The following is a 230,686-nucleotide window of genomic DNA, read 5'->3' on the forward strand; positions in this document are numbered from 1 at the left end:
GAACGCGGTAAGTTGAATAAACGGTCGCGCTCTTCCCAGCTTTTTGCAGCATTTGGCGTTGGGTCAATAAAGATATGCATGTGGTTAAACGCCGCTTGTAAACAAGTGTGCTTAGATAGCAACATACCATTACCAAATACGTCACCCGCCATATCACCAACGGCAATACAGGTGAAATCTGTTGTCTGACAATCGATACCGATTTCGCGGAAGTGACGCTTAACAGATTCCCAGCCACCGCGTGCTGTAATACCCATTTTCTTGTGATCGTAACCAACACTACCACCAGAGGCGAAAGCATCCCCCATCCAGAAGTTAAACTCTTCAGAAATACCGTTAGCAATATCAGAGAAAGTAGCAGTACCTTTATCCGCTGCAACTACTAAATACGGATCATCTTCATCATGACGAACAACCGCTTGTGGTGGTACTAGCTCACCGTCAACGATGTTATCTGTGATGTCTAATAACGCGCGAATGAATATTTTGTAACACTCTTGACCTTCGGTGAAGAAAGCTTCACGACCACCAGTGGTTGGCAGTTGCTTACATACGAAACCACCTTTAGCGCCCACAGGAACGATTACAGTATTTTTAACTTGCTGTGCTTTAACTAAGCCAAGTACTTCAGTACGGAAGTCTTCACGACGATCTGACCAGCGTAAACCACCACGAGCTACTTTACCGCCACGTAGGTGAACACCTTCAACGCGTGGTGAGTAAACAAAGATTTCAAACTTCGGTAATGGTAATGGGATTTCAGGAATTAACTCCGGCAAAATCTTAAACGACGTGTAAGACTTGTCGTTACCGTTAGCATCCGGTTGGAAGAAGTTGGTACGAATAGTCGCTAATACCATATCTAAGTAACGACGGATAATACGGTCATCATCAAGGTTCGCAACTAAATCAAGACGGTCGATAATGTCGTTTTGAATCTTTTCTAGTTTCTTCTGGCTAAACTTAGCTTTTGGATCGAATTTCAGTGTAAATAATTCGATGATTAGCTTAGCGATTTCTGGGTAACGACCCATTGTCTCTTCAATGTAACTTTGACTAAATGTACTACCGATTTGACGCATGTATTTCGCGTAGGCTCGTAAAATAGTGATTTTACGACCCGTCAAGTTAGTCGCTAACAATAACTTGTTAAAACCATCGTCTTCTAAATCACCAGACCATACTTGCGCGAACGCATCTTGGTAAATGTCTTGTACTTCGTTAATGTCAAAGTTGTTGTCACCGGTATGCAACATTTGGAAATCAAGCACCCACGCTGAGTGACCTTCTTCCAAAATTAGCTCATATGGACGCTCACCAACAATACGTAAACCAAAGTTTTCCAACATCGGCAATACATCAGATAGATGTAATGGCTCATCAAGGCTAAACAGTTTCAAACGAACTTGTTTGCTGCCTTTTTTCATTTCTTGCGGACGGTAGAAGATCATCCCCAAATTATGGTCATCGTTTAGCGTCTCTAAAGTCGCAATATCAACAACAGCTACACCTGGTAATACGTCAGTCTTGTAGCTTTGGCTAAATGCTTTGTTGTATTTGTTACTCAGCGCTTTAGCTGCAGACTCACCGTGATGAGCGACAAGTGCGTTTTCTAGTTTATCTTCCCAAGAGCGAGCTGCTTCGATTAGGTCGTTTTCGATGGCTTTCACACTAATTTCCGGTTTGTGATTTGGTTTTAATTGAACTACGTAGTGAGTACGCGCAAGATTAGACTCAGAGAAGAACGTGGTAAATGCAACTTCTTCATCAGACTCAAAGTGACGTGCTAGTACTTCCTGGGTTTTCTTACGCAGTGCGGTGTTATAACGCTCTCTCGCCATATAGACGATACATGAATAGAAACGACCAAAGCTGTCTTCACGAACAATCAACTTAACGCAATCGCGCTCTTCTAGCTTTAAAATCGCCATACAGGTTGAAAGCAGCTCTGATTCCGTCGCTTGAATTAACTCGTCACGCGGGTAAGTTTCCAAGAAGTGCTGCATTGCTTTGTAGCCATGGCTGCCCTTGCTGTAACTTGATGACTCAGTAACACGGCGTAACTTGTCACCAAGGTAAGGGATTTGGAAAACACTGTTGTTGTATATGCTAGAGCCGTAAAGACCGATAAAGCGATCTTCACCAATCACCTTGCCTGATTTATCAAAGCGCTTAATACCGATGTAGTCGGTTTTAGTTGGACGATGTACGCGACAAACAGTATTGCTCTTCGTCAGCAGCATTAGCTTGTCAGACGTTGCTTCGCGTTGTGCGCCAAAAGTTAAGCTAGATAATAATTTTGGCTGACTTTCTTGCGAGTTAAGCATCATACCAAGACTAGACTCAGCATCAGCCACTAACTCGATGTCGCCTTCAACAGCATTTAGTGAATATGAGCGATAGCCTAATAGCGTAAAGTTGCCTTCATAGATCCACTGTAGGAAATTTAGCGTTTCTTCTAACTCACGATTAGGACCAGGAAATGGTGCTTTTGGCAAACCGTCGATAACTTCTTTAAGTTTAGTGCGCATCGGTTTCCAATCTTGCACCGACAGTGTGACTTCTTCCAACACCTTTACGAGTTCCTGTTGAACGTCATTTAATACGTCTTCAGACTCTAAGCGGTCGATTTCAAGCAAGAAGATAGTGATATCTTCTGTTTGTTCAGTCTTGTTTTTAAGACTTGCTAACGAGGTAACGTTACCCTTGTCATCACGAGACACACTAATTGGATAGTGCAGCGACAAGTGGCTGTTAATGTTGAGGCGTTTAAGCGCCATGTTGACCGAATCAACCAAGAACGGCATGTCGGCATGAACAATTTCAACGATTGTCTTTGTTGGCTGCCAGCCATGACGAGAAAGGATTGGGTTGTAAACTTTAACGATTTGATCGTAAGGTTTACGCTCGTTTAACGAGCCCCATAAACTTAACGCAGCGCCATAAAGGTCACTATCGCTGCGCACAGCAATATCGTCTTCTGAGATATCACCATAAATTATTTGAGTAAACGACTTAACAAGCGGCGCTAACTCTTCGCCTACGTTGTCGTCGATCATGCGTGCCACGTTTTCCAATAGTACAGAGGAATTTGCATCTTTTAATGCCATAGTGTCGATTCCTTTAATTAACTGGTTAGTTATTGTTCTAAGCTCTGGACTGCGGACCGAGCATCCTGCGCCGATCCATATTTTATTTTTTTAGTTAGGCTAGTCTATTACTAAAGTCGGTAGATATCGAGTAATTTTTTTATAAAAAACAACTCGTAACACCAGTTGTTTCAAGGGATAGAGAATTTCAAGCACTATTGGTGAATGGTTATGCAAAACACAAAAAAAGAGGCCAATTATTGGCCTCTTTTTAACGCTGAATTACTAATTTTTAACAGTTCATTTACCTTGCTTGAACCACAATAAATTAGCTAATGCTGGTAATACAATAATCGCCCCCAACATGTTCACTAAAAACATAAAGGTAAGCAGTATTCCCATGTCCATTTGGAACTTAAGATCAGAGAAGAACCATGTACTCACACCAATCGCCAAGGTAACACCAGTGAAGATTACAGCCGTGCCGCGCTCCTTCAGTGCCATCATATACGATTGCTGTACTGTCATGCCTTGATTGAGGCCTTGATTCATGGTGGCTAGAATATAGATACCGTAATCAACACCGATACCAACACCTAATGCGATTACCGGCAATGTCGATACTGTAAGACCAATATTTAAGAAAGTCATTAACGCTTGCGCTAGCGTCGAAACAACAAACAGTGGCAGTACCACTGAAATCGTCGCTCGTACCGATCTAAAGCTAATCAAACACAGTGCAATTACTGCGCCGTAAACGTATAGCATCATTGGCGTTTGCGCCGCTTCCACAGCCTCGTTTGTCGCCGCCATTACACCAACAGGTCCAGAGGCTAACTTAAACTTAAGCGTATCTGTATCTAACAGCGCAGCCTGACGTTTCGCTTGTGCAACTACACGCTCAATGGTATTGGCTTTGTGATCTTCTAAAAACAGTAAGATCTGCATGGTGTCACATTTTGCGTTTAACAACCCAGTTGTGGTTGGAACTTGCGAGATTGACTGAACAAGCGTTGCCTGTGTGCGAGATAGCGTGCGCCATTTAGGATTACCTTCGTTGAAACCGCCATTGACGGTCTTAACAACGCTGGCCAAACTAATGGTCGATTGAACGCCTTGTACATTCTCCATTCGCCATTGGAATTTATCCATAGTTGCCAACGTCGTATAATCGGTACAAGAATCAGCTTGTCCTTCAACGATGATTGACATTACATCAGTAGTAATCGAAAAACGTTCGGTAATAAGCGCAGTATCTTGGTTATAACGAGACCACTGATGAAGCGCTGCGGCGCCTGCTTCTAAATCCCCTACTTTCATTTTTTGCGACTGGAAATACCCACCAACAAACAACACAGAGGTTAATGCGACAACGACAATGGCCACTTTGCGTGATGCAAAAGCTGCCAAGCCTTGCCACAACTTCTCTAATGTTGGATTAGGTTCGTTATCTCGGACGTCAATACGGACATCGCGATATGAAATAAGTACAGGCAATAACACCAAGTTAGTTAAGATAATAACACCGACACCTAAACTCGCAGAAATAGCGAGTTCGCGAATAATACCGATATCAATCGATAATAAGGTAATAAAACCAATGGTGTCTGATAGTAACGCAACGCCGCCGGGAATTAACAGCGCACAACAGGTTGCTGCTGCCGCTTCCTTCGAGCCAAGCCCGGTAAGCATCTTCTTCTTAACGCCATTAACCACTTGCACACTGTGACTAACCCCCACGGCAAATACGAGGAATGGTACAAGAATAGACATTGGATCGAGCCCAAAGCCAAGTAGCGTTAACAAGCCCATTTGCCATACTACAGCGATGAGTGAACACAGCAGTGGTAATGCAGTCAGAATCCAACAGCGTGAAAATAGATATACCATTACCGCGGTGATCATGATGGCAACAATGAAAAACAGCACCACGCCTTTAGCGCCATCTGCCACATCACCAGCCATTTTGGCAAAACCAATAATGTGTATATCGATACCATCGTGCAGTAGCTTGCCGCGAAGCTCTTCTTCTAACTGGGCAGCAAAGGCTAAGGTATCAAGTTTTTCACCTGTCTCAGGATTAAAATCGAGTAACTTTGCCGACACCATCGCCGACGAATAATCGTTAGCCACTAATCGACCAACAATACCTGCTTTCTCAACATTACCTTTAACGATGTCCAAACCGCGAGCATCTGGCACAAAGTCAGCAGGAATCACAGGACCGCCAGCAAAACCATCTTCCACCACTTCGGTAAATCGAGTCGATGGCGAATACAACGATTTTACGGTGGTACGGTCGATACCCGGAATAAAATACAGCTGATCATGTACCTGTTTTAAATCATTAAAAAACGACTCGCTAAACACATTACCGTCTTTAGCTCTTACCGCCACCATAATACTGTTGGCCCCACCAAAATCTTTCGAATGTTTGGTGTAGGTCTTCATGTATTCATGATTTAACGGAATATTCTTAGTAAACGCCGCATCCATTTTCAGTTGCGATGCTTGATAGAGTAAAAACAGGGTTACCAAGGTGAAAAACGCAATCACAAAACGGCGATGACGAAAAATAAATTGTTCTACAAAAAACACCAGTTTATTCATATCTATTACTTCTCACCTTCTAATAGATGCAGGCCTTTGCTACCAGCCAACCACACTTGATCTTCAAATTGGCGAATGTCCATCAAATCTTCACCTTTACGCACGCTGTCTTGAGAGAAATTCTTACCATCATCCGTGGAACGCAATACCACACCATTATTCTGCGCTACCAAAATATCGCCGTTTGCAAGTTGATAAACGTCATTAACACTATTGTTGTTGCCTAAATCGATTTGTTGCCAATTGACCCCACCATCAGTTGAGCGGAACATGTGACCACGTAAGCCGCCTACTAAAATAGCGCCGCTTTGGCTTTGCATCGCGCTAAAGAATGACCCTTCATAGACATTATCTATTCGCTGCCAAGTTGCCCCTAGGTCTGCGGAAAATGCGATGAGTCCAAGTTCTCCCACCAACATCATGCGTTTTTCACTTAGCTCAATGATCTTGTTAAAGTGCGGTAGTATCGACGCTATTTCAAATTGATAGTCTTCTTCGCTCTCCTCGCGAACTTCAGCAAGGTATTCGACATCTTCCTGAGGCAACAAGCTCGATAGAAACTGTTTATTCCAAGACTTACCACCATCTTTTGTTGCGAAAAACATCCCGTAGGCACCAATCGCATAACCATTATCGTCTGAGGTAAACATGACATCGAGTAATGGCCTATCTAAATCCGGAAACTGTTGTTGTATTGCCCAAGATTTACCGCCATCAGATGTATGAATAATGGTGGCATCATGGCCTACGCTCCAACCAAAATTTGAACCCGAAAATTCAACATCGGTGAGTAATACATCAGTTGGAATGATAACTTGTTGCCAATCGCTCTGTGAGTTTTTGGTTAACACATGGCCGCGATCTCCTACCGCGATCATCTGTTGACCATTTTTCGCCATAGCCATCACAGGCGCACTAGCTGCTAACACAGCTGGTTGAGATGTAAACACCTGTTTAATTTTTTTATTATCGTTAGCGTGACTAACAAGTGTCCAAGTACTTGTCAGACCTGCTATGGCACACGCCACTATTAAGGGTTTTGTTTTAAACAACTTTTCAATCCTCAATAAAAAACTAAAGCCGGCATCTAGCCGGCTTTCGCATTATCTTAATATTTCAACAACTAACCAAGTTATCTACCAGCGCGACGAAGTGCCGACTTGGTGAACTTTCTGTCTGTTAACTTAGCGTCGAAATCATACATCTTGCTGTGGTTATCTAAACCTTGTGCTAGGTAACGACGAGCTTGTAGATCGTAGTACACATCAAGTGTCGACCATGAAGCTGGCAGCTCGTAGTAGTTTAGCTCATGCGCCATAGCTACGCGGTATAACTCATCGCGGTTATCGTAGATATCTGCCACAGATACTTGCCAGTTATCTTCGTCAATAAAGAATACGCGTTTCTTATAAGTGTGGCGCATACCTTCTTTTAACGTTGCTTCAACCTGCCAAACGCGGTGTTTTTCATAACGCACGTAATCTTGGTTGATGTGGCCAGGTTTAATTAGATCGTCGTAATCCAGACCTTTCGCATGCAACTTGTATGAGTTGTACGGAATGTAAATTTCTTTCTTACCAATCAACTTCCAGTTGTAGCGTGATGGTGAACCGTTATACATATCGAAATCATCGGTCGTACGAAGACCATCCGTCGCTGTACCAGGGGTATCAAATGCGATGTTTGGCGCAAGGCGAACACGACGCTGACCAGTATTGTAGGTCCACGCCTTACGTGGCTCGCTGTCTTGGTTTAGCGTTTCGTGCACAAGCAGTGCTGTACCAGCTAAACGCGCAGGTTGAGTAACAATTTGCTTGAACTTGAACACGATGTTGTCATCAGCAAGTTTGTCTGAAGTCATACCTGACTCAGTGTATTTGAACAAGATAGAGTTTTTCATTTCCATCATGGTGTAATCACCAGATGCAGTAGGCGCAACTTGCGATGATACGATTTCTGCCTTTTCACCGCGATAACGGGTGATGTGATTCCAAATCACCTCAAGACCGTTTGACGGAATTGGGAATGGCACACCTAGGACTGCATTACTGATACCGTTACCACCAAGGATTAACTCAGCTTTAGTCGCATTGTCAGCGATAGCATCATAAACTTTTTGTGGCATAGATGCGCTACGACGCGTTGGGTAAACGTGCATCTTGAACGTATCTGGGTAAGTTTCAAATAACTTGATTTGGCCCGGCGTTAAGTTCGCTTTGTATTGATCTAAATTCTTAGCGGTAATTGTGAAAAGCACCTTGTCAGCCGCGTATGGATCAGGGTGATGGTCACCTTTCTTGTAACCAGCAACAGGTTTTGTAATACCACCAGTCCAAGCAGGAATAGAGCCATCGGCATTACCTGCACGCGTCGCACCAACAGGTGTTAATTCTTTTTTAAGCTTAGCGGCTTCTTCCGCTGTCACTGCAGCATTAGCTTGCGCGCTAAGTGCAAGCGTCATTGCCGTAATAAGGGTTAATTTTTTCATATTATTGTGCACCCGTTAGATTGAATATTTAATGCTAAATGAAACGAAATCTTTATCTTCCATAGTATTGATGGTGCCTTTACCACCCCAGAAAGAGTTATAACCGATAGATGCCGTCCAGCGATTTTGATATTCAAAATCAACAGATGCAGCCATCGATTTAGAGCCTTCGGTAAATAGGAAAATTGGATCTGGTGTAATACCTTTCACGTCATGCGAGAATACTAACTTAACAGAAGCATTAACACCGTCAAATACGTTATTGTGATCCGTCTTAGCGACTAAACGGTAACCCCATGCAAAATCCGTTGGGAATGGATTGGTTTCTGGACCGTTATGCACTAATTGAATAATACCTGGCATTGCTGGATTGCCGCCTGAACGCGCAGTATTAGGACCGTTTAGACGTAATACATCTGGATCTGGCATATCGTGGATCCACACCGCACCGAACTCACCAAATAACGTTAAGTTATCCGCACCAAGCGTTGGGCCAAATAGGTGTGCTAGGTTGAATTGTGCTTGCGTAGTATCAACTAACACATAGCCATTCGCCAAAGCACCAGGTGGAACAGAATCGCCTTCTTTGAACGGATAGGTCAAACCGCTCATTTGTGAAATACCATCAAGGTCTAAACGCTGAATAGCTTCGACGTCAGAGTTCGCTAATTGTTGTGGCATTGCTGCAAATAATAATTCTACATCATCTATTTGAAGCGCTTCATCTTGACGGTGAGAGATTTCGCCGGCAAAAGACGTATCGCCAAGCACAGTATTGAAACTTAAACCAAATAATTTAATGTCTTCAGGAAATACAATTTTAGCTTTAGTAAACGTATCGAGTTCTTCCAGCGTATCGTAATTAACACCACCGGTTGCGGCAGCATTACCGAGAACACCTAAATCATGTTGGATAGCAGCTGCAGTGAAATCAGACGCTTGACCTGAAATCAGTGGACGACGGCTGTGATAATTCATGTAGTAGAATGCTAATTCTGCGTCATCAAATTGATAAGCGAATTTCAAACCGTATTGACCACCATCTTCTGGCTTAATGTCATTACTACGGATCGCCACTTTCGTTGGATAGGCCAACATTAATGAAGTTAGTGTTTCAGCAGGTACTTGGCCTGAGGCAACCATACCACTTAGCTTGTTTAATTCAGAAATTAAGAAATCGCCATCGATGTCTGGATTACCGTTAAAACCAAGTTGAATTGCGCTGTATTTACCACCGCCAGCAACAAAATCATTTGACGCAAAGTAAGTACCAGCCGCAGGAACTACAGTGCCCTGCCATTCATATTGGTAGTACGCTTCCATCGATAGGTTTTCAGTTAAACCAGCCGACACCCATGCCATACCTTGTGGAATAAATGCTTCTTTTAATTCAGCACCTGGGGTACGTAAACGACCTAAATCAACTGCATTGATGGTTGAGATACCGTGAGAAATTAGCGCGCTTTCGCCCCAGCTGATTACTTGCTGACCGATGCGGAAAGATACTGGCGTATCGCCAAAATCCCAATCTGCCGTGAAGTATGCATCTAATAAACGAATATCAGAACAAAAACGCTCATCAGCTTCTTTGTCACGACATAAATCGATACCGCGATCTTGACCGTTGATTTGTAATTCGCGTTGGTAATCTAATTCACCGTCAAGGGCGAAATCATGGAAGTACATACCGCGAATGAATACGCCGTAATTCTCATAGCGAAGATCAAGCTCATGCAGGCCTTTAACAACTTGGCTAAAAGCATCGCCTTTCGACCATGCTAGGTTTGCTAAGTCGCCGTTACTTGAATATGAGCCATCCATCGCGAATAGCTCAGATGAGAGGTATTTAGTATTGCCGAAGGCTGTGTAGCCAGTCCAATCTAAACCATTGTGAGGGTTATTTACGATACCCACTTGATTATCAAAATCGCGCTTTTCTACACGCCAAGAGCTACCGTATGAGAAAGTAGAGTTAAAACTACCCTCGATATCGCCCCAGTTGAAAGTTACCGCTTGCGCACTGGGTGCAGTTAAAGCGCTGATAGCAGCACCTATACCGACGGCTAGCACGGATTTTTTAAACACGTTCATGTAGCTTTCTCCACTTTCCATTTAGGATTATTGTTATTTTTTAATTTGTATTAGTTTGACACTAATACAATCAGCTAACGTTATTTTTTACAGTAATTAAACGCCCCCTGCAACCGATGTTTTGATTGATTTATCTAAAGTTTTCTTAAAAATAGAGCAAAAAACCTAACCCGCCATTTAAAAAAAAATGCAGCGCCTACGATTTTAGTAGAATACGCTGCATTTATTTACATAACACAATGATTTTAAAGCGAATTACAAAACGTACCACTTTGTAGGGCGTGTTTTAAATTCGCACTAACGTTTAAAGTAAATACTCTAAAAAATTCTATTTAACGCGATAAATTTTCCATCAGTTTGCGTAATAAGCTCAAATCTACCGACAATTCCATCCCTTGTGAGATACTGACGAAAATGTTTTGCTGGTAAGTCGATGCGGCGATTTGCGTCGTCAACAACCTGCACCGTATCAACAACCCCCTGATAGAATGGCAGAAAACGCTCATAGCTTAAATTTATCGAAAAATAGTACTTATTCATAAAACGTGTCGCCTATTGCGTCAAACTCAAAGTAACCTTCTCGGTTAAATCTTTCGACAATGCTGGTAAATTAGCAAGCCGCTCTACCTGTTGCTTCATTAAACTAGCGCGAGTTTTATCGAACTTATGCCAAGACAATAATGGCGTTATTAAGCGTGCCGCTATTTGCGGATTAATGTCGTTTAACTTAATCAATTGGTCGGTTAAGTACTCATAGCCACTGCCATCAATACGATGGAACTGCTTAGCGTTAGCCTGAGCGAAAGCGCCAATTAAACTGCGCACGCGATTTGGATTGTGCCAACTAAAACTTGGCTGCTGTTTGGCCAATGCTAACTGCTCTAGCGCGTCATCGCTAGGCCACTGGCCAATTGTCATAAACCACTTATCCATTACTAAGCCATTATATTTCCAGCGCTCAGCAAAAGTATTCGATAAGCCGTCAAAACAAGGGAGCTGGTGTTGACAAGCCACCGCAAGTGCATTGATTGATTCGGTCATTTCATTTGCGTTATTGAACTGTGTTTCAACGTATTCATTCACTACTTTAAGTTTGGCACTATCATCACCAGCACAAAGATAACTGGTTAAAACGAGTTTTAACGCACGTAGGCCACTGCCTTGAGCACTCTCTGCAACACTACTCTCGGCCAGAGATTGCGCAGTGCTCTGGTAACGCGCCAACAAGGCATCACCACATTGTTTAGCGATTTCGCGTTTAACAAATTGTTTAGCAGCTAATAGACCATCGACATCAATCGGCGTTTCTAATTCAAATAACGCCATATCAGCAGGAAGCTCTACCGCTAAAGCAACCAACGCCGGATCTGTTGTTTTATCGTTGAGCACAATATTAACAGCGTCGATAACATTGGCTGGTAATGACATTGTCTGCTGCTTACTATTTTCAAGAATAATCTGCGTCAGAAGTTGCTGCGCGCTGTCCCAACGAGAAAAGTCATTTTGGCTGTATGACAATGTATGAACGAGATCTTCTGCTGCCATCTCGCGCTCAAGCTTAATTGGCGCTGAGAAGTCGCCAAGTAAAACGGCAACAGTGCCCTGAGGTACGTCGTTAAATTCAAATGTCTGCGCCTTGCTCGTTAGACACAAGGTTTGCGCTTTGTTGTCACCCTCAAGCACTTGGCCATCAGGCGTGATTAGTTCAACATTAACTGGGATCTGCAAAGCGTGTTCATCATCTAAGCCAGTGAAAACTTGCTTGAAGTCTAACGATAAAGTTTGTGATGATGCATCATAACGCTGAGAAGCACTTACGACAGGTGTGCCCTTTTGCTCATACCAGTACTTAAATTGCGTTAAATCTATGCCAGAGCCAGTCGCCATCGCATTTACAAATTCATCACAGGTCACCGCCATACCATCAAACTGTTTGACGTATTCACGCATACCCGCTTGGAAGTTCTCTTCACCGAGCAAGGTGTGGATCATTCGAATCACTTCGGCGCCCTTGTTATAAACCGTCACCGTATAGAAATTATTCATTTCCATCACAGCTTGTGGGCGGATCGGATGCGCCATTGGACTTGCGTCTTCAGCAAACTGATGAGAGCGTATAATTTTCACCGCATCGATGCGATTGACGGCGCGAGAGCCTAAATCAGAGCTAAATTCTTGATCGCGAAATACCGTCAAGCCTTCTTTTAGGCTCAATTGAAACCAATCGCGACAGGTAATGCGGTTGCCAGTCCAATTGTGGAAGTATTCATGGCCAATGACAGACTCAATGCCATGGAAATCTTTATCGGTTGCACTCTCGCGATCCGCGAGTACGTATTTGCTATTAAAAACGTTAAGTCCTTTGTTTTCCATAGCGCCCATATTGAAGAAATCAACGGCCACGACCATGTAGATATCAAGATCATACTCAAGGCCAAAACGCTCCTCGTCCCATTTCATCGAGCGTTGTAGTGCACCCAGTGCGTAAACCGCTTTTTCTTTGTTGCCTTTATCGACGAAAAATTCTAGCGCTACTTTACGGCCAGATTTTGTGACGTACTCACCTTCGAGCAGGTCAAAGTCCCCTGCGACTAAAGCAAACAAATAAGCTGGCTTTCTGTGTGGATCATTCCACGTTGCAAAGTGACGATTACCATCTAGCTCACCGCTGTCCACTTTATTGCCATTACTCAATAAATAAGGATACTTATCGCGATCAGCAATTACCTTTGTTGTATATATCGCCATCACATCAGGACGATCTAAGTAATAAGTAATGCGGCGGAAGCCCTCAGCTTCACATTGGGTACAAAATGCATCACCTGCGAGATACAAACCTTCTAGTTTGGTATTTTCACTCGGATTGATTTGGGTAACTACCGTGAGTTCAAATTCTTCTGGCGCATCAGGAATAATTAGCTTACCAGCGCTAATCTCAAACTGACCCGCTTCTAATGCGTGTTGGTTAATAGCTACCGAAAGTAACTCTAAATCTTCTCCGTCAAGCGCTAGCGCAGCGCCATCGCGCAATCGTTTTACTTGCGACGTTGCAGTTACCACGGTCGCAGTTTCATTAAGCTCAAACACCAAATCAATAGTGTCGATAGTAAAGTCTGGTGTCTGGTAATCTTTTAAATATTGGGTCGTGTCTTGAGACATTATTCGTCCTTAGAAATTGGGCATAAAAAAGCCTGAGAAACTCAGGCTTTTATATCAAATATTAATGGTTATTTAAATTACGCTGTTGCAGTAGTTTCTTCTTTAGTAACTAGCTTTTTAACTTTAAAGCCGAGGATGGCGAAAATAATACCGAAGATCGGGCTTGCCCAGTTAAAGACACAGAACACAGCGTATTCTAATGGGCTGACTAAGAGTACCGATTGCATGTAAGCGCCACAGGTATTCCACGGCACTAGTGCAGAGGTTACAGTACCGCCATCTTCGAGGGCACGTGATAAATTCTCAGGCGCTAAACCGCGTTTTTCGTATTCATCTTTAAACATACGACCAGGCATAACCACAGAAATGTATTGGTCGGCGGTCAATAAATTACTACCAAAGGCTGTTACTATCGTGGTGATAATTAATGATGACGCTTTTTGTGCGTAACCTACCACTAAATCAACAACGCGTTTTAACAGACCAACATTTTCCATCACAGCACCAAATACCATCGCCGTAATAATCAACCAAATGGTTGTTAGCATTGATGACATACCACCACCAGATAACAAATCATTTAAGTCTTTATCGCCGGTATCAATTGATACACCATCGAACATCGCCGTCCAAATCATGGTTACGTTAGCACCAAAAGTTGATAGACCTTCGCCAGCCAATTCAGCAATTAATTCTTGCTGGAACATCACCGCCCATAATCCACCAACTAACGCGCCAATGAATACTGCAGGAAATGCAGGTACTTTTTTAAGGGCTAAAGTTAATGTGATAAGTAAGGGAATTATCATGTACCAAGCAATGGTAAACTTGCTGGTTAGGCCATCACTCAATTGGCTAATACGCGTTGCTTCTGCACTGCTAGTTTCAGTCATACCTAAAATAGCAAATACCACTAACGCAAAAAGAAAACTAGGGAACGACGTCCACGCCATATGACGGATGTGGGTAAACAAATCAGTACCCGCAACAGCAGGTGCAAGGTTTGTCGTGTCAGATAATGGCGACATTTTATCACCAAAGTAAGCGCCAGAAATAATAGCGCCCGCTGTGATAGGTAATGACACACCTAAGCCACCAGCAACCCCCATCAAGGCGACACCAATAGTGGCAGCAACAGTCCAACTACTACCAATACTAATAGCAACGATGGCACAAATAATACAACTTGCCGCATAGAAGAATGATGGTGAAAGGATTTGCAAGCCAAAGTAAATCATCGTCGGTACTGTACCCGACAATAACCAAGTTCCAATCAAGGAACCAACAGCTAACAAGATCAAGATAGCGGTCATTGACAAGCTAATGCCTTTGATTATTCCCGCTTCAATATCATTCCACTTAAAACCGTTTTTAATACCGATAATGGCAGCTAAACCAGCACTTAATAATAAAGCAATTTGGTTGGCACCAGATGATGATGAATCGCCAAAATAATAAACGGCGCCGCCTAATAAGGTGACCATCAATAAAACGGGAGCAAAAGCATCCAACAGTGATGGCTGTTTGATCTGTGAATTCATAACTTTCCAATTATTATTGTTATTTTAAATGGCAACCATAGATATGTTGCCGAGCTTCTACGTCAAAAGGCCGCATAAAGCGGCCTTTGTCATTAGTGCGTTTGAAAACTAACGCTTGGCGATTTTACCGAGATCAATAAAGTCAAAGGTTACGTTAGCTGCTTCATCCAAATAAGGATCTAGCGCAGGTGATTTCTTTGGTAGTTCATCTAGTGACTTAACCGGCTCAAGCCCTTGCGCTTTGCGTCGTAAATTAGCACGAGTTAATGAACGCTCTTCAGACTCAGCACGCTCTTTCTTACGCACCTTCTCATTTAAGCTAACACTCATTTTATCTTTATCTGCTTTATAACGGGCAATATCTTCGTTCATAAACACGAATTCTTGCTCATTGGCGATACGCTTCAGATGTTTGTCTGATAAAGGTTTAAAGCTTGATGGGCTGACTTCACCAACCACTTTGTAACGCGCTTTAGGAATGCTATCCCATGGCAGTGTGTTATCAGCAACAATCTCACCGAACTCATCGGCGACTATTGGTGTCGGAAATAAAATATCTGGCGTAACACCTTCATTTTGAGTACTACCGCCATTAATACGGTAGAACTTTTGAATGGTGTAAGTGATATAACCGATCGGTTTCTTGTAGTAATCGTAAATACGACTTAGTCCACGATGCTGTTGTACTGTCCCTTTACCGAAGGTTTGTTCACCAAGTACTAAGGCGCGGCCGTAATCTTGCAGTGCTGCGGCGAAAATTTCTGACGCCGATGCACTGTAACGGTTTACCAATACTGACACCTTGCCGTCATAAAAAGTGGTATTGTCAGGATCGTATTTCACATCTACCCGATTTTCGCCATTTTTAACCTGAACAATAGGTCCTTGGTCGATAAACAAGCCACTCAGCGCCATGGCTTCAGGCAACGATCCGCCGCCATTGTTGCGCAAGTCGATGACTAATCCTTCAACGCCCTTTTCTTTCGCTTCAACGATAAGTTTTTTAACGTCACGGGTTAAATTAACGTAAAAGCTTGGGATATCAATCACGCCTAAACGGCGGTTTTTGTACTCTGGTAATTTCGATTCGATAATTTCCAGTTTAGCTTGGCGGTCTTCCAGCTTAATTTTGTCGCGCTCGATTGCAACGACACGTGAGCTGTTTAAGCCACCGACCTTACCAGACATCACTTCGAGTTTAACAGTTGAGCCTTTAGGGCCTTTGATGAGGTCAACAACGTCATCTAAACGCCAGCCGACTACATCAACAATCTTTTCTTCACCTTGGCCAACACCGATAATCTTATCATCCGGCGCAAGCTGTTCACTCTTGTCCGCAGGGCCGCCAGGCACTAACTCGGTGATAATGGTGTAGTCGTCTTCTGAGCGCAACATCGCACCAATACCTTCAAGCGACAAGCTCATTTCAACTTGGAATCGCTCGGCGTTTCGCGGTGATAAATAACTCGTATGAGGGTCGATAGCGCGAGAGAATGAATTCATGAAGACTTGATAAACGTCTTCACTATTAGTTTGAGTAATACGTTTTAATGCATTGTTGTATCGCTTAGCCAATACTTCTTGAATTTCTGGCCAAGTTTTTCCAGCGAGTTTTAAATTTAATGCATCGTATTTAACGCGCTGACGCCATAACTCATCTAGCTCTTTATTATCTTTAGCCCAGTTAGCATCTTCACGATCGTAAACATATTCGTCTTCAGTCGTAAAATCCATTGGCTTATCAAGCAACGACAATGCATATTGATAGCGCTCAAAACGACGCTTCATACCCAGTTCGTACATATCGTAAATCGCACTAACATCACCGGCGTTGAGCATGTCATCAAGCGATTTATCTATGCCTTTCATGCTATCGATGTCGGCTTGAGTAAATAGCGATTTATTAAAATCTAAGTTATCGATATAACGCTTGGCGATTTTTTGTGAGAATTCGTCGTTAAGATCAAACGGCTTGAAGTGAGTGCGGGTGAATAATCCCGTCAGGCGTGTAGTGGAGACTTTATGTTGCGGTTCTGGCGCTAACTTAGGAATTTCATCCATCTTGTATTTGCTGTCGATGGCAAGCGCCTGTCCAGCTAACATTAATGGAATAATTCCTAACGTTATACGGTTTAGCATATAAAATCTCCTTGCTAAATTTTAAATTTTTATTATTACGATTTTGTCAGAATTTGGTCAACGTTTACTTTAATAACCATACCTGAAGTCAATGCGACTTTAACTTCTGACTTAGCGATATCAACAATAGTTCCACTCATTGGCGCTGATGCCACTTTAACCAATACTGATTGGTCAATTTTTAGTGCATTGATATCATCAACTTTTTCACCAGTTAACACTTTAGCTGCTGGTTTGCTTGAGCGAACTTTGCTTGCGTGTTTAGCGCGTGCTGCAGGCTTAGCTTTCTTAGCCTTTTCAGGGTTAGCTGCCTTCTTAGCCGCTTCACGTGCTTTAGCTTTCTCTTGAGACTGTGCCAGTGTTTGTGCTGCGTGGTCAATATGCTCTTGCTCTAACTCATCGCCTTCTACACCATCTAAATCAACGCGTTTTGCGCCAGCTTTAATGCAACGTAGGTATCTCCAACTCGTCGTATAATGACGAATAGCGCCGCGAAGTTGAGTTTTGCTTACGCGTTCATCATCTGCTAAACGTTCACTAAGCTCTTGAAATAAGCCAATTTTTAAAGGTTTTGCTTCACCCTTTACGCTAAAACATGCTGGGAAAGTTTCAGCCAGCATAGCAATGATTGCCTTATTGTCTGTTAGTTTAACTGTAGTAGTCATTTATTCTTCCGAGTTTACTTCAAATTCTTCAATTAAAAATGTTACAAAGTGTGCAATGAGCTCATCGTCCACTTCTAAAAGGCCTGGCTGATATTGCCAATATGGCCATACGGCATCAATCATCTGCATAAAAAGATCGAGGTCGATTGACTCATCGATAACACTAAACAAATGATGATAAATTCGATTAATATTTTCTGCGGCTAGCTCTTCTTCACCTTCCCACTCGCCAACTTCACTTGGCTCAAATAGAAATTGGTGAATATCAACTCTGTCGTACATCATTAATTATTTTCCTAATTACTGATCACTTCAAGGTCGCACTTAGCAAGGTGAGTTGTTAATGCATCAACACAGGCCTTTAAACCTGCTTCATCTTCGCTACTAAAGCGATCTAAGATTGGTGCATCAATGTCTAGCACACCAATAATTTTACCATTCACAACCAACGGCAAAACAATTTCAGATTCAGAGGCGCTATCACAAGCAATGTGTCCCGGAAACGCGTGAACATCGGCAATGCGCTGAATGCTGTTTGTTGAAACTGCTTTACCACATACGCCTTTGTCTAAAGGAATGCGATAACAGGCAACTTTACCTTGGAACGGACCTAAAACTAACTGGTTGTTTTTCATAAAGTAGAAACCAACCCAGTTAATGTTATCCATAGACTCATTGAGAATGGCAGATACATTGGACAAAACTGCAATGGCATCTAACTCGCCGTCGATAAGGGCTTCGATCTGGCGTGCAACGAGGGAATAATCTGTATTCAAAAAACTTTCTCTAATAAATTTAAAGCGAATTGCACGCTACTATACCTAAGTTAGTTTAAATGAAAAGAGCCTTTAGGCGACATTGCGGTGTCTATTGCGCATTTTAGCACCAATAATGCTGATGAATGCGCCGCTTTTCTGTCACCAGCCTCAAGATTTGGTTACAATAGCGCGACTTTTATCAATCGCAATTGCCCATGACTGACACTAATCATCAACTCCCCGCCGAATTTATCGAGTTAATTAGCAATACACTGCCTAGTCATTTATCTATCGACGACTTGGTACATTATTGCCAACAACCACTGCGTTTTAGCATTCGTGTAAATAGCTTAAAGATAAGTCATGACAATTTTATGGCATTAATGGAACCGCTCGGCTGGCAATTTTCGCCAGTTGATTGGTGTGAAGACGGTTATTGGGTAGAGCTGGCAGAAGATGCCACCGCGCCCGGTAAATTACCCGAACATTTAGCTGGCTTGTTTTACATTCAAGAAGCAAGCTCAATGTTGCCTCCAACTGCGCTTTTCGAAAATCTCGATGAAACACCACAATACGCATTAGATCTAGCCGCTGCGCCAGGTTCAAAAACTACTCAAATAGCGACGCTAATGAATAACAAAGGTTTATTAGTTGCTAACGAATTCTCATCAAGCCGTGTCAAAGCATTACATGCCAACCTTCAACGCCTAGGTATAAGCAATACGCTAATTAGTCATTTCGATGGCAGCGTGCATGGCGATTATTTAGAAAATCAATTCGATGCAATTTTGCTAGACGCACCTTGTAGCGGCGAAGGAACCGTACGCAAAGATAGCGATGCCTTCAAAAACTGGAGTCTCGCCCATTTAGAAGAAGTAACAGCGCTGCAAAAATCACTAATACGCTCAGCATTTATGGCGCTTAAGCCCGGCGGCGAGTTAGTTTATTCAACCTGTGCCCTTAACGGCCTCGAAAACCAAGGTGTATGCCAATGGTTATTAGACGAGTTTGCAGGCAACGCAAAAGTTGTTTCTTTAAGTGGGCTTTTTGAAGGCGCAGAAAAGTCAGCAACCAATGAAGGTTATTTACACATTTGGCCGCAAATTTATAATAGCGAAGGATTCTTTGTCGCCAAGTTTACTAAGGCCGTCGCTACAAACTGCTCAAACGAGCCATCGTTTAAAAGCAAATTTTCGTTCTCCTCATTATCTAAAAAGCAATCAGCAGCGACAATGGAGCTTCTAGCGCCAATGATGGATACCACTAATTTCACCGGCAATTTAATGAGTCGCCAAGACGAGGTTTGGTATTTCCCAGTAGGTTGCGAGACGTTGACGAATAAAATGCGTTTTGCGCGTCACGGGGTAAAACTGATAGAGCTTGGCAAAAAACATAACGTGATCAATCACGATGCGATTTGTATCTGGGGCAAAATTGAGGTTGAACTGACACGAGAGCAATACCAGCTATTCCTCAGAGGACAAGACATTGCAATCGACAATCCGAACAAACACAAAGGCGAAGTTGTTTTAGGTTATGCGGGAGCTGCAGTTGGTCTGGGTAAATGGGTTAATAACAAGATTAAAAACAAGCTACCACGCCATCTTGTTAGCGACCATGTCCAACTGTAATTTTCTATACGCTCGCCACTGCGAAAAAAGATTACAAAATAACCAACAAAGGTCAAAATATGGACTAGGCTAAAGGAGTAACCTCAGTTTTTCTCCTTGTAAACAGATTAATTGAGATGATTCCCCTAAGCTCGGTACAGGAATAGTACCGAGCTCTTTTTTCATCTGTGGAGCATGTAGTTACGTGTTAGGGACTTGTTGTGCTAATCGCCGCTGACAATTTTCTAAGCAGTCGCGTAGCTCCCCTATGATTGGCATGACACAGTGCTTCTTCATATCAAACAACACAAAGGTACTTTGTGCATCCGTCACGACATTCCCTGTTTCTTTACAACGGATCACCTGAGACACTACCCCGCTATTATCGCCAATTTTACTGAGCTTAGTCTCAACCACGAGATGCTGATGCAATAATGCTGGCGCACGATAATTAATATTAATGTTGGCGACAACAAATCCTGCATTGTGTTTTACCAATACCTCGATTTCCTCACCCATGCATTCCCAACGCGCTTCTTCTAAAAATTCTAAATAACGCGCATTATTAACGTGCTGATAACCATCTAAGTGATAGCCGCGAACTGCGATTTCAGTCATCTTCCATTCCATTTAAACAATTGTTTGAACGCAATGTAACACAAAAAAAAGGCACTGTAACAGTGCCTTTCTCATTTCAAACTTTCTTATTTCAAATATGTTTATCGAACAGGAACAACCGTTTGTCCGATAGGCGCAAAGCTAAGCATTGCCAACTTCAAATGCACAATACCAAATGGAATACCTATGATACTGACGAAACATACCGCGGCGTGAATTAAATGACCTAAACTCAACCACCAGCCGAAGAAGATAAACCACACCACATTACCAACCAACCCCAAAGAGCCTGTGCCTATATCATGTTGCCTCGTCACGTATTCGCGATTTTCAATGTCGTGACCAAACGGCCATAACGCCATGCGAGCAATCACGAAACAAGAACGCGCAAATGGAATACCAACAATACTGATACAAGCGACAATACCCGCTAATACCCACGCCAAGCTCATTAATACGCCGCCACATAAAAACCACGCAATGTTTAAAATTAATCGCAATAAACTCATGTTATCTCCTTGCTTATACAAATTACTAAGCCATCAATGACTCATGTGCCAGTTATTGCAAAGACGAAACCAACTTTTAATATACTGATTATTAAAAATATATTCATTTCCATCTTTGGGCCCTTGACATAATATGCCAACGTTAAGTCAATTTAACCAAATTCAGATTAGCGATTCATGGCGAGATTAAGAGTTTCCCTCAGCAGCGATCCACGTTATATTGCTGTCGTTTAAAATTTAATAATAAAAATAAAAGGTTAGATATGAATGCAGTTGTATTAGCAGTACTGCTGATGTTAGTGCTGTCGCTGTGCCGCATTAACGTAGTCTTCGCGTTGATCATCAGTGCCATTGTTGGCGGTCTCTACAGTGGTATGCCACTGTTAGAAACCATTAATACTTTCAAATCAGGCCTTGGCGGCGGTGCGCCAATCGCCCTTGATTATGCAATGCTAGGTGCCTTTGCCGTTGCCATTGCCCGCTCTGGTGTGACTGACTTACTCGCCAACAAGATTATCGGCGCTCTTGGCCGTAAAGCTGATGGTTCACATACCATGGTTAAGGCGATTCTATTTAGCGTAATTTTGCTCGCAGCCATTAGTTCGCAAAACCTAGTTCCTGTTCATATCGCCTTTATTCCGATTTTGATTCCAGCGCTGTTAGGTATTTTCAATCAGTTTAATCTCGATCGCCGCGCTATCGCTTGTACCCTGACCTTTGGTTTAACAGGTACCTATATGTTACTGCCATACGGTTTTGGTCAGGTGTTTTTAATCGAGTTGCTACTGAAGAACCTAAATAACAATGGCCTAGAAATTACTGCTTCACAAATTCCCTTTGTGATGGCTATTCCCGTGGGTGGTATGTTCCTAGGCTTACTGTTTGCACTATTCGTTAGTTATCGCAAACCACGCAGCTATCAGAGTCAGGACTTTGAATTTACGCAGCAACAAACAAGCTTTAACCCGCGCTACATTATTGCTGCATTAGTGGCTATGGTGGCGGCATTAGTGATTCAACGCTATAGCAACTCTATTATCGCTGGCTCTATTGTCGGTCTGGTTATTTTTGCCATTGGCGGTGTATTCAAGCCTAGCGAAACCCAAGACATATTTACCAGCGGCGTAAAAATGATGGGCACCATAGGTTTTATTATGATTTCAGCAGCAGGCTTTGCCACAGTAATGAAAGCCACAGGCGATATCGAATCATTAGTTAGCGGCTTCTCGTCCGTGATTGGCGATAACAAATTGCTCGCCGCAGTGGTGATGCTCACAATCGGTTTATTAATCACCATGGGCATCGGCTCGTCATTTTCTACTATCCCAATTATTGCCGCTATCTATGTGCCGCTGTGTTTATCATTTGGCTTTTCGGTATTAGCCACCGCTGCCCTTGTCGGCACAGCTGCCGCTCTCGGTGATGCAGGTTCTCCAGCTTCAGACTCTACCTTGGGTCCAACCTCAGGTTTAAATGTCGATGGCCAACACGATCATATTTGGGATACCGTAGTGCCAACATTTGTCCATTACAATATTCCGCTGATTATCTTTGGTACTGCCGCGGCGATGATTTTATAAAAACTATCAACTCAATGCCGAAAGCAAGTTTGGTGCGCGTTTAAATCATTTAGCGCGCCAAATTCAAATAGACTAAGTAAGGAAACATCAGCCAATGATAGAAATAATCAAAACCACAGATCTCAAAGCAGCTGCACAGTTCACTTTAGACAACATGCAAGTCTATTATCAAATGTATGATGTTGACTGGCAGCTAGATGATGTTTATCAAGCCACCAAGGCGCTAGATAATTACGATATACTAGTCGATGGTAAGCGAGTTGGCGTGCTGCGTTTATCATTTGACGATAACACTTGTCAGCTGCGTGATATTCAAATTGGCAGCGCCCATCAAAGCAAAGGCTATGGCGCACAAGTGATCGAACTGGTGAAGAATATGGCGAAGGAACAGGATTGCAGTACTATCGAGTTAAAAGTATTCCAACGCAGCGCAGCTCATAAGCTTTATAGCCGCGTTGGTTTTACTGTAGATAAAGAAGACGAAAAGTTTTACTACATGAGCCTAACGCTTTAATGTGGCTCAACATAACAAGGCTTAAGAAACAAGCCCCTGCTGCCAATCCTTCCACACCACTTGATAACCCTTATCAGTGATCATTTGCGCCACCTCATCGACGCTGCGGTTGTCATCGATGCTAAATTGCTCTAGTGATTTATCGTCATTAGCGTAGCCGCCGGGCTGAGTTTTCGACTCGGCGCTCATTGAAGTAATCCCTAGTGCCATCATGTTATTGCGAAAGACTGCTGACTCTCGAGTCGACAACGATAATTCCACCTGCTGATTAAAGATGCGATAAGCACAAATTAGCTGCACTAATTCTCGCTCGCTCATTGGCGAGTTAACTTCACCGCCACCTTCACAAGGACGTAATCGTGGGAATGCCAGCGAGAATTTCATGCTCCAAAACTGCTTTTCTAAAAAGCGTAATTGCTTAGCCACATAAAAAGCGTCGGTACGCCAATCTTCAAGCCCCAATAAACAGCCCAAGCCCACTTTATTAATCCCAGCGCGTCCTACTCGTTCTGGCGTTTGCAGGCGATAATCAAAGTCTGATTTTTTGCCTTTAAGGTGATATTTGGCGTACTTTTCACGGTGGTAGGTTTCTTGATACACCAAAATTGCTTCGACACCGAATTGATGCAGACGGCGATACTCGTCTTCTTTAAGCGGCTGCACTTCCATCGCGATATGGCTAAAATATTCTTTTAGCACGCCTAATGCCTGCTCGAAATATTCAATACCGACCTTGCGCTCAGACTCACCTGTCACAATGAGTACGTGCTCAAACCCCTTGGCGCGAATCGCCTGTGCTTCAGCGCGAATTTGCTCAACATTTAAGGTAGTACGGCGAATTTTGTTCTCCATACTAAAACCACAATAGGTACAAATATTCGAGCACATGTTGGATAAATACAGCGGCACAAACAGCTGAATTGTTTTACCAAATCGCTGCTGTGTTAAGCGTTGACTCTCAGCCGCCATGTACTCCAAATAAGGCGCAGCGGCGGGTGAGATAAGCGCTTTAAAATCATCGAGTGATAAACGCTGATTAGCTCGGGATTTAGTTAGTGCCTGCGCAACACTGTTTTCATCAACCGCGTTAATGTCACTAGCCATGCGTTGCCAATCTGCCATTCCCACATGATCGCTGAAGCTATCTTGCTGCATTTCGTCGCTGTGCTTGCTCATTAATCAAGAAATCCGGTAAGTGGACTGGTGGCTATTGCATGCTGCGCCTTTGGCGCCAGACCAGCAAGATAGGCGCTGCGCCCTGCTTCTACTGCTTGGGCAAACGCCTTAGCCATAGCAACAGGCTGATGTGAAACCGCCATAGCGGTATTCACAAGCACCGCATCTGCGCCTAATTCCATCGCCAGTGCCGCATCTGATGGCGCGCCAATCCCTGCATCAACTACCACAGGCACTTTGGCCTGCTCGATAATAATTTCTAAAAATTCGCGAGACGCTAACCCTTTATTAGAACCAATTGGCGAGCCGAGGGGCATTACTGCTGCACAACCTACTTCTTCAAGTCGTTTGGCCAGTACTGGATCGGCATGCATGTATGGCAGAACAATAAAGCCATCTTTCGCTAGCGCTTCCGCAGCCATTAGCGTTTCAACGGGATCTGGCATTAAGTACTTAGGATCTGGATGAATTTCTAATTTAATCCAATTAGTCCCCAGCGCTTCACGCGTAAGCTGCGCCGCAAAAATCGCATCTTGAGCGTTTTTAGCACCAGAAGTATTAGGCAGTAAATTAAAACCTGCTGCCACCAAAGGTTTTAAAATATCATCGGTTTTTCCCGCGACATCGACACGCTTGAGTGCCATAGTGACTAACTCACTATTCGATGCTTTTAAGGCATCCATCATCAAGTCGCCACTGGCGAATTTACCCGTGCCAGTAAATAGTCGGGAAGTAAATGTCTTGTCGCCAATCGTTAATAAATCACTCTTACTCATTTTACCCTCCAGCGATAGCGCCAAATAAATTGATATTATCGCCGTCACACAGCGAATAACTTGGCCACTGACCGCGCGGTATCACTTGATTGTTTACCGCCACCGCTAAAGTTGCGGTATCAATCTCAATCGTTTTTAGTACATCAGCAAGCAATTTTTTGTCTTGCGCCAATGGAATTTTTTGTTGTTGATTTAAATAGACAAAGGCTTGTTGGTCACTCATGTTCTAACTCCGACATACTGCAAACTGTGTTGCACACTGAGCAGCTTGGATCTGCTGCGCGTATAAATTGATTTACGGAAAAGCTTAGACCGTCAATAAGGGTGATATGACTGGCTAAGGGAGAGGACTTACCTAATAGAAATTGCAATGCGCCATTGGCTTGATAGCTGCCAACAACACCGACCATGGCGGGATTAACGCCAAGGGAGTTACAGTTTCCAGCACTCTCCTGTTCGGTGTTTGATGCACCAAACAAACACTGATAGCAACCGTGTTGGCCGTTGCCATCACTTTCCACTAGCAATAACTGTCCTTGCCAGCCAATCACACTGGCGCTAAGTAGCGGCATTTTTTGTTTAACACACCAACCATTCACTAGCCTCCGCGTATTAAAGTTATCGCTACAGTCAAGCACTAAATCGTGGTTTGTTAATAACTCATCGATGCAATCATGGTCTAAGTCAAGTGGCTCGATATGAATATCGATTTCATCATTCTGACTAAACAAACGCTGACATAACTCGTCAGCCTTATTGAGATCGCAACTATCGATATCAAAAGCTAATTGACGATGCAGGTTGGATAACTCCACATCATCACCATCGATTAGGGTAAGATGACCGACACCTGCACCCGCCAAATAGCTTGCGGCCACATTGCCAAGGCCGCCGCAGCCAACAATAGCGACTTTGCTATTTTTAAGCTTAATCTGCCCTGCTTCGCCCCAATCGCTCAGCATGATCTGTCGTGAATAACGTTCAAATTCGCTGCTGCGCAAACTCGTTGCGTTAAATAACTCAGCCATGGTCAGCGCCCTCGCCAACACAGGCTATAAGCTCGTCAGTGACCAACTCGGGATTATCCGCTTTAGTTATGGCAGTCACTAATGCGACACTGCCAATACCAGTTGCCGCAACGGCTGGCACGCGCTCACGGCTAATACCGCCAATCGCGGTAAGTGGCACGGCACCTTTAAAGATATTCACTTGCGCCGCAAGCTTATCAAGACCTTGCGGTTTCGATGGCATATCCTTAGTTTGCGTAGCAAAGATATGCCCCAGCGCCACATAACTTGGCATAAACTGCGCTGCCCACAAGGCTTCAAATAAACCGTGAGTACTCAACCCTAGGCGAAGTCCAGCACGATTAATCGCCGTCAAATCAGCAATAGCCATATCTTCTTGACCGAGATGCACACCATAGGCGTTGTGCTTAATAGCAAGACGCCAATAATCGTTAATAAATACGCGCGCCTTGTATTGCTGCCCTAAGGCTATCGCCTGAATTATCAAAGGCTCGGCTTGTATTTCAGGCAAGTCCTTGGCCCGCAGCTGAATCGTCTTAATGCCTTGCTTTAATAAACGCTCTAACCAATCGATGCTATCAACTACGGGATACAGACCAAGCTGAAGTGGACACGGAGCAAAAGCAGAGTCATAGCTGGCTAATTGCTGCCAACTCATCTCATTAAACGAGACAATCTTCGGCAGGTTATCAACGCTAATATCACGGCTTAAACTCAGTGTGCCGCCTTTGCTATAGCCCAATGGTTGAGCATCGCGATAGGCGTTGTGCATTATTCCACTAGCAAAGGTAATGGCATCACAAAAGGTATATTGCTGCGCCACAAAGCCAGCAATTAGGCTAGCGAGAATACAGCCGCTGCCGCGACGATTTTCGCTCTGAGTCAGCTGTTGTGATAACACAAACTGTTTAGCAGGCTCGGCGATGTATTCGCTGCGAGTAAGCGCTGCGCTTCTGGCGTAATGATCTATCATCAAATGCGAATTGGTGTCCAACACATCTTCCAAATGCCCGCCTTTTAGTAGCACCTGGCAAGCAAACTCATCGCTTAATGCTTGGCTATAACGCGCTAAATCATCGAGTGATTGTGGTTTTTCGCCGTATAACTTCATCGCTTCTATGGCATTTGGTGTTAACAAGTCAACCTGCGGCATAAGCTGAGTGCTAATAGCTTTGAGCATAGAGTTGTACACTGGCGCAGCATCAGCAGATGCCCGCAGCACAGGGTCGTAAATCACCCACAGTTTGTTATCCACTTCCCGCAATGCTTGTAATTTAGCGGCGAGCCAATTCACCTGCTCTGTGTTAGCGAGCAAGCCAATCTTAATCACACTTGGCGGGCACTGCTCTATAAGCGCCGTCCATTGCTGTTCAAGCATCGCGATTTTCGTTTCGCTAATGCTAAAAAACGCATTGGAGTTTTGCGCCGTTACGCACGTAACAATATTGACACCATGGGCACCCGTTGCGGCAATAGCGCGGTTGTCCGCACTAATGCCAGCAAGCGCTGTTGGATCAACGCCGCCAATTGACCACACGATAGGTGTGTTATTCACTAGTTAACCTCTTTCGCTAACTTGTAAATCTCGCTACCTTGCTCGTTAAACTCAGCCGACTTTTGCGCCATAGCCGCATCAATCTCAACAGTTTCATCAAGCAATTGTATTTTGATAGTTTCTTGCTCAGCAGCGTAATCACGCACTTCTTGCGAGATTTTCATCGAACAGAATTTTGGACCACACATCGAACAGAAATGCGCAACTTTGCCAGATTCTTGCGGCAAGGTTTCATCGTGATATTCACGGGCACGCTCAGGATCTAAACCAATGTTAAATTGATCGTGCCATCTAAACTCGAAACGAGCTTTAGACATCGCATTATCGCGAATTTGCGCCCCCGGATGACCTTTGGCTAAGTCAGCCGCATGTGCCGCAATTTTATAAGTAATCAAACCTTCTTTTACATCTTCCTTGTTTGGTAAACCAAGATGCTCTTTTGGCGTTACATAACACAGCATGGCACAGCCGTACCAACCAATCATGCCCGCACCAATGCCAGAGGTGAAGTGATCGTAACCCGGCGCAATATCCGTAGTTAGTGGGCCAAGCGTGTAGAATGGCGCTTCATCACAAACCTCAAGTTGTTTGTCCATGTTCTCTTTGATCATGTGCATTGGAATGTGGCCAGGACCTTCGATAATCACCTGCACGTCGTATTCCCACGCAATCTTAGTTAACTCGCCTAGTGTTTCCAATTCGGCAAATTGCGCTTCATCGTTGGCATCGGCCACCGAACCAGGGCGCATACCATCGCCAAGTGATAAGCTCACATCATACTGAGCACACAGCTCACAGATTTCTCTAAAGTGGGTGTAAAGGAAGCTTTCTTTGTGATGCGATAAACACCATTTCGCCATGATAGAGCCACCGCGCGATACGATACCTGTCACACGTTTTGCCGTCATCGGCACATAACGCAATAACACGCCGGCGTGGATAGTGAAGTAATCAACCCCCTGCTCTGCTTGTTCAATTAGCGTGTCACGGAAGATTTCCCACGTTAAGTCTTGAGCAACGCCGTTTACTTTCTCAAGCGCCTGATAAATAGGTACTGTGCCAATTGGCACTGGCGAATTACGCACTATCCACTCGCGAGTTTCGTGAATATAACGACCTGTCGATAAATCCATTACTGTGTCCGCCCCCCAACGGGTTGACCACACAAGCTTTTCAACTTCTTCTTCAATCGATGAAGTCACCGACGAATTACCAATATTGGCGTTAACCTTAACCAAGAAGTTACGGCCAATAATCATCGGCTCAGATTCTGGATGGTTAATGTTATTTGGAATAATAGCGCGGCCACGAGCCACTTCCTCACGCACAAATTCCGGCGTGATATTCTCGGGAATACTTGCGCCAAAGCTTTCGCCTTTGTGCTGGGCTAATAGCACTTCATCACGGATTTTTTCCCGCTGCTGATTCTCACGAATGGCAATGTATTCCATCTCTGGGGTAATAATGCCCTGCATCGCATAATGCTTTTGGGTCACACATTTACCAGCCTTTGCACGGCGTGGTTTCGGTAACTCTTCGAAACGTAAATGATCTAAGCCCTCATCTGCCATGCGCTGCTGGGTAAAACTTGAAGTTACTTCGCTAAGCTCTTCGGTGTCATCACGCTCTAAGATCCAGTCACGACGGAATTTACCAAGGCCGCGGCGCAAATCGATATCGGCATTGTCTTCGCTGTATGGACCCGAGGTGTCATACACATGCAATGGCTCGTTGGGTTCAAAGATGGGATTGTTTTTATCACCGCCAACTAAAGAATCGGCTAAGTGAATTTTACGCATACCGACTTTTAGGTCTGGGCGTGAGCCTTCTACGTAAACTTTTTCTGAATTTGGAAAGGGTTGGCCGCAAATTTCATCAATAAATTGCTGCGCTTTTTGTCTATCTATTCTAGCCATGCAAACATCACCTGTAATTATTATGGGAGTAATGCTTGTCAGGAGAAACGGCAAGAGGTGCAAGGGTGGATTGGTAGCGCAAATACAATAATTCTTGGGATGAGAATTATTTTGCCCACAACCAGAAGCGATCACGTCACAGACGCATTTCCCCTAATTGTATTTACCAGTTCAACGTTTCGCTCTTGTTTCCCTTCGCAGGTATTAGCCTGATCAGGTTCTACGGATCCCGCATTTGCGGTCTCAGCCAGTGGCACTCCGACAAGATTTCATCACAGTTTAACTGTGAAGTGGCGCTAGTATAAAAGCAAGAAATCATCAGTTTCAAGCATTAATTACTAGTTTTTAGTCTAAGCGACCACTGAGCCGCTTTAACGTCAGGGGATAAAATGCTAGTGTGTGCGCAAACAATAAAATCACGGACTTGGATTTATCCCTATGATAAAAAATAAGTTTGCCCACAAGCAATTCTCTTTAAAAAACGCAGCGTTAGTTACGCTATCGCTCGCATCTATGGTATCGGTCAGTAGTTTTGCCGACCAACCTAAACGCATTAACCCAAAGAAAGAAACTGCGATTTTTTCTCAGTTTGCTATTCACCATCCAATTTGGGCTGAAAACGGTATGGTTGCCTCACAAGAAGCACTTGCTACGCAAATCGGTGTCGATATCTTAAAGCAAGGCGGTAATGCCGTTGATGCCGCCGTTGCTGTAGGTTACGCCCTAGCGGTTACGCTACCACGTGCCGGAAACATTGGCGGCGGTGGTTTCATGCTAGTTTATCTTGCCGATGAAAAACGCACTATCGCCATCGATTATCGTGAAATGGCGCCAAATAAAGCCCATCGCGATATGTATCTTGACGAAAATGGTAACGCCAATGCCCGACTATCACGTTTCCACGGTTTAGCAGTAGGCATCCCAGGTACCGTAATGGGCATGCAACATGCGCTGAAAAAATACGGCACCATGAGCACCAAACAAGTTATTGAGCCTGCGATCAAGCTGGCACGCGATGGCATTGCCGTTTCACCGGATCTTGCAAATTCACTAGCAGCAATGAATCGCCGTTTAAGTCACTGGCCGAGCACCCAAGAAATTTTCTATAAAAGCGATGGCGGTAACTACAAGCCGGGCGAAATGCTTTATCAAAAAGAGCTAGCCGACAGCTTAGAGCGCATTAAGAAGCACGGCACCAAAGGGTTCTATCACGGCGAAACAGCCAAATTAATCAGCAAAGCAGTCATCGATGCTGGCGGTATTATGACGGTGGAAGATTTAGCCAATTACCGCGTTGTTGAGCGTAAACCAGTAACTGGCACCTATCGCGGTTACGAAGTGGTGTCGATGCCACCACCGTCATCTGGCGGCGTGCATATTGTGCAAATGCTTAACGCGTTAGAGCAATTCCCAATCAAAGAAATGGGTGCCAATAGCGCTGATACAGTGCATGTGATGGCGGAAGTGATGCGCCGTGCTTATGCTGATCGCAGCCACTACTTAGGTGACCCAGACTTCCATCAGGTGCCAATTAAAGGCTTGAGCAGTAAAACCTATGGTAAAGAAATCGCGGCGATGATCGACATGAACAAAGCGACGCCAAGTACTGAAGTATCACCAGCGAAGAAACTACCATATGAATCAAATGAAACCACGCACTACTCAGTGGTTGATAAATGGGGTAATGCGGTATCAAATACCTACACGTTAAACTTTAGTTACGGTGCGGGATTGGTCGCCAAAGGAACTGGTATCTTACTCAACAATGAAATGGACGATTTCTCTGCTAAACCAGGCTCACCAAACGGTTTCGGCCTGTTAGGCGGAGAAGCGAATTCAGTTCAACCATACAAACGTCCGTTGAGCTCAATGACACCAACTATCGTGTTAAAAGATGGTAAGGCGCATTTAGTAACAGGTAGCCCGGGTGGCTCTCGGATTATCACAACGACGCTACAGCTGATCATGAACGTGTTAGATCACGAAATGAATATCGCAACGGCAAGTGCGATGCCACGTTTCCACCACCAATGGTGGCCAGACGAACTACGCATTGAAGAAGGGTTTAGCAAAGATACCTTAAAATTACTTAAAACTAAGGGTCACAAGATCAAGCTTAAATCATCAATGGGTAGTACCCAAACAATTATGCCAACAGAGAATGGCGTATATGGTGCCTCTGATCCACGACGCCCTGCTGCGTTGAGTAAAGGACACTAAATTACTCAGTTTCTAATCAATAGAAATAAATAAAAAACGCCCACCATATCAATGGTGGGCGTTTTTATTTTGGTCAACAGTTTTAATCAACAATAGACTATTTTTAATAGCACATATTGCTACATTGACACCTTACCGCGAATATTACTAGTGTTCACACCACCACTACCCGCTTCTTCAATCGTTAAGCTGCCAGCGTCTGATACATTAATACTGCCACTGCCATCTGAAATTGATACGTGACCGTTGATGCGGTTAATGTCGATATCACCACTGCCGTCATCAACACGAACGTTTCCAGATACGTCGTCGACATGAACGCTACCGCTGCCATCGCGCACTGTGACATTGCCACCGACGTGGAATGCTTCAATATCACCACTGCCATCGTTGATTGATAAGTTTCCACCAACCTTAGTTAGATCGATGCTACCGCTACCATCGTTAATCGAGACATTTTCGGCAATGTCTTTAAGTTCAATATCGCCGCTGCCATCATTCACTGATAATTTACCGCCGATAGAGGCTAAGTGCATGCTGCCACTGCCGTCGTTTACTGATAAATCGCCATTGATGTTGTCTACCTGAAGATCGCCACTGCCATCGTTTACATCCAGCGATAAACGACTAGGTACTCGAACAACTAAATCAATGTAAGCGTGGCTATTTTTAAACATACCAGAATTAGTATCAGCCACGAGTTTTGCAGTATCACCGCTCTTATCTAATGTTAGTTTGTAGTCATTACCGTTTTCGCTACCAATAACGGCATCGACGGTGATTTTTGACACATTGTTGTCACCGATGATTTTTAAACTGCCGCGTCCAGCGTGAACATCGAACTCTTTAATCGATGACAGATCTTCTAACACCAACTGGCGTTTAGTTTCATTAAGATCTTTGTGATTGTATTCATGGGCACCGACGGCAATAACACAACCATTGAGTAATAAGGCACTTGTTGCAACTGCGAGGGCTAATTTTTTCATGTTCAATATTCCATTTATTTGTTGTAGTAATGATGCGTGCTAATAGCAACCATTAGGCCAGAATTTAAAACTGTTTTAATTCAACACTTTAATTTCGAACCCATAACTTCTTATCAGAATAAATAGCGAATTTAACGCACAATGAGTCAACTTAGCCAACGGGCAATACAGAATCATTAACACGGCGATTTACCGCTTTAATGAATACATTTAAGCCGACAAAAATAACACAACACACTATCACCATGGTGGCACTAATAGGCGCGAATAACATTGGCGCCTGCATCATCGTAGTCATTAATGAATCTTGGTAGTAGAAAAACCAATCGTTTTCTGCGGGAAATGCCACTTCGTGCAGCCAATAGAACACCGTTTTAAAGCCAATTAGCCAACAAATAGCAATCAGTGACAATACAAAGGTAATTAGCTGAACAAGTTGCATTTTAATGGTGACAAATGGACTAACCTTACGTATTTTGTACACAACGCTAATCATTAAGGCAGTCATGATGACGCCACCAGCAACAAACAAATTATCAAGCAAATTGGCAACATCTTGTAAATGCCGTACTTCAGCATCACGTAGCAATGGCACATGCTGTCCATTGTACGGATAACTAATAGTCGCTAGCCCTTCCCCACCGTTATTGATAGCGGTAACAATTTGTGAAAAATACTCAAAGTGCTGCGGCATAGACGTAGTGGCAAAGCCTTCTTTAAATCGATTTTGCGGCCCGAATTCATTAATCGTTTGGCCAATGTCTAACCACTGATAAAACGTAGGATAAAAGAAATCGACAGCACTAAGCAGCCACCAAGTAATGAGCAATGCTGTCAGTAGCATCCCCAAACTGTATAAGGTATTGGTAATAAAAAAGATAAATGGGTTATTTTTCATGGCTTAATCGAATCTCATTCTCTGTTAGCTCATCATAAACCATGTCAAATCAAACATATAGCTCAATATTGTTAAACAACCTATTAGAAGTCATATGGAAACAATAACATCACAAAGAGGTTATTAATTAAATTATAGATTGAAGTTAGACTAGTCTCATCTGAATTAATTACAACCCATTGCCCAAGTGCAATGGCAGGAGAAGAATATGAAAATTATCGCCTTTGCCGCAAGTAACAGTTCACAATCAATCAACAAACAATTAGCGGCTTATACTGCTGGGTTAGTCGACAACGCGGAAGTGGAAGTACTAGATCTCAACGATTTTGAGATGCCTATTTTTAGTGAAGATCGTGAGAAGGAAGTTGGACATCATCCGTTAGCCATCGCTTTTTATGACAAGCTGTCGAGTGCTGACGCCATTATTATTGGTTTCGCCGAACACAACGGCTCTTACAGCGCAGCTTATAAAAATACATTTGACTGGACCTCACGCTACAATCGCGAAGTGTATCAAAACAAACCAATGGTACTTTTGGCCACTTCACCGGGCCCAGGCGGTGCAGTAAATGTGCTTAAACAAGCGACAGATAGCATGCCATTTTTCGCGGGTAACGTTGTAGCAAGCGTTTCAGTACCGAGTTTCTACGACAACTTCCAAGATGGTGAGATTGTTAATGCGTCAATTAAAGATCAGTTAGTTACGGCGACTTCACAGCTGTAGCACCACTAGACTTTAGTCGCAATCCCATTTTGAAATAATCCAATAAACTGGTTAATTATCATTAAGATAATTAACTAGTTTATTTTAGGTGATTAACGATATTGCCGCTCAATCATTGAGCAAAATAACCTTTCCTTGTTAGTATTAGCGTACCTTGGCATAGTGATAATTTAGTTGTAATCGCTTTGCAAGTTTTAAAGGAAAGCACAGGATCAATTTAGTGCTTCAATACTAACTACTACATAGCTCAATGCCAATTGATCTAACACAACAAAAGGGATGTCAGTTTGTGCTTCAATAAACCTTATCCCCGTGTAAGAAAAACGCATTATTCGATGTTAAATAGAAAAGGAAGTATTACGAATGTTTTTTACGGCCAAGTACAAATCTGAAATTGACGAACTAAACCGCCAAAATCGTCAATTGCAAGAAGAAAACATGCAGTTGCGCCAAGAACTAGCAGCCATTCAACAAACCTCACAAGATCTTGTTAATGAAACTGATAGCAAAGCAATTTTGCATAAGAGCCAAGAAGAAATTAATGAACAAAGTCTCGCCTCATCTGAATTGTTAAATCAAATTCGTGAAAATCTTGCGCAGTCTAGCTCAGAGCTAATCGGTCATCGCGACCAATTTAACACCTCACAATCGCTATTTGACGATATCATGATGATGTTAAAAAGCACGCGCCAATCTACCCAACAAATTACGCAAGATACACGTCACGCCTGTCAATCGGTAGACGAGTTAAAGACAGTTACTGCTGGCATTAATGACTTTGTTAACATTATCAAAGGAATTTCCGATCAAACTAACCTATTAGCACTTAATGCTGCAATTGAAGCTGCCCGCGCCGGTGAACAAGGTCGAGGCTTCGCGGTGGTTGCCGATGAGGTACGATCGCTAGCGCAACGTTCTGCCGAAGCCTCTAACGAAATCTCAAACCTCATCGAGAAAGTTAACCTACAAATGGGCGATGTGATCACTGGCATTGAAGAAGTCGGCGAGAAAAGTGAAACCATCAATAGCAGTACTAATGCGATTTCAGAGACGGCACATCAAATCGTCAATATGTCGCAGCAAATGTATAGTGTTATTACACAAACGACTGCAGATGCATTCCTACAAACCGTTAAACTCGATCACGTTGTGTGGAAGTTTGACGTATATAAAGTATTGCTTGGCTTATCTGACAAACCAATTGATGAGTTTGCCGATCACACCATGTGCCGCATGGGTAAATGGTATTACGAAGGCGAAGGCGCAGAGAAATACGCTAGCCACTCTGCCTTTAAGCAAGTTGAAAAGCCACATAGCGAAGTTCATCATCACGGTAAGCAAGCACTTGAAGCCCATAGAGCGGGTCAGCTTGATGAAGCCGTGTACGAATTGTCTCTCATGGAGCGCGCGAGCTTTGAAGTTGTCGACAAACTTGCTCTACTATCGCAACAAATCGATAGCCAGCGTCAAACTAATACAACTCATTATGAGGCCCCAGATTTAGGCGAAGCGCACAACCGTGAACTAGAAGTAGCCTAATGTCTAGATACAAAAAAGCGCTGATGTAAATGAATACATCAGCGCTTTTTTATTTCAGACTTATTATTAATCTATTTTTCGCTTTTGTTCTTGTTCCCACGCCCAAGTTGGCGACTTCACAAGTAGTTTCAAGCGATAGCCCCAGCTCGGTGCATGCCACAAACGAACAGAGAGTTTGCCGATACCTTCAAAAAAGACTTTAAACGGATTCACGCTATTAATTCTTGGGTAAACGCCGTAACGAACCTTTTCGTCCTCTTCGGCAAAGGTACCAAACATCTTGTCCCAGATAATGAAAATACCAGCGTAGTTTTTATCGAGATACTTGCGATTAGTCGCATGATGCACGCGATGATGTGAAGGCGTGTTCATAACAGCTTCAACAGGACGCGGCAACTTACCTATGGTCTCAGTATGCAGCAGTGTTTGATACGTTTGCACCAGCATCTCAGCCAAGAACACCACAAACGGATGGAAGCCTAGCATCACTAACGGCAGGTGGAAAAACAGCGGATACAAACCATCTAACGGGCCAAAGCGGTACGCCACCGACAAGTTAAAATACGGAGAGCTGTGATGCACAGTATGCGTTGCCCAGCCGATTCCCGTCATATGCATAAAGCGATGCTCCCAATAATAGACGATATCAGCAAGCACCACACCACCAATCACACTCCACCACGTAATAGGTAATTGGGTTATTGAAAAGTGCTCATACACATAGAAAAAGACACCTAAATAGAACAGCGCTGCTATGACCATGTTTATCGCACGAAACGCGGTAAGGGTAACAAAATTAGTAAGACTGTCCCCCAGAAGATTCCAACTCATTTGCTTTTTAGCGGCAATTACAATGAGTTCAATCAAAAACAATCCCATTGCAATGACAAAAAACCAATCTCCGATCCATAGCTCCCAGCCATAGATTTCAAATTCACTCATTTTATTAAATAAAAAGTCCATGACTACTCCTGATAAATTGCCCAAAGGCTTACGGTTTCAATGTCACCATCGAAATGGCGTTGTTCGACAACAGCAACTAAGCCACGACGATAATCGATGCCCTGCCATGCATCGACAATGGCGAAGTTAGAATAGTGGCCTTGTGGTAACAGCATATGTTTTTTACCAGTCGGCAAGCGTTGGCTGATCCCAGCTGAGTCGTTTAGTGCAGCGCGATCATAGCCAATGGTGACAGTGGCTTGGCTGTAAGTCGCATTAAATTCACTATACACCGCGTAAATGCTAAATTTACTGGTGATAAGCGCCCGCTCTAAATGGCTGATGTTGCCAAACTCTTGCCACAGTGCGTTAATATTTTGCAGTTCAATCGAGCGAGTTATGCCAACAATTTCAGTAGTGTTTGCCATAGTTGCAGCTTGGTGTGCAGTAGATGGACTAACTTCAATATGGCGACTTTTGCTCGACTCAGTTTCATTAGACTGATGTTCAATAGTTTGGGCCACTGTTGCAGTAGTCGCGTCATTAGTCTCCTCATTTTCTGTTGCTGTTTCATAGCCGTAGTCTGCAGCGACTTGTGTCATTATTGTTTGATAATCAGCGTATTCATCACTCCAACTATCTTCGGGTTGCCATAGCATTATTAACCACACTAATGCGGCAATAATTACTGTAGTGACAATAGATAAAGATAACCTCATCAAAATCTCCTCGGATGTACCTGCCATTGAAAATAGCAATAAACTCACAATCCTAGCTTATCGCTAATTCATTCCTACTTCCTAATTTTTAGCCTGTCATCAGAAAGTGCAGATAGTATGACTAACAATTTACAAATAGTAAATTGTCATAATGAAAATTTACTGATATATTTTTTGGAGATCGAGCATTTGTGATCAAATTCTCAGCAATTATCTGACTAGATTAACTCACTTGCGCGCGATCAAATGCTAATAACTAAAACAGGAGCGACGTTTATCCAATGAATAGTCGAGAGAAGGCATCACGATTCTTGATGCAAGCAACCTTAGGGGCGAACTATCGCCTTATCGAAGAAGTGGCAAATATCGGTATTGAACCATGGCTAGATAATCAGCTAGACAATAAATTGGTCAATGAAGATTCATTCTTACAAACAACGCGCAATATTTGGCGAGGAAAGGAATCAACCGCAGGATTTAAACAATTACTCACTCAACATTACGGTGAACCAAATATCAATGGTGAAGGCAATAACCCTGCACTGCCGTATAAGTATTACTTTCGCATGGCGTGGTGGCATAAAACCCTGCTCAAAGGCAATTCGATTGGTACGGACAACCAAAGAGATGGCATCACTCAAGCGATTAAACTCAGTGATTTTGAAACAGACACCAGTAATCTCGTACGTCATCGAGTTGCCCAAGCGCTTAGTGAAATACTGGTCATTTCTGACAACTCAGTGTTAGAGCTCGATGCTGAGGGCATGGCGGATTTTTACGATTTACTCTACAAGCACGCCCTAGGCAGCTACAAAGATCTACTAACGGATGTTTCTCTACATCCGTGTATGGGGGTTTATCTGACACACATTAATAATCGCAAGGAAGATGTCGCCAAACGTATTCACCCTGACGAAAACTACGCTCGCGAAATCATGCAGTTATTTACCATAGGTTTATTTGAGCTAAACAGCGATGGCTCACATAAAAAAGATGCCGCTGGAAAGGATATGCCAACTTATGATAACGACGACATTAAAGAGTTAGCTAAGGTATTTACTGGCATCAAAGCACAGCAATATCTGTATGAATGGCCCAATGCCAATATCGATGTCGACGGGTTTAAAGTACCTTTTGCATCCATCAATCGTCAAACAGTTGAACTGGGTGATGATGTCAGCAAGGTATTTAAAATTTTACCCTATGTTGACATGCTCAAACCGATGATCGCCGATGACAGTTTTCATGATCTAAGCGCAAAATCATTATTAAAAGGGAAGTTAACGCTACCAGCTCGCAGCGCCAGCGGTGGTCAAGCAACGCTTAGTGATATCAAGAGTGCTGTCGCGCAACTGGTTGCCAACCCTAATACTGCACCTTTTATTGCTAAAAAGCTTATTCAGCAACTCGTGACGTCAAATCCGACACCTCAATACGTGCAAGCCGTTGCTGCAAAATTTGGCAGTGAAGGTGATTTAAAAGCGGTAGTTCGTGAAATTCTTACCTACCCTCTGAGCAATAAGGTCACTATAGGTAATGGTAGTATCGGCAACATCGAAAAACTCAAGTCGCCACTACTTCGCGTAACCCAGTTATTACGCGCGTTTAATGTCTACAATGACGAGAAGCGCTTGTGGTTAATTGGTGAAGATATCAAAGCCTATACCAGTCAGCACACGCTCTCATCGCCGACGGTATTTAACTTCTACAAACCTGATTTTGTGCCACACGGCAAAATCGAAGATGCAAACAAAGTCGCGCCAGAGTTTGAGCTATACAACGCTCACACGTCTATTAGCTACGTCAACATGATGTATGACTGGCTGTTTGGCGACGCGCTGCCATTGGTGTCGACTCAAATTAAACCGCATCAAACACCGCCTCATCCGGTGCCTGAGTTGGATGCAGATATTCTGCTAGCTAACACTCGCTCTAAATTAAAACTAAACCTCAGCGAAGAGCTCAAACTCGCCACGAAAAAGAGTGATTACCCAGCGCTTATTTCTCGCGTCAGCCTGCTATTAACAGGTAAAGAAACGCCGAGCAATCAACAAGACATCTTAACGACACTAGCGCCTTATGATCCAAGTTCAACAACACAGCAACTTTGGATTGTTCAAACCGTGATCTTCATGATTGCTATAGCGCCAGAATTTACTGTATTGGAGGTATAACACTATGAATAAAAACAATATTTCTCGACGTCAGTTTATTCATTCGTCTGGTGTCGTTATGGTAGGAACCAGCGCAATTTTAGCTGGCTGTGGTGGCGGTTCAAGCCCAGAGCCAACACCTGCGCCAACGCCATCACCGACTCCTACACCGACGCCAGCACCAACGCCGACTCCTACACCTGTCGACGACGGTGTTGTCACCATAACCCCACAAGATAAATCCCTGGTATTTATTATGTTAGATGGCGGTAACGACAGTTTTAATATGCTGGTGCCAACAACCATTGGCGCTTATAACGACTATAAAAACAGTCGTGGCGATTTAGCGATTGCTAAGGCAAACCTATTACCCCTTAACAAATTTAAGGATAAAAATAATAAGACATTTGGACTTCACCCCAGCTTGCCAAAGGTCGCTAATCTATTTAATCAAGAAAAGCTGTCATTTGTCGCCAACATAGCGCCGCTTGTTGAGCCGCTAACCAAAGCTGAATTTAAAGCTGGCTCAAAGCCGGTACCTTTGGGCCTCATGTCCCACTCAGACCAATTCAAACATTGGCAAACATCAAGACCTACCGAACGCATTAACAGCGGCTGGTTTGGCACCTTTGCAGATGTGCTGCAACCGAGCAAAGCAGATAACGCAATTTCAATGAATATTTCATTGGCGGGCAGCAACATTATGCAAAACGGTAAGGATGCTCGTGAATATGCAGTCACTGCAAAAGGCAGTGTCGGCCTCAGTGTCAAACGCACTGACAAACCGGAATTAGTGGCGCTTAACAACGTACTCATCAAAGGTTTTGACAGTATGTTGGCGGCGAACTATAGCAGCGCGTTTGATACCACTTACATCGATGGCATTCGCCATGCGCAAGCGCAGCATGAAACTTTTAAAGCAGCAATCGATAGAGTAAGCATTAACACCAGCTTTGAATCGAAAGACGGTAAAGAATCAGAGCTTGCAAGCCAGCTAAAAATGGTTGCAAAGAGTATTGCTGCTGCGCCGCAACTAGGTATGCGCCAACAAACGTTCTTTGTACGCTATATCGGTTGGGACCATCACAGTGAACTACTGAACAACCACCAGCGCATGCTTTCTGTATTAGATGATGCCCTCGCCGCTTTTCAAGCGTCGCTGCAAGAGCTAGGCGTTGAAGATCGTGTGGTTACTTTCACAGGCTCTGATTTTGGGCGTAGTCTTACATCCAACGGCAACGGAACGGATCACGGTTGGGGTGGTAATACGCTAGTAATGGGACAAGATGTGACGGGTGGTAAGATATTCGGTGATTATCCTGAATTAACGCTCGGTGATGCTAATCCACTAGATGTTGGCGGCGGGGTTCTCATTCCTACAACGGCCACTGACGAGTTATACGCAGAATTAGCCTTGTGGTTTGGCGTAGATAAAGTCGACTTACCAAAGCTGTTTCCGAATCTTGATAAGTTTTATGACAACAGTAAAACCGAACTGCCACTAGGCGCTATTGCTAGTACCTAAGCTGATTTAACATGCTTCAAACAAAAGCAGCGCTATATGGCGCTGCTTTTTTATGCTAAAGAGTTACTATTTTACTTCCTTACCATAACTCCATTGCTCGGTAACCTGCCGACCACTGTCATAAGTATAAATGGCTTGGCCATTGAGCTTGCCGTTAACCCAATTTCCTTTACGACTGGCGCCACTTTTCCATTGATAAGTGCCCTTGCCGTGTTTTTCGCCTTTTTTCCAATAGCCTGTAAAGTGAGACTCAGCGTAATAATAGGTTCCTGCGCCTTCGCGATCACCATTAACAAAACTGCCAACATACGAAGTGCCACTCTTCCATCGCTGCACACCTTCCCCATGTTGATAGTCGTTAAAGTATTCCCCCTGATAGCTATAACCATCATCACCAATATAACGACCACTACCGTGACGGTCGCCAGCTTTCCATTGGCCAGTGTATTTACCATCAGCGTAATAATAGGTGCCGTTCCCCTCACGCTGGTCGTTGACAAAATTACCGACATACTTTTCGCCATTGGCCCAAGTTTGGGTGCCAGTGCCAACTTTTAATCCTGCGACATAATTACCTACAAACTTATAACCATCGTTGGCAACGTACGTGCCTTGTCCGTGCTTTTCTCCGTCTCGCCATTCACCACTGTACTGGGCATCGCCATAATAATAGATGCCTTTACCATGGCGCATGTCATTTAAAAACTCACCGTCATACTTATCGCCATTAGCCCAGGTTTGAACACCAGCGCCATTTTTTACATTATCGCGAAACTCTCCCACATATTTATAACCCGTATTGTCGCTGTAGGTACCATGGCCATAGCGTTGATTATCCTTAAATTCTCCGATGTATTTAATTTGCTTTTTATTGGCCCAAGTTTCGGTACCAACGCCATTTTGCTTGTCATTTTGATACGAGCCAATGTACTTGTAGCCATTATTTCCAACAAAAGTGCCCTGACCACTGCGCTTACCGTCTAGCCATTGTCCAGTATATTTACCGTCAGAATAGGAGTAGGTACCAAAGCCATTGGTACAATCACCGTCACAATTTGGATCAGACGGCTCGCATCCCAAGATCATAACGCCCGCAATACTAGTGACGATAAGACGGCTAAGTGTTTTCATAAAAACTCCTTGTATCCCTGCTGGCACTGAACTTTCGAATATGGACTAATGCTAAAAACTAAATTCAACGCGCGGCTGTGCATTCTCGTCGGTATCAACTTTAGGCGCACACACTAGCAAACGCGCAGACTCGATACCGTATTGGTTAATTAGTTTATTTTTTAACACATTACCACGCTCTTTACTGAGGTTTTTCAATGCGTTTACTTGCTGCTCTGGCGTCGAACCTGAAGTAATAAGCTCTCCAGCTCTTGCCACCGGACAGAGTTTTACTTGCTGTTCAGGTTTATCAGTTAATAGCGCGCCAAGTTCGTCAACAAACACTTGTTGTGATTCGCTGATCTCAACTTGCCCCGGCAGATAATTGAGGTCATTCATTTCTAAACGCAATAAATATTCACCAGCCACGCTGGCAACGGTCACCAAGTTTGCGTAAGGAACGAAGGTGTTTATCAAATACGACTTTGCTTGCGACATGATGGCTTTTTGCGCCACCAGCGTTATGACGTTACTGATCCCAAATGACGGATCTTGAATATTACCCGACAATGGTACTGTTAATGACACATTACCATCACCATCTTTAAGCATGTTTAACGCGGCATTTAAACCGATAGCAGCACCATCATTAGCGGCTAAATCTGTGGTGTCATCGCCATTGGCTAACTCAAATCCCCGCAGGTCGATCACTGTTTCGCCGTCTAACTCATCATCTTTGATGGCCAATGTCACCTTGTTATCTAATTGACCACTGAGAAAATCAAACCCTAGTACAGTGCGCAAATAGGCGGATAACGGCGGCAGCGCCAACTCGTTCATTGCAACATCTAGCGTCATATTTAATTGCTTACCAAAGGGCGCGATATCACCATTTGCCGTCATTTTTGAATGCTCATCAAATGCTAGTGCAACGTTATAGGGACTTAGTGCTTTAATCTCTCTGCTATCAACTTGACCAACTTGAACGGTATTTAGCGCGATTGCTTGTTCAAACACTGGTGTCACACTGTTATCAGTGAAATGTACCTGTGCTGGCGCCATTAATGTCAGCTCATTGAGACTAAAAGTAACTGCAGACTTTTGTGCTTGAGAGATGTCTGGATCTGATGCCTCTGTAGTAGCAGAATTCTCATTATTCTCTGTTTCACTGATTTCACTGATTTCACTGATTTCACCATTAGTAGCGGTTACCTGCGCTTGTTCTTGAACAGGCATTAGTAGAAGATTGGCAAGCTGTTTCTTTTCATCAAGAATAACATTGGCGCTAAATGGATAAATTGCTACTTTATCTACCGCTAAGTGGTTATCTTGCCACGATAATCCAGTAATGGTGGTTTTCTCACTTGATAGCAACGGCTGTAATTGCGCGTGCTGCGAGGCGATAAGCTCTGAAATATCAACTTGCGCCACAGTCACGGCAGCATTCATATTAGCATCGACAGAAACATCAATATTGTCGATCACTAAACTGCCAAGCTTACCAATAACATCAGCAGCTTCACCCGTTGTTAGCGCCAAAGTATCGTTATTAAGGTTCACAATAGCCGTGAGCGATTTAAGACCGTTCTGACTTGCTGCAACATCAAGCTCTGTTAATTCAAGAGCAAACTGATTATTTACTAAATCCATCTGCTGATAACTAGCTGCCAGCTGCGAAACGTTCAACCTCAATTGCGGCTGGTTTAATTGCCACAGCGCGCCATCATAAGCCAATGCGCTCTCAATTTTTAGCCCAATATCACCGGCTAAGTTTGTTACGCCCTGCTGTTTAAGTGGTAATAAATAGCGCCAATCTTCAATCGCTAGTTTATTAAGTTCAAGATTTAAAGAATTCGCTAAGCCAGTTAACGCTAATTGCTTTAATTCACCGGAAATATCACCTTCAATTGCTAAACTTGCGCCATTTAGCTTAACAGCCATCGCATAACTGCCGCTAAATTGATTAAGGGTTGCCGCCAATTGCGACAATGACAAAGATTGCAAAACAATTTGATGTTGATGCGCCATATCTTCAACATCTATTGCAAGGTTGTCGATTTGAAAACTAGGCCAATGAAAAGACCAGCCTTTAAGCAGTGCTTCAATGTCGACCGGCTCTGCTGGCTTTTCTTGTGCGGTAGCGGGTTCGTTTGATGTTGGTAGCGCATTGAGATCAACCCCCGCAATCACCAGCGATTGCGGAGTGCGCTTTACATTCATTGCTACCTTACTAATCTTTGATGATTCAATAACCAATCCTTTATTAAAGAAATCAGTAAAACTTAGATTAAAGTGAAGGTGCTGCAGAGAAAATTGAATTGTTTTTGTGTTATCGATTAGCTCAACATCGTCCAATTGTAATTGCAGCGCAAACGGATTAAAGCTCATGCTCGCTTTATCAGACAGTTGTAAACCGTAAGGTTGAAGTTGTTTGTTGGTTTGCCAAGGCATCACCACAAAACTACTGCCCCAAACTATTAATAGCAGCACTAATAGGCTGAGCAGCGTGTAAGAAATAACTTTTAAAAATCGAGAAAATAACGACATAAACAACCACAATTAACGATAAACACATCAAATTGAGGCCATTTTAAACAAGGAAAGAAGAATTAGATAGCGTGTAATATTAGTAATTTAACATTACACGCTATAACAGAAGAAACAGCGCTTGTTTGCGCAGAGAATTAGACTGTCTAAAACAGCGAAATCAAATACCAAAGGTGTGGGCCGACTAAAAGAAGAGGCATAAGAAAAACGGCGACTGACAAACTGCTATCTAATTTCAAGCCTCCGTTTTTGGTCACGCTAACATTTGCCGACAAATCATCAACCAATTGCGCTTTTTCCGGCTCACTGGGGTCAAAAATCAAGTACTCATGGACGTCGTCCTCAAATTTTTCCGGATGACTAGTATTCAGAGTACGTCGATGTTTCTCTTTGCCGCTGCTATATTCAAACTGCATTTCATAAACAATGCGATCGTTGATAACTACGCTGGTTGCCTTTTTAGCCACCAGTTTGCTTTTTACTATTTTGCCGTTTTTAAGTAGCTGCAAATCTATTAAGCCTTGTGAAATACCGCTTTTGATAAAAAATATTCCTATCAAGGGTGGCAAATAAAACAAAAGCGCCCAACTGCCAAAAAAGCTATTACTTGCTCCTTCTACCTGCGCAAACTCAGGGCTGTCCGTAACATATTTTACCTTTACGGTTTCTGCCACAGAAAAAGACCATCCCGTGGTAAAGGCATCCCGTACATAGGTGTATCCCTCTTCATCTGTGTATTCGTAAACATTTGCCCATACGGTCTCTTCGTTGATTTCAGTATTAGTTTCAACCACTTTAACAATGATGCCAGTAGTTGGGGTTAGCTCTCCCCAATAACGATAGAAGTTTGCATCGGCATTACCACCAAAGACCCAAGCAAAAACCATTAGAAATGAAAATACCCCATAGCCCAAATAGGTTCTGGCGCGGCCAAATACAGTTTTAATGGCGGTTGTTTCGGGAACTTGTCGATTAGCATCTCGCGTCATGGCGAATTATCCTTCCTTGATTAGTTTAATGTAGCGTTTTTCGGTAATGAACATCGATAACGAACGATATGGCCCAACAGCCTAATTCATCCGAGGCGTAAAATATAGTAGCAATGTGAACTCTTCAAGATAGTCTATAGATCTCAATTGCGCCTCTATTAATCGGTCACATATGTGATCCAATTCGCCAACTGCTGCCCTTTCACACAAATTAAACTAGTCTTTGTCAAAACCCTTAGGTAAAATGTGCCGCTATTTTTTGCGCTCAGTGATGGAAATTTTTATGGCCAAGAAACTTTTGATTAAAACTTGGGGTTGTCAAATGAACGAGTATGACTCGGCTAAAATTGGCGATCTGCTTAATGACTATAACGGTTACGAGTTAACCGAAGAACCAGAAGAAGCAGACGTTCTGCTACTTAATACGTGTTCTATTAGGGAAAAAGCACAGGAGAAGGTATTCCATCAATTAGGGCGTTGGAAAACGTTAAAAGACAAAAAGCCAGGCACCATTATAGGTGTTGGCGGTTGTGTTGCCTCACAAGAAGGTAAAGCTATTCGCGAGCGTGCCCACTTTGTTGACCTAGTATTTGGTCCGCAAACGCTGCATCGTCTACCAGAAATGATCGGCCAAATCCAAGCGGGTGAAAAATCGATTATTGATGTGAGCTTCCCAGAAATTGAAAAGTTCGATCGTTTGCCTGAGCCAAAAGCTGATGGCGTTACTGCGTTCGTATCGGTCATGGAAGGCTGTAGTAAATACTGTAGCTTCTGTGTTGTACCTTATACGCGTGGTGAAGAAGTTTCTCGTCCACTTGATGACGTACTCTATGAAGTAGCCTCGCTAGCAGAGCAAGGTGTTCGTGAAGTAAATCTACTAGGCCAGAACGTAAACGCCTATCGCGGTGAGACGTTCGAAGGTGAAATTTGTACTTTCGCTGAGCTGCTACGTCTTATTGCTTCTATCGACGGTATTGACCGCATTCGTTACACCACCAGCCATCCGGTGGAGTTCACGCAAGAATTAATCGATGTATACGCCGAAGTGCCAGAGCTTGTTGACCATCTTCATTTACCAGTGCAATCAGGATCAGATCGCATCTTAAACCTAATGAAGCGCAACCACATGGCGATTGAGTTTAAGAAAACGGTACGCAACCTGCGTAAAGTACGCCCAAATATTGCCATGAGTAGTGATTTTATCATTGGCTTCCCAGGTGAAAGCGATCAAGATTTCCAAGATACAATGAAGCTTATCGAAGAAATTAACTTCGACATGAGCTTTAGCTTCATCTATTCTGCACGTCCAGGTACGCCAGCAGCTGATTTGCCAGATGATGTATCTATGGATGACAAGAAACAACGTCTTGCCCTACTGCAACATCGCATTAACCAACAAGCGCTACAGCACGCACGTCACATGTTAAACACCGAGCAGCGCATCTTGGTTGAAGGTCCTTCTAAAAAGAATCCAATGGAGCTGCGCGGTCGTACTGAAAACAACCGTGTAGTAAATTTTGAAGGCCCTCATAGCTTAATTGGTGGTTTCGCGGACGTAAAAATTGTCGACGTGTTTACTAACTCACTACGCGGTGAATTTGTACGTGGCGAAGACGAAATGGGTCTGCGTATTCACACGTCACCAGAATCAATTCTTGCAAAACACAATGAATCAATTGACGAATCAGGTGTCGGAATTTATACACCTTAATTTATAATGATTGAGATTAGGCTAGTGACTTAGTCACTAGCCATGACCAATACAAAGGAATTTTAACCTCTTGGCTAAAAACATAATTACTGTTGATACCTACATGGAGCCTGCTACGCAAGCTCGTCTTATTGCCTTGTGCGGCCCGTTTAACGACAATCTCAAGCAAATTGAACGTCGCATGGGCGTAGAAATCCTCTACAAAGATAACCTTTTTCAAGTGATTGGCCGCCCTGATATTGCTAAACCAGTATCAGACATGCTGCGCGATCTTTACTTAGAAACTGCGCCTGTTAATGGCCAAGCACCAGAGCTAACGCCAGATCAAGTGCACATGGCGATTGAAGAATGTCGCGCACTAGAGCAAGATCAGGTATCACACGGTAAAGAAGTCTATATCAAAACCCGCAAAGGAATTATTAAGCCGCGCAATCCAAATCAACAAGATTACGTCGCAAACATTTTAGCCAATGATATTACCTTTGGTGTCGGCCCAGCGGGTACGGGTAAAACCTATTTAGCCGTGGCCTGTGCCGTTGATGCCCTAGAGCGCCAAGAAGTGCGCCGTATTCTACTGACCCGCCCTGCAGTTGAAGCGGGTGAAAAACTTGGTTTCTTACCGGGTGATTTAAGCCAAAAAGTCGATCCTTACCTGCGTCCACTGTATGACGCCCTCTTCGAAATGCTCGGCTTTGAAAAAGTAGAGAAGCTAATAGAGAAAAGTGTGATTGAAATTGCGCCGCTTGCCTACATGCGTGGCCGTACATTAAATGATGCTTTTATCATTCTCGATGAGTCTCAAAACACTACCACCGAACAAATGAAAATGTTCTTAACCCGTATCGGCTTTAACTCGAAAGCCATTATTACGGGTGATATTACGCAAGTGGACTTACCGCGTCATGTTAAAAGTGGCCTGCGTCAAGCCATCGAAGTGTTGGGCGATGTTGATTCAGTGAGCTTTAATTTCTTCCAATCGCGCGACATCGTGCGCCATCAAGTAGTGGCTCGCGTTGTCGATGCTTACCAAGCCTTCGAAGACAATGAAAATCGAATCAAGGCATTGCGTAAGCAAGAAGCGCTTGCCAAAAGCGACGCTGAAAAAGAAGAGTCTGATTCAAATGATTGATCTCGATTTACAAATTGCCTGTGATGAACAAAATCTTCCCAGCGAAGAGCAATTTATCACTTGGCTTACTGCGGCGCTAAAAGATCGTAAACCAAACGCCGAAGTCACTATTCGCTTAGTCGACGAAGATGAATCACAGGCACTAAATTTTGAATATCGCGGGAAAGACAAGCCGACTAATGTCTTATCCTTTGAATTTGACGCACCGCCGATGGTGGAATTAAATTTATTGGGTGATTTGGTGATTTGTAAATCCATCATCGAAAAAGAAGCTGTTGAGCAAGAAAAAGCACTGTTTGATCATTGGGCGCACATGGTGGTACATGGTTCGTTACATTTATTAGGCATGGATCATATTGAGCCAGATCAAGCACTTGAAATGGAGTCGCTAGAAAAGAAAATATTGGCGACTTTAGCGATTGACGATCCCTATCGCGACGACATATTATAATTTCAAATCTCAAAGGAAAATTAATAGTAATGAGTGAAGACAAACCTCCAAGTAGTCAAACAACTAACAAATCTTGGTTAGAGCGCATCGGACAGATGTTCCAAGGCGAAGTACAAAGCCAAGAGGAGTTAGTTGAATTTATCCAAGATGCTGGCGATCGCGAGCTAATTGATTCTTATACCCAAGACATGATTCACGGCGTGCTTAACGTATCTCGTAAACGCGTACGCGATATTATGATCCCGCGCTCGCAAATGGTGGTATTAGAAAATAATCACACGATTGCCAAAACTATTGAGGTTATTACCCAATCTTCGCACTCGCGTTTTCCTGTCATTTCAGAAGACAAAGACAACGTCGAAGGCATGCTACTAGCCAAAGATCTCATTCCATTAACACTTAATGGCGATATCGAAAATCAAGTGATCACCGATATTATTCGCCCTTGTGTTATTGTCCCTGAAAGTAAAAAAGTAGATGTGTTACTACGTGAGTTTCGCGCTAAGCGCTATCACATGGCGGTTGTTGTCGACGAATACGGCGGTGTGTCTGGACTTGTTACCATCGAAGATATCTTAGAAGAAATCGTTGGTGAAATTGAAGATGAGTCAGCTATCGACGAAGAGATCAGCGAAGACATCAAGAAAGTTGGCAAGCAAGTTTACTCAATTGCGGCATTAACAACGCTGGAAGACTTTAATCAATATTTCGATACTCAGTTTGACGAGTCAGAAGTTGATACTATCGGCGGTTTAATTACCAAAGAGTTTGGTCATTTACCAAGCAGTGGTGAAGAAATCCAATTAATGGATTATCAATTTAAAGTGATTAAAGCAGACTCTCGTCGCTTGGTTCAATTGCAGGTTAAAGTGCCTACAGCTGAGTCGCAAACATAAGCTACAGCTTAATCGCAAACATAGTTGCAGCGGAATCACAAACATAATAGGAATTATGTGTTTTATGGGACTATCCCAACAGTTAAACGCCCTTAATGGGCGTTTTTTTATCCTGCCATTATTGGCATTTGCCGCAGGTGTTATTGGCCATTTTGGCTTTGCACCTTATTCAATACAGTGGACTACGCCAGTCGCTATCCTAGGGCTATTTGCTTTACTCCACCACAAAGGTGTCCAAACCGCTAAATCAGGTTTTGTCATTGGCCTTAGTTTTGGCATGGGGCTGTTTATATCAGGTCTACGCTGGGTCCATGTTTCTCTTGACGTATTTGGCGGTCTGCCGCTCATAGTCACCTTATTGTTAATGGCATTACTCGCCGCCTATTTAGCGCTATATCCTGCCCTTGCCAGTTATTTGTTAGTACGTTTCAAGCAAAAATGGCCGCTATTTAACGTATTACTCTTTGTGAGCGCCTGGGCGATTGCCGAATATTTACGCGGTATAGTACTCACTGGATTTCCTTGGCTTTCATTGGGTTATAGTCAAACTCAAGGTATCTACAGCCAAGCAGCATCAGTCATCGGCACACTTGGATTAACAGCGGTCATAGTCACTTTTGCCGCTCTCAGTTTTTATGCCTTAAAACGTCATGTGCTTAGTGCAATTTGCTTAATTGGCCTCGCTATCACCATGCCCTATATCACTAGTCAGCCAAACCTCCAGCAGCAAGAGCGTTCAGTAAACCTTGCATTAATCCAAGGCAATATCGAACAAAGCGCAAAATGGGATGCCAGTGCCATGTGGCCAACGATCACACGATACATGGATTTAACGCGCGAACAATTTGATAGCGATGTGATTATTTGGCCAGAAGCGGCAATGCCAGCAGTTGAAGCATGGGTGCAAGATTATTTAAATTTGATGGACTCATCCGCCGCATTTAATGACAGTGCGATTATTACCGGCATTATTGGCCGTACACCAAAAGCCGATGTGTCAGCAATGGAAGCCGCCAAACCGCCATCGTCGAAAAACCACGATTACTACAATGCCATTATGACCTTGGGTAATGACACCGACAGCCGCAGTTTAGAAGGCATATATCAAGACAATCACAGCAATCGATATTACAAACATCAATTGTTACCTATCGGTGAGTTTGTCCCTTTTCAATCCTTATTGCGGCCATTAGCACCATTATTTAATCTGCCGATGTCATCGTTTACGCGTGGCGATTGGGCTCAACCAAACCTTACGGCGCGCGGATTTAAATTCGCACCAGCGATTTGTTATGAAATTGCCTTTGGCCAATTGGTACGCGCTAATATGAAGAGTGATACCGACTTTTTGTTAACCATTTCTAACGATGCGTGGTTTGGGGAATCTATTGGACCCCATCAACACATGGAAATTGCGCAAATGCGCGCCATAGAATTAGGACGTCCACTTATTCGAGTTACAAACACTGGTGTAACTGCCATTGTTGACCATCACGGAAAGATTACCCAGCAATTGCCACAGTTTAAAGAAGCTGTACTCAGGGCAAATTTACAGACAGTAAGCGGCGAAACCTTCTTTTACCGCCACGGCCAAACACCCTTGGTTATTGGACTGGCGGCGCTGCTGTTCATATGTCTGTTAGTTGGTCATCGGCAAAATCGGCTTAATTTTAAAATTAACCGTATTAAACAGGACTACTCGTTACCAGAAAGCTAAGGGCTTCCTAGCAGAAAGCTAAAGACTTCTTATCTAAGGGCTAAAAGCGACCCGTCTAAACTGTTGGCCTTGACACTTGGCACAAGTGCTCAAGGCTTGCGGATGATACACCGCAACCGCAGTGGAACAGTTAAGACACAAAAATTGCCCTAGTCCCACGACATCGTCCGTCTGATAAAGCCCATCATGCTCAATGTCCTGCGTTAGCTCTAACCATTCCAACTGGCACTTATCGCTAATCGCCAGTGCCCATTGCCACATAGTCGATTCTAACGCTAAATAACTCGGAGAATTGGTAAAGCTCGGGTTTTGTCGTGTATCAGAAATAAACTCTTTGAGATCAACTTTTAACTGCCATTGAATGTCCCGTAACTGCTCATCGGAAATTTCATTAGCAAATCGGTAACTTGCCATGCCTTTGTCAATAAGCGCTTCAAGGGATTGTGATTTTCCGTTTTCTATCCATTGTCGCTCTAGCGATTCTAACAACTTGTGATAACCCGTTTTAAAAATTGCCTTATCTGTTTTCATTACGATTTACTCCTAATAAACAATGGCCTCCTTAAAATATACGCCTTAGGACAATAGAATGCACAAAATTGGTTATCTTTTTGGCATCAAAAGCAACAAAGTATTGTTGCAAATCAACAACGGCTGTATCCTATGGCTAATTTTTTCATCTTAAAATTACGCGTGATGTTTGTGATTCACAAACATCGGCGTTTATGCCCTAGGTAAAGTTAAATGCAAGAGCAGTACACTCCTTCAGAAATAGAATCGAAAGCCCAGCAATATTGGGCTGAAAACGACACCTTTAAAGCGACAGAAAAAGACGATCAAGAGAAGTTCTATTGTCTATCGATGTTCCCATATCCAAGTGGTCGCCTGCACATGGGTCACGTGCGTAACTACACCATTGGTGATGTAGTTTCTCGCTACCAACGCATGCAAGGTAAAAACGTACTGCAACCTATGGGTTGGGATGCTTTTGGTCTACCAGCTGAAAACGCGGCAATCAACAACAAAACTGCGCCAGCGAAATGGACCTACGAAAACATCGATTACATGAAGAACCAGTTGCGAGCATTAGGCTTTGGTTACGACTGGGATCGCGAATTCGCGACATGTCGCTCTGATTACTACCGCTGGGAGCAATGGTTCTTCACCGAGCTTTACAAAAAAGACATGGTGTACAAGAAGACCTCTGCCGTTAACTGGTGTCCACACGATCAAACAGTACTAGCGAACGAGCAAGTTGTTGACGGCGCATGTTGGCGCTGTGATACCACGGTAGAGCGTAAAGAAATCCCACAATGGTTTGTTCGTATCACTAAATACGCGCAAGAGCTATTAGATGACTTAGACGAGTTAGACGAGTGGCCAGAAAAAGTTAAAACCATGCAGCGCAACTGGATCGGTCGCTCTGAAGGTGTTGATTTAAGCTTTGAATTAAAAGGCCGCGGTGACAAACTAGAAGTTTACACTACACGTCCTGACACCTTAATGGGTGTCACGTATGTTGGTATCGCTGCACAGCATCCACTAGCACTTGAAGCGGCTAAGACTAACGCTGATCTTGCAGCCTTTATCGACGAGTGTAAAAACACTAAAGTTGCTGAAGCTGATATGGCGACGATGGAAAAGAAAGGTATGGCGACAGGTTTCTACGCCATTCACCCTATCAGTGGCCGCGAAGTGCCAGTTTGGATTGCTAACTTCGTATTAGCCGATTACGGCTCAGGCGCGGTAATGGCAGTACCAGGGCACGACCAACGCGATTTCGAATTCGCCACTAAATACGATTTACCAATTGAAGCGGTAATTCACGCGACTGACAGCGAAGACAAAACCGTTGATATCTCACAAGCAGCTTACACCGAAAAAGGCGTGCTATTTAACTCAGGTCAATTTGACGGCTTAACGTCTGAAGCTGCCTTAGATGCCATCGCTAGCGAATTAGAATCACAAGGCAAAGGTAAGAAAACCGTAAACTTCCGTCTGCGTGACTGGGGTGTTTCACGTCAGCGTTACTGGGGTAGCCCAATTCCAATGCTGCACCTTGAAAACGGTGATGTAGTTCCAGTACCACCAGAGCAACTGCCAGTTGAATTACCTGAAGATGTGGTAATGGATGGTATTAACTCGCCAATTAAATCTGACAAAGAGTGGGCAAAAACCACCTATAACGGTCAGCCAGCACTGCACGAAACAGATACTTTTGATACCTTCATGGAATCGAGCTGGTATTACGCTCGCTATGCATCACCAGCAAAAGATGCGATGTTAGATCCTGCGCAGGCGAATCACTGGTTACCTGTTGATCAATACATCGGCGGTATCGAGCACGCTATCTTGCACTTACTGTACGCGCGTTTCTTCCATAAATTACTGCGCGATCAAGGCCTAGTAAACAGCAACGAACCGTTCAAAAAGCTATTAACTCAAGGCATGGTGTTATCAGATGCCTTCTACAAGCTTGACGAAAAAGGTACTAAACAGTGGATCTTGTTAGACGATGTTGAAACCATCACTAACGACAAGGGCCAAATCATCGGCGCTACGCAAAAATCAACCGGCGATAAACTAGAGCACGCTGGTATGAGCAAGATGTCGAAGTCGAAAAACAACGGCATCGATCCACAGGTGATGATCGACAAATACGGCGCAGATACTGTACGTCTATTTATTATGTTCGCCGCGCCAGCTGAGCAAACGCTTGAGTGGGTAGACTCTGCCGTTGAGGGTGCTAACCGCTTCTTAAAACGCGTATGGCGTTTAGCCTACAATCACATCGAATTAGGCGCGACACCAGCCCTAAACAAAGATGCGTTAACAGGCGATCAAAAAGCATTACGCCGCGAAGTTCACAAGACTATCGCTAAGGTATCTGATGATATCGGTCGTCGCCAAACCTTTAACACAGCTATCGCAGCGATCATGGAATTGGTTAACCGCCTATACAAAGCGCCAAGCGAAACAGAGCAAGATCGCGCCATCTTAGGTGAAGCAATTGAAGCTATCGTGAAAATGTTAGCGCCTATCGTGCCACATGTTTGTCACGAGCTATACGCAGCACTAGGTAACGATGACAACCTAGCCTTTGTTGACTGGCCAACGGTTGATGAGTCTGCACTAGTTGAAGATTCAAAACTTATTATCGTCCAAGTAAACGGTAAGCTACGCGCTAAGCTAAACGTAGCGGCAGACGCTTCTAAAGACGAAATTGAAAAACTTGCTTTAGACGATGCGGATGTACAACGCTTTACCGATGGTAAAACAGTGCGCAAAGTTATTGTGGTACCGGGTAAACTAGTTAACATCGTAGCTAACTAAACCCTGTGGGCGGGGAAGCTAGTCCTTCCCCGCCACTCATCTCTATTTGTCAGCAAATACAATTAAGTGAGGTCAATTTGCGTTTACTTAACAACCTCAAGTTAACCATTGTCGCCGCTATGGCGGTTTCCGTTGTTGCTGGCTGTGGTTTTCGCCTGCAAGGCAACTACCAACTTCCCATTGCACTTAAGACGCTAAACATTCAAAGCAGTGATAAATACAGCGAAATTACCCGTTTAGTGACAACCCAATTACAGCAACAGGATGTGAGCTTTAACAACAAAGCCACCACGCCTATTGTGCGTCTAGGTAAAGAAAAGTTTGAACGTGGGACTCTGTCTCTGTTTTCTAGCGGTCAGGTTGCTGAGTACGAACTGATTTACACCCTGGATTATCAGGTGATAAAAGCCAATGAGGCGCCGCAAGCATTTAATGTATCGATAAGACGTGACTACCTTGATGATCCACAGTCGGCGCAAGCGAAAAGCCGTGAGCGGGAGCAGTTATTGCGTGAAATCAGACAACAAGCCGCGCGTCAGATTGTGCAGCAATTAAGCCGCCTGTAAATTACCATTATGCGATTATACGCCAACCAACTTAGCACCAACTTACAAAAGTTAGCCTCGGTTTACCTGATTTTAGGTGATGAACCACTGCAAAAAATGCAAAGTCTTGATGCTATTCGCAGCGCTTGTAAGGCTCAAGGATTTGATGAACGGATATCATTAACACAAAGCCCGCAGTTTAGTTGGCAAGAGCTTAATAGCAACGGGCAAAACTTATCGCTGTTTTCTAATCGTCAACTTATTGAGTTAGAGCTCACCAGCCTTAAACCTGGACAAGAAGGTGCTAAAGCGATTAATGAATTTCTTAGCACGCAATCACCCGATACCATTTTGATCATCCACGGCCCAAAGGCCACAGCTGAGGCGCAAAAAGCCAAATGGTTTAAGGCGCTCGAAAATGCTGGCGTGTTTGTCAATATCACGCAGCCAGAAGGACACCATTTCGTCAAATGGCTTGACGGTGAAGTAAAAAATCGCAGCCTTAATATTGACCCTCAAGGAACGCAGCTACTGGCGCAGATGTTTGAAGGCAATTTGATGGCAGCGAGCCAAGAGCTCGATAAACTATCGCTTCAAGTCGGTAATCAATACCTTGATGTGACGGGACTAAAACAACGCGTCACTAATCAATCGCGCTTTAGTTTGTTTGAATTGCAAGATGCCCTACTCGCTGGCCATACCGACAAAGCACTGAAAATTCTTACTAGCCTAAAGCGTGAAGAAGCTGAGCCGCAATTACTGTTTTGGGCCTTTAATCGTGAATTAACCTTACTTATTTCTCTTAAAAAAGCACAGGTTCAATCACAACCTCTGGCGCCGATTTACCAAGGTGCGCGCGTTTGGGCGGCAAGGCAGAAGCTATTTGATAACGCTTTGCGCCGTTTGTCACTCAACACCCTATTGGCTTGTCTCAATCAACTTAGTGACATCGAACAACGCATTAAGCTCTCCTTTGAACTGCCGTGGACTAGCATTACACAATTAACCCTGACGCTGACGGGAGATCTCAAATAATGGAGTCACCAATAGGTCTGTTTGGTGGCACCTTTAGCCCAGTCCATCACGGGCATTTGCGCAGCGCGTTAGATATTTGTCAGGCGTTGGAATTATCTAGCGTTACATTAATTCCAAACTACCTATCTCCGCACAAGGCGGCTCAAGATGTCAATGCGCATCATCGTTTGGCAATGCTAAAACTGGCAACGTCAATTAGCCCGATGCTCAGTATTAGCGATATTGAAATATCCTCAGAAAATACATCATATACAGTGGATACCGTGCGTTCTTTTCGCGCGCAATACCCAAATCGCCCTCTGTGTTTTTTGATGGGCATGGATTCACTAATCAATTTCACGAAATGGCACCAATGGCAGGAAATATTAGCGAACTGTCATCTTATTGTTTCTAAGCGCCCCGGCTATGACATTAGTGATAATAGTGACGCCGCTAACCTGCTGACAGATTATCAAACAACTGATATCGCACAGATTAAATCGACATTAAACGGCCGTATCTTCGTTTACGAAGCACATCCTCTAGCCATCTCCTCTTCACAAATGCGCCAAGCATTAAAAGACGGAAATTCCATCACTTATCTGACTCCACCCGCGGTCGAAGACTACATTGCAACGCATCAACTTTATCGCTAGCCTTCCCCTTTGCGCATTGTTATTATGCGCCATCATTAGTAACACCTAGAGAGATTATTATGGCGTCTTTACAAGAGCAGCTATTAAAGGCTGGGCTTGCCAACAAGCAATCAGCTAAACAAATTCGTAGTGAAAAACGTAAAAAGAACAAAGCAGTTCGTAAAAACCAAGCGCAAGAAGACACTAGCTTACAAGATGAATTAGCAGCGAAAAAAGCCCAACAAGCCGAGCTAGACACGCAAAAGAATGCGCAAATCAAGCAAGAGCTGGATAAGAAGTCTGAAATCGGTAAAGTTAAGCAAATGATTTCTCAGCTTCATATCAAAGATTACGAAGGTGAGCTCGAGTACAACTATGCCCTTGAAGGCAAGGTAAAATGTCTATTACTCAACGAAGTCAATCACAACGCGCTAGTTAAAGGCCGTATTTCTATTTGTTATTTCGAAGAGGTCGTTTACCTACTGCCAGCCCTTGCTGCAGAGAAAATTGCCGCCGTCGATGAAAAGTACTTAGTACTACAAAACGACAACACGCCGACGGAAGTAGATGAAGATGATCCGTATGCAGACTTCCAGATCCCTGATGATTTAATGTGGTAATTACTGATAGTTATCTAATAAATCATCAACGAGGCGAGATAGTACAGCCATATCGCTTAATATAACAGCAATCGATTAGTTAAGTTGTTGACATATTTTAGGACTTCTATAATATGCCTCGTCAACGGAGAGGTGGCCGAGAGGCCGAAGGCGCTCCCCTGCTAAGGGAGTACGGGCTTTATATCCCGTCGAGGGTTCGAATCCCTCCCTCTCCGCCATTTATCAACTCTGCATAAATGGGACTTGATGCGCGCATGTAGCTCAGCTGGATAGAGTACCTGGCTACGAACCAGGCGGTCGGAGGTTCGACTCCTTCCATGCGCGCCATTTCTTTTCTACGTCCTTATATTTAAATTCTAAATTAATCATCTGATTTAGTTAGTAATATCTCTATATCTACAATGATATTAATTTACTATTCGTCCGACGCTTGCTGTCTGTACAAAAGAATTTCGCGTAGAGCACGCTTAAGAAATGATTCAAGACATCCCTGTCTTAAATTAAAGTGATTAGCTGGCGAGTTGCACCTGATTACGGCCGTTATTCTTCGCAGCGTATAAAGCACTGTCAGCTCGTTCAACAAGGTTTTCTAACAACTCATTAGAGCGCTTGGTGGCAATACCAAATGAGGCCGTCACTGGCTCAATGCGCTCACCCGTTCGCTTATTACTAAAAGCAACTTTCGATAACTTAGTGCGAATAGTCTCTGCAATCGCCTGTACATTATCGATCTCTAATTCTGGACACAACAGCGCAAATTCTTCACCGCCAAAACGCACTGGCGTAATCGGCTCTGGGCATTCTTGTTTAAGGAGCTTGCCCACAAATTGCAGGATCTGATCTCCCATTAAGTGACCGTGAGTATCGTTGAATGCTTTAAAGCGATCGATATCTATCATTACGACCGACATTGGCGTATCTTCACTGTTGGCATACTGGGCAAAGATTCGCTCAAAAACACGGCGATTTCCAAGACCGGTCAGTGCGTCGGTGGATGCCTGCGATTGTGTTTTTTCAAGTTCTTGCTTTAGCGATTCTATTTCAGATTGCGCCTGTGCAAGCTGTGTTTGGAAGGCATCGTTGGCGCTACATAAGCCACTCGCATTAGAGCTCAACTGATTTAGCTTTTCTGTTAGCTCTTCACTGAGTCCAGCAGTGCCTAAATCCATAATATTTTCTTTAAGCGCACCAGAGTAGACCGAAGTTTCACGGGCTGTGTTTTCGATGTGGCAAGAAAGATCACTAACTAAATGTACCAGTGATTGCTGGATCTCATTGTTTTGATGAATTTGATCGTCGCTCTTGATAATGTGTTCAAGAAATAATGACTCACTGACATCTGCAGGACAGGTACCGTATCTAGCAACTGTACTCTCAAGCGCTGTATTTAGTGTTGGATAAGCCTTTGAAAAATAGCTATACCACAAGGTGTAATTCAATGGGTTTGGCACAATATCGTGCTCAACCATCTTAGGCACAGCTTGGCGCAAATAATTCGCCGCCTGATTGGAGTTTTCTGAAAATTTCAACTTAACCTCGAAAAGAATAGGATAACAACATAGTTTCACTGCTCACACAAAACTAATCCTTTTTTACCACGCAAAGTTTACCCGTGCCCTGATCTGAATCAACCAACCTAAGTACCAAGTAATAACCCCGCATACGAATAAAGTACCAATTTAGTGAATTATTTTGTTACACCTCTAAGTTTACTTTGTGTTCAATTATCAACAATCGATTATAAACTATGCTTTTTTGTAAGGTTATTTCCATTTTAAAACAGCAGTTTACATACTAGACCTTGGTCTAAGGAATAGACCGTCACGTACTGATTAAATTGTTAACAATCTTGTTACAAGCCGCTGTTTATACGGTTTTATTACTATCTATGTAGAACATTGCAGCTCTGATCAAAAATTGGCTATAGACTAAGGTCTTGATTCCCCTCCTCCCCTTGCTTGTTAGATTAACTTTCGTAACTCCAACATAACTATTAAACAAAAGGGGGCAGTTATATGAGTTTCGAAAGCAAAGAACAAGCTGAAGGTTACTGGAAAGAAAACCTGAAGATTATGCTCAAATTATTGGCTGTATGGTTTGTTGTGTCTTATGGATGCAGCATTTTATTTATTGACCAACTCAACGAAATTACCTTTATGGGTTTTAAACTAGGTTTCTGGTTTGCTCAACAAGGTGCCATGTATGTATTCATCGCATTGATATTCATCTATGTAAAACAGATGAATGCGCTCGATAAAAAATATAACGTAGAAGAATAGGAGCAATTACGATGGATGTTCAATTACTCACCTATATCATCGTTGGTTTAACCTTCGCGCTGTATATCGGTATTGCCATTTGGTCACGCGCTGGTTCAACCAAAGAGTTTTACGTAGCAGGCGGTGGTGTTCCACCCGTAATGAATGGTATGGCAACAGCTGCCGACTGGATGTCAGCCGCATCATTTATTTCATTAGCAGGTATCGTATCTTTCACAGGTTCTGACGGTCTAGTTTACTTGCTAGGCTGGACTGGTGGTTACGTATTATTAGCACTTTGTATGGTGCCTTATTTACGTAAATTCGGTAAATTTACCGTGCCAGATTTCATTGGTGACCGTTACTACTCAGACGCTGCACGTATCGTAGCTGTTGTGTGTGCAATCTTTATCTGTTTCACTTACATCGCAGGTCAAATGCGTGGTGTGGGTGTTGTATTCTCTCGCTTCTTAGAAGTAGAAATTGCGACTGGTGTTGTTATCGGTATGGCAGTTGTATTCTTCTATGCGGTATTAGGTGGTATGAAAGGTATTACCTACACCCAAGTGGCTCAATACTGTGTTCTTATTTTCGCTTTCATGGTACCAGCGATCTTTATCTCAGTAATGATGACAGGTAATCCAATTCCACAAATCGGTTTTGGTAGCGAAATGGCCGACGGCTCAGGTTATCTCTTAGCCAAGCTCGACGGTCTCTCTGAAGAGCTCGGATTCGGTGCTTATACCGAAGGTCGTAAATCTACCCTCGACGTATTCGCAATCACTGGTGCATTAATGATTGGTACTGCAGGTCTACCACACGTAATCGTACGTTTCTTCACTGTACCTAAAGTGAAAGATTCTCGTATCTCTGCAGGTTGGACACTAGTATTCATCGGTATCATGTACACAACTATCCCTGCTCTAGCGTCTTTTGCTCGTGTAAACATGATTGAGACTATCAATGGTCCAACTGTGCAAATGCAAGATGGCACTAAAGTATACGGTCAAGGCACACCATACAGCGAAGCACCTAGCTGGATCAAAAACTGGGAAAAAACTGGCCTAATCAAGTTCGACGATAAGAATGGCGATGGCAAAATGTTCTACTCAGGTGATGAGCGTAACGAAATGAAAATCGACCGCGACATCATGGTATTGGCTAACCCAGAGATCGCTGATTTACCAGCATGGGTAATCGCGCTTGTAGCCGCCGGTGGTCTAGCAGCCGCGCTCTCAACTTCTGCTGGTCTACTATTGGTTATCTCGACGTCGGTATCTCATGACTTGATGAAGAAGACTCTAATGCCAGATATTAGTGATAAGCAAGAGCTAATGTGGGCACGTGGCGCCGCTGCGGTGGGTATTCTATGTGCGGGTTACTTCGGCATTAACCCTCCAGGCTTCGTAGCCGCGGTAGTAGCCTTTGCATTCGGTTTAGCAGCATCTTCGCTATTCCCAGCAATTATCATGGGTATCTTCAGCAAGAAGATGAATAAAGAAGGTGCAATTGCCGGTATGATCACTGGTTTAGTATTCACAGCCGCTTACATCATCTACTTCAAGTTCGTTAACCCAGCGGCTAACAAACCTGAAAACTGGTTCCTAGGCATCTCGCCAGAAGGTATTGGTACTGTGGGTATGTTAGTTAACTTCGCTACTGCGTTTGCAGTATCTAAAGTAACTGGCGAAGTACCACAAGAGGTTGTTGATATGGTTGATTCAATCCGAGTACCTAAAGGTGCCGGTGCAGCACACGACCACTAATCGATAAACGATTGATAAACAAAAAACCAGCGCATGCGCTGGTTTTTTATGTTTGATTTTCAAAAGCTGCGAAGTAAACAAGGCAATTCTTTCTCTGATACGACGCCCTCTTCCTGCCATCAAAAATGAAATTGGATGCATTCCCTGTAGAATATCGCTTTCTTAATGAGAGTCTTGGTAAAGTTTATTCTAACTGTAACTTCTACTTATCCACCCGAGATCCCGACAGGTGTTATTTTGGCTACGTATACCTTGCTCCATGCCATCTATGGCACCGCGAGATACGGTTCGTCCCGAACGTACCTTGCTCCTAGTCATCCGTGGCATCGCAAGTTACCATACGTCCTGAACGTAAAAAACCACCCGTAGGTGGTTTTTTGTTATGCATGCTTTATTATTAGTTCAACGGCGGAGCCGAGGATGACTAATAGTAGTCCGCTGAACAATAAGAGCATCGCTCGATAAAGCATGCGTCTAAACCGCTGTTCATCGTTCATTACATCAAGTGTCTAGCCGATATGTGCTAAACCTCCCATGTACGGACGTAGCGCTTCAGGAACAGTCACAGTGCCATCAGCTTGCTGGTTATTCTCTAGGATAGCAACCAAAGTACGACCTACGGCTAAGCCTGAGCCATTTAGCGTGTGTACTAATTCTGGCTTGCCAGTTTCACTGTTACGGAAACGTGCTTGCATACGACGCGCTTGGAAGTCGCGAGTATTACTACATGAAGAGATTTCACGGTAACAATCTTGCGTTGGTAACCATACTTCTAAATCGTAAGTTTTAGCTGCTGTGAAGCCCATATCACCTGTACAAAGCATAACTTTGCGGTATGGTAGTTCTAATAACTGTAGGATTTTCTCAGCGTGGCCTGTCATTTCTTCAAGTGCAGCGTCTGATGCATCTGGCTTAACGATTTGAACCATTTCAACTTTGTCGAATTGATGCTGACGGATTAACCCTTTGATATCACGACCGTATGAACCTGCTTCACTACGGAAACACGGTGTGTGAGCTGTAAATTTAAGTGGCAATTGCGCTTCTTCAACGATTTCGTCACGCATTAAGTTCGTTAATGGTACTTCTGCCGTTGGGATAAGGCTTAGGCTAGTGCCCTCTTCATTCGCAGGGCCAGTGTGGAATAGATCTTCACCAAATTTTGGTAATTGACCTGTGCCACGTAAGCTGTCGCTGTTTACTAAGTAAGGTACGTAAGCTTCTGTGTAGCCGTGTTCCATTGTGTGTTGATCTAACATGAATTGCGCCAGTGCACGGTGCATACGCGCCACTTGGTTTTTCATAACAACAAAGCGTGAGCCAGAAAGTTTTACTGACGCGCCAAAATCAATGCCACCTAGTGCTTCACCAACATCGGCGTGATCTTTAATTTCAAAATCGAAGGTACGCGGTGTGCCCCAACGTAAAACTTCAACGTTCTCGTCTTCGTCTTTACCGGCAGGAACATCGCTGTCTGGTAGGTTCGGAACACCCATTACGATGTTATCAATATCAGTTAATAAGGTTGATAGTTCAGCTTTCGCCGCGTCTAATTTATCACCTAATTCACCAACTTCAGCAAGCAATGGCGCAATGTCTTCGCCGCGCGCTTTTGCTTGACCAATGGACTTAGAACGAGAGTTACGTTGAGCTTGTAATTCTTGAGTCGATACTTGTAATACTTTACGACGCTCTTCTAATTCGCTGATTGCAGCGACTTCTAACTCATAACCACGGGCTTTTAAACGCGCCGCTGTTTCTTCCAGTTCAGTTCTAAGATATTTAGGATCTAACATGTTTCTTCCAATGTTAATTACTATTTAATTTATAAATACTTTTTACGTGTTATTTGCTGCCGAGCCACAAACCAATAAATACTGCCGTTAAACAAAGCACTAAATTTCCCAACACATTTAATATGGCTTTTTGAATATCACCGGCTTGGATCATCAACACCGTATCGAGTGAAAACGTCGAAAACGTGGTAAATGCACCGAGAAAGCCAACGCCTAAGGCGATTTTCGCTTGTGGCATCAAGGATTCACTCTCAATCAGTGCAAATAATAGCCCCATTAAGAGTGACCCGACAAAATTGGCGATAAGTGTACCAAAAGGAAAGCCTTTGCCAAACACATTAATTGCCAATTGTGACAATCCGTAACGGGAAATCGCGCCAAGTGCACCACCAGCGGCAATCATTAGCAAATTATTCATAACGCTTGTGACCACTTTGTTGATTTAACTGTTTGAGGTAATTTAGCTTTTCGCCTATTTTTCCCTCTAAGCCGCGACTCGTTGGTTGATAGACTTCAACGTCCTTAAGCTCTGGTGGTAAATAACTTTCCCCCGCCGCAAACGCATTAGGCTCATCGTGGGCGTAGCGATATTCCTGACCATAGCCCAAATCGTTCATCAGCTTGGTCGGTGCATTGCGCAAATGATGCGGCACTTCATAATCGTTTTCGCTAGCGACGATACGCTGCATTTCTTTAAATGCGTTATAAACCGCATTACTCTTTGGCGCGCAGGCCAAATAAACAATAGCTTGGGCGATTGCGCGTTCGCCTTCAGCAGGTCCCACGCGATGGAAACACTCCCATGCATTTAACGCCACATCCATCGCTTTAGGATCGGCATTGCCGATGTCTTCTGAGGCAATGGCGAGCAATCGTCTGCCGACATAAAGTGGATCTGCGCCAACGGCTAGCATTCGGCAATACCAATACAAGGCACCATCTGGCGATGAACCACGGATAGACTTATGCAATGCAGAAATTAAGTCGTAATAGAGATCGCCTTTGTTATCAAATTGACTGACTTTATCACCGCACACTTGGGTTAACATGGCCAAATCAATCTCACGGCCATCGCGCATATCCATTAGCAACTCAAGATAGTTAAGCGCCATGCGGGCATCACCCTGCACTACGTTTGCTAAGCCATTTAATACTTCGTCCGACAGCGTGATATTGTCATTGCCGAATCCGCGCTCTTTATCATTGACGGCTTGGGTTAACAGTGCCTGGATATCGTCGTTTTCAAGCTTTTTAAGCAAATAAACACGAGCACGGGATAACAACGCGTTATTAAGCTGAAACGATGGGTTTTCGGTCGTTGCGCCAACAAAAATCACCGTGCCATCTTCAATGTATGGCAAAAAGGCATCTTGCTGTGATTTATTAAAGCGATGTACTTCATCTACAAACAACAAGGTACGGCGCGATTGTGATTGAGCGATTTGTTTCGCACTATCTATCGCCGCCCGAATTTCTTTCACGCCAGAAGTCACCGCCGAGATACGTTCGACATGAGCATCGACATAGTGGGCAACAATTTCCGCTAAAGTGGTTTTTCCGGTGCCAGGAGGGCCCCACAAAATCATCGAATGGGCACGACCAGCTTCTAAAGCTTTGCGCAGCGGTTTGCCTTCACCCAAAATATGCGCTTGGCCGATATACTGACTAAAATTAGTTGGCCGCATACGTGCGGCCAAGGGTTGAAAGTCAGGTGAAAAATCAAATGGCAAATTGCTCACCAGTTAATTTCCTCGGCGCTGATCGTCAAAGTCGACACCTTCTGGCATCTCGAATACGAAATTTTCTGGTGCAATTGCATTGCTGTAATCAAACTTGTTAAAAGTAAAATGGCTAGTTTGCCCCTGCGCATCTTCAATCGATAATTGACTAATGGCATTATCATTGAACGTCATAGTTACTTTACGCGTTAGGTTTTTGCTATCCTTGGGTACCACCTCAAACGCCTCTCCGACTTTTTTCACGGTAAACTGAGACCATGCTGCGTCGCTTTGATTTGCAATTAGCCACAGCGGCGATTGGGTCATGGTGCTATCGAGATCAAGTGCGCTAACTTGCTCGACAAATGGATTGTAAATCCACACACTTTTTCCGTCGGACACCACAACTGATTCATCAGGCTCATTGGTTACCCAACGAAACATATTAGGCTGAGACATTTTCATATGACCAGTTGCCTGCTGAATTTCACGACCTTTGTTATCTAACACGCGTTGATTAAAGGTTGCTGAAAACTGCTGATACATTTTTAGCTTGTTACGGAGCCCAAAGCTCGCATCGTCAACAATACTTTTCTTATGCAGCGCCATATCTTTGATTGGTGGCTCAGTCGCTACAACGGGTTGTGCCATGACAGCTCCTGTTATTAACGTAACTGCTGTTAATGTTTTGATAGTCAATAATTTCAAAATTCGTTCTCTTTAAATTGATACTCTTACGAAGACCAAACTGCCAATTAGGCTTTCGGTGGTGGTGGCGCTAAAACTTCGCGTGTGCCATTATGGCCCGGTGAACTTACGACACCAGCAGCTTCCATTTGTTCGATTAAACGCGCTGCGCGATTGTAACCAATTTTAAATTTGCGCTGTACGCTAGAAATGGAGCCACGACGTGTTTCTGTAACAAAGGCCACGGCTTCATCGTAAAACTCATCGTTTTCTTCGTCGCCTTCGGCCGCCTCACCAGGTAACAGTATTTGCTCGTTCGATTCACCTGATAAAATAGCGTCGATATAATTTGGTTTGCCGCGCAATTTCCAATCATCTACCACTTTGTGTACTTCATGATCATCCACAAAAGCACCGTGAACACGCGTTGGCACGCCAGTACCCGGTGGTAGGTAAAGCATGTCACCTTGACCGAGTAGTTGCTCAGCACCCTGCTGATCTAAAATCGTTCGTGAATCAACTCGCGATGAAACTTGGAAGGCGATACGGGTTGGAATATTCGCTTTAATAAGACCAGTAATAACGTCCACCGATGGACGCTGTGTTGCAAGAATAAGATGAATACCAGCAGCACGGGCTTTTTGCGCGATACGAGCGATTAGCTCTTCTACCTTCTTACCAACTATCATGATCATGTCGGCAAATTCATCCACCACGACAACAATACTTGGCAGCGTTTCCAGCAGTGGCGCTGTTTCATCCATGCTATCGCCTGGTTTCCACAGTGGATCGGTAAGTGGCTCGCCAGCTTCTATTGCCGCCTTAACTTTTGCGTTATAACCTTTGAGATTACGTACGCCAACCGCTGATAACAGCTTGTAACGACGTTCCATTTCACCCACACACCAACGCAGCGCATTAGCGGCTTCTTTCATATCAGTTACGACTTCAGCAAGTAGATGCGGAATACCCTCATATACCGATAGTTCAAGCATTTTCGGGTCAATCATAATGAGGCGCACTTGCTCAGGCGTTGATTTGTAAAGCAATGATAAAATCATCGCGTTTACACCAACAGATTTGCCCGAGCCCGTAGTACCAGCAACCAATAAGTGCGGCATTTTACCTAAATCCACTACTACTGGCATACCAGCGATATCTTTACCCAATACCATGGTGAGGGCAGATTCTGAATGTTGGAACTTGTCGCAAGCGAGGTTTTCACGCAGATAAACAACTTCGCGATTCTCATTTGGAATTTCTAGACCAATAACGCTCTTACCCGGAATAACTTCCACGACACGCACGCTAAGTGCAGATAATGAGCGAGCTAAATCTTTTGACAAGCCAGAGATTTTACTTACCTTCACGCCGGGTGCTAAATCGAGTTCGAATCGAGTAATAACAGGGCCAGGGAACACATCAACCACAGTTGCTGTGATATTAAAGTCCAGTAGTTTGGCTTCAACCAAGCGTGATACGCGATCTAAGTCTTCTTGAGCAATAGGATTAGCCAGCTTCTTTGGCATATCTAATAAATCTAGTGTTGGCAACGGTGTTGTTGCGCGACGTACTGGCGGCAGGCCATCGATAGTGCCGCGTTTTTCAGGCACTTCTACCACTTTTGGTTGCACAGCAGCAATAGCTTGTGCCAGTTGGTCGTTAGACAACTCTTCGCCCGACACTCCATCTGATTTGCCATCAGCGATGTCTGATTCGGATGCGGCTTTTTCAGGCGGACGTTGATACATACTTAAATCAATATCGTCGTCGCGCGATGCACTAAATGACGGCATGTCTTCGTGATCGTCAATTTCTGCTTCAACACGACTGTTTGATGAGTTACCAATTGAGAAACTTGGTTCAGTTGATGGTTCATCAATTTGAATGTCACCTAACTGATGATCACGCTCAGCTGTTTGGCTCTGCTCAGTTGCCTTATCTGCGTCAGCGTCAAATTCAGCGCTATCATCAGCCGATGTTTGCTCTTTATCTTCTGTGGTGTTCAATAGGCTGGCAATACCTTTGACAATCCACATAACAACAGCGACTACAACGCCGCCAGTGCGCTCAACCACTTGCATCCAGCCAATACCCGTCATCAACGTCAAGCCAGTGGCAATAAAGCAGATAAGCAATAAGGTGGTGCCAATGAAATTAAAATTAGGCAACATCGCGTTGGCAATAATATCGCCGACAATTCCTCCAGCAGAAAACGCCTGATGAATGTCGTCAAAATTAATACTCGCAGTGGCCAACACACCAAAGGCGGTTAAGAAGAAACCGATAAAACGCAGTCCCATGGTAAAAAAATCGATTTCACGTAATTTGTGATGCGCCTTAAACAGCACATAGCCAAGACCAGCGAGTAAAAATGGTAAGCTGTATGCTAAAACACCGACGCTAACAAATAGAATATCGGCGAGATAGGCACCGGCATTACCCATCCAGTTTTTTGCCAGCTCATCACTGGCGGTTTGCGTCCACGCGGCATCACCAGCGTCAAAACTATAAAGCGCTAATAAAAGATACAGTGATAGCAGGGTCGAGGTAACAATACTTGCCTCTAAAACCCGTTGCATACCAGTAATTGGTTGCTTAGGAGAAGAATGCGTTGAGGTACTTTCCATAGGTTGCTCTTTTTCCAAATCAGGCGCGTCAGCCAATGTGTCTAATGATTCATTGTCATTGTGTGAAACCAAGGCTGAACTCCTGTTGAATCAATATATAAAATATGGCCATAAATCGAAGGCTTACGATACAAAATTTAGCGATTAATTGCCATGGTTAACCGCGTTTGCATCGCTGTTACGCCTAAAATTAGTGGGATATTGGTAAGTTTGTGGAATATTTAACCTCTTCCATCACTACATAGGTGCGTGAGTCCTTGATATCCGGCAATGACAATAACGTTTCATTTAACACGCCGCGGTAAGTGGACATGTCCGATACACGTGTTTTCAACAGATAGTCGAAATCGCCCGACACCAAATGACATTCTAAAATAGTGTCTAATTGCTGAGCAGCGGCATTAAAACGATCAAACACATCAGCGCTAGAACGATGAAGTTTAATTTCCACATAAACTAATAAAGAAGCATCGACGGCAGCGGGATCTAACAAGGCGGTATATTGCTTTATCACACCGCTACGCTCTAAGCGTTTGACGCGCTCTAGGCAAGGAGTTGGCGACAACCCTACCCGTTTTGACAGCTCAACATTAGAAATTCGGCCATCATTTTGTAACTCACGAAGAATGTTTTTATCGATGCGATCAAGTTCCATTAGCTTGTCATACCTGTTTATTTAGCATAAAAAACTAATTAAACCACATTTCTCAGAACAATACTCTAGCGCTATAGCATTTTAGGAAAAACTACAGGGAAAAATATTATATAAACTTTCATATAATATCTCGCAGTTAAAACACAACCAAACAAGGTAAAAATATGCATATCGGTGTACCAAAAGAAATAAAAAATCACGAATATCGCGTAGGCATGGTTCCAGCAAGTGTTAGAGAACTTATTCAAAACGGCCACAGCGTAGTTGTTGAAACTAACGCTGGTACTGGCATCGGCTTCTCAGACGAAGACTACACAGCAGTTGGCGCAACTATCGCTGGCACTGCGAAAGAAATCTTCGATGCAGCTGACATGATTGTAAAAGTAAAAGAACCACAACCTGTTGAGTGTGCAATGTTACGCGAAGGTCAAATTCTATTTACTTACCTTCACCTTGCCCCAGACTTACCGCAAACTGAAGCGCTAATTAAATCTAAAGCAGTTTGTATCGCTTACGAAACAGTGACTGATCGCAACGGCGGTCTACCACTATTAGCACCTATGTCAGAAGTTGCTGGCCGCATGTCTATTCAAGCTGGCGCACAAGCCCTTGAAAAATCAAACTCTGGTCGCGGCATGCTATTAGGTGGCGTACCTGGTGTTGAGCCAGCTAAAGTAGTTGTAATCGGCGGCGGTATGGTTGGTAACAACGCAGCGCAAATGGCAGTCGGTTTAGGTGCTGACGTAACTATCTTAGATCGCAACATCGACACGCTACGTCGTCTAAACGTTCAGTTTGGCAACACGGCTAAAGTGCTTTACTCAACGGCTGACACGCTAGAAAAAGAAGTATTAGCAGCTGATTTAGTTATCGGTGGCGTATTAATCCCAGGTGCTGCAGCACCTAAACTAGTGACTAAAGAGCACATCGCAGCAATGAAAGCTGGCGCAGCTATCGTTGACGTTGCAATCGACCAAGGCGGTTGTATTGAAACATCAAAAGCAACGACTCACCAAGAGCCGACTTACATCGTTGATGACGTTGTTCACTACTGTGTTGCTAACATGCCTGGTGCTGTGCCACGTACTTCTACGTTCGCACTTAACAATGCAACGTTACCGTACATCATCGAGTTAGCGAACAAAGGCTACAAAGAAGCCCTTTCTTCTAATCAAGATTTCTTAAACGGTCTAAACGTAATCGATGGCAAAATCACTTGTGAAAGTGTAGCTGTTGCTCACGGCATGGACTACGTTGCACCAGAAGTTGCTATCGCTTAATTAGTGAAACTTCTTGTGTAAAGATAAGAAGCCAGCATTACGCTGGCTTTTTTTATGTCCTTAATAAGCTATAACTCATAACTTATTGTGCCGTAACCTTGATATTCATATACTAAGCCCAACATATACACATAATCATATTATTTTTGTTCGCAAATGGCGGATAACCCCAGTTCCCTTTAGGAGTATTTAATGAGTGAAGTAAAACATTGCCAGCTATTAATTTTAGGCTCTGGTCCAGCAGGTTACACTGCAGCAGTATACGCAGCACGTGCTAACTTAAAACCAGTACTAGTAACAGGTATTCAACAAGGTGGTCAGCTAACCACAACAACTGAAGTTGAAAACTGGCCTGGCGATGCCAACGATTTAACCGGTCCCGTATTAATGGAGCGTATGAAAGAGCACGCTGAGAAATTTGATACTGAAATCGTATTCGATCACATCAACAAAGTTGATTTCTCAAAGCGTCCATTCACGCTAAAGGGTGATAACCAAGTATTTACCGCTGATGCTGTTATCTTAGCAACAGGTGCATCGGCTAAATACATCGGTTTACCATCTGAAGAAGAATTTATGGGTCGCGGCGTTTCAGCTTGTGCAACTTGTGATGGTTTCTTCTACCGCGGTAAAGAAGTTGCTGTAGTTGGTGGTGGTAACACTGCTGTTGAAGAAGCGCTTTACCTTGCTAACATCGCCTCAAAAGTACACTTAGTTCACCGTCGTGATACCTTCCGTAGTGAAAAAATCTTAACAGATCGCTTAATGGACAAAGCTGAAAACGGCAACATCCAATTACACCTAAACTCAACGCTGCAAGAAGTTGTTGGCGACCAAATGGGCGTAACAGGCGTTAAACTTGAAGGCACTAATGGTAATTCTGACAGTGAATTAGCGGTAGACGGTGTATTCATCGCTATCGGCCACCAGCCAAACACAGGTATTTTCGAAGGCCAACTAGAAATGGAAAACGGCTACCTGAAAGTACAATCTGGTCTACAAGGCAATGCAACACAAACGTCTGTTGAAGGCGTATTTGCTGCTGGTGATGTATTCGATCAACACTACCGCCAAGCAATTACTTCAGCTGGCAGTGGTTGTATGGCAGCATTAGATGCTGAACGTTTCCTAGACGCGCAATAAAGGCCATAGAAACGAACAAATCAAAGTAACGAAAAAGCCCGATACGTTTTCACGTATCGGGCTTTTTTAGATTCTCTAACACAAGTTATATCTTATCGATAAATACACCGGTTTCGAAATACACTAAACGAACTTTGTCGTTAGCACGATAAACGCGATCATTTTGCGTCGCTAAGATAATTGCCTGACGCTTGCCATTGTTTAATCGCACCTGCAGCTCAGTTAACCGTACTTTATTGCTGCTCTTTAACTCGTTGCCTTCGTCTTTTTTTTGATTGTGAGCCAAAATGGTATTAAGAACACGCTTAATATCATGTCCTGAGCCATTGCCGTATTGATAGCCCAACACGCCACCTAGCAAAGATTTACCAAACAGTGCCCAATTGCGGTTTTTATCCCGCTCTAAATCCTGTTCACTCAATTGCCGGATACTAGAAACGACAGCCGACTCAACTTTTGAAATCTGAATAGTTTTATCATTGGCCACAGCATTTCCCTGCGTGCTAACTACGCCAATAATTAATACAATTCCCAACACAACCAATCGTTTCATTTAGCTCTCCATGTGCTACAAGCTGGTAATTAACCCAACGCACGTACAAATAATTATTTTGCAAATACTTAGGTATAATATAGTGTAATAAAAATTAACGATGAGCGCACCTATTCTTAAATATGAGTCAACTCACACTTTTAGATCCAACGAATATTGAATTTCCACCAGTGCATTTCGCACTGTCTGAGCCAGATGGTCTGTTAGCAGCTGGTGGCGACCTCACCGATGCCCGGCTAGTGAATGCTTATAAAAATGGAATTTTTCCGTGGTTTAATGAAGAAGATCCTATTATGTGGTGGTCTCCAAGCCAGCGCTGCGTCATTGACTGTCGAGAATTCCACATTAGCAGGTCACTTGCTAAGTTTATTCGTAAAACTCCATTACGAGTAACAATCAATCATGCCTTTGAAGAAGTCATACACCAGTGCCGTCAACCGCGAAAAGATGGTCTCGGTACCTGGATAGATAACAAAATGACACAGGCCTATACTCAGCTGCACCAACAAGGAAAAGCACAGAGTGTTGAAGTATGGCAAGACAACGAGCTCGTTGGCGGCTTATACGGTGTGTCGATGAGTAATGTGTTTTGTGGTGAGTCGATGTTTTCACTTAAACCCAATGGTTCGAAAATTGCCCTACTTGCGCTGAGTAAATTTCTGTTGGCCCACAATATCTCCCTCATTGACTGCCAAATAGAAAATCCGCATTTAATATCGCTTGGCGCCAAACTCATCCAGCGAGACGAATTTATCACCTTTATTAATAAACAAACATCAAGCACTATCAATTGGCAACCGCAGGAGCTCACCATTGTCTGAGTTAGAACAATTAACCCTCGGCCTAACCCAATCAAACGATTGTAGCTATTTACCTGGTGAGTCAGAGCGCTTATTGGTGGTTTATCCCAATGAGCAAATCAACAGCTATATTTATCAGCAACTCATGGAACGTGGATTTAGGCGTGGGGGCAACGATGCTTATCGCCCCCATTGTGAGCATTGCCGAGCCTGTCAGAGCATTCGCATAAACGTCGATGATTTTACGCCGAGTAAGAGTCAAAAGCGGGTGTTAAATAAAGCCAAACATATTACCAGTCGATGGGTCACCGAGCCATCACAAGACTATTTTGCGTTATATAGTAAATATATTAGTCTGCGTCATAGCGACGGTAGTATGTACCCTCCTCAATTAAGTGCCCTTGAAACCTTTACCAAATGTAATTGGCTTAATATTGGCTTTTTGGAATCTTATGATGGCGACAAACTCATCGGCGTCGCTGTCACTGACATATTAGGGAACGGCTTATCAGCGGTTTATACCTTCTTCGACCCAGACTACGAAGCATTATCTCTCGGCAAAGTTCATATCTTGCGGCAAATCGAGCAATCCCGAAAACTAGGTTTGCAATACCTTTACTTAGGCTTTCAAATCGATGACTGTAAAGCGATGAATTACAAGCAACAATATCGTCCAAATGAGCGCTACATCGACAATAGATGGATTAAATACAAAAATTAGCTTCCAAACCTTTACACAGCGAGCTAATTAGTTCATCATTTGCGCCCATAAATTAGCACAGTTAATTAATGGCTAATTATTTACTCAAATTTTTAATCTAAAAAGATGACAGGAATAAGTCTGTAATGGCAAAAGAAGACAACATCGAAATGCAAGGTACCGTGTTAGATACACTGCCTAATACCATGTTCCGCGTAGAATTAGAGAATGGTCATGTTGTGACAGCTCATATTTCTGGCAAAATGCGTAAAAACTACATCCGTATTTTGACTGGCGATAAAGTAACAGTTCAATTAACGCCATACGATCTTACTAAAGGTCGCATCGTATTCCGTGCGCGTTAATCGCTTTTATAATTACTAAACGGTAATTATAAAAAAAGCCCATCGATTATCGATGGGCTTTTTGCTTTCTAGCGTCCGAAGACGCTAGTTAATTTCTTCATGTTTCTCTGCAGCGACAAATTCAAACGCAAGCGCGTCATTTTTTAACGACACTGATACCGTACCACCGCGACTCAATTCACCGAATAACAACTCATTAGCCATTGGCTTTTTAAGCTCGTCTTGAATGACACGGGTCATAGGGCGTGCCCCCATGGTTTTGTCATAACCTTTATTCACCAGCCATAAACGCGCCTCTTTATCGACATTGAGAGTTACCGCTTTAGCATCAAGCTGTGCTTGAACCTCAACGATAAACTTATCAACCACCTGTTCGATAATTGATTGCTCAAGGCTGTTAAACCACACAATCGAATCTAGACGATTTCTAAACTCAGGCGAGAATACGCGGTTAATTTCTTGCATCGCATCGGTTGAGTTATCTTGCACTTGGAAACCAATCGACTGACGCTCAGTTTGCGCGACACCTGCATTAGTGGTCATCACTAAAATCACGTTTCTAAAGTCAGCTTTACGGCCGTTATTATCGGTAAGGCTACCGTGATCCATCACTTGCAATAGCAAGTTATAAACATCACTGTGGGCTTTTTCGATTTCATCGAGTAAAACAACACTATGCGGGTGTTTACGCACTGCATCTGTCAGTAAACCACCTTGGTCATAACCAACATAACCCGGCGGCGCACCAATCAAGCGACTTACTGTGTGGCTCTCTAAGTACTCAGACATATCAAAGCGAATAAGCTCAACACCCAAACACTTAGCGAGTTGCTTACAAACTTCTGTTTTACCAACACCTGTGGCGCCGGCAAATAAGAAAGAGCCAATTGGCTTATCTTCATTACCCAGACCTGAGCGTGATAAACGAATTGCCGAAGTTAGCTTATCAATGGCAGGATCTTGGCCAAATACCACAAGTTTTAAATTACGATCTAAGTGTTGTAGTAGATTGATGTCAGATGACGATACCGACTGCTCAGGAATACGCGCCATTTTGGCAATGATGGTTTCGATATGCGACACATCAATCACATTGTCATCCTGCTCATTACGGGTCATCGCATGGCGTGCACCGGCTTCATCCATTACATCGATCGCTTTGTCAGGCAAGAAGCGCTCAAGGATGTACTTATCTGATAATTTAGCTGCCGCCTTCATTGCTGCACGGGTATAAGTAACGTTGTGATGTTTTTCGTAACTTGGCTTTAGTCCCATTAAGATATCTGTTGTATCTTCAATTGACGGCTCTACCACATCGATTTTTTGGAAACGACGCGCAAGCGCTCGGTCTTTCTCAAAGATGCCACTAAATTCTTGATAGGTTGTTGAGCCAATACAGCGCAGCTTACCATTCGAAAGTAGTGGTTTTAGTAAGTTCGACGCATCGAGCATACCGCCAGAGGCAGCACCAGCGCCGATAATGGTATGAATTTCATCGATAAATAAAATCGCGTCCGCTTGTTTTTCAAACTCTTTCAATACCGATTTAAAGCGTTTTTCAAAATCACCGCGATATTTAGTACCCGCTAAAATTGCGCCCATATCTAGAGAATAAATCACGTGATCTTTAATCACATCAGGTACATCATCTTTAATGATCCTAAAAGCCAGACCTTCTGCAATGGCGGTTTTTCCAACACCTGCTTCCCCCACCAATAATGGGTTATTCTTACGGCGGCGAGATAATACCTGTACGGTGCGCTCTACTTCACTAGCACGGCCAATTAACGGATCAATTTCACCCGCGCTTGCCGCTTCGTTTAGATTAACTGCATATTTGGTTAAGGCACTAGCTTTTCCGGCCTCTTCGCCACCTTCGGTTTGTTCAAGGCCTGGCACAGCATCGTGCTCTTCGTCTTTTGAAACGCCATGAGAAATATAGTTAACCACATCGAGGCGTGACACATCAGATTTCTTCAATAAATAAGTGGCTTGAGACTCTTGCTCACTAAAAATAGCCACTAGTACGTTGGCACCGCTAACTTCACTATTACCAGATGACTGGACATGGAAAACGGCACGTTGTAATACACGTTGAAAACCCAATGTTGGCTGAGTTTCGCGATCGTTATCATCTACTGGTAGTAGCGGAGTTGTTTCTTCAATAAAGGAAATGAGCTCTTGTTTGAGAGAAGCTAGGTTTGCACCACATGCCTTAAGTGCGTCTTTAGCTGATTCGTTGTCGATGAGGGCCAATAATAGATGTTCTACCGTCATAAACTCATGACGTTTTGCACGTGCATCTCTAAAGGCGTTATTGAGCGTTAATTCTAGTGATTTATTTAACATAGGTATCCCCTTATAAGATAAAGTCACTGTGACCAGCGGTTATACTTCTTCCATAGTACATAATAGTGGATGACCGTTTTCACGTGCACAATCATTCACTTGGCTGACCTTAGTTTCTGCAACGTCGGCACTATATGTACCACATGTTGCTTTCCCTTCTTGATGGATTTGCATCATCAATTGATAGGCTACTTCGTCGGTTTTATTAAAGAAAACTTTAAGCACATCAATGACAAAATCCATCGGCGTATAATCATCGTTATTTAAGACAACTTTATATAGCGATGGCGGCTTTAATGCCTGTTTTTCAGCATCCTTTTCAAGCACTAATTCATTATCATTAAACTGACTCATAACTTAATCTTAGACTCTTTTATAATATGTGTGGAAAAATCAAAGAGATTTTATCAAAAAAAACGAATTATCGCTTGACTGAAAAAACATTTTGTTTAACTATTTTAGTATTAAATTCGTATAAAAATCCAAGCTTAAATAGATTTATATTAAATTTCGCAGTTATTTAGGTTGATTAGGAATAACAGGAAAACAGAAGGAATTGCTATTATGGCTACAGGCACTGTGAAATGGTTCAACAATGCAAAAGGATTTGGCTTTATCTGCCCAGATAACGGCGGTGAAGATATATTCGCTCACTACTCGGTGATCGAAATGGAAGGTTACCGCACCTTAAAAGCGGGACAGGAAGTAAACTACGAGTTACAAAGTGGTCCCAAAGGCGCCCACGCTGAGAAGATCAGCCCGATCGAAAGTCAATAAAATCCCTTATTTACCCCATTGGGAATGTCCAGCATTCCCATCTCATAGGGCTATTGTTACAATGGCCCTATTCTGATCTAATTCATCTTCTTCAATGTCACAATCTCGAGGACGTTTGTCCCTAAATCGCAAGCCTAAAAACAACACTAATTTGCGTGCTAAAAGCGCTAAAATCTCTAAATCGTCGTCTGGTACTAAAGAATTAATAAGCAAAAATCAACAAAAGGTCATTTTGTTTAACAAACCCTTTGATGTGTTATGCCAATTTAGTGGCGATGACGGCCGCCAAACACTCGCTGATTTTATAGACATAAAAGAAGTTTACGCCGCAGGCAGACTCGATCGCGACAGCGAAGGACTGTTATTACTCACCAACGATGGTAAATTGCAGGCGAAAATTACACACCCTAAGAATAAGATGAAGAAAACTTATTGGGTGCAAGTAGAAGGCGTACCGTCTGATGAGTCTGTTGAGCAGTTATGCCGCGGCGTTGTACTTAAAGACGGACTGACCCGCCCTGCACAAGTTAAAATCATCAGTGAACCCGCCAGTTTATGGGCTCGCAATCCCCCTATTCGTGAGCGTAAATCTATCCCAACGACATGGTTAGAAATTACGATTAGCGAAGGACGTAACCGACAGGTTCGTCGTATGACAGCGCACATTGGTCACCCAACCCTACGACTTATTCGCTATCGCATTGGTGACTGGACCATTGACGGTTTAGACAATGGTCAATGGCGACAGCTTAAAGGCTCGAAGTAGTCCACTATTAATAGGCGCTAATAATGGGATAAGTTATCGTCCTTTCGCCTACCCAGCTAAAAAACTTTGTGATAGAATTTGCGCCCGAAAAACGCCAATCATTTGTTAAGCTCGTCACACTATTTTTTCTAATTGAGCTTTTTAAGTGATTTCTATCACATTCAGCAGGGTTTTAATGTTAGACAACGCAAGCAACGCATCTAAAAAAGTTATTGTCGGAATTTCCGGCGGTGTTGACTCATCTGTATCAGCGTATTTACTCAAACAGCAAGGCTATCAGGTCGAAGGCTTGTTCATGAAGAACTGGGAAGAAGACGACACGGATGAATATTGCTCTGCGGCTGAAGATCTAAAAGACGCCCAAGCGGTGTGCGAAAAACTCGGTATTGAATTACACAGCATCAACTTTGCCGCTGAATACTGGGATAATGTTTTCGAATATTTCCTTGAAGAATACAAGGCAGGCCGCACGCCAAACCCAGATATTATTTGTAATAAAGAAATCAAATTCAAAGCCTTCCTAGAATTCGCAGCCGAAGCGCTAGGCGCTGATTATATCGCAACGGGTCACTATGTGCGCCGTCGTGAAGTTGACGGTCAATGGCAATTATTACGCGGTTTAGATAACAATAAAGATCAAAGTTATTTTCTTTATACACTTGGCAGCGAGCACGTTGCACAAACCCTGTTCCCTGTTGGTGAGCTAGACAAACCAGAAGTACGCCAAATCGCGCTAGATCAAGGTTTAGTGACTCACAACAAGAAAGACTCTACGGGTATCTGTTTTATTGGCGAACGTAAATTCAAAGATTTCTTAGCCAAATACCTGCCGGCGCAACCAGGCGTGATTGAAACTTGTGAAGGTGAAGAAATTGGTAAACACGATGGTTTGATGTATCACACATTGGGCCAGCGTAAAGGCTTACAGATCGGTGGTTTATCCAATCACGGTGAAGCACCATGGTATGTGGTTGACAAAGACGTCGAGCGCAATGTGCTTATCGTTGGTCAAGGTAGTGACCACCCGCGACTATTTTCAAATGGCTTACTAGCCAGCCAAACACATTGGACAGATCGCAAAGGCCCGCAACAAATCACCAAACTAACGGTGAAGACGCGCTATCGTCAAACCGATATTCCGTGTACTGTTTATCCTGCCGGTCCAGACCAAGTACGCGTTATATTTGACGAGCCACAAAGCTCTGTCACACCAGGCCAATCAGCCGTATTCTACGACGGTGAAGTCTGTTTAGGCGGCGCAATTATCGATGAAGTAATTAGGGATTAATCTTGGCGAATTATTCTATTGATAACCAAGCGCTCGCATTTGCCGCTATTGCACAATGTGCCAAGATGGCCAACGATGTTGCAAGACGCGGCGTCGTTGATAGCGACCAATGGCAAGTTTGCGTTGCCAGTTTAGTGTGCACTGATCCTGAAACAGTTATGGATATTTATGAGCCTGTGTCAGATCTAGCGGCTGGCCTAGACACTCTCATTAAACAACTATCAGACTCTGGCGAAGGCCGTAGTATCGAAGTGACAAAATACATTGCAGGTATTATTTCACTTAGCCGCAAATTACTTCGCAACGACAATGCGCTAGCCATGATGAGTCAGCGTATTGATCAAGTTAAGCGCCAACTGCATCATTTTACAATTAATGACGAGGCGGTCATTAGTAACTTTGCCAGTATCTACAGCGATATCGTTAGCCCATTAGGTGGAAAAATCCACGTGGCTGGTACGCCAACGCATTTGCAGCAGCCGCTCAATCAAAAGAAAATTAGAACCCTTTTACTCGCTGGTGTGCGCGCCGCGATTCTATGGCAACAAGTCGGCGGCAAACGCCGTCATTTGTTCTTTAGTCGCAAGGCCTATGTCAAATCAGCGAAACAGCAATTAACCCAATTTTAAAACATCGTTATTGAGGAATTATTCATGGAACTTTCTGCCCTAACCGCAGTATCTCCAGTTGATGGTCGTTACGGAAGTAAGACTAAAGAACTTCGTGGTATCTTTAGTGAGTTTGGTCTAACCAAATACCGTGTCGAAGTTGAAGTACGTTGGTTACAAAAGCTTGCAGCAACGCCTGCCATTACAGAGGTTCCGGCATTTAGTGACGAAGCAAACGCGTTTTTAGATGCCATCGTTGCCAATTTTGACGAATCGCACGCGGCGCGTTGTAAAGAAATCGAACGCACCACTAATCACGACGTAAAAGCCGTTGAATACTTCCTTAAAGAGTGTGTTGCTAATAACAGTGAATTAGCCGCAGTTAGCGAATTTATTCACTTTGCCTGTACGTCAGAAGACATCAATAACCTATCACACGCACTAATGCTACGTGCTGGCGTTAACGACGTTATCTTGCCATACACCCATCAACTACTTGATGAAATCAAAGCACAAGCGATTGAATACAAAGACGCGCCGCTTTTATCTCGTACACACGGTCAGCCGGCATCACCATCGACTATGGGTAAAGAATTTGCCAATGTCCATCAGCGTCTTGCTCGCCAAGTAGAGCAAATTAAAAACGTTGAGTTACTAGGTAAAATCAATGGCGCTGTAGGTAACTACAATGCTCACCTAAGTGCGTACCCAGAAGTTGACTGGCACCAGTTCTCACAAGAATTTGTTACATCACTTGGTCTAACTTGGAATGCATTCACTACGCAGATCGAGCCACATGATTACATCGCCGAGTTATTTGACGCCGTTGCGCGCTTTAACACTATTCTGTTAGATTTCGACCGTGACATCTGGGGTTACATTTGTCTAGGTCACTTCAAGCAAAAAACCGTTAAAGGTGAAATCGGCTCATCAACCATGCCGCACAAAGTAAACCCAATCGACTTTGAAAACTCAGAAGGTAACTTAGGTTTAGGTAACGCTATCATGGCGCACCTAGCACAGAAATTACCAGTTTCTCGCTGGCAGCGCGACCTGACTGATTCAACCGTACTTCGCAACCTAGGTGTTGGCTTAGCACACAGTGTTATTGCTTACCAATCAACCTTAAAAGGTCTAAGCAAATTAGAGCTAAACCGCGAAGCACTGCTTGCTGATTTAGACGCGAACTGGGAAGTATTAGCAGAGCCTGTGCAAACCGTAATGCGCCGTTACGCGATTGAGCAACCATATGAGAAACTAAAAGAGTTAACTCGTGGTAAGCGTATCAACAGTGAAGACTTAGCCGTATTCATCGACAAACTAGAACTTCCACAAGAAGTGAAAACTCAGCTTAAAGCCATGACGCCAGCCAACTACATCGGCCGCGCTATCGCTTTTGTTGACGACATCGCTTAAGTTTTTCTAAGCAACCTAAATGAGGCAATGGTGCATTAACTGTATCATTGCCTTTTTTGATTAAGATTCGAAATTATGTACAACGTAAATTTAAACAACCTCACCCGTCAGCAATTCCTCGATGAATATTGGCAAAAGAAACCCGTACTTATTCGCGGTGGCATCGAGAATTTTGACGATCCAATCACGCCTGATGAACTAGCAGGTTTAGCGATGGAGCCTAATGCAGAGTCACGCCTTGTGTCACAGCAAGATGGTGAGTGGCAAGCAGAGCACGGTCCATTTGAGAGCTATGATCATCTAGGCGATAAAAACTGGTCACTGCTTATTCAAGGTGTCGATCATTGGGACGAACACGTCGATGCCCTTCTCAGCGAATTTCGCTTTATGCCAAACTGGCGTATCGATGATGTCATGGTGAGCTTTGCAACACCAGGCGGTGGAGTTGGCCCTCACGTTGACAATTACGATGTATTTATTATTCAAGGCAGCGGTAAACGCCACTGGCAGGTAGGCAGCAACGATGAACTTAAAGAAGTGGTAGCCAATGAAGCACTGCTCCACGTTGAGGCGTTTGCGCCAATCATCGATGCCGAGTTAGAAGCTGGCGATATTTTATATATTCCTCCCGGTTTTCCACACCAAGGGGTGGCTATCGAGCCGTCGATGAGTTTTTCAGTTGGCTTTAGAACCATCGCCAAGTCGCATTTGTTTAGCGGTTTTGCCGACTACATTATCGACAATCAACTCGGTAAAGATATGGTGGTGGATCCTGAGCGCCAAGCCACCAGCACGCCGGGACTTATCGATAATAACGACATAGAAAAGCTAACCGCTAGTCTCAAAGATATGCTTAATGATAAGCAGCGCTTGACCGAATTCTACGGTGAGTTTTTCTCTGCGGCTAAGCATGAGCTCGCTATCGATGATGATATTGAGCCCTTTGAGACAGATGAAATCATCGATATTTTAACCGAGCAGCCACTCTATCGCTTAGGTGGATTACGTTGTTTGTACTTCTCACAAGAGTGGGCCAAAGGCACTATTTATATCGACGGTGAAAAATACAGTGTGAGTCCGCAGTTACATGAGCCATTGACTTTACTTGCCGACAATACCTTTGTTACGCACGAGCAGCTAGCACCTTGGCTAGAGAACGACGAGTTTAGCCAGTTAATGACCGAGCTTATTAATCAGGGCTACTGGTATTTTAACGAGGCTGAATAAGTTTTTTCCTTAAGTAGCTAGCTATAAATTTTTCTTTACACCATGGAGAGAGCTTTTTATTTCTCCGTCGCTAGCCACTGCAAATAAGACAGTGCTATCTTGCCCTCGATAATAACAATTCAACGCTTTGGCATGAAGACTAAAGCGTTTACAGCTTTTTAGGAGAACTAACGTGGCTGTTTTTAACTTACCGTCTTTTGACAATCATGAGCACGTTGCTTTCTTTAGTGACGAAGAAAGTGGATTAAAATCTATTGTTGCGATTCACGACACGACCTTAGGGCCTGCCGTTGGTGGTTGCCGTATGTGGAACTACGCCAGTGACGAAGAAGCCATTACTGATGTGTTGCGCCTTTCTCAGGGCATGACTTATAAAAACGCCGTTGCAGGTCTTGCAATGGGCGGCGGTAAATCAGTCATTATTGGCGATGCTAAGAAAGACAAATCCCCAGAACTATTCCGCGCCTTTGGCCGTTCAATTCATCGTCTAGGCGGTCGTTATTACAGTGCTGAAGATGTTGGCATTAACACCTCAGATATCATGATTGCTCATCAAGAAACTCCTTACATGGCCGGTCTTGAAGGAAAAAGCGGTGATCCATCACCATTTACCGCATTGGGCACTTACTTAGGCATTAAAGCAGCGGTTAAACATCAAATGGGTAAAGACTCATTGCAAGGCATGTCGGTGGCGATTCAAGGCTTAGGACATGTGGGTTATCACCTATGTCGCCACCTTCATGAAGCAGGCGCGCGATTAGTGGTTACAGACTTAAATCAAGATGCGTTAGCTAAGGTTGCGCAAGAGTTTAATGCTACCATCGTTGGTCTTGATGAAATCTATCATCAAGACGTTGATATTTACGCGCCCTGTGCCTTAGGCGCAACAATCAACGACCAAACTATTGATATTATCAAGGCAAGCATTGTCGCTGGCTGTGCCAATAACCAACTTGCAGAAATCCATCACGGTGAAATGCTACGTCAAAAAGGCATTTTGTATGCGCCTGACTACGTGATTAACGCTGGTGGTATTATCAATGTCTCTTTTGACAATAATTACGATGAAGCAAAATCTACTGCCAAAGTAAAACGCATTTATAATACACTGCTCGATATCTTCCAAGAAGCCGATAGCAAAGCTTGCCAAACAAGTATCATTGCCGACGAGCTAGCGCGCAGCATTATTGCTAATAAAAAAGCCGAATCAAGATCAATTTAGCAGTCCTTTTTTACTAATTGGTTATTGTCTAATGCCCCTTTCTTCCCTATAGTTAATAGCTATGGAAGTCTTCAAAAAGAGCATTATGGACAATAACCGATTAGCATCATTGAGTACAATTCCCCCCAATCAATTAGACACATTTAACCATGTGACAACCCCGATGTGGATCTATGATGTTGAAGCATTTCAAATTTGCTGGGCCAATAAACAAGCCTTAGCGTTGTGGAACGACAGTCACGATAACCCGCTGTTAGAGCGCGATCTCTCTGAAGATATGTCGCAAGTTATCGAACACAGCATCAAACAACTAGCGAAAGAAAGTCGCACAAAGCCGCGCAAAAGTTGGTGGACACTGTATCCGCAAAATATTGCCAAACAAGTCTATATTCGGTTTTCCAATATCAGTAATAACGACACTGATAATCTATTGCTTTGCGAAGCCCTTATTGATCGCGATGAGGTTGAACGCGATACTCATTTTGCGCTCGATAACACCATTCAGTCATTATTTGACGCTAACGGTCAGTTACTAAGTGGCAACATGCGATTTGGCCAAACCTATGATACTCAATCAATCTCTTTACAAGAGCTCATTGAAATGGAAATTGACGAACTCAAACAGAAGATGGGAAGCAGCCATCATGTGGAATTCGAACGTCAAACCATCAACCGCGGTGTTATCGCTTGGTACAACTTTCATATCAAAGAGCTAATGCCCGAGAAGCATTATATTGTCAGCCAAGAGAATATCAGCGAGCGCAAGCTCAAAGAGCAAACCTATCGCCATTTGGCTTATCATGACCAGTTAACTGGCCTATTGAATCGCTATGGGTTTAACGACTACCTTATCGAACAATGCCATAAGGAACAGCCTTTTTATCTGTTCTTAGTTGATCTCGATGCCTTTAAGCTGGTTAACAATAATCTTGGCCATAGCGCTGGCGATGAGGTACTCATTGAAATTGCCCGGCGTTTTGTGATGCATCTTCCCGATAATTATCAAACCTGCCGTTTTGGTGGCGATGAATTTATCGTTGTTGTACCTAAGCAACAAGACAGCCAATCCGTTGATGCCATAAGCCAGATGATTTTAGACATCGTTTCAGAGCCAATTGAAAAGATTGATAGCATTCAGATCACCGCCAGTATCGGTGCAGCAAATTATCCGCTGGATGCCAAAGAGCCAACGGATCTGATTATGTACGCGGACACAGCGATGCATAAAGCGAAAGAGCGTGGCTCAAAGAGCTATTGCAGCTTTGCACAACAAATGAGTTTGGAAATCCAGCGCCGCTCTGCAATTCAACAAGGACTTAAGCAGGCCCTTAACTTTAAAGAATTAATTCCGCTATTCCAACCTATCGTTAATATGAAAAGCAACACCTTGGTGGGCATGGAAGCACTATTGAGTTGGGACAGTCCGACATTGGGTCGCGTACCACCGCAAGAGTTTGTCGCCGAAGCAGAGCGTTCGGGGATGATGAATGAAATCGGTCAGTGGATTTTGCGCAGTGCATGTGAGCAATGCCTGATGTGGCAACAACGTACTGGTCAGCCGCTAACGCTATCGGTGAATGTCTCGGCAATTCAGCTCAATGATAATTTTATTAATACCCTCGATGACATTCTTGAGCAAACGGGATTTCCTGCTAATTCACTCACACTAGAGCTAACAGAATCGATTTTCTTACTAAATATCAAGCAAGTTATTAAACGTTTAAAAGCCATTAGCAAGCGCGGCGTAGGCGTCTGTATCGATGATTTCGGTACAGGGTATTCATCGCTATCCTACATCCATAAACTGCCAATAGACGCGCTTAAGATAGATCGCTCTTTTATTAATGATATCGATAGTAGTGACGTGGTTATTGAAGCAACCATTGCCATGGCGAGTAAACTGGGATTAAAAGTTGTAGCAGAAGGGATTGAGAGTCAGCACCAACGAGAAATGATGTTGCGCTACCCAAATTTATTGGCACAAGGATTTTACTATTCCCGCCCAGTTAACAGCGAAGAGTTTGAAAAGTTGACACTGTTTACCAAACTCTTACCTAAAGGCGGCGATAATATCTTATCGATGCCCAAATCAAGTTAGCCGTTATTTAACACCTAGCTTAATTGCCCTAAACAATAGCGCTCACCTTCGGTGGTGAGCCACAAAGCGTTATCCTCTTCACCACCTTGTGATAGGGCAAGCTCTACCAAATCGTAATACACGTTGCGATTAACTTTCGCTTTAAGGCCGCGCCATAATCCAAGGTAAAGCTTTTCATCATCGAGAGTTAGTGGGTAGTCTTTTGACACAACAACCACATCGCCAATATTAGTGACTAGCTTCAATTGATCGCCATCGAGCTGATAGTCAACCACCATAAAGGCAGCGTCTTCCACCTCAATCTCAATTTTTTCCACCGGTGTTTTCAGACAATGAACGCCCTCTTCCACGCACAACACCTTACTAAAAAGTAAAATCAGTTTATCGCGCTTGATTTCGCTACCATTGTGCCACCACTCACCGTTGGCTTTAATTTGCATATCCATGGCGCCGCAGCTTTGCGGTGACCATTTTTCTAAGGGATATGCCTCACCTGATAACGTCGCAGTCGTTTCAACGCCAATGTCTTTGGTAAATTTAGATAAATCAAAGCTCATATTCTATCCCCTTCAGCTGCGCTATTATCTAGCTTAGCGCATTGGCAATCACTTGTACTGGATGCAGCGGCTTAAAGGCATCAAAACGTTTAACCTGACTACGACACGAATATCCCGTCGCAAGTACTTGCGTATTATCAGCTTTAGCGATTTTAGGCTGCCAACTCATACCATAAAGGTTTTCTGAATTCTCTAAGTTCTTCACCTCATGACCATAAGTACCCGCCATGCCGCAACAACCCACTTCTTGCGAAGTTAGCTTAAGGCCAAGGTGAGTAAATATCTTGATCCAATCGGCGTGAGTAGAAGTTACCGCCGTTTTCTCACTACAATGAGCAAATAGCTGATAATCAATCTTGTCGTTGATACTAGCAATTTCAAGATCTGCTAATTGCGGTACCAACCACTCTTGGAATAACTGCACCTTAAAGTTACCGCGTTTATCGCCTAAGACCTGATGGTATTCATCGCGATAGCATAGAACGAGTGATGGGTCGACACCCACGAGTGGCACATTTAGCGCAGCCACTTCATTAAAAAACGTACTCGCATCTTTGGCCATTGCGGCAAACTTAGTTAAGAAGCCTTTCACATGCGCAGGCTTACCGTTGGGTTTAAACGGCAATAACATCGGGGAGAAACCAAGCTTGTGAATGGCATTCATCAGCCCTTCGACAACATCGGCATCGTAAAAGCTGGTGAAAGGATCTTGTACCACCAGCACGACTTTCTCACGCTCATTGACGCTCATGGCTTTTAGGATAGCTAAATCAAATTTATCAAAACGCTTTGCAACGCGAGTTTGTAAACTCGGTACTGACAGAGCTGGTGAATCCACCATGCCCACGGTCTTTTTAAGGGCAAAGCTCGATAATGGATTAGTCATTAATACGTTAGACAGGCGTGGGAATTTAGCCATTAACACGCTGCTAGTCTCAACATTCGCCACCACGTGATCGCTAAGCGGGCGTAGGTAACGCTGATGATACAAATTAATAAAGCGACTTCTAAAGCTTGGCACGTCCACTTTAATTGGGCATTGACTAGCACAGGCTTTACAAGCCAGACAGCCTTTCATGGTTTCCATCACTTCATGGGAAAAATCATCGCTTGAATTGCTAAACCACGAGTTTTTGATCTTACTAAACACCGATGCACTGCAATCTTGCTGCTCTAGCTTAACTGGGTCAATGCCTTGATTACTGAGCAGTCTTAACCATTCACGCACCATACCAGCACGGCCTTTCGGCGAATGACGTCTGTCTCGTGTCACTTTACTCGACGGACACATCGGCGAATTTACATCAAAATTAAAACACTGACCGTTACCATTACAGCTCATGGCTGGCATGAAATCTTCGCGAATAGTAACCGGAATTTGGCGATCGAAGGTGCCGCGTTTAATGTCACTCACTCTTACTAGCTCATGATCGCCGGTTAATGGCGTACAAATCTTGCCAGGGTTTAAGCGATTATTAGGATCGAATAATCCTTTTATCACCCGCAGCTTTTCAAATAATTCTGCGCCGAAAAACTCAGGCCCGTATTCACTGCGATAACCTTTACCGTGCTCCCCCCACATCAAACCGCCATATTTAGCCGTTAAGGCGACGACTTGATCGGAGATTTCCACAAGGCGCTGCTCTTGCACCTCATCACACATATCCATCGCAGGGCGTACATGTAACACCCCCGCATCGACATGACCAAACATGCCGTAGTGTAAATCGTGAGAATCTAATAAGGCGCGAAACTCGACGATAAAGTCCGCTAATTGCTCTGGCGGTACCGCGGTGTCTTCCGCAAAGGCAATCGGCTTCTTAAAGCCCTTAGTTGCCCCAAGCAGCCCCACCGACTTTTTACGCATCGCGTAAATGCGGTTAATTTCACCAAGTTCACTACATACCTGATAACCGAGAATACCGCCGCGTTCTTGCTCGATATCCTCATCGAGACGCTTGGCGAGAATATCTAACAGTCGCGCCTGCTCTTCGCTGTCATTGCTGGCGTATTCCACCATGTTAAGGCCATCGGTAATCTTGTCATCGCGCTGCGGAATAAGATCGCTCACGGTATCCCACACGATATCCTGCTTAGCAAGGCCTAGCACCTTGCTATCAACAGTTTCCACTGATGTCGCCTTGGCTTTCACCAAATTTGGCGCATCGCGCAGCGCCGAATCAAAGCTATCGTAAATAATATTAACTAAGGTACGCAGCTTGGGAATCGGCGTTAGGTTAAGCTTTGCTTCACTAATAAAGGCTAATGAACCTTCAGAGCCGGTGAGGATGCGAGTTAAATTAAACTCGGTTAACTCATCGTTATAAACATGCTCTAAGTCATATCCCGTCAAGAAACGATTAAGGCGTGGGAATTTTTCTAAAATCAGCTGGCGATTATCATGACAGATATCAGCCACCTGCTTAACTAAGTTTTGCGCTGTTGATTCACCACCAGCACGTGCTTGCTCTGTTGGCATCACATTGGTATCTAAACGCTCACCATTCATTAACACGCTGGTGAGTGCTAATACGTGATCAGAGGTTTTACCGTAAACCAGCGAGCCCTGTCCCGAGGCATCGGTATTAATCATCCCACCTAGCGTTGCGCGATTAGAGGTTGATAAATCTGGCGAGAAGAAATAGCCATAAGGTTTTAAAAACGCATTTAGCTGATCTTTAACCACACCTGTTTGAACACGTACCCAACCTTCTTGCTCATTAATCTCAAGAATATTGTTCATGTGACGGGACATATCGACAATCACACCATTATTGAGTGACTGACCATTTGTGCCTGTGCCGCCACCGCGCGGGCTGAAGGTTAAGTCATTAAACTCAGCCTCGTTGGCAAGTGTTAAGGCGATTTCTAAATCATCTGTGCCCTTAGGGAATATCACCCCTTGTGGTAAATTCTGATAAACACTGTTATCCGTTGCTACCGCCAAACGCGCGCCATAGCTAGTTTCAACATCACCGCTAAAACCTTTTTGTTGTAACGTATTGAGATATTTTAAGTAATTAGGCGCAAGTTGTTGCTCGATACTGAGTTTGGGTAGCATAAGAATGTCGAATACAGGCAAAAAAACAATGGCAGGCAATATAGCACGAAGTGCCCTTTGGTGCAGTGTTTGCGCGATATTTTATTCATCAAAATATCGCGCGCGATAATCTCAATATTGGAGTTCGCGGATATTTAAGTCATAATGACCGCAACATAGAGGAGAGTTTAGATGTTTCGACTAATTTTAGCGTTATTAATTCCTTGGCTTCAATTTTTTACCATTGGCAAGCCAATCTCAGGGATTATCTGTTTAATTTTACAAATAACCTTAATTGGTTGGCCTGTAGCGGCCATTTGGTCCGTATATGCACTTAGCCAATACAACACCGATAAGAAAATTAAACAAGCCATGAGAGGCCAAGACTAGTTCTTGAGCAGTCGATAGTGAGACGCCTCACTATCGATTTTTCTTTGCTCGTAAATCAGTAACGACTTCACCGCCAATTCCCCAATTATCAGTATTCACCTCATCAATCACTACCACAGTGGTAGCAGGATTTTTGCCAAGCACATCAACCAGCAATTGCGTAGCACCTTTGATGAGGGCAGCTTTTTGCTCGCTGGTCACCTGCTCATCAGTTATTTTTATATTGACATACGGCATGTATAATTTTCCTTTTTATCCGTGAAAACATCGCTTGGCTACTAGTTTACTATGAGCAAACCATGCGCCGCCACTCACAAGTATTAAACCCGCTACCAAAGAAATAGTCGCGGGTTCATCAAATATAAAAATCGCACTAATCCCTGAGATAAAGGGCACCATAGCCATTAGTGCGCCCATTGATGATGGACCAATACTTTGTACTGCTTTAACAAAGAATACCACTTGCACAATAGAGGCTAATACGCCCTGATAAAATGCCTGAATAGCGATTGACTGCCAAGCCCCCCAACCGATCGCTTTGGGTAGAAACAGCACATATATCGGCAAATAAACCAAACACGTGACATAGGCGAGAGAGATAGTTACTTGCCAAGGTGAAATATCCCAGCGTTTAACTAACACTGAAAACAGTGACCAACAAATCGCCGCTGCGAGAAAATAAGCATGGCCTAAGGTAAAGGCCTGAGTGATCCAGAGCGGTGTCAGCAGTAGCGTAACCCCCAGCGTAATGATGCCAACGCCAAACCATTGCTGATTTGATGCTCGCTCCTTATTAACAACAAGTGCAAGCACAATAATAAAAAATGGCATAGTGCCAGGTAAAAGCGCCGCTGCATGCGATGCCGGTGCTAAAGAGAACCCTTGAAATGCAAACACTGCGTATATAACCCCACCGATAAGGCCTGCAAAAATTAGACGTTTATCAAAGGGTTTGTCACGCCAATAAAACAACCATATTGGTGTCACAAGCACGGCACAAGTGAAGTAGCGCACGGCGATCACATCATAAGGTGTTAACTCGCTGATCCCGCCAAGGCGTGATACTAAAATAAATCCGCTCCAAATAAGCGCGGCGATAATACCACTGACGTAACCTAGCTGGTTTGTTGTCATAACGACTCCTTACAAATGAAGCCGTTAGTATCTGTTAATAAGGTGTAGTGTGCAATTGGCCTTAGGTGTAAATTATCGGCTATGCTCTTCAAACCATTCAATTGCCATTGGCCACAAACTGTTGCTTTTGCGAGAAAAGAACTTCATGTGACCAATTTCTTTGAGTTGATGCTCTCGCGGATCTAGTGTTAATTTACGCGCCTTCACCTTAGAAAATACACTCACCATATCATCGACATTGGCATTATTTGCAATATCATCATCGACGGCATTTATCCAAAACATTGGTAGTCCAAGTTCATCGTAATGATGATTAGTTACCTCATCACCAAATGCGGTTTTGACATACCCCTGCCCGTTACACCAATGACGCCACTGGCGTGCGACATGTTTTGGCAGCTTCTCCCCCATGCCAACCCAATCACAATGGGTAAGGCCGAACAACAAATTACTTAGCGGGATATAGAAGTTCATAAAATATTGCGCTTTTAGCTGATAGCTCATGCGCATATTACGCAGCTGCCCCGAAGAGCAAGCAACGTTAAACACACTATTAAGCTCATGAGCGTTGGGCATCAAACCGACAAGCTGTCCACCAGCACTGTGCCCCACTAAATGATATTGCGTATCTGGAAAATGTTCTTGTAGGGCTGTAAGTGCAAGGGATAAGTCATGCTTCCCCCATGACACCAAACTAGCGTCACAAGCTTTTAATGTGCCATGGAGGGAGCCGCCAATGCCTTCATTATCAAAAGTGAGAACACCATATCCCAGCCCCGCGAGATATTTAGCAAAATTATCGTAAAACTGACGCTTAATTCCCGTTGCTGGGCCGATTAATACCGCGCCTACTAACTGTTGTGGCGCATATATGGTTGCAGCTAAATGCTTAGCTTGCGGCGACTCAATGCGAATATCTTTCAATTCAATGCTGACTTTAGCGTCCATAATGCGTTGGCTCATTCACTTTAAAAACCAACATCATAACAACTGGTCTAACCTCCATCAACCGGATTAGATTATGTGATGAATGTAAAGATTCGTAAATCCCTACAATTAATAATTAGATCACTATTGATAATTATTATCATTTGCATATACTTCGCATTTAAATATTCACCTGCAAAGATTTTGTTAAGGAACATTAACATGCGCACCTCAAAACTACTGATGCTTTCAGCTCTCATCGCAAGCTCGACTTCCGCTTTGGCGCACACGCCATATCTACAACCGACATCATTTGAAGTGAATCGCTCTGGCAAAGTAAGCTTTGATGCGTCATTCGCCGAAAAATTCTTCGTGCCAGAAGTCGCCTTTAACAACAGTATCTTTAAAGTGACAGGTCCCGATGGTAAGCAGACGACGCCGGAATTTTTATCTGTATTATCGACTCGCACCATTGCTGAACATACGCTAAAAACAGAAGGTACCTACCGCGTTAGCACCGGCAACCGCCTTGGTAAAATTTTCAAAATCTACAAAAAGGATGGTGAGCGTCACGCCGCCAAAGATCCTAAAGCACCACTGCCTAAAGGAGCTAAACTGCTATCTTTCTTCCAATCAAATACCAAAGCCGAAACTTACGTTACTAAAGGCAAGCCGAGCCAAGGCGCATTAGCGGCAACTAACGAAGGTCTTGAGTTAGTGATGAACACTCACCCAAATGAATTGTTCGTCGGAGACGATATTGACATGACAGTGCAATACGACGGCAAAGGCATTGACGACTTAACTGTCGAAGTTATGTTAGCTAAAGACCAATTTAGCACTGACAAAGCAAGCTACAAAATCAAGAGTGATGACGGCAAACTGACGTTAAACGTCGAAGAGCCTGGCACGTATTTATTACGCGCACGCCATAGAACGGATGCACCAGAAGGCTCAATTGCGCCAGTGATTAGTAACACATACACCCTAACTTTAGAAATTATCGACTAATATTATCGACGAAGAGTGCATCCCATGAATAAAGTAAAACTATTTGCCTTAAGTACACTATTTACCAGCCTATTCGCTGGTGCGGCCTCTCATCACAAATTAGTATTCATTAATCAATACGACACCAACCAAGATTGGTCGCTATCACTTGCTGAATTCGATCTAGCGCGAGAGTCTCGTTTTAATGCTACCGATGAAAACAACGATGGCTTTATCGACGAAAGCGAGTATGTGTTTGAATACAAAAATCGCATGGATAACCAGCTCACTAAAGATCGCCAAGGGCAGATCAAACAAACAATTATTCGCTTCAACTCACTAGATAAGAACGAAAATGATCGTATCGACCCAAGCGAGTACGAAGGCTCTGGTAGTTGGACATTCAAATACTTTGATACCAACAAAGATGGTGTGATCAGCGAAGCAGATCCAGCGCCTAAAAGCCGTAGTAAAAAACAAGACAAAAAACTGACCGCAGCAGAAAAAGAACAGGCGCAAATCAAAACGTTACCACGTGCTAAACGCATCTTGAAAATGCCAACCACCCACACTTTTGAGGGATTGTTAACTAAATACGACGCCAATGGTGATAAAACGATTACCCCGCAAGAGATTGCTGTAGTGCGTAAACAAATCTGGGACCTTGCTGACGAAAACAATGATGGCTGGATTTCTGAGCAGGAATACTTGTATGAATTCGAAGATCGCATGGATGCTCAAATTGCCAAAACTCGCAAGTCAGCAGTCAAACAAACATACGTGCGCTTTGGCATTTTAGACAAAAACAAAGATGGCAAAATGACACTAGAGGAATATCAAGCTTCAGGTCATCGCAGCTTTAATCGCTTTGATACGGACAACAACCAAATTGTTACCCTAGGCGAAGCGATGCCTAAACCTTACAAAAAGTCGAAAAAAGACGCGAAGAAAAAACAAACTGTCGCCGCCAATAGCAATTACTAAATTGCTAATGCCTTGCCCCTGACGCATCGTAGCAGGGGCAATATTACAAGATGGATACTAGGAACAGCCATCGAACATTTGAATCAGTGACGATGAGGATTAATATCGTCATTGCAGATTAATCAGATATGTATTTAAAAACTCTTTTCTTAACTACCTTGCTAACCGTGGCGCCGATGACCAGCGCGACATCAACTACTGCGCATGTCGATGGCGTTTTAGGCACGTCTTTTGACATTACGCTCTACGGAACGTCGGAGCAAAAAGCCCACGCCGCAATCAACTCGCTCCTTACTCATATTGAAGCGCAAGAAAATCTTCTCTCAACATGGCGCCGCGATAGTGAAATTAGCCGTTTAAACCGAATTCATCAACTCAACCAAGCCTCACAGCCATTGATAGACATTTTATCGCTGTGTCATGACTGGGAAACCAAAAGCAAGCAACACTTTAGCTGTCGCATGGGCACCATCAACAAAGCATGGCAACGTGCAGTACAGAGCCAAGAAGTGCCAGATCGCATTGCGATGCGAAGATTAGCGCGTGACATTATAAAAACACCCTTCCCCGCTATAAATTCCAATAGCAAATTAACGACCCAAACACACATTCGTTACGACGTTTCCGCCATCGCCAAAGGCTATATTCTAGATGATGCCGTCTCCTTTATACGCGCACAGTTGCCAGCAGCAATGGGCATAAAAATTAATATCGGTGGTGATATTGTGTTGTGGGGTGAAAAGTCTTCGAAGCAACCGTGGCAAATTGCAATTAACGATCATAAGCAGCTTAGTGATAACGCAGATGGAAATGCGCTTTCTGTAACACAAGGTGCTATTGCCCACAGTGGTATTGGCGAACGTGACTTCACCATTCAACGTAAACAATTTAGCCACATTCTTGCCCCTAAAGAAGGCTGGCCAATTGATTTTCCGCATAGCGTGACCGTCTATGCACCAGACGCAACCACCGCCGATGCGGCGGCGACTATGCTAAGCAACATGGATATCGCTCAAGCGCTAGACTGGGTCAATCAACAGCCAACTATTGAAGCGCTATTTCAGACAACCAATAAGCAAAAATATTGGTCGGATAACTGGCATAACCTCATGAATACTCAGCAAAACGTTAGCCCTACGAAACTTGCTATTGACTATCAAATCCCGCGTTTTAATGACAGCGATTACGAGCGTCCTTATCTGGCGATTTGGCTCACTGATACCGATAACAACTTTGTTCGGCAACTACTGCTACTAGGTCGCTCAAATCGCTGGGCTCAAGAGAATAAACGTTGGTGGCGCTATGTTGGAAGAAATAACGAGACAATACTCGACGCCATTGCAAAACCGACAAGACGTCCGGGACATTATCAAGCGATCTGGGATGGGTTAGATAGCAATCATCAGCTATCACAACACGACAAGCTCATCGTTCACATTGAAGCATCCCGTGAACACGGCGGTCATGACTACCAACGCACTACCATTGATTTATCAAGTGATGATAGCAAACTACTGAACGCTAAAGGCGAACTGGGTAAAACCAAGATCACCATTACTCGATAGGTTTGTGCAATGCTAATGAGTCAGCATGTGACACCAGCTGACTCTTTTCTCCCTAATGAGATAACAAAACAGATTTCGCATCATTAGATGCACCAAATGAAATACGAATCATTCGTACTAACTTTTATATTTAAGGTAATAATTATGCTTAAGACTACGCCTACACTACTTGCCGTCACTATCGGCTTATTAGTAGCCCAGCCTTCACTGGCAGAGACCGAACTACAAAAAACCACCGTCAAGGGCGACAAAGCCAACAAAGTTGCAACGCAAAAGAAGACTATCACAGCAAAAGATATCGACAAAGAAATGCAAGGGGATATCTATGATGCAGCCCGCTACATGGCTGGCGTTGAAGTTGCTAATACCGGTAATCGCTTTGGCGCCAACGGTTTTAACATTCGCGGTATGGAAGGCGATGCTGTTGCTATTACTGTCGATGGTTTGTCGCAAGGTGAGAGCTTAGATCCACCGAACTTTAGTCGCTATGGGATGTTTAGTTCAACCCGCAATGGCGTTGATCCTGAAGCAATGAAAACGATTACCATCGTTAAAGGCGCTAATTCCGTTACAGCAGGTAGCGGCGCGTTAGGCGGCGCTGTCATGTATGTCACTAAAGATGCAAAAGACTTCTTAAATGATGACGCAGATGCCTTTGGTGGTAACGTAAAAATTGGCTATGACGGTCGTAGCAAAGAACAATTAGCCAGTGTTAGTCTTGCAAAACGATTCGGTGATTTTGAAGCATTAGCTATTTTAACTTCGCGTGAAGGAAACGAATATCAAGCGCACTCTGACGGCGCCGACATCACAGGTAATGCTCGAGGCATCACTGATCCTTTAGATAAATCACAAACCAATGTCTTAGTAAAACTCAACTACCAACTCAACGAAGCCATGAACATTGGACTGGTTTTCGAAGACTACAACAAGAATGACCAAGGCCAATCACTATCACGTGAATCTGCTAGTTACAGCAACTTCAGATTCGACGACGACTCTGAGCGTCAACGTTTTGGTGTAGTATTTAATTGGCAAGCCAACAATGCACTATTTGATGATTTAGACATTAAATTTAACAACCAAGAAGTTTTCACCAGTGGTGTCACTATCTTTGATTACACTAGTCAAGGTAACAGCTATCTGCGTACAGAAGATCGTAACTACAAACAAGACATGACCAATGTTACCTTTGACTTTGGCAAGATTATCGCCAATGGCGATATCACTCATAATCTAGTGTACGGTTTAGCGCATACCTCTTCAGAAGTTGTTAATAGCCTACAAGATATTCGCTATAACGGCCTAACGAAAGATAGCGGGCTACGCGACGGCTACCCTATTATCGATCCATCTTGGGTACCTAAAACTGATTCAACCACCACGACACTTTATTTACGTGACACCATCGATGTTAGCGAACAGCTAGCCCTTAAAGCTGGAGTGCGTTGGGATAAAACCAAGTACGAGCCAACAGTCGATGATACCTTTACCGACACAACTGGTAATGCAGTTAGTGATAGTGATTTCGACTCAGCAACAGTGCAGCTTGGCGCTCAGTACCAATTTAACCAACACCATGGCATCGACGCGAGCATAAGCACAGGCTACAAAGCGCCAACTACGCAGCAGTTATATTTAAACACCAATGGCACAGGTCAATTTAGCGATGTTGCCCGCGTTGTTGATCCAACAACAGGTAGTGTGAGCTATGCGCCAAGTGGCCGTACTGAAACCGATTTAGACTCAGTAACCAATCCAAACCTTGAAGCAGAAAAAGGATTAAACCTTGAGCTAACTTACCGCTTCACCAGTGAAAAATTCGACTTAGCTGTCACAGCATTTAGTTCAAAATACGACAATTTAATCATCGATGAAGTCCAAAGCAACACCTTTGACACGCCGCTAACAACGGCAAGTTTCAACTGGTTTATTCCAAGCTGTAACGCCCCTGTTCGCACAGATGCATGTTACACAGTAAGCTCTGTTACTGGCGATACCTGGACGAAGCCAGTTAATGGCGGCGAAATTTCTGTCTCAGGTTTTGAAGTAGACGCCCGCTGGCACATCAGCCGTCAATTGGACATGCGCTTTAGCTATGCCCATACAGACGGCGAATACGATAACGGTGATAATAAAGGTGACAAACTAGAAAGTATTACACCAGATACCGCTATTGTTGGACTTGATTACCTAGCGGATAACCAGCAATGGGGCCTAGGTGCAATGGCGCGCTTTATCGCGAAAAAAGATAAAGAAGATAGCTATCAAGCAACCTTCTATTCAGACAGCGCTACTGTGGTTGATTTAACGGCATTTTACAATATTACCGATGACCTGACGGTGCGTGGTGGTATTTACAATGCCTTTGACGAAAACTACAGCTTGTGGAACGCGGTGCGTAATGTACGTCCAGGAAGTGGCGGCTTCTTCGGCGGCGTTGATTACGACGAAGACACTGGTGTGAGCCAAGGTATTGCCCGCTACTCACAACCGGGCCGCGAGTTTGTTGTTAACTTGAACTACCGCTTCTAAATAACAACCGCAAACAAAAAAGGGGGTTAGAACATTGTTCTAACCCCCTTTTCTCTTATGCTTTGCACTGTATTTCACCTAAGTTCAGATTACTTAGAGAAAAAATAACGTGCTGAGAACTGTAACTGGTGCTCTTTCAGCTTCCTAGGCTCATTTGCATACCAACGCGAAGGCCGATAGCTATCAATCCCATTGTACTCAGCGCCTAAAAACCAACCTTTAGTCAGGCGATACTGGTAACTCAACGTTAGCGCAACACCGTGTTCATCATTGTTATCGCCAACGGTTGAATCATTATCTTCAATCCCAAAACTCTCAACCCTTGTGGTCAAGCGATGCTTGGCAATTCGTTTAGAAAGCGCAATATAGGCACTGTGATAATCATTATTTACCGCATCTTGACGAGTAGGATGCTGCATTAACGTATCACCATAAAGGGCTTGAGCACTCAACTGCAATGTTTTATCAAAGTTCCATACACCACCGACATGAGCAAAGCGAGTTCGCCAGGCATATTGCCCATTCTCGACGATGTAAGGACGGCCTCGGTTGTTATAAAAACCTGCCGCTATACGCCCTTTCTTGGCGCGTTTTATTTCAACATTAAGGTGATAACCGATACGATTGTCGATTTCTTTAAAAGGATCGCTCTTTTGTGCTTGTCCTGCAATCTCACCACCTGGTTGATGAGCCAAGAATGGCGCAATCTCCCGCGATTCAGTCCATAAGGTTTGCTGATTACCAATAGTCCAACCGTGCCACGCCAAGAGCGCGCCTGTAGGGTCGTTATTGGTAAAAGCAGTTAACGACACCGTTGTGTCATAAACGCTGTCGTTAAATTTCCCTAATCGGGTTAGGGAAAATTCACTGCCAAGTACCCTAACCTCTTCGCCAATCCACGTATTAATGGTTGAAGAATTTAGTGTATTGATACTTGCCCAGCCAATAGCGTTGTTTTCTAACGAAATTTTTGGGTAAAAAATGCCTGTGCGATTCTGCCAACGATAGCCATTTTCACTTGGTAAAGACCGATATTTTAAATAGGCCTCAGTTAATCCAAGATTTTGCTCAAATTCATTGGCATAGCTATTACCAATAACATGAAGACTAATATTATTGTCCCACTCAATACCTAGCTCAAGCGCGGCTTGAGCTAACGATAGCTGGCTACCATCGTCTAAGCCCAACTTTCCATAGCCACCTGCGGCATAACTGGTGACGGAATCGACAAAGCTGGCTCTAACATCTACTACTCCTTTAATGTGCGTTTGCGCGCCCATTGCAGTGCTAGAAACCAAAATACTGCATAGTCCCAACCGTTTACTTATTTTCAAATTTTATCCTATTAACCTGTTACTTAAAGTCCTAAGTTGTGTTCTCTTTCTTATTTTAACCAAGGGGTTAATTTGTTACTCAGCTAGGTCTGTATCCTTGTTTCAGCGCTAGAAACTAAGATTCTGCACAGTCCTCAACCGTTTACTTCTTTTCAATTTTTATCTTATTAACCTTTTGCCGAAATTTCTAAGTTATATTCTTTCTCTTCTTTTAACCAAGGGGTTAACTTTTCACTCGGCTGTGGTCTGCTAATGTAATATCCCTGCGCGAGTTCACAGCCGTGTTTAGCTAACCAATGTAAGGAATATTCATCTTCAATACCCTCAGCAACCACACTTAATCCCATGTTGTGGGCTAATTCAATGGTTGAGCGAACGATGATTTGATCGTCTTCATCACTTTCCAGTTTTTGCACAAAGGACTTATCGATTTTTAATTCATTAACCGGTAATTGCTTAAGCTGTGCCAGCGAAGAATAACCTGTGCCGTAATCATCAATGGAGATTTTAAAGCCATCTTCTTTAAAACGGCGCAATAACGCGATGGCGGCTTCTGGATTATCCACTACAGCACTTTCGGTCACCTCTAGCGTGACGTAATTATTAGGCACTTGATATTGTGTTACGCTGTCACGCACAAAGGCTTCAAAGCCGATGTCTTTTAAGTTTTCTGCAGAGATATTGACCGCGATATTGATATCGATACCCTGCTCTTTCCAAGTGTTATATTGTTTAAGCGCGGTGACAAATACCCATTGCGTTAGCGCATTAATTTGTCCTGTTTGCTCGGCAATGTGGATAAAACTATCCGGTGGCACCATACCCAATTTCGGATGTTGCCAGCGCACCAAGGCCTCAACATGCGTGACAATACCTGTTTTTAAATTAAGTTTTGGCTGGTAATGCAGTTCAAGTTGGTCGTCACTAATGGCGTATTTTAAATCATTAATTAAATTCAAACGTTCAGCGCTATTTACGTCTAACCCACTGTGGTAAACCTGAATAGTCTGGTTGTGTTTACGGGCAAAATTAAGCGCCGTATCTGACATTTGCAAAATACTCTTGCCATCACCACAATGCTGTGGGAATTTAGCGATACCGAGTTTAATTTGAATTTGCAAAGACATACTCTTGAGATCGAAACTTCCTTCAAACAAATCGAGTAACCGAGTGACCATCTCATCAATGTCGATACCTTCAGACTCTTCGATGATTAAAATAAACTCATCGGCGCCCAAATGGCCTAAGAAACAACAGTTTTTAATCTCGACTAGTCGCTTGGCCGCTTCGCGAATCAAACGATCGCCAACTTCATGACCTAGCGACTCATTAACATCTTTAATACGACTTAAATTAAGGTGATAAACAGTAAACGGTGAGTCTTTAGCGACCAGTGCTTCAACCATTTGTACTGCAGCTAGTCGGTTAGGTAATTCCGTTAGCGGATTGTGATTAGCGCGATGTAAAATAGCTTCCTCACGAGAAAGCACCGCGCTTTGCATCGCGTTGAATTCTTCCGCCAACTGACCTAGTTCACTCTTGTCATTTAATTCGACTTTTTCATCATAATGACCGCGCGCAACCACTTTAGCCTGTTTAACTAATCGCTTAATTGGTTTAGTAATTGATAATGCGATGGCATAGGCCCCAGCTAGCGACAACAAGAGTGCAATCAGCGTCAATGCCAGTAATTGGCCCCATTTGTCTTGCAATACGGAGACAAAATCATCCCGAAAACCATAAAGCGCTAAACCAAACTGCTGCATGCCGTCAGAATTAATAATATGGCCGATGCCTATGTATCCTTCTGGAGTCTTGCCATTTACAACATCTAATGCAAATTTTAGTGAACTTTCTGGATTAGAGCTGGCAACTAAACGCCATTGATTATCGTATTTGTAAACAAAATCTGTCTCAAGATGCGTCAATTTAAGCGTGTTTTGTGCCATGGTTTCGTCTATTTCAAATCCGAAACCAACCCAACCAAGGGTTTGCGAACCAACAGTAATCGGCGACAGACTCAATTGATATAACTGGCTACCGATTTCGTACAGATGAACACTAGAGTCACTCCCCAGCCATTCGTTGTAGCGAAACATTTGGTCAAGCTCTTTGCCACGAACCACCCGAACATCATTGTCATCAGTGTATTTAAGTTGCAATTGAGCAGTAATGTTTCCCGGCTTAGAAATAGCCATCGCCAGATCAGCATCGATTCGCTTGCGATGGTTATTAAGTGCAGCAAGCAAGCTACGTTGGTCATCACTGAAAACGGCTTTGATCCCATAATCCTTAGCAACCGTTTCTGCGAACGCCGCTAAATATTGGCTGCGTGAATTATATTGCTCTGTGAACAAGGTTTTTGCCGTGTTCAAGCGGTTGGTAATTTCACGCGATTCCTGATTCTGTTTACCAGCGAACAACGTAGATAACGCGATCGCTTGAACAAAAAGTAGCAATAAAACAAAAAACAGGAATATTCTATTTTGCAAACTGTGCATAATTTGCGGTTACCTTAATAATCCGATAAAAAATCAAAGTCGTCTTCATTGACTTGGTTTGGTAACTCAGCCATTGGCTTAGTCAGCTTGATAGTAACATTGGACGTGTTATCGAATGTTACTAATTTTGCGATTCTGTTGTCTTGCTCAAGAATTTGCGGATGCCAAACGACAATGTTGTAATCGCCTTTGTGTTTTAGCTCAAACATCGCTCGTCCTTGCGTATTGGTTTTATCAAAATATGGCGTTTCGACGATTAATAAATGTCCACTCATCCAATCGTGAATATTACAACCCATAGTTACCACACCAGCATGTTTTAAATCGCTTTTAAGACGCTGCTGTCCGGCGCTGATTTTAAATTCAAATTTATTGTCACCAACAGGTGAATATATGTGGTGGGTTATATCATCATCGTTTTTAAAATTCACGCTGGCACCTTTTTGCATCACAGCAACATAGGGAGCAAATGCTTTGTCTTCTTGCGTTACTTCCACGACATCGGTACGAGCTTTAAGTGAAAGAGATGATGGTGGCTCGATGTAAACCACGACATCATTTAATGGCTTACCTGCGCTGTTATGAACAGTCACAGTAAAATTATTGGCAAGGGCGGTTAGTGAGCAAAAGCTCAAGCTACAAATCGCTAAAAGACGGTTAATCCTCAAAGGAATACTCTCTCTATCATAATTATCGTCATAGTCGACCCACGATATTAGCAAAATATTTCGTCTAAACGCTATTTAGAAGTCGTAATTTTTGTCATAAAACGAAATAGTCTTCGCAAACCTTTATCAGTATTAGCTTTCAAAGGATTGGTACTTTATTATTATTTTCAACAAAAGAGAAATTATAAGCGGGAATTTAAGAGTGGCTTGATAAGAATTTAAATAAAAATGAAAAAGAGTGGCCATAGCCACTCTTTTTAAAATGTTGGTCTAGAACGTACCTCTAAATACAACACTCACTTGACGAGGAGCACCGAGCTCATGACGAATATCACGTCGCCCTTCTCCCCAAGGAGCAGAAGCAATATATTCTTCATCTAATAAGTTTTTAGCATTTAAGAAAACACCGTAGTTGTCCCATTCATAACCCACACGAAGATTAACTAAGGTTCGAGCATCATTGTATGGATCGTAGAATCTCGATGTCGGTGAAGTACCTGACGCATCAGGGTCAACAACATCTGGCGACTCATCTGCATAGTTTACATTTAGGTTAGCAAAAATCCCATTGCTGCCAGTGTAGGTAACACCAGCATTACTAGTCCACTCAGGAGCGCGGGCAAAACGGCGACCGCTTAAATCGCGAACAATTTCACCGTTTTGTGAAGGAATACGCTTTTCAAACTCTGTGAATTCAGTCTTAGCAAGCCCCACTGAAAAATTAAACTCCCACTCATCACTAAGTTGATAGAATGATTCTATTTCCAATCCTTTCACTTCAGATTTACCCGCATTTTGGATTTCAGCATCAAAGCTGTTTGCAGACAGTTGGACGTTAACCTGTTGATCTTCCCAGTCGACAAAGAATGCATTGGCATTAACCATAAGATCACCGTCTAAGAATAGTGAACGCAATGACCATTCGTAGTTTGTTGTAAATTCAGGATCGTACTTATAGGCTTGGCCGCGAATCGCGTTAAGACCAGCACCGCCTGAGCGATAGCCGCGTTTAATTTCAATACTTGAACTAACATCATCATTAATATGATAGTTAACACCGATTTTCGGTACAATTTCGCTAAACGTCTCTTCAACTGGCATAGTCGCTTGGTTTGCAGCAGTTAGTTGCCCCAATAGGCGTTCATTGATTCCACCAATTAACAAATTCAATGGCGCAGGATAGTTCGCTGGGTTAGGCATATCGTCGCCGTTCATCAATACATAGTTATTGCTATTGGCGCTCTCATTAGTCTCGCGGTCCCATCGAATCCCAGCAAACACTTCCAGCTCATCGCTCACATTGTAGGTAAAGTCTGCAAACACAGCCTTGGTGGCAACGTCTTCAGAGAACGTACTACGCTGCTCTAGTTGAACGGGGTCGAAGGCTGCGTATTGTGCTAAAACAAGGTTAGCAGTTGCTTCATCTAATCCAAAACCTGCTTGAAGTACGCCTGCATTTACCCCCAAAGACGCAAGAGTAAAGCGATTCGAACCTGTATTACTTGCTGGCATCTCGCGGTCAAAGTAATAAGCACCAACAATACCACTGAAATTATCGTACTCAAATATCAAACGAAACTCTTGTGATAAGGTCTTGGCTACTTCCTGATAAGATCGAGTCCCGTGATTTACTGGACCATTATCGTTATCGTAATTACTCCAATAAGCCTTGTCTTCGGCATGGGTGGTTAAAGACTTGAACGTCAGCTTATCGCTAATTTCATAATTAATATCTAAATTCGTGATACGGGTATCGTAGTTTAATTCTTGAGGCGCATCATTGGTTACAATACGGTGCTTATATGGATCTACGCCCTCGTCTGGCACGTTAACACCGTTTGTTCCTTTACTCGTAGTCGCCTTGGTGTAACTAAGCATCGCAGAAAACTCAGGTAGCGATTGTGGTGTATACAACAACTTCAAACGATAGAGTTCATCATCGCGAAAATCTGAGTCTTCTTGACGAGTCACATTAAAATTGTAACCATCAAAGGATTTTTTCTCACCGCTAAATCTAAATGCTAATTCATCTTCAACCAGGCTCCCGCCAACTGCAACAGCACCTTCTCGTTGACCATTTTCACCTAGCTCTAAACGGTATTTACCGCCAAATTCGTGAGTAGGCTTGGCCGATGTCATAATTACCGCACCAGCTAACGAACTGCGCCCTTGCAGAGTAGACTGTGGACCACGAAGAATTTCAACCTGTTCGATATCCCACGTCGAGAAACCATTTGCTAGCATACGACGCGGCATAGGTGCATTGTCAATATACACACTCGCCAAAGGACTACTTCCCGCACCAGAAACAACGAATGCATCGATACCACGAATATTCAATCCACGTGGTGTTGAGTGTACGTTTGCTGCTTCAAGCAGAGTCTCACCTAAGTCACCGAGTTCTAATTGCTCCATTCTGTCACTGCTAAATACAGCAATACTCGCTGGTGTTTCTTGCAAAGTACGCGTGATTTTTTGACCAGTAACGATAATTTTTTCGTAGTCTGTTTTCTTCGCGCTATCTGGTGACTCAGCTGCATAAGCATTGCCTGTAAGACCCGCTATTACTGCGAGAGACAGAAGTGACTTTTGAGGCGACAAACCGCTTTTCATGATGTGTTAGTTCCTTGTTAATTTCAAAACGCACGCATCATAACGCAAATGATAATAATTTACACTTATATAATTAACATTTTTAATATTTATTATGCATTTAAGATACAAAGGTAAAGCTATGTAAATTGAGTGAAATCTAAGATCGGCTTACGCCAGAGAAATTTAAACGCTAAAAAGCAAAAAGCCCGTTTAATCAATGATTAAACGGGCTTTTCTAAATAAATGGCGGAGAGATAGGGATTTGAACCCTAGAGGGGCTATTAACCCCTGCCGGTTTTCAAGACCGGTGCATTCGACCACTCTGCCATCTCTCCGCAGCTGGTGATGCGCATATTAGTGAGGTTTGATTATCTTGTAAAGCCTAAATTTAAAATAAAATTCCGACTGAGCAACAAACGATCACCTTGCGCACTTTTAATACGTGTTAGCGCCTTTTAACATCATAAACGCCTTCAACATTATTAAGCTTACCCAACAAACGAGTTAATACTTCCTGATCGGCAACTTCAACAGTCAAGCCAATGTAAGCCGTTTGCGTAGTTTCATCCGTCTTGGTATTCATACCCAGCATATTCACTTTGTCGTTAGCGATAATCGCCGTAATATCTCGCACTAATCCAGTGCGATCGTTGGCGTACAGCATTAAATCAAGTGAATAGCCACTGCTGGAATCGCTGCCCCAGTGAACTTCGACATTGCGCTCAGGATGGCGCGATAATAGCTCTTTGAGTTGTTCACAATCACGGCGATGTACTGAAATGCCCTTACCTTGTGAGATAAAGCCATCAATATCATCACCAGGAATTGGCTGACAACACTTGGCCATATGCGTTAGTAAGTTACCAACACCTTCAACCACCACTTCGCTTTTCTTTTTATTACTTGAAAGCGTCGTTGTTTTTAACTTAGCAATTGGCTCATCGGTGACTTTCTTAAAATGAAGTTGTAAAAAGTTAACTAATGAGTTTATGCGAACATCACCGCAGCCCACTGCGACAATTAAATCGTCAAGGGTATTGAAGTTGTATTTACGCACCGCCACTTGCGCATCACTTAATTTTAAATCTAAGCGTGCGAGCTCTTCTTCTAAAATCTCTTTACCCGCCACCGCGTTTTTATCGCGATCTTGCTGTTTAAAGAAATGTTGGATCTTCGAGCGAGAGCGTGACGAGAACACATAACCTAAACGCGGATTGAGCCAATCGCGTTTTGGGTTAGGCTCTTTTGCCGTCAGTACTTCGACTTGCTGACCAGTTTCAAGCTTGGTGGTAAATGGCACAATGCGGCCATTAACCTTGGCGCCAATACAGCGATGACCTACTTGCGAGTGAATATAATAAGCAAAATCTAACGGCGTACAGCCATTAGGCATATCGACAACATCACCATTTGGCGTGTAAACGTAGATGCGATCGTCAAATACCTGCTCGCGAATATCATCAGCAAGGCTACCACTGTCTTTAACATCGTCTTGCCATGCGAGAATTTTGCGCAGCCATTCGATTTTACCTTCAAAACTGCTGTCTTTCGTTGCACCGACGCCTTCTTTGTAGCGCCAGTGAGCAGCGACGCCCATCTCGGCATCTTCATGCATTTGTTCAGTACGGATCTGCACTTCAATCGTGCGACCTTGCGGTCCTAAAACGATTGAGTGTATTGACTGATAACCGTTGGGCTTTGGATTGGCGACATAATCAGAAAACTCACTTGGCACGTGATGCCATAGCGAATGCAAAATACCAAGCGCCGCGTAACAATCTTGCAGTTTGTCTACCACAACCCGAATGGCACGCACATCAAACAATTTGTCGAAGGACAAACTCTTTTGATCCATCTTCTTCCAAATAGAATAGATATGTTTAGGACGGCCATAGACCTTAGCCGTTAGCCCCTCTTTTTTAAGACCGCTACTCAATTCACCCACGAAGTCTTCGATATAGCCTTCCCGCTCAAGGCGCTTTTCATCCAATAACTTAGCTATTTGTTTATAGGTTTGTGGGTGTAAATAACGAAAGGAAATATCTTCCAGCTCCCATTTAAGCTGGCCTATTCCTAATCTATTGGCGAGCGGCGCATAAATATCGGCGATTTCACGCGCGGCAAGGACGCGTGTTTCTTCGTCTTCATTCTTAATTTCACGTAGGTAGGCGACCCGCTCAGCGAGTTTAATAACAACGGCGCGAACATCTGCTACCATTGCCATAAGCATGCGGCGTAGGTTATCAATTTGATTACTAGAGAGTTGACGACCTTGACCATGCAAGGTCTTAATCGCCGCCATTTCGGAGACATTGCTAAGTAAGGTATAAACTTTTGACGACGTTAACTCGCCAATTTTCTCTTCATCGAGTAAATCCAGTTCAAACCATGGATAAACCAAAGCAGCCTTTAAGGTGTCGAGATCCATATGCATATTTTGCAGGATCTCGGCCATTTCACGCGCTTTAATAATCAGCGCTGGATTTTCACACTCGAGCGCCAAACTCTCCATCGTTTGATATAGCGCTTGAAAATGTTTTACTTGCTGCTTTTCAAGACCAAATTTCGTTACCCACAGTTCTAAATCAAAATCACCTGCGAGATGGCCTTCTCTTACCGCTACCATGACAATACCTTGTACAAAAAAAATGGTAAAAATAGGTGATTGATGCTAACAAGCAATCGGCCATTCGCCAAGTAAAACTGACTCTTTATCGCAATAAACCTTTTTTGGGGCGCTTTGGCTTAGTCTTTGATTTTACGAATAATGCCATCGACTCGACGTGACTTGTCTGGGGAAACATATCAAGTGCACAAATCTTAGCCACTTGATAGCCCTGCGCGATAATTTCTTTACTGTCACGCTCAAGCGACGCAGCATCACAAGCCACATAAACTATTTTACTTGGCTGAAGTTGACTGAGCTGGCGACAAATATCTAACGCACCATCGCGCGCAGGATCCAAAAGAATCTTATCAACCTTTTTACGCAGCTTAGTGCCAAACCATTGTTGTTCAATTAAAGGTTGCGCCAAATTACAATGATAAAACTGCGCATTGTTAATTTTTGCCTTAGACGCATTAGCGCTAGCTTGCTCAGCCATTTCTTTAACGCCTTCAACGCCAATCACCGTTTGCGCTTTTTCAGCAAGTGCCAAGCTAAAGTTCCCTACCCCACAAAAGAGATCGAGCACAGTATCAGTATCTTTTACATCAAGCCATTGCACCGCCTTTGACACCATTTGTTGGTTCACTTCATCGTTAACTTGAATAAAGTTACCCGGCGTAAAACCCAGCGCGTGCTTATCAAGCGCGTAAGTCAAATTTGGTAACGTAAAACCCGGCAACGGATGAATTTGAGCGTTATTAGACTCAAGAAGCACTGTCAGTTGCTGTGTTTCAGCAAATGCAGTCAAAGCGTCAATATCGCTAGTACAGAGCTTGCTCGTCACACGAAACAGAGCGACATTGTGTTGTGCTGTTGCAATCACTTCGACGTGACCAATCGACTCACGCCCGTCGAGCTTATCAATCAAGTCATACAGAGGCGAAAAAATTTTATCAAAGGGCTTTGCAAATACATCACAGCGCTCAATATTAACGATATCGCTGCTACCTTGTTGCCTAAATCCAACACGAAGCTGTTTGTTCTTTTCAACGTGAACACTGATTCGACCGCGGCGTCTATAATGCCATGGTGCTGAAGTGACCGCGTCTTGCCAATGCTCTGACTTAGCAACTTTTGCAAAGCGTTTTTCTAATCCTTCAATTTTAGCCGCCAATTGCTGCTGCACTGCTAAGTGCTGAGTTTGACAGCCGCCACACTCATCATAATGCGGACAACAGGGTGAAATGCGTTGCTCGCTAGCCTCAATAACTTCAATTAATGAGGCTTTGGAGTATTTCTTTTGCTCATTAACAACCTGTATTGCAACGCGCTCTTGCGGCAGCGCACCAGGTACAAAAACAACTTTATTGTCGATGTGAGTGACACCGCATAATGATTGATCTAACGATTCAATGACGACTTGCTGCTGCTTGCCAGTTTTTCTGATCTTTTTTGCAGCGCTATAAAAATTTGCCATGGAGATTCACTTATAAAAATATTGTTATTACATTAATTAAATCGCGGTGTTATGATTATTCTCAACTAACATCAATTTCACGAAGCAAAGCACTGAAAGGCCTTCTCTTTTCATGAAACAAACTGCCAATTATAGCCTTAGAACTTGGGTGTTTACGGTCACCCTAGCACCAACGATTCTAGTGAGTTTAATGTTAGGCGGATTCTATACCTTAAGCCTGTTTAGCGAGCTAGAAACCACGCTCGAAGAACAGGGAAAAAATATCATGACCCCCTTAGTCATTGCCGCTGAGCAAGGACTCAAAGAAAACAATCGCGAAGCACTAAAAATACTCGTCGATCGCATGCACCGCTCGCACTCACCACTAATCAATACCATTGCGGTCTACAACGAACACAACCAGTTATTTGTCACCAGTCATTACCATCGAATGATTGGCGAATTTAGCGATTTCAACACGCGCAAGCTGCCGGATAAACTCACTATCGAAAATAGCGGCGAGCATATTATCATTACTAGCCCAATCTCAATAGAAATAACGCAAACCACAGCAGATTTAGATCAAGAACGGGTGATCGGTCACCTAATGATGCAATTAAATAGTGACGATACGCTGCTGGCTCAGCATCGTGTTGCCATTACAACCTTCATCATTATTTTACTGGGTGTTCAGCTCAACCTGTTTTTCACCTTCCGTTTGATCAACAACGTCACCCGTCCTATTGGTGATATGGTGCGTGCGGTGGCAAAAATTCGCGAAGGAAAACTCGATACGCGATTGCAAGGCAACCTCATTGGTGAGCTAGAAATTCTCAAACGCGGTATTAACGCCATCGCTGGTTCACTCAAAGAGTATCACGAGAAAATGCAGCACAATATCGATACAGCAACCAGTGAGCTTAGAGAAACCATGGAGCAAATTGAGATCAAAAACGTTGAGCTCGATATTGCCAATCGAAAGGCACAAGAAGGTAGTCGTATTAAATCTGAATTCCTTGCCAATATGTCACACGAATTGCGCACACCATTAAACGGTGTGATAGGCCTGACGCAACAGCTGCTTAAGACTCAGTTGATGCCAAACCAAATCGATTATCTGCAAACAATCGAAAAATCGGCGCAGGGCCTGTTTAACATTATTAAAGACATACTCGATTTCTCGAAACTGGAAGCCGGTAAATTACACCTCGATGCCATGCCGTTTAGTCTGCGTGATACCATCGCTGATGTAACTGACATTTTAGCCACCTCAGCCCATGAGAAAAACCTCGATCTCTTGGTCAACATATCGCCATCGACTATCGATAACGTAATCGGCGATAACCAGCGTTTCCAACAAATCCTCACCAACCTGATTGGCAACGCAATTAAATTCACCAAAAAGGGGCACGTTAGTCTTAATATTTACTCGAAACAGATTAGCAATAATCAGCACAAGTTATTTTTCGATGTAATAGACACCGGCATTGGTATTCAGCGCGAGCATTTACCGCGCCTGTTTAATGCCTTTGCGCAAGCAGATTCAAGTATTAGTCGTAAATACGGCGGCAGTGGCTTAGGCCTCATTATTACCAAACGCCTTATTGAAGAAATGGGCGGTGCCATCACTTGTGCCAGTGAGCCGGGTATTGGCTCGCAATTCTCAAGTAACATCGTCGTTGAAGAAAGCAACGCCAATCCTGCGTTTCACATTAACGCACGCTTGCATAAAAACATTCAGGTATTTTGTGAGTCCATTCAGCACGCCAGTATTCTCAATCAACAAATTAACCACTGGCAAGCCAATATCGACAACTTTACTGATCTTCACGAATGGAGCCATGCTAGCGGCGTTGAGGAATACGACTGTGCCATCATCCACTACCCGGGACCTTACGATAATCTAATTGCACTGGAAGATTTAATTAAAGCGGCGCAAGGTGTCGATAACGTCATTGTCTTAATCGATACCAATGATTTAACGGTCCATCAAAATATTATTGCCTTGGGCGTTAACTACTGTCACATCAACCCGATCAGTTGTCGCCGTTTATTCAACAGTATTGAAAAAATTCAAGCGTACAGTACTCGCGTTGTGCCTAAACCCGAGCCAGAAGCGGTCAAATATCCGAAAAAACGCGCCCTACTTGTTGATGATAATGAAGCAAACCTCAAGCTCATTAGTACCATGCTCAAAGATAAAGTGGGCTCGCTTGTGTTAGCCACCAATGGTGAAGAAGCCGTTGAAGCCTGTTGTGTCCAAAAGTTCGATATTATCTTTATGGATATTCAAATGCCTGTGCTCGATGGCGTACAGGCCACCGCCATTATTCGCAAGCACGGTATCAATCAATTAGCACCTATTGTTGCCACGACAGCCCATGCACTCGAAGAAGAAAAACAAGTGTGGCTCAACAAAGGTATGGACGACTTCTTGACTAAACCGCTGCGTGAAGATGCGGTTGATAACATTCTTGAGCATTGGCTCGATTCAAGCCATATGAAGGAAAGTCTTGCCATTGCCCTTCAAGCCGACACCGACGATACACTTTCTGAGAGTGAAAACCCTCATGTATCTTGGCAAGCATCACTTGCTCAAGCCATGGGCAAGAAAGATCTGGCGATAGAAATGCTGCAAATGCTTATTGATTCTATTCCTGCGACAATTTCCTCCATCGAGTCCGCAGTAAGCAATCAAGATAGCAAAGAGCTACTTCGCGTTATTCATAAGCTCCACGGCGCCTGTTGTTATACGGGCGTACCGCAACTTAAAGACTTGGCCCACTCCATTGAAACGGCGCTAAAACAACAAGCGACCCTATCGGATATGGAGCCAGAAATCCTCGAAATTCTCGACGAATTACAATTAGTTGCCACTGTAGGTAACACCATATTAAACAAAGAAAGCGATACCCTTAATGAGCAGTAAAAAACCAGGATTCTTTACCCGAATTAAAAGCCTCAGCTTTGAGCAACAATTAACCTTCGCCACAGTATTGAGTGAGCGCATGCTGCCCAACTATCAACTGTTTAGTCAAAGCGTTGAATTTGGCAGCCCTAAAGTACTCAATACCATCGTCGACTTGCTGTGGCAAAAACTTGCTAAGCAATCGGTAAAACTCAACCTTGAAGTACAACAAAACAAGCTGTTGGAAAATACACCAGAGCTAGCTGATTTTGATAATTTTGGCGTCATACCAGCGATTGACTGCGCGATGGCCTTAAACACTATTCTGGTAGCGCTAGAGCAAAAGCTCGATGAAGACTTAATTAACATCAGTAAACTATCAAGCTCAACCGTCGCTAGCTACATTAGCGCTGTAGAAGGCGATATTAGCGATGAAGATACCTTTAGTCACGAGATGATGGTAGAAGAAAAAGCATTGCAGGAATACCTACTGAGCCGCATTGAAGAGCAACCGAAACTTGCCCCAGCGTTCCTCAAAGAACTGCGTCAAGAATTTAAGGGCTTTGGTGTGAGTAATATTGGGATAGAGGCTTAACCTCATTAATAAATCATAAATAGTTAAAGAGGTTAAACGACTATTCGCGCGGCAATGCCCGCTGTTTATCGCCTTAAATTAGAAATTGGCCAATGAAAAAATCAGGGATGATTTTTTAGTATTTGCCGCAGGGATGCGGATCAAATACGGTATTGAACAGGCAATTTATCATTTAAGATCAAGCGATAAAATTCGGGTCGCCTTTCTTTTGGTTACTTTTCTTTGGCGACGCAAAGAAAAGTAACTGGTGTGCTATCACTGAGGTACATTAAACATAGCTCACTCACTAGCACACCAAACAGCTTCGCATTAGTTGTATTAACGAAAAATACTAAGAACCCGCTCGACTTACGAACTTCTTCTCTGCAACATTAATCTTGATCTTTTCACCAGTCGCAATGTACTCAGGCACTTGCACTACTAGCCCAGTTTCAAAATGTGCAGGTTTAGTGCGAGCGCTGGCACTTGCGCCCTTAATAGAAGGCGATGTTTCACTGATCACCAATTCAACCCATTGTGGTAAATCGATACCCACAGCATTACCGTTAACTTCTAGCAGCTGTAGGCCTTGTGTATCTTGGGTAATAAACAGCAATTCATCTTCGATATCTTCGCACTTAAAGTTAAACTGACTGTAATCTTCATTATCCATAAACACGTATTCGTCGCCATCGATGTATGAAAAACTGACACCGCGAATAGTTAAATCCAATTGCTGCAGTTTTTCATCACCTTTAAAACGCTCTTCAACCTTGGCACCGCTTTCAATGTCTTTAAAACGCATTTTATAGAGCGTAGCTGCGCCGCGCGCACTTGGGTTTTGCACAAAAATATCTTTTACCAGCAGTTTTTTACCCGCTAGTTCAACCGCCATGCCGCGTTTAATTTCATTTGCATTAGTCATTGTAATTTTCCTATAGTGCGTGAACGAACATCACGATAATAAACAGTGGGCAAACAAATTTTACATACCACGGCCAAACCTTCCAAAACAGACCGTTTTCTGCGCCTTGATAACCCTTTTTAATTTCCGCAAGCGCACCATTACGGTGCCATACCCACCCCGCATACAAACAGAAAAACAGCCCTAAAATTGGCTGACTGTATTTAGTGGTCACTGTGATAACCAAGCCAAATAACCAGCTAAAGTTAAAGACGATGGTTAAGCTAAGCGCCGTCACTAATGCCCCGATTATCCAGCTAGTTAGCGCGCGTGGCTTTTTATGGGCTTCGACGACATAAGCAACAGGCACTTCAAGCAGAGAAATTGATGATGTTAACGCAGCAAGCGACATCAAAATAAAGAAAGCTAGCGCAACGATAGGCCCTGCAGCCCCCATTTGTTCAAATAAGGCAGGCAAAATAGTGAAAATAAGCGTATCACTGTTTAACAGCGCACCGTCGGCATCAAAAATTTCAACGCCAAAGTGGGCCGCAATATACATTGATGGAATAATCAGTAAACCAGCAACAAAAGCTAAACCGACATCGAGTAAGGTTACCCAGGCCCCTGCTTTAACAATATTCTCGTTGCTAGAAAGGTATGAACCATAAATCAGCATACAACCAACACCAAGCGACAATGAGAAAAAGGCTTGGCCCATTGCGCTAATAATTAATTGGCCATCGAAGATCTGGCTAAAATCAGGGGTCAGGTAATGACTCAGTCCCACCATGGCATTAGGCAAGGTCAGCATATAACCAATAAGCGCAATTAAGATTAACACCAAAGCAGGCATCATGCGCTTTGACCAACGCTCTATCCCCTGATTCACGCCCGCACCAATAATCAAAATGGTTAAGATCATAAAACACAGCGTAAAAATGATATTGCGAGATAGTGAGAATTGCGTCAACCAATTAGCAGCATCAGTAAAACCAAGAAACGACACAATAGGCTCAATGGCAAAGGCAAATAACCAGCCAGCGATAATAGCGTAAAAACTTAAGATTACAGCAACGGTAATAAGACCTGCGATACCAACGACTTTACCACCCAATTTTAGTGTTGGCTTATCACTGAGCATGGGTAGCGCAATCACCGCATTGGCACGTGCATGGCGACCGACAATCAGCTCAGCCATCAGCGCTGGATAGGCCAAACAAAATGCAAGCAGTAAATAAACCAATACAAAAGCACCGCCACCATTACTAGCGACCTGCGTTGGAAATCCCCAAACATTACCAAGTCCAACGGCAGCACCTGCGGCTGCCATGATAAAGCCCGCTCGAGAGCTAAATTGACCGCGTTCCAATTGCTTCCCCTTTTCTTATTCTTCTTAAATAATATGAATAACGACACGTTATCATGCTTTTATTCATATGATTTATTTATCACCAATTAAAAAGGCGGCTAGTGCCGCCTTTTTCATTCAATAGCCAATTATGACGCTGGGTATTGAATATCGCTTTTCTCTTTTAGCGAATCGATAAACGCTTTGTACGCTGCGCCACTTTGTGTCGCATTTAAGCGTTGGAGAACGCTATCGATATCACTAGTAACATCGTTAGCTTCTTTAACGGCGACTAAATCAACAACCGCTTGACCATCAACAGTGCTTACTAGCTCTGCGTTATTCTCACCTGTTTTAGCCATTTTGAACGCTGCAGCTACGATGGCATTGTCAATATCACGTGTTGTACGAGCAACATCAGCTTTTTCAACAACTGTCACACCATCGATAGTTTCACCTGCTTGCCAGCTTGCTAAATACTGCTCAGCTTTTTCTTTCGCTAAGTCGCCAGCTTTTTGCTGTTTTAAAATATCAACGATTTGCACCTTAACGTCGCTCATTGGCTTAACTTCTGATGGAATGTGCTCTTTCTTACGCACAACCATTAAATGGTCTGGGCTAACGTTAATAACTTCAGAGTTTAGGTTTTCACCTAATACATCTTCAGAAAACGCTGCGTCGATAACTTCTGGGAAGTTAACTGCTGCAGGAACGTTAGCACGAGTAAATAATGCAGTTGATTTAACTTGTGATTCGATCTCAGCCGCCGCTTCTGTTAAGTTCTCAGATACAGAGAATGCAGTATCTGTTAACTGTTGTTGTAACTCGTAGAACAGTTCTTTAGCTTGTTGTGCTAACAACTCTTCTTCGATTTCGCTAGCCACTTCGTCAAATGCTTTAGTCGCCGCTGCGTCTAAGTCTGTTACTTTGATGATGTGCAAACCAGATTCAGTTTCTACGATGTCAGATGTGGCGCCGTTTTCAACCGCAAATGCTGCGTTAGTGAAAGCGTCTTCATCACCGTCTTTAGTCATCCAATCAAGGTCGCCGCCTTCTTCGCCGCTGAAAGTATCGTCAGATAACTCTTTGGCCAATGCTGCAAAATCTTCTCCCGCTTTTACACGAGCCAATGCAGCTTCAGCTTTTGCACGAGTTGCTGCTTCGTCATCACCAAATTCAAATAGGATATGAGAAACACGGCGACGTTCTGGTGATTGGTATTGTGCTAGGTTTGATTCGTACTGTTCGCGAACCTTGCTATCTTCCACTGAAACTCGTGGTAGTAAATCAGCAACTTTTAACTCAACAAACTCAACGCTTAGTTGTTCTGGCGTTGTAAATTGACCGCTGTTTACATCGTAGTATTCGGCAACTTCATCGTCAGATATTTCAACATCGTTTAAGAAATCGTTCGCGCTTACGCTGATGTAACGGATATCACGTAATTGTTTCTCAAGTTTAGCAATTTGCTCGGCTTCGTTTTTCAATACAAAATCAGAACCAATTACTGCGCCCATCAGTTGCTGACGCGTTAAATCAACGCGTAACAGCTCACGGAATTGCTCAACACGGTAGCCAGAGCTGCGCACTAAACTCAAATAACGGTCATTGTTAAATTGACCATCAACGTGGAATTCTTGCATGTCGCGAATAGTCTTTTTGATTTGCTCATCGCCAACACGTAAGTCCATTGCTGCTGCAGTTTGACTGATCAACGCTTGGGCGATTAAACGCTCTTGAACACCCTTGCGTACACTTTCCATGTACGTTGGGTTGTTAGCGATCATCTTGAACATTTCACCGTATTGGCGTTCTAGGTTTGAACGCTCTTTGGCAAATTCATTATCTACTTGTGCTTGGCTAATGGTTTCGCCATTAACGATAACGCTCGCCACTTCGCTGCTACCACCTAGGTAACTGCCGATCCCCGCTAAGGCGAAAGTTAAGATCACTAGCCCCAATATGGCTTTGGCAACAACGCCTTGCGATCCTTCACGAATTCTTTCTAACATCAGAGCCTCTTAAATAATTCTTTTGTTATTAGTTTTATCAAAAATTGCCCGACATCATAACAGCAATACACAGGGCAATCTACACAGCTAAGCCAATAAGCAGGCGGTTTTCGCTGTTTTTTTGAGCGCTTAAAGTTACCATTTGTAAACGCTCCTATTAGACCTTTGTTTTAGGCAAAAAAAAACGCATCTTGCGATGCGTTTTTTCATGAATATTGGCGGAGTGGACGGGACTCGAACCCGCGACCCCCGGCGTGACAGGCCGGTATTCTAACCAACTGAACTACCACTCCTTTTTATCGCTAACTAAGCGTTAGCGATGAAAGCAAAAGCAGTTCTTAGTTAACAGAATCTTTTAATGCTTTACCAGCTTTGAATGCTGGAACGTTTGCTGCAGCGATTTTGATCTCTGCACCAGTTTGTGGGTTACGGCCAGTACGTGCTGAACGTTGACGAACTTCGAAAGTACCGAAACCAACTAGTGAAACTTTGTCACCGTCTTTTAGTGCGTCAGTTACAGTGCTGATGAAAGCGTCTAATGCGCGACCTGCGTTAGCTTTTGAGATGTCAGCGCTTTCTGCAATTTTATCGATTAGTTGAGACTTATTCATGTCATACCCTTTATTTATTCTTGTAACTACTACTTAACTTCCTGAGCGTAGTTTTTATTATGGCGAATTGAAAACACTTCGCTTCACCCTCAAAATATAACTACGTTAAAACTTAGTTATACATATTAAATTTATGTGACAGGATTAGCGCTATCTTGCGCCACGACTGCCTCATAGCAATTCAACGTTAGCTAGGCTATCACAGTTTTTGAGATTTAAAAGCCCTTTTTTTAAAAAAAATGGACTTTTTTTCACTGTTTTTAGCAGATTAATCAATATTTACGCAGATTTTGCCGTAAAACCTTGTGGATCCTGCTCTAGCGCTAGTGTCAACACCTCATCTACCCACTTCACCGGATGGATTTCTAAATCACCAATCACGTTATCTGGGATATCAGCGAGGTCCTTTTTATTACCATGTGGAATAAGCACGCGCTTAATTCCGCCACGATGCGCCGCTAATAATTTCTCTTTCAAACCACCGATTGGCAGCACTTCACCACGTAAAGTAATTTCGCCAGTCATTGCAACATCACCACGTACAGGATTGCCCGTTAAGCTAGATACCAAGGCTGTACACATAGCAATACCAGCACTTGGTCCATCTTTTGGTGTCGCACCTTCAGGTACGTGAACGTGAATATCGCGTTTTTCGTGGAAATCGTTGTTGATACCAAGCTTATCAGCACGCGAGCGAACAACTGTCATCGCCGCTTGAATCGACTCCTGCATTACGTCGCCAAGTGAGCCAGTATAGTTAAGTTTACCTTTACCAATTACTGACGCCGTTTCGATAGTGAGTAGATCGCCGCCAACTTGGGTCCAGGCTAAACCAGTTACCTGACCGATTTGGTTATTCTCCGCCGACTTACCAAAGTCATAGCGCTGAACACCTAAGAAGTCATTGAGGTTATCGTTAGTCACAACAACCTTGCCTGTCACTTCTTTCAGTAAGATCTTCTTAACTGCCTTACGACATAGTTTAGATATTTCACGCTCTAGACCACGCACACCCGCTTCACGTGTGTAATAACGAATAATGCCCATAATGGCGCTATCTTCGATTTCGATTTCCGCTGGCTTTAATCCATTACGCTTAATTTGCTTTTGCAATAAATGCTGCTTAGCAATGTTTAGCTTTTCATCTTCTGTGTAACCAGAGAGGTTAATCACTTCCATACGATCAAGTAACGGACCCGGAATATCCATTGAGTTTGACGTTGCAACGAACATTACATCCGATAAATCGTAATCTACTTCAAGATAATGATCGTTAAAGCTGTTGTTTTGCTCTGGATCTAATACTTCTAATAAAGCAGACGCTGGGTCGCCACGCATGTCAGAGCTCATCTTGTCGATCTCATCGAGTAAAAACAGCGGGTTTTTCACTTCAACCTTCGCCATTTTCTGAATCAGTTTACCCGGCATCGAGCCGATGTAGGTACGACGGTGACCGCGAATTTCCGCTTCATCACGCACGCCGCCTAACGCCATACGCACGTATTTACGGCCAGTTGCTTTAGCAATCGATTGGCCCAATGATGTTTTACCAACCCCCGGTGGTCCTACTAAACACAGAATCGGACCTTTAAGTTGGCGCACACGTGATTGCACCGCTAAATATTCTAAAATGCGCTCTTTAACGCGCTCTAAGCCATAGTGATCGCTGTTTAGTACCACTTCGGCTTTTGATAAATCTTTCTTAACCTTGCTGCGTTTTTTCCAAGGTACGTTAACCATCCAGTCGATGTAGCTGCGCACAACTGTTGCTTCGGCAGACATTGCAGACATCATCTTAAGCTTTTGCAGTTCAGATTCCGCTTTCTTTTGACCTTCAGCGGTCATGCCAGCGTCTTTGATCTTTTGCGCCAGCTCTTCCATTTCATCTGGTGCGTTTTCGTCAAGTTCACCGATTTCCTTTTGAATAGCTTTCATTTGCTCATTCAAATAGTACTCTCGTTGTGACTTTTCCATTTGTTTTTTAACGCGACCGCGAATTTTCTTTTCCATGTGCAATAAGTCGATTTCCGACTCCATCATGGTTAACAGGAACTCAAGACGGTCGTTGACGCTTTCAAGCTCAATAACTTGTTGTTTGTCTTCAAGACTAAGTGTCATATGCGCTGCCATGGTATCAGCAAGACGCGCAGCATCATCGATGCCTGACAATGAAGTTAGTACCTCTGGTGGGATCTTCTTATTTAGCTTGATGTAAGAGTCAAATTCAGACACAGCGGTGCGGATCAGCACTTCTTGCTCTAACTCTTCTACTTGTTCAGTGACCACGTACTGTGCATCGGCACTAAACAAATCGTTCTTAGTTTCCAAGCGATTAATTTTGGCGCGTTGATTACCTTCAACTAGCACTTTTACTGTACCGTCAGGGAGCTTCAATAGCTGTAAAATAGTCGCTACCGTGCCAACATCATAAATATCTTCACGACCAGGGTTGTCAACACTCGAATCTTTTTGAGCGACGAGTAAAATGAGCTTATCCTGCTCCATCGCCGCTTCTAAGCAGCGAATTGACTTTTCGCGACCAACAAATAATGGGATCACCATGTGCGGATACACGACAACGTCGCGAAGGGGTAAAACTGGAATATCAATGCGGTCTGAGCGCTCTAATGGCATGCTTTGTCTCTCTTAACTGTGATCCATGGTTACTACTAAAATGATATTGGGATGGCTTTTATCATTTCAATGGTCTTGTCAAAAATTTTATTGAGAATTATTTTCTAAATTACAGGTTATCTAATTGTATGCAATCTTTTGTTTTTAAATGGCTTAACAAATTTGTTTATCTGATTAAATAAGAAACGATACTCTTATTCGTAATCAAACTTTTAAAAAGAATCGTTTAAATAGACTTATCATTATCCTTTATTAGAATAATGATAAGATGCTTGACTGGTATTTTATTTGACGGTTAAAGAATATTCTATATCTTGTCCCATGCGCCCGAACGCCCCATTTTCCCTAAAATATTGTGCTTGAAATTTAAGTGTATATTTTCCGGGCGCTAAAGGTTTTAGCATTAGCCAATACCCATCAGTCGCCGCAGGATACCACTTAGGAGCGTTATACTTTTTATCAATTAAACCATAAATATCAAAGCAATCTTTTGAGGCAATTCGAAAGGAGTTCGCATGTTCGAACTCTTTTCCATTTAATGAAGCACGTATCGACAGCAAGTGATCATTATTTAATGCAGCGCCGTATTTTACGTTCGCACAGCTTGTCTGTTTTGATGACCTAAGATTTTGCATGTAAATCATGTTTATAATTGGGAAAAATATAAACTTATCTTTAGGGAGTGTACATTGACGACTGATTAATGATGTTCCATATCCGCCCGCTAAAAACCATACTTTTCCGTACTGATTTACACCACAGAATTCACCTGTCGTATCAACGACGGCGTTTGTATCCCTAGGTAGAGTTTTAGCCCATTGCCACCACATGTTTGCATATTGATCGAGCCTTTTACCATCAACAACACCATCGATAGGCACTAACAAATTATTATCAGCATAAGTGACTTGTTGTTTTGAAGCGTAGGTAAAGCCAGAAGAAAAACTAGCAAGTAAAACAGCAATAATTATATATTTCATGAAGTATCATCCCTAATAAAAAGCCCACTTGAGTAAGTGGGCTTATCATCTTATATCTTTGTATTTGATATTAAAACTATTTTTTAACGCCTAACTCGCGTAAGCGCTCTTCTAAGTAGCTATCTGCGGTGTAACGCTCAGATAATACGACTTCAGGTTTAGGGTGTAAGAACAATGGTAATGAAATACGTGAATGTTCCGTACGGCCACCTGTTGGGTTAATTACGCGGTGAATGGTCGATGGGTAGTAACCACCTGACGCTTCTTGTAACATGTCACCGATGTTGATGATGATGTTACCGAAATCACAAGGAACGTCATACCAGCTACCATCGTTAGCAATAACTTGCAGACCAGGCTCGTTTGCCGCTGGTAATACAGTTAGTAAGTTGATGTCACCGTGTGCCGCAGCGCGGATAGCACCTGGCTCTTCTTCACCAGTCATTGGTGGGTAGTGTAATACGCGTAATAAAGTACCGTCACTGCCATCGATCATCGATGGTAGCGATTGGGTGAATTTCGCTTTAACTTCCGCTGGAGCATGCTCTTCGATCCAACCTAATAGCTCTTGGGCAAGACCATTTGCTAGATCGTAGTATTCCATGATTTGAGCCTTTAAGTGCTCAGGCATACGACCCCATGGGTAAATGTGGAAGTATTCTTTGATGTCTTTTACAGAATGCCCTTTCGCCACTTCAGAAACAGACGGTGGGAAGTAACCATCTTGGGTCTCAGGGTTAAATAAAAAGTCGTGTTTGGCTTCACTCATAAAGAAGTCGTACCAAGTATCGTAGATAGCTTGTACTTTTTCTTTAGCAATGGGGTGGTTCGTCAACACACCAAAGCCCGTTTTATGAAGTGACTCAACAAAGCGTTCTGCTGCATCACTTGCGTTATAATCAACGGTTAAAACTTTCATATTTTTTATCTCAATAACAATTAAGCCATATAAAGTGTACGGCTTATTCTTAGCAATTGAAAACATCGTGCTGTTTTATTGGGTGTTGCGTCACAAAAGGCCGCCATAACAATGCCTTGGCGCAGTAATATCTTTGATTTATATCAAAGATGGATAACTTTAAATACAAAAAAAGCGCTGGTTTCACGCAGCGCTTTCATCATGATAATTAAAAATCGTTAATGCAGGTTAAACTTACTGACTTGTCGCGATAAGCCTAACGCCATATCGCTCAGGTGATTAGTCGTCGAGGTAACCTTGTCAATTTCGGTTTGGTTAGAATTAGCTTTATCGCCAATATTCTTAACACTCGATTCTATATTAGCACTTTCTCGTGCTTGATCCGCAACCGCTTGCTCGAGTAATTCCAAACTTGAAAGTGACTCTTGGGCGCCTGTGTTCAAATCAATTAATGGTTGCACCATCTGCCCTAGCATATCAACACCCTGCTCTAATTCAGCTTGGCCAGCTGTGATGCGATCAACGGCGTTATTGGTTTCATTATCGATGCCATCAATCACCTGATTGATCTCTATGGTTGCTTGCGCGGTGCGTCCTGCTAATGCTCGCACTTCATCGGCAACCACCGAAAATCCTCGGCCACTTTCGCCTGCTCGTGCTGCTTCGATTGCGGCATTTAGTGCTAATAAGTTAGTTTGATCTGCAATTTCACTAATCATGGTAATCAATTCACGAACCGCTTTGGCGCGATGATGAACACCTTGCACAGCATCAGCAGAGTCACTGATGGTAGAAGAAATTGTCGCAAATTCTGACGTCGCCTTCTCAATCATGTTTTTGCCTTGAATAGCAAGGTCGCGTGCGTTTAATGATTGTGCCTTGGCTTGCTCAGCAGTTTGCGCCGACTGACTACTTTGCATTGAAAATTCATAAATTGCACGGCCAATGTCATCAACCGCACTAACCTGCTCCACAGAGCCCTGATGAACTTCTTGAACCGGCATATTTAACTGCGTAGCAGAATCTTCTATATCCTTAGAGGAATCAACAATCGAGGCAATCAATTGCGCCAAATTAGCGCGCATCTCTTCAATAGCGGTCACTAAGGCGCCAACTTCATCACTGCGATTTGTAACTGGTACTTGCTGTAAATCACCACAGGCAATGCGTTTGGCCATTGCTACCGTATCATTTAACGGACCGACAATAGATCGACTCACACCATACGCCAACGCAACGCCCAGCACCAAAGCGATAATCGAAATAACAATAACGATATTTTGGATATCATCACTGGCCGCCGCATTAGCCTCTTGATGTTTGAACATGCGCATACGTTCACTTTCAAGATAATCGCTAATACTCATTAACAGCGCTTCAAGCGCAGGCTTTGTCGACTCTTGATAGTGGGCGAGTGCCGTTTCACTGTCAAATTCGACATACTCAACAGTTTCAATAAAGTTCTCATTGTAGGTTTTTTGCTTAGCTAGCAGTGCAGTAAATTGATTTGGGATACCATTGGTAAAAGACGACTGCACTTTTTTAATAGCCACATCGAGTTGACGGTTTTCCTCATCCATCGCCTTGTACAAATTGATGCGATCACTGCGTTCTTCAGTTGGGAGAATTTGCAATAGTAATAATGCTGAGCGCTGAGCGTGAGATTTAATCGCGCTAATATCCACAAACTTAACCACATCATCGGTGACAAATGCTTTAGCCATTGCTGATTGTTTATTCATTTGGGTTAATGCCATAGTCGCTATAAGCGCCAACAATAAGAGAATGGCGATAAAGCTTAAGCCCAATCGATGACTAATACGCATATTCGATAACAAAGACATAATGAGTCTCTTTTAATACAAAGTAATACAATACTATCAGAGCTAAAATGATTTGGTAAGTATCTATTGAAACAGGATTTTTCAATAAAAAAGCCGCGATATTTCGCGGCTTTTACTATCCAATTACAAGATTTAACCTAAAAAGGTAGGAAGTTAAATGAGTAATTTATACTGGTTTCTTCGACGTTTTGCGCGCCAAAATTAATAAGTTTAACCCTTGCCAACAGCTTTTTCTCAAGCGCGGGATCCTTGAGCTCACTCGACAAAATACGGCAATCTGACACACGACCATTTGGCGCAACGACAATCAGCATTTCAACCTTACCTTCTAGTGAAGGATCTTTACGCAGCGCACGACGATAAATGGTATAAAACGCACCTTTGTTACGATCAAGTACCTTACGGATAGATTCTACATCACGACCACCTGATGCTGCCTGCTCTTGCTCGACACTGACATCACTACCCTGCTCTGGCACTTCAGCCGCTGCCACCGTAGTGACATCACGTGACGTTAACTCAACCCGCTTGCCAACGGTTTGACTTACTTTGCTGTTGTCTAGCTGTGCAGCACCACCCACAAATGCCTCGCTTTTCGGCTCAGTATCAGTCACTGCTGCTTGCTGGCCTTGGGTACTCAGCGGCTCTGTGGTTGTTGGCGTGGTCATCTTTGCTATTTCACGCAGCTGCGCTAAGTCATCTTGCATTGCTAACAAACCTGCTTGTTTGGCTTGCTCACGCGCCTTTTCGACTCGTTGCTCCTGTGTTTCAATTGGCTTAGGCTCCGGCGGTTTCGGCTCTGGCTTTGGTTTTTCAACAGGCTTGGGCTCTTCCTTAACTTCTTCCGGCTTTTCTTCCACCGGCGTTGGTTTAGGTTTTTCCTCAATTTTTACCCGTTCGATAAACTTGGTCAGTTGTGGCGGAATTTTCGCTTTTTCTTCTCGCGTTAATTCTGGCACTGTCACCACCTTTACTACCACGGCAAGAACAACAGTGACAATTAAGAACAGCCAAGTTATTTGGGTAAATAACTTATTCTCTTGACGCGATTCTCCCCAATGCGACAGCGTTAATGAGTTTGCGTTAACTTGCGCCATCGCCACCTCCACTGTCTTTATTTAAGGTTTTTTCCACCGCCAATGAAATATCGCCAAATCCAGCTTTAGAGCAGGTAAGCAATACTTTCTTAAGCAGCGAATAGGCGAGTTTTTGATCGCCCATGATAGTAATCGCACGACCACCGCTTTCGTTGGGCTGCTGACGCGGCTTGTGATATTCAAGCTCCTTGGTCAGTGCCTCGACTGTTGTTACTTCTTCACTCGCCAACTGCTCAAGAGAAATAATTTCTTTACCTTGCAGTAAAATGTGACTGTCATTGATGAGTAATACCAAATTATCTTGTGCTAGGGTTTCAGATTGCGACTGCGGCAATTTAATGCTCTTATCTGCCTCTAATACTTCGACATTTGATGAGTTAACGATCAAGAAAAATACTAAGATCGTGAAGATATCCATCAGGGAAACCAAACTCAATTTAGAGCTTTTGGCCATGCGCTTATGATGACGGGCTAAGCGTTTCGTTTTAGCTGACTGTTTCATTGCGCCGCCTCCACTGCATTAACTGCCGCCAATAAATCTTCTGGCGCATCAGATAGCGACACATCGGGGAATAACTCAGCATCAACTACAGACGCAGCCACTACCGCTTTGTAGGAACGAACACTGTCCATGACCGTCACTATCGTTTGATAATCTGTCGCTGGAGGTAGCAATAAATTGATGTCTTTTTTCTCGATGCCTTTTTCATTGAGTAAGTACTTCACTTCTTTGAGCGCTTGCACTAACAACGGATAATTGAGTTGTCCATCGTCAGTGGCAGGGATTGTCTTTAACAACGCCCCTTGTGGGTAGTACAACGCCATATCTTTGTCACCAACGAGTAACTCTAAATTTTTAAGTTCATCGTTTGGCGCAGCGCTTATCTCATCAATATCACTGGGCAATTTAAGCTCTAAAATCGTGATATGCGAAAAAACCATCATCATCAATAACACTGGCACCAGCACGATCATCAAACTCATAAATGAGGTGATGTCTAGCTCCTGCTCCTGTCTTGCTTGACGAATTTTCTTAAGCATGATTATTCTTCCGTTGATTTCTTCATGCTGTGGCGAAGTGACAGTAGGTTAAGACATTTAACGCCCGCCGCTTCCAGTGAGTCGATAATATCTGTTGTCTTTGTTTGAATCACACTATGACACATCAATAGCGGGATAGCGGCAATCAAACCAAATGCCGTCGTGTTCATCGCTACCGAGATACTCTGTGATAACAAAGACGCTTTCTCTGAAGGATCAGCATTGGCAACTGCAGAGAACGCGGCAATCAGACCAATAATGGTACCTAACAGGCCAAGTAAGGTTGCAATGTTGGCCAAGGTTGCCAAATAGGCTGTGCGTTTCTCCAAACGCGGCATCACTTCAACCACGCTCTCTTCCATCGCATATTCGATGTCTTCACGTGATTTACTGTAGTTAAGGCGCTCAACACCTGCGGCAATTAAATTGGCCACTGTCGCATCATTTTGCTGTGCGTATTGGCTAATACCTTTGTAGTTTTCGCTGTTAAGCATATGCTGGATTTCACCCATCGCGCGCTGATTAGCACGTTTAGTCTTTGATAAAAATAAAAAGCGCTCTAGGGCGATGGCCAAGCCAACGGCTAATACAATTGAGATCGGGAACATAAACGCCCCACCATCCTGGAAAAATCGAACGATTGTATTAAAAAAATCCATAGTGTTTACCTTGTGAAGTGCTATTTGAAAGTTAAATTTATTGTGGTTTTCGACCCATTAAATGGGTTGCCAATTGGCGTTGTTTATTAAGTGAATCTATCGTGCGAGCCCGTAGCTTATCGAGCTGACTTTTGTGAACATGCTCTACCTCGATTACCGGACTGCTGAGTTTTTTCCACGGCACAATTGAAATAAAACGCGGCTGCTCTTTGCTGCCAACAATAGTGTCTCTAAGTTTGATCACATTAGGTTTCACGGCAGGCTGTGACTGCGTTGACGACTTAGTTTCCGTTGAAGACTCTGCGTGCACTGACACACTGAGCGTTGCCAACATTATTGTAGCCAATAGATCTTTACAGTTGATTAGCTTGCTATTCATTCCCCGCTCCCGTTGGCGTTGCAACTTCATCAGCTTGTTGTTTCGCGGCTTCCTGCTCAGCCATGCGTTGCTTGCGCTTTTCTTCTGCAGCAACGCGTCTTGATAAATCAGCAATCCAGCCTTTAAGTTGTCGGTCTTCTGGCAGCTTATTCAAATTATTTAACGCTGCCACAGTTTGATATTCTTCAAGTGCAAGTGTCGCTTTACCCATGTAAAGATCGAGCAATATGGCAAGGTTTTTTCGCGCCGGCACAAAAGCCGGCCATGCCGCTAGCGCTTGCTGGTAATGTTTTTTAGCCTGCTCAAACTCGCCTTGTTCACGCAACAAGGTGGCCAGCCGATTATGGGCAAAATAATTGTGTTTATTAACATAAATCGCTTGCTGATAGTGGGCGATAGCATGTTTTATCGCTTTCTCTTGTCGTGCTATATCTCCTAGTTGCAACCAAGGCCCAGATAGGGTTGGGGCAGCTATTGTCAACGCTAAAAGCTGTGCTTTAGCCTGCTCTAATTGCTTCGCCTTTACCGTTGTTAACGCTTGGCTAAATTTAGTGTTTACTTCTGGCGCAATTATTGGCTGGTTTAGTAAATATTGATTAGGACTTTGATGGAGCTTTTCCATCGGCGTTAATTCGACAACTACCTCAGGCTCAGCTTTAGGCGCAGCCAACTCTTTGTCTAATGATTGACACCCCGCCATGCTCAACAACGTTGTAACGAGGAAAAGGCTGCGTTTGTGATTAATAAATGACATCGGCACTCTCCTCAATAACCTCTGTCTTGTTGTAACGGCCTGGCAGTAATTGGCTAAGCTTATCTAAACTCAAGGCGATCCACTCATCATAAAGGCCCTGTGACGTTAACTTGGCATTGCTCTCAAATAACGCAATAGCCTGATCTTCAAACGGGTAAGCCTGCTCTTCGAGCAAAATTTCGTACTGCTCTAACGCTAATTCATCTAAACCTGTTGGTCGTTGTGACTCCATCAAATCACTCGCAAGCTGGCGATAAACCTGCGCCGTTTCGTAGTTAGACTGAGTAGAAAATGACGCCACGCGATAGTCAGACACTTTTTTATAAGCACTCAGTGTTTTCTCTAAGCTTTTCGTCTTACGAGCTAAACTCGCCTGTAGCGGCAATTTAAGCTTAATTTTATCAAAATCCCTTTTCGCATCGCGGGCAAATACCAAGGCGCTTTGTGCCGCAAGGAATTTAGATCGCGCAGTTTGCTCACTGCTAGCACTGTCATGTGCTTTGATCATTTTATTAAGCCAGAATCGATACTTTCTTTGCTCTTCCACTTCAAGGTATTTGTCGCTAAGGCGATGCATCACTTCCATGTAACGGCTAAACGGCGCCTGATAGGTATTCGCATGGCGGCGCAACGTCAAAATGGTGTTTTTATCATCACCAGCACGTTCGTAAAAAGAAGCCGTTAGGTAAAGCGCTTCTTGTTGCGCTGTCGATTTCTTCATACCGTTTGCGATGGCAAGACGTTGTGACGCAGCTTTATCCCAATCTTGCTGCTGCTCATAGATTGAGGCCAGCTGGACATCGATATTCTTAGCAAGCTCGTCTTGCGGATAGCGAGTTTTAAATGCAATTAGCTGAGTGACCGCATCTTCAAACGACTTAAGCTGATAAAGGTATTGCGCTGCATTGTAATGGGCAAGTTTGCGCACTGGCGAATCAGGTGTTTTACTTAACACCTGCAAGTAAAAATCCACCGCTTTTGCCAGCTGTTTGTTGGTTGCTAGTTGCTCTGCGTATTTAAATAAACTGGCGGCCAAATTGTTAGCAATTACAGTCTTTCTATCATCCGCTTGCGACAGCTGGGCTAACACACTTTCGTATTCAGAAATCGCTTGTTGATAGTTGCCTTGGTTGTACACACTGTGCGATTTGATTAATTGCGCATCTAGCATGCGTCCTTGCTCAATTGGCTCTTGCCAATTAGCGAGATTATCAACAACCTCAATAGCGTCTGAATATCGCGCTTGTGCATAGCGATGATTCATTAAATCGAACATCACATCGACCGCTCGCTCATCACCGCTGAAAATATTAGCAAACTGCAGGACGTTGCGCTCTTGTTCACTTAGCTCAAACTTGCCTAACTCGTTAGGCACAGGCTTTGGCATGATAGCGCCTGCATTGAGTTGGTTAAACGCTAAAATCGCGGCATAAGCGGCGTCGGCACGTTTACCGCGCTCACGGCCAAACTTTTGATCAGCTCCGTAGGCAAAATGATTATAAACATCAATCGCGCGTAGCCATTGCTCACTAGCGAATAAACTTTCGCCATAGAGAAATGCTAATTCAGCGTCATCGTTAAAGGTACGTTGATATTGCAACAATAAATCTGCAGCTTTAGCGTATTCGGCAACCTGTTCTCGTTTATCATTAGCATTTTGCGCTAAACGATACTGATCAAGCGCCATTTCCGAGAGATACGCTTTAAGGGTAGGCCCAAACTCCTGCTGACGTTGTTCGCTCCACTTGCCCCAATACGGCCCATCGATGCCGTAACTAGCCACATACTTCGCCTTTTCCGCTTTAGCTAATGTCGGGAAGCGCCCTTGCTGATAGATGTCTACTTTATTAATGGCGAACTGCGGTGACCAAAAATGCGCTGGATAATTACTAACAAATACATCGTAAGTATGCGCGCTATCTCGATAACGCTTATCGATTAGTAATTGCTCTGCCATCACCTTGAAATGTAGATACTCAAAATAGCGACCGCCGATAGACTGATAGTGTTTCGCTAAACTGGTTGCGCCCTCACTATTGGCAAAAATAAGATTCATTACCTTAAATGCGTCACTCACCAACTGCTTACTAGAGACAGGTAAACTATCGAGTGATAGTTGAGTGGTCGCTTTAGTCGGTAAATTTAAATCGAGTATTTCGCTAAACTTGGCTAGCGACGGCTTCGGTTGCTCAAGTTTATAATGGGCCCAGCCCAGCATGTAGAGCGCAGTTTGGTAATATGGCGAGCTAAAATCGCTAGTCGTTGTCGCACGATCAACAATCAACTGATAGGCCTCAACCGCTTGACGATAGTTTTGCTGCGAAAATAAATATTCGCCCCGTCTAAAGTTAAGCTCGTCACTGGCTAAATTTTGCTCTGGAAATTTCTCCGATAGTTGAGACAAGAGCTCAAAACTTTGCGCGGCTTCACCTTGAAGTTCATGGGCTTTGGCCAGTTCATACATTACCGTTTGATTTAAAGCGCTGTCAGGGTATTGGCTTAGCCACGCTTTGTAGGCATTAATTGCGCTATCGTAATAACCGTTTGCGCCCTGTGCCAATGGTTCACCAACTTCCTGCGCACGCTCGGCTTTAATCGCCAATAATTGAGCGAGCCGATAATCGATTTTTTCGCGCAATTCGGGCGCTTGGGTTATCTCTACCAAATGCTGGTAGTCTGTAATCATTTTATCGAGGCTAGGTGCAGGTTGCAGCGTCTTAGCATTGGACGCCTGCACTTTAATTAAATCACCTAACGTAGGCTTTTTAACCACGGCAACAGCGTTGGCATTTGGATTTTGCTTAGTGCTATCAACCACCGGAGAGTCGTCCGCATTGACACCAAATACCGACAACGCAATTGTAGATAAGCAAAGATATGGCGTAAGTAATTTCATGTTATTGCGCTACCCCACCCTGCTCTTTAACAAACTGACGATTAAAACTGGCATCATTAATTCGCACCAGTGCGAGTTTAGCGTCGACAATAAAACGGGCAAGTTCAATGGACTCTTGCGCGTAAAACTGCGTTATTTTCTGCTCTATATCGTTAATGATTTGTTGCTTAACTGGCATAATTGCCAATTGTTGCTCAGTAATATCGGCACTAATTGTTACCATGCTCGCTAATTGTTGTTCCATTACCGACACCTTAGCTAAATAATCTTGGAGTATTTGATAGGCCAAATTGTTGTCGGTGAGTTGATTATTTAAGTCGGTAATCGCGGCTCTAGTTTGCGCTAGATGCTCCGAGAAGTTACTAAAACTATGCCACCAAACAATTCGCTGCATTAAAGTAACGCGTCGCTCAGATGCAGTGTTTTTTTGTCCCGCTCGTTTTAAAAACACCATGCGCGCAAAGGTATTGTCAATTCGTTCTTGCAGTTCCAAATACTCTTGCGACAAAAAGAAGTGACCATTGCGCTCTGCTTCTGCTTTATCAACACTAGTCACTATTACCGCGCGCTGCGCTGTCGTATCAGCAATGCGTGCCTCTAAGCCGTCAATGACACTCGCATTTAACAATTCACTGATCATCTTGATCTGATGGTTTAGTAAAAAATTAAAGGCAGCAATTGTCTGCAGTTGCTGATTATAATCCATCTCCATCTCAGTTAATTGCGTGTATTGTCGATTAGCATTAACCAAAGACTGACTTGCGAGTAAGGCGACAAAGTTCTCGTTGTTCTGCTCGCCAAAGTAATTACATAAGCTCGTCTGCGGATCGGCAAGCAGAGTCGCAAAACACGCCGATTGTTGTTTAAGGTTTGTTGTCAAGTCAGCTTGTGCTGCCAAGCGCTGCTGAGCTTTTACAATGCCATCAACAAGCAGATTAATCGCTGAAACTTCATTGCCAGCACGCTCGTGTGCATAAGCATTACCTAGCACGGCTTCATAATAAAAAACGCTCGGGTCTCCACTCTCAAGCACACGCTTAAATGCCGCATTGGCATTGTCGTATTGTGACGTGAGATTAAACGCCAAACCCAAGCCCAATGTCGCGCTGTTATCTACCGTCGAATTTATAGAAATATTACTAAAACTAGCAATGGCATTTTCAGCATCATCCTGTGCTAAAAATTGATAGCCCAAATTATGCAGCGCTTGATCTTTAAATACTTGCTGACTCTCACCAATAGCTTGCACCTTTGAAAGTAGTGAAGTTAACTGCGCATCCGCTTCTTTATCTCCGCTTAGGCTTTGCAACCACGCAGCGTCTAATTCAGAGCCTTGGGTTAAGCTGGCTTCTGGCGTTTTTTCATGAAGCGCCAATTGTACTCGCGCGTATAAATAACGATATTGGTCACGGAGCACTGGTGGGATATCATCTTCAACAATGGCTAGCAAACGCTCAGTCTGTGTCCAATTTTCAAGTGCGGATTGCTCTTGGGCTAGCGATAAAATGGCTTGTACATTCACCGTATCATCAAGATCTAAATTCGACACAAATAATTCATTGCCATTTATAACTTGCAATAGGCTTTCGAGGTAACGATGCGTTCTAAACTGGTTGGTGTTGTCTCGATTAACCTTGATCATCGACAAGGATTTTAAGGCCTGCTGGTAATCTTGCTGATAATAGTGAAATAACACATCTCTGTAATCAGGAGAGCTACTAACAATAGGTTCTACTGCCACAGGAGCCATGTCTTGTGCACAAATTGACGACGTGCACATCGTCATCATTAAGAAAACAACCAACCGTTTCATATCGAAAATTCCTAAAGACGTGATACGGAAATTGCTGCAGGTTGGGTGCCAGCGGCATCTACCACATTAATACTCAAAGACAACGGCTTGTTACTCTTGTAAAGACCTGCTTCACCTTCAAGCACAATAGTTTGTTGTTTACTATCGATGCTTTTCGCAACTGCTTTAAAGACGTGTTCGCCAACCTTTAGATTCCCCAAATACAATCGCTGCATACCACCAAGATCTAAGGCATGGTTGTCTTCGCTATTGTATATAAAACTGGTCACGCGCTGATCGTCGATGTACAAATCCAATTGACTGAGGGCTAGGTTCTTAGCTAATTTTTTAGAAACGTAAATTGCGACTTGGGTTGTTGAAGGGTAAAGAAGATCTTGCTCTAACTGCGCCAAATCCTTATGGAGTTTTACCGCCTGTTGCTTGAGCGCCTGAATCTTGCCAGCGACACTCGTTTTTTCCGCAGCCATCACATGACTTGATGCCGTCAACAACAAAACAATCAACAATAATCTTTTCATGAAATTTCCTATCAGTTAGCGCTATCACAAACTTTTTAACTTTGCACTGGTCATACCAATCACATTAAATCCTTGAGCATTTTTCACGGTCTAAATGAATGATAACTGCGTTATTTATTTTTCAAATAGAACAACTATTTATCAAAATAAAAGCTTTGTTCTAATCCATTTATCCGCGTTACAAAATTGATCACTTATTCAATCAAATTGGTATTAAGTTTAATCTAGGATTTTTGATATTCAGCAGGAAAGGTCAACAAATAAATCCTTTTCTACATCTGTCAAAACATCCACTATTGCGGGACATTTTGCATCGTATCAATCCAAAACTTAGTATCAAGGTGGCAGTATGTTTATCAACCCAAATACTAAGTGGGGCGAAGCGCTGAAACCTCTCCGCCAAAACGCCGTGAGTATACTATCTTTTCACTGCAAAAAGATAGTAAGCCATGGCAATACAATATGTTAGCAGGGCTAGCTTGCGCTTTGCTCTTCACCGCCGAGCAATAATGCCAGCCATCGTGTAGAGTTATTTGATTCTAGTCCAATTTTTAGAATCATGGTCAGTGGTACTGACAATAACATCCCAACGGTGCCCAATAACCAGCCCCAGAAAATTAACGATAAAAATACCACGAGCGTTGATAAACCAAGTCCTTTACCCAAAAAGCGCGGCTCTACGGCATTGCCCATGACCACATTAACCACCAAGTAAAGTGCAACGACACCGCCGGCCCATCCAATTCCCAATTGGATAACGGCAAGTAAAACCGCAGGCACGGCCGCAATTATCGAACCGATATTGGGAATATAGTTTAACAAGAACGCCAATACGCCCCACAACACCCAATAATCAAGACCAATGGCCCAGAGTACCAATCCGATAATGGTCCCTGTCGCCATACTCACCATGGTTTTAATGGCAAGATATTGGTTAACTGATAGCAAAAACTGATCGATTTGCGCCATACGCATATCAGCGTCATCTAGAGCGACGTGAAGTTTTTTTGGAAATGACGATGCTTCAGTGAGCATAAATATCACCGTTAGCAAGATTAAAAATAAATTCGCCATCACGCCGCCAAATCCGCCGACAATCATTGTCACCACATTCATTGCAGCGCCAGGATCAAAATATTCAGTTAGCTGATTAAGCTCTACTGGAAAGTTATATTCCGCCAGTTGATTCGACAAACCACCAAATCGCTCTGTTAATTGCGCTTGATAGGCAGGTAGCTGACTAGAAAAGTCGTTCACCGCCTTGCCGACAAGGTTTGCTAACCACATCCCTGCTAACACCACAAAGCTGATTATCAAACCAATTGCGACACCTTTAGGTACGCGACGAGTTGTTAACCAATTAAGCGCGGGATTACAGATGATGGCAATAAACACTGAAAGGATAAAAGGAACGATAACTGGGCTAGCGGTTTTAATTCCCGCGAGAATAATAACCACAGACGCTAACATTAAAGCGGTTTTTAACGAAGGAGACAGTTGAGTTTTCGGCACGGTAACATCGTAATAATTAAAATAATATTAAGTAATTTACGCACTAACGGTTGCAAAAACAACACAAAATGGCCTTAATGGAGGGAATTCAACAAATAAGGATTATTATGAACAGTGAACTGGCCGTTATTCGGATCAAAAATTTACGCCTACGAACTTTCATTGGTATTAACGACGATGAAATTGCCAATCGTCAAGACGTTATCATTAACGTAAAAATTCAATACCCTGCGGAAAAAGCAACATTAAGCGATAACATGGACGATGCCCTTAATTATCGCACCATCACCAAGAAAATTATTGCCCTAGTCGAAAATAACAAATTTGGCTTGCTCGAAAAAATGACTCACGACGTGCTAGCCATCGCCAGCGAACATCCGTGGGTGACTAGTGCAACCGTAGAAATCGATAAACCGCATGCCCTACGCTTCGCCGATTCGGTATCACTAGAGCTAACTTATCAAGCATAATTGAAATAGAGATCCATGGATGGATTAGAAATATTTATAGTTTTATTTAGATACTTGATACGAATGGTGCCCGGGGACGGACTTGAACCGTCACACTCTATGAGCGGGGGATTTTAAATCCCCTGTGTCTACCAATTCCACCACCCGGGCTTCGAGTGTTGACGCAAGGTCAAAATTGTGGACAGTTTTAGCGAAACTAAAACCAACAAATTGTATTCAACAATTTATTCAAATAAACAATCATTCAATTTAGAAACATTTGATTATTTGGATAAATGATGGTGCCCGGGGACGGACTTGAACCGTCACACTCTATGAGCGGGGGATTTTAAATCCCCTGTGTCTACCAATTCCACCACCCGGGCAGGATGTCTGCAATGCAGATATGTGGTCAATTTCTTATAAGAAATTGGAGCGTCTTTCGAGGTACTAAATTTGTTGACCTTGAGGTTCGCTTATCTCTTAATTCCTGATATCACTTAACATCAGAAAATAATTTGGAGCGACTTACGAGGTTCGAACTCGTGACCTCGACCTTGGCAAGGTCGCGCTCTACCAGCTGAGCTAAAGTCGCATAAAACCTTGAAACTAAGATGGTGCCCGGGGACGGACTTGAACCGTCACACCCGAAGGCGGGGGATTTTAAATCCCCTGTGTCTACCAATTCCACCACCCGGGCATCTTAGTATTCTTATTGATATCAATCCAAGTAAATGGAGGCGGGTCCCGGAGTCGAACCGAGGTAGACGGATTTGCAATCCGCTGCATGGCCACTCTGCCAACCCGCCGATATCATTTTTGTTAATTTGGAGCGACTTACGAGGTTCGAACTCGTGACCTCAACCTTGGCAAGGTTGCGCTCTACCAGCTGAGCTAAAGTCGCATTTCAAATTAACTTATCAGAAGACTCATTGTTGGTACTACGTTTTGTGTAGTGCCGTGTTGTCATCCGATGCAGCGCATTCTAATGATTTATTAATGTGAGTCAACAATGTTTTTTATCTTTTTATTTCACTTGGACAAATATCCAACGAAAAGCGCAAGATTAGTGCAAAATGACTTTTAAATAAACGGTTTAACCGTTATCTGCATCCGTTGAGCGAGTGGCAGCCCATAAATAACTCACCATAGATGAGATAGTTAGCGCTGTTGCAATATACATTAAGCCATAACCAATATTAATAACGGTTTCATTATAGCGGGATAATAACGCGATAATTGCAAGCATCTGCGCAGCAGTTTTCACTTTGCCCCAAATAGATACAGCCACCACACCACGACGACCTAGCTCCGCCATCCATTCACGCAACGCGCTAATAATGATTTCACGCGATATCATAATAATAGCGGGAATAGTCACAAACGGCGTTTGATAATCTTGGCTAAGCATAACAAGCGCTGCACCCACCATGACTTTATCGGCCACAGGATCGAGGAAAGCGCCAAACTTGGTACTTTGATTTAGTTTACGCGCCAAATAACCATCTAGCATGTCGGTGCCAGCGGCAAACCAAAAAATAAAGGCAGAAATTAAGTAGCGATGCTCGGTTTCTAAGAAAAAAGAGAAGATGAAGACAGGAATTAATACTACACGTAACATCGTGAGTAAGTTTGGAATGTTTAACGGCATCGATAAAAACTAACGGTTTTAAAAAGTGCCCTTATGTTGCCTGATTCACATTACTATTACAAACGCCAACAGCCAATGGCGACATAATTGACTACTTAATGCGCAGCTTAGTGATTTAATGCATCAAATATCGTTTGTGCTAAATCGCTGCTAATACCAGGGACCTTAGCAATTTCTGCAACGCTGGCTTTTTTAAGCGCCTGCAAGCCCCCCATATTCTTGATCAGCGCTTGGCGACGTTTAGGGCCAATTCCGGGGATATTCTCTAAGGTTGAGGTATTTTTAACTTTAGCGCGACGGGCGCGATGGCCAGTGATAGCAAAGCGGTGAGACTCATCGCGAATATGCTGGATTAAATGCAGCGCCGGATTATCATTCTCTAAATCGATAATTTCGCGGGTGATACCAACAAATAAGGTTTCAAGGCCTGCTTTACGCCCTTCCCCTTTGGCAACACCAAGTAACAATGGCATCTTTGGCAAAGTATCTTGGTACTTCGCCATCACCGCCTCGGCTTCACTTAATTGACCACGACCACCATCGATAAATAAGATATCAGGAATTAACGCGGGATCATTGGCTTTAGCAAAACGACGAGTTAACGCTTGATTCATTGCCGCATAGTCATCGCCGCCAGTGATGCCTTCGATATTAAACTTGCGATATTGCGCTTTAGCAGGCCCTTCGCGATCAAATACCACACAAGACGCCACCGTTTGTTGGCCAGAGGTGTGAGAGATATCGAAACACTCCATCCGCGCTATTTTCTTATCGCTATCAATTGCTTTTTCAAGTGCTGTAACCCTTTGCAGCTGCGTGCCTTTTTGCGCCAACTTACTTTCAAGGCCAATTCGCGCATTACGCTGCGCCATATCCACCAGCTTGGCACGCTCACCACGTGTGTTATTAAACAGGCTCACCTTGTAACCTGCTTCACTGGTTAATGCCGCTTCAATAGCGCCTTCTTCCAGTTTTTGTGCGCTATGAAGAATTTGCCGGGGAATTTGTCGCCCTGCGCTCGCATTGAGATAAAACTGCAAAATAAAGGCGCTGTACAGCTCTTCACTATCAGTATCTTTGGGAATTTTTGGATAATAACTGCGTGAGCCCAACACCTTACCGTTGCGAATAAACAAGGTATGGAAACAAGCAATACCATGATCATAATTAAAACCGATAACATCAACGTCACTTTGATCGCTATTGATCCATTGCTGCTCTTGCACTTTGCGCAATGCGGTTAATTGATCGCGATATCGAGCCGCTGCTTCAAATTGTAATGATTGACTCGCCTGCTCCATTTTTTCAATCACTTTATCAAGCACATGCTGACTATCGCCCGATAAAAACATCCCCGCGAGTTTGACTTCACTGGCGTAATCTTCGTCAGTCACCAAACCTTCGACACAAGGCGCTAGACAGCGCTTTAATTGATATTGCAAACAAGGGCGTGAGCGGTTGCGATAATAAGCATCTTCACACTGACGAATAGGAAAAATCTTTTGCATCAAATGCAAGCTTTCACGCACCGCACCAGAGTTGGGATAAGGGCCGTAATATTTGCCTTTGGCTTTCTTAGCGCCGCGATGGCTACTAATGCGAGGATGCTTGTGATCAGAAATAAAGATAAAAGGATAAGACTTATCATCTCGAAGCAACACATTGTATTTCGGCATGTGATGCTTAATGAGATCATTTTCTAAGATTAGTGCTTCGGTTTCACTGGCGGTAACAATAACTTTGATATCAGCAATTTTACTGACTAAGACTCGCGTTTTGCCGTTCGTTATGTTACTGCGAAAATAGCTGGCTAAACGTTTTTTGAGATTTTTAGCTTTGCCGACGTAGATAACGACTTCGTCGCTATCATACATTTGATAAACGCCAGCCGAGGTGGTGACGTTTTTTAGGAAAGATTGACTATCAAACAAGAAAGTACTCGCGGGTATTTAAAGCTTTTCAGTGTCTAAAATACCGTGGCGGATCGCCAAGTGAGTTAGCTCAACATCACCACTGACTTCAAGCTTAGTAAACAAGCGGTAGCGATATGAATTAACCGTTTTCGGGCTTAGGCTAAGCTGCTCAGAAATATCATTCACTTTTTGACCCGTGGTTATCATCATCATGATTTGCAACTCACGCTCAGACAGTGTTTGGAAAGGGTTGTCTTGTGACGGTCTAAATTGACTCAATGCCATTTGCTGAGCGATTTCAGGCGACAAGTAGCGTTGACCAGTCTTCACCTGACGAATAGCATTGATCATCTCAAGTGGCGCAGCGCCTTTCGTTAAATACCCCGCGGCACCAGCCTGCATTACCTTTGTCGGATAAGGCTCTTCACCGTGAATACTAATTACAATAACTTTAATGTCTGGGTTTAAGCGTAAAATACGTCGTGTAGCTTCAATACCACCAATGCCCGGCATATTCATATCCATCAACACAATATCTGTATCGTTGTTACGACACCATTGCACTGCTGTTTCACCCGAATCGGCTTCGCCAACGACTTTAATACCACGTACATCTTCAAGCAAACGCTTAATACCCGTACGCACTAATTCATGATCATCAACTAAAAAAACGTTTATCACAAAAACCTCTCGACACTCATTAAGTCAACTACGACATCAAGTAAATAATGAGAATGTTACTTATCTTGCTCGGCGGTGAATAAATTTTAGACACTCTGTCTAACTTTTTCTACATCGCCCAATACAGTAATCTATTTTACGTTAGATTGATACACAATTTTACTCGGCAATGCGATTGATTAACGCACATAAATTTACAGTTCTTTAAAAAGCGTAAACCAATTAACGTTATGAATTAAAAGTTATTAATCCGAAAATATTTTACTAAGCAAACTAATCACTTCATCAACTTTCTTACCCGCTTCTACCTGAGCAATAATCGATAGACGTTGCGCTTTAATAATCTCCGGCGTCCCTTCCATTGCTAATACGCGGTCAACTAATTGCGCTGCCGACTCTTTGCTACGGCGCGTTGATTTAGCACCAGATTTACTTGCTGATTTACGTGCGGGTTTATTTTTCATGCGTAAATAATTAGATCGCTGGGCGTGATCTTTATCTACATAAAACAGTAAATCCATCAAAATCACGCGGTAATTCCATAGCGTCAGTTCTTTCTCATCATCTGGCTGTTCACTGTTATACCAAGGCATAATGCGCACAGTGCCGATAACATCACTCCAATAGGCTTCGAAGTCGTTGAGCTTAAATTTAGCGATATCCAGCCCTTGGCATAAGTCATCTAATTTACTACTAGTTACTACTACAAATTGGTCAGGACGTTTCATCGCCAATAGTCGAGTAGCAACAGCGAGGCTTGGCTTCTCGCCCGTGCTCATATTCGCCATCATAAAGGCCGCCACAAAGTCCGCAAACTGTGCTTGGGTTACTTCGCCCTCATTAGGGATTGCCGCTAATGCTTCATCGAAAGCACTCGGATTTACGCTAAGTAATTCATGAAAACCTTTAGCTGTTTTTGTTTGCCCGAACCACTGCACATCAAAGTTGTATAAAGCGGTATCATGGCTAGCCGAGTACTTACCTACAACGGCTAAGCAATCTTCAACTGTTAATTCGCCAAGCTGTGATAAATCGAGCTTTGCCACATAATCCAATAAGCGCAGACGCTCATCTAAGCCGTGACGCACTGACTGCTCGGTTATAAACTCTTGATAAAGTACCCACGGCGCAACTTTAGCCATATTAATTTGCGTCACGCTAAGCGCTTGTTCTAACAGCGCGATAAGTTTTTTAAGCGGCTTAAACTGCGCCTCATCCATTAAATCGCGATTGATGCGATTAACACACACGTCGAGTAATTCATGACACCAACCTAAAAATTCATCAGGGTGATTTTCAACCTTTACTGCCATCAAATTTAAACTCAGCGGCGCCACTTGTTCTAGTACCTTTTGGTAAATGGCAGATTGCGCGCCTGACAGCGACATCTTAGAAGGAGAAATCAATAAATTTTTCACGTGTAACAGCTCCACAACGCATGAAATACAAGACTAAGACGATAGACAATTTGCTACAAAACAGAACCTATCGAAAAATAAAGGCGTGCATCATACGGTTTATTTCAAACGCTGCAATGGCTATGCGTCACAAATGTTGATTTGATGGTGTGTTAGGTCAAATTTTATATACTTTGACCTAAACTATTGAAATATCTTTTTAAGCAAGCTGAATGATTAATCAATCAGTGAGTAGCCGTCAGCGTCAACTTGAATCAAATAGCCATTAATAAAATCACTGACAGCAACCGGGGTAACTTTTTCGATAGAAACTCCATTCCTGGTCAATCGGTTTTTCACCACATAATAGGCACTGTTACTGGCGCGTGTTTGACACGATGAATCACCAAAACCGCAGCGGTCTGAACTATACATCACCAGAATACGTCTACCGTCGCTACTACCTGCAACTCTCATTCGTACACCGTTGATTGTAATCTTCTTATTCGCGCCTGAAATATTGTCACAATCTTTTTTTACACCCATACTTGAGCAACCTGCAGTAATTCCGTTTATTGGTGGACTATACAATGCATCTTCAACAACTAGATTGCTAATGGCATCTGCGTTTACACAGCCGAAAGTTAACATAGAAGTGGCTAGTAAAAGCGCGATATTTTTAGGCATTTGAATCCTTCCTTAAGATTAATAATGTAGATACTAAGTTAATAATTTTATCAGGTATGAACTAGTTAGTATTAATTTGACATACTTTAATTCAAATCTTTTTACCGTCGGTTTAAAAAGAATTGAATTTATCTTAGTCACTAAATCCATTACGCAAAAACTCGCCGCGCGTTGTCATAAAACTATCTGGCGTCGCATTAATAAAATCAATCGCCAGCTTGGCACCTGCTTTTAAACATTTTGTCTCGTCCACCAACTCGTATTCATTCATCACGATATGCATGGCTTCAATGGTGTGCTCTTCTTCGCCTTTACCAATATCAAACTCGTCTGGTTCGAAATTATCAATCATCCACACTTGCAGTTTTTCGGTGGTAATTTTATCGCTATGCCATTGATTTAAGATATCGATTAATTGGGCTTTAGTAATAATTTGACTCATACGGAATTCTTTACTCTTTATCACTATTTCCAAGGAAGTCAGAAAGGGAGTGCCAGTCACGGGGCGCGTTTTCATCACACTTAACACAGGTAAGCTCGATACCTAACATGGCATCACGCGCATCTTTGTTTTGTACCCAAGGGCGATTTTGCCACGGCGGGTCGTGACGGACGTGTTGATTGTGGCCGCACGCGAGTTTGGCCACCCAGTGGTTTTCATCGTCCTTGTGAAAACCCACCATCGGTTGTTTCATTGATTAAACTGACTCATCAGGTGTCGCTTGAGACTCTTCTTCAACCAAAGGTTCACCCAAATTAACATCAATCGAGTCGACGCGCTGTAGACCACGCGGCAGCTTGTTACCACGACGGCCACGTTCGCCAATATAATGCTCTAAATCACTGGCTTTAAGCATTAGCTTGCGTTTACCTGCATACAAGGTCACGTCACTGTCGCGATTAAGCACGGCGATTTGTTTGACAAACTCTTCGCGAGTTGCAACACGTGAGCTAGGAATATTAATAATCTTATTCCCTTTACCTTTGCTTAGCTTAGGCAGACTTTCCAGTGGGAAAATCAGCATGCGTCCTTCGTTTGAAATGGCTAGACACAACTGATTGTCGTAGTCCTGTACTTTAACTGGTGCCATCACTTCACTGCCCTTCGGACGTGACAGTAATGCCTTACCTTTCTTATTGGCTGATACCATGTCATTGAATGAGCCGATAAAGCCATAACCGCCATCGGTAGCCATTAAGAACAGTTGCTCTTCGCCGCCCATCACAGTATGAGCAATGGTTTCACCTGCGCCTAGGGTAAAGCGACCAGTGAGTGGTTCCCCCTGACTACGTGCCGATGGCAAAGTGTGAGCATCGGTGCTGTACGCTCGGCCTGAGGTATCGATAAACACCACTGGCTGATTAGAGCGCCCTTTTGCCGAGCTTAGGTACGCATCCCCCGCCTTGTAACTGAGGTTTTGTGGCTCGATATCATGGCCTTTGGCGCAGCGAGCCCAGCCTTTTTCTGAAACAACAACAGTTACTGCTTCACTTGGTACTAAATCTTTTTCTGATAATGCTTTTGCTTCTCTACGCTCAATAATTGGTGAGCGGCGATCGTCGCCAAACTTCTCGGCATCCGCGATGATTTCCTTTTTCACCAAGGTCTTCATGCGGCGCTCGCTCGATAGCGTTAGCTCAATCTTATCGCGCTCAGCGGCAAGCTCTTCTTGCTCTGCTTTGATTTTAATTTCTTCAAGTTTGGCTAACTGACGCAGTTTAATTTCTAAAATGGCTTCCGCTTGAATTTGCGTTAAGCCAAAACGCGACATTAACTCGGCTTTTGGATCATCATAGGTACGAATGATTTCAATCACTTCGTCGATATTCAAAAACGCAATCAATAGACCATCTAGAATGTGCAGACGCGCTAAAATCTTATCAAGACGATGTTGCAAGCGGCGGCGCACCGTCTCAAGGCGATATTCAATCCACTCGCTTAAAATATCATGTAACCCCATGACACGTGGACGGTTATCCAGCCCGAGGATATTAAGATTAACGCGGTAGTTTTTCTCAAGATCTGTGGTAGCAAATAGATGATTCATTAAACCGTCGATATCAACGCGGTTTGAGCGCGGTACTATCACCAAACGCGTCGGACATTCGTGGTCTGACTCATCGCGCAAATCAGACACCATCGGCAGTTTCTTCGACTGCATTTGGCTAGCTATTTGTTCTAAAATTTTCGCACCTGATACTTGATGCGGCAGCGCAGTAATCACCACTTCGCCATCTTCGATATCAAACACGGCGCGCATCTTAATTGAGCCTTTACCCGTGGTGTAAATCTTTTCGATATCAGACTTTGGCGTAATGATCTCGGCATTGGTTGGATAATCAGGTCCTTGAACATGTTCAAGTAACTCACCCAATTCGGCTTTTGGCTTTTCTAACAAGGCCACGGTGGCATTGGCCACTTCACGCACGTTATGCGGCGGAATATCCGTTGCCATACCAACGGCAATACCGGTGATACCGTTTAGTAAAATGTGTGGCAGACGCGCAGGAAGTACTACTGGCTCTTTCATGGTGCCGTCGAAGTTTGGCTGCCACTCAACGGTGCCTTGACCAAGTTCCCCTAGCATCACTTCACTAAATTTCGAGAGTTTCGCTTCGGTATAACGCATCGCAGCGAAAGACTTAGGATCGTCTGGCGCGCCCCAGTTACCTTGACCATCAACCAGTGGATAGCGATAAGAAAACGGCTGCGCCATTAATACCATGGCTTCGTAACAGGCAGTATCACCATGGGGATGGAATTTACCGAGCACGTCACCTACGGTACGGGCAGATTTTTTGTATTTTGCAGACGCATTAAGGCCTAACTCGCTCATGGCGTAAACAATGCGGCGCTGTACAGGCTTTAAACCATCGCCAATATGCGGCAAGGCCCTGTCCATAATCACGTACATTGAGTAATTTAAATAGGCGTCTTCGGTAAAGCTGTGCATTGATTGTTGTTCAACGCCGTCCAAGCTCATTAGTGTTTCGTTACTCATTTATCCAGCCTACTCTTCAATGGTGTTAATAGTTTGCGCTAAGTTGCCCTTGGTTTCTAACCACTGACGACGATCTGGTGAGCGTTTCTTAGCAAGTAACATATCCATCACTTCACAAGTTTGCTCTTCTTCATCTAGCGTTAACTGCACTAGACGGCGAGTGTTAGGATCCATGGTAGTTTCACGCAGCTGTAGCGGATTCATTTCACCCAAACCTTTAAAACGTTGTACATTGACTTTACCGCGTTTTTTCTCGGCTTCGATGCGATCTAAAATGCCGTTTTTCTCATCTTCGTCCAAAGCGTAAAACACTTCTTTACCGATATCGATACGATAGAGCGGCGGCATCGCGACATAAACATGGCCTTGGCGTACCAGCTCTCTAAAGTGCATCATAAAGAGTGCACATAATAGCGTAGCGATGTGCAAACCATCCGAGTCGGCATCCGCTAAAATACAAATTTTGTCATAACGTAGTGCCGATAGATCTGAAGAGTCAGGATCTAAGCCAATCGCCACCGAAATATCATGCACCTCTTGTGATGCCAATACCTGAGTCGATTCCACTTCCCATGTATTAAGAATTTTACCGCGCAGTGGCATCACCGCTTGGAAATCACGATCACGTGCTTGTTTAGCACTACCGCCCGCCGAGTCACCCTCTACGAGGAATAATTCAGCACGTGATGGATCTTGTCCGGTACAATCGGTGAGCTTACCCGGTAATGCAGGGCCTGATGTCACCTTTTTACGGGCGATTTTCTTAGTCGCCTTCATACGGCGCTGCGCGTTGTTAATACACAAATCAGCGATTTGTTCAGCGATTTCAGTGTGCTGGTTAAGCCATAAACTAAAGGCATCTTTCACTACGCCAGACACAAAGGCGCTACATTGACGGGACGATAAACGCTCTTTGGTTTGTCCCGCGAATTGCGGATCTTGCATTTTTACTGATAAAACGAAGCTACAGCGATCCCATATATCATCTGGGGTTAGCTTAACGCCCCGAGGCAAGAGGTTTCTAAATTCACAAAACTCGCGCATTGCATCTAACAAGCCAGCACGTAAACCGTTTACGTGAGTACCGCCTTGGATGGTTGGAATAAGATTCACATAGCTTTCGCTAAGAGAATCACCACCTTCTGGTTGCCAAACAACCGCCCAATCAACCGCTTCAGAAGCACTGCTCATGCTGCCAACGAACGGCGTTTCAGGTAGACAAGGCCATTCTTTGACAGTTTCTAATAGGTAATCTTGCAGACCTGATTGATAACACCACTCTTGTACATCTTTGGTGATCTTATTGGTAAACTTGATCTTAAGACCAGGACACAATACCGCTTTAGAGCGCAGATTGTGATTAAGGCGTGAAACAGAGAATTTATTAGAATCGAAATAAGAGGCATCAGGCCAAAAACGGACACGAGTACCAGTATTACGCTTGCCACAAGTACCAGTCTCACGCAGTTCTTCGACTTTCTCGCCGTTTTCAAAGGCGATTTCATACACCTTAGCATCGCGGCGAATAGCCAGCTCAACACGTGTTGATAACGCATTTACTACCGAGATACCTACCCCGTGTAAACCACCAGAGAAAGCGTAGTTTTTGTTAGAGAACTTACCGCCAGCGTGTAGCTTACATAAAATAAGCTCAACACCACTCACTCCTTCTTCCGGGTGAATATCGATTGGCATGCCACGACCGTCATCGATAACTTCTAATGAATTATCTTCATGAAGAATGACTTGGATTGAGCTAGCAAAGCCAGCGAGGGCTTCATCGACACTGTTATCGATAACTTCTTGGCCAAGATGATTTGGGCGCGTGGTTTCGGTATACATGCCGGGACGGCGTTTAACAGGCTCTAAGCCATTAAGGACTTCGATGGCATCCGAATTATATTGCTGTTCTGTCACGTGTAGGCCTTTCGGGATTCTTATTATTGCGCTCAGTGTAGCGAAATTTGTGTGATGATTTAAGTAGTTAACATCAATTTTCGAATAAAAATTCTACAATTGCATGCAAAAAACGATTAAAGCCGACAAAACCGTGATCGCCAAGGGGTTCAAGGGTAATTCGACTGCCCTGATAAAGCGCTAAAGCATCGCGATAATCGAGGGTTTCATCCCCTTCTTGTAACAACACCCAAAAATTATTTGGCGAGGCAATGTTATCAAAATGGAGCTTAGCCAATTCTTCACCGTCTTGCTCAGTCACTGAAAAAGACTTACCTGAATACGGATTAGTGTGCTCACCAATTAAATGTTTGATTAGACGATATGGTGCGACCGCGGGATTAATTAGCACTGCTTTCGTGTTATAGAATTCACTACACTTAGTCGCCAGAAAGCCGCCCATGGAGCTTCCTACAAAGCCGATATTCGCTGTTTGATGCTGTGATTTAATATTATCGACAATCTGCTTAATTTGGCTTAGCGCCTCATGAGCATTTACAGCAAGCTCAGGGATAATAAGATTGATCTGCGGTTGATTTTCAGTCAAAAAGTCGTGCACCTGCTGTGCTTTTAGCGATTGCGGTGAGCTATTAAAGCCGTGGAGATAAATTAGATAACGTGGTTTGGTCACTTGTATACTGCGTCAATAAAAACAATGGACCGCAGCATAAACCATCTTATTGCTCGTAGCAAAAAGATGGTTTGATTTATTAACGCTAATAGCCTGCTGGATCGAAGGTGGCTAAAAACTTATTGTCTTCAACGCGGTGCACCTTAGTCTTAATGGTGCCATTGGCGAGTAGTTCTAAATAACGAAAGCCCGGCTGAGCATCATCAACGGAAAAGTCATCTTGTTTAGGCGCAAATTGCACACTTGTTGACGGACAACCTAATACACGCACGCCATCGCGCTCTTCATCCACCAATTGATGGACATGACCAAACATCATGCCTTTAACGTTACCAACCTCATTGACCACCTGCCATAGCTCGTCACGATTAGTCAGGCAATGATTGTCAATCCATGCGCTTTCCATCGAAATAGGATGGTGATGCATCACAAGCATTAAGTGATGATTGGGATAATCGCTAGCTGCCTGCTTTATTTGCGCGAGCTCTTCATCGCTAATCGCGCCGCAGATTTTACCGGGAATTTGTGAATTAAGCAGTAACAGCTGCCAATGCTTAAACAGAATACGTTTGACGGGGGTTATAGCACCAACTGACAGAATGTCGTTTTGCATTTGCACATCGTCGTGATTACCAGTAATCCATGCCACAGGATGCTGTTGATAGCGAAAAATTTCACAACATTTCTGGTAGGAAGTTTCACTGTGATCTTGGGAGATATCACCAGTAATTAACGTTAAGTCCGCACTGTGATATTGCGATGCTAATGCTTTAACAGCAGCAAAACTCTCATCGCAATTTATGCCCATCAATTCATCGTTGGTCGATAAATGAAGGTCGCTAAACTGCAAGATCTGTGGATTGGCCTGTCCTAGCCTTAAAATGTCTTCGTTCATGAATGCCTCGGATCCAATGTCATTACACGTCCGTCTTTAAAACAATGCTCTAACCACTGTGTTAAAAACTTATTAATCTGATACTTCTCATCCGGCTGTTGCATTAACCGATTGGGATAATCATAACGTGATTTAAAATATCGGATCTGTCGACTAGCTAACACTTCTGCCATTTGGGCATCGTGATATAAACGAACTTTTAAACGAGGTGTGAGGCTGGTGGCATTTTCCTCGCCCACCACTACACTTGACGCTATATTCTCGATGTCTAACACACTGGTGTATTGCGTTTGCTCGCAAATACTCAATTGATAACAGCCGTTGTCTAAGTGAAAAAAATACGGCTTATCGAAGGTAAATTCAGGCAGTAACTTTAATATCAATAGATAGTTATAAGAGTGAGCACGATGAAGCGCCAGCATATCTGGTTGATATTTTGGTTTTGATTGACAATAACTCGCCATAGACCACTCAGCTAATTGGAAAACGTTAAGACGCCCATTTGTCCTTCATCTTCTGATGATTAAGCGCCAACCATTGCAAGCCCACTATAGTAACACCATTTTGGAACTTGGCTTGGCTCAATTGTTCAAGTGCGCAATTTACGTCCATAACCAGTGTTCTAATATCTTCTGACTCACTTTCAAGACCGGCTATTTCAGCAGCCTTTGACGCATCAACATGAGCAATGTATAAATCTATACGCTCCGAAGTGCCGCCTGGGCTCACCAAATAACTGAACAGTTTTTCAAGCCGCTGACATTTCAATCCAGTTTCTTCAAACAGTTCGCGCTTAGCAACATCATCCGCCTCTTCGCCTTCCTCTATCATGCCGGCCACCAATTCAACCATCCATGGATTGACGTCGTGTTCAAAAGCGCCAACGCGGATTTGTTCAACCATCACGATCTGGTCACGCACGGGATCGTAAGGTATGACCGCAACTGCGGTATCCCGCTCAAATAGTTCACGTTCAACAATGTCGCTGGTGCCGCCACCGAACAACGCGTGAGTGAAATAATATTTGAGCATGCGGAAATAGCCTTGAAAGACCACTTCTTTCTTCACGACATTAACGTCATTTTTAGAAAAGGATTTCATTAATACACTAACCTTTACAAAGATTTACATCTTGCGGGGTAAAATTACATTATTATTGCGCAGTATAACTTGAAATGTGTTAGCTTAGACACCATTACTATGGCTAGTACGAAAATTTCGAGAAACGCTATGACTTTCAACGAGAAAGTCGACGTTTATCGCATAAAACAAACTGTTACACTTGGCGACTGGTTAAGTGACGTAAAAACGCTTAAATTAAGCACAAATTATCCAAATAACCCTTAGGATTTCAAATGAGCTCTAAATTAAATAAACTCATGTTGTCAGTAAGCTTAGGTTTACTTTCTATGACAGCCAATGCAGATGGATTGCATCAAATTTATCAGCAAGCCTTACAAGGCGATCCGCAAATCAAACAAGCTAAAGCAAACCGTGACTCTAGCTTCGAAGCAATTAACGAATCTCGCGCCGTATTATTACCACAGATTTCTGGTTCTATCAGCGCAGGTACTGGTGGTAATGACGCAACTGGCAGCTTTAAATGGAGTTCACAGTGGAACAGTAGTGCTAATATTACGTTAACTCAACAGATCTATTCACACGGCTCATGGCTAAGCCTTAGCTTGTCAGAAAAGACAGCATCTCGCAGTGACGCACAACTAGCTGCAGCGCAACAAGGCCTGATCTTACGTGTCGCTAACGCCTACTTCGACGTATTAAAAAATAAAGATAACCTATCTTTTGTTCAAGCTGAGAAGCGCGCTATTGAGCGTCAATTAGAACAAACCAAACAACGCTTTGAAGTTGGTCTTAATGCGTTTACTGATGTGCACGAAGCACAAGCGCAATTCGACTTATCGACAGCTAACGAAATCATGGCATTAAACAGCCTAGAAAATAGCTTAGAAGCACTAACAGAAATCACCGGCCTTAAGCACAGTGATTTAGACGAGTTGAACACCGATTCATTTAGCGCCGCTATTCCACAACCAGCATCATCTGCTGAGTGGATCAAGCTGGCTGAAGAAAACAACCTAACATTGTTAGATAGCCGTTTAGCCCAAGATATCGCTAAGCAGCGTATCGACTTAGCAAAATCTGGTCACCTACCAACACTAGGTGCAACAGTATCTGCTGATAAAGACTTTAAAGGCGATAAGACATTAGGTGCATCAGTTGGCGTTAAATTAAATGTGCCAATTTATAGTGGTGGCGCTAAGACATCACAAGTTGAGCAATCGCGTTTTGGTTATGTTGCTAGCGCACAAAAGCTTGAGCAAGACCACCGCAGCGTAGTGCGCAACGTTCGCAACAACTTCAATAACGTTCGCGCGTCTATCTCATCTATCAAAGCCTATGAGCAAGCAGCGAAGTCTGCTGACAGTGCATTAAAAGCCACTGAAGCTGGTTTTGAAGTAGGTACTCGTACTATCGTTGACGTTCTAAACTCAACGCGCCAAGTGTACAACTCGAAGCGTCAACTATCAGATGCTCGTTACCAATACATCTTGTCAGTACTTAGCCTAAAACAAACAGCAGGTACGCTAAAAGAGCAAGACCTAATCTTAATTAGCAAAGGCTTAAAATAAGCCACTAATTAGTTAATTATTAAAAAGCCAGCATCACGCTGGCTTTTTTATGCTTACAGCTTTTGTTTTAAACAAAAGCAATTTAACCACCTACCCCTAACAACTCATTGATAAAAATGAGATGTTAGACAAGCATAACCTTCTTGCGCGCTTAGTTTAGAGTGAAAGTCACTAACAAAAAAAGCCCAAACCTAGAAAGGATTGGGCTTTAAGTTACAGCAATTAAATCATGCGCCTATTACGAAGTTTTCTCCTCAACTTCAACACGTGATTTACGGCCAAGCAGCGCTTTAACATCTTCTAGTACCACGTAGAAACACGGAATAAATATCAAGGTAACTACGGTAGCAAATAAAACACCAAAGGCTAGCGATATCGCCATTGGGATAACGATCTTCGCCTGTAAACTAGTCTCAAAGATTATCGGCATTAAGCCAATAAAGGTCGTTAGCGAGGTCAGGATAATCGCCCGAAAGCGCTTAGTACCAGCCTGAACTACGGCATCTTTAATACGAATGCCCTGCTCACGCGCCTTGTTGACAAAATCCACCATCACCAAAGAATCGTTAACCACAACACCCGCAGCCGCAATAATGCCGAAGATTGACATTAAGCTTAAATCCAGACCAAAGAGTAAGTGGCCCAACACCGAGCCAACGACGCCAAAAGGAATAGCTGACATAATAATGATTGGCTGTGAATATGAGCGCAGTGGGATCGCTAACAGCGCAAAAATCAGCATCAACGACATACCAAAGTTGCGTAGTTGCTCAAACACGCCGTCCATTTCCTCTTGAATACGCCCTGCTAACTCAGTTTTAACGCTTGGATAAAGCTTTAGAAGCTGCGGCATAAAATTATCGCGAATGTCAGAAGCAACCTTAAAAGTTTCTACTTGAGCGCTATCTACCGACGCCCAAACACTAATGGTCCGTTGACCGGCTTCACGACGAATGCGATTTACGCCATCGGTTAAGGTAATGGTTGCCAATTCAGATAGTGGAACGTAATCACCGGTTGGTGTTTTGATTAATGTAGTGTCTATATCGCCAATTGAGCTGCGCTGTGACTTAGGATAACGCAGCATCACTTTAAGCTCTTCGGTATCGCGCAAAATACGCTGCGCTTCTAGGCCGTAAAAACTAAAGTTCACTTGTGACGCAACGTCTTGCAGCGTTAAACCTAAACTAAATGCTAGCGGATTAAGTTTAAATTGCACTTCCTGCGTGGCGCTTTGACGACTGTCATTAACATCTGACACCCCTTTTAAACTTTTGAGTTTGTCTTTTAGCGCTTTAGTCGCCGCCACCAGCTCATCATCGTTTTTACCAACGAGTCTAAAGCTAACATCGCCATCATCACGGCCGCCGCCAAATAGATTATCGCTCACTGAAATCGATTTAACGCCCGGCATATTCGGCAATGCATCACGCCAGCGTTGGGCAACTTGGAAAGTATCTAAAGTGCGAAGCTCAGGATCTGTCATCTTAACCATGACTTCCCCTGAAGTGCGAGACTCTAAACGCGCGTTAATATCGCTAATTGCGCCAACACCAATTTCTTGCTCGATTTCCTTATCAATATTGCGCAGTACCTGCTCCACAGCCTTGATCGCATCCAAGGTGGCTTGTTCTGACGCTTGCTGCTTCATTTCAATTGATACTCGTGGAAAATCATGCGGCACCGACGGCATACCAATATAACGAATAGCACCGCCACCAAACAGGCCTCCGCTAATAATTAAGATGCCGGTAAAGCCCATAAAAATTGAGTAACGATAGTGGATGGCTTTGGTTAAAATTGGGCGATAGCTGTTTTCTACAAAGCGCTTTAAGCCGCCATCAATAGTGCTACGTACGCGATGCATAAAACCGCTAGGCTGATCATTGCTCATGCGCATATGTGCTAAATGGGCAGGTAGAATAAGTTTTGATTCAATCAAACTAAAGATCAAACACAAGACCACCACATAACCAATCGCCTGAGACATCGCAGAGCCTGGCCCACTGCTCATTACCATAGGCAAAAATGCAGCAATGGTAGTCAATACACCAAAGGTTGCCGGCACAGCCACCCGTTTAACGCCGCGCACAACATTATCTAATGAATGACCTTTACGCTCAATTTCGTCACTTGCGCTTTCACCTACAACTATTGCGTCGTCTACCACAACCCCGAGCACGAGAATGAACGCAAATAAGCTGGTGACGTTGATGGTTTGATCAACAAACTCCATCGGCATAAAGAATAGTGCGCCTAAGAAGCTAACTGGCAGTCCCATCATTACCCAAAAGGCTAGTCGCAAGCGTAAAAATAGCGCCAACATTAGAAACACCAGCACGCCACCCGAGACCATGTTTTCCAGCATCATGTTAAGACGGCCATTAAGGTAGAACGTCATGTCGACCCAAGGCTCTAAACTGACCCCCTGTGGCAACTCGTGTTTTTTAAGATCGATGTACTTTTTGACTTGCTCAGCAATCGCAGTCATCGACTGATCGCTAGAAGCGCCAACATAAAAGGTCACTGAGTTTTTACCATTGAACTTGGCATAACGCAGTCCTTCGATAAAACCGTCGTTGACGGTAGCTAAATCACCTAATTGCAGCAATGTACCATCGCTAAGGGTAATTACTGGGATCTGTTCAAACTGTTGCTGGTTATACGCCTGATTTTCAACCCGCATCGAAATAATGCCATTATCGGCACGAATTTGCCCCGCAGACATATTCGATGAAAAACTACGAATGGCATTAGCAACATCACGAAACGACAGCTGATACTCTCTTAGTTTGTTCTGATCAATTTCAACACCAATCTCATAAGGTAAACCACTATAAAAATCTGAGATGTTTACGTTGCTTAACTGCTGAATTTCATCGTGAATACCTTTACCCAGTTCTTTCAGCTGTTTTGGTGATAGGTCGCCGTACAAACTTATGTACATAACCTCTTGGCGAAATTTCTCACGTGTTACAACAGGGCGCTCAATCCCATCGGGAAAGCTCGAGATTGAATCAATCTGAACCTTGACCTCATCGAGCACCTCTTGCATATCAAAATCACTATCGACTTCGATCCAAGCACTTGATGAATTTCGATTAGAATAGGTAATAACGCGTTTTAAGCCTTCAACACTTTCCAGCGCTTCTTCGACTTTTACCGTAATGCCCTCTTCAACTTCCTGTGGCGCAGCCCCTAAATAAGGAACGCTCACCGAAATCCAATTAATCTCTTCCAGTGGAAACATCTGTTTGCGCACAATTAAGGACGCCATCAAACCACCGACGATAATAAAAATCATCAATAAATTTGCTGCAACATTGTTGCGAGCAAACCACGCGATGAGGCCTTTTTCTTTAGTGTCGTTAACGGCTTCCATTATTTGGCCTCACTCACTGCTACAGATTGCGCGTCTTGTGCTGAAGATTCAGCCATCACCGAGATTTTCATCCCCTCTACGGGCGCATCAAGAGCGCTAACAATTATGTTGCGATAGTTGCTTAAATCACCCGCAATAATCACGTTGTCACCTTGTTGCCTTACAACGGATACAGGTTCGAAATGTAATTTATTATCTTGCGTGGCAAAGGCTAAACCACGCGCTTCAACTAAATGACGAGGCACAATACTGGCGTTAGGAATCACAATGCCATCGATCTGCGCTGTAACATAACTACCAAAGCGTAGTGGTTTTTCTAGTGTGTATGGCGCGACCACTTCAGCAACTAAGTAGTTCATTCGTGATTTGCTGTCGATAATGCCTTCGTTGCGGACAATACGTGCTTGCCATTGTGTCGGGACACCATTGAATAACGCCGATAAGGTCACCTTGGCATCAATGCCCTGAAAATTTAAGAACCCCATATCTTTATCAGCGATGGGTAAACGAATTTGCGCAATATCGGTGCGCGATAGCTCGCCAATAACGCTGCCACTGCCGACAATACTGCCTAAACCAATATTACGAGTATCGATGATGGCATCATAAGGCGCGATAATCTGAGTGCGAGATAAATTGCGCTCTGCACGTGATACGCCAGCGGTTGCAGCGCGCACTCTAGCAACTTCTTGGGCAAGTTGTGGTTTGCGCAAGCCCAACTCAGATGGGCTAGCGTTAGTGATTTGCTCCCACTCAACTTCAGCTACACGCCCTTTTGCTTTTTCTTGTTGTAGCGCAGCACGTGCCGAGGCCAAATTAGCTTGAGCTTCCACGAGCTGTGTTTGATAGTCGCTATCGTCAATCCAAGCTAAGACATCCCCCGCTTTAACCATGCCGCCGCGTCTGAACGCTGGCGCAAGCTTTACGATTTTTCCGCCTACTTGTGCCACCATCACCGTTTTCTCTTCCGGCATGATCATTCCTTGAGAGTTCACAGTCATCACAAGATCTGTCACTTCAATAGGTTTGGTTCTTACCACCTGAACAAACTCTTCTGGCACTTTTTCTTCTGGTGGCTCTTTCAGCATTACAAAGCCAATGGCAACGCCCACTGAAATCAAAAGTATTAGGAAGGGGAGAAATTTCTGCTTTTTTGTCGCCATGTCGGCATCCTACCAATGAGTTGAAAGTAAAAGTCGACGAAATATAGCAAATAACATCCGAGCAAATTGTAATGAACTCGCATGAGTTTGTAAGATTTTGTGTTGTTGCTCTCTTCTCGACAGTCTTAACATAACGATTTTCACGTAAAAAAAGAAGGCGCAGTGGTTAGCTGCGCCTTCTTGAGCGTGAAATTTAATGCCGTTTATCGATGTTTTATGCCAAAAAACATCGCGTAAAACACCGGGACATAAACGAGTGTTAGGATTGTCGCAAAACCTAATCCGAACATGATGGTTACCGCCATTGACTGGAAGAACACATCAAACAGCAATGGAATCATCCCCAAAATGGTTGTTATTGCCGCCATTGCAACAGGACGAACACGACTCGCACCAGCATTTAAAATAGCATCGATGGGGGTTAAGCCAGACTCGAGTTCAATATTGATTTGATCCAGCAACACAATGCCATTTTTAATCAGCATTCCCGTCAAAGAAAGCAGGCCTAACAAGGCCATAAAGCTAAACGGCGCTTGCATCACCAATAGGCCACCAGCTACACCGATAATAGCCATCGGCACAGTTACCCAAATCACTAACGGCTGACGGATTGAATTAAACAAGAATACGGTGATCATAAACATGATCAAATAGCCTAACGGCAGACCACCCATCAATGCCTTTTGTGCGTCAGTTGAGCTTTCGTACTCACCGCCCCACTCCAAGACATAACCGCGAGGCACTTCAATCGCTTCAATCACCGGACGAACTTGGTTAAATACCTGTGCCGCAGTACCATCACCAAGCACGTCGTGATCGGCTTTCACGGTAATGGTGCGCTTGCGGTCGCGGCGCATAATAATGGCATCTTCCCACTGGGTTTCAAATCCATCAACGATTTGGCTCACCGGAATATAGCGCCCTAAACTGCGGCTATAAATTTGCAGTGCATTTAAGCTATCAACTGATAATCGTTCGTTGTCAGGTGCTCGCGCCACAATAGGTAACATTTGCGTACCATCACGATATAAACCTACTGCTTTACCTGTATAGCTGACTAACAGCAAATCATCTAGATCCGCTTTGGTGATTCCGACACGACGAGCAGCGGCTTCATTGAAAATCGGACGAATGGTTTTACTGCGCTGACGCCAGTCGTGGCGTACATTAAATGCCGCAGGGTTATTCAATAAAATTTGTTTAGCCTGCGCCGCAAGGCCTCTGAGTACATCAGGATCTGGGCCAGAGAAACGTACCTCGATTTTCGATTCCACTGGCGGGCCGATTTCCATCGGCTTGATTTTCGCTAGTGCATCCGGGAAGTTATCGCGTAAATAGCCCCGCAACTCTTTCATTATCACCAGCTGCTTTTCACGATCTTCCGCTCTAACAATGAGCTGTCCAAACGCCGAATAAGCTTTTTCAGGACCATAAGTCAGCATAAATCGCAACGCGCCCTGACCAACAGTAGACGTTACCTGTTCAACGCCTTCTTGCTTCATTAAGTGCTCTGTTAGCTTTGCGATATCCTTTTGTGTTTCACGGATATCAGAGCCTTGATAGCGCCACAGATCGACATAGAACATCGGCGTATTCGATGCAGGGAAAAATGATTGTTTAACCTGACCAAAACCAATCACCGACACTACTAAAATGGCAACGATCGCAATGGCCGACAGCGCCTTAAATCGAATACAAAAATTAACGAATTTCTTATAGGCGACAAACATCGCGCCTTGATAAGGATCACTATCCTCTTGCTCTTGCGCGCCTGCTTTTGATTTACCGAATAATAAGTTGGCAAAAAATGGCGTTAAGGTAACTGCCGTTACCCAGCTAAGCAGCAGTGAAATCAATAGTACCCAGAACAAGCTACCGGCAAACTCGCCAGTTGCGTCTGACGACAAGCCAATTGGCGCAAAGGCAGTTACTGCGATTATAGTCGCGCCAAGTAGCGGCCACTTGGTTTGCTTAACGATATCGCTCGCTGCTTCGATGGTGGTGCGGCCTTTCTTCTTACCAATGAGGATACCTTCAGTGACAACGATGGCGTTATCCACCAACATCCCTAATGCAATAATCAACGCCCCAAGAGAAATACGCTGCAATTCAATGTCCATCAGTTTCATAAAGATGAAAGAACCGAAGACGGTAATCATCAATATCAAACCGATGAGGAAGCCACTGCGTGGTCCCATAAAGATAAGCAGCACTAAAATAACAATAGCCACAGCTTCAACGAGGCTTAAAATAAAGCCTGAGACCGAGTTTTCAACCTCAACAGGTTGGTTATAAACCGTGTCTATCTCCAACCCCAGCGGCTTAAAATACTCGAGCTCTTCTAGACGCTGACTCAAACGCTCGCCAACCTCAACCACATTAACACCAGAAGCAAAGGAAACGCCGATCAACAAAGCCTGTTGCTGATTGTAATAAGTAATATGGTTTGGCACGTCATTATATTCGCGGCTGATGTTGGCAACATCGCCTAAATAAATGAGTTCACTAGCACCCGGCGCGGAAATAATCAGTGTTTCTAATTCTTTAACATCGCTAAATTCGCCAGTAGAGTGGAAGCGAATTGATTCCTCACCCACTTTGATTTTTCCAGCGTTAGACACGGTATTTTGAGTGCGGAGCAATTCAAAAATATTGGCTTGCGGAATGCCAAGCGACACGAGCTTGCTACGAGATATTTCCACCACAACCATTTCTTGTTGGGTGCCAGCAACGCCAACTTTACTCACACCGTCAACGAGCACCAGTTCGCGGCGTAAAAAGTCAGAATAATCTTTCAGCTCTTCGTTACTGTAACCCTGCCCAGTTAACGCCAGCATTACCCCAAATACATCACCAAAATCATCTTTAACTTGCGGGGTATTCACACCTTGTGGAAAGTTACCTGCTAAATCATTAACTTTACGACGTACTTCATCCCAAATCTGACGTAGCTCTTGCTTACGGTAAGTTCCTTTCATCTCAACGATGATTTGTGACATGCCCGGCGTAGAAATTGAGCGGATTTTTTTAATCGACGGCAGTTGCTGCAGGGCATTTTCAATCGGATAACTGACCTCTTCTTCTACCTGCAGCGGGCTAGCGCCGGGGTAAGTGGTAATTATCATCGCTTCTTTGATAGTAAATTCAGGATCTTCCAAGCGTCCTAAATCGGTATAGGAAATGACGCCGCCAATTAACAGCAGCGCGGCAAACATCCAGCTAATTACCGAATTTTTAATCGAGAGTTTTGCAATATCCATTATAGGCCTCGCTCACGAGACCATGCGCGCACTTCATCACCTTCAGATAAATAATGAGTACCTGCAGCAACTATTTTTTCATCGCCTGCCAAACCGCTTTTAATGACAATACCATCACCAGTCAGCGTGCCCACTTCGACTCCTCGGCGACTTACTTTCATGTCATCACTTACCACCCACACGTAACGTACTTTATCTTTGCTTTGCTTATCATCGGCCGCAAATACTGCTGATACTGGCACCACAATTTGGTTGTAATCGCGCTTAGTCACTTGCGCTAAATCGGCATACAGCGTGCCAGACATCCCTGGCAAAATATTGTCTTGCTCGGTCAACTTTAAGGTAAATACAACTTTGAATGTGCGAGTTGCCGCATCGGCCTGCGCGTCCCATTCTTTTACTGTTACCTTAAACTCTTTATTAGGTAATGAGTCAAAGACCACCGTTGGTGAATAGCCTGAATCTTTATTAACCACGGCCACCAATCGCTCAGGAAGCTGAATCGAAACATCAACGCTGTCAACATTTTGCATATTCAAAATGACCTGCTGCGCTTGTACGTTCTGCAGATTTTCGGTAAATACTTTAGCGACTACGCCATCATAAGGAGCATATAGGGAGGTATATTCCAATGCCGTTTTCGCGCTATTAAGATTTGCTTGTGCAACAAGCAAGTTAGCCTTTGCCTCGTCGAACTGCGCCTGAGAAGCAAGTTTACGATCGAGCAACTGCTTAGCGCGCTCGTAGTGTGATTTAGCAAGAGCGTGGCGCGCTTTGCGATCATTAAGCTGAATTTTAAAGTCGCGATCATCGAGTTTCGCCAATAACTGACCTTTTGACACGCGATTACCCGCTTTAACCGCAAACTGCGCTAATTCACCACTGACACGAAATGCAAGATGGCTGTCTTTATTGGGTTCTACTTGCGCAGGAAATTGACGAATAGTGCCTTGAGACAAGCCTCCAACATCAACAATTTTTACCATAGGCGGGAAACTGACAGCTTGAGGCGCTTCTTCTTTGCCACATGCGGATAACAACAAGGTAGAGATTAAAGCCACCGCAAAAGACTTGCGATTAGAGAGCGGGCTAAACATGAAAAAATCCTAATAATTAGACGACAGTAAACAATAGTAACTTGCTTGAGAATACAAAAAAATTTATATAAAGTTATCGACACTATAAATTAAATTTATACAAAGCTAATTCTAATGACCCTAGAACAATTAAAAGCTCTGCAAAAAGTTGTAGAGTTAGGCACGATTCAAGCCGCGGCAGATGCGCTACATAAAACACAGCCCGCGTTATCTATGGCAATTAAAAAACTCGAGCAACAATATGGTTTTGCATTATTAGATCGTTCTAAATATCGCTTAACATTAACCCCACAAGGCAAAGTTTTCTATCGCCAAGCAAAATCATTACTGCTCGGCGCTGAACAATTAGAGTCTGTAGGTAAACATCTAGCACAGGGCCATGAAGCCGTGTTTCGCGTTGGCTATGATCCATTGTGTGATAGTCAGTTTATTATCGACATACTGGCAAAATTCCAAACACAATTTCCCACCACCAGCTTTGAACTAATCGCTGGCTCGCGATTTTCGTCACTCGAACAACTTAATAACGATGAGGTAGATATTACGTTCGGCGCGTGGTTTCACCTTTTCCACGGTATCGGAGATTATCTAACTTTACCTGTTGAAGAATTTGAAATCGTGGTTGTCGCTGCGCCATCTTATCTAAAAGATAAAACAATTGAGAGAATTACGGATTTGTATCACCACCCCAGTGTTACCTTAATTGAAAGTAATTTTAGCTTTGACAGTGAACAGCTTGGTGCCCATTCAGCTAAACCACTTATCAAAACCCGCGATGCACAAACTCTAAAAGCCATGTTGGTTGCTGGTATGGGAATAGGATTTGTGCCCAAGTCTCGTATTAAACACGAATTACTCAACGGCCAACTACAACAAATCGCTCTGGCGGATTTCGAAAAGAGCTTGATTGGGGAAATCAGAGCCATCATAAAAGAGGACAAAGTATTAGGTCCAGTTGGCCAACAATTTTGGCAGGAGATAAAGAAATTATCTAATAGTTAAGTTTGAATTCAGTTTACAACGTTATGATGAATCCATAACGTCGCTCACTGGAGAGTAAATATGACAAATCTAATGACAAAATTATCTATTACCGGTTTGATTTCAACGTCACTGTTATTATCACCAATGGCCTTCGCGGGGCATAGCGTTAATCATCATAGCAATTACAACAAGCACCATAAAAAACATTACAATTCGTACAAACGTCATCATCACAAAGTGAAACATCACCATAAATTGCGTCACAAACATCGTCACCACCATCGCCACAGTCACACTGGCGCAGTAGTCGGTGGCATTATAGGCGGTGTTGTTATCGGCAGCATCTTAGCGGATGCCAATGCGAGTACTCATGTAACAACAACTTATTCAAAGCCGTATTATCACCATGGTTACCGTACAACAGTTTATCAACCACCTGTTGCTGTTAATAAAACCATTATTGTTAACAATACGCCAACGCAAACTTATCGCGTTTTAAATGGTACAGACTGTTACTTGGTTAACTACAACAACCAAGGGAATGAAGTATTAACCCAGGTTCCAGGTGTTAACTGTGGCTTCTAGCATGGCATAATATTTACTCACTGGCGCTGTAATTTTTACAGCGCTTTTTTTATGCCTTTACGACTGTTGCACTACTGTTTCAGTCATAGGTGTTAAGTCACAGGCTCTGTCAGCATGAGGCGGCGCCAAATGTTACTCACCTGCTCACGTTGCTCGGCAAACTCTTTTTCATCCGTCTGATTCTTTAAATCATTTAACACCAAACGATGACCTTTATGGCGATAATCTTGATAAGCTTGACTAAGGATTTGTTGCTCTTGCTCGCTGATCAAATTGACAGCCAAGGCCTGTTCAAAGATCCGCACATTATCGCTATAGCGGGTCAAATTGGCAAATTGCTCGCTGTACCCTAACACTAAAAACTGCGCAATAAACTCAATATCAGCAATGCCGCCGTTGTCTTGCTTTAAATCGAAAATCTCATCATTGCCTTGAGTTAGGTGGTCACGCATTTTCACGCGCATTTTGGCTACTTCACCTTGTAACTCCGCTCTATCGCGTACTTGGCATAAAATTCCTTCACGGATTTCGTTAAACCGATCATTGAGCCAGTGTGAGCCACAAACCACGCGAGTTCTTACCAATGCTTGATGTTCCCACACCCAAGCTTCTTGCTCTTGATAATCTACAAACGACTCGATATGGGTCACCATCAAGCCCTTACTGCCAGAGGGCCTCAAACGCATATCCAGTTCATATAAAATGCCTGATACGGTGCGCGTATTAAATAAGTGCAAAATACGCTGGGCAAACTTGAGATAAAAATGGGCGCTATCGATTTGCTTGTCACCATCAGTATAGGTACCGCTCTTACCACTGTGTACAAATACTAAATCTAGATCTGAGCCATAGCCCAGCTCATAGCCGCCCATTTTACCGTACCCAATGACCGCAAAACCTTTGTCATCGCCGTCAAATTGCGGTGTGCCATAGCGCTGGATTAATTGCTGCCACGCAATGTTAATCACGTGTTCAACCACACTTTGCGCAAGCGCGGTAAGATGATCACTCACCTTCATTAATTCCATTGCCCCCGTCACATCAGCGGCGGCTATTCGCAATTGTTGGCACTGTTTATATTGACGAAGCCCTTCCATCACCTGCTCCATATCATCAGTGGGAATGCGCATTAAATATTGGTGAAGCTGTGCACTGTACTCATCAAGCGGTGTTGGACTGTATAGCGATTTAGGATCAAGTAATTCATCGAGTAAAATAGGATGCAGCGTTAATTGCTCACTGATCCAATCACTGGCCTGACACAAGGTCACCAACTGCTTTAACGCCCCAGGGTTTTCAAGCAACAATTCAATATAAGCGGTTCGGGTAGCAATAGTTTTTAAAATGTTAGCGATTTTTCTAAACAGATCGCTAGCATTTGTCTCGTTAATTAATTGCATTACTAGTAGTGGCAATAACTTGGTCATTGCCTCTTGACCACGCTCACCAACTCGGCGTTTTGATAGCTCGTTTTTAAGGGCGATAATTTCATTAAATAATGCTTGCGGTTTTTGACACCCGAGTTCAAATAAAATGGACTCGCCATCAAAGTCTTCATCCGCGCTGCAGACAACAGTAAGTAATTCATGCTCCTTACTTTCAGTCCCGTCATCTTCGTCTTCTTGGCCAATGACATTACTAAACTGTTGCTCGACGACGTTCATGTGACCTTTGAGAGTGTCTCGAAATGATGTTTCATCTGGCTCACCACACACCCATAGCAGGCGCGTCCAATCAAGCTCATTGTCCGGGAGCGTTTGAGTTTGTTTATCACCAATTTGTTGCAGCGTCTGCTCACACAAACGCAAATACAAATAGCTTTCTCGCAATTGCTCACACTCATTTTTGTCAATAATTTCCAATGCCTGAAGGCGGGATAAAATCACCAATAATGACTGATTTTGCAATTGAGGCTCTCGCCCACCGCGGATCATTTGAAAGACTTGAACAATAAATTCCACTTCACGAATGCCACCACTGCCCAGCTTGATATTGTCGACTAAGCCACGACGGCGAACTTCATGACTAATCATCAGCTTCATCTTTCGCAGTGATTCGATGGCACTAAAATCAATGTAGCGTCTAAACATGAAAGGTCGAATTAAGCGTTTTAGCTCTTCTGCGTATTCGCCATCATTGCCAAGAATTCGCGATTTAACCATCGCGTAGCGCTCCCAATCTCGGCCTTGTGATTGATAGTAATCTTCCATTGCTGCGAAACTCGCTACCAAAGGACCTGAATTGCCAAATGGGCGTAAACGCATATCCACTCGATACACAAAGCCATCAACTGTAATTTTGTCTAAGGCATTGACTAGCTTTTGCGCAAGTTTAACGAAATATTGCTGATTATCAGTGCTGCGGCGACCGCCTTGTGTTTCGCCGTGATTTGGAAAGGTAAAAATAAGATCGATGTCTGATGAGAAATTTAGTTCATGGCCACCGAGCTTGCCCATGCCAAGCACCATTAATGGTTGAACATTGCCCTTACTGTCTGTGGGCAGTCCCCATGTGCTCTCAAGTAATTTACTGAGCGCATCGCGTGCGCCAATAATCAATATTTCAGCGAGCTCTGACACATCGATTAGCGATTGAGTGATAGGCGCAAACTTTCCCATATCCCGCCATGCGATGACGATCTGAAAGAAATTACGTACGTCCCTGAGGCATTTTTCAAGCTGTGCTTCAGTAGTAACCTGTGCCACCAAGGCATTAAATCGCTCTTCAATCTTTGGCTTAAGCGCCGGAGCAATTAATAAATCGTCTGCAATGATGTCATCAAGCCAATTTGGGTGTTTACATAGTTGGGCATGAGCAAAATCACTGACTGCTAAAAATTCACCTAACTGTTCTAATTGAACTGAATTAATACTGGTAATGTCGTTTTTATAGGCTAATTTATAGTCTTCTAGACGCTGCTGTTTTAATAATAATAATTGAGAAGGCAAAGAGTTAGTGTTATTCGCGGTCATTATTGATAACATCCATTGGTCTAAAAATTAGTTGTCGCACATAGTTATTTTTGGTGGACATATTATGTCACATCGTATACAACTAATGTTGCACACGCTGCATCACCTATTTCAGTTAAATGCAGTGTGAAACTGAATGAATCGTTACCATATCATTGAAGAGGTTCATATGGCAGGTAAGCCTTTAAAAATAATGTTAATGCTGGTGTTTTTCGCATTGCTCGGTGGGTGTTCAGATCCCCTCGATGATGCCATCGCCAATTTAACACAAACCAATAATAATAAACTTAAGACGTTAGAACGACAGCTTGATGATAAGCAAGTACGCAATGCCGTCTTAATTAGTGAATATGGCAAGCTCCTGGAGCAATCTCGTCCAGAGCTAGCGCCATTGATAAAAAACCTGGTGCGAGATGCCACGACTCAAGGCGCAATGTATCAAGGCTTGGCCAACCGAGTTAAAGATTCGCAGGTTGCTAGTAACTTTGTTACCAAAGACGAGCAAGCGCAAGAGATGACTAATCTCGGTGAAGCACTTAACCCCGTGTTATTTAATGACGCGTTAAGTGATGTAGTGAACGTGCTCGCCGATATGTCTAATGGTGCATTGGCTCGCGTTAATGCACTTAGTCAAGCCCAAAGCCAGCAAGCCAATGGCAGTGAAGACTTCGGTGTAGGTTCTCAGCTAGTAGGCAATCCTAATTACGGCACTTGGAACACCAATAGCAATGGCATGTCATTCTGGGAATGGTATGGCATGTATGCGCTAATTTCTAATATCACCAGTCCTATTTCTTATGATCGCTGGGGTCGTTACCGCGGCTACAGCTATTACAACGATTACGGGCGATACCGCTACAGCTCACCAAAGCAGCGTAAAAAGCACCGCGATGTTTGGAATAAAACCTCGAAGAAATTTAGTACTGGCTCGCACTACTCTACCCCTTACTCGAAATCACGCGTGGGTAGCAGCAGATTATCACGTCAAAGTACCCAAGCTAAAACTGCTGCAGGTAAAGGCTTTAGCAGCAACAATCGCTTTAAGCAGACGCGTTCGCGCTCTAGCTATGCAAATAATTCAAGTTTTAGAAATAGCCGCAGCACAACTTCTCGTGGCTCACGCCGCGGCAAATAATAGGATTGATAACCATGGAACAATTACAACTATTAATAAATCACGAACCTAACCTGCTGGTTATTTTGGCCATCGATTTAACCATTGCGATTGTTTTGCTTTACGCAATGCGATTTATTTCAGGGCTTTGGGCGGGTGTTGATACAACCGACGAATTAGCAAGCAAAGACAACTTCGCTTTTGGTATTTCACTAGCGGGTAGTTTATTAGCCTTAGCCATCGTGTTAACAGGTGCTATTACTGGTGAAGCTGGAACTTCATTCGCACAAGAAGCCATTGGCATGACGATCTACGGTGTGTTTGGGTTGATCTTAATTAAACTTGGCCGCATCGCCCACGATAAATTTGCACTATCTGGATTAGATAAAGTTGCTCACATTAAAGAAGGTAATGTTAGCGTAGCTATAATTGACGCTGCCGCGTTAGTAGCAACGGCATTAATTATCCGTGCAACCTTACTATGGGCACATGATTTAACCGTCGATACATTTATCGCTATTTTCAGCGGTTTTGTTATCGCTCAAGCATTATTGATTGCCGTAACGCGCCTGCGTGAGTCTGCATATCGTAAAAACAATCAAGGTAGCCAGTTCCAAGATGCAATTGCCGGTGGCCAAATTGCCCTATCGATTCGCCACTCAGGTTTCTTAATTGCAACAGGCTTTACCCTAACTGCGGCGTCAAACTTCCTTGTTTATGTACCACAAGCTTATGTGGAAAATGCGCTAGGTTGGTTATTGTTTGGCGTGGTCATGGTCGCTTTACTGTATGTGTTAGTGCCACTTGTAAAAAAATTAGTACTCTCGCGTATTAACCTTACGGAAGAAGTCGATCATCAACACAACATTGGTGTTGCATCACTAGAATTTGTAATCAGCATTGCTGTTGCCCTAATCCTAATGGCGTTAATGTCATAATTATCTTCTCGGCTAGGTGAGCCCTCACCTAGCCGTTTATTGTTTACAGGCTTTCCATTGAACTCTTCGGTTACTCCAAAACCTTCAGCCAGACTCTTTGATGACGTTTTACTCATCACTATCATGGCAGTACTCGCCGGCTGTGGCTTAATTTACGAATATTTACTCTCTCATTATGCAGGCCGCGTGATTGGCGCCGTTGAATCTGCAATTTACACCATGATCGGCATTATGATTGTGTCGATGGGCTTAGGCGCGTTTGCCGCGCGAAAGGTCAAATGTGCCTTTAGTGGCTTTGCATGGCTTGAACTTACCATTGCCTTGCTTGGTTGTAGTGCGATTCTAGTCATTTCTAGCGCCATTGCGGCGGTACAACTACTGCCGCAAATTATTAGCGAAACCTTTAATTTACCGCCTGATGCGGAAATTCGCGGCGGTTTATTCGGCGTGCTGCACGATATTACTCACTACAGTCCTTATTTTTTTGGTGCTGTGTTGGGCTTATTTATTGGCATGGAAATTCCGCTGATTGCCCGGATCCGCGAATTTGTTCATAAACAACATCTAGTGCATAACGCAGGTACGATTTACGGCGCGGATTATATTGGCGCAGGCATTGGCGCGGCCATTTGGATAACTATTATGTTATCACTAGAAATCAATCTAAGTGCCAGCATTACCGCTAGTGCGAACCTGATTGCTGGCGTGGTATTTTGGCTGCGTTATAAAGAGCACATTCGCTTTAAATACTTATTGTTGGTTGGTCACGTGCTATGTGCGGTGCTCGTTGCGGCAATCTTTAGTTACGGCGGTCAATGGGCAAAGTCATTTAATAACCTGTTATACCTCGATAAGGTGGCCTATCACCAACAAACCCGTTATGCCCAAGTAGTACTCACCGAGCGTCAGTTACCAAACCACAACTACCCAATGGTCAGTTTATACCTTAATGGCCGACTTCAATTTGCCCAAGACGATGAGCACATTTATCACAAATTCTTAGTCTACCCTGCGATGGCCGCATCAGCACGCCATGACAATATTTTAATTATTGGCGGCGGTGACGGACTTGGATTACGCGATGTTTTAGCTTGGTCACCAAAGAAAGTCACCTTGATGGATCTCGATAGTGAAGTAGTGGATTTGTTTAAAAACCCTCACAATTATCTTGACGACGGACTAGCCGACAATATTACGCGCTTAAATAATAATGCCCTTAACGATGAGCGCGTGCGACTTATTCACGCTGATGCCTATAACGGAACTGATCAGCTTATTACCGATATGGAACGTTTTGACACTATCATTGTCGACCTACCAGATCCATCGCATCCAGATCTCAACAAGCTTTATAGCCGCACGTTTTATTTAAAATTAAAACAGCTACTATCAAATGATGGCGTGATGGTCGTGCAATCAACATCGCCATTTCACGCCAAAAAAGCCTTTATGAGTATTGCTAAAACGGTGAAGTCTGCACAATTTAAAGACGTTGAGCAATATCATTTTAACGTGCCGAGTTTTGGCCAATGGGGCTGGACGATTGCCACGCAAAGCGGCTTGTCACCGCGCGCGCGACTAGCACAGCAGAAAACGCTGCAACCGTTTGAAACTTGGTTAACACCGCAGCTGATTCAAGCGAGCTTTGAGTTTTCGCAAGGTTTTTATCAACAAATGGATGAAATAAAGGTCAATGAACTTGGCAGTTTTATACTTTATCGCTACCATCAACAGGCGTGGGAATCGCAGCAAGGAAACAACAATAGTTGGTATCAGAATGAGTAACATCTGCAGCTTTTGATCATCGTTGAAAAAAGATTGAAATAATTGTTTGACATATTATGTCTAACAAACTAAATTACACACTCAAGACATAATATGTCGCAAAAGGAAAGGTTATGAATATACATCTAATTGCTAATCACTTAAACGAACTCGCTGATAACAGCGATACTGGTTTTACATTCGACAGCCTACCAATTGCTGGTGAAGTTGATGTACTACAAGTAACTATCAAGGGACGTGAAGAAATTCCAATCTTTGTTTCTGTCACAGACGATCAAATTCTTTGTATTGCTTATCTTTGGGGTGAAGAAGAAGTTAAGCAAGACACTCGCGGAGAAATGCTTGAAGCCATGGTGGAAATGAACATTCCAATGCCACTGTCTTCATTCTCAAAAATCGACGACAAATACGTCATTTTTGGTGCCCTTTCGGTAAATTCATCGCTACACGATGTTGAGCATGAGCTCAGTGTGTTAAGTGATAACTCACTTGAAGTCATTAACGAAATGGCCGACTACTTAGTCTAACTAATTAACAATCCCACGGAGAATCATTATGAGTATTTTTAGTAAAATTATTACTGCCATCCGCGGCGGTGCTAGTGAAGCAGGTGAAGCGATTGTTGATGCAAACGCAACTCGAATCTTTGCTCAAGAAATCAGAGATGCAGAAAATCACCTAACTAAAGCTAAGCGCGACCTAACAGGTATTCTTGCTAAGCAAATGCAAGCGCAACGTGAATTAGATCGCATCAACCGCTCTATCACAGAGCACGAAGGTTACGCGACGCAAGCACTAGGCCAAGGCAACGAAGCCCTAGCGCTTGAAGTGGCAGAAAAAATCGCCGCACTAGAAGTTGAGCTTGGCGAGCAACAAGCGTCATTTGACAGCTACGAAAAAGGCGCACAACGCCTTAAAGAGCTTGTTAAAGGCACTGAGCGTCAATTAGCCGATTACCAACGTCAACTAAGCATGGTAAAGACGACTGAAAGCGTACAAAAAGCGACTGCTGCCATTACTGATAATTTCAGCAACAGCAACTCTAAGTTATTAAATGCTAAGCAATCATTAGAGCGTATTAAAGCTAAGCAACAAGACTTTGACGATCGCATGCAAGCAGCTGACGACTTAGCAGCAGAAGGCAGTGACCAGTCACTAAAAGACAAGCTAAGTGCCGCTGGCATCGGCGAGCAACAAACTAGCGCCAACAGTGTGTTAGATCGCATTAAAGCAAAACAGGGGTAATACTATGGGATTTTTTGGCAAACTCTTTGGTTCATCGAACGACGACAAACCAAAACGCACCCTCGAAAAGCCTGAACAGCTTCAGGTGGGTGACATCATTACCCTAGATGATAGTTTTGCCTTGCCTGCACTTTTGCGCGGGCAGTCCCTAGAAATAAAACAGATTAATACCTACGAATACGAGTTCAGCAAGTCCGTTGAGTGGGTATTACAAGGCTCGACTGATGACATTTTATTTTTATCAGTCGAAAATGACGATGTACAAACCCTAGTATTTTCCCTTAAAATAAGCCGCGATATCGTCGGTCAAATATTTGATTTAGACGAATTTTCACAGCTTTTCGACGAGCCAGGCCGCGCCGTCCTTAACGCAAAAGAACTTCCGCCAGAGTACAGCCAATGGGCTGGACAAGTGTATCGCCAGTGTGAATTTGCCCAATTTGGCTATTTCCACGACAGAGTTGATCACCGCTCGCAGCGTCTAAACGAAGACCAAGGCGACTCTTTTGAACGTTATAGCGCTGAGTCTGACGATGAGAAATACGGCGTCGAAGCTGAGGTTTACGAAGGTGGTGAAACCGATGTTGTTCTAACAGTACAACGTCCAATTACCGATATTAGGCAATACTGGCCGAAGAGTTGATTTTCGAGCCGGTAAGCAGTACACAGAGTTGTTATGAGCGATAAAAAGACCGAAAACGACGATAAACTCCCCCCTAAATGGCGTGGTGCAACAAAAGCAATCAAAGCGACTCAGGTCGCTTTTGATATGGATGAAGCTATCCAATATGAAATCAGACGCCAAGCCCTTGAAGATGGTATTAGCCCATCAGATCAAATCAGACATATTCTAGGCCTGCCATGCTCTCGCAGGCCAAAGCGCCCTCGCCTGACGGTTTCGTTAAGTCCTGATGATTATCAATTACTCGCTGATAAATACGATTTGTCACCAGAGCAGCAGCTAGAGATTAAAAAAATTGTGGTTGAAGAGTTAACCCAATTTGCAAAACCAAAGAAATAAGGAAGTTGTATGGTTGAGTTACATCACACAGACGAATATGGCGTCAAAAATTACAAAACACGTTATTTAGCCCTCATGGGCGTGGCGGTTATTTATTTAATCATCGGTATCGGTGCTTACTTGCTGCATTATTTTGAAGGGCAAAACGCCGACGCCAATATCACTTCTTACGGTCAAGCCTTCTGGGTCTTGATTATGGCTAGTTCTACCATCGGATTTGGTGATTTTTACCCAACAACGCCAGGTGGTTATGTCATAGTAACTATCATGTTTTATATTGGTGTGGGTATGATGGGTTATATCGGTGCGTTGATAGCGACTAAAATTATGGGTTTTTCCGACACCAACGTGAAGAACCGTGAATTACGACGTCAAAACGCTGAAATTATCGAAGAGTTACGCGCGCTGCGTAAAGATATCGAAAACAAATAACCTGATTGTCCAGCTAATACCTTATTTTAGCTGGACAATTTACTGTCCTTACTCTTGCCAGTAAGGGGTCAATTTTAACGCCTGCTTTCGCGATTGCTCCATCGCATGTAACAAAGACTCTTCCTTACGCGCTAACCACTTTTTAGTAGCACCTTCGTCATCCACTAGTTTCTCACCGCGCAATAGCTGTTTGATAGGATCAAATTGCAGTAGCTGATCAATACCATAGATAATGTCTAACCACGGCGCCCTGAATTTAAGGCGTTCACTCTCTTCGAACATCTCGCCAACACATAAACCCACTTGTAGATTGTGTTGCAGGTTAAATCGTTGCGACAAATAATCTTGGTAAGTCATATCGCTATCAATCGGCAATGACTGTTGGATAAGCGTCCAATCATTATCTAATAACGATGCAGCCTTTTTACGTAGCAATTTCGTTTGAAACTTCTCTAAACTCGGTAGCGGCTGCTGTTGCCATGGTTTAAAGAATAACCACTGCATTAAACGACTCACTAGTGCTGTGTGTTGTGAACTATTAAATAAATCGATTAAATTAGCCACGCTCGGCATTGTCGCTTGCTCAGTTGCCAGTAACTCGACAACTTGCTCTTGCGTACTGAGCTTTTTAATTTTGTGACCATTATTGTCGAGCAAGGATTCAATACGCTGATAACTATCGATAAATGCTAACTCTTCCACCAACCAGAACAAGGCTTTGGTCAATTGCTTTAACTGATCGTCTTGAAAATAGTCGCTGTAAATATCATTGGCTTTAATGATTAGCGATAATGCTTTACGAATTTCGACAATGGCTTGGTAAGTACCCTGTTCGATAAAGACTTCAATATGACGCTGCCAATGCGCAAGACCATGATTGATGGCTTTAATATAGGCTTGCTCAAGAGTATCGTCTCGTCCAAGATTAACAGCCGTTAGCTCTGACACCTGATGCGAAACACCTTTAGCTAACATATAACCCCGCGCAGCCTTACTGTCAACACCAAAGCGTAACGGCGAGCCTTGAGCAAGAGCTTCCGCCAGCTCAAAAATTAGTTCAGGCTTACCTTTAACCAATTCTAATTCTACTTCACATACATCGATGTCACGTTCACCGCTAATAATCTTTCCTTGATCAAGCACCATCTCAACTACAGCGCCGTCTGGATATACCATCATATAACCACGACGAGTAAAGTTAGTGGCAAATAAAGGGGTTATTTCACTACTTAATTGTTCGAGATTAGTATCTTTCGGCCAAATTTGTTGCGGAAATAAGTCAAGTTGCGGCTCACGCGAGGAAATATCAATATTGTATTCAGGTCGCTGATGTAACCCGCCAATGACTTCACCCGCTGTTTTAATGGTCTGCTCAATATGATCGCCATTAACGCGAATTCTCATCCCCATATCCCATTGTCTAAGTTTTTTATCCGGGGTATCGAAATAAATATTCTCAAGAGCAAACTGCTGTTCTATGAGTTTAACATCCTGTTTTTCTGAGAGATCTTTTAAAGTTTCTTCAATATTGTTCGAAACTATGAGCTTGATCTCTATTTCGTGTTGCATTTTTTTTCCAGTAATTAGTTGTTGTAATAAAACCGTCACAAAAGAGTCATATACTTTCGCCGTTCCTAAATGGGGCGTAGATAACTCGTTAACTTTGTCACAGTTTATATCGATTAGCGGGAAAATATAAGACATTATAATGATGTACATAGTTTCAAATCGAAACGAGTTAGGATAAGATGCGCTCGATTTTCAATTGTTACTTTTAGCTAACATAATCACAAAAAGGTCTAAAGTATGTCGATGAATTCGATACTAGGTGTTTTCGCGAAATCACCAATCAAACCTCTACAAGAACACATCCGTAAAGTTCACGATTGTGCTGAGCACTTAATCCCATTTTTCGAAGCTTGCGCCAAGCAAGATTGGGAAAAAGCTGCCGTTGTACGCAAAGAACTTTCACAATTAGAAAAAGCCGCTGACAAACTCAAACGTGAAGTGCGCATTAACCTACCTAAGGGTTTGTTTATGCCAGTTGATCGTACTGATATGTTAGAGCTAATCACTCAACAAGATAAAATTGCCAACACTGCAAAAGATATCTCAGGCCGTATCCTTGGTCGTAAACTCGCTATCCCAACCCAAATTGAAGAAGAATTCATGGTTTACCTAGCGCGTTGTATTGAGACATCAAAATTCGCAGTAAAAGCAATTGACGAATTAGATGAGTTGGTTGAAACAGGTTTCCAAGGTAAAGAGCTACAAATTATTGAAAACCTACTAAACGAACTCGACGCAGTAGAAGATGATACTGACAGTATGCAGATTAAACTACGTCATTCATTGCACGGAATTGAGCAAGAATTAAACCCAGTGGATGTGGTTATTTTATACAACGTGATCGATTGGGTTGGCGATTTAGCAGACCTAGCAGAGCGCGTTGGCGACCGTTTAGAGCTAATGCTAGCTCGTTCGTAATAATAATTAAGGTTTATCTCAATGGATATCATTGCAAATTACGGCTTTGAACTCGTATTAATGGCCGGTATTTTCGGCTTCTTCATGGCATGGGGTATTGGTGCCAACGACGTAGCAAACGCTATGGGTACTTCGGTAGGTTCTAAAGCACTTACTATCAAACAAGCGATTTTAATCGCGATGGTCTTCGAATTCGCTGGTGCATATTTAGCTGGTGGTGAAGTAACTTCAACTATCCGCAAAGGCATTATCGACGCTTCTTACTTCGTAGACGCGCCAGAATTGCTGGTCTACGGTATGATTGCATCGCTACTCGCTGCTGGTACATGGCTACTTGTAGCTTCTTACTTAGGTTGGCCTGTATCTACAACACACTCAATCATTGGTGCTATCGTAGGTTTCGCCGCTGTTGGTGTGAGTGCAGACGCTGTTACTTGGTCTAAAGTTGGCGGTATCGTAGGTAGCTGGGTAATTACTCCACTTATCTCAGGTATCTTCGCGTACATCATCTTCATGAGTGCACAGAAGTTCATCTTTAACACTAACGACCCACTAGCAAATGCAAAACGCTACGTACCAGTTTACATGGCACTTGCTGGCTTTATCTTGTCATTAGTAACAATCAAGAAAGGCTTAAAGCACATCGGTCTTCACTTCTCTACGAATGAAGCAATGATGCTATCAATTGGTATTGCAGTAGTTGTTGGTTTCCTAGGTGTTATTGCAATTAAACGTCTAAAAGTTGACCCTGCTGCCGATAAGAAAATGCACTATGCAAGCGTTGAGAAAGTATTTGCTATCTTAATGGTTGTAACGGCTTGTTGTATGGCATTCGCACACGGTTCAAACGACGTTGCTAACGCAATTGGTCCATTAGCTGCTGTAGTATCTATCGTTGAAAGCGGTGGTGAAATTGCTAAGAAAGCCGAGTTAGTGTGGTGGATTTTACCACTAGGTGGTATCGGTATCGTATCTGGTCTTGCTATTTTCGGTAGCCGCGTTATGGCAACTATCGGTCAAGGCATCACCCACTTAACACCAAGCCGTGGTTTCGCTGCTGAACTTGCTGCTGCAACAACTGTTGTACTAGCCTCTTCAACAGGTTTACCTATCTCAACGACACAAACATTAGTTGGTGCGGTATTAGGTGTAGGTATGGCACGTGGTATCGCTGCGCTAAACATGGGTGTTATCCGTAACATCGTAGTGTCTTGGGTAGTAACACTACCAGCGGGTGCAGCACTATCTATCTGTATCTTCTACATGTTAAAAGGTATCTTCGCAGCCTAAGCTTGCTAAAGATCCTAAACAGCCCGACTGTTTTTTCAGTCGGGCTTTTTTATGTCCGGCGCTTTTATGAATTAGCAGACATAAAAAAACCGCGGTAACTATACCGCGGTTTTCATCATTTATAATTAACGTTTTAAGCTTTTAGTGACTTCTCGCCACGAGAAATACCAATTACCCCAGAGCGAACGACTTCTAAGATCTCACAAGTCTGCTCTATTTGTTTAACAAAGGCATCAAGCTTATCGCCATCACCAAACAGGCGAACCGTATAAATTTTGGGTGTCGCGTCGATAATTTTACCATTGAAAATATCAACTAAACGGCATACTTCATCACGCTTAGATCCGATACAAGCAACTTTAACCAGTGATAATTCCTGCTCAATATGTTCACTGGCAGTTAGTTCAGAAACACGCAGCACATTAATCAACTTGTTAAGCTGTTTCATGATTTGCTCAATCACGCGTGGTTCACCGCGAGTAACCAGTGTCATACGTGACAAAGACGGATCTTGTGTCGCCGATACTGTTAGTGATTCGATGTTATAACCGCGTTGCGAGAACAGGCCAACAATACGAGATGTCGCGCCTGATTCATTTTCTAATAATAGAGAAATTACAGTTTTAGACATTAGGTGCGCTCCGTCTTACTCAAATACATTTCGTTCATCGCGCCATATTTCACCAACATTGGGTATACGTGCTCTAACTCATCAACAGCAATATCCATTACCACCAATTTGTCTTTTAGCGAGAAACAACGCTCTAGTGCGCCCTCAAGTTCACTTGGTTTTTCAACTTTAATACCAACGTGACCATAAGCTTCAGCTAAGCGGACAAAGTTTGGCACTGAGTCCCAATAAGAATGTGAATGGCGACCTTTATACACCATATCTTGCCACTGCTTCACCATGCCTAGGGCGTGGTTATTAAGAATGATGATCTTAATTGGCAAGTCATACTGCAGGCAGGTTGATAGCTCTTGAATATTCATTTGAATACTGCCATCGCCCGAAATACAGATTACCGTTTCATCAGGGAACTCCATTTGAACCCCCATCGCAGCCGGCAAACCAAAGCCCATAGTGCCTAAGCCACCTGAGTTAATCCATTGCCCCGGACGTTTAAATGGATAGTACAATGCGGCAAACATTTGGTGCTGACCAACATCACTACACACATAAGCATCACCGTTCGTCGCTTTATACATGGCCTCAACAACTTGCTGTGGTTTTAGTGACTCTTCGCTCGTTTCATAGGCCAGACACTTTTTATCGCGCCATTCGTTGATTTGTTTCCACCATTCATCCATATCTGCTTTATTGTTTTGCAGATTTTCATCATCAATCATCTCAAGCATTGCTGTCAATACATTGTGTGCATAACCAACAATAGGAACATCAGCGTTCACTGTTTTAGAAATTGATGTTGGATCAATATCGATGTGAATGATGGTCGAGTTAGGACAGTACTTTTCCAGATTGTTAGTGGTTCTATCATCAAAACGCACACCAATGGCGAAAATAACATCACTAAAGTGCATCGATTTATTGGCTTCTAACGTGCCGTGCATACCAAGCATGCCAACAAATTTCTCGTCAGTGCCCGGATAAACGCCTAATCCCATCAAGGTATTAGTGACCGGACAACCAATGTGATCAGCAAGCCGCTTAATAAGCTCAGGTGTGCCATTCCATACGGCGCCGCCACCAGCGTAAATAATTGGGCGCTTGGCTTCAATTAGCGTCTTTAATGCCTTGCGAATTTGTTTCTTATGGCCTTGTTGCGTTGGATTATATGAACGCAGCGACACCGATGTTGGATACTCGTAAGGAAACTTAAGCGCTGGATTCATTACATCTTTTGGAATATCAACAACTACCGGACCAGGACGACCAGTAGAGGCTATATAATAGGCTTTTTTAATGGTACTCGCTAAATCTTCAGCGCGTTTAACCAAAAAGCTGTGTTTTACCACTGGACGCGAAACACCGATCATGTCGGTTTCTTGGAACGCGTCTTCACCAATCATCGTCGTTGGTACCTGACCTGAAATCAGTACCATAGGAATGGAGTCCATATAAGCGGTGGCAATACCAGTGATACAGTTAGTCGCACCAGGACCTGAGGTCACTAGTACCGTTCCGACTTCACCGGTTGCACGAGAATAACCGTCTGCCATATGGACAGCAGCTTGCTCGTGGCGCACCAGAATGTGTTCGATGCTTGACTGTTGAAACAACGCATCATAAATATCTAAAACAGAACCACCAGGATAGCCATAAATCCGCTCAACCCCTTGATCCTGCAAGGAGCGGATCACCATTTCGGCGCCGGATAACATCTCCATTACAAACTCCAACTCACATAATTAATCTTAAAATTCTTTTGAAACAGCGTTACTTTAATCATTCAACATTGTATGAGGATGACAGCCTTTCTTGGTTGTGAACGCTTAATGATAGAAAACAACACAATAAGAAAGAAACAGTCATCACGAAAATGTTACATGGATGAAATAACCGTTACCTGATATTAACCATTATTTTTCTAGCTCCGCAATAGACATTTCGGCTTTTCTTATAAAAAAATATACTTTTATAGGGCTTTTAAGTGAAAACTATTAAAAAAGCCGCCAAAATAACAAAAATGCTGCATCAAGCGAAGGAGTAACTAGGTCATTATTTGGACAGCAAAGGGGCGGCATATTTATTTACGCTTCGTGCAAGCTAAACCACTGTTTTAATGACAGTAATAAAAACACTGTAAAATCGTAAAGTTTTATTAACAGTAAGTTGTCTATACAAACTATTTGTAATTACAACACCATGATTATGATTCTAAAAATTAGAATATTTTTTTGCTAAATATTCACTATAAAAGTGATAAAATTATCAATTAGAGACACAAGCCGAGTTAAAACATGGAAAATGATATATTAATTGCAGTTCATCAATTACTTGTAGAAAACAAAAAGCCTACTGTAGCAACGGTTAAAGGAAAACTGGCAACCCCTGCTCCTATGCCATCAATTATCAAAGTTCTTCAAAAAACAATGAATTTGAGTGCTAATGACGTGGCCAAACTATTACCTCAAGCACCTAGTGTCGACACGTCGATTGTTGAAAAATCAGCAGACATCGCCGAACTTTCACAACAAGTTGCCGAGCTGACAGCAGAGCTCAAAGCAACCAAGCAACAACTCAACGACTTGCAACGCTTGGTAGAAGTGCATTTAGGAAACGAAAAATGATTTTAAAAAGACTCATCTTCGAATGTTTTGAAGATACGACGCTCACCGCAGCAGAGCGCGCTATTTCCGGACTAATTACCGAGCTAAAATACAACGGTCAAATCATCGGTAACGAGTTTCCATGCTTGCTTAAAGACGGGCAATTCGTCACTCAAGCGCTTTGTCCAACTGAAGATGCCCTCACCTATCAAAACAACAATACAGCGGTCAACCGCGCACTAGACGCTCTAAGTGATGCAGGCTTACTAAAACCCAAGATTGACATTCTCGGCCAAGAGTTACATTCGGATATGTCTGATCCAGAGCACACGCCAAGCTGGCAAATCCTCTATACCAGCTATGTACAAACTTGCTCGCCATTACGCTGTGGCGAACACTTTGCACCGATCCCACTGTATCGCCAACCCAAGCTTGCCAATGGCTGCTATAAACAGCTAATTAACTGGCAGCAAGACTGGCAAGCTTGCGATCAATTGCAAATGAACGGTCGCAGTGCCGAATTTGCCGCTTTAACAGAAATTGGTGATGTCGACAGCTCGCTCGCCAAACGTGGCAGGGCCTTAGTCGCTCAATTAGAAACAAATAGTGGCATTGCCACTTATTATTACCTTTATCGCGTGGGTGGAGAAAGCAAAGAAAGCGAACAGCAGCGCCGCTGCCCAAGTTGCGGTGGTGATTGGGCGTTAGATGAGCCCATTCACCAAGTATTTGATTTTAAATGTGACGATTGTCGCTTAGTATCAAACTTGTCGTGGGATTACAATTAAGCCCACTCACGCTTTTATTTTTGACGCCCTAAAAGACTGCGCATCACTTCTTTTAGGCGCGGCATGAGTCCAGGTTTAATATCGACAGGGGCTTGATAAGCTAACTCTTCATCAGGCGTTGCTAATGGCGTTAATGCCTTCAGAAATTCTGCCAAGGACGGCGCTAATTCGATGCGGTTATCATCCCCAGGAACTTCTAGCACCACAGCGCCACTTTCATTGTCGACACAAACCATAAGATGGCTATTAATGACGCTACCTATGAACACAGTATGTGATTGCTTTAGCTTTCGCTGCATCAAAATATGACCAATGATATTTTCACATAGGCGCTTAATATCTTCTTCGTTCCAACACTGAATTAATTCGTATTGTTTATCACCGAAGCTGCCATACAAACTCGCCCCTAAATAGCTACCATAAAAGGCTTTGACTGATTCATGCAACGATAGCTCTAACGCAGATTCAATATCAGAAAAATCAAACTCAGACGTTTGGCTCACTTGTTGCCAGCTGATTTTGTCACCGTCTTCACTACCCGTAATTTCACAGGGCGAGCGCCAACTCTCATCAAAAACAACCTGTGGTAATTTTTGCGTTTCATTTTCACAGGCTTTGCTATAATCGCCAGCAAAATCCGCAAGTGCATGTGCAGTGTGATTCATTCAATTCTCTTAATCGTTGGAAACCTTTATGACTGAGCCATCGTCTCACTATGAAAACGCCCCAGAACTTCAATCTCTTAGCCTAGGCAAAGAGACGCAGTATGATAACAGCTTCGACGCAAAACTGTTACAAGGTGTGCCGCGTTCGTTAAATCGCGATGGTTTAAGCCTCGGCGACAGCCTACCATTTACTGGCGTTGATATTTGGACGGGTTATGAACTGTCTTGGCTCAATAACAAAGGTAAGCCAGTAGTAGCGATGGCGAGTTTTAGCGTGCCATTTGATAGCGTTAACTTAGTAGAGTCTAAGTCATTTAAACTCTATCTAAACAGCTACAACCAGCATAAATTTGCTGATGAAATCGAAGTAGTAAAGCAACTTGAGACAGATTTAAGCGCTTGTGCGCAAGGTGACGTCAAGGTTGAAATCATCCTCGCTAAAGACTTTCCTGCACAGCAAATCGTCGGCCCGAAAGGAGAATGCATTGATGAGCTCGATATTGAAATTACCGACTTTGAATTCTCACGTGATTATTTAAACGATTCAACTTCAGATGACATTGTCAGTGAATCACTGCACTCAAACCTGCTCAAATCAAACTGCTTGATCACCAACCAACCAGATTGGGGCACAGTGGAGATCAATTATCAGGGGCCGAGAATAAATCCCGAAGCCCTTTTGCGCTATCTGATTTCATTTCGCCAACACAACGAGTTTCACGAGCAGTGTGTCGAGCGTATCTTTAGCGACTTAAGCGAGCTGTGTCACTGCGAAAAACTCACTGTCTACGCCCGTTATACCCGTCGCGGAGGATTGGACATTAACCCGTTTCGTTCAAACTTCGAAACGGCGCCAAGTAATGTGCGTCAGGCGAGACAATAACCGCTAATACTTCTTAAGAAATAGAAGACAATAAAAAAACGGCGCTATCAAAGCGCCGTTTTCGTATAACTAATTGCGGGATTATGCAAAGGTTGCACGTGCCGCCGCTAGTTCATCAGTGAAAGTATCACTTGAAAGATCGTCTACTGAATCAATCAATCCTTTCTCAACAAATGATGCCATGGCATCGCTTGCGCCAGCTAAGTTTGCCTCGTTCGCCTGACATAACACAGCAAAGCGCACGAAATCTAAGTAGCTAATTTCATCAGTCTGATAGTCGCTGCTTGAGTAGTAGCGCACAGACTCTGCCATATCATCACTAAAGTTCCATGCCTTAACGATTGATAAACCAATGTGATTGTGAAGATCGCTAATTGCACGCTCTAAAAATTCAGGCTCTGCGAATACATCTGGGTAGCCATCGGCTTCCGTTAAAATTGGCAAAGTACCAATGTTGTGTAGCAGCGCAGCAAGTGACAAGGTATCAACTTGTAGCGATGTGTGCTTGTTCTCTTCTTTGTGCACTGCAAACAATGCCATCGCATAAGCAGCCACTTCAGTAGAGCGTTTCCACGTTTTAGCAAGGTAAGTGGCAATTAACTCATTGTTAGAAACAAATAACTGCTCCATCGCCAGTGCCATCACAATGTTTTTAATTTGGCGCATGCCAATACGAGTTACCGCAGCTTGAAGATTTTCAACGCGAACAGCGCGGCTGTAATGCGCCGTATTTGCAATGCGAATTAAGCGTGCAGACAATGCTGCATCTTGTGCAATAATCGCCGCAATATCATTGAGGTTAGTATCTGGATCTGCCACAGCTTCTCGAACTTTCATGGCAATTTTTGGTAAGGTTGGTAGAACTAAAGCATCGCTTTTGAGTTTTTCGATTAAGATGGTACGTAATGCATTGGCAGTAGACATAAATCTTCGCTTCCATTTCCAATTTTATAAAAATACTGCATTGAATTCATGTGTCATAAAGTATTGATGCAGCGTTACAGCTCAATATTACAGCTTTACTAATATATACTCCTAATTTAGATCAAATGCTACGTATTTTTACGTATTAGGTTAAATCACAGAATGAATCAAATATTGACCAATAACCATCAACAAATTATCGGCTTAGGTAATCCCAGTAGTAAGTTTTGTTTTAATTTACCAAACGTGCCAATTGTCGGTGAGCTAGGCTACGACGTAGCAGAAATCGTCGATATTAACGGTAATCATTGGCGGAAAATTTTCGTTATCATCGCCAAGTTATGTGATGATAGTGACAATTGGCAGCAATTTCGCGACCAAAGGCTTGTAAATGAAGTTTATCTTAACTTTACAACACAACTGGGAAACGCGAGTAAAATTGAATATTTATGCGGCAAAAACCACGCCGAATCATTCGAGTTAGGCCATCGAAAATGGTGCAATATCGATGAAGAATACCAAGTAAAATCAGCGAAAAATGCTAATGAACAGCTTCTATTACTGACGCCGTATCTCGATTACCGTCAATTTCCCAATGCACTAATAACGAAGGTTAAAAATTTTATAGAGACGGCTTAACTTCTTCGGAAGACTAAGATTCTTCAGGCGACTGTGATTCTACAGATGGTGTAATAGCTTCAGTTTGTATAGCACCATCATCATTTTCTTGAGCTTGCAGCGCTTCTAGCTTGGCGCGCTCCGCTTTCGAAATATACTTGGGTTTATTGTTGTGGGCTAACTTGCCGTTCTTTTTCTTTTGTTTCTTTTCAAGAATCGATTTGATTTTCTTTTTGCGGTTCATATTTTTATACCTCTAGACTGTCCAGCCAGTTTACGCTAACGCCACAAAAAAAGCCGCTATAAATAGCGGCCAAAGGTCTCATCTGAATAAAAATAAAGCTGGATTAACTATCTCCTTCGAACTGACCAGCTTTTGCTAAAGCACATGCTTCAACAGATAAAATATCGGCATACCCTTGAGAGCTTTCAGGATTTAAACCATCACTTGCTTCCATTGAGCTATCTTCTTCGTTGTAAAGTGAGGCTGCAATATCGCCCATCGACAAGAAGAATACATTACCTTTGTACAAGCCAAGTTTCACAGTCCCGGTTGCGCTAGCAGTCAGCGTTTCAATACCTTGGACTGCCGCTTTAGTGGCTACATCAAAACCACGACCATCGTAGAACTGATCACTAATCACCTTACTTAAGCTCTCATACAGCGCAGTCGCGCGTCTGTCTAAAGTCGCTTGTAAGATATTTTGTAGCCCTTGGCTTAATAGCTCCATGCCCGGCGCTTCATATACTCCGCGACTCTTGGTACCAATAATTCTGTTTTCCAACGCATTGGACATGCCAACGCCATTGCGGCCCCCCACTTCATTGGCCTTGGTCATCATATCGAATGGATTTAGTTTTTCGCCATTAAAGGCCACGGCTTCGCCAGCTACATAATCGATAGTCACTTCTTCAACCGCATCAGGCGCATCTTGCGGCCATACGCCCATGGTTGGCTCAACAATGAGCATCGACGTTTCTAGGCTTTCTAAATCTTCTGCTTCATGAGACAAACCAGCAAGGTTGGCATCAGTTGAATATTTCTTTTTCATACCAACCACAGCTGGAATATCGAACGTCGCCAAGTAATCCGCCATTTCACTACGACCAGGGAATTGTTCGAGTAAATCGGCATCACGCCATGGTGCATATACTTCCATTTCAGGCGCTAGCGAGCGAGTGTAGCGCTCAAAACGCATCTGGTCATTACCACGTCCAGTCGCACCATGGGCTAGAATGTTAACGCCGCGCGATTTCATCGCTTTTACCAAACCTTGCACGGTTACCGCACGAGCAATACCTGTGGTATTCCAATAGCCACCATCATAAGTAGCATTGGCTTTAATGGCCGCAAAACACGCGTCAGCCATCTCTTTCTTAAGATCGACCAATACTGTTTCTGCGCCACACGGCTCCATCTTGCGAGCAACATTCTGAATATCATCTTCATCTGGCTGTGCTAAATCAGCCGAAAAACAAATAACGTTAATATTCTCTTCCATTAAACGTTTGGTCACTGTCTTGCTGTCCAGTCCACCAGATACACATACGCCAACGGTTTTGCCTGCTAAGTTTGATAATTTCATTTCACTCTCACACATTTGACGAATTATTCAACTCGTCGTTTTACAGATAATCTTTAAATTTAGACCTAACTTAATAGTTAATCTATCTTATAGCTGCATAAGATAATTCAATCGCTGAGTATAAACAACCATAAAATGAATATTTATGCTCTTTTTGTGAATTTTTATTTCAGCGGGATTATCCCTGCAAAGTTATCAAAATTGACTTAAATCAATTTTGATATAAACAATGCTAGCTTTACGTTGTACTGCAACAGCCTGCTCTCTAAAATATTCGCCCCCGAGATTAAAGAGGTCGTTTTTAGTGTCTTTCATTCCTGAATTATTATGCCCAGCTGGCAGTTTAAAAAACATGCGTTATGCCTTTGCTTATGGCGCCGATGCTGTATACGCTGGTCAACCGCGTTACAGCCTACGTGTGCGCAACAATGAGTTTAATTTAGAAAACTTAGCAATCGGCATAAAAGAAGCACATGAACTTGGCAAAAAATTCTACGTTGTTAGTAACATAGCGCCTCATAACAGCAAACTCAAAACTTATATTCGCGATCTAAAACCCGTGGTGGATCTAAATCCAGACGCATTAATAATGTCTGATCCCGGTTTGATCATGATGGTGCGTGAAGCTTTCCCGCAGTTACCAATCCACCTATCAGTGCAAGCAAACGCGGTAAACTGGGCTACGGTGAAGTTTTGGGAGACCCAAGGCATTGAACGCGTCATCTTATCGCGAGAGTTATCAGTCGATGAGATTAAAGAAATTCGCGAAGCTGTACCAAACATGGAACTTGAAGTTTTTGTCCATGGCGCATTGTGTATGGCCTACTCTGGTCGCTGCTTATTATCGGGTTACATCAACAAACGCGATCCAAATCAAGGGACTTGCACCAACGCCTGTCGCTGGAAATACGGTGTCCATGATGCACAAGAAAATGAGACTGGTGATGTCGTTGCAACAGCGCCACAAGACAACGACAATTCACAGACTGAAGCGCTAGCGCAGCCTGTAGTGGTTGAGCCAACGCTGGGTGAAGGTGAAACCACCGACAATATCTACTTGTTGCAAGAGCCTAATCGTCCGGGTGAATACATGCCAGCGTTCGAAGACGAACACGGCACTTATATCATGAACTCAAAAGATTTACGTGCAGTGGAAATGGTTGAGCCCTTGACTAAAATGGGCGTTCATTCACTAAAAATCGAAGGCCGTACCAAGTCGTTCTACTACTGTGCAAAAACAGCGCAGGTATATCGCCGCGCCATCGACGATGCAGTTGCTGGCAAGCCTTATGATCCTGCACTAAGCTCACAACTCGATCATCTAGCACACCGCGGTTACACCGAAGGCTTCTTGCGTCGCCACACTCATGATAAGTACCAAAACTACGATTATGGTCACTCAGTATCCGACAGCGCGCAGTTTGTTGGCGAAGTGATGGGACGCGATGATAACGGTGATGCAATTATTGATGTTAAAAACAAATTCGTTGTTGGTGATACGCTAGAACTAATGACGCCTCAAGGTAACGTTGTATTTACCCTCGAATCAATGCGCAACAAAAAAGGGGAAGAGACAGATGTTGCACCAGGCTCCGGCCACATCGTTTCAATCCCAGTAGATGGTGAAATTGATTTAACCTACGCTCTGATCATGCGCTATTTACCGCAAGACAAGAGCACTCGAGGCTAATCATGGCACTTAAGATCTTAAGCAATTGCATTAACTGCGATATGTGTGAGCCAGAGTGCCCTAACCAAGCTATTAGTTATGGTGAGGTTATTTATGAGATCGATCCCGACCTATGCACCGAGTGTGTAGGTCATTACGACAAGCCAACCTGTATTGCTGTGTGCCCTATCGACTGCATTGAAGTTGATCCTGAGCGCGTCGAATCACAAGACTCACTTTATGAAAAATTTGTGGCAATTCACCACAGCGATTTGATCTAATCCATACCAATTCTAGCGCGGTTTTACGCCTTAAATTGCTGATATTTTGAATGATGTTTACTTTTCAAAATTATGCGCTAGAATCAATATGCTTGTTATTTAGGCAGTTCACTTGATAGCCAATATAAAATAGCGAGTTTGAATAGTGCAGCGGTTGCCTATTCAATCAATATATAAAATGGAGAATGGCTATTATGGCTACAATGACAGGTCGCGTTAAGTGGTTTAATGAAAAGAAAGGCTTTGGCTTTATTGAACGCTCAGGTGGCTCAGATGTATTTGTTCACTTTAGAGCAATTCAAGGCGAAGGTTTCAAAACACTAGCCGACGGTCAAGAAGTTCAGTTTGAAGTAGAAGACGGTCCTAAAGGTCCACAAGCACTCAATGTAACTGCACTTTAAAAATTAGCCATTACGGTTAATTTAGAATAACTGGCTACCTTTTTGGTGGCCTTTATTTTTTGTTCACACTTCCTTTACCCGCCCTTGATTTTGGTTGACTTTTTCCACCAAAAATCTACAATTTAGCGCTTTTTGTAGGCATTTGCCCTACAACCCATTCCCAAACTAAAGAAACTAATCATGCTCAAGCTACACATTAATAAAGTAGTTAGCCTTAAGGCTGATATACTCTCGGGCCTCACGGTTGCCCTCGCCCTAGTGCCAGAAGCCGTTGCCTTTGCCTTTGTGGCAAATGTTGATCCTATCGTTGGTCTATATGCCGCCTTTATGGTGGGCTTGATCACTTCTATCTTCGGCGGTCGTCCGGGCATGATTTCTGGTGCAACTGGCGCTATGGCTGTTGTAATGGTGTCGTTAGTGGTCGAACACAGTGTGCAATATCTCTTTGCTGCCGTTGTGCTCACGGGTATCTTACAACTTCTGTTTGGGGTGTTTAAACTCGGTAAGTTTATTCGGATGGTACCGCATCCAGTAATGCTTGGGTTTGTAAACGGCTTGGCGATTGTTATTTTCTTAGCTCAGCTAGGACAATTTAAAGTTGCCGATGAAAACGGTGTAATGCAATGGATGCAAGGCGAAATGCTCTACACCATGCTTGGCTTAGTTGCGCTAACGATGGTAATCATTCACTTCTTGCCTAAGTTAACCAAAGCAGTACCTTCTGCCCTTGCTGCCATCGTAATAGTATCACTGACAGTAATTGGCCTTGATATAGAAACCAAAGTCGTTGGTGATGTAGCATCGATTGCAGGTGAATTGCCTAGCTTTATCATTCCTGATGTACCATTTACGTGGGAAACACTAATGATTATTTTACCGTACTCGCTGATTTTAGCGGCTATCGGTTTAATTGAATCTTTATTAACCCTAACGCTAATTGACGAGTTAACGCAAACGCGCGGCCAAAGTAACAAAGAATGTGTGGCGCAAGGTCTTGCGAATACTACGAACGGTTTCTTCGGCGGCATGGGTGGTTGTGCGATGATCGGCCAATCGATGATCAACGTAAACTCTGGCGGCCGTGGTCGTGCATCGGGTATTACAGCATCACTTGCCCTACTTGGATTCATCTTATTTGCTTCGGGTTTAATCGAGCAAATCCCATTAGCGGCACTTATCGGTGTTATGTTTATCGTTGTTATTGCCACCTTTGAATGGTCAAGCTTCCGCGCGCTTAAGAAGATCCCTAAATCAGACGCCTTTATTCTGATCTTAGTATCAGGCGTAACAGTAGCAACTGACTTAGCAATCGCTGTAATCGTTGGTGTGATTGTATCGGCATTAGTATTTGCTTGGGAGCACGCTAAACACGTACTCGTTAAGCGTTCAACCGACGACAACGGCTCAACCGTTTACCAAGTTGAAGGTCCATTGTTCTTCGGCGCAATTAGCGATTTCAAATCGCAATTTAAAGTTGAAGAAGACGCTGGCGATGTGATTATCGACTTTGAAAAATCACGCGTCTATGACCACTCTGGTATCGAAGCTATCGACGCATTAGCAGAGCGCTACGGCAAAGCGGGTAAAAAATTACACCTGCGTCACCTAAGCCCAGAGTGTAAAGAGTTATTCACTAAGGCAAGTGACTGTGTTGAAGTTAACGTGATGGAAGATCCAACGTATCACGTAGCAACAGATAAGCTTTCTTAAAAGCCAAAAAGCCAGTGCGGTAATAAACACCCACTGGCTTTTTACTGAGCTAAAAATGCTATCCACTCAACTACAATCAGACTTACTCACCACAGTAGAAAACTGTTACGCCAAAGCTGAAAGCAAACTCAGTCGCACCTTCCCCAGACCTCAAGTGTTATTCAATCAGCGGGGAAAGATCGCCGGCAGTGCACTGCTGCAGAAAAACACCCTCAAATTCCATCCAGCCATTTATCAGCAAAACATCGAGCACTTTCTTTACCACGTCGTGCCTCACGAAATCGCCCATTTATTAGTGTGGCAAATTTATGGGAAAACGGCCCCCCATGGCAGGGAGTGGCAGCACATGATGATCAATGTTTTTGAACGCCCACCTCATCGCACTCATCAATATAATATCGATGACATTGGTATTAAGCACTTTGATTATTTTTGTGATTGTGGCGAGGTGAAATTGACGATAAGGCGTCACAACAAGGTATTAAAAGGGGCAATTTACCGCTGTCGCCGCTGCGGTAATGATTTACAGATCAAAACCGCATAACAACGCCAGACAGTAAGATTAGTGAAGTAAGCTGTATAAACGGCGACGTGAGCTAGAGGCTAGTGGATCGCCATCAGGCAGTGCTGCAACGATATCTAAATAACGCTTTTTGGCATCATCGAAGTTTAAATCCACCGCTAAGATCTCAAACAGTAAATCTAACGCATCGCTACTACGATTGGCCTGAGAGTAATTGACAGCAAGCGTCAATTTAACCGCCATATCATCAGGCGTTGCCGCTAGTTGTTGTTCAAGTGCGGTAATTTCTGGCGACTGCCCCGCCTCTTCTGCGAGCTCTAATAAAGAAACTATGCGCTGGTAGCTCGCGTTCTTATCTTCTAACGCAAAGCTTTCAAGCAGTGCTTTAGCATTTTCTAGTTGACCAACTTTTACTAGGATCTCGCTGTAACACAACTTAATATCGATGCGGCTAGGATCCAGCTCGTACGCTTGTTTTATAAAACCAAAAGCCTGATTTGAATCGCCGTTTTCATCGAGCAAAATCGCATTGGCTTTTAGCAACAAGTCATCTTCTGGTTTTGGTAGATATTTAAACAGCAGTTCTTTGATCTGCTCTATCGGCGTAACTCCCGTTAAGCCATCAAGTGGCTTACCCGCGCGAATCAATACCAAGGTTGGGACAGATTGCACACCAAATTGCTGGGTAATTTGAGGTTGCTCATCGCAGTTTACACGTGCCAACACAATGGCATCACCTAATTCATTGGCCAAGGTCGCTAAGTCATGTGACATCGCTTTGCCCGCTTCATCGCGCGGTGAATAAAGCTCAACAGCAATTAACTGCTCTGGCGAGGTTTCAATAAGCGTGGTTTGAAAATTTTCAATGGTTAATTCAACGATGTTAGACATGTGCTTTCTCAATAAACGGGATTAATCAGTTATTTGCGGCCATTTCATCATTTTTCAAGCCATTATTTTTTTATTGTTTGATTACTGCTAGTATTGCACCCACTCAATTAGAATTATTACTCTAAATTTATGAATTTATACCTTCGTCTGTTTTACTTATTACTGTGGGAGATTCCCCGCAATAAAATCCGTCAATCGATTACTGCCACCAGTAAATACCAGTTTAGAGCACTGCCGCTAGACATCGATATTAACGCGCACCTTACCAATTCACGCTACCTAGCCTTAATGGATTTGGCCCGCACCAAAATGATTTCAGACAGCGGCATGTTCAAACAAATCATGAAACGCAAATGGCTGCCAGTAGTAAGCTCAACGGAAATCACCTTTATTAAAGATGTCCGTCCGTGGCAAAAATGCACCATCGAGTCGCGACTAGTCTGTTGGGATGAAAAATACTTTTATATGGAACAACGCTTTGTGAGTGGCGATACCATTCATGCTATCGCCCACTTGCGCGGACTATTCGTTCACAAACGCAAACCTGTGCCAAGCCAAAAATTGATGGAATTAGCGGGTGAACCTGATTTAGTATCACCTGAGCCACCAGCGCATATTCAGCACTGGAAAGCGTTGTTAGAAGCTAAGAAAGCAGCAGGTTAATCGCGACTCTTTAGCATTTCATCGATATGTTGAGCGAGTTTTTGCAAATCACTCGCTCGAAACGTCGTACTAAAAAACTCTAATCGCTGTCCTTGTATGGTCACTAACTCGATATGGCTAGCCGTATTACTACTGAGTGCTAAATCCAATTCCCGAATATCAATAGTGACATCTCCACCCCACTCAGTTGATTGATTTATAAAATATCCATCAACATTAACTTCCTGAAAGAATGGCAAAAATAACGACATTAATCCTTTCAACACAAGAATCACGATCACCATAAAAGATATCGCCATCACTTTGCCTTCATCTTGACCGAATGGATTTAAGTAAAGATACGCAAACTGAAAGCAGAGAAAGGGAACAATAAAATAAAACGTGGTTTTATGGATTTGCGGGCGAATAGAAAACTTCAACATTCATTCCTTGAATTATAAGAGTACTGCAATATAACACAGGCTATTTCAACTTCATATGCGGTTGTCGCGGCCCTAACGCATAAAATCCGTGTTTTTCGTAAAACGGTACTAAGCCCTCACTAGGCCACAAGTTAACGCTAGCAAACTGTTTTTCGCGACAATAACGCACCACTTCACTGATAATCTTGTCGCCAATACCCTGCCCTTGATGTGACTGACTAACAATTACATCAACGATAAAAGCATAACGCGCACCATCTGTTATTACACGGGCAATCCCACAACGCTTATCACCATCATCCATGGCACTAAACCAAATAGATGATGTGGATTCAACGCATGCTTGCATTTCATCAATACTCGGCGTTTCCACCCAGCCGGCTTCGCTATAGAACTGTGCTAGTTCGCTTGCTGATGGTGCTGCGTTAGTTATTTGAATGACCATTGATACTCCATTGAACAGCCGTTAGATTTGTCCAAATTTAGCGATAAAAAAAGCGAATCATCAGATTCGCTTTCTTCACAACACAAATTCTTACTCGAAGTATTCTTCGTCGTCGAGCTCGTCACTTTGCACAACACCGTTCTCATCGATGAAGTAAGTGCCCCAACCGTCATATTGAATTTTGTGCTTAAACGCTAAACGAATTAAAGCTTCAGTATCTTTGTCTAAACGCTCAACCTCAAGTTTGTGGTCAATAGTCGCGTCAAAACAGTAAATGACTGCGCCGTCATCCAATTCAAGTTCTTCGGCATCTGACACTTCGAATCCTAACTTAAAGGCGTCTACTGCCGCTTTTTCTAGTTGGTCAAAATTAGCACAAGAAAGGTGATGCTCAATTGGGTATTCAGCATCTGGGTTGCTACCATCAGCTAAAATACTCTCAACAATCTCGCGATTATCAGCGTGCTGATGTTGAATTTCTTTTTCTACAGACATGATTGTTCTCTATCAAATAATTAGCCGTATTATACCGCTAAATATTCCGCAATGGGCGTTATTTTTCGTTGAGCTTAACAACTTCTGCGTCTAGCTGATCAAGCTTGGCTTGCATATCGCTGTGTGCTTTAGCTGCTACTTCACGCACATTGTCTTTGTTGATGGTTTCAACATCGATTGGTGGCATACTTTCAATGATCATAACGCCATTATTCCAGCGGTTTAGGCTGATGTGATCAGAACTACTCATAACAATCGGCACCACGTCGACTTTAGCTTGCATTGCCGTGTGGAATGCACCCGTTTTAAAAGGTAATAAGCCTCGGCCACGGCTGCGGGTTCCTTCAGGAAAAATCCAAACCGATAAATTGTCTTTTAGCATTTTTTCGGCAGTTTGTGCGATGGTGCCCGCCGCTTTAGATTTGTTTTTGCGGTCAATTAAGATATTGCCGCTTAACCAATACAGCTGACCGAAAAATGGAACCCAAATCAGGCTCTTCTTACCAAGGCTTACCACACCGCGTGTTACACCAGCAGAAATGGTGACTACATCAAAATTATTTTGATGGTTGCCAATTACAACTTTCGATGTTTTTGATAAATCCTGCGGCACACGCACAATCAGCTTAATACCGAAAAGTGGTGCAAATCCCGATAACATTTTTGACATCAAAAAAGTATTATCACGATGAAATGGACGAATAAGGCAGATGAGGATACCACCGACTATTGCAATAATAATTAGTGGAAGTAAAAAAATGACACGAAGTACAGCAATCATTGGCGCCCTAAAACAGTGATTAGATAAATTGGCGCGTATTATGCGAAATCAGCGTACAAATGTATACACCTGTACGCTGAAATGTGGCTAGTTTCACGCTTAGTAATACATGAATAACGTAGTTAAACAAATAAAGAAACTTGCCATTACTGCGGTAAATAAGCCTTTACGGGCGACGATTTGCTTAAGAGGAAATTGAATTAGGTAGGCGCCAAAGAACATCCAATAGGTGCGCCACGCGCTGCCAACAAATAAACTCACAGCTTTTGGCTCTAACGGTTGGTCAATGGCCAAGAAGCGGATAACAAAATAACCTGCTTGTGACAACGACAACAAACCAAATACCACCATTAAAGCAGCAATGGTTAAACGGATAGCCCGTTCATTCTTTTTCATAACAATCTCTAACCATGGGCTTAGCGAGTTACTTAGCCCACTAATACCTAATAAATTAAACCGCTTTTGTTAACTTTAGACGTATCAACACGGGTCGGCGTTGCTTTGCCATCAACTAAGGCTTGGCTACCGATAGCAATTGATTTGATCACTTGGGTCATCGACTCAAGATCAAGGCTAGCAACATCGTCAGACGCTTTGTGATAGTGCTTATCTTTATCAAGCTGAGTTGACGAAAAGCTGTGTGCCGGAACACCTAAACGCGCCAGAGTTGCGTTATCAGAGCGGTAGAATAAACGCTGCTCAGGATAAGGATCTGGGTAGATTTCAGTATTGATTGATTTTAAAGACTCATTCATCAATGGGCCAAGGTTAGAACGCTCATAACCCGTCATCCAGAATTTACCTGCGCCAAATTTAGACGGCTTACCAATCATTTCAATGTTTACCATCGCTACGATATTATCGGCGTCGATATGCGTTGAGAAATACTTAGAGCCATAGCCGCCAATTTCTTCAGCAGTAAATGCTGAGAATATTAGTGTGCGTTGATTATCACCTTGATCGCGGTAGTATTGCGCCAAGTTCATGATTGCAGTTGTACCAGACGCATCATCATCGGCGCCGTTGTATATCTTGTCGCCTTCCGCTTGCTCATCAACACCTAGGTGGTCGTAATGCGCTGAGAACAACACAACTTCTTTAGATTTACCAGGCAACACACCAACTACATTTGATAATGCTTGTGTCTTAACAGTGTTGGTCACATTCACGGCAAGAGATTTAATGTCAGTTAATGGCGTCACAACCATCACTAGCGTGTTGTTAGTATTGATTTCAAACTTGTTCAAACCGCCACCAAAGTACGCCTGATAGCGCTTAAACATGCCTTCGTGTGCAGGGTCAATTACCACTAGATTGCTGCCACCACGTTGATTCAACTCGCCAACTTTGGCGCGAAAATCATCGTCTTTACCAATCACAGTTAACGCAACTGGCGTTGAATCGTCCCAATTTAGCATTTCGTTGCTTGTGGCAACGGCAACGTTTTCGCTGCTGATAGCTTCACCATTTAGGTTTACCGCAACAGAATCTGCTTTAACGTTGTAAAGTGAAAAGCTTTGCTCGTAACTTTGTAAACCGTCAAGTGGCTTTAGCCCGGCTTCTTTAAAGCGCTTAGCGATAAATTCAGCCGCCTTGGTGATGCCTGGAGTAAATGTAGCGCGACCTTCTAACTCATCAGAGGCTAAATAAGTGACGTCATTGGTTACAGTTTGTTGGTTAATTTCAGGAACTTTCTTAACGACTTCTTGTTTTGCGTCATTACACGCCACCTGAGTCACGGCTAATAAAATAGCCAAAGGAACGATTTTTTTCATTGTTATTCTTCTTTGAATTGTTTGTGAAACAGTGGGGGATAGCTCCCAAACCACCGCGAAATAAAACTGGAGTTAATATATCGCCATCGCTGTTGATGAGCAAACCAATCACCCACTTTTTTGCTTTAAAACAGCAATTTGTAACAATTTTACCCAACTTCTAGAGTCAACCACGAAAAGCGATATCAAAAGCAACGTGCATTTGCGATAATTGCCCGCCTATTTTCAGTAACCATCGTGAAGAGCTTTTGTGATTTCCAACAAAATTTTTATTATCGGCCTGCCACGCACCGCGACAACCAGCGTATGCAAAGCCATGGTTGAACTAGGTTTTACCACCGCACATACCGCCTACATCCAAAAAACCTTCGACCAAGCGCAAGTTATTGCCGACACGCCAATATTTTGCGATTACCAGCAGCTCGATAAGTTTTATCCCAACAGTAAATTCATTCACTTAAAGCGCGAAATGAACGTATGGGTACCATCGATTCGACAATTGCTAGAACGCATGCTGCACAACCTACAACGCACCGACGGCGGTTTTAATCCGTATCTGCGCCGTTGCTATCACGACATTTTTCAGCCTCTCACCGCAGATAATATCGCTAGCGATGACTTTCTTATCGAGTGTTATCAGCGTCACCAACAAGGAATCGAGGCGTATTTTAAAGGCCGTGAGCAAGATTTACTTAGCATCGATGTCAGCCAAGCAGGCAGCTATCAAGCTCTATTAGATTTTGTGGGGATCACTGATAGTGACAAAGATGATTTCGAACGTGTGAATATTGGCGGCAAAGTTACCGCATGGAAGCAAGTTGAAAGTGAATATAAGGTTGAGTCCACCCGCCGCGGCCGCATCGACAAGCTCGATTACCTTGAGAATAAATAAGTAGCTAAAAACTTAGCTTGAATCAAAAACGTGGATAAATGCCCTTTACCTAATGTGATTGCCTTAGGTAAAATCCCGCCCAAGAAATAAAGCACCTAACAAAAGAATTATGTTTGAATTAAAATTTGATACCCCAGACGCGTGGACAGACGCGGTGATGGAGAACTTCGAGTTCTTCTTGCAAGATCACGCTTCAGCCGAGAAAAAAGCCTCAGGCATGGCAATGTCAATGCTATCTCACTATCCAGATCGCGCTAAACTAGTGCGCGCCATGACCGATTTAGCACTCGAAGAAATGATTCACTTTAAGCAGGTGTTAAAGCTAATGACAGCGCGCGGCGTAATTTTAGGACAAGACAAACGCGACCAGTACATCACCGAAATCCGTAATCTGTTTCGCCGCGGCGGCAAGCACTTTATGCTAGATCGCCTAATCGTTGCTGGTGTTATCGAAGCCCGTGGTTACGAGCGTTTTTCTATGGTTGCCAAAGCCCTACCACCGGGCAAAGACAAAGACTTTTACGACGGCATCGCTAAATCAGAAGCCAAACACAAAGATTTATTCATCGAACTCGCTTACGAATACTTCGACAAAGCCGAAGTAGACGCACGTCTTGAAGAAATCCTTATCGCCGAAGCAGACATCTGCTCACGCCTACCGTTCACTGGTGCATTACACTAGAGAATACTAATGCGCTGCGGGAGTGGCGCATTTTCTATAACCAACTCACTATCTATAAAATAACACCACTTGACTCAATTGTTCGTTTGATTATATCTACGTCTAAACGATACCAAGAAATAATTTGTTGGCCCTCTATTAAAGTGACAGTCACATCAAAAAGACCATTCTCTAGCATAGAAATACTATCAATTTTCATTGTCGCATTAAGATGCTTTGCAAAAGCTGTCCAGTTTCCAACTAAAGTTAGGTCGTTATCTGAATTGTACTTCTGTTTCTGAGCCTGAAGTAACATATCTACAATTGGTTTAATAAGCCCAAGATCAAAATCTGTTGCAGTCTTGAAACTCAACGTTTGGTCAATAAGCGAAGAAGGGGCATATTTAATATCTCGATAATTAACAACATCGTATTCAAAAGCTGCGGTGTTTTTGTTTGGTTTGGCCTTAATAATTCTAGTCACATTTCTATACTGAATTGACCCATTATATGTAGTAAATTTCGAGAAATAATAAGCATCATACATATAAACATCATGCTCAATCGCATACTTTTTACCGCTAGCTTGCTGCACCTCAAAACTATTCCCAATAGCTTCAATAAGTACTGTCTCTAATTCCTCATCGTTCATTAATGTGTAATCTTTTGCCGAACAATATTGAGAGATTAGCAACAGTATCAGTAAAAGTTTTCTCATTATTTATCCATTCCGAACATTAGAAGAGTTGTATTTAGTTTCTGATTAATGCATAAAATGTCGATGACACTGTCACACAAATAAACTACCGATACAATTAATTAGAAAAAGAAAAAATGCAATACAAAAACACTCAAATTGGCACCGCAATGCTCGTCATCTTCGGCTTAGTATTCTCGCTGCTCGTCCTTGCTTCAATTAGCGAGCCACAAGAATCTATTTGGTTTGCTTACGTTATTGTTGGCGTTGTTGCCCTGCTCTTTTCGAGCCTTACTATTTCTGTCGATAATAGTGAAATAAAATGGTTTTTCGGTCCCAAGTTTTGGAATAAATCTCTCCAGTTATCCGAAATAGAGTCAGCAAAGATAATTGAAACTAAGTGGTATTACGGTTTTGGTATTCGTTTGATTTCGACTGGTTGGCTCTATAATGTTTCAGGGCTAACAGCCGTCGAACTGCAACTTATAGACAAAACGACAGTTACTTTAGGAACTAATGATTCTAAGAATTTACTAAAAGCCATTGGACGAAACTTAAAAAAATAAACTGCATATTTTGTTTTTACTGCCGACAATAAAAATAAAGCAACTATCAAAGAAAAGGAATTCACGTTGAAAGCTAAAATAATCTTGTCATTACTCTTAGTTGCGGCTATCACAATCTATGTAATGGTAAACACTAATAACAAAGAAAAACCTACAGTTTCGACTAGTTCAACAGCGCCTAAAGCATCGAATCTAACCAATCCAATAATTGAATCAACTCCAGTCGATATTAACCAGACACACACAAAGATGGACGAAGGGCTAGCTCAACTAGAAAGCCCCAAAATAGATGTAGCAACTCGCTTTGCACAAATCTATGACGAGAAAACGCACGCTGTAAACCTTCACGCATTAAATACGGCAATAAATAACGACGAATTTTCAGGACTGGTAGAGCATCTTACTTTTAGCAATTCCCAAAGCATCGAATTCTCCACTAAAATTCAACAAGCACTCCAAGAAGTCATTTCACAAGATACCAACGGTTACGTTGATGCTATAGGTTGCTACGAAAGTTTGTGTTTAGCACAAATAGCCTCGGCAACTAAGTTTACCGATGCACAGACGTCCAAATTTATAAAAGCAATAGACCACAATAATGTGGTGCAGAGTTTCAAAGAAGAAAATGGAGAATACATTTATCAATATGCGTTTAGCTCGGGAAAAACGGCGACTGTGATAATGTCACCGGCTGTTGGAACTAAGAATAAGTAAAGAGTCCAAAAACTAGCATCGCTAAAACAAGGAAAATAATTCGCCAAAACGGCAATACAAGTGTCTTTTGCCGTTTGCCTGTCGTATCCACAAACAACCAACTCAAAAGTCTACTACGCCAACCTAACTGCTTGTTTTTAATCCCATCTGAAGTAGCGATTTTATGAAGTTTGACATCGATATAAGTTGCTCCAAAGCCCTTTACATCTTCTAGCAGCAAATTTTTATGAAAATCGACTAGATCAGTATCGAAATCTATAACTCGGGTCACTCTTAAAACGTAGTCCTTGGCAGCTATCTTTTTAACTGAAAAGTCAGAACCAATACCAGAAGCTGAAATACTACGGCAAGCGCTTTTGATTTGCCTTTCTGAGCTAAAAGCAAAAGAAAACACCACGCTGTGACTTCCTGTCAAATCAAATTGCTGCACTAATCCAACGCCTTATCAATACATTCATAACGCTGGCGCATAATATCTACGCTGCCAGCGATTATCTCTTTTAAGACAGCTAAATCGACATCGGCGAGTTTGTTAATGATTAAACACGACTTGCCGATTTTGTGCTTACCGAGCACGGCGAGTTGCTCAGCGAAGGGTTCAAAGCCCGGCATAATATAAACCGACAAGTTTTGTTTACGCGGCGCAAAGCCCGTCACCATCCAGTCCCCTTCCCGGCCACTGGCATAGCGGAAATGATATTGACCAAAACAAACGATGTTCTTATAGATATACGCCTGATAGCCTGTGACTTCTTCAAATAGCGCTAGCAAAGTTTCGCTATCGTCGCGTTTTTTCTCAGTTGGCAGCGAGTGAAAGTAGGCTTGAATATCATCATACTGGCTCATAATTATTTCCTTTCGTTCAATTACTTCATGGTCGCTACCACAGCAGTAACACCCACAATGACCATTTGAGTGCCGATAACTGCTAAAATAAGCCCCATTAAACGAGTGACAATGCTCAGGCCGCTTTCGCCGATAACGGCTAAGATGCGTGAACTAAATACAAAGCACACAAAGGTAATCACACAGAGCACTGCAAACATGCCCATCGTCATTAAGATAGCCGCTGAGCTGCCAGATGACGCGTAATTCATTGCAGTTGCAATGGTGCCTGGCCCAGCAAGTAACGGCACAGCAAGTGGCGATACTGAAACATCGCCCGCTTCTTGCTCCGTAGAATGTAGCTTAGAGCCAGCGCCATTAAGCATGTGATAGCCCACTAAAAAGACTAATATCCCGCCCGTGATACGCAGCGCAGAAATAGTGATGCCAAACAAATGGAAAATCGCATTACCAAGTAGCGCAAAGGCAAGAATGACGCAGAAGGTAATCACTAGTGCTTTTAAGGCAATTTTAATTTGCTCTGCTTTAGGTTTATGACCAGCGAGACCAGCAAATACAGCGGTGTTGGCGATTGGATTCATAATGGCAAAGAAACCTAAGAATATCGTTGCCAATTGGGTATAAAGATCGTTCATGTTAAATCTTAATTATTCCAGTAAGTTAATTCTAATAATGTGAAGAATTATAATATTAATCAAATACTTTAAAACTCATCAAGCATAAAAAAGCCACACTATTGTGTGGCCTCTTAATTAGTTTTTCTTTGCGCCTTCTACGGCTGCTTCAATATAAGCATCAATCTGCTTTTCAAGAAGATGTAGCGGCACAGCGCCATTTTTTAAGATTTGGAAATGGAACTCGCGAATATCAAAGTCAGCCCCTAGACGATCTTCCGCTTTCTTGCGCAGACGTTTAATGGTTAGCTCACCAATCTTGTAAGACAGTGCTTGTCCCGGCCACGAAATGTAGCGGTCGGTTTCAGTCTTGATATTGTGTAGTGACAATGCCGAGTTTTCCTGCATAAAAGTCATGGCTTGTTCACGACTCCAGCCAAACATATGCATCCCTGTATCAACCACTAAACGCGCCGCACGCCACATTTCATAAGTTAGGCGACCAAAGTCACTATAGGCATCTTGATAAAAACCCATTTCTTTACCTAAATACTCGGCATATAACCCCCAACCTTCACCAAAGGCTGAAATGTAGTGATTACGGCGATATTTTGGCACATCTTCCAACTCGCGATTAAGGGAAATCTGCAAGTGATGTCCCGGTACGGCTTCGTGCAGTGTTAATGCTTCCAACACGTACAGCGGACGCTTGTCTAAACCGTAAGTATTTACCCAGTAATATCCCGCTGCGGTATCGCCATTAGCGCGAATATAACGTCCCGTGGTGTATTTAGGCGCAATAGAATCTGGCACAGGCTCGACGCCGTATGGTGTGCGTGGCAGTAATTTGAAGAACTTAGGCAACTGCGCATCGGCTTTTTTAGCAATATATGACGCTTCTTTTAATAGGTCTTCTGCCGATTTCGCATAAAACTGTTTGTCGGTGCGAAGAAACTGCACAAAATCAGCAAAGCTACCTTTAAAACCTGTGCTGGCAATAATCTCATCCATCTCAGCGCGGATGCGTTTAACCTCACGTAAACCAAGCTCGTGGACTTCTTTTGCCGTCATATCCGTGGTGGTGTAATGCTTAACACGATTTTGATAAAAAGCTTCACCATCAGGCGTACTTGCCACACCAATCTTCGCCCGCGCATTTGGCTTGTATTCGCCAACGAAAAAGTCCATATAGCCTTGATAGCTAGGCAATACTTTATCTTTGATTATTGCCTTAGTTTGCTGCTTTAATTTATCGAAGTCAGCTTGCGAGATATGCGCTGGCTTATTGATAAATGGACGATAAAACTCTGATTTAGTGACATCACTTACCAAAAACGCTGCAATGCTATCTTCATACCCCACCAATACAGGGCTTGGCTGAGTAAAACCAGTTTCAATACCGCGCTTCATCCAACTGATATTCTCATCGAAATACTGCGGCACAGCCGCTAAACGCTTGAGGTAAAGCTGATAGTCTTCCGCTGTTTTAAAGCTGCTATTAGACACCATAAAAGAGAGCGCCGAATGAAAACCAAACTCCGAAGTCAGCGGCATGTAATGGGCGTTAAAGCGATATTCATCTACCGTATTGGCTACTTGCGAACTAATAATGGCGTGATTAATCTGATCTTGCTCGCCTAACTGAGCGACGTCGATCGCCGCAAGTTGCTTTTGAAAGGCTTTGTTTTTCTGATAGTTATTTGCTAAAAATTCAGGTGATAAGTTCGGTAAGAAATAGCCGTTAACCCCGTCTTTGTGCTGGTAAACATCGATGCTTTTTCGATAATCGACAATCTGCTTGGTAATCTTCTCAAACGCTTTAGTGGCGCTATTTACAACAACACTTGCTTGTTCGCTCTCAGATGCGTGAGTCGCTTTGAGAGTAGTTTGCGTCGATTGACACCCTGTTAGCATGACACCAGCAAGAGCAGTGGCTAACAAAGTCTGTTTTAAGTGATTCATAATTCTTCCGTTTTCTTATTATTCTTATCTGATAATTGTTCTAATTTTTCTGAGCATTAAAGTGTCACAAAGTTTAATCGCAAGCAATAAAAAGCCTGAGAGGGAATTGTCAAAGCGATAAGAGAATCGCTATTTTATAACTTATTTGGGATAAAAAGATGAGACGATCTCAAGGGTATCAATTTCAACAACAACTACCATTTTCGTGCCCGGTTTAGAGCCTCTTATATTTTTGTTTGTTTCAGAAAGTCCAAAATCAAATATATAGTTCTGAGTGTTTTTATATACTTTTACACCACCAATATTTATATCAAAACCACGAAATTCACATTCTTTGATCGCAACATTTAATGCTCTCAACAGCTCTTTTGAAACTTCAGCAATACGTGGAGGCATTTCAGGACTATTGTCTACTGAGGCATTGGATATATTTGTCGATATACAAAGCAAGGCAGCTATAACTAATTTATTCATTTATCTTCCCATTTAAGTTAATGCAGTTAAAACGGTGCTTTCACCTCAAACACCATCGGCTGCTTAGTCAGTGGATGATTAAATTCGATGCGCTGCGCGTGAAGCATTAAACGCTCGCCACTGTTGCCATATAAATCATCGCCAACAATGGCGGTGTTAAGCCCTTGATGATGAGCGCAATGCACGCGCAGTTGATGAGTACGTCCCGTTACAGGCCACAAATTTAGCCATGTACGGCCATGCTCTTGTTTAGTAATTTGCCACATGGTATGAGCGGGTTTACCTTCAACGGCGCATACTTTTTGCCGCGGTCTGTCCTCAAAATCATTACACAGCGGCAATTCTATTTCGCCCTCAACACCAGGCTTGCTATCGAGCATGCCATCGACAATAGCCACGTATTGCTTGTGTACTATGCGCTTTATAAATTGATGCTGAAAATTCTTTTGCGCCCGCTCGTTTAACGCAATAAGCATTAAGCCCGAGGTTGCCATATCTAAGCGGTGAACAATTAATCCACCACGAGCATTGGGATACAGGGCACGAATACGAGTTTTCACACTATCTTGCACATGACGCCCCGGCACCGATAACAAACCCGATGGCTTGTTAATTACCAAAAACGATTCTTCTTCATGCACGATATCGAGATCGGCTGAGTCATTGCCAAGTTGCTGCAATGGATCTTCATCCACTTCAAGTCCTTGCAACATGTAGTTTAAAATTGGCTGACATTTACCGATACACGCCGGATACACTTGCTTGTGTTGACGAACTTGCGAGTCTGGCGCTCTGCCCCACCAAAACTCACTCAATGCAATAGGCGTCAGCTGCATTTGATAAGCCACCTGCAATAACTTTGGCGCGGCACAATCACCAGAGCCTGACGGCGGCACGCGCTGCGCAGTTGTCGCAAACAGCTCGTTCATATCACGAGTTTCACCTTTAGCATTTAAGAGCTGATACTTAGCAAACAGATATTGTTGTAAATCGTTTGAACGCTGCTTGCGAGACTGTTTTAGTTGATTTAATTCGTCCACCAACACGCTGTGTTGCTGCTGTAATTCAGCCAGCGTTTTTTGCGCTTCCAGCTTTAAATCCCGCAGTTTATTTTTGTCATCGACACTTTGCTGTGCGAGTGTTTTAACCAAGTCTTCATCGGCGTTGGCACGCTGCGCCTTACGCGCCTTGCGATTAACCGCCATTTGCGTTTGCCACGCGCTAATTTGCTCGGAAAAAGACTGTTCAGCGTCTTTAATTTGTGTGGCTAGTTGCTCGATAAGAGGATTGGCTTCCTTGCGCGCAATATCGCTATTCATTTCATTGATAGCCAGTTGCTCAGCGGCGCTTTGTTCATCGCCCCCCAAACTTATCATGGGGCAAAATTCGTCATTGAGCGCCGAATACTCTGGCTCAGACTCTGGCTTTAGCGTTTGCCCAGAATAAGCCGTCAGAAAACCAAGTTCTCCCTGATTGTCTCGCACCACTAGCACGCCGAACATTTTACCGTCGTTATCAAAATCATGCAGTTCACCACCGTCGCCTGATAACCATTGTTGTAGCTGTTCACTAGCTGCAATAGCCAGCGGATGCGGTTGATAGAAAAAGGGAAAGGTAAACTTCTGAGGGAGTTCAATTTCACTTACATCGCAGGAAAAACGGTGAAATAGCGATGAAGATAGGCTGTTCAAGGGGCGTTACTCAATTGGGATGATCAAAGCGCAATCATACCAATTCGCCGATTAGTGCGCTAGCTCGGCACGATAAACCAGTAAATCTTGCATTTGCCCATCGAGCTCAAAATAATCAGTAATGGTAGATATATAGTTAGCACCCGCTTTCTTGGCAATGCTAATGCTGGCAATGTTTTTTGATAAACAGTGAAACTCTAGTGAATTAATACCAAAATCAGCGCGGTGCGCCGCCAAATAATCCACACAACGAGAAATTACCCCGTGGCCGTGGGCATGTTCACTGAGCCAATAGCCAAGCTCTGCAACCCCATTTTCGTCAATAGATTTAATGGCAAAGACACCGCTAATTTCATCGTTAACATACACCCCAAACCACTGTTTTTTTGGCAACTCACTGTTGGCGCGCTCGTCGATATAACGACGACAACTCGCTTCATCAACAACCTCTTTGACCCAATACAAATACGTCGCGAGCATTGTACGGTTGGCTTCAATACGCCTAAAAAGCGCTGGCGCATCACTTACCAATAGCGGTTTTAACGCTAACTTGTCAGATAATTGGATAATCATAAATCGCTTATAGAATTTCTTGGACACGCAGTTTTAACGCAGGAACGACCTCGTCGTCAAACCACTGATTTCGTTTAAGCCAAATATTATTGCGGGGACTCGGGTGCGGCAAGATCAATTGTTGTGGCCAATGTTCACGCCACCTTTTCACGGCATCAGTTACCGATTTAGCAGCATTAGGCGCGTGATAGGCCTTGGCGTATTGGCCGAGAATAATCACTAGCTCTAAGGATTCAAACTGTGCCATTAGCTCGTCACGCCATGTCTGAGCGCAGATTTTTGGCGGCGCTAAATCTCCAGACTTGCCTGTACCGGGAAAACAAAATGCCATAGGTAATATCGCAAACTGTTTTTCATCATAAAAAGTCGCTTTATCAACCCCTAGCCAATCGCGCAGCCTGTCACCGCTGGCGTCATCAAAAGGAATACCAGATTCGTGTACCTTGCGCCCCGGCGCTTGTCCAGCAATGAGAATTTTCGCGCTCGGATCAAATTGCAGCACAGGCCGCACGCCGTGAGGAAACTTATCTTCACACAGACGGCAATTACGAATATTCTCTATCAGCGTTTCACTGCTCACGAGGGCACTCTCATGATTTATCACGCCAGTCTTTCGGTAAATGGTAAGTGCCCAGTAACCAATCAAAAATAGGAATGGTGATATTGAAATTCTTGGCGGTCATTAAATCGCGCTTGTGGTGCTCAACATGCAGCTGACGCAACTCGCGCCAAATAGGCGTGCGCTCGACAAAGCTACCCTCAGGCAAATGATAAGAAAAATGCATGACCTCATAAAACAAATAACCGCTGATCGCCGCTGCGCCATATAAATAAGCAACATTATCGGTAGCGACTTGCATTAATAACCAGCCCCCAGGAATCACTAAGCCAACAATAAAAGCAATGATCAGATAGCCGGGAAACAATACCACACGCCAATCCCGCACCGATTGAAATGGCATTGCATGCTCTAAGAAGAAGGTATGATGATCGCCACTATGACGTTGATAAAACAGCTTACCGTACTTGATTTTACGATGACCAAGCCAGCGATGAGCATAATACTCTGCAAAATTGACCACCAGCATAGTTAGAGGAAACACTAACCATTCGCGCCAGCTAACATCATTGGTTTGCAACAAACCATAAGAAATGACGCTAACGCCAACCACCAACACAAATAGCATGTGCAGCCAGCCAGAATAGGACGGAGAAATAGCTGCGCGATATTTCTCCCGAAATTTTTCCATCGCCTGTGGAGTCATAATATTGCTCTTTTTATAATTATTATATAAGGGCTGTTTTTCCGATTTAGAGAAAACAACAGCCCCTAAGTTAAACTAATGTTTAAATTAAAAGCAATAGCTTTCAAATAATTAGCTTCGTCATAACTCCTAAGCGGGTATGAAATTACCGTGGAAACCTAATGGTAGATTATAAGGCAGCCATGCTCGTCCCATTGGCCCAGCGGCTAGATTATCGGCTTCAAACACACTGATACAGGTGCGTTGGCTAGGCACATGCAGCGCGGTACCAATCACATACGCCCCCTGCTCCGTACCGCTTGGCGAAATTGGCACATGCTCTTCCACTAAGAAATCCGATCCGTACCGATATTTATCCTGTTTACCTGTCGTGGTATCGATGCGCGAAACCGATTCACTCCACAACGCATCATCCGACGATGACAGGTGATACAGGTGCTTGTTCTTAATCCCTGTCAAATTAGGCAAAATACGGGGGAACTCGCTATTGATATCCGTGTTATTTATCTCTACTTGGCCATTTCTTTTTAAGCGTATAAATACCGACTGTGAACGAGTGTTAATAGCCGCTTTACCTATCATCAAGCGCGACAGTTTATGTAGAGCTTCAGCATCTTGATATAAACAGGCATCAAAACAAATGGTACCATCGCGCTCTTGCCATGCATTACCAAAATGAAATACAAAAGCTGGCGGCAGTTGGTACTCCCTAACTTGCTGCAGTGTATTTTTATCTAAAACTAATACCCGCATTGGCACGTTTTTATTAAACTTTATCCGCTCAAAATAACCTTCATCTGATGACGACTGCACTAGCGATGGCAGGACTATCAGCACATATTTTTCGCTAATCAGAAAGTCATGCAACATACCGCCTTTGTAATTACCATCAATCAAGCTGACGTTCTTCATCACACCATTGGCACCGAGGTGATAAACCGCAATGCGCCCAGAGTTGTGCAAGCCAAAGTTAAAAATGTCACCGTTGCCATCAATCTTCGGATGAGCAGAGAACGGCAGCCCTTTGAGTTTATCGCCATAGCGAGAGTGCTCGCCAAGATTCACTAAGCCCTCAAAATCCAAACTCTCTGGGTTAACACGCGCTGGCGAGCCTGCCTCCCACAGCGTCCACAAATCATCCCCCACCGCAATGACATTGGTATTAGCGGTATTTACGGTATCGTTATCCACAACGGCTAGTGAGTTTGGAATTTTAGTATCTGGCGCGGAATACAAAAACTTTCCCGCACGCTGCTCCTGTTGAAACTTCGGTGTTTGCACGAACTTGCCACGGTGAAATACCTTGCCATCGACAAACTTGAACTGCTGCAACATGCCATCGCCTTCAAATAAATGCTGATAACGAATATCACCGCGCTCAAGCTTAGCTGGCCCATTGCGAAACAAGCTTCCTTGTAAAGCTTGTGGAATAGTGCCTTCAACATCCATTTGTTTGAGGGCAAAGTCTTGATTGACGTCCTTAAAACCAATTAAGCGTTGATCATTGGCCAAGGCATCGCTAAACATCGATTTATAGTTGACGATGGGCGGGGTTGCGCCAAGCTTGAGTGACATTGGCAGTGTAGAGGCCGCGCCTACAGCCCCTAACGATTGAATAAAGTGACGACGAGATAATTGCATGTTGCGCTCCTTCTAACTTCGATTGCTAACAGTTATTTGCTGTAAATAACGCTTGAGCTATTGGCGACATCACTCATCACAGCAAATTTCGCTGCGTCGAAACCAACAGGTCCATAGCTCGGTTTGGCATCATTAGAAAAACCAATCCCCTCAATTGGGCTACCAAATAAGTTAAGGTCGAGCTTGCCGTTGCCATTTTCATCGTGGAAATAGCGCACCGCATAATCCCCTTGAGGTAAGTCTTCAAAAGTCACGACGACTTCATCACCGTCCACCGCAACAATAGTCGAAGCCTGCGCTTTGTTCTTTTTATAATTCTCAGCACCGTTAAATAAGGCGACATACATTTTCCCTTGTTTAGTTTTTACGTCGGTCATTGAAAATGTCAGTTGATAGTGCTCTGCCACTTGCGGTGTTGATGCCAAAACTGGCAAAGAAATGATTGAAGCCAATACTGTCGTTGCCATGAATGTGTTAAGTGATTTAGTAAACATAATGATTCTCCAAATAGTATTTTTCGTTGTTAGTTAGCGCCATGAAAGTGCTCATTGCGCTGCTTGAGAAAAACGATAAAATAGCCAGCGAAACAACAACAGCGACTTTTCGTAAAGTGAGTTCAATTATTCGTAAAAGACGCAAAAAAGGATGATGTGCAATTGGCGAATCGTGAAATACACAATAAAAATCAAATGCTTTTGTCACAGCTAAAATCAAAGCGATTCGTTAGAGGTTTAGCCTCAATGGTTATTGCAGGTCTGATTATTGGCCTATTAGCGCCCTTTGGCATGGTCAATATTCCGGTGACAGTAGCGCTCAGTTTTTGGGTCATCATTTGCGTTGTTGGCTATGGCATTTACTCACCGGTGATCAATGCCTGCGACATCTTATTAGATGAAAAAATTAGCCCTCGCTGGCTCAGAATTTCCCTTGGCGCATTCGGCGCGAGCTTGTTGATGAGTTTAATTATTCCGGTGGTGAGCAATGCATTTTTCGATATCAGCGCCGATTATTGGTCACAAGTTGGCGCGGCATTTTTCCAGACAGCCATCATCGGCGGTGTGATTTCAGCCATTAGCTTGATGATGCTACTTATCAGTCAGCAACAAGCCCAGCTGCAGCAATCGCAACAAGCACTCAATGAACAAGCGCAAGTCATTGAGCAGGCAAAACAACAGACTGACAACTTGGTTGAGAACTTAGCAGACAAGCAACTCAACCAACTGATGGAAAAAGTACCGCTAGAGAAACGTGGCCAATTGCTATGTTTAGAAATGGACGATCACTACCTCAACATTCACACCGACAAAGGCACGCATATGGCTTTAATGCGTTTCAAAGACGCCTTAGCACTATTAGAAGATTGTGATGGTCTACAAACTCATCGCTCATGGTGGGTGGCAACAGATGCCATCGTTGGTCTTGAGAAAGAAGGTCGTAAAACTTTGTTACGATTATCTAATGATGTGCTAGCACCTGTGTCGCGGACGTATCAGCCAAAAGTTAACCAATTGAAGCTAAGTTAGCTATTTCGTTTAGTGAATAAGTAGGTTAAATTCCATCCTTCTAAAAATAACAATAATAAAAATCGTTAAAAGGATTTATATGCACACTTTTAAACTCTCGCTTGCAGCGCTTAGCTGTAGTCTTTTATTTGGTTGTGGTGGCGGTTCATCACCATCGTCGCAAAATGAACCCGATCCAATTGTCCCGCAAACAACTACGTACAGTGGTAAAGTTATCGACGGCTACGTATCTGGTGCAACAGTATGGTTAGATATTAACGGTAATGGTGAACAAGACGATAATGAACCATCGACGGTGTCAAAAGAAGCCGGCGATTACGCGTTTGAGTTTACAGACCAACAAGCACGCTGTGTTCCTTACGCAACTATGTATGTTTCTGTGCCTGTCGGCGCCATTGATGAAGACCTTGGTGAAGTGACCGAAGCTTATGAAATGTCATTTCCGCCAGCACTAGCGCCAATTGAAGACAAAACACTGCTTAACATTTCACCGTTAACCTCGGTGATTTGGGAGCAGATTAACACCAAATATAAAACTCAAGATAAAGCAAAAATATTGAGTTGTGACGCCCTCATTAGCGACGCGAATCTGCGTAATGAAATCAGCGATGAAATTAAAACAGTCACCAATGAACTGGTGCAGTTTTATAATTTATCGGCAGAGCAAATGTATGCCGATTTTATCAAGAACGATGATTCTAAAGCTTACGCTTTGGCGCAATCGATTGTGACTGGCTTGAAGTCTGCCTATGAACAACGTACCGCTCTGCAACAAAAACATCCGAATGCCGAAGTTCGTGTCCGCGTCTATCAAAGTGATAAGCACGACGCCGAATACAAATTTGATAAAGCGTGGTATCGAGATATTGTCATTTACGACGACGGCCAAGACATCATTGAAACAGTTAAATTAAAAGATGGCGATAACTTAAATCAAGTAGGCGCCGTGTTAACTCATTTGCAAGCAAGTGATTCAGCATGGGGCAACAATACACAATACAGCCCGAGCTTAAGGCAACGTATAGATACCTACCGCAACCCGCAAGGCAGCTACTACTGCACAGGTAACGAGCGATTAATGTTTACCAAAGATGGTGTAAAGTATGAGTTCGTAAACAGCGTTCCATATCGCGATTCTGCCGATGGTACCGATTGCGCTAGCACTACTTTCAATGACATTTTCGAACGCCAATACAGCTTTAGCTACCAAGAGTCTGGCGATACTTTTAGTACCGAATTATTCTTCCGTGATAGCGAAGTAGAGTTTGAGAAATTTACGCAGTGGGTGGATTTAAAAGCGAACGCAGCAACACTCGAACTGACGCAACTTGCGGATTATCTATCGACCATCGATTACAAATATGACGACGCAGTGAGTTTAACCACCAACTACTGGCGTAAACGCCATGAATCAGGCACCACGCAAATCGATCAATACAGTAATGGTACATGGAAAAAGACTGTCACGAATAACGATGGTACACGTACCGAAACATGCAGTACTGACGGTGTCACTTACGGTGCCTGTAGTTAACTGCTATCCGATCACACCTTAGTGTTAATCAAGGTTCCAACATTGTTTGGCGCTGAGGTGTTAAAAGGCGATTTGTCTTGCGCTTGATAGGCACTAACGCGCTGATTTATCACTTGCTCTGAAATTGGTTGTGATGGCTCAACGTTCTGAACACTATTTACGGCTTGAGTTGGGTTTACTGATTGGGCGGCGTTAACCGAATTAATTGCTGAAGGGTTGGCAGTCGCATTTACATTATCAACGCGCTGTTGTTCGATATTAAGTCGTTCTTGTTCTAATTGTTGCTCATGGGCTTTTTCGCGAACACGGTCCGCGCCTTGCTCGGCTATTTTCTCACCGCTACTTAAATTACATGCGGCGCTACAAGATGTTTTGATATACATATTGGTCTCCGCGATTTCGAATATAAGTTACAAAAACGAAAAAAGAGCTGGCTACCATCCCCACAGTAACCAACTCAAATAACCAGACCTAGTTGTTTATTTAAAAATTTCAAAAAATTAAAAATATTTTTTTAGTCTTTTGCAAATGGCCCTAAAGTATCGCTGCCCTGCTGCCAATCGCGATACACCACATCATTGCCGTGGATGTAATAGACGCCGTCTTCAATCAAAATGCTGCGCGCGTCGATGCTTGAAAAATACGAAGCGCTAATATCCTTTTTAAGTGTCACTTGACCGACATTACTCAGTGTTGCATCACTGCCAATTCCCGTAACCTCTAGCAACTGTAAAGTACTGGTTAGGAAAGAGCTGCTTTGCGTAGTTGTGGACCAGCTTTCAACGGGAATAGCGACGCGATGGCTATCATTGGCGAGTTTCAAATAACTCAATGCATGATGATCAAACTCAACCGGCGTAAAACTGTCTTTATATACTTGATTACCAAGCTGCGCTGGTGATTTTGGTTCGGAAACATCGAATAAACTCACTTGTGCGCCTTGGTCAACAGTCGGCAAATCGCCATCATCATCGTCGCGCAAAATCACATGCTGCCCTACGCCAAGTAATAATTGCTCGTCAATAGGATGCAAGTAAGCTGAATAACCAGGGATTTCTAATGTACCTTCGATAACTGGTTCTTCAGGATTTTTTAAATCAATAACATACAATGGATCGATACGCTCAAAAGTTACGATATATGCTTTGTCGTTAAAATAACGTACTGCATAGATATCTTCATTTGGCTTACCAATAGCTGTGGAATGTGTTTGATTCGGTAAATGGCCAACGGCCTTTAGTACTTTACTGCCATCGTCTTTAAATACCGAGAGTTGATGTGTCGGAGTATAGTCTTTGTCATAGGTCGTGCTTATCGTCGTTAAATAATCGCCCTGCTCATTAAATCTAAACTGACTGTTACGCCAGCCGAAATTACCATCAAGCGTCGCATAAGCCCGGTATTCCACACTGTCATCGGTGATTGCGAACTTGTAAATCACGCTCTCTAAGCTCGTTACATCTTGATGATATTGCTCGCCATAAAGATAAACCGCATCTTTCGACACATAGATACCATTGGCTGTTGTATTGATACAACGAGACTTAACATTTGTTGGATTATTAGTGTCAATGACAGATAACAACACTAAACCATGATGCCCTGAATTCTCATCAAAGTTTTGCGGCACAAAACACTCGTTGTTTGGCACCAATGAAGTTTTATTACCATCAATATCTGTCACATGGGGTAAAAACTCACTCAACGGCGCGTTGTTCAACGCTTTATAAATTGCTTCATTGTCCTGTGCCATAACACTACTATCAATAACGGTATCAATCGAAGCCGAGAAGCTGCTTACCACGTAAAGCTTGTTTTCGATTTGACGAGACGACAGCACATAACCGTCGAAAGTAAATTGCTGTTTTAAGTTCGGGGCAGTGTGATTACTCGTATCAAAAATTGACAGTGAAAACTCGTGTTGTGACGGATAAAAGATATCGAACATTATTGGCCAGTTGTTATTGGCGGCGGTACTAAATACGCTGACGTTATCGCCATTAACGTACATGCCATCAATAAACTGCTGCTCATCATCAACCACTATCGGCGTGTCACTGAGCTTAGTTAGTGAGTTATCCGATTGACGCTGCAAAATCCGCAGCATATCGCTACTTTCGCTTGCCTCAGAGCCGTAGTTAAACTTGTTATTAATGGTTAAGAACAACTGCTGGCCGTTGTAATGAAAACGATCACTTTCGTCAACGCCAGCCTCTTGGGTAATCGCTTTCGAGTGATTGCTATCTGCTGTTTCATTTGCTTGCACGGTAAATAAATTATTTATTGGCGAGGTATGCGCCAAATAAACGCCATTGCGTAATCGTTTGCCGAGACTCGACTCGCCCTGTTGACTTAACGCGCCAAATACAAGTGGCTGCTCAGAGCGCTCTGGAAGCGTCGTTGTCGGCTGTGGCGTGGGATTTGGTGTCGGATTAGGTGTTGGTTGGGTACTACTGCTTCCCCCACCACAACCACTGATTGCAAAAGCTGTAGCAATAATGCTCGATGCCACTAATGATAAATTCATGACGCTGTTCCTTTCTTCCTAATAGCACTTAACTAATAGCAGTTAACTAATAGCACTTAATGTGCCGCGTTTAAGTCGTTGACGCTTTGATTTGATAATTGCAGTTTAGGGAAAGTTTTTCGCCACTGATGTTATAAATTGCTACTAGTTGTAATCTTATGTAATCCTTAATGAAATCGATGATAATCGATGCTACCTTTAGCATCGACAGCAACCTGCCACTATAAAACCTAACGAGTGTATCTTTGAAAAAACTGTATTCACTATTACTGACACTGATAATTTGCGCCGCAACGAACGCCTCAGAAGTTGCCCAAGTAACGGCGATTGAAGCGGCGTCACTTGATAGTCAGCAAGAAAAAGTTGAAATAGGACAATGGAATTTTGCCGTTGGTCTGGGCTATGGACGTCGTACCAATCCGCTATACGACGGCAAAGACACACCACTTTATCTTCTGCCATCCATTAGCTACTACGGCGAACAAGTATTCTTTGATGACGGCGTGCTGGGCTATTCTTATGACATCACCCCCAACCTATCGCTTAGTGCTATTACACAACTCAATGCCCATGCCGCAAACTTCTCACGCTGGCATCCAAGTAATTTCTTTGTAGCACAAACAAATTTATCGGCACGTGAAGATAATTTTTCTCAAAGCCTAGATGTTGTTTCGCCGGCAACAGACGAAGAAATTGCTAAAATGCCAGTAGCAATATCAGAGCTTGCCGATCGTGATTGGACACTCGATGCAGGATTACAGCTAAACTATTTTGGCGACAGCAACTGGATGCTGCAATTAAATCTACTCCACGATGTACTCAACGTATACAACGGCTTAAATGGTCAAATGCGTCTAGAAAAGTCATGGCGCATCAAGAATATCCCTGCGTTATCGCTAAAACTCTTTGGCACCCTAGACTGGCACAGTCAAAAGCTCGCGAATTACTATTACGGCATTGGTGAGCGTGACACGCAATTAGTCGCTAGTCACTACAGCGCCAAAAGCGGCGTTAATCGTACCCTTGGCTTTAGTGCAAATTATCATCTATCATCGAATTGGCGAGCAGCACTGAGTTACCGTCTAACGAATTTGGATGCGTCAATCAAAGACAGCCCAATGGTTAGAGAAAATCACTCAGACACGCTATTTGTTGGTGCGGTTTACCACTTTTAATTAATGATGGAATATTTGGCGCTTTAGTAGTTAATGATTGAGCAATCGGGCAACAATAACAATGCAAATATATTGCTTATGGCCACACTGACCTGTGCGGCTATGGTGACGAGCGCTCGCGCCTTGGCAACTAGTGACAGCCCACAATTTTCTATCTCGCCAACTACCTGCATCGTCAACAAACCCGGCGAAGTTTGCGCTAGTCCACTGCAACTTACATGGCAAGTACCACGTGCAATGGATTTGTGTTTATACGTACAAAAAGAGCGCCTTAAATGTTGGCGCAACACACAACAAGTTTCCGAAGTACTGGTTTATAAGCTAAGTACTTCCACCACCTTTGACTTAAAAGATAATACCCAACGAGTTATCGCCAGCAGTAAAGTCAATGTAAACAGTGCAACATCAAAGCGCTTTAGGCGCAGGCTTAGAGCCGATTGGAGTGTATTTTAATGAAACGCGTACTCTTGGTTGAAGACGACAAGCGCCTTGCCGAACTCGTCGACCAATTTTTAACACAAAACGGTTTTGCGGTTACCGTAATCGATCGCGGAGATATGGTGGCCGATTTTCTTAAGCAACAAGCGCTTAAGCACCAGACACCAGATTTAATCATTTTAGATATTATGCTGCCGGGCAGTGACGGTTTTTCCATTATCAAACAAATTCGCCATAGTTTTCACAACCCTATTTTATTCTTAACCGCTAAAGACAGCGATTTTGATCATGTCACAGGTTTAGAATTAGGCGCAGACGATTACATCATAAAACCCGTCGAGCCCCATGTTTTGTTGGCGCGGGTTAACAATGCACTACGCCGTGCAGCACCAAGCACACAAACAAACGGACAAGGCAATTCACAAGAGCTTACTTTTGGTCAGCTTCACATCAACAACTCGATGCGAACAGTCAATTTAGGCGGCGAGAACATTGTACTCACCAGCCATGAGTTCGAATTGCTGTGGCTATTAGCGAACAAAGCCGGTGAAGTGCAAAGTCGCGATTTTATTCATAAAGAAATGATTGGCCGTGAATATGACGGCTTCGATCGCAGCGTCGATGTTCGCGTTTCACGCTTGCGTAAAAAGCTTCACGACGATCTGTCCGCTCCCACTCGTATTATCACGGTGTGGGGCAAAGGCTACATCTTTAGCCCGACAGCTTGGGACTAAGGCGTACATATGGCGCGCTTGTTCATTAGTCTTTATTTATTGCTGATAGTGTCAATAGGCGCTATTAATTGGCTGTCGGAAAAACTGTGGCAACACTACAACCAACAACCATCAGCGCAAATCATTGCCATTGAACAAGTCGCCAACTCATTGGCGCTCACCCTTAACGCCAACAATCTAACCGCACTTAGTGAGCGCTTATCACTGCCGATAGTTGAAGTTGCCGCCAACGATATTGCGCTGCTGCCGTGGCAGCAACAAGACCTCAACAACCTTCAGCCTGTGCTTACCAGCGACGAGCACGAAAATATCTACGCCTATATACTGCGTAACCAGCAACTCTATCGCGTTGGTCCCTTTAAACATTCCCACGATGCTTCACTAATCAAGCCATTGATATTTTTAGTCTCCTACTTGTGTCTCGCCCTGTTTATTGCACTCTGGATTTATCCGCTGTGGCGCGATTTAAAACGATTAGAACGCAGCAGCATCGCCTTTAGTCAAGGCGCAAAATCAACGCCAATGCACGTTAACAACGGTTCGGTCATTGCCCCTATTCTGCACACCTTTAATAGCATGACGGCGCAAATATCGCGCTTAATAAGCGATCAAAAACAGCTCACCAATGCGGTCTCTCACGAAATTCGCACTCCGCTTTCTCGCCTAAAATTCGCCTTTGCCATGCTTGATGAAAAGGCGGTGCCACAATTAGATAGCATGCGCCAAGACGTTGCAGAACTAGAGCAGCTCGTTGACGAAATGCTTAACTATGGTCGCTTAGAAAGCCAAAGCGACAAACTGCGCATGGAAGATGTCAATATTAGCGATTTAGCCAACCACTTAATTGACAAATTAACCCGTCACAGCGAACTCAGCGTGATACGCGATATCGACGACAATCTAGTGTGTCATTGCGATGGGCATTTAATCGAACGAGCACTACAAAACTACATTACCAACGCACTGCGCTATGCCAAATCCAGCGTGGCTATTCGCATTACCAATGACAATGAAAATTTAGTGTTTGACGTTGAAGATGACGGTGAAGGTATTGCCAAAGACCAACGAGAATTAGTGTTTGATGCTTTCACACGCCTCGATAAAAGCCGCAACAAAGAAAATGGTGGTTTTGGACTGGGTTTAGCCATCGTTAAGCGCATCGCTCAATGGCATCAAGGACAGTGTTATGTCACTGACTCTCAATGGCGAGGGGCGAAATTCAGCCTGAAATTGCCTAACATTTCATCACGTTAATACTTTTTAACAAATTTGCTACCAAGCATCCGACTTCCCCTCTAGCATCATCAGACAATTGAGTTACACTAACTCAGTTAACTCAATAAGATGATAATAATATGAAACTTTCTCCGCTTTTTGCCGCGACTATGACGGCAATGCTAGCCCTATCAGGCTGTGAAAATACTCAAGCGCCAAATTCAAAAGCTTCAGCAACAGAAACCGTTGCTAAAGCTGCAGCCAACGAAATCGCTTACGAAAAATTTACCCTAGATAACGGCTTAGAAGTTATCTTCCACACCGACCACAGCGACCCAGTGGTTGCCGTTGCCCTCACCTCTCACGTTGGCTCAGCCCGTGAATTACCGGGGCGCACAGGTTTTGCGCATTTATTCGAGCATCTATTGTTCTTAGAATCAGAAAACCTTGGTAAAGGCGGCTTAGATAAACTAAGTGCCCGTATCGGTGGCTCAGGCGCTAACGGTTCAACCAGCCGTGATCGCACCAACTACTATCAAGCTGTGCCGAGTAACGCACTTGAGAAAATGATTTGGGCGGAAGCCGATAAGCTAGGTTTCTTCATCAACACAGTAACTGAGCAAGTGCTAGCGAAAGAAAAACAAGTCGTTAAAAACGAGAAGCGTCAGAGCGTCGACAACCGTCCATACGGTCACACTTACGCCGTTATCGATAAAACACTTTATCCTGAAGGTCACCCATACAGCTGGCAGGTAATCGGCTCATTAACCGATCTGCAAAACGCCACCTTGGATGACGTGAAAAACTTCTTTAAGCGCTGGTATGTGCCAAACAACGTAACACTGGTTGTATCTGGTGATTTCGATCCTAAACAAGCGAAAGAATGGGTTCACAAATACTTTGACGAAATCAAACGCGGCGAAGATGTCGTGCCAAACAAAAAACAACCTGCGGTATTAACTGAATCTCGCAAGGTGATGTTTGAAGATAGCCTAGCGCAATTGCCAGCATTGACCATGGTATGGCCAACGGTGCCAATTTATCACCCTGATTCATACGCGCTATCTGTGCTGTCAGAGTTACTTGGCGATGGTAAATCAGCGCCATTAAACAAAGAGCTAGTTGATAAGCTAAAACTGACTTCATCAGTAGATGTCTACGGTTGGGAATCTGAGCTTGCAGGCCAATTCTTTATCTCAAGCCGCGGCTTTAAAGACGTGAAACTTGACGATATCGAAGGCGGCATTCAAGCGGCACTAGCGAACTTTGAAAAGAACGGTTTCGAGCAAGCAGACTTAGATCGCATTAAAGCCGGCCAAGAAACCGCATTCTACCAAAGCATTTCTAGCGTATTAGGCAAAGGCTTCCAGCTTGCTCAATACAACATCTTCGCCGACGATCCGGGTTACATTAACCAGCACGGCAAAAACATTCTTGCAGTAACCAAAGACGACGTATGGCGCGTGTATAACAAGTACATTAAAAACAAACCATTCGTAGCCACTAGCTTTGTACCAACAGGCGAAACTAAACTTGCACTCTCTGGCTCTAAACTAGTCACCGTTGAGCAAGAAAAAATCGTGATGGGTGCAGAAGAAAGCTTCGACGCATCACAACAAGCGACTTATAAAAGAACGCCATCGACCTTTGATCGCACCGTCGAACCACCATACGGTAAAGATCCTGTATTAGCAGTACCACAAGTGTGGAATGAAACCCTAGATAACGGTATTAAAGTCTCTGGCATCGTCAGCAACGAAACGCCATTGGTGCAAGTAAACATCGATATCGCTGGCGGTATGTTATTCGACGACATCAACAAAGTTGGCGTGGCGAACTTAGTAGGCGAACTACTTAATCGCGGTACACAAAGCCAAAGCATTAGCCAATTTGAAGATGCAATCAAAGCCCTAGGCGCATCAATCGACACCTACACCACCAGCGACAGTATTCGCATTTCAGCAAGCATGCTTGCCCGTAATTACGATGCGGTAATGGCGCTTATTAGCGATATGCTATTACACCCGCGTTGGGATGCCGAAGAATTCGCGCAAACTAAAGCGCGCCTTAAAAATCAGCTGATCCAGCAAAAAACTAGCCCACGCGCTATTGCTAACAGTCAGTTCAACCAATTGGTGTACGGCAAAGACAATATTTTCGCCTACAACCAAGCGGGTAGCATTGAATCATTGGATAAAATTACCCTCGATGATTTAAAAGCCTATTACTTTGATAACATGCTGCCAAACCTTGCCACCATGCAAATTGTGGGTGACATCAAAGAAGAGCAAGTGTTAGCGCCGCTAACGATGTTAAACGCCAAGTGGAAAGCGAAAGAGCGCACTTTGCCAACGATTAAGCAACCTACGCTCGCTGATAAACCGCAACTGTATTTCTACGACATACCGGGCGCAAAGCAATCACAACTGCGCATTGGTCATGCATCATTGCTCGCTAGTGATAAGAACTTCTACAATGCACAAGTGATGAACTATCGCTTAGGCGGTGGTGGTTTTGCCTCTAAACTCACCCAAGAGCTACGTGAAACCAAAGGCTACACCTACGGCATTCGCTCAAACTTCCTTGGCAACAACTACCAAGGTAACTTCATGATCAGCACAGGCGTGCGTTCAAACGTTACCCTAGAGTCATTAGAGCTAATTCGCGATATGACGAACAATTACGCCAAAGATTACTCAATGGGTGATTTAGATACAACGAAGAGTTTCTATCTCAAGAGTAACGCCCGCCGCTTTGAAACCCTTGACGCCAAACTCGGTATCTTGCGCAACATGGCGAAATACGACTTGCCAGCCAACTACGTACAGTTGCGCGCAAACAGCGTCGAAAAGCTAACTGAGCAACAAGTTAAAGGCCTAGCCATCGACTACATCAAACCACAAAGCATGATTTACGTGGTTGTTGGCGATGCTAAAACCCAGCTTAAGCGCTTAGACAAACTTGGTCTTGGTAAGCCAGTTTTATTGAATTAAAGTAATTCAATAAACCAGTGCGAAAAACAGCAAAAGCCATTATCGTTGGATAATGGCTTTTGTATTTGGGGAAATGCTAATGTCTTTGCTTGGTAAAAAGCTGGACAATTGGGATGGTAAATCCACCGATGATTTACGCCACATCTACGCCTCAATAGAAAGTGCTCATTTCGATTCTGCCAAACGACAAAATCCATCGCTGATTGACGCACTGATGCGCCATTTTCCACAACATCCAATCGCAGTCACTTGGTTGGTAAAACACGCCGTTGAAAATGACTATTCACTGTCGTTACTGCATAACGAAAAATTACTAGAACACTTATTAGAAAATCCAACTTGGCAATCAATGCTACATATCCTTCAAATATCAGAACATCTAACAATTTCCAAAAGTCTAACCACTGCGCTGTACGCCAAACTGCGCCATAACTTAAGCCACGATAATAAATTCATTCGCGCATGGAGTTATCACGCCCTAGCTGTGCTCACGAAACAATATTCAGAGTTTAAGCAGGAAGTTAATGAGCTACTGAGAATGGCACTCACGGATGAAGCGCCGTCTTTAAAGGCGAGAATTAGAGGTATTTTGAAAAATACCAAGTAAATACTAGCGTAATATGCCAAATCAAAGAGCAATCATTTCCTAGCTTTGGCAGCTTCTAAATTACTCTGTGTTTGAATCTTTGAGTTCAAACTCAATGCCGCCAATGTATTGAAAAGCAAAATTGTAGATAACACAGAATATCACGCTAAAAAGATAACCCACAACAAGATAAATCAACGGTATGGCCAGAAACATTGAAAAAACCTTACTGTTCGGTAAGACATGTGAAACAGAATAATCCATTGTTATACCTAACAGTAGTAATGGCATTGAGCAAGCTGCCATTAAAATGCCAATCACCTTGCCATTTTGATGTGGAGATAATCGTTTGATTTGTTTTTTCATAGGACTTCCTTGTGAAGAATTTAAATATATCTAAGTGAGCTTAGCTGTTAAATTTTCAATTGTTGATAATAAGTTATGCGATTACAAAACCATCAATGTAATAACATCACTGTCTTGATTGAAGGTCTTATAAGAGAATCACCATCATACACGCCAAGAAATTATGAAGTGCGTGAATACTTGCAGTAACGCTAAAAGCAGCCTGAGTAGAATATTTCTCCCACCTCAAATAAACAGTTGAAAATATTATAAAACTAGTAAAAATAAAAAGTCCCCAGGTTGGTATTAAAAGAGAGTGTAAGCACGACCAGATCACGGCGCTACAGATTATTACGCCCCAAAAACGAACTGTAAAACATTTGATTAACTTGATGATTGGACGCATTAATAATGTTTCAATGACTGGGGCTATTATGACGTAACCCAAAAAGTCGACGAACGACAAAGGGCTGCCATCGATATCAGAGTCAAGATTTAAACTAAAATCAAAAATATTGTTAATGGCAAACCCGAATACAATGCTGATAAAAAAACATAAAAATCCAGCCTTGAGTATATAAATCAGTTTGTTTTCATTAGTGATGGTTAACAAGACTTAAAAATCCTTTTCGTTTACTAAAAGTGTGTTAATCCACGCAATAGCTACTAAACAATACTTAATCGCTTTGGCTCAATTTTAAATGAGCCATAACAGTCAAAGAGTTTATTTGCCAATTCATCCGAACCTTGGACCTTTGCGAACTCAAGCTCTTGCACGGTAATGCCTGTAATTTGTAATAAATCTACTCTTCCAGACGTAAGTTGGAATGAAGAGGGAAACAGCTTGGGTTCAACGACCAAAAGGCTTGCAATATTTTGCGCTACAGACTGGGGGATGCGATCCCCATAATCAATTAACGGTTTATCACCATAATGACCAACGGAAACTAGAATATTGAAGGCGAGAAGACTTCTCATAATCGGTATTGCCCAGTCATATTCGATGTCAGTTTCTAAAATAAACTCCATGCCGAATCCCGAGAACTCATCTGGTTCAACGTGTTCCCAAGGGTTCGACATACCGGAGGTTACATATACCCATGTATCTCTCGTCGCTATTGGCGGGCACTTAAAAACGCCAAAGTGCAGCCAACGAGGATCTATTTCTTCAACGTTAAATTGATTACTAAATATTGTATTATCGAGCGGATAAATACCTTCTCCCGTGCCACCAAAGAGCGCTGGATAGATTTGCACCTCACGTTGCTCCCAAGCATCTTCAAGTAAGCTCATATAATTCCTTATATATGAATCAACGCATTAACTATAATTACTAATTCCCGCGAATCGCATCGATAATTTTGGTGGTCGAACAACCGTCTTCAAAGTTAAGCACTTTTACTTCACCGCCGTTGGCGATAACTTCTTCGCCGCCAGCGATTTCGTGAACTTGATAATCACCGCCTTTTACAAGCATATCTGGCAAGATCTCGCTGATAAGTTCACGTGGCGTGTCTTCGCCAAAACTTACTACCCAATCGACAGCGCCAAGACCTGCTAGAACAGCCATGCGACGATCTACTGGATTTACAGGGCGCGCTTCGCCTTTGAGGCGGCGTACTGAATCGTCATCGTTAACGGCAACGATTAGGCGGTCGCCTAAATTACCTGCGTGACCAAGATATGAGACATGACCTGCGTGGAGGATATCGAAACAACCGTTGGTGAGAACCACTTTTTCACCGCGTGCTTGCGCTGCGCGTACCGCAATTTTTAGTTGCTCAGGTGAAATAACACCAAAGCCAGCTTCTGGATGAGATTTTGCAAGCTCATTGGCTAGTTCAATTGTACTAACAGTTGAAGTACCTAACTTACCAACAACCACGCCAGCACCGATGTTGGCTAGCGCACAAGCTGATTCTAAATCACTGCCTGCAGCCACTGCAGTTGCTAACACAGAAATTACCGTATCGCCCGCGCCAGTTACATCGTAAACTTCACGCGCCATCGCAGGGAAATGCAGCTCTTGCTGGTCGCGACGTAGCAATGTCATGCCATGCTCTGAACGTGTAACGAGTAGCGCAGTTAAATCTAGCTCAGTCATTAACTGCTGGCCTTTAGCGACGATTTCTTCTTCGTCTTTACAAGCGCCAACCACTTGCTCGAACTCGCTCATGTTCGGTGTTAATAAAGTCGCGCCGCGATATTTTGAGAAGTCGCTGCCTTTAGGATCGATAAATACTGGTTTGTTTTGCGCGCGGCACAGCGCAATCATCTCACTGACATCGCTTAACGTGCCTTTGGCATAGTCCGATAAAATAACGACTGACGATGATTCAATGCCCTTGCGTAATTTATCGAGTAGCGGAGCCGTTGGTAATTGCGCCGCATTCTCTTCGAAATCCAAACGAATAAGCTGCTGATTACGGCTGATCACACGTAATTTAGTGATAGTTGGAATTTGCGACTGCTGATAAAAATCGGTGTCGATAGATAAACCTTCCAGCTTGTCCGTCAAGATGCGCCCTGCTTCGTCATCACCTGTGATACCAATGATATTACAAGCACTGCCTAGCGCTGCGATGTTTAGCGCCACGTTCGCCGCGCCGCCGGGTCTATCTTCAATTTGCTCTACCTTAACAACGGGTACTGGGGCTTCAGGAGAAATACGTCCTGTTGGACCGTGCCAGTATCTGTCTAACATCAAATCGCCGAGAACTAATACCTTGGCCTGCTGAAAATTTGGTAAAGCAATTGTCATTATTTTTATCCATAGTCAAAGATGCGAGTGATTGTACCACGCAAATATCGAGTTTGTTGAGACATAAGCCTTGGAAATCAGATACAATATGCGTCCGTTTTTATTTTTAAGGACAATGTTTTGAGTGATAACGTCATCAATCAATCGCAATTCAAACTGAGTTTTCTTCATCCGCGCTACTGGTTGTTGTGGTTTGGTGTTGGTTTATTGTGGTTAACCGTAACTTTATTGCCATATCGCGTGCTCGTTAAGTTGGGCGGTGGTATTGGTTTGCTGCTTATGCGTTTATTGAAAAAGCGTGAAAAAACTGCGGTGCGTAACTTAGAACTTTGTTTTCCTGAAATGACTCAAGCCGAGCGCGACAAGATTTTGCGCGGTCATGCGAAATCGGTCGGCATCGCCTTAATGGAAACTGGTATGGCGTGGTGGTGGCCAACTTGGCGTATCCAAAAGCTAGTGACGATTTCAGGTTTAGAGCACTTAGAACAAGCTAAGAAAGACGGTAAAGGTGTGTTGTTGTTCGCACTCCACAGTTTCTGTTTAGAAATCGGCGGCAGATTGTTTAGCACTCAAGCTAAATTAACTGGTGTTTACCGCCCTCACAACAATCCCGTGATGGAACATTTACAAGTGTGTGGTCGCAATCGCTCAGCGCGTTTAATTACCAAGCGTAACATCCGTGCGATGATTTCTGCGCTCGCCGATGGTGAAGCGGTTTGGTACACGTCAGATCAAGACTTTGGCCGCAGTAAAGCGGTATTCGTGCCATTTTTCGCCGTGCCAGACGCCGCAACTGTTGTTGGTGCCAGCATCTTAACCAAGGGCGCGCCGTCAGTCGTTTTACCTTATGTAATCACCCGTAATGACGATGGCAGTGGTTATCACATCGAACTCAGCGCACCGCTGGAAAACTTCCCAAGCGGCAACGACGAGCAAGATGCCATTTACTCTAACTCAATTGTTGAGAAAGGCATTATGAAAGCGCCAGAGCAATACATGTGGTTGCACCGCCGCTTTAAAACTCGCCCGAATCCTGATGACCCATCGCTGTATAAGTAATATATTTCAGGCACAAAAAAAGCGTTAATGATTAAATTATTAACGCTTTTTACTGTCTTCTTGTTTTAGGGCGAATTAAAACTAACTACATTGTTTTACCCGCAGCTTGCCAACGCTAACATCGGTAATTTCTACTTCTAACCCCAACATGATTTTTTCATCGCTACTCACCGACCATTCGATGCCGCTGTAACGACATTTAATTGGATGACCGGGACTCAAATCTTCAGGTAATAAAAAGCGATCGCCAATCATATCGTTGGTTACTTGAGTGGTAGTGACATTGTCTTGCATCATCTTCAGCGGCTTCCAACTTATCGCTGCGGTAATTGCCGATAACACGCCAACTGACAGCAAAGCATCAACCAAATCGTGTTCGATAATGCCAAGACCAACGATGATGCCAGTTAGTACACTAGCAACACCGACGAAGAATAGGATAAAGGTTGCAAAACCCAGCATTAGGATTTCTATGGCCAATAACACCAAGCCAATAATCACTAATGATTGCGCTAAATTGTCCGTAATTACATCCATGATTACCCCCTATTTATTGGCGAGAGTTTAGCGACTGGATAATAGTTGTTGCTTGCGCCACCATCGACGCCGCATCAGTGCCGCTGTCTGGTAATAGTACCACGGAAGACTCTTTAGCGATATTTGCCTTTGCTTCAATTGCTTGGGTTGCAAGATCAAGTTCTACTGCTTTTTGACCATCGCCAGTATTAGCCGCCGCACCAACTTCGATTAATGCTTGCGCCTTAGCTTGCGCTACCGCGAGGATTGCCGCTGCTTCACCTTGCGCTTTTAATACTTGTTCTTCTTTTTCCGCTTGCGCTTTTAATACGACCGATTGCTTGTGACCTTCTGCCACATTGATAGCCGATTGGCGATCACCTTCTGATTCTAGAATTTGCGCACGTTTAACACGCTCAGCTTTCATTTGCGCTTCCATCGCTTCCATAACGGTATTTGGTGGCACGATATCTTTGATCTCGTAACGCAGTACCTGAATCCCCCAAGGAGAAGATGCGTCGTTAATAGATTGAACAATAGCGGCGTTTAACTGGTCGCGCTCTTCAAAGGTTTTATCTAACTCCATTTTACCCAACTCACTACGCATAGTTGTTTGCGCCAGTTGAGTTACTGCAAATACGTAATCATCAACGCCGTAAGTCGCTTTATAAGGATCTAATACGCGGAAATACAACACGCCATCAACGTGCAATGAAATATTATCGCGAGTAATAGCGCTTTGGCTTGGCACGTCAACCGCTTGCTCTTTTAACGAACGATCGGCACCGATGCGATCAATAAAAGGAACGATAAAGTTAAGGCCCGCTTCGCAGGTTGTGCGATATTTTCCAAAACGTTCAATCATAAAGGCGCGGTTTTGCGGCACAAAAATGATTGATGATTTGAGGATGATTACGACTAAAACGAGTACGAAAAATTGTACGGTTAAGATGTATTCTAAGATGATATCCATTGTGATTCCCTGTGAGTTCCATGTCATCGATTAACAACATTAATGATTAAAGATAGTCGATAACAATTCGTTTACAACTCATCCTATCATACTTTAGTTTAAGATCCTGTAAGTTATTGTAAGAAATCAATATAGGTCGGCATTAGTAGGGAAATACAAACAAAAAAGCCACGTCAAATAACGTGGCTTAGGATCAGAATATTAGTAGATTTAATCAACTAGTTGATAGTCGTCGCGTAATACCTTAATGATTTCGGCTTTTGGATTATCGCTTAATTCAATCTTCTGACCAGTAATGCGCTCGGCAATCGAAACATAGGTTTGCGATACTTGATTTAAAATTTCTACAGGTAACGGATTATCGTTGGCTAATGCAGAGCGCTCGTCCATACGATCTTTGTTAAGCAGAATATCCGGATCTGGGAAGTGGTTTAACAGGGTTTGTCTAAAGCCTTCTTTTGAATTCTCTACCACTTTGCCTTGGCGATATAATTCACCGTCCCAAATACGTGATGAATCAGGCGTGCCCACTTCATCCATATAAATGAGTTTTTCGGCGCCATTAGCATCGTTCACATAACCAAACTCGAATTTAGTATCAACAAATACTTGGTCGATGTCGCTAAGTTGGCCAGAAATTAAATCAAAGCCTTCTTGCAGCAAACGCTCATATTGCGCGATGTCGCCTTCACTTGAAAAACCAAAGGCTTGATAGCTATCAACGATATTTTTGCGCGTAATATTCACGTCATCTACTTCTGGTACGCCATCAATACCTTTTAAAATACCTTTGGTAGACGGCGTCATTAAAGTGCGGTCTAAACGCTGATCTTTAGTTAAGCCTTCTGGTAGCGTAATACCACAAAACTCGCGCTCGCCTTTTTCATAAGCGCGCCACATTGAACCAGTGATGTATTGACGACAAATCGCTTCAATCATCACAGGACGTGCTTTTTGCACAATCCATACGAATGGGTGCGGAATATCTAGGATATGACTATCGGCTAAACCATTGTCTTTAAATAATTTAAACCAGTGATTTGAAATAGCATTTAATGCAGCGCCTTTACCCGGAACGCCTTTTAAACCGCCCTCGCCTTGCCAAATACAATCAAATGCCGAAATGCGATCGCTGATTACCATGATCGCCAATGGCGAATCTTCTGCTACGTCATAACCTTTTTCTTTGATTAAACGCGCGCTGTCTTCGGGGGTTAGCCAATATACGCTGCGAACTTTACCACTGTGGACGGGTTGATTGGTACGGATAGGCAAGTCGTCGTTAACTGCCAAGACGGAATCTGCAAGACTCATTGAGGTTTCCTGTCACTGAAATAGCCAAAAATCACTTGGTAAGGACCACCAAGTTACACAAGTCGGGCATGATACCAGAAACCGTTTAATTTACTAGTTAATGTGACGAAAATCACATTAACAATTTGGCAAGGAAATAGTAGCTATTACGCCTTGTTTATCGTCTCGGTTAACCAGTGTCAATTCACCGCCGTGGTTGCGAATAATTTGGCGCGATAATACTAGTCCAATGCCACTCCCTGCATTTTTGGTGGTGTAAAACGGAACGAAAATATTGTCCATGTTGCTAATACCATTACCGTTGTCAGTAATGGTTATTTGTACTTTGTTATCAAATAGCTGCGCGCCAATAGCAATATGACCACTGCTACTTGCGCTTTGATTGGCCTCACACGCATTTTTCAAAAGATTCACTAACACTTGCTCTAGCTGGCTTTCATCGCCATAGCATTGCCAATGCTCGTCAATGGCATTGACCTCGATGTTGTCAAACAACCGCGCGCTCGTTGCAATAAGCTGACTTAAACTGATCATCGCCTTTTGCGGCTCAGGCAATTTAGTGAGCTGCTGATAACGTTTAATAAAATCATTAAGGTGCAACGAGCGTTCGCTAATTACCGCTAGCCCTTCTTGAAAATCGCTCGGCGCTAATACATCGCTACCCGCAACACTGGCTTGATGCAAAGACTCACTAATCGATGCAATTGGCGCTAGAGAATTATTGATTTCATGGCTTAATACTCGGAGCAATCGCTGCCATGCACTGCGCTCTTCATCGCGCAAAATATCTTGAATGTCGGTAATAAAAATCAATCGATGTTTGTTGCCTTGCTCAAAATATTCATCACTATGTAAATACACTTTTTTGCGATTTTGTTTAATTTCAAATTCCACCACTTCGCGATAGTCTTTAGGTAAAGCGGTTGCCAAACCAAGCATATGAACAGGCGCACCATCTAAACGGCTAAATTTAACGTCAAATAACTGCTCTGCTGCTGGGTTCATTAGCGAAATGCATTGGTGATGATCAACGGCAACAATGGCGACATCGATATGAGAAATGATTTTATGCAGCAGGATTTGGCGCTCTTTATTCACTAGATTTTGCTGCGCCATCGAATCGGCCAATGAATTAAGCAGCTGATTAAATTCGTTAAGGGCACTGTTGCTGCCACGCATTTTAGCCCGCAATGAAAAATCGCCACTAGTGAGCGATTCCATTAAGTTGGTTGCGGTGCGTAATTGCGCGACAATTAATCTGCGAATTTCGAAAGCGCCAAAAATAACCACAGCGGTGGTGAGTGAAAGCACAAGCATTTTGAAGTAAATACTAATGTCGATATAAAACAAAGCCACTGTTAATAGTAACAATGGCAGCAAACCTATCAGCAGGCTCAGGCGCAATAACTTGTTTTCATAACTGGTGCTGTGCTCGGCGGGTTTACTCACAAATTGTATTTCTCTAATCGGCGATAATAGGCGCTTCTACTTAACCCCAAGGATTGCGATGTTTCAAGTGCTTTATTATCAAACTTTGCCATGCGCTGTTTGATTAGCGTGCACTCGATATCGTCCAAGGTGCCACTGCTAAAGAGCTGACTCATGCCCTCATCGTCACTATCGGCTTTGCTTAGACCAAGATCTTGGGCCGAGATTTTTTCGCCAGCACACAAGAATAGAGCGCGCTCTACCATGTGATTTAACTCGCGCACGTTACCCGGCCAATCGTATTGTTGCATAGCGTCGATGGCTGTTTCATCAAATCCTGCAACGCTCAGTTGATACTTTTGATTGTGTTGATCTAAAAAGCTCATTGCCAATGGCAAAATATCATCGACGCGCTCTCGCAGTGGCGGAATGCGAATTTCCACCGTGTTTAAACGATAGAGTAAGTCTTGGCGAAATTTATTTTCGCTAATCAATTCATCAAGCGGTGAGTTGGTGGCGGAAATTAAACGCACATCCATGGTTTGCGTTTTCGAACTACCCAGCTTCTCAAACTCGTGCTCTTCTAGCACCCGTAACAATTTAGCTTGTTGCGATAGTGGAATATTGGCGATTTCATCGAGGAAAATACTGCCTTGCTCTGCCAGTTCAAAGCGGCCGATGCGATTGTTTTTGGCATCTGTAAAGGCACCTTTTACATGACCAAACATTTCGCTTTCAAAGAGGCTTTCACTAATCGCCCCCATATTCACTGCTACATATGAATGGTTATGGCGCGGTGAACAACGATGAAGATAATCGGCAAACATGCTTTGCCACAGCCATTTTCGCCGGTGAGCATAATACTCATGTCGCTCAGGGCTAGCTTTTCTAACTGCGTTAAAAGTTGTTTCATAACAGCTGATTCTGCCACAATATTACAACTTGGTGTCGAGCGTTCATTCGATAACAAGGCGTTATGCGCTGCTAACTTATTGCCAAGACGGCGTGATTGTTTAAGGCTGATTTGATTTTGTAAAATCGACAATAAGCGCTCGTTACCCCAAGGCTTTTGGACAAAATCGCTAGCACCTAACTTCATCACATCAACGGCAATATCAACACTGCTATAACCTGTCATCACCACAATTGGTAATAATTCATCGAGCTTTTTAAGATCGTTAATTAACGCCATACCTTCTTGGCCCGATGTGGTGTCAGCCTGATAATTTAAGTCAATTAACGCCACATCAAATTCGCGCTTAGTAGCATGCTCAATCGCCTCATTTGGCGTTTGCGCGACCACAACGTCGAATTGGTGGGTTTTAAGTAACAGTTTTAACGCCATGATGATTTGAACATCGTCATCGGCAATTAAAATAGAATGAGTCATGGTGATCCTTTTAACTCTAAACTCTTTTATGATGAATAAGACAGTGAGCCTATCACAGGCTCACTGTTGTTCGCTATCGACTAATCGTGATGCAAGGCATTACTCGGTTCCATCAGCACAACGCGCCTTGTTGGGATGTAGGTTGCCATCAGCACCATCGCTATAATTAGCGCTGGAATGAGCACAAACCCGATGTAATAACTCACTTGGTTCATGACCAAGGTGTCAGTCATCATATCGATAATCCACACTGATAACCCAAGTCCGAATAGTAACCCTAGTGCTAATTGCACTGCTGCTTGCTTCATAAACAAGCGCATTACCATAGAATCTGTTGCACCAAGGGCGCGGCGCACGCCAATTTCCTGTGTCCGTTGAGTCACGCCATTTGACGCCACAGCGTAGATGCCACTCGCCGCTAGGAATACAGCAACCACACCACATAATAAGAAGATTTTACTCACCGCCGATACCAAAATCATCGGCTGATAAATTAACTCTTCATAAGTTTGTACATGGAATGCGGCGACGCGTGGATCAATCTCAATGATAGACTCGCGCAATGCTTTTTCTGCCAATGCTTGACGCCCGGTGTAATGCACAGCCACGTTGATACGCGTTGGCGCAAAGGCATCGAACACGTGATACGAGTTATACGACGCACTTGATGAGCGCATCGCCGAGCCGTGGAAGGTGTCAGATACCACACCAATAATGGTATTCCAATCACCAGTACCACGCGAGTTAACACGACGTACACGTTTACCCACGGCATCGCCATTAGGGAAAAACTCACGCGCAATAGATTCATTGATAATGATACTTAGCACGCCGGGCTCACTATCACGATAATCAAAATCACGGCCATCTACGATCTTCATACCAACCACGTGCCACGAATCACGACTTACAATCTCGTTGTTACTGTATGGGTTTTCGTTGTAAACCTCTGCAGCACGACCTTCTATCTCGAAGTAACTGGTGCCTTCGCCAGAGCCTGGGAATTGACTCATAAATGCCACACCTTCGACATTTGGCAGCGCTTCCATCTTCTCTTTAAGCTGATAGTAAAAATCTGAACGCTTAAATCCTGCCTTGCGTTGCTCTTCTTCTGGCGCGTTACGTCCCGGGTGGGCATACGCCAAAATTGGTAACTCAAGACGCGCAGTGATGCGATTGTCAGTGTCCACTCCATAGTCGGCACGTGCCGATGCATAGCTGGTGTATAACAAGATCGTTGCTATTACTAGTACCACACAAGAAAGCAGAATTTCTGAAATAACCAGAGCCTTACTCGCCTGCGCGGCTTTCTTGCCTAACGCACCGCGGGTACCGTCGCGTAAAATTGCGTTAAAGTCCCCCGTTAAGGCGCGCCAAGCGGGGATCAAACCAGTAATAGCAATCATAAAGATGACAGTTAACACAAGGGCAATCACAGCATGGCTGTCTAAGGCTAGTGTCCACCAGAATGGTTTTTGCTGATCGACAGCATAAGCTGCATCAAACACGCCGTTAGTTATTTCTAATCCCCAGCCAGCCACTAAGATGGCAAAGAAACCGCCAATGACACAGATAAAGATACTTTCCCACAGCATTTGCCACACTAGGCGCACACGTGGAATACCAAGAGCCACTCGAATCGCAACCTCTTTGATGCGCTCATTAACACGCGCCAGCAACAAGTTACCTATGTTGATACAAGCAAGCATTAAAATTAGGAACACCACGATAAACATCGCGATAAAGATTGAATAATATTGTGTGATGCTCGCCTTTTTATAAGGTTGAACACTTAGATATTCACCGTTATCACTAACGCGCCAGATAAAATCTTCAGGAATATCTTGAATGATTAATGGGTTTAAACGCTCAAGCTCTTGCTCAAATTCACTAAAATCACGTCCTTCTTTTAGCTTCATAAAACCAAGCACCGAACGACCACTACGCTCTACCGCATTAATAAATTCTGGCGGCAGCAATAACCATGCTTGCGCCGTCATCGGGAATGCGAAACCTTGTGGCATAACGCCAACCACACGCATTTTCTCGCCTTCGACTGTGAGCAAACTATTAACGACTTTCTCGTTGCTATCGAAGTAATCACGCCAAATTTCATAACTCAACATCACCACAGGTTCAG

200 protein-coding genes, 10 tRNA genes and 1 riboswitch (2 of these 211 only partly in view) are annotated in these 230,686 nt (G+C 43.4%); of the genes, 79 read left to right on the forward strand and 131 right to left on the reverse strand.

The features are described 5' to 3' along the window. The 12 genes from MHM98_RS00185 to MHM98_RS00240 form a co-directional block, all read right to left on the reverse strand. Positions 1 to 3,110: the 5' portion of an NAD-glutamate dehydrogenase gene (locus tag MHM98_RS00185; protein WP_239436979.1), read on the reverse strand. It extends 1,741 nt beyond the left edge of the window; only the first 3,110 of its 4,851 coding nucleotides appear in the window; the start codon lies at positions 3,108 to 3,110; its stop codon lies off the left edge, out of view. 279 nt (positions 3,111 to 3,389) lie between these two features. Next, complete coding sequence (locus MHM98_RS00190) at positions 3,390 to 5,699, reverse strand: MMPL family transporter (protein WP_239436980.1); 2,310 nt, start codon at positions 5,697 to 5,699, stop codon at positions 3,390 to 3,392. 5 nt (positions 5,700 to 5,704) lie between these two features. Next, complete coding sequence (locus MHM98_RS00195) at positions 5,705 to 6,751, reverse strand: YCF48-related protein (protein ID WP_239436981.1); 1,047 nt, start codon at positions 6,749 to 6,751, stop codon at positions 5,705 to 5,707. A gap of 80 nt (positions 6,752 to 6,831) precedes the next feature. After that, positions 6,832 to 8,187: a DUF1329 domain-containing protein gene (locus MHM98_RS00200; RefSeq protein ID WP_239436982.1), complete on the reverse strand. Its 1,356-nt coding sequence runs from the start codon at positions 8,185 to 8,187 to the stop codon at positions 6,832 to 6,834. Positions 8,188 to 8,202: 15 nt separating this feature from the next. Further along, on the reverse strand, positions 8,203 to 10,278 hold the full coding sequence (locus MHM98_RS00205; protein ID WP_239436983.1) for a DUF1302 domain-containing protein: 2,076 nt from the start codon (positions 10,276 to 10,278) through the stop codon (positions 8,203 to 8,205). 318 nt (positions 10,279 to 10,596) lie between these two features. Further along, positions 10,597 to 10,818 carry a DUF2835 family protein gene (locus tag MHM98_RS00210; protein WP_239436984.1) on the reverse strand — a complete coding sequence of 74 codons (222 nt, stop codon included), beginning with the start codon at positions 10,816 to 10,818 and terminating at the stop codon, positions 10,597 to 10,599. Positions 10,819 to 10,830: 12 nt separating this feature from the next. Then, positions 10,831 to 13,437, reverse strand: a complete 2,607-nt coding sequence (gene pepN, locus MHM98_RS00215) for an aminopeptidase N (RefSeq protein WP_239436985.1) — start codon at positions 13,435 to 13,437, stop codon at positions 10,831 to 10,833. 77 nt (positions 13,438 to 13,514) lie between these two features. Further along, a complete protein-coding gene (gene nhaC / locus MHM98_RS00220) occupies positions 13,515 to 14,978 on the reverse strand; it encodes a Na+/H+ antiporter NhaC (protein ID WP_239436986.1) in 1,464 nt (487 codons plus the stop codon). A 108-nt stretch (positions 14,979 to 15,086) separates the two neighbouring features. Beyond that, positions 15,087 to 17,117 carry a carboxy terminal-processing peptidase gene (prc, locus tag MHM98_RS00225; RefSeq protein ID WP_239436987.1) on the reverse strand — a complete coding sequence of 677 codons (2,031 nt, stop codon included), beginning with the start codon at positions 17,115 to 17,117 and terminating at the stop codon, positions 15,087 to 15,089. A 35-nt stretch (positions 17,118 to 17,152) separates the two neighbouring features. Further along, positions 17,153 to 17,782 (reverse strand): RNA chaperone ProQ, encoded by a 630-nt coding sequence (gene proQ, locus MHM98_RS00230; RefSeq protein WP_239436988.1) that lies wholly within the window; start codon positions 17,780 to 17,782, stop codon positions 17,153 to 17,155. After that, positions 17,783 to 18,067: a hypothetical protein gene (locus MHM98_RS00235; RefSeq protein ID WP_239436989.1), complete on the reverse strand. Its 285-nt coding sequence runs from the start codon at positions 18,065 to 18,067 to the stop codon at positions 17,783 to 17,785. 11 nt (positions 18,068 to 18,078) lie between these two features. Continuing rightward, positions 18,079 to 18,558, reverse strand: coding sequence for a GAF domain-containing protein (locus tag MHM98_RS00240; RefSeq protein WP_239436990.1), 480 nt, complete (start codon positions 18,556 to 18,558; stop codon positions 18,079 to 18,081). A gap of 197 nt (positions 18,559 to 18,755) precedes the next feature. Between MHM98_RS00240 and rsmF the strand changes: the two genes are divergently transcribed. Beyond that, complete coding sequence (gene rsmF / locus MHM98_RS00245; RefSeq protein WP_239436991.1) at positions 18,756 to 20,171, forward strand: 16S rRNA (cytosine(1407)-C(5))-methyltransferase RsmF; 1,416 nt, start codon at positions 18,756 to 18,758, stop codon at positions 20,169 to 20,171. 180 nt (positions 20,172 to 20,351) lie between these two features. On the opposite strand, the gene MHM98_RS00250 is transcribed toward rsmF, so the two are convergent. Together MHM98_RS00250 and MHM98_RS00255 are read right to left on the reverse strand one after the other, a co-directional pair. Continuing rightward, positions 20,352 to 20,768, reverse strand: a complete 417-nt coding sequence (locus MHM98_RS00250) for a thioesterase family protein (protein ID WP_239436992.1) — start codon at positions 20,766 to 20,768, stop codon at positions 20,352 to 20,354. A gap of 101 nt (positions 20,769 to 20,869) precedes the next feature. After that, positions 20,870 to 21,277, reverse strand: coding sequence for a YccF domain-containing protein (locus MHM98_RS00255; protein WP_239436993.1), 408 nt, complete (start codon positions 21,275 to 21,277; stop codon positions 20,870 to 20,872). Positions 21,278 to 21,540: 263 nt separating this feature from the next. Between MHM98_RS00255 and MHM98_RS00260 the strand changes: the two genes are divergently transcribed. Together MHM98_RS00260 and MHM98_RS00265 are read left to right on the forward strand one after the other, a co-directional pair. Beyond that, the gene (locus MHM98_RS00260) at positions 21,541 to 22,857 is read left to right on the forward strand and encodes a Na+/H+ antiporter NhaC family protein (protein WP_239436994.1); all 1,317 of its coding nucleotides are present in this window, start codon (positions 21,541 to 21,543) and stop codon (positions 22,855 to 22,857) included. A gap of 94 nt (positions 22,858 to 22,951) precedes the next feature. Beyond that, positions 22,952 to 23,371 carry a GNAT family N-acetyltransferase gene (locus tag MHM98_RS00265; RefSeq protein ID WP_239436995.1) on the forward strand — a complete coding sequence of 140 codons (420 nt, stop codon included), beginning with the start codon at positions 22,952 to 22,954 and terminating at the stop codon, positions 23,369 to 23,371. 21 nt (positions 23,372 to 23,392) lie between these two features. Here the strand turns inward: MHM98_RS00265 and thiH are convergent, their stop codons facing one another. From thiH to thiC, 6 genes are read right to left on the reverse strand one after another with little or no spacing between them, the layout of a single operon-like run. Next, positions 23,393 to 24,547 (reverse strand): 2-iminoacetate synthase ThiH, encoded by a 1,155-nt coding sequence (gene thiH, locus MHM98_RS00270; protein WP_239436996.1) that lies wholly within the window; start codon positions 24,545 to 24,547, stop codon positions 23,393 to 23,395. Further along, positions 24,547 to 25,323: a thiazole synthase gene (locus MHM98_RS00275; RefSeq protein ID WP_239436997.1), complete on the reverse strand. Its 777-nt coding sequence runs from the start codon at positions 25,321 to 25,323 to the stop codon at positions 24,547 to 24,549. The genes thiH and MHM98_RS00275 overlap by 1 nt, the downstream gene beginning before the upstream one ends. Before the next feature lies 1 nt (position 25,324). Further along, the gene (thiS, locus tag MHM98_RS00280) at positions 25,325 to 25,546 is read right to left on the reverse strand and encodes a sulfur carrier protein ThiS (RefSeq protein ID WP_239436998.1); all 222 of its coding nucleotides are present in this window, start codon (positions 25,544 to 25,546) and stop codon (positions 25,325 to 25,327) included. Next, positions 25,539 to 26,351, reverse strand: a complete 813-nt coding sequence (locus tag MHM98_RS00285; RefSeq protein ID WP_239436999.1) for a HesA/MoeB/ThiF family protein — start codon at positions 26,349 to 26,351, stop codon at positions 25,539 to 25,541. The genes thiS and MHM98_RS00285 overlap by 8 nt, the downstream gene beginning before the upstream one ends. Next, positions 26,344 to 27,906: a thiamine phosphate synthase gene (thiE, locus tag MHM98_RS18885; RefSeq protein WP_239437000.1), complete on the reverse strand. Its 1,563-nt coding sequence runs from the start codon at positions 27,904 to 27,906 to the stop codon at positions 26,344 to 26,346. The genes MHM98_RS00285 and thiE overlap by 8 nt, the downstream gene beginning before the upstream one ends. Next, the gene (thiC, locus tag MHM98_RS00295) at positions 27,906 to 29,822 is read right to left on the reverse strand and encodes a phosphomethylpyrimidine synthase ThiC (protein WP_239437001.1); all 1,917 of its coding nucleotides are present in this window, start codon (positions 29,820 to 29,822) and stop codon (positions 27,906 to 27,908) included. Before thiC ends, thiE begins: the two co-directional genes overlap by 1 nt. Positions 29,823 to 29,994: 172 nt before the next feature. Continuing rightward, positions 29,995 to 30,093, reverse strand: a riboswitch (TPP riboswitch). Positions 30,094 to 30,260: 167 nt separating this feature from the next. Between thiC and ggt the strand changes: the two genes are divergently transcribed. Continuing rightward, the gene (gene ggt / locus MHM98_RS00300) at positions 30,261 to 32,042 is read left to right on the forward strand and encodes a gamma-glutamyltransferase (RefSeq protein ID WP_239437002.1); all 1,782 of its coding nucleotides are present in this window, start codon (positions 30,261 to 30,263) and stop codon (positions 32,040 to 32,042) included. Positions 32,043 to 32,161: 119 nt separating this feature from the next. Here ggt and MHM98_RS00305 read toward each other — a convergent pair whose 3' ends face one another. Both MHM98_RS00305 and MHM98_RS00310 read right to left on the reverse strand, forming a co-directional pair. Then, entirely contained in the window at positions 32,162 to 33,031 is an 870-nt protein-coding gene (locus MHM98_RS00305; RefSeq protein WP_239437003.1) for a DUF4097 domain-containing protein, read from the reverse strand. Positions 33,032 to 33,182: 151 nt separating this feature from the next. After that, positions 33,183 to 33,929 (reverse strand): DUF1461 domain-containing protein, encoded by a 747-nt coding sequence (locus tag MHM98_RS00310; RefSeq protein ID WP_239437004.1) that lies wholly within the window; start codon positions 33,927 to 33,929, stop codon positions 33,183 to 33,185. A gap of 208 nt (positions 33,930 to 34,137) precedes the next feature. Between MHM98_RS00310 and MHM98_RS00315 the strand changes: the two genes are divergently transcribed. Further along, a complete protein-coding gene (locus MHM98_RS00315; protein ID WP_239437005.1) occupies positions 34,138 to 34,653 on the forward strand; it encodes an NAD(P)H-dependent oxidoreductase in 516 nt (171 codons plus the stop codon). A 363-nt stretch (positions 34,654 to 35,016) separates the two neighbouring features. Beyond that, a complete protein-coding gene (locus MHM98_RS00320) occupies positions 35,017 to 36,192 on the forward strand; it encodes a methyl-accepting chemotaxis protein (protein ID WP_239437006.1) in 1,176 nt (391 codons plus the stop codon). Positions 36,193 to 36,258: 66 nt separating this feature from the next. On the opposite strand, the gene MHM98_RS00325 is transcribed toward MHM98_RS00320, so the two are convergent. Together MHM98_RS00325 and MHM98_RS00330 are read right to left on the reverse strand one after the other, a co-directional pair. Next, complete coding sequence (locus MHM98_RS00325) at positions 36,259 to 37,155, reverse strand: sterol desaturase family protein (protein ID WP_239437007.1); 897 nt, start codon at positions 37,153 to 37,155, stop codon at positions 36,259 to 36,261. Positions 37,156 to 37,157: 2 nt separating this feature from the next. Next, entirely contained in the window at positions 37,158 to 37,853 is a 696-nt protein-coding gene (locus tag MHM98_RS00330; RefSeq protein WP_239437008.1) for a hypothetical protein, read from the reverse strand. Positions 37,854 to 38,134: 281 nt separating this feature from the next. Between MHM98_RS00330 and MHM98_RS00335 the strand changes: the two genes are divergently transcribed. Further along, positions 38,135 to 40,027: a DUF1800 family protein gene (locus tag MHM98_RS00335; protein WP_239437009.1), complete on the forward strand. Its 1,893-nt coding sequence runs from the start codon at positions 38,135 to 38,137 to the stop codon at positions 40,025 to 40,027. Positions 40,028 to 40,031: 4 nt separating this feature from the next. Beyond that, positions 40,032 to 41,531: a DUF1501 domain-containing protein gene (locus MHM98_RS00340; protein WP_239437010.1), complete on the forward strand. Its 1,500-nt coding sequence runs from the start codon at positions 40,032 to 40,034 to the stop codon at positions 41,529 to 41,531. 66 nt (positions 41,532 to 41,597) lie between these two features. On the opposite strand, the gene MHM98_RS00345 is transcribed toward MHM98_RS00340, so the two are convergent. The 3 genes from MHM98_RS00345 to MHM98_RS00355 form a co-directional block, all read right to left on the reverse strand. Next, positions 41,598 to 42,662 carry a hypothetical protein gene (locus MHM98_RS00345; protein WP_239437011.1) on the reverse strand — a complete coding sequence of 355 codons (1,065 nt, stop codon included), beginning with the start codon at positions 42,660 to 42,662 and terminating at the stop codon, positions 41,598 to 41,600. A gap of 51 nt (positions 42,663 to 42,713) precedes the next feature. Further along, positions 42,714 to 45,188 carry a DUF748 domain-containing protein gene (locus MHM98_RS00350; RefSeq protein WP_239437012.1) on the reverse strand — a complete coding sequence of 825 codons (2,475 nt, stop codon included), beginning with the start codon at positions 45,186 to 45,188 and terminating at the stop codon, positions 42,714 to 42,716. 146 nt (positions 45,189 to 45,334) lie between these two features. Then, positions 45,335 to 46,177 (reverse strand): hypothetical protein, encoded by an 843-nt coding sequence (locus MHM98_RS00355; protein WP_239437013.1) that lies wholly within the window; start codon positions 46,175 to 46,177, stop codon positions 45,335 to 45,337. A 283-nt stretch (positions 46,178 to 46,460) separates the two neighbouring features. On the opposite strand from MHM98_RS00355, the gene miaB reads away from it, so the two are divergent. The 5 genes from miaB (at position 46,461) to lnt (ending at position 52,081) form a co-directional block, all read left to right on the forward strand. Then, positions 46,461 to 47,888 (forward strand): tRNA (N6-isopentenyl adenosine(37)-C2)-methylthiotransferase MiaB, encoded by a 1,428-nt coding sequence (gene miaB, locus MHM98_RS00360; RefSeq protein WP_239437014.1) that lies wholly within the window; start codon positions 46,461 to 46,463, stop codon positions 47,886 to 47,888. A 70-nt stretch (positions 47,889 to 47,958) separates the two neighbouring features. Then, positions 47,959 to 49,017: a PhoH family protein gene (locus tag MHM98_RS00365; RefSeq protein ID WP_239437015.1), complete on the forward strand. Its 1,059-nt coding sequence runs from the start codon at positions 47,959 to 47,961 to the stop codon at positions 49,015 to 49,017. Continuing rightward, positions 49,010 to 49,468 (forward strand): rRNA maturation RNase YbeY, encoded by a 459-nt coding sequence (gene ybeY, locus MHM98_RS00370; protein WP_239437016.1) that lies wholly within the window; start codon positions 49,010 to 49,012, stop codon positions 49,466 to 49,468. The genes MHM98_RS00365 and ybeY overlap by 8 nt, the downstream gene beginning before the upstream one ends. Positions 49,469 to 49,497: 29 nt before the next feature. After that, positions 49,498 to 50,364 (forward strand): transporter associated domain-containing protein, encoded by an 867-nt coding sequence (locus MHM98_RS00375; RefSeq protein WP_239437017.1) that lies wholly within the window; start codon positions 49,498 to 49,500, stop codon positions 50,362 to 50,364. A 64-nt stretch (positions 50,365 to 50,428) separates the two neighbouring features. Then, positions 50,429 to 52,081: an apolipoprotein N-acyltransferase gene (gene lnt, locus MHM98_RS00380; RefSeq protein WP_239437018.1), complete on the forward strand. Its 1,653-nt coding sequence runs from the start codon at positions 50,429 to 50,431 to the stop codon at positions 52,079 to 52,081. Between the two features lie 33 nt (positions 52,082 to 52,114). Here the strand turns inward: lnt and MHM98_RS00385 are convergent, their stop codons facing one another. After that, positions 52,115 to 52,612, reverse strand: a complete 498-nt coding sequence (locus MHM98_RS00385; RefSeq protein WP_239437019.1) for a hypothetical protein — start codon at positions 52,610 to 52,612, stop codon at positions 52,115 to 52,117. A 213-nt stretch (positions 52,613 to 52,825) separates the two neighbouring features. On the opposite strand from MHM98_RS00385, the gene leuS reads away from it, so the two are divergent. The 7 genes from leuS to MHM98_RS00420 all read left to right on the forward strand — a co-directional run bounded on the left by leuS (position 52,826) and on the right by MHM98_RS00420 (position 58,555). Then, positions 52,826 to 55,414 carry a leucine--tRNA ligase gene (gene leuS / locus MHM98_RS00390; RefSeq protein WP_239437020.1) on the forward strand — a complete coding sequence of 863 codons (2,589 nt, stop codon included), beginning with the start codon at positions 52,826 to 52,828 and terminating at the stop codon, positions 55,412 to 55,414. 77 nt (positions 55,415 to 55,491) lie between these two features. Beyond that, complete coding sequence (lptE, locus tag MHM98_RS00395; protein WP_239437021.1) at positions 55,492 to 55,980, forward strand: LPS assembly lipoprotein LptE; 489 nt, start codon at positions 55,492 to 55,494, stop codon at positions 55,978 to 55,980. 9 nt (positions 55,981 to 55,989) lie between these two features. Next, positions 55,990 to 56,994, forward strand: a complete 1,005-nt coding sequence (holA, locus tag MHM98_RS00400; protein ID WP_239437022.1) for a DNA polymerase III subunit delta — start codon at positions 55,990 to 55,992, stop codon at positions 56,992 to 56,994. After that, positions 56,994 to 57,629 carry a nicotinate-nucleotide adenylyltransferase gene (gene nadD / locus MHM98_RS00405; RefSeq protein ID WP_239437023.1) on the forward strand — a complete coding sequence of 212 codons (636 nt, stop codon included), beginning with the start codon at positions 56,994 to 56,996 and terminating at the stop codon, positions 57,627 to 57,629. The genes holA and nadD overlap by 1 nt, the downstream gene beginning before the upstream one ends. Before the next feature lie 59 nt (positions 57,630 to 57,688). Then, positions 57,689 to 58,228 carry a DUF2058 domain-containing protein gene (locus MHM98_RS00410; RefSeq protein WP_239437024.1) on the forward strand — a complete coding sequence of 180 codons (540 nt, stop codon included), beginning with the start codon at positions 57,689 to 57,691 and terminating at the stop codon, positions 58,226 to 58,228. A gap of 126 nt (positions 58,229 to 58,354) precedes the next feature. Next, positions 58,355 to 58,446 (forward strand) — tRNA-Ser (locus MHM98_RS00415). A 32-nt stretch (positions 58,447 to 58,478) separates the two neighbouring features. Continuing rightward, positions 58,479 to 58,555: transfer RNA gene (locus MHM98_RS00420), tRNA-Arg, on the forward strand. 182 nt (positions 58,556 to 58,737) lie between these two features. Here MHM98_RS00420 and MHM98_RS00425 read toward each other — a convergent pair. Then, positions 58,738 to 59,757 carry a diguanylate cyclase gene (locus MHM98_RS00425; RefSeq protein WP_239437025.1) on the reverse strand — a complete coding sequence of 340 codons (1,020 nt, stop codon included), beginning with the start codon at positions 59,755 to 59,757 and terminating at the stop codon, positions 58,738 to 58,740. A gap of 486 nt (positions 59,758 to 60,243) precedes the next feature. Between MHM98_RS00425 and MHM98_RS00430 the strand changes: the two genes are divergently transcribed. Continuing rightward, entirely contained in the window at positions 60,244 to 60,507 is a 264-nt protein-coding gene (locus MHM98_RS00430; protein WP_239437026.1) for a DUF4212 domain-containing protein, read from the forward strand. Positions 60,508 to 60,518: 11 nt separating this feature from the next. Then, positions 60,519 to 62,252: a sodium:solute symporter family protein gene (locus MHM98_RS00435; RefSeq protein WP_239437027.1), complete on the forward strand. Its 1,734-nt coding sequence runs from the start codon at positions 60,519 to 60,521 to the stop codon at positions 62,250 to 62,252. Between the two features lie 509 nt (positions 62,253 to 62,761). Here MHM98_RS00435 and serS read toward each other — a convergent pair. The 6 genes from serS to lrp all read right to left on the reverse strand — a co-directional run bounded on the left by serS (position 62,762) and on the right by lrp (position 69,738). Beyond that, a complete protein-coding gene (gene serS / locus MHM98_RS00440) occupies positions 62,762 to 64,048 on the reverse strand; it encodes a serine--tRNA ligase (protein WP_239437028.1) in 1,287 nt (428 codons plus the stop codon). Positions 64,049 to 64,097: 49 nt separating this feature from the next. Then, a complete protein-coding gene (gene crcB, locus MHM98_RS00445) occupies positions 64,098 to 64,466 on the reverse strand; it encodes a fluoride efflux transporter CrcB (protein ID WP_239437029.1) in 369 nt (122 codons plus the stop codon). After that, positions 64,459 to 65,787 (reverse strand): replication-associated recombination protein A, encoded by a 1,329-nt coding sequence (locus tag MHM98_RS00450; protein WP_239437030.1) that lies wholly within the window; start codon positions 65,785 to 65,787, stop codon positions 64,459 to 64,461. Before MHM98_RS00450 ends, crcB begins: the two co-directional genes overlap by 8 nt. A 3-nt stretch (positions 65,788 to 65,790) precedes the next feature. After that, positions 65,791 to 66,417, reverse strand: coding sequence for an outer membrane lipoprotein chaperone LolA (gene lolA, locus MHM98_RS00455; RefSeq protein ID WP_239437031.1), 627 nt, complete (start codon positions 66,415 to 66,417; stop codon positions 65,791 to 65,793). A 104-nt stretch (positions 66,418 to 66,521) separates the two neighbouring features. Further along, the gene (locus MHM98_RS00460) at positions 66,522 to 69,083 is read right to left on the reverse strand and encodes a DNA translocase FtsK (protein WP_239438041.1); all 2,562 of its coding nucleotides are present in this window, start codon (positions 69,081 to 69,083) and stop codon (positions 66,522 to 66,524) included. Between the two features lie 190 nt (positions 69,084 to 69,273). Further along, on the reverse strand, positions 69,274 to 69,738 hold the full coding sequence (lrp, locus tag MHM98_RS00465; RefSeq protein ID WP_239437032.1) for a leucine-responsive transcriptional regulator Lrp: 465 nt from the start codon (positions 69,736 to 69,738) through the stop codon (positions 69,274 to 69,276). A gap of 164 nt (positions 69,739 to 69,902) precedes the next feature. On the opposite strand from lrp, the gene ald reads away from it, so the two are divergent. Further along, entirely contained in the window at positions 69,903 to 71,018 is a 1,116-nt protein-coding gene (ald, locus tag MHM98_RS00470) for an alanine dehydrogenase (protein ID WP_239437033.1), read from the forward strand. 192 nt (positions 71,019 to 71,210) lie between these two features. Beyond that, a complete protein-coding gene (trxB, locus tag MHM98_RS00475) occupies positions 71,211 to 72,161 on the forward strand; it encodes a thioredoxin-disulfide reductase (RefSeq protein WP_239437034.1) in 951 nt (316 codons plus the stop codon). Between the two features lie 85 nt (positions 72,162 to 72,246). Here the strand turns inward: trxB and MHM98_RS00480 are convergent, their stop codons facing one another. Beyond that, positions 72,247 to 72,714, reverse strand: coding sequence for a hypothetical protein (locus MHM98_RS00480; RefSeq protein ID WP_239437035.1), 468 nt, complete (start codon positions 72,712 to 72,714; stop codon positions 72,247 to 72,249). 122 nt (positions 72,715 to 72,836) lie between these two features. Here MHM98_RS00480 and aat point away from each other — a divergent pair, with 122 nt between their 5' ends. From aat to infA, 3 genes are all read left to right on the forward strand, one after another. After that, the gene (aat, locus tag MHM98_RS00485) at positions 72,837 to 73,535 is read left to right on the forward strand and encodes a leucyl/phenylalanyl-tRNA--protein transferase (protein WP_239437036.1); all 699 of its coding nucleotides are present in this window, start codon (positions 72,837 to 72,839) and stop codon (positions 73,533 to 73,535) included. After that, the gene (locus MHM98_RS00490; RefSeq protein ID WP_239437037.1) at positions 73,528 to 74,235 is read left to right on the forward strand and encodes an arginyltransferase; all 708 of its coding nucleotides are present in this window, start codon (positions 73,528 to 73,530) and stop codon (positions 74,233 to 74,235) included. Before aat ends, MHM98_RS00490 begins: the two co-directional genes overlap by 8 nt. A gap of 125 nt (positions 74,236 to 74,360) precedes the next feature. After that, entirely contained in the window at positions 74,361 to 74,579 is a 219-nt protein-coding gene (gene infA / locus MHM98_RS00495) for a translation initiation factor IF-1 (protein WP_239437038.1), read from the forward strand. Positions 74,580 to 74,663: 84 nt separating this feature from the next. Here infA and clpA read toward each other — a convergent pair whose 3' ends face one another. After that, the gene (clpA, locus tag MHM98_RS00500) at positions 74,664 to 76,928 is read right to left on the reverse strand and encodes an ATP-dependent Clp protease ATP-binding subunit ClpA (protein WP_239437039.1); all 2,265 of its coding nucleotides are present in this window, start codon (positions 76,926 to 76,928) and stop codon (positions 74,664 to 74,666) included. A 39-nt stretch (positions 76,929 to 76,967) separates the two neighbouring features. Beyond that, positions 76,968 to 77,282: an ATP-dependent Clp protease adapter ClpS gene (gene clpS, locus MHM98_RS00505; RefSeq protein ID WP_239437040.1), complete on the reverse strand. Its 315-nt coding sequence runs from the start codon at positions 77,280 to 77,282 to the stop codon at positions 76,968 to 76,970. A gap of 210 nt (positions 77,283 to 77,492) precedes the next feature. Between clpS and cspD the strand changes: the two genes are divergently transcribed. The 8 genes from cspD to MHM98_RS00545 all read left to right on the forward strand — a co-directional run bounded on the left by cspD (position 77,493) and on the right by MHM98_RS00545 (position 86,330). After that, positions 77,493 to 77,705 carry a cold shock domain-containing protein CspD gene (gene cspD / locus MHM98_RS00510; RefSeq protein ID WP_239437041.1) on the forward strand — a complete coding sequence of 71 codons (213 nt, stop codon included), beginning with the start codon at positions 77,493 to 77,495 and terminating at the stop codon, positions 77,703 to 77,705. Between the two features lie 94 nt (positions 77,706 to 77,799). Continuing rightward, complete coding sequence (locus MHM98_RS00515) at positions 77,800 to 78,471, forward strand: rRNA large subunit pseudouridine synthase E (RefSeq protein WP_239437042.1); 672 nt, start codon at positions 77,800 to 77,802, stop codon at positions 78,469 to 78,471. Positions 78,472 to 78,646: 175 nt separating this feature from the next. Further along, complete coding sequence (gene mnmA, locus MHM98_RS00520) at positions 78,647 to 79,759, forward strand: tRNA 2-thiouridine(34) synthase MnmA (RefSeq protein WP_239437043.1); 1,113 nt, start codon at positions 78,647 to 78,649, stop codon at positions 79,757 to 79,759. 2 nt (positions 79,760 to 79,761) lie between these two features. Next, positions 79,762 to 80,388: a high frequency lysogenization protein HflD gene (gene hflD, locus MHM98_RS00525; protein WP_239437044.1), complete on the forward strand. Its 627-nt coding sequence runs from the start codon at positions 79,762 to 79,764 to the stop codon at positions 80,386 to 80,388. A gap of 24 nt (positions 80,389 to 80,412) precedes the next feature. Continuing rightward, on the forward strand, positions 80,413 to 81,783 hold the full coding sequence (gene purB, locus MHM98_RS00530; RefSeq protein WP_239437045.1) for an adenylosuccinate lyase: 1,371 nt from the start codon (positions 80,413 to 80,415) through the stop codon (positions 81,781 to 81,783). A 75-nt stretch (positions 81,784 to 81,858) separates the two neighbouring features. After that, positions 81,859 to 83,010, forward strand: coding sequence for a cupin domain-containing protein (locus tag MHM98_RS00535; RefSeq protein WP_239437046.1), 1,152 nt, complete (start codon positions 81,859 to 81,861; stop codon positions 83,008 to 83,010). A 172-nt stretch (positions 83,011 to 83,182) separates the two neighbouring features. Next, positions 83,183 to 84,232, forward strand: coding sequence for an amino acid dehydrogenase (locus tag MHM98_RS00540; RefSeq protein WP_239437047.1), 1,050 nt, complete (start codon positions 83,183 to 83,185; stop codon positions 84,230 to 84,232). 85 nt (positions 84,233 to 84,317) lie between these two features. After that, positions 84,318 to 86,330: a bifunctional diguanylate cyclase/phosphodiesterase gene (locus MHM98_RS00545; protein WP_239437048.1), complete on the forward strand. Its 2,013-nt coding sequence runs from the start codon at positions 84,318 to 84,320 to the stop codon at positions 86,328 to 86,330. A gap of 14 nt (positions 86,331 to 86,344) precedes the next feature. Here MHM98_RS00545 and MHM98_RS00550 read toward each other — a convergent pair whose 3' ends face one another. Both MHM98_RS00550 and MHM98_RS00555 read right to left on the reverse strand, forming a co-directional pair. Further along, a complete protein-coding gene (locus MHM98_RS00550) occupies positions 86,345 to 86,887 on the reverse strand; it encodes a DUF1285 domain-containing protein (RefSeq protein ID WP_239437049.1) in 543 nt (180 codons plus the stop codon). A gap of 28 nt (positions 86,888 to 86,915) precedes the next feature. After that, the gene (locus tag MHM98_RS00555) at positions 86,916 to 89,948 is read right to left on the reverse strand and encodes an FAD-binding and (Fe-S)-binding domain-containing protein (RefSeq protein WP_239437050.1); all 3,033 of its coding nucleotides are present in this window, start codon (positions 89,946 to 89,948) and stop codon (positions 86,916 to 86,918) included. A gap of 171 nt (positions 89,949 to 90,119) precedes the next feature. Here MHM98_RS00555 and MHM98_RS00560 point away from each other — a divergent pair, with 171 nt between their 5' ends. Next, positions 90,120 to 90,317, forward strand: a complete 198-nt coding sequence (locus MHM98_RS00560) for a YqaE/Pmp3 family membrane protein (protein WP_239437051.1) — start codon at positions 90,120 to 90,122, stop codon at positions 90,315 to 90,317. 30 nt (positions 90,318 to 90,347) lie between these two features. On the opposite strand, the gene MHM98_RS00565 is transcribed toward MHM98_RS00560, so the two are convergent. The 3 genes from MHM98_RS00565 to MHM98_RS00575 form a co-directional block, all read right to left on the reverse strand. Then, positions 90,348 to 90,554, reverse strand: a complete 207-nt coding sequence (locus tag MHM98_RS00565; protein ID WP_239437052.1) for a 4-oxalocrotonate tautomerase family protein — start codon at positions 90,552 to 90,554, stop codon at positions 90,348 to 90,350. Between the two features lie 15 nt (positions 90,555 to 90,569). After that, positions 90,570 to 91,451: a DMT family transporter gene (locus tag MHM98_RS00570; protein WP_239437053.1), complete on the reverse strand. Its 882-nt coding sequence runs from the start codon at positions 91,449 to 91,451 to the stop codon at positions 90,570 to 90,572. 72 nt (positions 91,452 to 91,523) lie between these two features. Beyond that, positions 91,524 to 92,399 (reverse strand): alpha/beta fold hydrolase, encoded by an 876-nt coding sequence (locus MHM98_RS00575; protein WP_239438042.1) that lies wholly within the window; start codon positions 92,397 to 92,399, stop codon positions 91,524 to 91,526. 201 nt (positions 92,400 to 92,600) lie between these two features. Between MHM98_RS00575 and MHM98_RS00580 the strand changes: the two genes are divergently transcribed. The 4 genes from MHM98_RS00580 (at position 92,601) to MHM98_RS00595 (ending at position 98,452) form a co-directional block, all read left to right on the forward strand. Further along, positions 92,601 to 93,389, forward strand: a complete 789-nt coding sequence (locus MHM98_RS00580; RefSeq protein WP_239437054.1) for a DUF4198 domain-containing protein — start codon at positions 92,601 to 92,603, stop codon at positions 93,387 to 93,389. 24 nt (positions 93,390 to 93,413) lie between these two features. Then, positions 93,414 to 94,352, forward strand: a complete 939-nt coding sequence (locus MHM98_RS00585) for a hypothetical protein (RefSeq protein ID WP_239437055.1) — start codon at positions 93,414 to 93,416, stop codon at positions 94,350 to 94,352. A gap of 128 nt (positions 94,353 to 94,480) precedes the next feature. Continuing rightward, a complete protein-coding gene (locus tag MHM98_RS00590) occupies positions 94,481 to 95,917 on the forward strand; it encodes a DUF2271 domain-containing protein (RefSeq protein ID WP_239437056.1) in 1,437 nt (478 codons plus the stop codon). A 144-nt stretch (positions 95,918 to 96,061) separates the two neighbouring features. Then, complete coding sequence (locus MHM98_RS00595) at positions 96,062 to 98,452, forward strand: TonB-dependent hemoglobin/transferrin/lactoferrin family receptor (RefSeq protein ID WP_239437057.1); 2,391 nt, start codon at positions 96,062 to 96,064, stop codon at positions 98,450 to 98,452. Between the two features lie 89 nt (positions 98,453 to 98,541). Here the strand turns inward: MHM98_RS00595 and MHM98_RS00600 are convergent, their stop codons facing one another. From MHM98_RS00600 to rlmD, 7 genes are all read right to left on the reverse strand, one after another. Then, a complete protein-coding gene (locus MHM98_RS00600; RefSeq protein ID WP_239437058.1) occupies positions 98,542 to 99,786 on the reverse strand; it encodes a hypothetical protein in 1,245 nt (414 codons plus the stop codon). A 167-nt stretch (positions 99,787 to 99,953) separates the two neighbouring features. Beyond that, positions 99,954 to 102,287, reverse strand: a complete 2,334-nt coding sequence (locus MHM98_RS00605; RefSeq protein ID WP_239437060.1) for an EAL domain-containing protein — start codon at positions 102,285 to 102,287, stop codon at positions 99,954 to 99,956. Between the two features lie 14 nt (positions 102,288 to 102,301). Further along, positions 102,302 to 102,922: a hypothetical protein gene (locus tag MHM98_RS00610; RefSeq protein ID WP_239437061.1), complete on the reverse strand. Its 621-nt coding sequence runs from the start codon at positions 102,920 to 102,922 to the stop codon at positions 102,302 to 102,304. Positions 102,923 to 103,225: 303 nt separating this feature from the next. Next, a complete protein-coding gene (locus MHM98_RS00615) occupies positions 103,226 to 105,568 on the reverse strand; it encodes a TonB-dependent receptor (protein ID WP_239437062.1) in 2,343 nt (780 codons plus the stop codon). A gap of 226 nt (positions 105,569 to 105,794) precedes the next feature. Beyond that, positions 105,795 to 105,885: transfer RNA gene (locus MHM98_RS00620), tRNA-Ser, on the reverse strand. A 110-nt stretch (positions 105,886 to 105,995) separates the two neighbouring features. Then, on the reverse strand, positions 105,996 to 108,176 hold the full coding sequence (gene relA, locus MHM98_RS00625) for a GTP diphosphokinase (protein WP_239437063.1): 2,181 nt from the start codon (positions 108,174 to 108,176) through the stop codon (positions 105,996 to 105,998). An 85-nt stretch (positions 108,177 to 108,261) separates the two neighbouring features. Beyond that, positions 108,262 to 109,635, reverse strand: a complete 1,374-nt coding sequence (gene rlmD / locus MHM98_RS00630) for a 23S rRNA (uracil(1939)-C(5))-methyltransferase RlmD (protein WP_239437069.1) — start codon at positions 109,633 to 109,635, stop codon at positions 108,262 to 108,264. Between the two features lie 112 nt (positions 109,636 to 109,747). Between rlmD and barA the strand changes: the two genes are divergently transcribed. Together barA and MHM98_RS00640 are read left to right on the forward strand one after the other, a co-directional pair. Continuing rightward, positions 109,748 to 112,543 carry a two-component sensor histidine kinase BarA gene (gene barA / locus MHM98_RS00635; protein WP_239437071.1) on the forward strand — a complete coding sequence of 932 codons (2,796 nt, stop codon included), beginning with the start codon at positions 109,748 to 109,750 and terminating at the stop codon, positions 112,541 to 112,543. Further along, positions 112,533 to 113,117 (forward strand): YjaG family protein, encoded by a 585-nt coding sequence (locus MHM98_RS00640; RefSeq protein ID WP_239437073.1) that lies wholly within the window; start codon positions 112,533 to 112,535, stop codon positions 113,115 to 113,117. The genes barA and MHM98_RS00640 overlap by 11 nt, the downstream gene beginning before the upstream one ends. A 331-nt stretch (positions 113,118 to 113,448) precedes the next feature. Here MHM98_RS00640 and yeiP read toward each other — a convergent pair whose 3' ends face one another. The 19 genes from yeiP to MHM98_RS00735 form a co-directional block, all read right to left on the reverse strand. Further along, positions 113,449 to 114,021, reverse strand: a complete 573-nt coding sequence (gene yeiP / locus MHM98_RS00645) for an elongation factor P-like protein YeiP (protein ID WP_239437075.1) — start codon at positions 114,019 to 114,021, stop codon at positions 113,449 to 113,451. Positions 114,022 to 114,031: 10 nt separating this feature from the next. After that, positions 114,032 to 115,372 carry a sodium-dependent transporter gene (locus MHM98_RS00650; RefSeq protein ID WP_275441353.1) on the reverse strand — a complete coding sequence of 447 codons (1,341 nt, stop codon included), beginning with the start codon at positions 115,370 to 115,372 and terminating at the stop codon, positions 114,032 to 114,034. A 128-nt stretch (positions 115,373 to 115,500) separates the two neighbouring features. Continuing rightward, a complete protein-coding gene (locus MHM98_RS00655; protein ID WP_239437077.1) occupies positions 115,501 to 117,363 on the reverse strand; it encodes a SurA N-terminal domain-containing protein in 1,863 nt (620 codons plus the stop codon). Between the two features lie 216 nt (positions 117,364 to 117,579). After that, positions 117,580 to 117,656: transfer RNA gene (locus tag MHM98_RS00660), tRNA-Asp, on the reverse strand. Positions 117,657 to 117,701: 45 nt separating this feature from the next. After that, a complete protein-coding gene (locus tag MHM98_RS00665) occupies positions 117,702 to 117,992 on the reverse strand; it encodes an HU family DNA-binding protein (protein ID WP_343229203.1) in 291 nt (96 codons plus the stop codon). Positions 117,993 to 118,253: 261 nt separating this feature from the next. Beyond that, a complete protein-coding gene (lon, locus tag MHM98_RS00670) occupies positions 118,254 to 120,608 on the reverse strand; it encodes an endopeptidase La (protein ID WP_239437081.1) in 2,355 nt (784 codons plus the stop codon). 284 nt (positions 120,609 to 120,892) lie between these two features. After that, positions 120,893 to 121,588 carry a hypothetical protein gene (locus tag MHM98_RS00675; RefSeq protein WP_239437083.1) on the reverse strand — a complete coding sequence of 232 codons (696 nt, stop codon included), beginning with the start codon at positions 121,586 to 121,588 and terminating at the stop codon, positions 120,893 to 120,895. Between the two features lie 76 nt (positions 121,589 to 121,664). Next, positions 121,665 to 122,507 (reverse strand): 2OG-Fe(II) oxygenase family protein, encoded by an 843-nt coding sequence (locus tag MHM98_RS00680; RefSeq protein ID WP_239437084.1) that lies wholly within the window; start codon positions 122,505 to 122,507, stop codon positions 121,665 to 121,667. 218 nt (positions 122,508 to 122,725) lie between these two features. Then, entirely contained in the window at positions 122,726 to 124,351 is a 1,626-nt protein-coding gene (locus MHM98_RS00685) for a methyl-accepting chemotaxis protein (RefSeq protein WP_239437086.1), read from the reverse strand. Positions 124,352 to 124,488: 137 nt separating this feature from the next. After that, entirely contained in the window at positions 124,489 to 125,448 is a 960-nt protein-coding gene (locus MHM98_RS00690; protein ID WP_239437087.1) for an AgmX/PglI C-terminal domain-containing protein, read from the reverse strand. Further along, on the reverse strand, positions 125,435 to 125,950 hold the full coding sequence (locus tag MHM98_RS00695) for a biopolymer transporter ExbD (protein ID WP_239437088.1): 516 nt from the start codon (positions 125,948 to 125,950) through the stop codon (positions 125,435 to 125,437). Before MHM98_RS00695 ends, MHM98_RS00690 begins: the two co-directional genes overlap by 14 nt. Further along, entirely contained in the window at positions 125,947 to 126,489 is a 543-nt protein-coding gene (locus tag MHM98_RS00700; RefSeq protein WP_239437093.1) for a biopolymer transporter ExbD, read from the reverse strand. The genes MHM98_RS00695 and MHM98_RS00700 overlap by 4 nt, the downstream gene beginning before the upstream one ends. Positions 126,490 to 126,491: 2 nt before the next feature. Continuing rightward, positions 126,492 to 127,148, reverse strand: a complete 657-nt coding sequence (locus MHM98_RS00705; RefSeq protein ID WP_239437095.1) for a MotA/TolQ/ExbB proton channel family protein — start codon at positions 127,146 to 127,148, stop codon at positions 126,492 to 126,494. 37 nt (positions 127,149 to 127,185) lie between these two features. Next, positions 127,186 to 127,527 carry a hypothetical protein gene (locus MHM98_RS00710; RefSeq protein ID WP_239437096.1) on the reverse strand — a complete coding sequence of 114 codons (342 nt, stop codon included), beginning with the start codon at positions 127,525 to 127,527 and terminating at the stop codon, positions 127,186 to 127,188. Continuing rightward, on the reverse strand, positions 127,520 to 128,281 hold the full coding sequence (locus MHM98_RS00715; RefSeq protein WP_239437101.1) for a tetratricopeptide repeat protein: 762 nt from the start codon (positions 128,279 to 128,281) through the stop codon (positions 127,520 to 127,522). Before MHM98_RS00715 ends, MHM98_RS00710 begins: the two co-directional genes overlap by 8 nt. Continuing rightward, positions 128,268 to 131,177 (reverse strand): tetratricopeptide repeat protein, encoded by a 2,910-nt coding sequence (locus MHM98_RS00720; protein ID WP_239437102.1) that lies wholly within the window; start codon positions 131,175 to 131,177, stop codon positions 128,268 to 128,270. The genes MHM98_RS00715 and MHM98_RS00720 overlap by 14 nt, the downstream gene beginning before the upstream one ends. A gap of 1 nt (position 131,178) precedes the next feature. Further along, the gene (locus MHM98_RS00725) at positions 131,179 to 132,990 is read right to left on the reverse strand and encodes a hypothetical protein (RefSeq protein WP_239437104.1); all 1,812 of its coding nucleotides are present in this window, start codon (positions 132,988 to 132,990) and stop codon (positions 131,179 to 131,181) included. 11 nt (positions 132,991 to 133,001) lie between these two features. Further along, positions 133,002 to 133,508, reverse strand: a complete 507-nt coding sequence (locus MHM98_RS00730; RefSeq protein WP_239437105.1) for a hypothetical protein — start codon at positions 133,506 to 133,508, stop codon at positions 133,002 to 133,004. A gap of 474 nt (positions 133,509 to 133,982) precedes the next feature. Beyond that, entirely contained in the window at positions 133,983 to 135,020 is a 1,038-nt protein-coding gene (locus MHM98_RS00735) for an AI-2E family transporter (RefSeq protein ID WP_343229196.1), read from the reverse strand. A 107-nt stretch (positions 135,021 to 135,127) separates the two neighbouring features. Here MHM98_RS00735 and folX point away from each other — a divergent pair, with 107 nt between their 5' ends. After that, positions 135,128 to 135,490 (forward strand): dihydroneopterin triphosphate 2'-epimerase, encoded by a 363-nt coding sequence (gene folX, locus MHM98_RS00740; RefSeq protein WP_239437109.1) that lies wholly within the window; start codon positions 135,128 to 135,130, stop codon positions 135,488 to 135,490. A gap of 64 nt (positions 135,491 to 135,554) precedes the next feature. Here folX and MHM98_RS00745 read toward each other — a convergent pair. From MHM98_RS00745 to MHM98_RS00835, 19 genes are all read right to left on the reverse strand, one after another. Further along, positions 135,555 to 135,640, reverse strand: a tRNA-Leu gene (locus MHM98_RS00745). Positions 135,641 to 135,769: 129 nt separating this feature from the next. Then, positions 135,770 to 135,855, reverse strand: a tRNA-Leu gene (locus MHM98_RS00750). 133 nt (positions 135,856 to 135,988) lie between these two features. Further along, positions 135,989 to 136,064, reverse strand: a tRNA-Gly gene (locus tag MHM98_RS00755). A 20-nt stretch (positions 136,065 to 136,084) separates the two neighbouring features. Further along, positions 136,085 to 136,169 (reverse strand) — tRNA-Leu (locus tag MHM98_RS00760). A gap of 35 nt (positions 136,170 to 136,204) precedes the next feature. Next, positions 136,205 to 136,278: transfer RNA gene (locus tag MHM98_RS00765), tRNA-Cys, on the reverse strand. Positions 136,279 to 136,297: 19 nt separating this feature from the next. After that, positions 136,298 to 136,373: transfer RNA gene (locus tag MHM98_RS00770), tRNA-Gly, on the reverse strand. A gap of 192 nt (positions 136,374 to 136,565) precedes the next feature. Next, complete coding sequence (gene pgsA, locus MHM98_RS00775; protein ID WP_239437111.1) at positions 136,566 to 137,120, reverse strand: CDP-diacylglycerol--glycerol-3-phosphate 3-phosphatidyltransferase; 555 nt, start codon at positions 137,118 to 137,120, stop codon at positions 136,566 to 136,568. 107 nt (positions 137,121 to 137,227) lie between these two features. Beyond that, positions 137,228 to 139,051, reverse strand: coding sequence for an excinuclease ABC subunit UvrC (gene uvrC / locus MHM98_RS00780; RefSeq protein WP_275441354.1), 1,824 nt, complete (start codon positions 139,049 to 139,051; stop codon positions 137,228 to 137,230). A gap of 18 nt (positions 139,052 to 139,069) precedes the next feature. Next, complete coding sequence (gene uvrY / locus MHM98_RS00785; protein WP_239437113.1) at positions 139,070 to 139,714, reverse strand: UvrY/SirA/GacA family response regulator transcription factor; 645 nt, start codon at positions 139,712 to 139,714, stop codon at positions 139,070 to 139,072. Positions 139,715 to 139,959: 245 nt separating this feature from the next. Continuing rightward, positions 139,960 to 141,132, reverse strand: a complete 1,173-nt coding sequence (locus MHM98_RS00790) for a hypothetical protein (RefSeq protein ID WP_239437114.1) — start codon at positions 141,130 to 141,132, stop codon at positions 139,960 to 139,962. A 216-nt stretch (positions 141,133 to 141,348) separates the two neighbouring features. Further along, positions 141,349 to 141,798 carry a hypothetical protein gene (locus MHM98_RS00795; RefSeq protein ID WP_239437115.1) on the reverse strand — a complete coding sequence of 150 codons (450 nt, stop codon included), beginning with the start codon at positions 141,796 to 141,798 and terminating at the stop codon, positions 141,349 to 141,351. 133 nt (positions 141,799 to 141,931) lie between these two features. Further along, positions 141,932 to 142,240 (reverse strand): hypothetical protein, encoded by a 309-nt coding sequence (locus MHM98_RS00800; protein WP_239437117.1) that lies wholly within the window; start codon positions 142,238 to 142,240, stop codon positions 141,932 to 141,934. 10 nt (positions 142,241 to 142,250) lie between these two features. Further along, positions 142,251 to 142,493: a DUF3565 domain-containing protein gene (locus tag MHM98_RS00805; RefSeq protein WP_239437118.1), complete on the reverse strand. Its 243-nt coding sequence runs from the start codon at positions 142,491 to 142,493 to the stop codon at positions 142,251 to 142,253. Between the two features lie 3 nt (positions 142,494 to 142,496). Further along, complete coding sequence (gene parC / locus MHM98_RS00810) at positions 142,497 to 144,800, reverse strand: DNA topoisomerase IV subunit A (RefSeq protein WP_239437119.1); 2,304 nt, start codon at positions 144,798 to 144,800, stop codon at positions 142,497 to 142,499. A 9-nt stretch (positions 144,801 to 144,809) separates the two neighbouring features. Next, positions 144,810 to 146,717: a DNA topoisomerase IV subunit B gene (gene parE, locus MHM98_RS00815; protein WP_239437121.1), complete on the reverse strand. Its 1,908-nt coding sequence runs from the start codon at positions 146,715 to 146,717 to the stop codon at positions 144,810 to 144,812. 73 nt (positions 146,718 to 146,790) lie between these two features. Further along, complete coding sequence (locus MHM98_RS00820) at positions 146,791 to 147,387, reverse strand: YqiA/YcfP family alpha/beta fold hydrolase (RefSeq protein ID WP_239437123.1); 597 nt, start codon at positions 147,385 to 147,387, stop codon at positions 146,791 to 146,793. Between the two features lie 85 nt (positions 147,388 to 147,472). Next, complete coding sequence (gene cpdA, locus MHM98_RS00825) at positions 147,473 to 148,282, reverse strand: 3',5'-cyclic-AMP phosphodiesterase (RefSeq protein WP_239437125.1); 810 nt, start codon at positions 148,280 to 148,282, stop codon at positions 147,473 to 147,475. Further along, positions 148,279 to 148,746: a DUF1249 domain-containing protein gene (locus MHM98_RS00830; protein WP_239437127.1), complete on the reverse strand. Its 468-nt coding sequence runs from the start codon at positions 148,744 to 148,746 to the stop codon at positions 148,279 to 148,281. The genes cpdA and MHM98_RS00830 overlap by 4 nt, the downstream gene beginning before the upstream one ends. A gap of 25 nt (positions 148,747 to 148,771) precedes the next feature. Further along, complete coding sequence (locus tag MHM98_RS00835) at positions 148,772 to 149,383, reverse strand: NUDIX domain-containing protein (protein ID WP_239437129.1); 612 nt, start codon at positions 149,381 to 149,383, stop codon at positions 148,772 to 148,774. Between the two features lie 254 nt (positions 149,384 to 149,637). Here MHM98_RS00835 and tolC point away from each other — a divergent pair, with 254 nt between their 5' ends. Beyond that, positions 149,638 to 150,933, forward strand: a complete 1,296-nt coding sequence (gene tolC, locus MHM98_RS00840; protein ID WP_239437132.1) for an outer membrane channel protein TolC — start codon at positions 149,638 to 149,640, stop codon at positions 150,931 to 150,933. Between the two features lie 238 nt (positions 150,934 to 151,171). Here the strand turns inward: tolC and MHM98_RS00845 are convergent, their stop codons facing one another. The 4 genes from MHM98_RS00845 to MHM98_RS00860 all read right to left on the reverse strand — a co-directional run bounded on the left by MHM98_RS00845 (position 151,172) and on the right by MHM98_RS00860 (position 159,835). Next, positions 151,172 to 154,315, reverse strand: a complete 3,144-nt coding sequence (locus MHM98_RS00845; protein WP_239437135.1) for an efflux RND transporter permease subunit — start codon at positions 154,313 to 154,315, stop codon at positions 151,172 to 151,174. Further along, on the reverse strand, positions 154,315 to 155,478 hold the full coding sequence (locus tag MHM98_RS00850) for an efflux RND transporter periplasmic adaptor subunit (RefSeq protein WP_239437136.1): 1,164 nt from the start codon (positions 155,476 to 155,478) through the stop codon (positions 154,315 to 154,317). The genes MHM98_RS00845 and MHM98_RS00850 overlap by 1 nt, the downstream gene beginning before the upstream one ends. A 203-nt stretch (positions 155,479 to 155,681) precedes the next feature. Then, on the reverse strand, positions 155,682 to 158,738 hold the full coding sequence (locus tag MHM98_RS00855; protein WP_239437138.1) for an efflux RND transporter permease subunit: 3,057 nt from the start codon (positions 158,736 to 158,738) through the stop codon (positions 155,682 to 155,684). Then, positions 158,738 to 159,835 carry an efflux RND transporter periplasmic adaptor subunit gene (locus tag MHM98_RS00860; protein WP_239437140.1) on the reverse strand — a complete coding sequence of 366 codons (1,098 nt, stop codon included), beginning with the start codon at positions 159,833 to 159,835 and terminating at the stop codon, positions 158,738 to 158,740. The genes MHM98_RS00855 and MHM98_RS00860 overlap by 1 nt, the downstream gene beginning before the upstream one ends. A 114-nt stretch (positions 159,836 to 159,949) precedes the next feature. Between MHM98_RS00860 and MHM98_RS00865 the strand changes: the two genes are divergently transcribed. Both MHM98_RS00865 and MHM98_RS00870 read left to right on the forward strand, forming a co-directional pair. After that, positions 159,950 to 160,837 (forward strand): LysR family transcriptional regulator, encoded by an 888-nt coding sequence (locus MHM98_RS00865; RefSeq protein ID WP_239437142.1) that lies wholly within the window; start codon positions 159,950 to 159,952, stop codon positions 160,835 to 160,837. A gap of 72 nt (positions 160,838 to 160,909) precedes the next feature. Beyond that, positions 160,910 to 161,404, forward strand: coding sequence for a hypothetical protein (locus MHM98_RS00870; RefSeq protein WP_239437144.1), 495 nt, complete (start codon positions 160,910 to 160,912; stop codon positions 161,402 to 161,404). A 92-nt stretch (positions 161,405 to 161,496) separates the two neighbouring features. Here the strand turns inward: MHM98_RS00870 and glnE are convergent, their stop codons facing one another. Next, the gene (gene glnE, locus MHM98_RS00875) at positions 161,497 to 164,376 is read right to left on the reverse strand and encodes a bifunctional [glutamate--ammonia ligase]-adenylyl-L-tyrosine phosphorylase/[glutamate--ammonia-ligase] adenylyltransferase (protein WP_239437150.1); all 2,880 of its coding nucleotides are present in this window, start codon (positions 164,374 to 164,376) and stop codon (positions 161,497 to 161,499) included. A gap of 136 nt (positions 164,377 to 164,512) precedes the next feature. On the opposite strand from glnE, the gene MHM98_RS00880 reads away from it, so the two are divergent. The 8 genes from MHM98_RS00880 (at position 164,513) to MHM98_RS00915 (ending at position 170,911) form a co-directional block, all read left to right on the forward strand. Next, positions 164,513 to 165,511 carry a hypothetical protein gene (locus MHM98_RS00880; RefSeq protein WP_239437151.1) on the forward strand — a complete coding sequence of 333 codons (999 nt, stop codon included), beginning with the start codon at positions 164,513 to 164,515 and terminating at the stop codon, positions 165,509 to 165,511. Between the two features lie 14 nt (positions 165,512 to 165,525). Then, entirely contained in the window at positions 165,526 to 166,428 is a 903-nt protein-coding gene (locus MHM98_RS00885; protein WP_239437153.1) for a DUF350 domain-containing protein, read from the forward strand. Between the two features lie 57 nt (positions 166,429 to 166,485). Beyond that, entirely contained in the window at positions 166,486 to 168,213 is a 1,728-nt protein-coding gene (locus MHM98_RS00890; RefSeq protein ID WP_275441355.1) for a polyamine aminopropyltransferase, read from the forward strand. Between the two features lie 113 nt (positions 168,214 to 168,326). Beyond that, a complete protein-coding gene (locus tag MHM98_RS00895) occupies positions 168,327 to 168,740 on the forward strand; it encodes a DUF2170 family protein (protein WP_239437155.1) in 414 nt (137 codons plus the stop codon). Between the two features lie 28 nt (positions 168,741 to 168,768). After that, a complete protein-coding gene (locus MHM98_RS00900) occupies positions 168,769 to 169,458 on the forward strand; it encodes a PspA/IM30 family protein (protein ID WP_239437160.1) in 690 nt (229 codons plus the stop codon). Positions 169,459 to 169,462: 4 nt separating this feature from the next. Beyond that, complete coding sequence (locus tag MHM98_RS00905) at positions 169,463 to 170,101, forward strand: DUF4178 domain-containing protein (RefSeq protein WP_239437161.1); 639 nt, start codon at positions 169,463 to 169,465, stop codon at positions 170,099 to 170,101. A gap of 33 nt (positions 170,102 to 170,134) precedes the next feature. Then, positions 170,135 to 170,479 carry a hypothetical protein gene (locus tag MHM98_RS00910; protein WP_239437163.1) on the forward strand — a complete coding sequence of 115 codons (345 nt, stop codon included), beginning with the start codon at positions 170,135 to 170,137 and terminating at the stop codon, positions 170,477 to 170,479. Between the two features lie 9 nt (positions 170,480 to 170,488). Further along, positions 170,489 to 170,911, forward strand: a complete 423-nt coding sequence (locus tag MHM98_RS00915) for an ion channel (protein WP_239437165.1) — start codon at positions 170,489 to 170,491, stop codon at positions 170,909 to 170,911. 48 nt (positions 170,912 to 170,959) lie between these two features. On the opposite strand, the gene MHM98_RS00920 is transcribed toward MHM98_RS00915, so the two are convergent. Beyond that, positions 170,960 to 172,630, reverse strand: a complete 1,671-nt coding sequence (locus MHM98_RS00920) for a CYTH and CHAD domain-containing protein (protein WP_239437169.1) — start codon at positions 172,628 to 172,630, stop codon at positions 170,960 to 170,962. 87 nt (positions 172,631 to 172,717) lie between these two features. On the opposite strand from MHM98_RS00920, the gene MHM98_RS00925 reads away from it, so the two are divergent. Together MHM98_RS00925 and MHM98_RS00930 are read left to right on the forward strand one after the other, a co-directional pair. Continuing rightward, a complete protein-coding gene (locus MHM98_RS00925; RefSeq protein WP_239437170.1) occupies positions 172,718 to 173,398 on the forward strand; it encodes a TIGR00153 family protein in 681 nt (226 codons plus the stop codon). A 21-nt stretch (positions 173,399 to 173,419) separates the two neighbouring features. Further along, positions 173,420 to 174,688, forward strand: coding sequence for an inorganic phosphate transporter (locus tag MHM98_RS00930; protein WP_239437171.1), 1,269 nt, complete (start codon positions 173,420 to 173,422; stop codon positions 174,686 to 174,688). 133 nt (positions 174,689 to 174,821) lie between these two features. Here the strand turns inward: MHM98_RS00930 and ilvN are convergent, their stop codons facing one another. Further along, entirely contained in the window at positions 174,822 to 175,319 is a 498-nt protein-coding gene (gene ilvN / locus MHM98_RS00935; protein ID WP_239437173.1) for an acetolactate synthase small subunit, read from the reverse strand. Next, positions 175,319 to 177,037 (reverse strand): acetolactate synthase 3 large subunit, encoded by a 1,719-nt coding sequence (locus tag MHM98_RS00940; RefSeq protein WP_239437175.1) that lies wholly within the window; start codon positions 177,035 to 177,037, stop codon positions 175,319 to 175,321. The genes ilvN and MHM98_RS00940 overlap by 1 nt, the downstream gene beginning before the upstream one ends. A gap of 573 nt (positions 177,038 to 177,610) precedes the next feature. Here MHM98_RS00940 and MHM98_RS00945 point away from each other — a divergent pair. Together MHM98_RS00945 and MHM98_RS00950 are read left to right on the forward strand one after the other, a co-directional pair. After that, a complete protein-coding gene (locus MHM98_RS00945; RefSeq protein ID WP_239437176.1) occupies positions 177,611 to 177,940 on the forward strand; it encodes a hypothetical protein in 330 nt (109 codons plus the stop codon). After that, positions 177,937 to 178,707, forward strand: coding sequence for a Zn-ribbon-containing protein (locus MHM98_RS00950; protein ID WP_239437177.1), 771 nt, complete (start codon positions 177,937 to 177,939; stop codon positions 178,705 to 178,707). Before MHM98_RS00945 ends, MHM98_RS00950 begins: the two co-directional genes overlap by 4 nt. Positions 178,708 to 178,721: 14 nt before the next feature. Here the strand turns inward: MHM98_RS00950 and syd are convergent, their stop codons facing one another. Continuing rightward, complete coding sequence (syd, locus tag MHM98_RS00955; RefSeq protein WP_239437181.1) at positions 178,722 to 179,372, reverse strand: SecY-interacting protein; 651 nt, start codon at positions 179,370 to 179,372, stop codon at positions 178,722 to 178,724. A 28-nt stretch (positions 179,373 to 179,400) separates the two neighbouring features. Here syd and queF point away from each other — a divergent pair, with 28 nt between their 5' ends. After that, positions 179,401 to 180,255, forward strand: a complete 855-nt coding sequence (gene queF, locus MHM98_RS00960) for an NADPH-dependent 7-cyano-7-deazaguanine reductase QueF (RefSeq protein WP_239437183.1) — start codon at positions 179,401 to 179,403, stop codon at positions 180,253 to 180,255. An 81-nt stretch (positions 180,256 to 180,336) separates the two neighbouring features. On the opposite strand, the gene MHM98_RS00965 is transcribed toward queF, so the two are convergent. Then, on the reverse strand, positions 180,337 to 181,179 hold the full coding sequence (locus tag MHM98_RS00965) for an HDOD domain-containing protein (RefSeq protein WP_239437186.1): 843 nt from the start codon (positions 181,177 to 181,179) through the stop codon (positions 180,337 to 180,339). A gap of 162 nt (positions 181,180 to 181,341) precedes the next feature. Between MHM98_RS00965 and MHM98_RS00970 the strand changes: the two genes are divergently transcribed. Next, the gene (locus tag MHM98_RS00970) at positions 181,342 to 181,818 is read left to right on the forward strand and encodes a hypothetical protein (RefSeq protein WP_239437187.1); all 477 of its coding nucleotides are present in this window, start codon (positions 181,342 to 181,344) and stop codon (positions 181,816 to 181,818) included. Between the two features lie 13 nt (positions 181,819 to 181,831). On the opposite strand, the gene MHM98_RS00975 is transcribed toward MHM98_RS00970, so the two are convergent. Together MHM98_RS00975 and argG are read right to left on the reverse strand one after the other, a co-directional pair. Beyond that, on the reverse strand, positions 181,832 to 182,041 hold the full coding sequence (locus MHM98_RS00975) for a DUF2986 domain-containing protein (RefSeq protein WP_239437188.1): 210 nt from the start codon (positions 182,039 to 182,041) through the stop codon (positions 181,832 to 181,834). 103 nt (positions 182,042 to 182,144) lie between these two features. Then, entirely contained in the window at positions 182,145 to 183,383 is a 1,239-nt protein-coding gene (gene argG, locus MHM98_RS00980; RefSeq protein ID WP_239437189.1) for an argininosuccinate synthase, read from the reverse strand. Between the two features lie 304 nt (positions 183,384 to 183,687). On the opposite strand from argG, the gene yegQ reads away from it, so the two are divergent. From yegQ to MHM98_RS01005, 5 genes are all read left to right on the forward strand, one after another. After that, a complete protein-coding gene (gene yegQ, locus MHM98_RS00985) occupies positions 183,688 to 185,073 on the forward strand; it encodes a tRNA 5-hydroxyuridine modification protein YegQ (RefSeq protein WP_343229197.1) in 1,386 nt (461 codons plus the stop codon). 2 nt (positions 185,074 to 185,075) lie between these two features. Continuing rightward, positions 185,076 to 185,333: a YfhL family 4Fe-4S dicluster ferredoxin gene (locus tag MHM98_RS00990; protein WP_239437192.1), complete on the forward strand. Its 258-nt coding sequence runs from the start codon at positions 185,076 to 185,078 to the stop codon at positions 185,331 to 185,333. Positions 185,334 to 185,527: 194 nt separating this feature from the next. Then, positions 185,528 to 185,734, forward strand: a complete 207-nt coding sequence (locus MHM98_RS00995) for a cold shock domain-containing protein (RefSeq protein WP_239437193.1) — start codon at positions 185,528 to 185,530, stop codon at positions 185,732 to 185,734. Positions 185,735 to 185,914: 180 nt separating this feature from the next. Further along, complete coding sequence (locus MHM98_RS01000) at positions 185,915 to 187,444, forward strand: SulP family inorganic anion transporter (RefSeq protein ID WP_239437195.1); 1,530 nt, start codon at positions 185,915 to 185,917, stop codon at positions 187,442 to 187,444. A 55-nt stretch (positions 187,445 to 187,499) separates the two neighbouring features. After that, positions 187,500 to 187,988, forward strand: coding sequence for a SprT family zinc-dependent metalloprotease (locus MHM98_RS01005; RefSeq protein WP_239437197.1), 489 nt, complete (start codon positions 187,500 to 187,502; stop codon positions 187,986 to 187,988). 18 nt (positions 187,989 to 188,006) lie between these two features. On the opposite strand, the gene MHM98_RS01010 is transcribed toward MHM98_RS01005, so the two are convergent. After that, complete coding sequence (locus MHM98_RS01010) at positions 188,007 to 188,858, reverse strand: tetratricopeptide repeat protein (protein WP_239437200.1); 852 nt, start codon at positions 188,856 to 188,858, stop codon at positions 188,007 to 188,009. 129 nt (positions 188,859 to 188,987) lie between these two features. On the opposite strand from MHM98_RS01010, the gene MHM98_RS01015 reads away from it, so the two are divergent. Further along, positions 188,988 to 189,521, forward strand: coding sequence for a thioesterase family protein (locus MHM98_RS01015; RefSeq protein ID WP_239437201.1), 534 nt, complete (start codon positions 188,988 to 188,990; stop codon positions 189,519 to 189,521). Here the strand turns inward: MHM98_RS01015 and MHM98_RS01020 are convergent. The 6 genes from MHM98_RS01020 to MHM98_RS01045 form a co-directional block, all read right to left on the reverse strand. After that, complete coding sequence (locus tag MHM98_RS01020) at positions 189,518 to 189,940, reverse strand: hypothetical protein (RefSeq protein WP_239437203.1); 423 nt, start codon at positions 189,938 to 189,940, stop codon at positions 189,518 to 189,520. The genes MHM98_RS01015 and MHM98_RS01020 overlap by 4 nt on opposite strands. 43 nt (positions 189,941 to 189,983) lie before the next feature. Further along, positions 189,984 to 190,388, reverse strand: a complete 405-nt coding sequence (locus tag MHM98_RS01025; protein WP_239437204.1) for a GNAT family N-acetyltransferase — start codon at positions 190,386 to 190,388, stop codon at positions 189,984 to 189,986. Positions 190,389 to 190,478: 90 nt separating this feature from the next. Beyond that, entirely contained in the window at positions 190,479 to 190,883 is a 405-nt protein-coding gene (gene rraB / locus MHM98_RS01030; RefSeq protein WP_239437205.1) for a ribonuclease E inhibitor RraB, read from the reverse strand. 58 nt (positions 190,884 to 190,941) lie between these two features. Next, on the reverse strand, positions 190,942 to 191,664 hold the full coding sequence (locus MHM98_RS01035; protein WP_239437206.1) for a 1-acylglycerol-3-phosphate O-acyltransferase: 723 nt from the start codon (positions 191,662 to 191,664) through the stop codon (positions 190,942 to 190,944). Positions 191,665 to 191,763: 99 nt separating this feature from the next. Next, on the reverse strand, positions 191,764 to 192,060 hold the full coding sequence (locus MHM98_RS01040) for a hypothetical protein (protein ID WP_239437207.1): 297 nt from the start codon (positions 192,058 to 192,060) through the stop codon (positions 191,764 to 191,766). 47 nt (positions 192,061 to 192,107) lie between these two features. Further along, positions 192,108 to 193,439 (reverse strand): M20/M25/M40 family metallo-hydrolase, encoded by a 1,332-nt coding sequence (locus MHM98_RS01045; protein WP_239437211.1) that lies wholly within the window; start codon positions 193,437 to 193,439, stop codon positions 192,108 to 192,110. A 250-nt stretch (positions 193,440 to 193,689) separates the two neighbouring features. On the opposite strand from MHM98_RS01045, the gene MHM98_RS01050 reads away from it, so the two are divergent. Then, a complete protein-coding gene (locus MHM98_RS01050; protein WP_239437213.1) occupies positions 193,690 to 194,331 on the forward strand; it encodes a sulfotransferase in 642 nt (213 codons plus the stop codon). 109 nt (positions 194,332 to 194,440) lie between these two features. Continuing rightward, the gene (locus MHM98_RS01055; protein ID WP_239437214.1) at positions 194,441 to 195,013 is read left to right on the forward strand and encodes a tRNA-(ms[2]io[6]A)-hydroxylase; all 573 of its coding nucleotides are present in this window, start codon (positions 194,441 to 194,443) and stop codon (positions 195,011 to 195,013) included. A gap of 52 nt (positions 195,014 to 195,065) precedes the next feature. On the opposite strand, the gene MHM98_RS01060 is transcribed toward MHM98_RS01055, so the two are convergent. Then, on the reverse strand, positions 195,066 to 195,710 hold the full coding sequence (locus MHM98_RS01060; RefSeq protein WP_239437216.1) for a hypothetical protein: 645 nt from the start codon (positions 195,708 to 195,710) through the stop codon (positions 195,066 to 195,068). A 116-nt stretch (positions 195,711 to 195,826) separates the two neighbouring features. On the opposite strand from MHM98_RS01060, the gene MHM98_RS01065 reads away from it, so the two are divergent. Both MHM98_RS01065 and MHM98_RS01070 read left to right on the forward strand, forming a co-directional pair. Then, the gene (locus MHM98_RS01065; protein ID WP_239437219.1) at positions 195,827 to 196,255 is read left to right on the forward strand and encodes a hypothetical protein; all 429 of its coding nucleotides are present in this window, start codon (positions 195,827 to 195,829) and stop codon (positions 196,253 to 196,255) included. Between the two features lie 66 nt (positions 196,256 to 196,321). Then, a complete protein-coding gene (locus MHM98_RS01070) occupies positions 196,322 to 196,969 on the forward strand; it encodes a hypothetical protein (protein ID WP_239437221.1) in 648 nt (215 codons plus the stop codon). Here MHM98_RS01070 and MHM98_RS01075 read toward each other — a convergent pair. From MHM98_RS01075 to MHM98_RS01125, 11 genes are all read right to left on the reverse strand, one after another. Continuing rightward, positions 196,956 to 197,399, reverse strand: coding sequence for a hypothetical protein (locus tag MHM98_RS01075; protein ID WP_239437223.1), 444 nt, complete (start codon positions 197,397 to 197,399; stop codon positions 196,956 to 196,958). The two genes, MHM98_RS01070 and MHM98_RS01075, sit on opposite strands and share 14 nt — an antisense overlap. Next, the gene (locus MHM98_RS01080; protein WP_239437226.1) at positions 197,399 to 197,815 is read right to left on the reverse strand and encodes a DUF1801 domain-containing protein; all 417 of its coding nucleotides are present in this window, start codon (positions 197,813 to 197,815) and stop codon (positions 197,399 to 197,401) included. Before MHM98_RS01080 ends, MHM98_RS01075 begins: the two co-directional genes overlap by 1 nt. Positions 197,816 to 197,835: 20 nt before the next feature. Beyond that, positions 197,836 to 198,450, reverse strand: coding sequence for a MarC family protein (locus tag MHM98_RS01085; protein ID WP_239437228.1), 615 nt, complete (start codon positions 198,448 to 198,450; stop codon positions 197,836 to 197,838). Between the two features lie 117 nt (positions 198,451 to 198,567). Further along, positions 198,568 to 200,391 carry a DUF885 domain-containing protein gene (locus tag MHM98_RS01090; RefSeq protein ID WP_239437229.1) on the reverse strand — a complete coding sequence of 608 codons (1,824 nt, stop codon included), beginning with the start codon at positions 200,389 to 200,391 and terminating at the stop codon, positions 198,568 to 198,570. Positions 200,392 to 200,532: 141 nt separating this feature from the next. Next, positions 200,533 to 200,865: a hypothetical protein gene (locus MHM98_RS01095; RefSeq protein ID WP_239437230.1), complete on the reverse strand. Its 333-nt coding sequence runs from the start codon at positions 200,863 to 200,865 to the stop codon at positions 200,533 to 200,535. Between the two features lie 26 nt (positions 200,866 to 200,891). After that, entirely contained in the window at positions 200,892 to 202,556 is a 1,665-nt protein-coding gene (locus tag MHM98_RS01100) for an RluA family pseudouridine synthase (RefSeq protein WP_239437233.1), read from the reverse strand. A 51-nt stretch (positions 202,557 to 202,607) separates the two neighbouring features. After that, the gene (locus MHM98_RS01105; protein ID WP_239437235.1) at positions 202,608 to 203,129 is read right to left on the reverse strand and encodes a GNAT family N-acetyltransferase; all 522 of its coding nucleotides are present in this window, start codon (positions 203,127 to 203,129) and stop codon (positions 202,608 to 202,610) included. Positions 203,130 to 203,136: 7 nt separating this feature from the next. Then, positions 203,137 to 203,709 carry a uracil-DNA glycosylase family protein gene (locus MHM98_RS01110; protein ID WP_239437236.1) on the reverse strand — a complete coding sequence of 191 codons (573 nt, stop codon included), beginning with the start codon at positions 203,707 to 203,709 and terminating at the stop codon, positions 203,137 to 203,139. A 10-nt stretch (positions 203,710 to 203,719) separates the two neighbouring features. Then, on the reverse strand, positions 203,720 to 204,394 hold the full coding sequence (locus tag MHM98_RS01115; RefSeq protein ID WP_239437238.1) for a sterol desaturase family protein: 675 nt from the start codon (positions 204,392 to 204,394) through the stop codon (positions 203,720 to 203,722). A gap of 129 nt (positions 204,395 to 204,523) precedes the next feature. Then, a complete protein-coding gene (locus MHM98_RS01120) occupies positions 204,524 to 206,035 on the reverse strand; it encodes a carotenoid oxygenase family protein (protein ID WP_239437240.1) in 1,512 nt (503 codons plus the stop codon). Positions 206,036 to 206,067: 32 nt separating this feature from the next. Next, on the reverse strand, positions 206,068 to 206,529 hold the full coding sequence (locus MHM98_RS01125) for a DUF2141 domain-containing protein (RefSeq protein ID WP_239437241.1): 462 nt from the start codon (positions 206,527 to 206,529) through the stop codon (positions 206,068 to 206,070). A gap of 246 nt (positions 206,530 to 206,775) precedes the next feature. Between MHM98_RS01125 and MHM98_RS01130 the strand changes: the two genes are divergently transcribed. Then, positions 206,776 to 207,558 (forward strand): LytTR family DNA-binding domain-containing protein, encoded by a 783-nt coding sequence (locus MHM98_RS01130; protein WP_239437242.1) that lies wholly within the window; start codon positions 206,776 to 206,778, stop codon positions 207,556 to 207,558. A 79-nt stretch (positions 207,559 to 207,637) separates the two neighbouring features. Then, positions 207,638 to 209,092: a hypothetical protein gene (locus MHM98_RS01135; RefSeq protein ID WP_239437244.1), complete on the forward strand. Its 1,455-nt coding sequence runs from the start codon at positions 207,638 to 207,640 to the stop codon at positions 209,090 to 209,092. Positions 209,093 to 209,103: 11 nt separating this feature from the next. Here the strand turns inward: MHM98_RS01135 and MHM98_RS01140 are convergent, their stop codons facing one another. Next, a complete protein-coding gene (locus MHM98_RS01140; protein ID WP_239437246.1) occupies positions 209,104 to 209,475 on the reverse strand; it encodes a hypothetical protein in 372 nt (123 codons plus the stop codon). A 131-nt stretch (positions 209,476 to 209,606) separates the two neighbouring features. Continuing rightward, positions 209,607 to 211,619 (reverse strand): beta-propeller domain-containing protein, encoded by a 2,013-nt coding sequence (locus MHM98_RS01145; RefSeq protein ID WP_239437247.1) that lies wholly within the window; start codon positions 211,617 to 211,619, stop codon positions 209,607 to 209,609. 245 nt (positions 211,620 to 211,864) lie between these two features. Between MHM98_RS01145 and MHM98_RS01150 the strand changes: the two genes are divergently transcribed. The 6 genes from MHM98_RS01150 (at position 211,865) to MHM98_RS01175 (ending at position 218,781) form a co-directional block, all read left to right on the forward strand. Further along, positions 211,865 to 212,794 (forward strand): MipA/OmpV family protein, encoded by a 930-nt coding sequence (locus MHM98_RS01150; protein WP_239437248.1) that lies wholly within the window; start codon positions 211,865 to 211,867, stop codon positions 212,792 to 212,794. A 33-nt stretch (positions 212,795 to 212,827) separates the two neighbouring features. After that, a complete protein-coding gene (locus MHM98_RS01155; protein WP_239437249.1) occupies positions 212,828 to 213,247 on the forward strand; it encodes a DUF3019 domain-containing protein in 420 nt (139 codons plus the stop codon). After that, the gene (locus tag MHM98_RS01160; RefSeq protein ID WP_239437250.1) at positions 213,247 to 213,966 is read left to right on the forward strand and encodes a response regulator; all 720 of its coding nucleotides are present in this window, start codon (positions 213,247 to 213,249) and stop codon (positions 213,964 to 213,966) included. Before MHM98_RS01155 ends, MHM98_RS01160 begins: the two co-directional genes overlap by 1 nt. A gap of 9 nt (positions 213,967 to 213,975) precedes the next feature. Further along, positions 213,976 to 215,220 carry an ATP-binding protein gene (locus MHM98_RS01165; protein ID WP_239437252.1) on the forward strand — a complete coding sequence of 415 codons (1,245 nt, stop codon included), beginning with the start codon at positions 213,976 to 213,978 and terminating at the stop codon, positions 215,218 to 215,220. Positions 215,221 to 215,321: 101 nt separating this feature from the next. Continuing rightward, positions 215,322 to 218,174 carry a pitrilysin family protein gene (locus MHM98_RS01170; protein ID WP_239437253.1) on the forward strand — a complete coding sequence of 951 codons (2,853 nt, stop codon included), beginning with the start codon at positions 215,322 to 215,324 and terminating at the stop codon, positions 218,172 to 218,174. 79 nt (positions 218,175 to 218,253) lie between these two features. After that, on the forward strand, positions 218,254 to 218,781 hold the full coding sequence (locus MHM98_RS01175) for a hypothetical protein (protein ID WP_239437254.1): 528 nt from the start codon (positions 218,254 to 218,256) through the stop codon (positions 218,779 to 218,781). A gap of 60 nt (positions 218,782 to 218,841) precedes the next feature. Here MHM98_RS01175 and MHM98_RS01180 read toward each other — a convergent pair whose 3' ends face one another. The 3 genes from MHM98_RS01180 to hldE all read right to left on the reverse strand — a co-directional run bounded on the left by MHM98_RS01180 (position 218,842) and on the right by hldE (position 221,866). After that, positions 218,842 to 219,126 (reverse strand): DUF3566 domain-containing protein, encoded by a 285-nt coding sequence (locus MHM98_RS01180; RefSeq protein WP_239437258.1) that lies wholly within the window; start codon positions 219,124 to 219,126, stop codon positions 218,842 to 218,844. 645 nt (positions 219,127 to 219,771) lie between these two features. Beyond that, positions 219,772 to 220,398: a suppressor of fused domain protein gene (locus tag MHM98_RS01185; RefSeq protein ID WP_239437260.1), complete on the reverse strand. Its 627-nt coding sequence runs from the start codon at positions 220,396 to 220,398 to the stop codon at positions 219,772 to 219,774. A 40-nt stretch (positions 220,399 to 220,438) separates the two neighbouring features. Then, entirely contained in the window at positions 220,439 to 221,866 is a 1,428-nt protein-coding gene (hldE, locus tag MHM98_RS01190; protein WP_239437261.1) for a bifunctional D-glycero-beta-D-manno-heptose-7-phosphate kinase/D-glycero-beta-D-manno-heptose 1-phosphate adenylyltransferase HldE, read from the reverse strand. A 120-nt stretch (positions 221,867 to 221,986) separates the two neighbouring features. Here hldE and lpxL point away from each other — a divergent pair, with 120 nt between their 5' ends. Then, a complete protein-coding gene (gene lpxL / locus MHM98_RS01195) occupies positions 221,987 to 222,925 on the forward strand; it encodes an LpxL/LpxP family Kdo(2)-lipid IV(A) lauroyl/palmitoleoyl acyltransferase (RefSeq protein WP_239437263.1) in 939 nt (312 codons plus the stop codon). Positions 222,926 to 223,006: 81 nt separating this feature from the next. Here the strand turns inward: lpxL and MHM98_RS01200 are convergent, their stop codons facing one another. From MHM98_RS01200 to MHM98_RS01225, 7 genes are all read right to left on the reverse strand, one after another. Beyond that, on the reverse strand, positions 223,007 to 223,462 hold the full coding sequence (locus MHM98_RS01200) for an NfeD family protein (protein WP_239437264.1): 456 nt from the start codon (positions 223,460 to 223,462) through the stop codon (positions 223,007 to 223,009). A gap of 13 nt (positions 223,463 to 223,475) precedes the next feature. Next, on the reverse strand, positions 223,476 to 224,414 hold the full coding sequence (locus MHM98_RS01205) for a stomatin-like protein (RefSeq protein ID WP_239437265.1): 939 nt from the start codon (positions 224,412 to 224,414) through the stop codon (positions 223,476 to 223,478). Between the two features lie 210 nt (positions 224,415 to 224,624). After that, a complete protein-coding gene (locus MHM98_RS01210) occupies positions 224,625 to 225,728 on the reverse strand; it encodes a phosphoribosylaminoimidazolesuccinocarboxamide synthase (protein ID WP_239437266.1) in 1,104 nt (367 codons plus the stop codon). Positions 225,729 to 225,845: 117 nt separating this feature from the next. Further along, positions 225,846 to 227,177, reverse strand: a complete 1,332-nt coding sequence (locus tag MHM98_RS01215; RefSeq protein WP_239437270.1) for an ATP-binding protein — start codon at positions 227,175 to 227,177, stop codon at positions 225,846 to 225,848. After that, on the reverse strand, positions 227,174 to 227,983 hold the full coding sequence (locus tag MHM98_RS18890) for a sigma-54 dependent transcriptional regulator (protein ID WP_343229198.1): 810 nt from the start codon (positions 227,981 to 227,983) through the stop codon (positions 227,174 to 227,176). Before MHM98_RS18890 ends, MHM98_RS01215 begins: the two co-directional genes overlap by 4 nt. Further along, a complete protein-coding gene (locus tag MHM98_RS18895) occupies positions 227,929 to 228,546 on the reverse strand; it encodes a response regulator (protein WP_343229199.1) in 618 nt (205 codons plus the stop codon). Before MHM98_RS18895 ends, MHM98_RS18890 begins: the two co-directional genes overlap by 55 nt. Positions 228,547 to 228,626: 80 nt before the next feature. Beyond that, on the reverse strand, positions 228,627 to 230,686 hold the 3' portion of the coding sequence (locus tag MHM98_RS01225; protein ID WP_239437272.1) for an FtsX-like permease family protein. 439 nt of this gene lie beyond the right edge of the window; 2,060 of the gene's 2,499 nt are visible here — the last part of the coding sequence; its start codon lies beyond the right edge, outside the window; the stop codon is at positions 228,627 to 228,629.

The sequence above is a fragment of the Psychrobium sp. MM17-31 genome, assembly GCF_022347785.1.
GTDB lineage: Bacteria > Pseudomonadota > Gammaproteobacteria > Enterobacterales > Psychrobiaceae > Psychrobium.

Bases quoted from the DNA above. Each gene is read 5' to 3' on its own strand.
- MHM98_RS00895 (WP_239437155.1), top strand. From the start codon at position 168,327: ATGAATATACATCTAATTGCTAATCACTTAAACGAACTCGCTGATAAC.
- MHM98_RS00335 (WP_239437009.1), top strand. From the start codon at position 38,135: ATGAATAGTCGAGAGAAGGCATCACGATTCTTGATGCAAGCAACCTTA.
- MHM98_RS00975 (WP_239437188.1), bottom strand. From the start codon at position 182,041: ATGAACCGCAAAAAGAAAATCAAATCGATTCTTGAAAAGAAACAAAAG.
- thiC (WP_239437001.1), bottom strand. From the start codon at position 29,822: ATGGCTAGAATAGATAGACAAAAAGCGCAGCAATTTATTGATGAAATT.
- MHM98_RS00350 (WP_239437012.1), bottom strand. From the start codon at position 45,188: ATGTCGTTATTTTCTCGATTTTTAAAAGTTATTTCTTACACGCTGCTC.
- glnE (WP_239437150.1), bottom strand. From the start codon at position 164,376: ATGACCGCGAATAACACTAACTCTTTGCCTTCTCAATTATTATTATTA.
- MHM98_RS00700 (WP_239437093.1), bottom strand. From the start codon at position 126,489: ATGCTTAAGAAAATTCGTCAAGCAAGACAGGAGCAGGAGCTAGACATC.
- MHM98_RS01010 (WP_239437200.1), bottom strand. From the start codon at position 188,858: ATGTCTAACATCGTTGAATTAACCATTGAAAATTTTCAAACCACGCTT.
- nadD (WP_239437023.1), top strand. From the start codon at position 56,994: ATGGAGTCACCAATAGGTCTGTTTGGTGGCACCTTTAGCCCAGTCCAT.
- MHM98_RS00705 (WP_239437095.1), bottom strand. From the start codon at position 127,148: ATGGATTTTTTTAATACAATCGTTCGATTTTTCCAGGATGGTGGGGCG.
- MHM98_RS01040 (WP_239437207.1), bottom strand. From the start codon at position 192,060: ATGAAAAAGAATGAACGGGCTATCCGTTTAACCATTGCTGCTTTAATG.
- MHM98_RS00845 (WP_239437135.1), bottom strand. From the start codon at position 154,315: ATGGAAGCCGTTAACGACACTAAAGAAAAAGGCCTCATCGCGTGGTTT.
- MHM98_RS00435 (WP_239437027.1), top strand. From the start codon at position 60,519: ATGGATGTTCAATTACTCACCTATATCATCGTTGGTTTAACCTTCGCG.
- MHM98_RS00345 (WP_239437011.1), bottom strand. From the start codon at position 42,662: ATGAAAACACTTAGCCGTCTTATCGTCACTAGTATTGCGGGCGTTATG.
- MHM98_RS00330 (WP_239437008.1), bottom strand. From the start codon at position 37,853: ATGAGGTTATCTTTATCTATTGTCACTACAGTAATTATTGCCGCATTA.
- MHM98_RS00970 (WP_239437187.1), top strand. From the start codon at position 181,342: ATGAATCAAATATTGACCAATAACCATCAACAAATTATCGGCTTAGGT.
- MHM98_RS00190 (WP_239436980.1), bottom strand. From the start codon at position 5,699: ATGAATAAACTGGTGTTTTTTGTAGAACAATTTATTTTTCGTCATCGC.
- MHM98_RS00275 (WP_239436997.1), bottom strand. From the start codon at position 25,323: ATGAGTAAGAGTGATTTATTAACGATTGGCGACAAGACATTTACTTCC.
- MHM98_RS01080 (WP_239437226.1), bottom strand. From the start codon at position 197,815: ATGAGCCAGTATGATGATATTCAAGCCTACTTTCACTCGCTGCCAACT.
- MHM98_RS00945 (WP_239437176.1), top strand. From the start codon at position 177,611: ATGGAAAATGATATATTAATTGCAGTTCATCAATTACTTGTAGAAAAC.
- MHM98_RS00385 (WP_239437019.1), bottom strand. From the start codon at position 52,612: ATGAAAACAGATAAGGCAATTTTTAAAACGGGTTATCACAAGTTGTTA.
- MHM98_RS00285 (WP_239436999.1), bottom strand. From the start codon at position 26,351: ATGGCTGAGTTATTTAACGCAACGAGTTTGCGCAGCAGCGAATTTGAA.
- MHM98_RS00515 (WP_239437042.1), top strand. From the start codon at position 77,800: ATGTCACAATCTCGAGGACGTTTGTCCCTAAATCGCAAGCCTAAAAAC.
- thiH (WP_239436996.1), bottom strand. From the start codon at position 24,547: ATGAGCAAGCACAGCGACGAAATGCAGCAAGATAGCTTCAGCGATCAT.
- rlmD (WP_239437069.1), bottom strand. From the start codon at position 109,635: ATGGCAAATTTTTATAGCGCTGCAAAAAAGATCAGAAAAACTGGCAAG.
- MHM98_RS00460 (WP_239438041.1), bottom strand. From the start codon at position 69,083: ATGGAAAGTACCTCAACGCATTCTTCTCCTAAGCAACCAATTACTGGT.
- MHM98_RS00685 (WP_239437086.1), bottom strand. From the start codon at position 124,351: ATGTCTTTGTTATCGAATATGCGTATTAGTCATCGATTGGGCTTAAGC.
- pepN (WP_239436985.1), bottom strand. From the start codon at position 13,437: ATGTCTCAAGACACGACCCAATATTTAAAAGATTACCAGACACCAGAC.
- MHM98_RS00210 (WP_239436984.1), bottom strand. From the start codon at position 10,818: ATGAATAAGTACTATTTTTCGATAAATTTAAGCTATGAGCGTTTTCTG.
- MHM98_RS01120 (WP_239437240.1), bottom strand. From the start codon at position 206,035: ATGCAATTATCTCGTCGTCACTTTATTCAATCGTTAGGGGCTGTAGGC.
- nhaC (WP_239436986.1), bottom strand. From the start codon at position 14,978: ATGAATTCACAGATCAAACAGCCATCACTGTTGGATGCTTTTGCTCCC.
- MHM98_RS00695 (WP_239437088.1), bottom strand. From the start codon at position 125,950: ATGAAACAGTCAGCTAAAACGAAACGCTTAGCCCGTCATCATAAGCGC.
- MHM98_RS00655 (WP_239437077.1), bottom strand. From the start codon at position 117,363: ATGTTAGAAAGAATTCGTGAAGGATCGCAAGGCGTTGTTGCCAAAGCC.
- MHM98_RS01115 (WP_239437238.1), bottom strand. From the start codon at position 204,394: ATGACTCCACAGGCGATGGAAAAATTTCGGGAGAAATATCGCGCAGCT.
- MHM98_RS00900 (WP_239437160.1), top strand. From the start codon at position 168,769: ATGAGTATTTTTAGTAAAATTATTACTGCCATCCGCGGCGGTGCTAGT.
- MHM98_RS00865 (WP_239437142.1), top strand. From the start codon at position 159,950: ATGACCCTAGAACAATTAAAAGCTCTGCAAAAAGTTGTAGAGTTAGGC.
- MHM98_RS01060 (WP_239437216.1), bottom strand. From the start codon at position 195,710: ATGAGAAAACTTTTACTGATACTGTTGCTAATCTCTCAATATTGTTCG.
- cpdA (WP_239437125.1), bottom strand. From the start codon at position 148,282: ATGAACGAAGACATTTTAAGGCTAGGACAGGCCAATCCACAGATCTTG.
- MHM98_RS00910 (WP_239437163.1), top strand. From the start codon at position 170,135: ATGAGCGATAAAAAGACCGAAAACGACGATAAACTCCCCCCTAAATGG.
- MHM98_RS00915 (WP_239437165.1), top strand. From the start codon at position 170,489: ATGGTTGAGTTACATCACACAGACGAATATGGCGTCAAAAATTACAAA.
- MHM98_RS00950 (WP_239437177.1), top strand. From the start codon at position 177,937: ATGATTTTAAAAAGACTCATCTTCGAATGTTTTGAAGATACGACGCTC.
- MHM98_RS00325 (WP_239437007.1), bottom strand. From the start codon at position 37,155: ATGGACTTTTTATTTAATAAAATGAGTGAATTTGAAATCTATGGCTGG.
- MHM98_RS00585 (WP_239437055.1), top strand. From the start codon at position 93,414: ATGAATAAAGTAAAACTATTTGCCTTAAGTACACTATTTACCAGCCTA.
- ggt (WP_239437002.1), top strand. From the start codon at position 30,261: ATGATAAAAAATAAGTTTGCCCACAAGCAATTCTCTTTAAAAAACGCA.
- tolC (WP_239437132.1), top strand. From the start codon at position 149,638: ATGAGCTCTAAATTAAATAAACTCATGTTGTCAGTAAGCTTAGGTTTA.
- MHM98_RS00870 (WP_239437144.1), top strand. From the start codon at position 160,910: ATGACAAAATTATCTATTACCGGTTTGATTTCAACGTCACTGTTATTA.
- infA (WP_239437038.1), top strand. From the start codon at position 74,361: ATGGCAAAAGAAGACAACATCGAAATGCAAGGTACCGTGTTAGATACA.
- lnt (WP_239437018.1), top strand. From the start codon at position 50,429: ATGGGACTATCCCAACAGTTAAACGCCCTTAATGGGCGTTTTTTTATC.
- MHM98_RS00675 (WP_239437083.1), bottom strand. From the start codon at position 121,588: ATGAAATATATAATTATTGCTGTTTTACTTGCTAGTTTTTCTTCTGGC.
- MHM98_RS00905 (WP_239437161.1), top strand. From the start codon at position 169,463: ATGGGATTTTTTGGCAAACTCTTTGGTTCATCGAACGACGACAAACCA.
- lon (WP_239437081.1), bottom strand. From the start codon at position 120,608: ATGCCATTAGAGCGCTCAGACCGCATTGATATTCCAGTTTTACCCCTT.
- MHM98_RS00830 (WP_239437127.1), bottom strand. From the start codon at position 148,746: ATGGCGAGTTATTGTCAATCAAAACCAAAATATCAACCAGATATGCTG.
- parC (WP_239437119.1), bottom strand. From the start codon at position 144,800: ATGAGTAACGAAACACTAATGAGCTTGGACGGCGTTGAACAACAATCA.
- MHM98_RS01035 (WP_239437206.1), bottom strand. From the start codon at position 191,664: ATGATTGCTGTACTTCGTGTCATTTTTTTACTTCCACTAATTATTATT.
- MHM98_RS00570 (WP_239437053.1), bottom strand. From the start codon at position 91,451: ATGACAACAAACCAGCTAGGTTACGTCAGTGGTATTATCGCCGCGCTT.
- MHM98_RS00725 (WP_239437104.1), bottom strand. From the start codon at position 132,990: ATGAAACGGTTGGTTGTTTTCTTAATGATGACGATGTGCACGTCGTCA.
- MHM98_RS00680 (WP_239437084.1), bottom strand. From the start codon at position 122,507: ATGAAAGTTTTAACCGTTGATTATAACGCAAGTGATGCAGCAGAACGC.
- MHM98_RS00855 (WP_239437138.1), bottom strand. From the start codon at position 158,738: ATGGATATTGCAAAACTCTCGATTAAAAATTCGGTAATTAGCTGGATG.
- MHM98_RS01200 (WP_239437264.1), bottom strand. From the start codon at position 223,462: ATGGATGTAATTACGGACAATTTAGCGCAATCATTAGTGATTATTGGC.
- MHM98_RS01135 (WP_239437244.1), top strand. From the start codon at position 207,638: ATGCACACTTTTAAACTCTCGCTTGCAGCGCTTAGCTGTAGTCTTTTA.
- serS (WP_239437028.1), bottom strand. From the start codon at position 64,048: ATGTTAGATCCTAAATATCTTAGAACTGAACTGGAAGAAACAGCGGCG.
- MHM98_RS00310 (WP_239437004.1), bottom strand. From the start codon at position 33,929: ATGAAAAATAACCCATTTATCTTTTTTATTACCAATACCTTATACAGT.
- MHM98_RS00375 (WP_239437017.1), top strand. From the start codon at position 49,498: ATGAGTGAAGACAAACCTCCAAGTAGTCAAACAACTAACAAATCTTGG.
- MHM98_RS00565 (WP_239437052.1), bottom strand. From the start codon at position 90,554: ATGCCGTATGTCAATATAAAAATAACTGATGAGCAGGTGACCAGCGAG.
- hldE (WP_239437261.1), bottom strand. From the start codon at position 221,866: ATGACAATTGCTTTACCAAATTTTCAGCAGGCCAAGGTATTAGTTCTC.
- MHM98_RS00995 (WP_239437193.1), top strand. From the start codon at position 185,528: ATGGCTACAATGACAGGTCGCGTTAAGTGGTTTAATGAAAAGAAAGGC.
- MHM98_RS00305 (WP_239437003.1), bottom strand. From the start codon at position 33,031: ATGAAAAAATTAGCCCTCGCAGTTGCAACAAGTGCCTTATTACTCAAT.
- MHM98_RS00885 (WP_239437153.1), top strand. From the start codon at position 165,526: ATGGAACAATTACAACTATTAATAAATCACGAACCTAACCTGCTGGTT.
- MHM98_RS00800 (WP_239437117.1), bottom strand. From the start codon at position 142,240: ATGAGTCAAATTATTACTAAAGCCCAATTAATCGATATCTTAAATCAA.
- MHM98_RS00550 (WP_239437049.1), bottom strand. From the start codon at position 86,887: ATGAGCTTTGATTTATCTAAATTTACCAAAGACATTGGCGTTGAAACG.
- MHM98_RS01000 (WP_239437195.1), top strand. From the start codon at position 185,915: ATGCTCAAGCTACACATTAATAAAGTAGTTAGCCTTAAGGCTGATATA.
- MHM98_RS01090 (WP_239437229.1), bottom strand. From the start codon at position 200,391: ATGAATCACTTAAAACAGACTTTGTTAGCCACTGCTCTTGCTGGTGTC.
- MHM98_RS00260 (WP_239436994.1), top strand. From the start codon at position 21,541: ATGAATGCAGTTGTATTAGCAGTACTGCTGATGTTAGTGCTGTCGCTG.
- MHM98_RS00340 (WP_239437010.1), top strand. From the start codon at position 40,032: ATGAATAAAAACAATATTTCTCGACGTCAGTTTATTCATTCGTCTGGT.
- miaB (WP_239437014.1), top strand. From the start codon at position 46,461: ATGGCCAAGAAACTTTTGATTAAAACTTGGGGTTGTCAAATGAACGAG.
- thiS (WP_239436998.1), bottom strand. From the start codon at position 25,546: ATGAGTGACCAACAAGCCTTTGTCTATTTAAATCAACAACAAAAAATT.
- pgsA (WP_239437111.1), bottom strand. From the start codon at position 137,120: ATGCCGTTAAACATTCCAAACTTACTCACGATGTTACGTGTAGTATTA.
- MHM98_RS00265 (WP_239436995.1), top strand. From the start codon at position 22,952: ATGATAGAAATAATCAAAACCACAGATCTCAAAGCAGCTGCACAGTTC.
- MHM98_RS00590 (WP_239437056.1), top strand. From the start codon at position 94,481: ATGTATTTAAAAACTCTTTTCTTAACTACCTTGCTAACCGTGGCGCCG.
- aat (WP_239437036.1), top strand. From the start codon at position 72,837: ATGAGTCAACTCACACTTTTAGATCCAACGAATATTGAATTTCCACCA.
- MHM98_RS00315 (WP_239437005.1), top strand. From the start codon at position 34,138: ATGAAAATTATCGCCTTTGCCGCAAGTAACAGTTCACAATCAATCAAC.
- MHM98_RS00710 (WP_239437096.1), bottom strand. From the start codon at position 127,527: ATGAATAGCAAGCTAATCAACTGTAAAGATCTATTGGCTACAATAATG.
- queF (WP_239437183.1), top strand. From the start codon at position 179,401: ATGACTGAGCCATCGTCTCACTATGAAAACGCCCCAGAACTTCAATCT.
- argG (WP_239437189.1), bottom strand. From the start codon at position 183,383: ATGAAATTATCAAACTTAGCAGGCAAAACCGTTGGCGTATGTGTATCT.
- MHM98_RS00795 (WP_239437115.1), bottom strand. From the start codon at position 141,798: ATGCCTAAAAATATCGCGCTTTTACTAGCCACTTCTATGTTAACTTTC.
- MHM98_RS00925 (WP_239437170.1), top strand. From the start codon at position 172,718: ATGTCGATGAATTCGATACTAGGTGTTTTCGCGAAATCACCAATCAAA.
- MHM98_RS00715 (WP_239437101.1), bottom strand. From the start codon at position 128,281: ATGTCATTTATTAATCACAAACGCAGCCTTTTCCTCGTTACAACGTTG.
- yeiP (WP_239437075.1), bottom strand. From the start codon at position 114,021: ATGACTAATGCAAATGAAATTAAACGCGGCATGGCGGTTGAACTAGCG.
- trxB (WP_239437034.1), top strand. From the start codon at position 71,211: ATGAGTGAAGTAAAACATTGCCAGCTATTAATTTTAGGCTCTGGTCCA.
- MHM98_RS01015 (WP_239437201.1), top strand. From the start codon at position 188,988: ATGAATTTATACCTTCGTCTGTTTTACTTATTACTGTGGGAGATTCCC.
- MHM98_RS00605 (WP_239437060.1), bottom strand. From the start codon at position 102,287: ATGCACAGTTTGCAAAATAGAATATTCCTGTTTTTTGTTTTATTGCTA.
- prc (WP_239436987.1), bottom strand. From the start codon at position 17,117: ATGCTAAACCGTATAACGTTAGGAATTATTCCATTAATGTTAGCTGGA.
- MHM98_RS01095 (WP_239437230.1), bottom strand. From the start codon at position 200,865: ATGAATAAATTAGTTATAGCTGCCTTGCTTTGTATATCGACAAATATA.
- syd (WP_239437181.1), bottom strand. From the start codon at position 179,372: ATGAATCACACTGCACATGCACTTGCGGATTTTGCTGGCGATTATAGC.
- MHM98_RS01065 (WP_239437219.1), top strand. From the start codon at position 195,827: ATGCAATACAAAAACACTCAAATTGGCACCGCAATGCTCGTCATCTTC.
- MHM98_RS01055 (WP_239437214.1), top strand. From the start codon at position 194,441: ATGTTTGAATTAAAATTTGATACCCCAGACGCGTGGACAGACGCGGTG.
- MHM98_RS01085 (WP_239437228.1), bottom strand. From the start codon at position 198,450: ATGAACGATCTTTATACCCAATTGGCAACGATATTCTTAGGTTTCTTT.
- MHM98_RS00355 (WP_239437013.1), bottom strand. From the start codon at position 46,177: ATGACGCGAGATGCTAATCGACAAGTTCCCGAAACAACCGCCATTAAA.
- lolA (WP_239437031.1), bottom strand. From the start codon at position 66,417: ATGGCACAACCCGTTGTAGCGACTGAGCCACCAATCAAAGATATGGCG.
- clpA (WP_239437039.1), bottom strand. From the start codon at position 76,928: ATGTTAAATAAATCACTAGAATTAACGCTCAATAACGCCTTTAGAGAT.
- ilvN (WP_239437173.1), bottom strand. From the start codon at position 175,319: ATGTCTAAAACTGTAATTTCTCTATTATTAGAAAATGAATCAGGCGCG.
- barA (WP_239437071.1), top strand. From the start codon at position 109,748: ATGAAACAAACTGCCAATTATAGCCTTAGAACTTGGGTGTTTACGGTC.
- MHM98_RS00720 (WP_239437102.1), bottom strand. From the start codon at position 131,177: ATGAAATTACTTACGCCATATCTTTGCTTATCTACAATTGCGTTGTCG.
- rsmF (WP_239436991.1), top strand. From the start codon at position 18,756: ATGACTGACACTAATCATCAACTCCCCGCCGAATTTATCGAGTTAATT.
- folX (WP_239437109.1), top strand. From the start codon at position 135,128: ATGAACAGTGAACTGGCCGTTATTCGGATCAAAAATTTACGCCTACGA.
- MHM98_RS01180 (WP_239437258.1), bottom strand. From the start codon at position 219,126: ATGAAAAAACAAATCAAACGATTATCTCCACATCAAAATGGCAAGGTG.
- proQ (WP_239436988.1), bottom strand. From the start codon at position 17,782: ATGACTACTACAGTTAAACTAACAGACAATAAGGCAATCATTGCTATG.
- MHM98_RS00575 (WP_239438042.1), bottom strand. From the start codon at position 92,399: ATGGACGCTAAAGTCAGCATTGAATTGAAAGATATTCGCATTGAGTCG.
- MHM98_RS00880 (WP_239437151.1), top strand. From the start codon at position 164,513: ATGAATCGTTACCATATCATTGAAGAGGTTCATATGGCAGGTAAGCCT.
- MHM98_RS00535 (WP_239437046.1), top strand. From the start codon at position 81,859: ATGTACAACGTAAATTTAAACAACCTCACCCGTCAGCAATTCCTCGAT.
- MHM98_RS00990 (WP_239437192.1), top strand. From the start codon at position 185,076: ATGGCACTTAAGATCTTAAGCAATTGCATTAACTGCGATATGTGTGAG.
- MHM98_RS01175 (WP_239437254.1), top strand. From the start codon at position 218,254: ATGTCTTTGCTTGGTAAAAAGCTGGACAATTGGGATGGTAAATCCACC.
- MHM98_RS00930 (WP_239437171.1), top strand. From the start codon at position 173,420: ATGGATATCATTGCAAATTACGGCTTTGAACTCGTATTAATGGCCGGT.
- MHM98_RS01155 (WP_239437249.1), top strand. From the start codon at position 212,828: ATGATTGAGCAATCGGGCAACAATAACAATGCAAATATATTGCTTATG.
- rraB (WP_239437205.1), bottom strand. From the start codon at position 190,883: ATGTCTGTAGAAAAAGAAATTCAACATCAGCACGCTGATAATCGCGAG.
- crcB (WP_239437029.1), bottom strand. From the start codon at position 64,466: ATGAATAATTTGCTAATGATTGCCGCTGGTGGTGCACTTGGCGCGATT.
- MHM98_RS00200 (WP_239436982.1), bottom strand. From the start codon at position 8,187: ATGAAAAAATTAACCCTTATTACGGCAATGACGCTTGCACTTAGCGCG.
- MHM98_RS01045 (WP_239437211.1), bottom strand. From the start codon at position 193,439: ATGAAAAAAATCGTTCCTTTGGCTATTTTATTAGCCGTGACTCAGGTG.
- MHM98_RS00560 (WP_239437051.1), top strand. From the start codon at position 90,120: ATGTTTCGACTAATTTTAGCGTTATTAATTCCTTGGCTTCAATTTTTT.
- MHM98_RS00555 (WP_239437050.1), bottom strand. From the start codon at position 89,948: ATGCTACCCAAACTCAGTATCGAGCAACAACTTGCGCCTAATTACTTA.
- MHM98_RS00860 (WP_239437140.1), bottom strand. From the start codon at position 159,835: ATGTTTAGCCCGCTCTCTAATCGCAAGTCTTTTGCGGTGGCTTTAATC.
- MHM98_RS00940 (WP_239437175.1), bottom strand. From the start codon at position 177,037: ATGGAGATGTTATCCGGCGCCGAAATGGTGATCCGCTCCTTGCAGGAT.
- MHM98_RS00595 (WP_239437057.1), top strand. From the start codon at position 96,062: ATGCTTAAGACTACGCCTACACTACTTGCCGTCACTATCGGCTTATTA.
- MHM98_RS00640 (WP_239437073.1), top strand. From the start codon at position 112,533: ATGAGCAGTAAAAAACCAGGATTCTTTACCCGAATTAAAAGCCTCAGC.
- holA (WP_239437022.1), top strand. From the start codon at position 55,990: ATGCGATTATACGCCAACCAACTTAGCACCAACTTACAAAAGTTAGCC.
- MHM98_RS00690 (WP_239437087.1), bottom strand. From the start codon at position 125,448: ATGGCGCAAGTTAACGCAAACTCATTAACGCTGTCGCATTGGGGAGAA.
- purB (WP_239437045.1), top strand. From the start codon at position 80,413: ATGGAACTTTCTGCCCTAACCGCAGTATCTCCAGTTGATGGTCGTTAC.
- relA (WP_239437063.1), bottom strand. From the start codon at position 108,176: ATGGTAGCGGTAAGAGAAGGCCATCTCGCAGGTGATTTTGATTTAGAA.
- MHM98_RS00580 (WP_239437054.1), top strand. From the start codon at position 92,601: ATGCGCACCTCAAAACTACTGATGCTTTCAGCTCTCATCGCAAGCTCG.
- MHM98_RS00965 (WP_239437186.1), bottom strand. From the start codon at position 181,179: ATGTCTACTGCCAATGCATTACGTACCATCTTAATCGAAAAACTCAAA.
- MHM98_RS18895 (WP_343229199.1), bottom strand. From the start codon at position 228,546: ATGACTCATTCTATTTTAATTGCCGATGACGATGTTCAAATCATCATG.
- MHM98_RS00430 (WP_239437026.1), top strand. From the start codon at position 60,244: ATGAGTTTCGAAAGCAAAGAACAAGCTGAAGGTTACTGGAAAGAAAAC.
- lrp (WP_239437032.1), bottom strand. From the start codon at position 69,738: ATGGAACTTGATCGCATCGATAAAAACATTCTTCGTGAGTTACAAAAT.
- MHM98_RS00250 (WP_239436992.1), bottom strand. From the start codon at position 20,768: ATGACTGAAATCGCAGTTCGCGGCTATCACTTAGATGGTTATCAGCAC.
- MHM98_RS01105 (WP_239437235.1), bottom strand. From the start codon at position 203,129: ATGATTATCCAATTATCTGACAAGTTAGCGTTAAAACCGCTATTGGTA.
- MHM98_RS00410 (WP_239437024.1), top strand. From the start codon at position 57,689: ATGGCGTCTTTACAAGAGCAGCTATTAAAGGCTGGGCTTGCCAACAAG.
- MHM98_RS01165 (WP_239437252.1), top strand. From the start codon at position 213,976: ATGGCGCGCTTGTTCATTAGTCTTTATTTATTGCTGATAGTGTCAATA.
- MHM98_RS00850 (WP_239437136.1), bottom strand. From the start codon at position 155,478: ATGGCGACAAAAAAGCAGAAATTTCTCCCCTTCCTAATACTTTTGATT.
- MHM98_RS00235 (WP_239436989.1), bottom strand. From the start codon at position 18,067: ATGATGTACGACAGAGTTGATATTCACCAATTTCTATTTGAGCCAAGT.
- MHM98_RS01185 (WP_239437260.1), bottom strand. From the start codon at position 220,398: ATGAGCTTACTTGAAGATGCTTGGGAGCAACGTGAGGTGCAAATCTAT.
- MHM98_RS01140 (WP_239437246.1), bottom strand. From the start codon at position 209,475: ATGTATATCAAAACATCTTGTAGCGCCGCATGTAATTTAAGTAGCGGT.
- MHM98_RS01160 (WP_239437250.1), top strand. From the start codon at position 213,247: ATGAAACGCGTACTCTTGGTTGAAGACGACAAGCGCCTTGCCGAACTC.
- MHM98_RS00255 (WP_239436993.1), bottom strand. From the start codon at position 21,277: ATGAGTTTATTGCGATTAATTTTAAACATTGCGTGGTTTTTATGTGGC.
- MHM98_RS01205 (WP_239437265.1), bottom strand. From the start codon at position 224,414: ATGGATATCATCTTAGAATACATCTTAACCGTACAATTTTTCGTACTC.
- ybeY (WP_239437016.1), top strand. From the start codon at position 49,010: ATGATTGATCTCGATTTACAAATTGCCTGTGATGAACAAAATCTTCCC.
- MHM98_RS00920 (WP_239437169.1), bottom strand. From the start codon at position 172,630: ATGTACATCATTATAATGTCTTATATTTTCCCGCTAATCGATATAAAC.
- MHM98_RS00730 (WP_239437105.1), bottom strand. From the start codon at position 133,508: ATGAAAAGATTATTGTTGATTGTTTTGTTGTTGACGGCATCAAGTCAT.
- MHM98_RS00615 (WP_239437062.1), bottom strand. From the start codon at position 105,568: ATGAAAAGCGGTTTGTCGCCTCAAAAGTCACTTCTGTCTCTCGCAGTA.
- MHM98_RS00480 (WP_239437035.1), bottom strand. From the start codon at position 72,714: ATGAAACGATTGGTTGTGTTGGGAATTGTATTAATTATTGGCGTAGTT.
- MHM98_RS00805 (WP_239437118.1), bottom strand. From the start codon at position 142,493: ATGAAACAACCGATGGTGGGTTTTCACAAGGACGATGAAAACCACTGG.
- MHM98_RS01210 (WP_239437266.1), bottom strand. From the start codon at position 225,728: ATGAGTCTTGCAGATTCCGTCTTGGCAGTTAACGACGACTTGCCTATC.
- MHM98_RS01005 (WP_239437197.1), top strand. From the start codon at position 187,500: ATGCTATCCACTCAACTACAATCAGACTTACTCACCACAGTAGAAAAC.
- cspD (WP_239437041.1), top strand. From the start codon at position 77,493: ATGGCTACAGGCACTGTGAAATGGTTCAACAATGCAAAAGGATTTGGC.
- MHM98_RS00835 (WP_239437129.1), bottom strand. From the start codon at position 149,383: ATGAAATCCTTTTCTAAAAATGACGTTAATGTCGTGAAGAAAGAAGTG.
- MHM98_RS00320 (WP_239437006.1), top strand. From the start codon at position 35,017: ATGTTTTTTACGGCCAAGTACAAATCTGAAATTGACGAACTAAACCGC.
- MHM98_RS01145 (WP_239437247.1), bottom strand. From the start codon at position 211,619: ATGAATTTATCATTAGTGGCATCGAGCATTATTGCTACAGCTTTTGCA.
- ald (WP_239437033.1), top strand. From the start codon at position 69,903: ATGCATATCGGTGTACCAAAAGAAATAAAAAATCACGAATATCGCGTA.
- mnmA (WP_239437043.1), top strand. From the start codon at position 78,647: ATGTTAGACAACGCAAGCAACGCATCTAAAAAAGTTATTGTCGGAATT.
- MHM98_RS00205 (WP_239436983.1), bottom strand. From the start codon at position 10,278: ATGAACGTGTTTAAAAAATCCGTGCTAGCCGTCGGTATAGGTGCTGCT.
- clpS (WP_239437040.1), bottom strand. From the start codon at position 77,282: ATGAGTCAGTTTAATGATAATGAATTAGTGCTTGAAAAGGATGCTGAA.
- MHM98_RS01025 (WP_239437204.1), bottom strand. From the start codon at position 190,388: ATGGTCATTCAAATAACTAACGCAGCACCATCAGCAAGCGAACTAGCA.
- MHM98_RS00545 (WP_239437048.1), top strand. From the start codon at position 84,318: ATGGACAATAACCGATTAGCATCATTGAGTACAATTCCCCCCAATCAA.
- MHM98_RS18890 (WP_343229198.1), bottom strand. From the start codon at position 227,983: ATGTTTGCCGATTATCTTCATCGTTGTTCACCGCGCCATAACCATTCA.
- MHM98_RS01130 (WP_239437242.1), top strand. From the start codon at position 206,776: ATGGTTATTGCAGGTCTGATTATTGGCCTATTAGCGCCCTTTGGCATG.
- MHM98_RS01170 (WP_239437253.1), top strand. From the start codon at position 215,322: ATGAAACTTTCTCCGCTTTTTGCCGCGACTATGACGGCAATGCTAGCC.
- leuS (WP_239437020.1), top strand. From the start codon at position 52,826: ATGCAAGAGCAGTACACTCCTTCAGAAATAGAATCGAAAGCCCAGCAA.
- MHM98_RS01125 (WP_239437241.1), bottom strand. From the start codon at position 206,529: ATGTTTACTAAATCACTTAACACATTCATGGCAACGACAGTATTGGCT.